Source organism: Pseudomonas sp. TSO6 (assembly GCF_056098905.1).
Map to the genome: position 1 here is coordinate 1 of NZ_JBLZWV010000012.1, position 223,725 is coordinate 223,725.

Annotated in this window: 208 protein-coding genes, 1 rRNA gene, 1 other RNA gene and 3 pseudogenes (1 of these 213 only partly in view); 118 read left to right on the forward strand and 95 right to left on the reverse strand. The window is 62.5% G+C overall.

Going from position 1 to position 223,725, the window contains the following annotated elements:
* The 7 genes from rrf to yfiB all read left to right on the forward strand — a co-directional run.
* Positions 1–77: ribosomal RNA gene (rrf, locus tag ACN6NG_RS03005) — 5S ribosomal RNA — on the forward strand; the annotation flags it as partial.
* A 150-nt stretch (positions 78–227) separates the two neighbouring features.
* The gene (gene recC / locus ACN6NG_RS03010) at positions 228–3,707 is read left to right on the forward strand and encodes an exodeoxyribonuclease V subunit gamma (RefSeq protein WP_474312906.1); all 3,480 of its coding nucleotides are present in this window, start codon (positions 228–230) and stop codon (positions 3,705–3,707) included.
* Positions 3,704–7,378 (forward strand): exodeoxyribonuclease V subunit beta, encoded by a 3,675-nt coding sequence (recB, locus tag ACN6NG_RS03015; protein ID WP_353457476.1) that lies wholly within the window; start codon positions 3,704–3,706, stop codon positions 7,376–7,378. The genes recC and recB overlap by 4 nt, the downstream gene beginning before the upstream one ends.
* Entirely contained in the window at positions 7,375–9,450 is a 2,076-nt protein-coding gene (gene recD / locus ACN6NG_RS03020) for an exodeoxyribonuclease V subunit alpha (protein ID WP_063422473.1), read from the forward strand. The genes recB and recD overlap by 4 nt, the downstream gene beginning before the upstream one ends.
* Positions 9,451–9,648: 198 nt before the next feature.
* Positions 9,649–10,215, forward strand: a complete 567-nt coding sequence (gene yfiR, locus ACN6NG_RS03025; RefSeq protein WP_063422471.1) for a regulatory sequestration protein YfiR — start codon at positions 9,649–9,651, stop codon at positions 10,213–10,215.
* Positions 10,212–11,483, forward strand: a complete 1,272-nt coding sequence (gene dgcN, locus ACN6NG_RS03030) for a diguanylate cyclase DgcN/YfiN (protein ID WP_063422469.1) — start codon at positions 10,212–10,214, stop codon at positions 11,481–11,483. The genes yfiR and dgcN overlap by 4 nt, the downstream gene beginning before the upstream one ends.
* A gap of 4 nt (positions 11,484–11,487) precedes the next feature.
* Positions 11,488–11,979, forward strand: a complete 492-nt coding sequence (yfiB, locus tag ACN6NG_RS03035) for an outer membrane lipoprotein YfiB (RefSeq protein ID WP_063422467.1) — start codon at positions 11,488–11,490, stop codon at positions 11,977–11,979.
* A 142-nt stretch (positions 11,980–12,121) separates the two neighbouring features.
* Here yfiB and ACN6NG_RS03040 read toward each other — a convergent pair whose 3' ends face one another.
* Positions 12,122–13,072, reverse strand: a complete 951-nt coding sequence (locus ACN6NG_RS03040) for a LysR family transcriptional regulator (protein ID WP_063422466.1) — start codon at positions 13,070–13,072, stop codon at positions 12,122–12,124.
* 132 nt (positions 13,073–13,204) lie between these two features.
* On the opposite strand from ACN6NG_RS03040, the gene ACN6NG_RS03045 reads away from it, so the two are divergent.
* Both ACN6NG_RS03045 and mmsB read left to right on the forward strand, forming a co-directional pair.
* Positions 13,205–14,731 carry a CoA-acylating methylmalonate-semialdehyde dehydrogenase gene (locus ACN6NG_RS03045; RefSeq protein WP_016497902.1) on the forward strand — a complete coding sequence of 509 codons (1,527 nt, stop codon included), beginning with the start codon at positions 13,205–13,207 and terminating at the stop codon, positions 14,729–14,731.
* A gap of 9 nt (positions 14,732–14,740) precedes the next feature.
* Positions 14,741–15,628, forward strand: coding sequence for a 3-hydroxyisobutyrate dehydrogenase (gene mmsB, locus ACN6NG_RS03050; protein ID WP_258910850.1), 888 nt, complete (start codon positions 14,741–14,743; stop codon positions 15,626–15,628).
* Positions 15,629–15,859: 231 nt separating this feature from the next.
* On the opposite strand, the gene ACN6NG_RS03055 is transcribed toward mmsB, so the two are convergent.
* The gene (locus tag ACN6NG_RS03055; protein WP_003258412.1) at positions 15,860–16,204 is read right to left on the reverse strand and encodes a cupin domain-containing protein; all 345 of its coding nucleotides are present in this window, start codon (positions 16,202–16,204) and stop codon (positions 15,860–15,862) included.
* Between the two features lie 305 nt (positions 16,205–16,509).
* On the opposite strand from ACN6NG_RS03055, the pseudogene ACN6NG_RS03060 reads away from it, so the two are divergent.
* Both ACN6NG_RS03060 and ACN6NG_RS03065 read left to right on the forward strand, forming a co-directional pair.
* A pseudogene (locus tag ACN6NG_RS03060) lies at positions 16,510–16,737 on the forward strand (type II toxin-antitoxin system HicA family toxin).
* Entirely contained in the window at positions 16,734–17,141 is a 408-nt protein-coding gene (locus ACN6NG_RS03065) for a type II toxin-antitoxin system HicB family antitoxin (RefSeq protein WP_016497905.1), read from the forward strand. Before ACN6NG_RS03060 ends, ACN6NG_RS03065 begins: the two are co-directional and overlap by 4 nt.
* 19 nt (positions 17,142–17,160) lie before the next feature.
* On the opposite strand, the gene ACN6NG_RS03070 is transcribed toward ACN6NG_RS03065, so the two are convergent.
* The 7 genes from ACN6NG_RS03070 to ACN6NG_RS03100 form a co-directional block, all read right to left on the reverse strand.
* Positions 17,161–18,093: a phosphatidate cytidylyltransferase gene (locus ACN6NG_RS03070; protein ID WP_016489124.1), complete on the reverse strand. Its 933-nt coding sequence runs from the start codon at positions 18,091–18,093 to the stop codon at positions 17,161–17,163.
* A gap of 1 nt (position 18,094) precedes the next feature.
* Complete coding sequence (locus tag ACN6NG_RS03075; protein ID WP_016497906.1) at positions 18,095–18,718, reverse strand: lysophospholipid acyltransferase family protein; 624 nt, start codon at positions 18,716–18,718, stop codon at positions 18,095–18,097.
* A 10-nt stretch (positions 18,719–18,728) separates the two neighbouring features.
* Entirely contained in the window at positions 18,729–19,160 is a 432-nt protein-coding gene (locus tag ACN6NG_RS03080) for a hypothetical protein (RefSeq protein WP_132842603.1), read from the reverse strand.
* Positions 19,157–20,605, reverse strand: coding sequence for a phosphatase PAP2/dual specificity phosphatase family protein (locus ACN6NG_RS03085; RefSeq protein WP_474312910.1), 1,449 nt, complete (start codon positions 20,603–20,605; stop codon positions 19,157–19,159). The genes ACN6NG_RS03080 and ACN6NG_RS03085 overlap by 4 nt, the downstream gene beginning before the upstream one ends.
* Positions 20,606–22,360, reverse strand: a complete 1,755-nt coding sequence (locus ACN6NG_RS03090) for a bifunctional alpha/beta hydrolase/class I SAM-dependent methyltransferase (RefSeq protein ID WP_016497909.1) — start codon at positions 22,358–22,360, stop codon at positions 20,606–20,608. It abuts the gene before it with no gap.
* A gap of 31 nt (positions 22,361–22,391) precedes the next feature.
* Entirely contained in the window at positions 22,392–22,997 is a 606-nt protein-coding gene (locus ACN6NG_RS03095; RefSeq protein WP_016497910.1) for a CDP-alcohol phosphatidyltransferase family protein, read from the reverse strand.
* Positions 22,998–23,080: 83 nt separating this feature from the next.
* Entirely contained in the window at positions 23,081–23,962 is an 882-nt protein-coding gene (locus tag ACN6NG_RS03100; RefSeq protein WP_474312912.1) for a LysR substrate-binding domain-containing protein, read from the reverse strand.
* Positions 23,963–24,039: 77 nt separating this feature from the next.
* Here ACN6NG_RS03100 and ACN6NG_RS03105 point away from each other — a divergent pair, with 77 nt between their 5' ends.
* Complete coding sequence (locus ACN6NG_RS03105; protein WP_474312914.1) at positions 24,040–24,804, forward strand: sulfite exporter TauE/SafE family protein; 765 nt, start codon at positions 24,040–24,042, stop codon at positions 24,802–24,804.
* On the opposite strand, the gene ACN6NG_RS03110 is transcribed toward ACN6NG_RS03105, so the two are convergent.
* Positions 24,794–25,108 (reverse strand): putative quinol monooxygenase, encoded by a 315-nt coding sequence (locus ACN6NG_RS03110; protein ID WP_016497913.1) that lies wholly within the window; start codon positions 25,106–25,108, stop codon positions 24,794–24,796. The two genes, ACN6NG_RS03105 and ACN6NG_RS03110, sit on opposite strands and share 11 nt — an antisense overlap.
* A 163-nt stretch (positions 25,109–25,271) precedes the next feature.
* Between ACN6NG_RS03110 and mdaB the strand changes: the two genes are divergently transcribed.
* From mdaB to ggt, 3 genes are all read left to right on the forward strand, one after another.
* On the forward strand, positions 25,272–25,862 hold the full coding sequence (gene mdaB / locus ACN6NG_RS03115) for an NADPH:quinone oxidoreductase MdaB (RefSeq protein WP_474312916.1): 591 nt from the start codon (positions 25,272–25,274) through the stop codon (positions 25,860–25,862).
* Positions 25,863–25,892: 30 nt separating this feature from the next.
* Positions 25,893–26,789 (forward strand): LysR family transcriptional regulator, encoded by an 897-nt coding sequence (locus ACN6NG_RS03120; protein WP_016497915.1) that lies wholly within the window; start codon positions 25,893–25,895, stop codon positions 26,787–26,789.
* Positions 26,790–26,906: 117 nt separating this feature from the next.
* On the forward strand, positions 26,907–28,574 hold the full coding sequence (gene ggt / locus ACN6NG_RS03125; RefSeq protein ID WP_063422451.1) for a gamma-glutamyltransferase: 1,668 nt from the start codon (positions 26,907–26,909) through the stop codon (positions 28,572–28,574).
* A gap of 135 nt (positions 28,575–28,709) precedes the next feature.
* Here ggt and ACN6NG_RS03130 read toward each other — a convergent pair whose 3' ends face one another.
* The 3 genes and pseudogenes from ACN6NG_RS03130 to ypfJ all read right to left on the reverse strand — a co-directional run bounded on the left by ACN6NG_RS03130 (position 28,710) and on the right by ypfJ (position 31,848).
* Positions 28,710–29,573, reverse strand: coding sequence for a methyl-accepting chemotaxis protein (locus tag ACN6NG_RS03130; RefSeq protein ID WP_374045948.1), 864 nt, complete (start codon positions 29,571–29,573; stop codon positions 28,710–28,712).
* Positions 29,565–30,629: pseudogene (locus ACN6NG_RS03135) on the reverse strand (methyl-accepting chemotaxis protein); the annotation flags it as partial. The gene ACN6NG_RS03130 and the pseudogene ACN6NG_RS03135, both read right to left, overlap by 9 nt.
* 319 nt (positions 30,630–30,948) lie before the next feature.
* Entirely contained in the window at positions 30,949–31,848 is a 900-nt protein-coding gene (ypfJ, locus tag ACN6NG_RS03140; protein WP_086975285.1) for a KPN_02809 family neutral zinc metallopeptidase, read from the reverse strand.
* 200 nt (positions 31,849–32,048) lie between these two features.
* On the opposite strand from ypfJ, the gene pcaH reads away from it, so the two are divergent.
* Both pcaH and pcaG read left to right on the forward strand, forming a co-directional pair.
* On the forward strand, positions 32,049–32,768 hold the full coding sequence (gene pcaH, locus ACN6NG_RS03145; protein ID WP_016489110.1) for a protocatechuate 3,4-dioxygenase subunit beta: 720 nt from the start codon (positions 32,049–32,051) through the stop codon (positions 32,766–32,768).
* 10 nt (positions 32,769–32,778) lie between these two features.
* Positions 32,779–33,384, forward strand: a complete 606-nt coding sequence (pcaG, locus tag ACN6NG_RS03150; RefSeq protein ID WP_003251601.1) for a protocatechuate 3,4-dioxygenase subunit alpha — start codon at positions 32,779–32,781, stop codon at positions 33,382–33,384.
* Positions 33,385–33,419: 35 nt separating this feature from the next.
* Here pcaG and ACN6NG_RS03155 read toward each other — a convergent pair whose 3' ends face one another.
* The 4 genes from ACN6NG_RS03155 to ACN6NG_RS03170 form a co-directional block, all read right to left on the reverse strand.
* A complete protein-coding gene (locus ACN6NG_RS03155; RefSeq protein ID WP_410910871.1) occupies positions 33,420–33,854 on the reverse strand; it encodes a cupin domain-containing protein in 435 nt (144 codons plus the stop codon).
* A 103-nt stretch (positions 33,855–33,957) separates the two neighbouring features.
* The gene (locus ACN6NG_RS03160) at positions 33,958–34,863 is read right to left on the reverse strand and encodes a LysR family transcriptional regulator (protein WP_474312920.1); all 906 of its coding nucleotides are present in this window, start codon (positions 34,861–34,863) and stop codon (positions 33,958–33,960) included.
* Between the two features lie 56 nt (positions 34,864–34,919).
* On the reverse strand, positions 34,920–36,005 hold the full coding sequence (gene trmA, locus ACN6NG_RS03165) for a tRNA (uridine(54)-C5)-methyltransferase TrmA (protein WP_063422441.1): 1,086 nt from the start codon (positions 36,003–36,005) through the stop codon (positions 34,920–34,922).
* Positions 36,002–37,297, reverse strand: coding sequence for an NCS2 family permease (locus ACN6NG_RS03170; RefSeq protein ID WP_353455948.1), 1,296 nt, complete (start codon positions 37,295–37,297; stop codon positions 36,002–36,004). Before ACN6NG_RS03170 ends, trmA begins: the two co-directional genes overlap by 4 nt.
* A 200-nt stretch (positions 37,298–37,497) precedes the next feature.
* Between ACN6NG_RS03170 and ACN6NG_RS03175 the strand changes: the two genes are divergently transcribed.
* Positions 37,498–37,977, forward strand: coding sequence for a GNAT family N-acetyltransferase (locus tag ACN6NG_RS03175; RefSeq protein WP_474312922.1), 480 nt, complete (start codon positions 37,498–37,500; stop codon positions 37,975–37,977).
* Positions 37,978–37,990: 13 nt separating this feature from the next.
* On the opposite strand, the gene ACN6NG_RS03180 is transcribed toward ACN6NG_RS03175, so the two are convergent.
* Positions 37,991–39,220, reverse strand: coding sequence for an MFS transporter (locus ACN6NG_RS03180; RefSeq protein WP_474312923.1), 1,230 nt, complete (start codon positions 39,218–39,220; stop codon positions 37,991–37,993).
* Between the two features lie 346 nt (positions 39,221–39,566).
* Between ACN6NG_RS03180 and ACN6NG_RS03185 the strand changes: the two genes are divergently transcribed.
* Genes ACN6NG_RS03185 through ACN6NG_RS03195 form a run of 3 tightly spaced genes read left to right on the forward strand, consistent with a single transcriptional unit; the run spans position 39,567 to position 42,233 of the window.
* Positions 39,567–41,003: a cytochrome ubiquinol oxidase subunit I gene (locus ACN6NG_RS03185; protein WP_049275004.1), complete on the forward strand. Its 1,437-nt coding sequence runs from the start codon at positions 39,567–39,569 to the stop codon at positions 41,001–41,003.
* Positions 41,004–41,006: 3 nt separating this feature from the next.
* Positions 41,007–42,014 (forward strand): cytochrome d ubiquinol oxidase subunit II, encoded by a 1,008-nt coding sequence (gene cydB / locus ACN6NG_RS03190; RefSeq protein WP_474312926.1) that lies wholly within the window; start codon positions 41,007–41,009, stop codon positions 42,012–42,014.
* Between the two features lie 9 nt (positions 42,015–42,023).
* Positions 42,024–42,233 carry a DUF2474 domain-containing protein gene (locus tag ACN6NG_RS03195; RefSeq protein WP_474312928.1) on the forward strand — a complete coding sequence of 70 codons (210 nt, stop codon included), beginning with the start codon at positions 42,024–42,026 and terminating at the stop codon, positions 42,231–42,233.
* Here the strand turns inward: ACN6NG_RS03195 and ACN6NG_RS03200 are convergent.
* Together ACN6NG_RS03200 and ACN6NG_RS03205 are read right to left on the reverse strand one after the other, a co-directional pair.
* Positions 42,149–43,273, reverse strand: coding sequence for a methyltransferase (locus tag ACN6NG_RS03200; protein WP_353455951.1), 1,125 nt, complete (start codon positions 43,271–43,273; stop codon positions 42,149–42,151). The two genes, ACN6NG_RS03195 and ACN6NG_RS03200, sit on opposite strands and share 85 nt — an antisense overlap.
* A 95-nt stretch (positions 43,274–43,368) precedes the next feature.
* Positions 43,369–44,076, reverse strand: a complete 708-nt coding sequence (locus ACN6NG_RS03205) for an autoinducer binding domain-containing protein (protein ID WP_353455952.1) — start codon at positions 44,074–44,076, stop codon at positions 43,369–43,371.
* Between the two features lie 212 nt (positions 44,077–44,288).
* On the opposite strand from ACN6NG_RS03205, the gene ACN6NG_RS03210 reads away from it, so the two are divergent.
* Positions 44,289–45,065, forward strand: coding sequence for a ferredoxin--NADP reductase (locus tag ACN6NG_RS03210; protein ID WP_026034600.1), 777 nt, complete (start codon positions 44,289–44,291; stop codon positions 45,063–45,065).
* A gap of 33 nt (positions 45,066–45,098) precedes the next feature.
* Here ACN6NG_RS03210 and mscL read toward each other — a convergent pair whose 3' ends face one another.
* On the reverse strand, positions 45,099–45,518 hold the full coding sequence (gene mscL / locus ACN6NG_RS03215; RefSeq protein WP_043197833.1) for a large-conductance mechanosensitive channel protein MscL: 420 nt from the start codon (positions 45,516–45,518) through the stop codon (positions 45,099–45,101).
* Positions 45,519–45,694: 176 nt separating this feature from the next.
* Here mscL and radA point away from each other — a divergent pair, with 176 nt between their 5' ends.
* Positions 45,695–47,065: a DNA repair protein RadA gene (gene radA / locus ACN6NG_RS03220; protein ID WP_016497929.1), complete on the forward strand. Its 1,371-nt coding sequence runs from the start codon at positions 45,695–45,697 to the stop codon at positions 47,063–47,065.
* A gap of 76 nt (positions 47,066–47,141) precedes the next feature.
* On the opposite strand, the pseudogene ACN6NG_RS03225 reads toward radA, so the two are convergent.
* The 3 genes and pseudogenes from ACN6NG_RS03225 to ACN6NG_RS03235 form a co-directional block, all read right to left on the reverse strand.
* A pseudogene (locus ACN6NG_RS03225) lies at positions 47,142–48,502 on the reverse strand (IS3 family transposase).
* 343 nt (positions 48,503–48,845) lie between these two features.
* Entirely contained in the window at positions 48,846–50,363 is a 1,518-nt protein-coding gene (locus ACN6NG_RS03230; protein ID WP_086975293.1) for a nucleobase:cation symporter-2 family protein, read from the reverse strand.
* 263 nt (positions 50,364–50,626) lie between these two features.
* A complete protein-coding gene (locus ACN6NG_RS03235) occupies positions 50,627–50,992 on the reverse strand; it encodes a PilZ domain-containing protein (protein ID WP_061202768.1) in 366 nt (121 codons plus the stop codon).
* Between the two features lie 177 nt (positions 50,993–51,169).
* On the opposite strand from ACN6NG_RS03235, the gene ACN6NG_RS03240 reads away from it, so the two are divergent.
* The 3 genes from ACN6NG_RS03240 to yjiA all read left to right on the forward strand — a co-directional run bounded on the left by ACN6NG_RS03240 (position 51,170) and on the right by yjiA (position 54,573).
* Positions 51,170–53,236, forward strand: a complete 2,067-nt coding sequence (locus ACN6NG_RS03240; RefSeq protein ID WP_063422429.1) for a carbon starvation CstA family protein — start codon at positions 51,170–51,172, stop codon at positions 53,234–53,236.
* A gap of 17 nt (positions 53,237–53,253) precedes the next feature.
* Positions 53,254–53,451: a YbdD/YjiX family protein gene (locus ACN6NG_RS03245; RefSeq protein WP_003251633.1), complete on the forward strand. Its 198-nt coding sequence runs from the start codon at positions 53,254–53,256 to the stop codon at positions 53,449–53,451.
* A gap of 144 nt (positions 53,452–53,595) precedes the next feature.
* Positions 53,596–54,573, forward strand: coding sequence for a GTPase (gene yjiA / locus ACN6NG_RS03250; RefSeq protein ID WP_353455953.1), 978 nt, complete (start codon positions 53,596–53,598; stop codon positions 54,571–54,573).
* Here yjiA and ACN6NG_RS03255 read toward each other — a convergent pair.
* Positions 54,533–56,020, reverse strand: a complete 1,488-nt coding sequence (locus ACN6NG_RS03255; protein WP_063422427.1) for a methylenetetrahydrofolate reductase C-terminal domain-containing protein — start codon at positions 56,018–56,020, stop codon at positions 54,533–54,535. The two genes, yjiA and ACN6NG_RS03255, sit on opposite strands and share 41 nt — an antisense overlap.
* A 208-nt stretch (positions 56,021–56,228) precedes the next feature.
* Here ACN6NG_RS03255 and ACN6NG_RS03260 point away from each other — a divergent pair, with 208 nt between their 5' ends.
* Both ACN6NG_RS03260 and ACN6NG_RS03265 read left to right on the forward strand, forming a co-directional pair.
* Positions 56,229–57,029 (forward strand): 5-methyltetrahydropteroyltriglutamate--homocysteine methyltransferase, encoded by an 801-nt coding sequence (locus ACN6NG_RS03260; RefSeq protein ID WP_063422425.1) that lies wholly within the window; start codon positions 56,229–56,231, stop codon positions 57,027–57,029.
* Positions 57,030–57,340: 311 nt separating this feature from the next.
* Positions 57,341–58,060 (forward strand): SDR family NAD(P)-dependent oxidoreductase, encoded by a 720-nt coding sequence (locus ACN6NG_RS03265; RefSeq protein ID WP_474312932.1) that lies wholly within the window; start codon positions 57,341–57,343, stop codon positions 58,058–58,060.
* 146 nt (positions 58,061–58,206) lie between these two features.
* Here the strand turns inward: ACN6NG_RS03265 and ACN6NG_RS03270 are convergent, their stop codons facing one another.
* Positions 58,207–59,385: an acetyl-CoA C-acetyltransferase gene (locus tag ACN6NG_RS03270; protein ID WP_474312934.1), complete on the reverse strand. Its 1,179-nt coding sequence runs from the start codon at positions 59,383–59,385 to the stop codon at positions 58,207–58,209.
* Positions 59,386–59,560: 175 nt separating this feature from the next.
* Here ACN6NG_RS03270 and ACN6NG_RS03275 point away from each other — a divergent pair, with 175 nt between their 5' ends.
* From ACN6NG_RS03275 to ACN6NG_RS03290, 4 genes are all read left to right on the forward strand, one after another.
* Positions 59,561–59,827, forward strand: a complete 267-nt coding sequence (locus ACN6NG_RS03275; RefSeq protein ID WP_016489091.1) for a PepSY domain-containing protein — start codon at positions 59,561–59,563, stop codon at positions 59,825–59,827.
* Positions 59,824–60,357 carry a cytochrome b/b6 domain-containing protein gene (locus ACN6NG_RS03280; protein WP_474312936.1) on the forward strand — a complete coding sequence of 178 codons (534 nt, stop codon included), beginning with the start codon at positions 59,824–59,826 and terminating at the stop codon, positions 60,355–60,357. The genes ACN6NG_RS03275 and ACN6NG_RS03280 overlap by 4 nt, the downstream gene beginning before the upstream one ends.
* 250 nt (positions 60,358–60,607) lie before the next feature.
* On the forward strand, positions 60,608–61,819 hold the full coding sequence (gene fabV / locus ACN6NG_RS03285) for an enoyl-ACP reductase FabV (RefSeq protein ID WP_016497939.1): 1,212 nt from the start codon (positions 60,608–60,610) through the stop codon (positions 61,817–61,819).
* A gap of 161 nt (positions 61,820–61,980) precedes the next feature.
* The gene (locus ACN6NG_RS03290; protein ID WP_474312939.1) at positions 61,981–62,883 is read left to right on the forward strand and encodes an alpha/beta hydrolase family protein; all 903 of its coding nucleotides are present in this window, start codon (positions 61,981–61,983) and stop codon (positions 62,881–62,883) included.
* 126 nt (positions 62,884–63,009) lie between these two features.
* Here ACN6NG_RS03290 and ACN6NG_RS03295 read toward each other — a convergent pair whose 3' ends face one another.
* Genes ACN6NG_RS03295 through ACN6NG_RS03310 form a run of 4 tightly spaced genes read right to left on the reverse strand, consistent with a single transcriptional unit; the run spans position 63,010 to position 64,981 of the window.
* Entirely contained in the window at positions 63,010–63,351 is a 342-nt protein-coding gene (locus ACN6NG_RS03295; RefSeq protein ID WP_016497941.1) for a HopJ type III effector protein, read from the reverse strand.
* Entirely contained in the window at positions 63,344–63,640 is a 297-nt protein-coding gene (locus ACN6NG_RS03300; RefSeq protein ID WP_003260708.1) for a DUF1244 domain-containing protein, read from the reverse strand. Before ACN6NG_RS03300 ends, ACN6NG_RS03295 begins: the two co-directional genes overlap by 8 nt.
* A 9-nt stretch (positions 63,641–63,649) precedes the next feature.
* Positions 63,650–64,387, reverse strand: coding sequence for a dihydromonapterin reductase (gene folM / locus ACN6NG_RS03305; protein ID WP_474312941.1), 738 nt, complete (start codon positions 64,385–64,387; stop codon positions 63,650–63,652).
* A 33-nt stretch (positions 64,388–64,420) separates the two neighbouring features.
* Positions 64,421–64,981 (reverse strand): antibiotic biosynthesis monooxygenase, encoded by a 561-nt coding sequence (locus ACN6NG_RS03310; RefSeq protein WP_474312942.1) that lies wholly within the window; start codon positions 64,979–64,981, stop codon positions 64,421–64,423.
* Between the two features lie 218 nt (positions 64,982–65,199).
* Between ACN6NG_RS03310 and ACN6NG_RS03315 the strand changes: the two genes are divergently transcribed.
* On the forward strand, positions 65,200–66,135 hold the full coding sequence (locus ACN6NG_RS03315; RefSeq protein WP_474312944.1) for a MerR family transcriptional regulator: 936 nt from the start codon (positions 65,200–65,202) through the stop codon (positions 66,133–66,135).
* On the opposite strand, the gene ACN6NG_RS03320 is transcribed toward ACN6NG_RS03315, so the two are convergent.
* Both ACN6NG_RS03320 and ACN6NG_RS03325 read right to left on the reverse strand, forming a co-directional pair.
* Positions 66,120–66,737 carry a hypothetical protein gene (locus tag ACN6NG_RS03320; protein ID WP_474312945.1) on the reverse strand — a complete coding sequence of 206 codons (618 nt, stop codon included), beginning with the start codon at positions 66,735–66,737 and terminating at the stop codon, positions 66,120–66,122. The genes ACN6NG_RS03315 and ACN6NG_RS03320 overlap by 16 nt on opposite strands.
* A gap of 59 nt (positions 66,738–66,796) precedes the next feature.
* Positions 66,797–67,225 carry a PAS domain S-box protein gene (locus tag ACN6NG_RS03325; protein ID WP_353455955.1) on the reverse strand — a complete coding sequence of 143 codons (429 nt, stop codon included), beginning with the start codon at positions 67,223–67,225 and terminating at the stop codon, positions 66,797–66,799.
* A gap of 116 nt (positions 67,226–67,341) precedes the next feature.
* Between ACN6NG_RS03325 and ACN6NG_RS03330 the strand changes: the two genes are divergently transcribed.
* Positions 67,342–67,797, forward strand: coding sequence for a flavodoxin (locus ACN6NG_RS03330; protein ID WP_474312946.1), 456 nt, complete (start codon positions 67,342–67,344; stop codon positions 67,795–67,797).
* A 131-nt stretch (positions 67,798–67,928) separates the two neighbouring features.
* Here ACN6NG_RS03330 and ACN6NG_RS03335 read toward each other — a convergent pair whose 3' ends face one another.
* Positions 67,929–68,822 carry a LysR family transcriptional regulator gene (locus ACN6NG_RS03335; RefSeq protein WP_353455956.1) on the reverse strand — a complete coding sequence of 298 codons (894 nt, stop codon included), beginning with the start codon at positions 68,820–68,822 and terminating at the stop codon, positions 67,929–67,931.
* Positions 68,823–68,919: 97 nt separating this feature from the next.
* Between ACN6NG_RS03335 and ACN6NG_RS03340 the strand changes: the two genes are divergently transcribed.
* The 4 genes from ACN6NG_RS03340 (at position 68,920) to ACN6NG_RS03355 (ending at position 72,089) form a co-directional block, all read left to right on the forward strand.
* The gene (locus tag ACN6NG_RS03340; RefSeq protein ID WP_016497949.1) at positions 68,920–69,306 is read left to right on the forward strand and encodes a CidA/LrgA family protein; all 387 of its coding nucleotides are present in this window, start codon (positions 68,920–68,922) and stop codon (positions 69,304–69,306) included.
* Positions 69,296–69,982: an LrgB family protein gene (locus ACN6NG_RS03345; RefSeq protein ID WP_016497950.1), complete on the forward strand. Its 687-nt coding sequence runs from the start codon at positions 69,296–69,298 to the stop codon at positions 69,980–69,982. Before ACN6NG_RS03340 ends, ACN6NG_RS03345 begins: the two co-directional genes overlap by 11 nt.
* Before the next feature lie 175 nt (positions 69,983–70,157).
* On the forward strand, positions 70,158–71,063 hold the full coding sequence (locus tag ACN6NG_RS03350; RefSeq protein ID WP_063422403.1) for an alpha/beta fold hydrolase: 906 nt from the start codon (positions 70,158–70,160) through the stop codon (positions 71,061–71,063).
* Positions 71,064–71,177: 114 nt separating this feature from the next.
* Positions 71,178–72,089, forward strand: coding sequence for an SDR family oxidoreductase (locus tag ACN6NG_RS03355; RefSeq protein WP_063422401.1), 912 nt, complete (start codon positions 71,178–71,180; stop codon positions 72,087–72,089).
* A 381-nt stretch (positions 72,090–72,470) separates the two neighbouring features.
* Here ACN6NG_RS03355 and ACN6NG_RS03360 read toward each other — a convergent pair whose 3' ends face one another.
* Entirely contained in the window at positions 72,471–73,253 is a 783-nt protein-coding gene (locus ACN6NG_RS03360; protein ID WP_474312947.1) for an IclR family transcriptional regulator, read from the reverse strand.
* A 174-nt stretch (positions 73,254–73,427) separates the two neighbouring features.
* On the opposite strand from ACN6NG_RS03360, the gene hmgA reads away from it, so the two are divergent.
* Genes hmgA through maiA form a run of 3 tightly spaced genes read left to right on the forward strand, consistent with a single transcriptional unit; the run spans position 73,428 to position 76,670 of the window.
* On the forward strand, positions 73,428–74,729 hold the full coding sequence (hmgA, locus tag ACN6NG_RS03365) for a homogentisate 1,2-dioxygenase (protein ID WP_059395185.1): 1,302 nt from the start codon (positions 73,428–73,430) through the stop codon (positions 74,727–74,729).
* Between the two features lie 3 nt (positions 74,730–74,732).
* On the forward strand, positions 74,733–76,025 hold the full coding sequence (gene fahA / locus ACN6NG_RS03370; RefSeq protein ID WP_059395184.1) for a fumarylacetoacetase: 1,293 nt from the start codon (positions 74,733–74,735) through the stop codon (positions 76,023–76,025).
* 12 nt (positions 76,026–76,037) lie between these two features.
* Positions 76,038–76,670 carry a maleylacetoacetate isomerase gene (gene maiA, locus ACN6NG_RS03375; protein WP_016497956.1) on the forward strand — a complete coding sequence of 211 codons (633 nt, stop codon included), beginning with the start codon at positions 76,038–76,040 and terminating at the stop codon, positions 76,668–76,670.
* Here the strand turns inward: maiA and ACN6NG_RS03380 are convergent.
* A complete protein-coding gene (locus tag ACN6NG_RS03380; protein ID WP_474312948.1) occupies positions 76,664–77,470 on the reverse strand; it encodes a SirB1 family protein in 807 nt (268 codons plus the stop codon). The genes maiA and ACN6NG_RS03380 overlap by 7 nt on opposite strands.
* A gap of 124 nt (positions 77,471–77,594) precedes the next feature.
* On the opposite strand from ACN6NG_RS03380, the gene ACN6NG_RS03385 reads away from it, so the two are divergent.
* Positions 77,595–78,614 (forward strand): Leu/Phe/Val dehydrogenase, encoded by a 1,020-nt coding sequence (locus tag ACN6NG_RS03385; protein ID WP_016497958.1) that lies wholly within the window; start codon positions 77,595–77,597, stop codon positions 78,612–78,614.
* Positions 78,615–78,741: 127 nt separating this feature from the next.
* On the opposite strand, the gene ACN6NG_RS03390 is transcribed toward ACN6NG_RS03385, so the two are convergent.
* Positions 78,742–79,005 carry a YebG family protein gene (locus tag ACN6NG_RS03390; protein WP_063422393.1) on the reverse strand — a complete coding sequence of 88 codons (264 nt, stop codon included), beginning with the start codon at positions 79,003–79,005 and terminating at the stop codon, positions 78,742–78,744.
* A gap of 297 nt (positions 79,006–79,302) precedes the next feature.
* On the opposite strand from ACN6NG_RS03390, the gene ACN6NG_RS03395 reads away from it, so the two are divergent.
* Complete coding sequence (locus ACN6NG_RS03395; protein WP_016497960.1) at positions 79,303–79,773, forward strand: phosphate-starvation-inducible protein PsiE; 471 nt, start codon at positions 79,303–79,305, stop codon at positions 79,771–79,773.
* 3 nt (positions 79,774–79,776) lie between these two features.
* Here the strand turns inward: ACN6NG_RS03395 and ACN6NG_RS03400 are convergent, their stop codons facing one another.
* Complete coding sequence (locus ACN6NG_RS03400) at positions 79,777–80,067, reverse strand: DUF3509 domain-containing protein (protein WP_016489056.1); 291 nt, start codon at positions 80,065–80,067, stop codon at positions 79,777–79,779.
* A gap of 142 nt (positions 80,068–80,209) precedes the next feature.
* Here ACN6NG_RS03400 and ACN6NG_RS03405 point away from each other — a divergent pair, with 142 nt between their 5' ends.
* Positions 80,210–82,147, forward strand: coding sequence for a pilus assembly protein TadG-related protein (locus ACN6NG_RS03405; RefSeq protein WP_474312949.1), 1,938 nt, complete (start codon positions 80,210–80,212; stop codon positions 82,145–82,147).
* On the opposite strand, the gene ACN6NG_RS03410 is transcribed toward ACN6NG_RS03405, so the two are convergent.
* Both ACN6NG_RS03410 and ACN6NG_RS03415 read right to left on the reverse strand, forming a co-directional pair.
* A complete protein-coding gene (locus ACN6NG_RS03410) occupies positions 82,132–84,777 on the reverse strand; it encodes a PAS domain-containing sensor histidine kinase (RefSeq protein WP_063422389.1) in 2,646 nt (881 codons plus the stop codon). The genes ACN6NG_RS03405 and ACN6NG_RS03410 overlap by 16 nt on opposite strands.
* Positions 84,774–85,217, reverse strand: a complete 444-nt coding sequence (locus ACN6NG_RS03415; protein WP_041167554.1) for a TadE/TadG family type IV pilus assembly protein — start codon at positions 85,215–85,217, stop codon at positions 84,774–84,776. The genes ACN6NG_RS03410 and ACN6NG_RS03415 overlap by 4 nt, the downstream gene beginning before the upstream one ends.
* Before the next feature lie 75 nt (positions 85,218–85,292).
* On the opposite strand from ACN6NG_RS03415, the gene ACN6NG_RS03420 reads away from it, so the two are divergent.
* Entirely contained in the window at positions 85,293–85,730 is a 438-nt protein-coding gene (locus ACN6NG_RS03420; RefSeq protein ID WP_197899107.1) for a prepilin peptidase, read from the forward strand.
* 279 nt (positions 85,731–86,009) lie between these two features.
* Here ACN6NG_RS03420 and ACN6NG_RS03425 read toward each other — a convergent pair whose 3' ends face one another.
* From ACN6NG_RS03425 to cpaB, 8 genes are read right to left on the reverse strand one after another with little or no spacing between them, the layout of a single operon-like run.
* Positions 86,010–86,273 (reverse strand): DUF3613 domain-containing protein, encoded by a 264-nt coding sequence (locus ACN6NG_RS03425; RefSeq protein ID WP_063422385.1) that lies wholly within the window; start codon positions 86,271–86,273, stop codon positions 86,010–86,012.
* Positions 86,274–86,288: 15 nt separating this feature from the next.
* The gene (locus ACN6NG_RS03430; RefSeq protein ID WP_063422383.1) at positions 86,289–86,990 is read right to left on the reverse strand and encodes a tetratricopeptide repeat protein; all 702 of its coding nucleotides are present in this window, start codon (positions 86,988–86,990) and stop codon (positions 86,289–86,291) included.
* 10 nt (positions 86,991–87,000) lie between these two features.
* Positions 87,001–87,888: a type II secretion system F family protein gene (locus ACN6NG_RS03435; RefSeq protein ID WP_474312951.1), complete on the reverse strand. Its 888-nt coding sequence runs from the start codon at positions 87,886–87,888 to the stop codon at positions 87,001–87,003.
* A 2-nt stretch (positions 87,889–87,890) separates the two neighbouring features.
* Entirely contained in the window at positions 87,891–88,772 is an 882-nt protein-coding gene (locus ACN6NG_RS03440; RefSeq protein WP_338745180.1) for a type II secretion system F family protein, read from the reverse strand.
* Complete coding sequence (locus ACN6NG_RS03445; RefSeq protein ID WP_043197908.1) at positions 88,769–90,025, reverse strand: TadA family conjugal transfer-associated ATPase; 1,257 nt, start codon at positions 90,023–90,025, stop codon at positions 88,769–88,771. The genes ACN6NG_RS03440 and ACN6NG_RS03445 overlap by 4 nt, the downstream gene beginning before the upstream one ends.
* On the reverse strand, positions 90,022–91,212 hold the full coding sequence (locus tag ACN6NG_RS03450; RefSeq protein WP_016497970.1) for a CpaE/TadZ family protein: 1,191 nt from the start codon (positions 91,210–91,212) through the stop codon (positions 90,022–90,024). The genes ACN6NG_RS03445 and ACN6NG_RS03450 overlap by 4 nt, the downstream gene beginning before the upstream one ends.
* Positions 91,209–92,447: a type II and III secretion system protein family protein gene (locus ACN6NG_RS03455; protein WP_063422379.1), complete on the reverse strand. Its 1,239-nt coding sequence runs from the start codon at positions 92,445–92,447 to the stop codon at positions 91,209–91,211. The genes ACN6NG_RS03450 and ACN6NG_RS03455 overlap by 4 nt, the downstream gene beginning before the upstream one ends.
* Positions 92,448–92,465: 18 nt before the next feature.
* On the reverse strand, positions 92,466–93,416 hold the full coding sequence (gene cpaB / locus ACN6NG_RS03460; RefSeq protein WP_197899087.1) for a Flp pilus assembly protein CpaB: 951 nt from the start codon (positions 93,414–93,416) through the stop codon (positions 92,466–92,468).
* Positions 93,417–93,708: 292 nt separating this feature from the next.
* On the opposite strand from cpaB, the gene ACN6NG_RS03465 reads away from it, so the two are divergent.
* Entirely contained in the window at positions 93,709–93,879 is a 171-nt protein-coding gene (locus ACN6NG_RS03465) for a Flp family type IVb pilin (RefSeq protein WP_016497973.1), read from the forward strand.
* A 22-nt stretch (positions 93,880–93,901) separates the two neighbouring features.
* Positions 93,902–94,309, forward strand: a complete 408-nt coding sequence (locus tag ACN6NG_RS03470; RefSeq protein WP_063422375.1) for a response regulator — start codon at positions 93,902–93,904, stop codon at positions 94,307–94,309.
* Between the two features lie 65 nt (positions 94,310–94,374).
* Here the strand turns inward: ACN6NG_RS03470 and ACN6NG_RS03475 are convergent, their stop codons facing one another.
* From ACN6NG_RS03475 to ACN6NG_RS03490, 4 genes are all read right to left on the reverse strand, one after another.
* A complete protein-coding gene (locus ACN6NG_RS03475; protein WP_016489041.1) occupies positions 94,375–94,722 on the reverse strand; it encodes an HPF/RaiA family ribosome-associated protein in 348 nt (115 codons plus the stop codon).
* A gap of 280 nt (positions 94,723–95,002) precedes the next feature.
* Entirely contained in the window at positions 95,003–97,327 is a 2,325-nt protein-coding gene (gene fecA / locus ACN6NG_RS03480) for a TonB-dependent Fe(3+) dicitrate receptor FecA (protein WP_063422374.1), read from the reverse strand.
* A 192-nt stretch (positions 97,328–97,519) separates the two neighbouring features.
* Positions 97,520–98,446, reverse strand: coding sequence for a FecR domain-containing protein (locus tag ACN6NG_RS03485; RefSeq protein WP_474312954.1), 927 nt, complete (start codon positions 98,444–98,446; stop codon positions 97,520–97,522).
* Positions 98,443–98,988, reverse strand: coding sequence for a sigma-70 family RNA polymerase sigma factor (locus ACN6NG_RS03490; protein ID WP_353455959.1), 546 nt, complete (start codon positions 98,986–98,988; stop codon positions 98,443–98,445). The genes ACN6NG_RS03485 and ACN6NG_RS03490 overlap by 4 nt, the downstream gene beginning before the upstream one ends.
* A 211-nt stretch (positions 98,989–99,199) precedes the next feature.
* Between ACN6NG_RS03490 and ACN6NG_RS03495 the strand changes: the two genes are divergently transcribed.
* From ACN6NG_RS03495 to ACN6NG_RS03520, 6 genes are read left to right on the forward strand one after another with little or no spacing between them, the layout of a single operon-like run.
* Positions 99,200–99,505: a DUF3649 domain-containing protein gene (locus tag ACN6NG_RS03495; RefSeq protein ID WP_474312955.1), complete on the forward strand. Its 306-nt coding sequence runs from the start codon at positions 99,200–99,202 to the stop codon at positions 99,503–99,505.
* Positions 99,502–101,076 (forward strand): PepSY-associated TM helix domain-containing protein, encoded by a 1,575-nt coding sequence (locus tag ACN6NG_RS03500; RefSeq protein WP_474312957.1) that lies wholly within the window; start codon positions 99,502–99,504, stop codon positions 101,074–101,076. Before ACN6NG_RS03495 ends, ACN6NG_RS03500 begins: the two co-directional genes overlap by 4 nt.
* Positions 101,076–101,402 carry a DUF3325 domain-containing protein gene (locus ACN6NG_RS03505; RefSeq protein WP_016497980.1) on the forward strand — a complete coding sequence of 109 codons (327 nt, stop codon included), beginning with the start codon at positions 101,076–101,078 and terminating at the stop codon, positions 101,400–101,402. Before ACN6NG_RS03500 ends, ACN6NG_RS03505 begins: the two co-directional genes overlap by 1 nt.
* Before the next feature lie 4 nt (positions 101,403–101,406).
* Positions 101,407–101,982, forward strand: coding sequence for an RNA polymerase sigma factor (locus tag ACN6NG_RS03510; RefSeq protein WP_474312958.1), 576 nt, complete (start codon positions 101,407–101,409; stop codon positions 101,980–101,982).
* Entirely contained in the window at positions 101,979–102,959 is a 981-nt protein-coding gene (locus ACN6NG_RS03515; protein WP_063422364.1) for a FecR family protein, read from the forward strand. Before ACN6NG_RS03510 ends, ACN6NG_RS03515 begins: the two co-directional genes overlap by 4 nt.
* The gene (locus ACN6NG_RS03520) at positions 102,960–105,308 is read left to right on the forward strand and encodes a TonB-dependent siderophore receptor (protein ID WP_474313000.1); all 2,349 of its coding nucleotides are present in this window, start codon (positions 102,960–102,962) and stop codon (positions 105,306–105,308) included. It abuts the gene before it with no gap.
* A 113-nt stretch (positions 105,309–105,421) separates the two neighbouring features.
* Here ACN6NG_RS03520 and ACN6NG_RS03525 read toward each other — a convergent pair whose 3' ends face one another.
* Positions 105,422–106,297, reverse strand: a complete 876-nt coding sequence (locus ACN6NG_RS03525) for a helix-turn-helix domain-containing protein (protein WP_474312960.1) — start codon at positions 106,295–106,297, stop codon at positions 105,422–105,424.
* Positions 106,298–106,571: 274 nt separating this feature from the next.
* Here ACN6NG_RS03525 and ACN6NG_RS03530 point away from each other — a divergent pair, with 274 nt between their 5' ends.
* Entirely contained in the window at positions 106,572–107,474 is a 903-nt protein-coding gene (locus tag ACN6NG_RS03530; RefSeq protein ID WP_061202747.1) for a DMT family transporter, read from the forward strand.
* Positions 107,475–107,608: 134 nt separating this feature from the next.
* Here the strand turns inward: ACN6NG_RS03530 and ACN6NG_RS03535 are convergent, their stop codons facing one another.
* Positions 107,609–108,583, reverse strand: a complete 975-nt coding sequence (locus tag ACN6NG_RS03535) for a 2-hydroxyacid dehydrogenase (RefSeq protein ID WP_019473281.1) — start codon at positions 108,581–108,583, stop codon at positions 107,609–107,611.
* A 78-nt stretch (positions 108,584–108,661) separates the two neighbouring features.
* Positions 108,662–109,609, reverse strand: coding sequence for a LysR family transcriptional regulator (locus tag ACN6NG_RS03540; protein WP_016497987.1), 948 nt, complete (start codon positions 109,607–109,609; stop codon positions 108,662–108,664).
* A 192-nt stretch (positions 109,610–109,801) separates the two neighbouring features.
* Between ACN6NG_RS03540 and ACN6NG_RS03545 the strand changes: the two genes are divergently transcribed.
* From ACN6NG_RS03545 to ACN6NG_RS03560, 4 genes are read left to right on the forward strand one after another with little or no spacing between them, the layout of a single operon-like run.
* On the forward strand, positions 109,802–111,331 hold the full coding sequence (locus ACN6NG_RS03545) for an efflux transporter outer membrane subunit (RefSeq protein ID WP_474312961.1): 1,530 nt from the start codon (positions 109,802–109,804) through the stop codon (positions 111,329–111,331).
* A complete protein-coding gene (locus ACN6NG_RS03550) occupies positions 111,328–113,505 on the forward strand; it encodes an FUSC family protein (protein ID WP_049278174.1) in 2,178 nt (725 codons plus the stop codon). Before ACN6NG_RS03545 ends, ACN6NG_RS03550 begins: the two co-directional genes overlap by 4 nt.
* A complete protein-coding gene (locus ACN6NG_RS03555; RefSeq protein WP_009685040.1) occupies positions 113,495–113,695 on the forward strand; it encodes a DUF1656 domain-containing protein in 201 nt (66 codons plus the stop codon). Before ACN6NG_RS03550 ends, ACN6NG_RS03555 begins: the two co-directional genes overlap by 11 nt.
* A 10-nt stretch (positions 113,696–113,705) precedes the next feature.
* Positions 113,706–114,566, forward strand: coding sequence for an efflux RND transporter periplasmic adaptor subunit (locus ACN6NG_RS03560; protein WP_019473277.1), 861 nt, complete (start codon positions 113,706–113,708; stop codon positions 114,564–114,566).
* 366 nt (positions 114,567–114,932) lie between these two features.
* On the opposite strand, the gene ACN6NG_RS03565 is transcribed toward ACN6NG_RS03560, so the two are convergent.
* Positions 114,933–115,379, reverse strand: a complete 447-nt coding sequence (locus ACN6NG_RS03565; protein WP_474312962.1) for a universal stress protein — start codon at positions 115,377–115,379, stop codon at positions 114,933–114,935.
* Positions 115,380–115,649: 270 nt separating this feature from the next.
* Here ACN6NG_RS03565 and ACN6NG_RS03570 point away from each other — a divergent pair, with 270 nt between their 5' ends.
* The 4 genes from ACN6NG_RS03570 (at position 115,650) to ACN6NG_RS03585 (ending at position 120,751) form a co-directional block, all read left to right on the forward strand.
* The gene (locus ACN6NG_RS03570) at positions 115,650–116,555 is read left to right on the forward strand and encodes a LysR family transcriptional regulator (protein WP_016497993.1); all 906 of its coding nucleotides are present in this window, start codon (positions 115,650–115,652) and stop codon (positions 116,553–116,555) included.
* Between the two features lie 116 nt (positions 116,556–116,671).
* On the forward strand, positions 116,672–118,213 hold the full coding sequence (locus ACN6NG_RS03575) for an MFS transporter (RefSeq protein ID WP_061202744.1): 1,542 nt from the start codon (positions 116,672–116,674) through the stop codon (positions 118,211–118,213).
* Positions 118,214–118,241: 28 nt separating this feature from the next.
* Complete coding sequence (locus ACN6NG_RS03580; RefSeq protein ID WP_049274667.1) at positions 118,242–119,303, forward strand: HlyD family secretion protein; 1,062 nt, start codon at positions 118,242–118,244, stop codon at positions 119,301–119,303.
* Positions 119,300–120,751: an efflux transporter outer membrane subunit gene (locus ACN6NG_RS03585; RefSeq protein WP_016497996.1), complete on the forward strand. Its 1,452-nt coding sequence runs from the start codon at positions 119,300–119,302 to the stop codon at positions 120,749–120,751. Before ACN6NG_RS03580 ends, ACN6NG_RS03585 begins: the two co-directional genes overlap by 4 nt.
* 530 nt (positions 120,752–121,281) lie before the next feature.
* Here ACN6NG_RS03585 and ACN6NG_RS03590 read toward each other — a convergent pair.
* The 16 genes from ACN6NG_RS03590 to yaaA form a co-directional block, all read right to left on the reverse strand.
* Positions 121,282–122,094 carry an SDR family oxidoreductase gene (locus tag ACN6NG_RS03590; protein ID WP_474312964.1) on the reverse strand — a complete coding sequence of 271 codons (813 nt, stop codon included), beginning with the start codon at positions 122,092–122,094 and terminating at the stop codon, positions 121,282–121,284.
* 149 nt (positions 122,095–122,243) lie between these two features.
* Positions 122,244–122,708: a multidrug transporter gene (locus tag ACN6NG_RS03595; protein ID WP_474312965.1), complete on the reverse strand. Its 465-nt coding sequence runs from the start codon at positions 122,706–122,708 to the stop codon at positions 122,244–122,246.
* A 142-nt stretch (positions 122,709–122,850) separates the two neighbouring features.
* Positions 122,851–124,305 carry a mannose-1-phosphate guanylyltransferase/mannose-6-phosphate isomerase gene (locus ACN6NG_RS03600; RefSeq protein ID WP_059395156.1) on the reverse strand — a complete coding sequence of 485 codons (1,455 nt, stop codon included), beginning with the start codon at positions 124,303–124,305 and terminating at the stop codon, positions 122,851–122,853.
* A 34-nt stretch (positions 124,306–124,339) separates the two neighbouring features.
* Positions 124,340–124,987 carry an alginate O-acetyltransferase AlgF gene (locus ACN6NG_RS03605; RefSeq protein WP_016489019.1) on the reverse strand — a complete coding sequence of 216 codons (648 nt, stop codon included), beginning with the start codon at positions 124,985–124,987 and terminating at the stop codon, positions 124,340–124,342.
* Positions 124,988–125,007: 20 nt separating this feature from the next.
* Entirely contained in the window at positions 125,008–126,165 is a 1,158-nt protein-coding gene (locus ACN6NG_RS03610) for an alginate O-acetyltransferase (RefSeq protein WP_063422343.1), read from the reverse strand.
* A 10-nt stretch (positions 126,166–126,175) separates the two neighbouring features.
* Entirely contained in the window at positions 126,176–127,633 is a 1,458-nt protein-coding gene (locus ACN6NG_RS03615; protein ID WP_019470593.1) for an MBOAT family O-acyltransferase, read from the reverse strand.
* Between the two features lie 192 nt (positions 127,634–127,825).
* Positions 127,826–128,929, reverse strand: coding sequence for a mannuronate-specific alginate lyase (locus ACN6NG_RS03620; RefSeq protein WP_474312966.1), 1,104 nt, complete (start codon positions 128,927–128,929; stop codon positions 127,826–127,828).
* Between the two features lie 8 nt (positions 128,930–128,937).
* Positions 128,938–130,377, reverse strand: coding sequence for an alginate O-acetyltransferase (locus tag ACN6NG_RS03625; RefSeq protein WP_016498004.1), 1,440 nt, complete (start codon positions 130,375–130,377; stop codon positions 128,938–128,940).
* Positions 130,378–130,390: 13 nt separating this feature from the next.
* Positions 130,391–131,950 carry a mannuronan 5-epimerase AlgG gene (gene algG / locus ACN6NG_RS03630; protein ID WP_016498005.1) on the reverse strand — a complete coding sequence of 520 codons (1,560 nt, stop codon included), beginning with the start codon at positions 131,948–131,950 and terminating at the stop codon, positions 130,391–130,393.
* A 22-nt stretch (positions 131,951–131,972) separates the two neighbouring features.
* Positions 131,973–133,451 carry an alginate export family protein gene (locus ACN6NG_RS03635; RefSeq protein ID WP_063422335.1) on the reverse strand — a complete coding sequence of 493 codons (1,479 nt, stop codon included), beginning with the start codon at positions 133,449–133,451 and terminating at the stop codon, positions 131,973–131,975.
* Positions 133,448–134,875, reverse strand: coding sequence for an alginate biosynthesis TPR repeat lipoprotein AlgK (gene algK / locus ACN6NG_RS03640; protein ID WP_353455970.1), 1,428 nt, complete (start codon positions 134,873–134,875; stop codon positions 133,448–133,450). The genes ACN6NG_RS03635 and algK overlap by 4 nt, the downstream gene beginning before the upstream one ends.
* Positions 134,876–134,887: 12 nt before the next feature.
* Positions 134,888–136,054 carry an alginate biosynthesis protein Alg44 gene (locus ACN6NG_RS03645; protein ID WP_353455971.1) on the reverse strand — a complete coding sequence of 389 codons (1,167 nt, stop codon included), beginning with the start codon at positions 136,052–136,054 and terminating at the stop codon, positions 134,888–134,890.
* Positions 136,055–136,091: 37 nt separating this feature from the next.
* Positions 136,092–137,573 carry a glycosyltransferase family 2 protein gene (locus ACN6NG_RS03650; RefSeq protein ID WP_059395152.1) on the reverse strand — a complete coding sequence of 494 codons (1,482 nt, stop codon included), beginning with the start codon at positions 137,571–137,573 and terminating at the stop codon, positions 136,092–136,094.
* Between the two features lie 70 nt (positions 137,574–137,643).
* On the reverse strand, positions 137,644–138,960 hold the full coding sequence (locus ACN6NG_RS03655) for a nucleotide sugar dehydrogenase (protein ID WP_063422329.1): 1,317 nt from the start codon (positions 138,958–138,960) through the stop codon (positions 137,644–137,646).
* A 615-nt stretch (positions 138,961–139,575) separates the two neighbouring features.
* Entirely contained in the window at positions 139,576–139,713 is a 138-nt protein-coding gene (locus ACN6NG_RS03660; RefSeq protein WP_474312967.1) for a hypothetical protein, read from the reverse strand.
* A gap of 105 nt (positions 139,714–139,818) precedes the next feature.
* Complete coding sequence (gene yaaA / locus ACN6NG_RS03665) at positions 139,819–140,598, reverse strand: peroxide stress protein YaaA (protein ID WP_063422327.1); 780 nt, start codon at positions 140,596–140,598, stop codon at positions 139,819–139,821.
* Positions 140,599–140,735: 137 nt separating this feature from the next.
* Here yaaA and ACN6NG_RS03670 point away from each other — a divergent pair, with 137 nt between their 5' ends.
* Positions 140,736–141,872: a polysaccharide deacetylase family protein gene (locus ACN6NG_RS03670; RefSeq protein WP_063422325.1), complete on the forward strand. Its 1,137-nt coding sequence runs from the start codon at positions 140,736–140,738 to the stop codon at positions 141,870–141,872.
* 271 nt (positions 141,873–142,143) lie between these two features.
* A complete protein-coding gene (locus ACN6NG_RS03675; protein WP_016498013.1) occupies positions 142,144–143,538 on the forward strand; it encodes a PhoH family protein in 1,395 nt (464 codons plus the stop codon).
* Positions 143,539–143,583: 45 nt separating this feature from the next.
* On the opposite strand, the gene ACN6NG_RS03680 is transcribed toward ACN6NG_RS03675, so the two are convergent.
* The 5 genes from ACN6NG_RS03680 to ACN6NG_RS03700 are packed head-to-tail and all read right to left on the reverse strand — an operon-like array spanning position 143,584 to position 149,147.
* Positions 143,584–144,789 carry an MFS transporter gene (locus ACN6NG_RS03680; protein WP_474312968.1) on the reverse strand — a complete coding sequence of 402 codons (1,206 nt, stop codon included), beginning with the start codon at positions 144,787–144,789 and terminating at the stop codon, positions 143,584–143,586.
* A 5-nt stretch (positions 144,790–144,794) separates the two neighbouring features.
* Entirely contained in the window at positions 144,795–145,670 is an 876-nt protein-coding gene (locus ACN6NG_RS03685) for a carbamoyltransferase C-terminal domain-containing protein (RefSeq protein ID WP_474313002.1), read from the reverse strand.
* Between the two features lie 33 nt (positions 145,671–145,703).
* Positions 145,704–146,342: a hypothetical protein gene (locus ACN6NG_RS03690; protein ID WP_240979175.1), complete on the reverse strand. Its 639-nt coding sequence runs from the start codon at positions 146,340–146,342 to the stop codon at positions 145,704–145,706.
* Positions 146,323–148,047 (reverse strand): methyltransferase domain-containing protein, encoded by a 1,725-nt coding sequence (locus ACN6NG_RS03695; protein ID WP_474312970.1) that lies wholly within the window; start codon positions 148,045–148,047, stop codon positions 146,323–146,325. The genes ACN6NG_RS03690 and ACN6NG_RS03695 overlap by 20 nt, the downstream gene beginning before the upstream one ends.
* A 14-nt stretch (positions 148,048–148,061) precedes the next feature.
* On the reverse strand, positions 148,062–149,147 hold the full coding sequence (locus ACN6NG_RS03700) for a SagB/ThcOx family dehydrogenase (protein ID WP_063422321.1): 1,086 nt from the start codon (positions 149,145–149,147) through the stop codon (positions 148,062–148,064).
* 457 nt (positions 149,148–149,604) lie between these two features.
* Here ACN6NG_RS03700 and moaC point away from each other — a divergent pair, with 457 nt between their 5' ends.
* The 3 genes from moaC to moaE are packed head-to-tail and all read left to right on the forward strand — an operon-like array spanning position 149,605 to position 150,769.
* Positions 149,605–150,075 (forward strand): cyclic pyranopterin monophosphate synthase MoaC, encoded by a 471-nt coding sequence (moaC, locus tag ACN6NG_RS03705; RefSeq protein ID WP_016498014.1) that lies wholly within the window; start codon positions 149,605–149,607, stop codon positions 150,073–150,075.
* Positions 150,075–150,320, forward strand: a complete 246-nt coding sequence (locus ACN6NG_RS03710; protein WP_061202735.1) for a MoaD/ThiS family protein — start codon at positions 150,075–150,077, stop codon at positions 150,318–150,320. The genes moaC and ACN6NG_RS03710 overlap by 1 nt, the downstream gene beginning before the upstream one ends.
* Positions 150,321–150,322: 2 nt before the next feature.
* Complete coding sequence (gene moaE, locus ACN6NG_RS03715) at positions 150,323–150,769, forward strand: molybdopterin synthase catalytic subunit MoaE (protein WP_012274094.1); 447 nt, start codon at positions 150,323–150,325, stop codon at positions 150,767–150,769.
* Between the two features lie 138 nt (positions 150,770–150,907).
* Here the strand turns inward: moaE and rhlB are convergent, their stop codons facing one another.
* Together rhlB and ACN6NG_RS03725 are read right to left on the reverse strand one after the other, a co-directional pair.
* The gene (gene rhlB / locus ACN6NG_RS03720; RefSeq protein ID WP_061202733.1) at positions 150,908–152,383 is read right to left on the reverse strand and encodes an ATP-dependent RNA helicase RhlB; all 1,476 of its coding nucleotides are present in this window, start codon (positions 152,381–152,383) and stop codon (positions 150,908–150,910) included.
* A gap of 100 nt (positions 152,384–152,483) precedes the next feature.
* Positions 152,484–153,140, reverse strand: a complete 657-nt coding sequence (locus ACN6NG_RS03725; RefSeq protein ID WP_016498018.1) for an alpha/beta hydrolase — start codon at positions 153,138–153,140, stop codon at positions 152,484–152,486.
* Positions 153,141–153,472: 332 nt separating this feature from the next.
* Here ACN6NG_RS03725 and ACN6NG_RS03730 point away from each other — a divergent pair, with 332 nt between their 5' ends.
* From ACN6NG_RS03730 to ACN6NG_RS03745, 4 genes are all read left to right on the forward strand, one after another.
* A complete protein-coding gene (locus ACN6NG_RS03730) occupies positions 153,473–154,501 on the forward strand; it encodes an amino acid ABC transporter substrate-binding protein (protein WP_019470613.1) in 1,029 nt (342 codons plus the stop codon).
* A gap of 67 nt (positions 154,502–154,568) precedes the next feature.
* Positions 154,569–155,747, forward strand: coding sequence for an amino acid ABC transporter permease (locus ACN6NG_RS03735; RefSeq protein ID WP_151326467.1), 1,179 nt, complete (start codon positions 154,569–154,571; stop codon positions 155,745–155,747).
* A 10-nt stretch (positions 155,748–155,757) separates the two neighbouring features.
* A complete protein-coding gene (locus ACN6NG_RS03740; RefSeq protein ID WP_019470615.1) occupies positions 155,758–156,855 on the forward strand; it encodes an amino acid ABC transporter permease in 1,098 nt (365 codons plus the stop codon).
* A 10-nt stretch (positions 156,856–156,865) separates the two neighbouring features.
* Positions 156,866–157,630, forward strand: coding sequence for an amino acid ABC transporter ATP-binding protein (locus ACN6NG_RS03745; protein ID WP_016498022.1), 765 nt, complete (start codon positions 156,866–156,868; stop codon positions 157,628–157,630).
* 166 nt (positions 157,631–157,796) lie between these two features.
* On the opposite strand, the gene algW is transcribed toward ACN6NG_RS03745, so the two are convergent.
* Positions 157,797–158,957: a Do family serine endopeptidase AlgW gene (algW, locus tag ACN6NG_RS03750; protein ID WP_063422316.1), complete on the reverse strand. Its 1,161-nt coding sequence runs from the start codon at positions 158,955–158,957 to the stop codon at positions 157,797–157,799.
* Positions 158,958–159,125: 168 nt separating this feature from the next.
* Between algW and ACN6NG_RS03755 the strand changes: the two genes are divergently transcribed.
* The 3 genes from ACN6NG_RS03755 (at position 159,126) to cysN (ending at position 162,996) form a co-directional block, all read left to right on the forward strand.
* A complete protein-coding gene (locus tag ACN6NG_RS03755) occupies positions 159,126–159,884 on the forward strand; it encodes a Nif3-like dinuclear metal center hexameric protein (RefSeq protein WP_049274848.1) in 759 nt (252 codons plus the stop codon).
* Between the two features lie 276 nt (positions 159,885–160,160).
* Positions 160,161–161,078, forward strand: a complete 918-nt coding sequence (gene cysD / locus ACN6NG_RS03760; protein ID WP_003251799.1) for a sulfate adenylyltransferase subunit CysD — start codon at positions 160,161–160,163, stop codon at positions 161,076–161,078.
* Positions 161,079–161,094: 16 nt separating this feature from the next.
* Positions 161,095–162,996 (forward strand): sulfate adenylyltransferase subunit CysN, encoded by a 1,902-nt coding sequence (cysN, locus tag ACN6NG_RS03765; protein ID WP_474312976.1) that lies wholly within the window; start codon positions 161,095–161,097, stop codon positions 162,994–162,996.
* A 75-nt stretch (positions 162,997–163,071) separates the two neighbouring features.
* On the opposite strand, the gene ACN6NG_RS03770 is transcribed toward cysN, so the two are convergent.
* Positions 163,072–163,551, reverse strand: a complete 480-nt coding sequence (locus ACN6NG_RS03770; protein WP_016498026.1) for an Lrp/AsnC family transcriptional regulator — start codon at positions 163,549–163,551, stop codon at positions 163,072–163,074.
* A gap of 127 nt (positions 163,552–163,678) precedes the next feature.
* Here ACN6NG_RS03770 and ACN6NG_RS03775 point away from each other — a divergent pair, with 127 nt between their 5' ends.
* Positions 163,679–164,875 (forward strand): methionine gamma-lyase, encoded by a 1,197-nt coding sequence (locus tag ACN6NG_RS03775; RefSeq protein ID WP_063422314.1) that lies wholly within the window; start codon positions 163,679–163,681, stop codon positions 164,873–164,875.
* Positions 164,876–165,163: 288 nt separating this feature from the next.
* On the opposite strand, the gene ACN6NG_RS03780 is transcribed toward ACN6NG_RS03775, so the two are convergent.
* Positions 165,164–165,601 (reverse strand): Z-ring associated ZapG family protein, encoded by a 438-nt coding sequence (locus ACN6NG_RS03780; RefSeq protein ID WP_016488987.1) that lies wholly within the window; start codon positions 165,599–165,601, stop codon positions 165,164–165,166.
* 135 nt (positions 165,602–165,736) lie between these two features.
* On the opposite strand from ACN6NG_RS03780, the gene ACN6NG_RS03785 reads away from it, so the two are divergent.
* The 3 genes from ACN6NG_RS03785 to zapE all read left to right on the forward strand — a co-directional run bounded on the left by ACN6NG_RS03785 (position 165,737) and on the right by zapE (position 168,926).
* Positions 165,737–166,372 (forward strand): alpha/beta hydrolase, encoded by a 636-nt coding sequence (locus ACN6NG_RS03785; protein ID WP_279923226.1) that lies wholly within the window; start codon positions 165,737–165,739, stop codon positions 166,370–166,372.
* A gap of 25 nt (positions 166,373–166,397) precedes the next feature.
* On the forward strand, positions 166,398–167,747 hold the full coding sequence (locus ACN6NG_RS03790; protein ID WP_063422312.1) for a tryptophan--tRNA ligase: 1,350 nt from the start codon (positions 166,398–166,400) through the stop codon (positions 167,745–167,747).
* A gap of 84 nt (positions 167,748–167,831) precedes the next feature.
* On the forward strand, positions 167,832–168,926 hold the full coding sequence (gene zapE / locus ACN6NG_RS03795; RefSeq protein ID WP_016498030.1) for a cell division protein ZapE: 1,095 nt from the start codon (positions 167,832–167,834) through the stop codon (positions 168,924–168,926).
* Positions 168,927–169,061: 135 nt separating this feature from the next.
* On the opposite strand, the gene ACN6NG_RS03800 is transcribed toward zapE, so the two are convergent.
* Together ACN6NG_RS03800 and ACN6NG_RS03805 are read right to left on the reverse strand one after the other, a co-directional pair.
* Entirely contained in the window at positions 169,062–169,982 is a 921-nt protein-coding gene (locus ACN6NG_RS03800; RefSeq protein ID WP_169725191.1) for a GlxA family transcriptional regulator, read from the reverse strand.
* Between the two features lie 190 nt (positions 169,983–170,172).
* A complete protein-coding gene (locus tag ACN6NG_RS03805; RefSeq protein WP_059395146.1) occupies positions 170,173–171,213 on the reverse strand; it encodes an NADP(H)-dependent aldo-keto reductase in 1,041 nt (346 codons plus the stop codon).
* A gap of 258 nt (positions 171,214–171,471) precedes the next feature.
* Between ACN6NG_RS03805 and rplM the strand changes: the two genes are divergently transcribed.
* The 7 genes from rplM (at position 171,472) to ACN6NG_RS03840 (ending at position 176,333) form a co-directional block, all read left to right on the forward strand.
* A complete protein-coding gene (gene rplM, locus ACN6NG_RS03810) occupies positions 171,472–171,900 on the forward strand; it encodes a 50S ribosomal protein L13 (RefSeq protein WP_003251819.1) in 429 nt (142 codons plus the stop codon).
* Between the two features lie 14 nt (positions 171,901–171,914).
* Positions 171,915–172,307: a 30S ribosomal protein S9 gene (gene rpsI, locus ACN6NG_RS03815; protein WP_003260797.1), complete on the forward strand. Its 393-nt coding sequence runs from the start codon at positions 171,915–171,917 to the stop codon at positions 172,305–172,307.
* A 262-nt stretch (positions 172,308–172,569) separates the two neighbouring features.
* Complete coding sequence (gene petA / locus ACN6NG_RS03820) at positions 172,570–173,163, forward strand: ubiquinol-cytochrome c reductase iron-sulfur subunit (RefSeq protein ID WP_016498033.1); 594 nt, start codon at positions 172,570–172,572, stop codon at positions 173,161–173,163.
* The gene (locus ACN6NG_RS03825; RefSeq protein ID WP_003251825.1) at positions 173,163–174,374 is read left to right on the forward strand and encodes a cytochrome b; all 1,212 of its coding nucleotides are present in this window, start codon (positions 173,163–173,165) and stop codon (positions 174,372–174,374) included. Before petA ends, ACN6NG_RS03825 begins: the two co-directional genes overlap by 1 nt.
* Positions 174,374–175,153, forward strand: coding sequence for a cytochrome c1 (locus ACN6NG_RS03830; RefSeq protein WP_474312983.1), 780 nt, complete (start codon positions 174,374–174,376; stop codon positions 175,151–175,153). The genes ACN6NG_RS03825 and ACN6NG_RS03830 overlap by 1 nt, the downstream gene beginning before the upstream one ends.
* Before the next feature lie 117 nt (positions 175,154–175,270).
* The gene (locus ACN6NG_RS03835; protein WP_016498035.1) at positions 175,271–175,894 is read left to right on the forward strand and encodes a glutathione S-transferase N-terminal domain-containing protein; all 624 of its coding nucleotides are present in this window, start codon (positions 175,271–175,273) and stop codon (positions 175,892–175,894) included.
* 10 nt (positions 175,895–175,904) lie between these two features.
* On the forward strand, positions 175,905–176,333 hold the full coding sequence (locus tag ACN6NG_RS03840; protein ID WP_016488977.1) for a ClpXP protease specificity-enhancing factor: 429 nt from the start codon (positions 175,905–175,907) through the stop codon (positions 176,331–176,333).
* 51 nt (positions 176,334–176,384) lie between these two features.
* Here ACN6NG_RS03840 and ACN6NG_RS03845 read toward each other — a convergent pair whose 3' ends face one another.
* The 5 genes from ACN6NG_RS03845 to ACN6NG_RS03865 all read right to left on the reverse strand — a co-directional run bounded on the left by ACN6NG_RS03845 (position 176,385) and on the right by ACN6NG_RS03865 (position 180,223).
* On the reverse strand, positions 176,385–176,603 hold the full coding sequence (locus tag ACN6NG_RS03845; protein ID WP_016488976.1) for a YgdI/YgdR family lipoprotein: 219 nt from the start codon (positions 176,601–176,603) through the stop codon (positions 176,385–176,387).
* Positions 176,604–176,779: 176 nt separating this feature from the next.
* Complete coding sequence (locus tag ACN6NG_RS03850) at positions 176,780–177,358, reverse strand: BON domain-containing protein (protein WP_016498037.1); 579 nt, start codon at positions 177,356–177,358, stop codon at positions 176,780–176,782.
* The gene (locus tag ACN6NG_RS03855) at positions 177,355–177,948 is read right to left on the reverse strand and encodes a phosphoheptose isomerase (protein ID WP_012274070.1); all 594 of its coding nucleotides are present in this window, start codon (positions 177,946–177,948) and stop codon (positions 177,355–177,357) included. The genes ACN6NG_RS03850 and ACN6NG_RS03855 overlap by 4 nt, the downstream gene beginning before the upstream one ends.
* Positions 177,949–178,034: 86 nt before the next feature.
* The gene (locus ACN6NG_RS03860; protein ID WP_059395145.1) at positions 178,035–178,406 is read right to left on the reverse strand and encodes a YraN family protein; all 372 of its coding nucleotides are present in this window, start codon (positions 178,404–178,406) and stop codon (positions 178,035–178,037) included.
* A complete protein-coding gene (locus ACN6NG_RS03865) occupies positions 178,406–180,223 on the reverse strand; it encodes a penicillin-binding protein activator (RefSeq protein ID WP_063422311.1) in 1,818 nt (605 codons plus the stop codon). Before ACN6NG_RS03865 ends, ACN6NG_RS03860 begins: the two co-directional genes overlap by 1 nt.
* 186 nt (positions 180,224–180,409) lie before the next feature.
* Here ACN6NG_RS03865 and rsmI point away from each other — a divergent pair, with 186 nt between their 5' ends.
* From rsmI to lpxC, 18 genes are all read left to right on the forward strand, one after another.
* On the forward strand, positions 180,410–181,285 hold the full coding sequence (gene rsmI, locus ACN6NG_RS03870) for a 16S rRNA (cytidine(1402)-2'-O)-methyltransferase (protein ID WP_474312985.1): 876 nt from the start codon (positions 180,410–180,412) through the stop codon (positions 181,283–181,285).
* A gap of 67 nt (positions 181,286–181,352) precedes the next feature.
* An RNA gene (gene rnpB / locus ACN6NG_RS03875) (RNase P RNA component class A) lies at positions 181,353–181,728 on the forward strand.
* Between the two features lie 309 nt (positions 181,729–182,037).
* Positions 182,038–182,493, forward strand: a complete 456-nt coding sequence (gene mraZ, locus ACN6NG_RS03880) for a division/cell wall cluster transcriptional repressor MraZ (protein WP_019439042.1) — start codon at positions 182,038–182,040, stop codon at positions 182,491–182,493.
* Positions 182,490–183,437 carry a 16S rRNA (cytosine(1402)-N(4))-methyltransferase RsmH gene (rsmH, locus tag ACN6NG_RS03885; protein ID WP_016488970.1) on the forward strand — a complete coding sequence of 316 codons (948 nt, stop codon included), beginning with the start codon at positions 182,490–182,492 and terminating at the stop codon, positions 183,435–183,437. Before mraZ ends, rsmH begins: the two co-directional genes overlap by 4 nt.
* Entirely contained in the window at positions 183,434–183,727 is a 294-nt protein-coding gene (gene ftsL / locus ACN6NG_RS03890; RefSeq protein ID WP_063422309.1) for a cell division protein FtsL, read from the forward strand. Before rsmH ends, ftsL begins: the two co-directional genes overlap by 4 nt.
* Complete coding sequence (locus ACN6NG_RS03895; protein ID WP_162471779.1) at positions 183,727–185,466, forward strand: peptidoglycan D,D-transpeptidase FtsI family protein; 1,740 nt, start codon at positions 183,727–183,729, stop codon at positions 185,464–185,466. Before ftsL ends, ACN6NG_RS03895 begins: the two co-directional genes overlap by 1 nt.
* Positions 185,463–186,953, forward strand: a complete 1,491-nt coding sequence (locus tag ACN6NG_RS03900) for a UDP-N-acetylmuramoyl-L-alanyl-D-glutamate--2,6-diaminopimelate ligase (RefSeq protein ID WP_415752977.1) — start codon at positions 185,463–185,465, stop codon at positions 186,951–186,953. Before ACN6NG_RS03895 ends, ACN6NG_RS03900 begins: the two co-directional genes overlap by 4 nt.
* Positions 186,946–188,313 carry a UDP-N-acetylmuramoyl-tripeptide--D-alanyl-D-alanine ligase gene (locus tag ACN6NG_RS03905; RefSeq protein WP_063422308.1) on the forward strand — a complete coding sequence of 456 codons (1,368 nt, stop codon included), beginning with the start codon at positions 186,946–186,948 and terminating at the stop codon, positions 188,311–188,313. The genes ACN6NG_RS03900 and ACN6NG_RS03905 overlap by 8 nt, the downstream gene beginning before the upstream one ends.
* Complete coding sequence (mraY, locus tag ACN6NG_RS03910; RefSeq protein ID WP_016498046.1) at positions 188,313–189,395, forward strand: phospho-N-acetylmuramoyl-pentapeptide-transferase; 1,083 nt, start codon at positions 188,313–188,315, stop codon at positions 189,393–189,395. Before ACN6NG_RS03905 ends, mraY begins: the two co-directional genes overlap by 1 nt.
* Before the next feature lie 6 nt (positions 189,396–189,401).
* Positions 189,402–190,748: a UDP-N-acetylmuramoyl-L-alanine--D-glutamate ligase gene (gene murD, locus ACN6NG_RS03915; protein WP_353455979.1), complete on the forward strand. Its 1,347-nt coding sequence runs from the start codon at positions 189,402–189,404 to the stop codon at positions 190,746–190,748.
* Entirely contained in the window at positions 190,745–191,959 is a 1,215-nt protein-coding gene (ftsW, locus tag ACN6NG_RS03920; RefSeq protein WP_016488963.1) for a putative lipid II flippase FtsW, read from the forward strand. Before murD ends, ftsW begins: the two co-directional genes overlap by 4 nt.
* Complete coding sequence (murG, locus tag ACN6NG_RS03925) at positions 191,949–193,028, forward strand: undecaprenyldiphospho-muramoylpentapeptide beta-N-acetylglucosaminyltransferase (protein WP_059395143.1); 1,080 nt, start codon at positions 191,949–191,951, stop codon at positions 193,026–193,028. Before ftsW ends, murG begins: the two co-directional genes overlap by 11 nt.
* Positions 193,021–194,469 (forward strand): UDP-N-acetylmuramate--L-alanine ligase, encoded by a 1,449-nt coding sequence (gene murC, locus ACN6NG_RS03930; protein ID WP_016498049.1) that lies wholly within the window; start codon positions 193,021–193,023, stop codon positions 194,467–194,469. The genes murG and murC overlap by 8 nt, the downstream gene beginning before the upstream one ends.
* Positions 194,466–195,422, forward strand: coding sequence for a D-alanine--D-alanine ligase (locus ACN6NG_RS03935; RefSeq protein WP_063422306.1), 957 nt, complete (start codon positions 194,466–194,468; stop codon positions 195,420–195,422). The genes murC and ACN6NG_RS03935 overlap by 4 nt, the downstream gene beginning before the upstream one ends.
* A 5-nt stretch (positions 195,423–195,427) precedes the next feature.
* Positions 195,428–196,297, forward strand: a complete 870-nt coding sequence (locus ACN6NG_RS03940) for a cell division protein FtsQ/DivIB (protein ID WP_016498051.1) — start codon at positions 195,428–195,430, stop codon at positions 196,295–196,297.
* A 14-nt stretch (positions 196,298–196,311) separates the two neighbouring features.
* Positions 196,312–197,574: a cell division protein FtsA gene (gene ftsA, locus ACN6NG_RS03945; protein WP_016488959.1), complete on the forward strand. Its 1,263-nt coding sequence runs from the start codon at positions 196,312–196,314 to the stop codon at positions 197,572–197,574.
* A gap of 55 nt (positions 197,575–197,629) precedes the next feature.
* Positions 197,630–198,826, forward strand: a complete 1,197-nt coding sequence (gene ftsZ, locus ACN6NG_RS03950; RefSeq protein ID WP_353455980.1) for a cell division protein FtsZ — start codon at positions 197,630–197,632, stop codon at positions 198,824–198,826.
* A gap of 112 nt (positions 198,827–198,938) precedes the next feature.
* Positions 198,939–199,850, forward strand: coding sequence for a UDP-3-O-acyl-N-acetylglucosamine deacetylase (gene lpxC, locus ACN6NG_RS03955; RefSeq protein WP_016498054.1), 912 nt, complete (start codon positions 198,939–198,941; stop codon positions 199,848–199,850).
* A gap of 52 nt (positions 199,851–199,902) precedes the next feature.
* Here lpxC and ACN6NG_RS03960 read toward each other — a convergent pair whose 3' ends face one another.
* On the reverse strand, positions 199,903–200,358 hold the full coding sequence (locus ACN6NG_RS03960; protein WP_063422304.1) for a DUF721 domain-containing protein: 456 nt from the start codon (positions 200,356–200,358) through the stop codon (positions 199,903–199,905).
* A 389-nt stretch (positions 200,359–200,747) separates the two neighbouring features.
* Between ACN6NG_RS03960 and secA the strand changes: the two genes are divergently transcribed.
* From secA to ACN6NG_RS03980, 4 genes are all read left to right on the forward strand, one after another.
* Complete coding sequence (secA, locus tag ACN6NG_RS03965; protein ID WP_049276482.1) at positions 200,748–203,483, forward strand: preprotein translocase subunit SecA; 2,736 nt, start codon at positions 200,748–200,750, stop codon at positions 203,481–203,483.
* Positions 203,484–203,665: 182 nt separating this feature from the next.
* Entirely contained in the window at positions 203,666–204,883 is a 1,218-nt protein-coding gene (argJ, locus tag ACN6NG_RS03970) for a bifunctional glutamate N-acetyltransferase/amino-acid acetyltransferase ArgJ (RefSeq protein ID WP_353455981.1), read from the forward strand.
* Between the two features lie 145 nt (positions 204,884–205,028).
* Positions 205,029–205,661, forward strand: a complete 633-nt coding sequence (locus tag ACN6NG_RS03975) for a glutathione S-transferase family protein (RefSeq protein ID WP_353455982.1) — start codon at positions 205,029–205,031, stop codon at positions 205,659–205,661.
* Complete coding sequence (locus ACN6NG_RS03980) at positions 205,658–206,602, forward strand: Nudix family hydrolase (RefSeq protein WP_197898136.1); 945 nt, start codon at positions 205,658–205,660, stop codon at positions 206,600–206,602. The genes ACN6NG_RS03975 and ACN6NG_RS03980 overlap by 4 nt, the downstream gene beginning before the upstream one ends.
* Before the next feature lie 77 nt (positions 206,603–206,679).
* On the opposite strand, the gene ACN6NG_RS03985 is transcribed toward ACN6NG_RS03980, so the two are convergent.
* Genes ACN6NG_RS03985 through ACN6NG_RS03995 form a run of 3 tightly spaced genes read right to left on the reverse strand, consistent with a single transcriptional unit; the run spans position 206,680 to position 210,228 of the window.
* Complete coding sequence (locus ACN6NG_RS03985; RefSeq protein ID WP_016498060.1) at positions 206,680–207,246, reverse strand: cob(I)yrinic acid a,c-diamide adenosyltransferase; 567 nt, start codon at positions 207,244–207,246, stop codon at positions 206,680–206,682.
* Position 207,247: 1 nt separating this feature from the next.
* Positions 207,248–209,272, reverse strand: a complete 2,025-nt coding sequence (locus tag ACN6NG_RS03990) for a sensor histidine kinase (RefSeq protein WP_474312991.1) — start codon at positions 209,270–209,272, stop codon at positions 207,248–207,250.
* A gap of 38 nt (positions 209,273–209,310) precedes the next feature.
* Positions 209,311–210,228 carry a putative 2-dehydropantoate 2-reductase gene (locus ACN6NG_RS03995; protein ID WP_197898138.1) on the reverse strand — a complete coding sequence of 306 codons (918 nt, stop codon included), beginning with the start codon at positions 210,226–210,228 and terminating at the stop codon, positions 209,311–209,313.
* A 100-nt stretch (positions 210,229–210,328) separates the two neighbouring features.
* Between ACN6NG_RS03995 and ACN6NG_RS04000 the strand changes: the two genes are divergently transcribed.
* The 3 genes from ACN6NG_RS04000 (at position 210,329) to ACN6NG_RS04010 (ending at position 213,215) form a co-directional block, all read left to right on the forward strand.
* Positions 210,329–210,814, forward strand: a complete 486-nt coding sequence (locus tag ACN6NG_RS04000) for a YajQ family cyclic di-GMP-binding protein (RefSeq protein WP_016498063.1) — start codon at positions 210,329–210,331, stop codon at positions 210,812–210,814.
* Between the two features lie 114 nt (positions 210,815–210,928).
* A complete protein-coding gene (locus ACN6NG_RS04005) occupies positions 210,929–211,771 on the forward strand; it encodes a mechanosensitive ion channel family protein (protein WP_016498064.1) in 843 nt (280 codons plus the stop codon).
* 199 nt (positions 211,772–211,970) lie between these two features.
* Entirely contained in the window at positions 211,971–213,215 is a 1,245-nt protein-coding gene (locus ACN6NG_RS04010) for an MFS transporter (RefSeq protein ID WP_063422300.1), read from the forward strand.
* A gap of 135 nt (positions 213,216–213,350) precedes the next feature.
* Here the strand turns inward: ACN6NG_RS04010 and ACN6NG_RS04015 are convergent, their stop codons facing one another.
* Complete coding sequence (locus ACN6NG_RS04015) at positions 213,351–214,898, reverse strand: AmpG family muropeptide MFS transporter (protein WP_474312993.1); 1,548 nt, start codon at positions 214,896–214,898, stop codon at positions 213,351–213,353.
* Positions 214,899–214,941: 43 nt separating this feature from the next.
* Positions 214,942–215,295 carry an MGMT family protein gene (locus ACN6NG_RS04020; RefSeq protein ID WP_063422298.1) on the reverse strand — a complete coding sequence of 118 codons (354 nt, stop codon included), beginning with the start codon at positions 215,293–215,295 and terminating at the stop codon, positions 214,942–214,944.
* A gap of 151 nt (positions 215,296–215,446) precedes the next feature.
* Here ACN6NG_RS04020 and ACN6NG_RS04025 point away from each other — a divergent pair, with 151 nt between their 5' ends.
* The 5 genes from ACN6NG_RS04025 (at position 215,447) to groL (ending at position 220,134) form a co-directional block, all read left to right on the forward strand.
* On the forward strand, positions 215,447–216,457 hold the full coding sequence (locus ACN6NG_RS04025) for a DUF481 domain-containing protein (RefSeq protein ID WP_063422297.1): 1,011 nt from the start codon (positions 215,447–215,449) through the stop codon (positions 216,455–216,457).
* 190 nt (positions 216,458–216,647) lie between these two features.
* Complete coding sequence (locus ACN6NG_RS04030) at positions 216,648–217,379, forward strand: HugZ family pyridoxamine 5'-phosphate oxidase (protein WP_063422296.1); 732 nt, start codon at positions 216,648–216,650, stop codon at positions 217,377–217,379.
* A gap of 65 nt (positions 217,380–217,444) precedes the next feature.
* A complete protein-coding gene (locus tag ACN6NG_RS04035; protein WP_016498070.1) occupies positions 217,445–217,906 on the forward strand; it encodes an FxsA family protein in 462 nt (153 codons plus the stop codon).
* 242 nt (positions 217,907–218,148) lie between these two features.
* On the forward strand, positions 218,149–218,442 hold the full coding sequence (locus ACN6NG_RS04040) for a co-chaperone GroES (protein ID WP_016488938.1): 294 nt from the start codon (positions 218,149–218,151) through the stop codon (positions 218,440–218,442).
* A gap of 48 nt (positions 218,443–218,490) precedes the next feature.
* Positions 218,491–220,134, forward strand: a complete 1,644-nt coding sequence (groL, locus tag ACN6NG_RS04045) for a chaperonin GroEL (RefSeq protein WP_063422295.1) — start codon at positions 218,491–218,493, stop codon at positions 220,132–220,134.
* A gap of 185 nt (positions 220,135–220,319) precedes the next feature.
* Here the strand turns inward: groL and ACN6NG_RS04050 are convergent, their stop codons facing one another.
* Positions 220,320–221,048: a phosphatase PAP2 family protein gene (locus tag ACN6NG_RS04050; RefSeq protein ID WP_063422294.1), complete on the reverse strand. Its 729-nt coding sequence runs from the start codon at positions 221,046–221,048 to the stop codon at positions 220,320–220,322.
* Positions 221,049–221,231: 183 nt separating this feature from the next.
* Between ACN6NG_RS04050 and colR the strand changes: the two genes are divergently transcribed.
* The 3 genes from colR to ACN6NG_RS04065 all read left to right on the forward strand — a co-directional run.
* A complete protein-coding gene (colR, locus tag ACN6NG_RS04055; protein ID WP_016488935.1) occupies positions 221,232–221,915 on the forward strand; it encodes a two-component system response regulator ColR in 684 nt (227 codons plus the stop codon).
* Positions 221,905–223,209 carry a sensor histidine kinase gene (locus ACN6NG_RS04060; protein WP_084966573.1) on the forward strand — a complete coding sequence of 435 codons (1,305 nt, stop codon included), beginning with the start codon at positions 221,905–221,907 and terminating at the stop codon, positions 223,207–223,209. The genes colR and ACN6NG_RS04060 overlap by 11 nt, the downstream gene beginning before the upstream one ends.
* A 108-nt stretch (positions 223,210–223,317) precedes the next feature.
* A protein-coding gene (locus tag ACN6NG_RS04065; protein WP_016498074.1) for a class I SAM-dependent methyltransferase crosses the window boundary here: on the forward strand, positions 223,318–223,725 show its 5' portion. It continues 273 nt past the right edge of the window; the window shows 408 of its 681 coding nt (coding positions 1–408); it begins with the start codon at positions 223,318–223,320; its stop codon lies off the right edge, out of view.

Sequence of the window (223,725 nt, forward strand, 5' to 3'; positions counted from 1 at the left end):
CCGAACTCAGTAGTGAAACGATGCATCGCCGATGGTAGTGTGGGGTTTCCCCATGTGAGAGTAGGTCATCGTCAAGATTCATTTCGCAAAACCCCTATCTGCGCATGCAGGTAGGGGTTTTGTCTTTTCCGCCAAGGAAAAGATTTGTCTCCATGCATGCCATGGTCCACGGCATGCCCCGTGATATGGTTCCGCATCGGAAACAACCGCCTCTCAGGGAATGCTCAATGGCTACTACCACTCTCCACCCCGGCTTCATGATCGTCCACGGCAACCGCCTCGACGACCTGCGCAGTCTGGTGGTGAGCTGGATGCGTCGCTACCCCTTGGCTCCGCTGGAAAACGAAATCGCCCTGGTACAAAGCAATGGAATCGCCCAATGGCTCAAGCTCGCCCTGGCCGAAGACCCGCTTGAAGACGACCAGGGTGGTTGTGGCATCGCCGCCGCTATCGATGTGCAACTGCCCGGCAGCTTCATGTGGCAGTTATACCGAAGCGTGTTGGGCCGCGACGAAATTCCTGAAGTTTCCCTGCTCGACAAGGCCCCGCTGACCTGGCGCCTGATGCGCCTGCTGCCAGCCCTGACCGAGCGACCGCATTTCGAACCGCTGCGGCGCTTCCTTACCGACGACAGCGACCTGCGCAAGCGTTACCAGCTCGCCGAGCGGTTGGCCGACCTGTTTGACCAGTACCAGGTCTACCGCGCTGATTGGCTCAAGGACTGGGCGGCGGGCGAGCACATTCTCAACACCGCCCGCGGCGAGCGTAAAGCGCTGCCCCCGGGCAATCGCTGGCAGGCCGAATTGTGGCGTGCGCTGCTGGATGATGTTGGTGAAGCGGGCATGGCACAGAGCCGCGCGGGGGTGCATCAGCGCTTCATCGAGCGTATCAACAGCCTGCAGCAGGCACCGGCCGGGCTGCCACCGCGGGTGATTGTGTTCGGTATCTCTTCGCTACCAGCCCAGGCCCTGGAAGCATTGGCGGGCCTGGCGCGCTTTAGTCAGGTGCTGTTGTGCGTGCACAACCCCTGCCGCCACCACTGGGCCGATATCGTTGCCGACAAGGATTTGCTGCGCCATCAGTACAAGCGCCAGCAGCGCAAGCAGGGCATGCCCCTGCAACTGGACGACCAGTCGCTGCATCAACATGCCCACCCGTTGCTGGCAGCCTGGGGCAAACAAGGCCGCGACTACATCAACCTGCTCGACAGTTATGACGACCCAGGCAGCTACCAGGGTGTGTTCAGCGATGGCCGCATCGACCTGTTCAGTGATGGCTCGCCCACAACGCTGCTAAACCAGTTGCAGGACGACATTCTCGAGCTGCGCCCGCTCGCCGAAACCCGCGAACTTTGGCCGGCAGTCGACACGGTGAAAGACCGTTCGGTACGTTTCCACATTGCCCACAGCCCGCAACGCGAAGTCGAGATCCTGCACGACCAGCTGCTGGCCCGCTTCAGCGCCGACCCTACCTTGCGCCCGCGTGACGTGATCGTCATGCTGCCGGCCGTCGACACCTACGCGCCGCATATCCGCGCGGTGTTCGGCCAGTTGCAACGCAATGACCCGCGCTACATTCCGTTCACCCTCACCGACCAGGGCCAGCGTGGTCGCGAGCCTCTGCTGATCGCCCTCGAACACCTGCTGAAATTGCCGGACAGCCGTTTCGCGGTCAGCGAAGTGCTCGACCTGCTGGACGTACCGGCCGTGCGGGCACGTTTTGGCATTCGCGAAAACGACCTGCCTACCCTGCACCGCTGGATCGAGGGCGCCGGCATTCGCTGGGGGCTCAATGCCGAGCAGCGGGCCAGCTTGGGCTTGCCCGCAGGGCTTGAACAGAACAGCTGGCGTTTTGGGTTGCGGCGCATGCTGCTGGGCTACGCGGTGGGCGTGGGTGAAGCGTGTGATGGCATCGAACCCTACGATGAAATCGGTGGCCTGGACGCGGCGTTGATCGGCCCGCTGGCCGCGCTGCTTGACGCGCTCGAAGTGGCCTATCAAGCCTTGTCCGAGCCTGCTACCGTCAGCCAGTGGGGGGAGCGCCTGAATGCCTTGTTGCAAGTGTTCTTCCTCGCCGAAGGCGAGCACGACGAATTCCTGCTGATGCAGTTGCAGGACCTGCGCGATAGCTGGCTCGAAGTGTGCGAGGCCGTTGACCTGCAAGACCCGCTGCCGCTGACCGTAGTCCGTGAAGCCTGGCTGTCGGGCCTCGACCAGGGCAAGCTGTCGCAACGTTTCCTCGCCGGTTCGGTGAACTTCTGCACCCTCATGCCCATGCGCGCCATCCCGTTCCGCGTGGTCTGCCTGCTGGGCATGAACGATGGCGAATACCCCCGCGCCCAGCAACCGCTGGACTTCGACCTGATGGCCAGCGATTACCGACCCGGTGACCGCTCGCGCCGCGAAGATGACCGCTACCTGCTGCTCGAAGCGCTGCTGTCGGCACGTGACCAGCTGTATATCAGCTGGATCGGGCGCAGTATCCGCGACAACAGCGAGCGCCCGGCCTCGGTACTGATCGGCCAGTTGCGCGATCACCTTGCCGCCGGCTGGCATCTGGCCGGCGCAGAGCAAGGGCAGCCCGCACAACCGGGCGAGCAGTTTTTACACGCCCTGACCCAGGAGCACCCGCTGCAACCGTTCAGCTCGCGTTACTTCGAGAAGGGCAGCCCGCTGTTCAGCTTTGCCCATGAATGGCAGGTGCTGCACCGGCAGAGTGAGGAGGATGAGCAGGGCGACTCCGACCTGCCGCCTTACCAGGACGATGAAGCCTTGAGCCTCACCCAACTGAATGACTTTCTGCGCCACCCGGTGCGGCATTTCTTCAGTCAGCGGCTGAAGGTGTATTTCGAAGCGCTGGAAGCGCCAACCCCAGATGAAGAACCGTTCGTTCTCGATACCCTGCAACGCTACGGCGCCAGCGAAAGCCTGCTGGGTGCGGCGCTGTCCGAGCCGGACAATGCCGAGCAAGCCTTGCAGGCACAGGCCCGACGTCTGCAGGCCTGTGGCTTGCTGCCGCTGGCCGGCTTTGGCGAATTGCTGCAGAGCGAGTTGATCGAACCTCTACCAGATTTGCTGCAACGCCACCGCCAGTTGTTGCAACGCTGGCCCCAGCTGGTCGAGGGCGCGTTGCCGGTGCATTTCGAGCACGGCCAACATCGGCTCGAAGGCTGGCTGGGCCGTGTGTTCCAGGCGGATGACCAGAGCCTGCTGAGCATCACCACCGTGCCTAACACCATCAGCGCCGGGCGCAACAACCTCAAGTGGCACCGCCTGATTGCGCCCTGGGTTACGCACCTGGCGGCCTGCGCGGCGGGCTACCACTACAACAGTGCCTTGGTGGCCAGTGACCTGACTCTGCTGCTCGCACCGCTGCCGCAAGATCAGGCCGCACAATTGCTGGGCGACCTGTTGGTGGCCCGCCAGGCGGCGATGAACGCGCCGCTGCCGGTTGCAGCGAAGACCGCGTTCGCCTGGCTGGCCCAGGATGATGCCGACAAAGCCCTGGCCGCAGCTGCCCGTGCCTATGAGGGCGACGAGCGCACCAGTTTCGGTGAGCGCAATGAAAGCATCGCCCTGGCCCGACAGTACCGCGACTTCGCCGCACTCACCGCTGACGAAACCTTTGAAGGCTGGTGCGAAACCTTGTACCGCCCATTGTTCACCGCCCCTTGGCAGACCCTGGGCAACCCGGAGAAAGGCGCATGACCCAGGACCGTCCTCTGGCACTGAGTTTCCCCCTGCACGGCAGCCAGCTGATCGAGGCAAGCGCCGGTACGGGCAAGACCTTTACCATTTCGGCGCTGTACCTGCGCCTGATCCTCGGCCACGGAGGTGAGCAGGGTTTTGGTCGCGAGCTGCTGCCACCGCAGATCCTCGTGGTCACCTTCACCGACGCAGCCACCAAGGAACTGCGCGAACGTATCCGCGCCCGTCTGGCAGAGGCTGCACGGTTCTTCCGTGGCGAACTGGAACGCGCAGACCCGCTGCTGCATCAGCTGCGTGACGATTATCCGCAAGAGGCCTGGCCGCGTTGTGCAGGCCGCCTGGAAATCGCCGTGCAGTGGATGGACGAGGCTGCGGTATCGACCATCCACGGCTGGTGCCAGCGCATGCTGCGCGAGCATGCCTTCGACAGCGGCAGCCTGTTCACCCAGACCCTGGAAACCGACCACAGTGAACTGCTCGGCCAGGTCATGCGGGATTACTGGCGGCGCTTCTGCTATGGCATGCAAGGTGACGCACTGGTCTGGGTGCGCGGCAACTGGGGCAGCCCCGATGCCTTGCTGCCGCGCATTCGCCCACTGTTTGGCCGCGTGCGCGCCCAGCAGGATGGGCCAGAGCCCGCAGCACTGATCCAGGCATCGCTGCAGCAACGTGGCGAACAGTTGGCCCGGCTCAAGGCGCCGTGGGCGCAGTGGGCCGACGAACTGCGGCAAATCTGCCGCGATGCGCTGGCCGCCAAGCAGCTCGATGGCCGCAAGATGCAGGCCCGTTACTTCGAGCCCTGGTTCGACAAGCTCTCTGCCTGGGCCGGCGACGAGCAACTCGTGGAGCTCGACCTGGGTACCGGTTTCACCCGCCTGACGCCAGACGGCATGGCCGAAGCCTGGAAGGGCGAGCCACCTGAGCACCCGGCCCTCAACGCGATGCAGACACTGCCGCAACAATTGCAGGCCCTGGACAGCCCAGAGGCGCCCTTGCTCGAGCATGCCGCCAACTGGGTATCGGCGCGGTTCGAAGTCGAGAAGCGCCGGCGTGCGGAAATGGGCTTCGACGACATGCTCGTGCGCCTGCAGCACGCCTTGGCCAGCGAGGCCGGTGAACGCCTGGCCGGCCTGATCCGCGAGCAGTTCCCGGTAGCCCTGATCGACGAATTCCAGGACACCGACCCGGTGCAGTACGGCATTTTCGAGCGCATCTACCAGATCAGCGAAAACCGCGCAGAAACCGGCCTGTTCATGATCGGTGACCCCAAGCAGGCGATCTACGCCTTCCGCGGTGCCGACATCTACACCTACCTCGCTGCACGGCGCGCCACCAGCGGCCGGCTGCATAGCCTGGACACCAACTACCGCTCCAGCACGGCCATGGTCGCGGCGGTCAACCAGGTATTCCTCCAGGCCGAGGTGCGTGATGCGGGGCGCGGGGCATTCCTGTTCCGCGAGCCCGATGACAACCCGCTGCCGTTCATCGAAGTCCGCGCCAAGGGCCGTGGCGAACAGCTGCTGATTGACGGGGAAGCCAGCGCAGCCCTGCAATGCTGGCAGCTGGCGAGCGAAGAGCCAGTCTCCACCAGTGTCTACCGCCAGCAGCTGGCGGCCAGCTGCGCCAGCCATATCGTCGCCTTGCTCAATGGCGGTCAGCAGGGCACAGCGGGCTTCCAGAATGGCGAAGGCGAACTGCGCCCGTGCCTGCCCTCAGACATCGCCATCCTGGTGCGTGACGGCCATGAAGCGCAGATGGTCCGCGCCGAGCTGGCCGCACGCGATGTGCGCAGTGTGTACCTGTCCGACAAGGACTCGGTGTTTTCCGCCCAGGAAGCCCACGACCTGCTGGCCTGGCTCAAGGCCTGCGCCGAGCCAGACTCGGAGCGCCTGCTCAAGGCCGCACTGGCCAGCCTGACACTGGGCCTGTCGCTGGCCGCGCTGGACCGGCTGACCCAGGACGAACGGGTCTGGGAAGGTTGGGTCATGCGTTTTCGCCATTATCGCGATACCTGGCAACGCCAAGGTGTACTGCCCATGCTGCGGCACCTGCTGCACGACTTCCAACTGCCGCGCACGCTGATCCGCCGCAGTGACGGCGAACGTGTGCTGACCAACCTGCTGCACCTGGCCGAACTGCTGCAGCAGGCGGCGGGTGAGCTGGACGGTGAACAGGCGCTGATCCGCCACCTGGCCGAGCACCTGGCCAGTTCCGGGCAGGCCGGTGAAGAGCAGATCCTGCGCCTGGAGAGCGACGAACAGCTGGTCAAGGTCGTGACCATCCACAAGTCCAAGGGCCTGGAGTATCCCCTGGTTTACCTGCCGTTCATCTGCACCAGCAAACCGGTGGACGGCAGCCGCCTGCCGTTGGCCTGGCATGACAGCCACGGCGACGCCCACCTCACCCTGACCCCGGACCAGGCGCAGATCGAGCGGGCCGACGACGAGCGCCTGGCCGAAGACCTGCGTCTGCTCTACGTGGCCCTGACCCGTGCCCAGCATGCTTGCTGGCTGGGTGTTGCCGACTTGAAGCGCGGCAATCAAAAGAGTTCACAACTGCACCGCTCGGCACTTGGCTATCTGTTGGGTGGTGGCCTTGCCCTGGCAGGCTCGCAGCAGCTTACCCAGTGGTTGCAGGCGCTGGCGGCGACATGTCCGCACATCGCTTGCCCGGGCCTGCCGCCGGCAGACGAGCAGGTGTATCGCATGCCCCATGCCGACCGTGAGCTGCTGCCCGCACGCAAGCCGCGCCGCGCAGCGGCCGAGCATTGGTGGATCGCTTCGTATAGCGCCCTGCGTATCGGCGATCAGGCGCTGGTTGCCGACAGTTCGCAGGCCCAGCAACTGCTGGATGACGAAGTGGTCGATGCCCAGGTACTGCGCGAGGTGCCGGCCGACAGTGGCGACATTCACCGCTTCCCGCGGGGGCCGAACCCCGGCACCTTCCTGCATGGCTTGCTGGAATGGGCGGGCCGCGAGGGCTTCAGCCAGGTCAGCAGTGACCCGCAGCTGATCGAGCGCACCGTTGGCCAGCGCTGCAACCGCCGCGACTGGACCGGCTGGATCCCCACCCTCAGCCAGTGGATGCGACGCCTGCTGGGCGAGGCGCTCCCGTTGCCGGGCAGCGACCAGGGCGTGACGCTGGGGCAGTTGCGTCATTACCAGATCGAAATGGAGTTCTGGTTCGCGAGCCACCAGGTCGACGCCGAACAACTCGACCGCCTGGTGGCACGCCACACCCATCCGGGCCTGGCACGCCCGGCGGCGCAGCCGACCGTGCTCAACGGCATGTTCAAAGGTTTCATCGACCTGGCGTTCGAGCTGGACGGGCGTTACTACGTCACCGACTACAAGTCCAACTGGCTGGGCCCGGACATCCAGGCCTACGACGCCATGGCCATGGAAAAGGCCATTATCGAGCACCGGTACGACCTGCAGTACGTGCTGTACCTGCTGGCCCTGCACCGCCAGTTGCGCGCTCGCCTGCCGGACTACGATTACGACCGCCATGTCGGCGGCGCCCTGTTCATCTTCCTGCGCGGCGCGAGCAGCAGCGGCCACGGCGTGTACCACACCAAGCCACCGCGCGAGCTGATCGAAAGCCTTGATGCGCTGTTCCGTGGCGAGCACCCACCGGCACAGCAGGACCTGTTTGCCGGAGCCGAGATATGAGCCGAAACCTGGTTGACCTGTTGCCCACCCCGTTGCACGCCGAGCACTTGCTGGCGCTGGCGCCGCAGCATGACAGCGGTGACCTGCTGCAACTGCTCGACCGCTGGGTAGAGCGGGGCTGGCTGCGGGCCCTGGACCGTGCGTTCGTGTCGTTCCTCGAAGAGCGCGCCCCCGGCAGTGATCCCTTGCTGTTGCTGGCGGCAGCATTGGCCAGCCACCAACTGGGCCACGGCCATGTCTGCCTCGACCTGCAGCAAACCCTGGCCGAGCCCGACTTCGCCCTGTCGCTGCCGCCTGAAGGCGATGCCCTGATCGGGCCCTTGCTGCTGCCGTCGCAGTTGCTGGCCAACCTCGATCTGAATGCCTGGCGCCAGCGCATCGCCGCCAGCTCGCTGGTGGCCGCTGGCGATACCCCGGGCCAACAAGCCCGGCCACTGGTACTCAGCGGTGAGCGCTTGTACCTGCGCCGTTACTGGAGCTACGAGCGGCGTATCGACCATACCTTGCGTCAGCGCCTGACCCAGGCCGAAGCACCGCTGCCCGACCTGTCAGATCGCCTGGCACAGCTGTTCGAAGGCGGTGCACCAGATGGCCAGGTGGACTGGCAGAAGCTCGCCTGTGCGCTGGCCACCCGTGCCGGTTTCAGCATCATCACGGGTGGCCCCGGCACGGGTAAAACCACCACCGTGGTGCGCCTGCTGGCCTTGCTGCAAGGCCCGGCGGTGGAGCAGGGCAGGCCGCTGCGCATCCGCCTGGCCGCGCCGACGGGCAAAGCCGCTGCGCGCCTGACCGAATCCATTGGCCAGCAAGTCGAGCGCCTGCAAGTCAGTGCCGAAGTACGCGGGCAAATCCCCACTGACGTCAGCACCGTGCACCGCCTGCTCGGCAGCCGCCCCGGCTCCCGGCACTTCCGCCATCATGCCGGCAACCCGCTGCCGCTGGATGTGCTGGTGGTCGACGAAGCATCGATGATCGACCTGGAAATGATGGCCAACCTGCTCGACGCCTTGCCACCCCGGGCGCGTCTGGTGCTGCTGGGTGACAAGGACCAGTTGGCCTCGGTCGAGGCCGGTGCGGTACTGGGCGACCTGTGCCGGGATGCCGAAGAGGGTTATTACTCGCCAGCGACCGCTGCGTGGCTGGAGCAGATCAGTGGCGAGTCGCTGGCCGCCAGCGGCCTCAAGGCCGGTGATGGGCAGCGCAATCCGCTGGCCCAGCAATTGGTGATGCTGCGCTTCTCGCGGCGCTTCGGCGAAGGCAGCGGCATCGGCCAGCTGGCGCGGCTGGTCAATCGCCAGGATTCCCACGCGGCGCGCAACCTGCTGGCCAAGCCGCCGGCCGACGTGCACAGCCTTGCCCTCAAGCACGAGCAGGACCGTGCTTTCGACCGCCTGCTACTCGACGGCCTGAACCGCGGTGCCGAAGGCCCGCAGGGCTATCGCAGCTACCTGCGCACCCTTGGCCGCTACCGGCCTGCACTCGGCACCGCATTTGACGACCCCGCGTGGGAGCAATGGGCGGGCAGGGTGCTGCACAGCTTCGAGGACTTCCAGTTGCTGTGCGCGGTGCGCCGTGGCGCCTGGGGTGTCGAAGGCCTCAACGAACGGGTGGCCCGGGTGCTGCACAATGCCGGGCTGATCGACAGCCAGCAGCCCTGGTACGAAGGGCGCCCGGTGCTGGTGACCCGCAACGACTACGGCCTGGGGCTGATGAACGGTGATATCGGCATTGCCTTGCGCCTGCCGGACGAGCGCGGTGAGCCGCTGCTGCGGGTGGCCTTCCCGCGGAACGACGGCAGTGGTGGTGTGCGTTTCGTCTTGCCCAGCCGGCTCAATGAAGTGGAAACGGTATTTGCCATGACCGTGCACAAGTCCCAGGGCTCGGAGTTCAGCCACACGGCCCTGGTGCTGCCGGATGCGCTCAACCCGGTGCTGACCAAGGAGCTGGTATACACCGGCATCACACGGGCCAAGCACTGCTTCAGCCTGGTCGAGCCACGCCAGGGCATTTTCGAAGAAGCGGTGGCGCGCAAGGTGCGGCGTATTTCCGGGTTGATGCTGGAACAGGTGTAAGACCGCGAGGCCCAATCGCCGGCAAGCCAGCCCCCACAGGGATTCCACAGCCTTTGAAAGCTGTGCTGTACCTGTGGGCGCTGGCTTGCCGGCGATTGGGCCATCAACCCCGATACATGAAGCAGCTCATTCCTACAACGATGCGGCCATGTGCTATCTTTGCGCCGATAGTGGTAAGGACTTTAAGAGATTTCCCACATGAACGTGGCCGCAAGGCGAGTGACAAGCTGTGCGCTTTCGCTATTGCTGGCCGTCCTGTTCCTTTCTGCAGGCCCCGCCCGGGCAGAAACCGCCACAACCGCCGCCCAGGTGCAGCAACGCGCCAAGGCCGTCACCCAAGTGGTACTCGGCATCTTCAGTTACGCCCGCTGGCCCGTCGAACCTTCACCCTTGCGCTTGTGCCTGGTCGGCCCGACCGAATACGCCGATGACCTGATCAAAGGCCATGTGCAGGAGTCCGGCCGCCCGCTACAGGTGCGGCGCCTGCTGGCAGAAGACACTCAGGCTGCCCAGGCCTGCGATGCCATCTACATCGGCAAACTCGACCAGGGCCAGCGCGATCGGCTGTTCGAGCGCGTCAGCGGCCACCCGGTACTGAGCATCAGCGAAGCGAACGACCCGTGCACGGTTGGCAGCCTGTTCTGCCTGCGGGTCAGCGACCAGCAGGTAGCCTTTGACGTCAACCTCGACTCGGTGGCGCGTTCCGGCGTACGCATCCACCCCAGTGTGCTGCAATTGTCGCGGCGCCGGGCGGTGCAGCCATGAAACCGACACGCAAGCAGGGCGTGCGCCCGACCCTGCGCTCGGTGCTGGGCCGAGGCCACCTCAGCGTTGCCTTGCTTGCCGTGGGCCTGGCCGGTATTTCCCTTACCCTGCTGGGCGTGCTCGCCCTGCGTGTGTACGCCAATCACAACCTGCACCTGATCGCCCGGTCGATCAACTACACCGTGGAAGCGGCGGTGGTATTCGACGACAGTGCCGCGGCCAATGAATCGCTGGCGCTGATCGCCAGTCGCGAGGAAGTGGCCGAGGCCAAGGTCTTCAACGACGAAGGCGAGCTGCTGGCGCACTGGCAACGCGCCGATACTGGCATGCTCGCCAAGCTTGAAGTGCAGGTCGCCACCGCCTTGCTGGATGAGCCGGTGAACCTGCCGATCCTGCACCAGCAACAGCAGGTCGGGCACATCGAACTGGTCGGCCAGGGCCGTAGCCTCTTGCTGTTCCTGCTGAGCGGCTTGGCCGGCATCCTCTTCTGCACAATACTCAGCGCCCTGGCGGCGCAATACCTGTCGCGGCGCCTGCTCAGCGATATCGTCCGCCCGCTGCGTGGCCTGGCCAGTGTCGCCCACGCCGCCCGCCGCGAGCGCAGTTTCGACCGGCGCGTACCGGAAGCACCGATTGCCGAACTCAACGAACTGGGCAACGACTTCAATGCCCTGCTCGACGAACTGGAGGTATGGCACAGCCACCTGCAGAACGAAAACCAGACCCTGGCCCACCAGGCCAGCCACGACAGCCTGACCGGCCTGCCCAACCGCGCCTTCTTCGAGGGGCGCCTGAGCCGCAGCGTACGCAATGCGGCGCGCCAGCAGGACCACATGGCGCTGTTGTTTCTCGACAGTGACCACTTCAAGCAGATCAACGACACCCTCGGCCATGCCGTGGGTGACGAAGTACTGATCAGCGTGGCCGACCGCGTGCGTGCCCAACTGCGCGAGCACGACCTGGTGGCACGCCTGGGCGGTGATGAGTTCGCGGTACTGCTCACACCTTTGCAGTCGCGCGAGGACGCCGAGCTCATTGCCGAGAAGATTGTTGCCAGCATGAAGCTGCCCGTGCAGCTGGACAGTGGCCGCAGCATCGCCACCTCACTGAGTGTCGGTATTGCCTATTACCCGGATGACGGCGCTGACGCCGCCAGTCTTCTCAATGCCGCCGATGCGGCGATGTACCAGGCCAAGCGCAAACGCCGTGGCCATTGGCAAGTGGCGCAGACGGAACGGTCCGCCAATGAAATCAAGAACAGGAGTTGAACCCGTGATACACGCTTTACGTTTCCCCCTTTGGGCCTTGTTGCTCGCCGTGCTGGCGCTGACCGGTTGCCAGAGCACGCCCCCCAAAGGCCTGACCCCCGAACAGATCGCCGTGCTCAAGCGCGAAGGCTTTACCCCGACCGATGAGGGCTGGGCCTACGACCTGTCCGGCAAAGTGTTGTTCGGCAGCGACCTGGATGGCCTCAACGACCAGAGCCAGGCGATTGTCGAGCGCATTGGCAAGGCGCTGCTCGGCGTTGGCATCCAGGGCGTACGGGTGGACGGCCATGCTGATTCGTCGGGCAAAGCGGCGTACAACCAGCAGCTGTCCGAGCGCCGTGCGCAAAGCGTGACCAAGGCGCTGGTCGGGGTCGGCATGCAGGCGCAGAACATCCAGAGCCGTGGCCTGGGCAGCAGCCAGCCAGTGGCGGACAACCGCACCAGTGCCGGGCGTACCGAGAACCGGCGGGTGTCCATCGTGGTGGCGTCCTACTGACCGCTGTCCTCTGAGCTATCACATTTCTCTGTAGGAGCAGCCTTGTGCTGCGAAGAGGCCAGACCAGGCACAGCAGTTGTATTGCCATGACTGGCCCCTTGGCAGCACAAGGCTGCTCCTGCAAAGGAGCTATGCAGCCCCATTATTCCTGGGCAAAGCGCATGTCGCGGGTTTCCCCCATCAACAACGGCGCATTCGCCTCGGTCACCCCACGGATGTAATCCCACAACAGGGTAATCCGCTTCAACTTGCGCAAATCCTCCCGGCAGTACATCCAGAACTGCCGCGTCACCTCGATCTCCTCGGGCAGCACCGTCACCAGCCGCGGGTCTTGCGCCGCAAGGAAGCACGGCAGTATCGCCAGCCCACGCCCCTGCAATGCCGCTGTGTACTGGGCAATCACACTGGTACTGCGCAAGTGCGCGCTGGCACCCGGAATCAGGTTGGCCAGGTACAAAAGCTCCGAACTGAACGCCAGGTCATCCACGTAACTGATGAACGGGTGTTTGGCCAAGTCCGCTACCTGGCGGATCGGCGCATGGCCGTCCAGGTAATCCTGGGTCGCATACAGCCGCAAGCGGTAATCGCACAGCTTGCAGCACACATAAGGCCCATGCTCCGGCCGCTCCAGGGCAATGACGATGTCCGCCTCGCGCTTGGACAGGCTGATGAAGTGCGGCAGTGGCAGGATATCCACAGAAATCGCCGGGTAGGCATCAACGAAGTGGCTTAGCTGTGGGGTGATGAAAAAGCTGCCGAAGCCCTCGGTGCAGCCCATGCGTACATGCCCCGACAACGCCACGCCCGACCCGGACACCTGCTCGCACGCCATGTGCAGCGTGCTTTCGATCGACTCGGCATAACCGAGCAAGCGCTGGCCCTCGGCAGTGAGGACAAAGCCGTTGGTCCGCGACTTTTCGAACAGCAACGTGCCCAGCGCCCCCTCCAGCGAGCTGATGCGCCGCGACACCGTGGTGTAGTCCACGCTCAGGCGTTTGGCGGCGCTGCTGGCCTTGCGGGTGCGGGCCACTTCGAGGAAAAACTTCAGGTCGTCCCAGTTGAGTGTGCTCAGGGATGTGAGGTCTTTTTGCATGATGATCCGGTTTTTTTGTGCGTTCTTGTTGGATGTTTGCACATCTATACTCGAAACAAGCCTCAGGACGCCACCTCGCGTTTGCTTGGCGCTGGCGATCTCGTCCCGACAATAATTCCAAGGAGAACGCAGATGAACGCACCGCAGTCCCCTAACAGCACCAAGGTCGAGCAGGTGAAGCTGCTGATCAACGGCCAGTGGGTCGAATCGAAAACTACCGAGTGGCGCGACATCGTCAACCCGGCCACCCAAGAAGTGCTGGCGCGCGTGCCGTTCGCCACCGTCGAGGAAGTCGACGCTGCCGTGGCTGCTGCCCACAGCGCTTTCCAGACCTGGCGCAACACCCCGATCGGCGCGCGCATGCGCATCATGCTCAAGCTGCAGGCGCTGATCCGCGAACACACCAAACGCATTGCCCAGGTGCTCAGCGCCGAGCAGGGCAAAACCCTGGCCGATGCTGAAGGCGATATCTTCCGCGGCCTGGAAGTGGTCGAACACGCTGCGTCCATTGGTACCCTGCAGATGGGCGAGTTCGCCGAGAACGTCGCCGGCGGTGTCGATACCTACACCCTGCGCCAGCCAATCGGCGTATGCGCCGGTATCACCCCGTTCAACTTCCCGGCCATGATCCCGCTGTGGATGTTCCCCATGGCCATCGTCTGCGGCAACACCTTCGTGCTCAAACCGTCTGAGCAGGACCCGCTGTCGACCATGCTGCTGGTCGAGCTGGCGCTGGAAGCCGGCGTACCGGCAGGCGTGCTCAACGTGGTGCACGGTGGCAAGCAGGTGGTGGATGCCATCTGCACGCATCAGGACATCAAGGCAATTTCCTTCGTCGGTTCTACCGAAGTCGGCACCCATGTGTACAACCTCGGCAGCCAGCACGGCAAGCGCGTGCAGTCGATGATGGGCGCCAAGAACCACGCGGTGGTGCTGCCCGATGCCAACCGCACGCAAACCGTCAACGCCCTGGTCGGTGCCGCCTTCGGCGCGGCGGGCCAGCGCTGCATGGCCACCTCGGTGGCGGTGCTGGTGGGCAAGGCCCGTGAGTGGCTGCCCGACATCAAGGACGCGGCGAGCAAGCTCAAGGTCAATGCCGGCTGCGAACCGGGTACCGACGTGGGCCCGGTGGTTTCCAAGCGCGCCAAGGAGCGTGTGCTGGGCCTGATCGAAAGCGGCATCAAGGAAGGCGCCAAGCTGGAGCTCGACGGCCGCGAGGTCACGGTGCCGGGCTACGAGCAAGGCAACTTCGTTGGCCCAACCCTGTTCTCGGGCGTGAAGACCGACATGCAGGTGTATACCCAGGAAATCTTCGGCCCGGTGCTGGTCACCCTGGAGGTCGATACCCTCGACGAGGCCATTGCGCTGGTCAACGCCAACCCGTTCGGTAACGGCACCGGCCTGTTCACCCAGAGCGGCGCGGCAGCGCGCAAGTTCCAGAGCGAAATCGATATCGGCCAGGTCGGCATCAACATCCCTATCCCGGTACCGGTACCGTTCTTCAGCTTTACCGGCTCCCGTGGCTCCAAGCTCGGCGACCTCGGCCCGTACGGCAAGCAAGTGGTGCAGTTCTACACTCAGACCAAGACCGTCACCGCCCGCTGGTTCGATGACGACAGCATCAATGACGGTGTGAACACCACCATCAGCCTGCGCTAAGGAGAAGTCATGCGTATCGCATTCATCGGCCTCGGCAACATGGGCGCGCCCATGGCCCGCAACCTGATCAAGGCCGGGCACCAACTGAACCTGTTCGACCTCAACAAGGCCGTGCTGGCCGAGCTGGCAGAACTGGGTGGGCAGATCAGCCCGTCGCCCAAGGACGCGGCGGCCAACAGCGAGCTGGTGATCACCATGCTGCCGGCCGCGGCCCATGTGCGCAGCGTGTACCTGAACGAAGATGGCGTGCTGGCCGGTATTCGGGCCGGTACGCCTACCGTGGACTGCAGCACCATCGACCCGCAGACCGCCCGTGATGTGTCCAAGGCGGCAGCGGCCAAGGGCGTGGACATGGGCGACGCGCCGGTGTCCGGTGGCACCGGCGGCGCGGCGGCGGGCACCCTGACCTTCATGGTCGGTGCCAGCGCCGAGCTGTTCGCCACGCTCAAGCCGGTACTGGAGCAGATGGGCCGCAACATCGTGCACTGCGGTGAAGTCGGCACCGGGCAGATCGCCAAAATCTGCAACAACCTGCTGTTGGGCATCTCGATGATCGGTGTGTCCGAGGCCATGGCCCTGGGCAACGCGCTGGGCATCGACACCAAGGTGCTGGCCGGCATCATCAACAGCTCGACCGGGCGTTGCTGGAGTTCGGACACCTACAACCCGTGGCCGGGCATTATCGAAACGGCACCGGCATCGCGTGGCTATACCGGCGGCTTTGGCGCCGAACTGATGCTCAAGGATTTGGGGCTGGCCACTGAAGCGGCACGCCAGGCTCACCAACCGGTGATCCTCGGCGCCGTGGCCCAGCAGCTGTATCAGGCCATGAGCCTGCGTGGCGAGGGAGGCAAGGACTTCTCGGCCATCGTCGAGGGTTATCGCAAGAAAGATTGACGCAAGAGGTGGGCTTCATCGCGGGCCAGGCGGCCTTCCCTCTGTAACTGCGCACCAGAGGGAAGGGCACCTGCCCCGCGATTTTTTTGCCCGTATTTCAGGCTACAAATGTTTGTAGGAGCAGCCTTGTGCTGCGAAGAGGCCAGCCAAGACAACACAACTGCTGTGTCTGAACTGGCCTCTTCGCAGCGCAAGGCTGCTCCTACACAGGGCTATGTGTAGCTTCAGGGATCAGGCGAAAACGAAATACTTGCGCACGGTCTCGACCACTTCCCAGGTGCCTTTCATACCCGGTTCGATCACGAACACGTCACCGGCTTTTAGGTGCTTCGGCTCTTCGCCTTCCGGGGTGATGATGCAGTAGCCATCGAGGAAGTGGCAGAACTCCCACTTCTCGTAGTTGACCTCGAACTTGCCCGGGGTGCAGATCCAGGTGCCCATGATCTTGCTGCCGTCGGCCGACAGGTAGGCATTGAGGTTGACGGTGTGCGGATCGCCGCCGATGCGCTTCCACTTGGTGGCGTCCACGACCGGCGTCGGGCAGGTTTCGCGCAGCACGGTGATGAAATCGGACATGGGACAACTCCTGGTGACTGGCTGAATGACTGGTCACCATAGGGCCATCGGCCGAGCCGCAGTTGCCTGGGCTCGACGTCCAGCTGTCTGGTCGCGCTATGCCAGGCGTTTTAGCTCGACAGTGGTGCGCAAGCCCAACGTGGGGCATTGGTGGCACGGGGATATTTCCTTCATTTCACTCCGCATGTCCCTACAGATTCATCCAGACTGTCCGCTAGTCTCAAGACGTATGCATAGTGTGTACTGCGCTTTGTTCTGGTTAATTCGGTGTGTATGATACACATCGACTGCCGAAGGAAGTGTGCATGCGCAGTCGTGAAGTCATCCAGCTAATTGAAGCTGACGGGTGGTATGAGGTCTAGGTGAAAGGCAGTCATCAGCAATTTCGGCACCCCACAAAAAAGGGGCGAGTAACTGTTCCTCATCCCAAGACCGAGCTGCCCAAAGGCACGGTACGCAGCATTCTGAAACAGGCCGGTCTGATTCAAACCGGTAGCGTTGCCAGCACGAGCGTCAACGGAGGTAATCAATGAAGATTCCGGTTGTATTACACAAAGACACCGGCTCGGATTACGGCGTGACCGTTCCCGATGTGCCCGGTTGCTTCTCCGCCGGCGCTACAGTCGCACAGGCGCTGGAGAACGTTCAGGAGGCGCTGGCGCTTCATTTCGAAGGGTTGGTAGCAGATAACGAGCCGTTGCCGCAGGCACAGGAAGTCGATGTCCATGTGGCGAACCCCGACTATGAAGGCGGGGTGTGGGCCGTAGTGGATTTTGACGTCACCCCCTATCTGGGCAAAGCGGTTCGCTTCAATGCAACGCTGCCGGAAAACCTGCTTCAGCGGATAGACGAAAAAGTGAAGCGTGATCACCGTTATGCATCCCGCTCCGGTTTTCTGGCTTCGGCTGCGTTGCGAGAATTGGCGCTTTCACACTGATCGCGGACGCGTGCATTCGTTACGCCCACCAGTACCGCACAAAGTGGAAGAACACTGGCGCGGCAAAGCACACCGAGTCCATGCGATCGAGCATGCCGCCGTGGCCTTCGATCATGTGCCCCCAGTCTTTCACCCCGCGGTCGCGCTTGATCGCCGACATCACCAGCCCGCCGAAGAAGCCCATGGCGTTGACCGCCAACGCCATCAGCGCGGCCTGCCAGAAGGTGAACGGGGTGATCCAGCACAACAGGGCGCCGATCAGGGTGGCCAGTGCCACGCCGCCGGCCAACCCTTCTACGGTCTTGGACGGTGACAGGTTGGGGGCCACCTTGTGCTTGCCAAAGAGCTTGCCGCACACGTATTGCAGCACGTCGCTGATCTGCACCACCAGGATCAGCCAGGCGATCAGCAGCAGGTTCCGCCCCTCGTAGCCGGGGATGTCCAGGGTCATCAAGGCGGGTACCGACGATACGCAGTACACCGCGATCATCAGCCCCCACTGCACCTTCGACGCACGTTCGAGAAAACGCGTGGTATCGCCGCCGAAGCTGGCCAAAATCGGCAACAGCAGGAACAGGTACACCGGGATGAAGATGCTGAACAGGCCGTACCAGTCCATGGCGATCAGCACGTACTGCACCGGCAGTGCCACATAAAACGCTGCCACCAGCGCCGGGTAGTCGCTGCGCCGGGTCGGGGTGAGGGTCATGAACTCGCGCAGGGCGTAGAACGACACGCCATAGAACAGCACGATCACGCCGTATTTACCGAAGAGGAAGGCGATGCCGATCACCAGCACCATCACCCACCAGGCGTTGATGCGGGCGTTGAGGTTGTCAATCACCGCGTGTGGCGCGGGGCCGGCGCGCCACTTCAGCAGGCGGCCGGTCACGCTGGCGAGCAGCAGCAGGGCGCCGATGCCGGCGAACAGGGAAAGGGTGTTGTCGTCCATGTCAGGCATCCTTCGGGGCCAGGGTCAGCAGGGCCTGGCTGGCCCGCTCGAGAAAGGCCTGCTTGCTTTCGTCAGCGTGCAGGTGCAGCGGTTCGCCAAAGCTCAGTGTGCACAGCAACGGCAGGGGCAGGGCGCGGCCTTTGGGCATCACCCGGTTGAGATTGGCGATCCATACCGGTACCAGCTCGACGTCGGGGTTGGCCGCGGCCAGGTGGTACAACCCGCTTCTGAACGGCATCAGTGGCTCGTCGCCCAGGTTACGCGTGCCTTCCGGGAAGAAGATCAGCGAGTCGCCTTGGGCCACTGCCTCGAGGATCGGCTGTAGCGGGCTGCCTTGGCCTTCGCTGCGTTGGCGGTCGATCAATACGCCGTTGAACACCTTGCGAATGAGAAAATCGCGGATGCCCGGCTTGGCCCAGTAGTCCGCGCCGGCCACCGGGCGGGTGCGTTTGCGCAAGGGCTGCGGCAGTGAAGCCCACAGCAGCACGAAGTCACCGTGGCTGCTGTGGTTGGCGAAGTACAGGCGCTGCACTGGCAGCGGCGTGCAACCCAGCCACAGGGCGCGGGCACCCGTGATCAGACGGGCGGCGGAGGTGATGAGGTAGGCGGTCAGGTTGGCGAGCATGGATCGGTGGTCATCCCTTCAAAGGCAGTGTCAGCAGGGTAGCCAAGGCCAGCGACAGCTGCAGGCCCAGGCACACTGCCTGGCGGCGCAACAGGTTCAACGCGGCTTGGCTGCGTTCAGGCCAGGCGCGGGCGTCCGTGGCCTGCGGTTTCAGTTTCAGCTCGAACAGGGCGCGGTCCAGGGCCTGGGTGTCCGCTGCCAGGTGGTTGCTGCTGGCGAGGTGGGTGAACAGGTCGGCATCTATGGCCACGCGGATGGCCCAGTACTTGTGCATCACGCCAAGCACCAGCAGCACGCCGCACAGCAGGCTGGCCAGCGGTTGAAGTGGGGCACCCAACAAAGGTGCAAGGCCGTAGGCCAGGGCCAGCAGGGTGAGCCCGTCGGACAAGCGTTCCAGCTGTTTGCCGCGGCCCAGCAGGCTAGCCACCACACGCAGGTTCATGGCTGTGCTCCAAGCTGTTGCAGGGCCCGCTGGTGTGCGGGGTGCAGGACGATGCCGGGGCGGGCTTTGCGGATCAGTGCTTCGGCCTGCTGGGCGTTGCTGCAGCGGCCGGAGAGCAGCAGCCAGGCGGCCACGGCGCTGGCGCTGCGCGAATAGCCCAGGGCACAGCAGACCAGCAAGGGGCCTTGGGCGCGCAGGCGTTCGATGGCGTTGGCGGCCTGTTGTAACAGGGCAACGTCCGGCGCTATCAGATCCAGTGTAGGGAAACACTGATACTCAAAGGCTTGCGCGACATTTGTGGGAGCGGCCTTGTGCCGCGAAAGGGGCGCGAAGCGGCCCCCGTTCAGCTTCGCAGCAGACATTGCCGGGGCTGCTGCGCAGCCCTTTCGCGACACAAGGCCGCTCCCACAAATGTCCGCAGCAGGGCGACTGACTGCGCATGGCAGCTCGGCGCACAAATCCACAATCGCAGCGAATGGTGTGCGGTGCCCTGGGATCCTCCCTAGATACACGCCATCGCACACTTCATCGGCCTGTGGGTGGTGCCGGGTCCAGAGCCGCGAATTGACCCACGCTCCGACCAAATACGGTGCCAGCAGCCAGCTGGCCGCATTCGACAAGCGCCCATCGGCGCCTTTCTGAAACCCGCGTGCACCCAACACACCATAGTTCAGCGCAACCAGTGCCAGCGACACGGCCGGCCAGGCCATCCACAACCAGGCGCCGCCCGACACAACGGCAGGCACAGCGCACAAAACAGCGCCGACGGCATAATAAAACGCCACCCGCCAGCGCTTGGCATCCTGTGCTAGGCGCGCCTGTTGCCAGGGCAGTCGCCCCTGATGCGGCCACAGCCAGACGCAGGCAAACCCCGCCAATGCACCCGTGGGTACATCGATGAAATGATGCTGCCAGGTGGTCAGTACCGACACCCCGATCAACGCCATCCAGCCATGCATCAGCCATCGCCAGGGCTGGCGCTGCACATGCCGGGCAAACATCGTCCAGATGATCACCAGCAGCGCGATGTGCAGCGATGGCGCCTGGTTGAACGGTTTGTCGAAGCCCATCAGTACATCGAACAGCCAGCCGAACAGCCCACCCAGCTCTGGCCGTTCGAAGGTGAACCGCAGCGGCCACAGCAGGAAGCAGGTGACACTGCTCACCTGTGCGCTGAGCAGTGCCAGCGCGTGCCGGTCCATTTCCTGGCGTGTGCGCGGCAGCAGAAAGGACAGCCCGTAGAGCAAGTCGATCGACCAGTACGGGATGATCGTCCAGGGCCACAGCGGCATGCTGCGCTCCCAGCCGAACACCAGGCTGCCGACATCACTGCGCCCGGCAGTATGGTTGTTCGCCAGCCCATAGCTGAGGAAAAACAACGGCCCCAGCAGCAGAAGCCAGAACACGCCCCGGCGGATCAGCCCTGGCTCGCGTGATGGGTTCATTCAGCGCACCCGCTGTGCCAGGCTGACGCTGAAAATCCCCCATTCATCGATGCGCTGGGCCAGCTTGCGGAAACCGGCCGCCTCTACCAACTGGTCCATTTCGGCCTGGCTGCGGCGTCGCATCACCCAGGCCTCGCCACCCCGGTGGCTGGTAAGGGCGCGGGCGATCATCTCCAGTTGCGGGTGCCACGGCTGGCCGGTGTAGACCAGATAACCGCCATCTTCCACGGCATCGGCCAGGCCGGCCAGCGAGTTGCCCACCAGCTGGTTGCTGGGGAACAGTTCGTAGAGCCCCGAGACCACCGCCAGGGTCGGCGGTTGCTCCAGCGTGGCCAGGCTCTGGCGGTCGAAGGCATCGCCCTGGACGAAGCGGGCGATGTCGGCCAGGCCCTTCTCGGTGATCAGCGCGCTGCCTTGCTGCACGTTAAGCTCGCTGTAGTCGCGCAGCAGGATCGAGTCCGGCAACTGCTCAAGGTCTTGCAGTGCTTCGAGGATGTAGCGACCATGGCCGGCGGCGATATCGACAATGTGCACGGGCCGCTGTTGTTCGCGCAGCCGGGCGATGGCCAGGCGCAGCAGTTCCTCGACGTGCAGCTTGCGCTGGCGAATGCCACGCCAGCCGATGGCGTCGAGGTAGTTCTGGTCGACCAGGCGGCCCAGCTTGCCCTTGCCGGTTGGTTGGTTGCGGTACACGTAGTCGAGCGTGCTGCCCGAATCGAAGCCGGTGTCGAAGCCCAGTTTCACCCCCGCAGACAACCCCTTGCCCAGGCTAAGCCCGGCGCGGGTGGCGCGCCAGTAAAGGTCACGCGGCGAGTGGCGCGGCAACGGAGCGGCCAGGCTTTCGGCTTCGGCGCAACTGGCGCCGGTCTTGTCGGCATCAAGCAGTGACGGCAGGGCGGCGGGGCTGGCGAAGCAGTGCTCTACGAACCGTTCGATGCGCTTCAGGGCGTGGGCCCGGTCACGCTCACCAAGGGTGTCGTGGAAGAAGCCCGGCAGGATGTGCATTTCCTTGCGCGTGCTGCCAAGGCGTTCGAAAAAGCGCTCCTGCGGCTGGCGCTCGACCACGAAGTCGGCCCCGGATACCAGCAACTGGGTGGGTACCTGAATGGCCTGGGCATCCGCCACCACGCGGTCAGCGGCTTCGTACAGGCCCAGCAGCATGGTCACCGAAATCGGCCGGCTGATCAGCGGGTCGGCCACGTACGACATGACACGCTCGGGGTCGTGTGTGAGCAGGCGTGGCTTGACGTAGCTGTTGACGAAGAAGTTGCCGCGCAAGGCCTTGAGCAGCTTCAGGCCAGGGCGGGCGAATGGCACGTACAGCTTGACCTTGAACGCTGGCGAGGCCAGCACCAGGCAGCGCACCTTGGGCGCGTAGTCGTGGGCCCAGGTGGCAATCAGCACCGCGCCGACGCTTTGCGCCAGCACCACCAGGTCGTGCTCGGCGATGCCGTGATGGGCCTGGATATGTTCGATGAAGGTCTGCACGTCGCGCACGCTGGTGGCAAACCCCGGGCTGTCGCCGCGTGCGCCTGGCGACTGGCCATGGCCGCGGGCATCCCAGGCGAAGAAGTCATAGCCCGGCATGTCCAGTTCATCGGCCAGGTGGGCCATGCGCCCGCCGTGTTCATGGCCGCGGTGGAACATCACCACGGCCCGGCGTGGCTGGTGCTCGTTGCGGGTGGCAGGCCAATGACGGTAGTGCAACTCGACACCGTCATGGGTGGAGAAGTGCAGCGCTTGCGCTTGGCGCATTATCAACGTCCTTTTTGCGGCGGCTTTGGGCTCAGCGGGTTTCGGCCAGCCCCTGGCGAACCCGGTTGTAGAGGGTATAGAGCGAGAGCGCGAGGATGACCAGCAGCAGGCCATTGATCCAGCTGCCGTTCAGCAGGCCAAAGGCGACCCCGGTGCCCAGCACGCCGAAGGCAAAGGCCCGGTCGCTTTTGCCCATGGGGCCGTCGTAACGCCGCGAGGCGCCAGCCAGCGGGCCCATGACGCCGGCGTATTCGCTGAAGGTGGCACACAGCACCACCAGCACCACCAGCACCGGAGAAACCCCGGCCAGCAGGGCGAAGGGCAGGTACAGGGCGGCGTCGGCGATCACGTCGCAGAGTTCGTTGAGGTAGGCGCCGAGGGTAGATTGCTGGCCGAACTCCCTGGCCAACATGCCGTCGACGGCGTTCAGTGCCATGCGCAGCAGCATCCACACCGGTATCAGGATGAACAGCCAGGTGACGTGGGGCAGGGCGGCCAGCAGCAGGCCCAGCAGGACCGACACCACGGCGGCGGCGACGGTAACCTGGTTGGCGGTGACACCGCGGTCGTAAAGGCGCTGGACTGCTGGGCGCAGCAGGGCCTGGAAGCGCGGTTTGAGCTGGTAGATCGATGCCACTGGAAAATCCTTTTTCGTAGTGCGATGAGGGGATTGTGTGCGACCGGCCGAAAAAATGCACCCACTGTGCAGGAACTGACGCTTCAACGGGTGAGGGTGGTCACCAATGCTGCGGCATAGCCCGGCAACGCCGCAAAGTCCCGCGCGCACACCAGCAACTTGCGGTTGGCCCACGCCTCAACCAGCGCCACCCAGTGCAACGGCAGCACGCCTTGCCAGCGCTTCACGGCTGCCAGCGGTACCACCCCGACCCCGGCCCCGCCTGCAACCATGCGGATTACCCCATCGAAACCCTCGGCCCGCACCCGCACACGCATACGGCGCCCCTCACGCAGGGCCTGTTCTTCCAGGTACAACGCCAACGCGCTACTGGCACCCAGCCCGACATGGCCATGCACCAGGCTGTCGATGAAACTGGGCGCGACCGCGCTGGCCAGCGGGTGGCCCAAGGGCGTCACCAGTACCAGCGGGTCGTCGCGAAACGGCCGGGTTTGCAGGTGGTCGTTGGGCGCTGCGGTCGAAACGATGCCAAGGTCCGCCATGCCCTGGGTAATCGCCTGCACGATGCGCAGGCTCGGCAGCTCCTGCACATCTACGCTGACCCCGGGATGTGCAGCCAGGTAGCTGGCCAGCAGTTCTGGCAGGTACTCCGTGAGTGCTGCTGTGTTGCACAGCAGGCGTACCTGGCCCTGCTGCCCTTGTGCGTACTGGCCCAGATCAAACTGCAGGCGCTCGACCTGCTGCGCTATCAGGCGTGCATGCTGCAGCAGTGCCTGACCCGCCGGTGTCGGCTGCACGCCACGGCGGTTGCGCTGCAGCAACGGGATACCCAGCGATGCCTCCATCGCGCGGATGCGTGCGCTGGCTGCCGGCAGCGACAGGTGGCTGCGGCTGGCGCCGGCAGTGATGTTGCCGCACTCCAGGGTGTGCTGGAACAGCTTCAGGTCGATCAGGTCGAAATGCATGTGGCTCTGTCTTTACAAGAGTCTGGCTGAGTATATGGCAGATTTTCCCGCTGGCCGGAAACCGCCATCATCAGCCCATGACTACTTTGCTAGCTTTCTACCAGGACATTGGCCCAGCCCTTTCGCTACTGGTTGTACTCACCTTCCTGCTGGCCGGCGCGGCCAAAGGGGTGATCGGCCTGGGCCTGCCGACCATCGCCATGGGCCTGCTGGGGCTGGCTATGCCGCCGGCGCAGGCAGCTGCGCTGCTGATTGTGCCGTCGACCCTCACCAACCTTTGGCAACTGGCCAGCGGCGGGCACCTGCGGGCGTTGCTGATGCGGCTGGGGCCGATGCTGGCGCTGATCTTCATTGGCACCTTGCTGGGCAGTGCCTGGCTGGGGATCGACAGTGGCCCATGGGCCATCCACGCGCTGGGTGCGGCTTTGCTGGTGTACGCGTTGTACGGGCTGGTCGGCCCGGGCTTGCACCTGGCGCCGGCGCACGAGCGTTGGCTTGGGCCGGTCTGCGGGCTGTTGACGGGGGTGGTCACGGCGGCAACCGGGGTTTTCGTGATACCTGCTGTGCCCTACCTGCAAAGCCTGGGCCTGAGCCGTGAACAGATGATCCAGGCCCTGGGCCTGTCGTTCACGGTGTCGACCCTGGCGCTGGCCGTTGGCCTGGCCGGGCAGGATGCCCTCGGTGGCCAGGCGTTGGGGGCTTCGCTGCTGATGTTGGCGCCCGCCTTGCTCGGCATGCTGGCCGGGCAGTGGTTGCGTCAGCGCATCAGCGCGCTGATGTTCAAGCGTTGCTTCTTCATCGGCCTGGCCGCGCTAGGCGGCCACTTGCTGATCAACGGCTAGCGCTTGATGCGCTGAGCATGTCGACCCGCTGGATATCGAAATCGCGCTCCAGGTAGTCCATGCGCTTTTCAAAAAACGCCTTCATGTGCGGCAAGGCCGAGTGCACGTCCAGCGCGGCCTGGTCGGCCCACACTTCAAAGAACACGAACAGGCTCGGGTCCTGCTGGTCGCGCAGCATGTGGTACTCGATGCAGCCCGGCTCCTGGCGGCTGGGCTCGACGAAGGGGCGGAACAGGGTTTCGAACGCATCAGCCATTTCCGGGCGGGTCTTGGCTTTGAGGATAAAGGCGAACTGCTCACTCATGGGGCGCTACTCGGTGATGGGGGGTGAGTCGATTCTACGGCAATAATACTTTGCTCATTCGTGACTTCCGGTCAATTGTATTTTGCCTAGTCACCGCTGTATCCCGCCTCCGCGAGCCTCTAACCTGCCGGCATCAAATTTTGACTCGGCCCGGGAGGCCAGCATGAAAAAGATCCTTCTGCTCAATGGTGGTAAACAGTTCGCTCACTCCGAAGGCCGCCTCAACACGACCTTGCATGAAGCGGCCATCGCTCACCTGGACCGCGCGGGCTTCGATGTGCAGCAAACCTTTATCGACGGCGGCTACGACGTGCAGGCCGAGGTAGAGAAGTTTCTCTGGGCCGATGTGATCGTCTACCAGATGCCGGGCTGGTGGATGGGCGCACCCTGGACCGTGAAAAAGTACATCGACGAAGTCTTTACCGCTGGCCATGGCAGCCTTTACGCCAACGATGGCCGTACCCGTTCGGACCACACCCAGAAATACGGCAGCGGTGGCCTGTTGCACGGCAAGCAGTACATGCTGTCGCTGACCTGGAATGCGCCGCAGCAGGCGTTCGATGACCCGAGTGATTTCTTCGAAGGCAAGGGTGTGGATGCCGTGTACTTCCCGTTCCACAAGGCCAACCAGTTCCTTGGCATGACCGGACTGCCGACTTACCTGGCGGTGGATGTGATGAAGCGCCCGGATGTGCCGGCGGCATTGGCGGCCTACGAAGCACATCTGGACAAGGTGTTCGGCAAGGCGATCTAATCCAGGCAGGTACCCATCACAGGCGCGAATGTGAAAACCCGATCCGAAGAACTCCAGGTATTCGTCGCCGTCATCGACTGCGGCTCGATTTCTGCCGCTGCCGAGCAGATGGGGCAGACCCCGTCCGCCGTCAGCCGCACCTTGTCGCGCCTGGAGGGCAAGCTGGGTACCACTCTTGTCAACCGTACCACCCGGCGCATGGACCTCACCGAAGAGGGCCGCTACTTCCTTGAGCGCTCACGGCTGATCCTGGAGCAGATGGACGAGATGGAAGAGCGCCTGTCGATGAACCACCAGACGCCCACCGGGCGCCTTCGCATCAACGCCGCTGCGCCGTTCATGCTGCATGCCATCCTGCCGTGGATCGGTGAGTTCCGTCGCGAGTACCCGGGCATCGAGCTGGAACTGAACACCGATGACCTGATCATCGACTTGCTGGAGCAAAGCACCGATGTGGCGATCCGCATCGGCGAACTGGCCGATTCCAGCCTGCACGCGCGCAACCTGGGTTGCAGCCCGGTGCAGGTACTGGCCAGCCCGGCCTACCTGGCGCAGCACGGCACGCCGCAGCGGGTCGAGGACCTGGCCAACCACTGCCTGCTCGGCTTCAGCCAGCCCGAATCGCTCAACCATTGGCCGCTGCGCCATGCCCAGGGTGACCGCTTCAGCATCCGCCCGGCACTGATCGCCTCCAGCGGCGAGACCCTGCGACAGCTGGCACTGGCCGGCGAGGGCATCGTCAGCCTGTCGCACTTCATGACCCATGAGGACATCCGCGCCGGGCGCCTGCAAGTGGTGCTGGCCGCGGCCAACAATGGCTACCGCCAGCCGATCCACGCGGTGTACTACCGCAATACCCAGCTGGCGCTGCGTATCCAGTGCTTCCTCGATTTCATCCAGCGCAAGCTGGCGATGTACGCCTGCTGAGTTGCCTGAACGCGACAGATCCTGTCCACAGGCGGCGAAATTTCCTATGGTTGATTGCACAGTCGAAACGCTTCGGCCTTACTGACTGCTCAACAAAAACAACACCAAGGAAGTGTCATGCGTATCGTCCCGTTCCAGTACCTGGCTCTCGCAGCCGCGATCCTGAGCTGTTCCTCGGTTTATGCCGCCACGCTGGAGGGCGGCGCAGTGGCTGCGCCCGATCAATATGGTGCACAGGTAGCCGCTGATATTCTGAAAAAGGGTGGCAACGCGGTAGACGCCGCCGTGGCAACCGCCTTCACCCTGGCCGTGACCTACCCGGAGGCCGGTAACATCGGCGGTGGTGGGTTCATGACCCTGTTCGTCGACGGCAAGCCCTACTTCCTGGACTACCGCGAGGTCGCGCCGAAGGCTGCCACGCGCAACATGTACCTGGACGACAAGGGCGAGGTCATCGAAAACCTCAGCCTGGTCGGGGTACGCGCCGCGGGTGTGCCTGGCACGGTGATGGGCCTGTGGGAGGCGCACCAGAAGTTCGGCAAGCTGCCCTGGAGCGAGCTGCTGACCCCGGCCATCGGCTATGCGAAAAACGGCTTCAAAGTGGCGGAAAAGCAGTACCAGTACCGCAACGATGCCCAGGGCATGTTCAAGACTGCGACCAACTTCAATGACTACTTCGGCAACATGAAGGTCGGCGAGCTGTTCAAGCAGCCAGAAATGGCCCAGACCCTGGAACGCATCGCCGACAAGGGCGTGAGCGAGTTCTACCAGGGCAAGACTGCCGACCTGCTGGTGGCGCAGATGCAGGCTGACAAGGGCCTGATCACCAAGGATGACTTGAAGGATTACAAAGCCGTATGGCGTGAGCCGATGGCGGTGAGCTGGCGTGGTAACGTGGTCTACACCGCACCACCGCCAAGCTCTGGCGGCGTCGCCCTGGCCCAGTTGCTGGGCATCAAGGAAGACCGCGCGGTGGACTTCAAGGGGGTGGCGCACAACTCGGCGCAGTACATCCACCTGCTGGCCGAAATCGAGAAGCGCGTATTCGCCGACCGTGCCGACTACCTGGGCGACCCGGCATTTACCAAGGTGCCGGTGGACCAACTGGTGGCCAAGGACTACCTGGCCAAGCGCGCCGCGCAGGTCAACCCGAAAGCCATTTCCGACACCGACAAGGTCAAGCCGGGCCTTGAGCCGCACCAGACCACGCATTTCTCGATCGTCGACAAGCAGGGCAACGCGGTCAGCAACACCTACACCCTCAACCTCGATTACGGCAGTGGTGTGGTGGTGAAGGGCGCAGGCTTCCTGCTCAACGACGAAATGGACGACTTCAGCGCCAAGCCAGGCGCTGCCAATGCCTTTGGCGTAGTCGGTGGCGATGCCAACGCAATCGAGCCGGGCAAGCGCATGCTGTCCTCGATGAGCCCCAGCCTTATGACCCGTGATGGCAAGGTCGAGCTGGTCATCGGTACCCCGGGCGGTTCGCGGATCTTCACCTCGATCTTCCAGGTCATGAACAACCTGTACGACTACGGTATGCCGCTGGACAAGGCGGTGGCGGCGCAGCGCGTGCACCATCAGTTGTTACCCAAGGACACCATCTACTTTGACAGCTATGCACCTCTGACCGGGCCGGTGGCGGATGAGCTGAAGAAGATGGGCTATGTGTTGGAGGACCAGGGCTGGGAGATGGGCGATATCCAGGCAATCCGGGTGGATGGGGCGAAGCTTGAGACCGCTTCCGATCCGCGGGGGCGTGGGGTGGGGATGATCGTCAAGTAAGCGGACACCTGTACCGGCCCTATCGCCGGCAAGCCAGCTCCCACAGGGACGCCGATGCCCACGAGGCCTGTGCGGTCCCTGTGGGAGCCTGGCTTGCCGGCGATAGGGCCGCAAAGCGGCCCCGGGTTACCCAGGTCAGACGCGGAACTGGCTGACCAGCGTCTGCAACTGCCCACCCAACCGCGCCAGCTCAACGCTGGCCGACGCCGTCTCGTCACTGGCCGCCGCCGTCTGCTCGGACACATCACGCACATTCAGGATGCTGCGGCTGATCTCTTCCGCCACTGCACTCTGTTGCTCCGCCGCCGCAGCAATCTGCTGGTTCATCGACTGGATGCTCGACACCGTGCTGGTGATGTTCTCCAGCGAGGCCCCGGCCTTGCGTGCCAGCTCGACGCTGCTGTCGGTCAAGGTACGGCTGCCCTGCATGGCGTTCGCTACTTGCTGGGTACCATCCTGCAGGCTGGCAATCAGCGCTTCGATTTCTTCGGTGGACTTCTGCGTGCGCTGGGCCAGGCCACGCACTTCGTCGGCGACCACGGCAAAACCACGACCGGCCTCGCCGGCACGCGCCGCCTCGATCGCCGCATTGAGCGCCAGCAGGTTGGTCTGTTCGGCCACCGACTTGATCACGTCCATCACGCTACCGATCTTCTGGCTTTCCTGCTGCAGCAGGTTCATGGCTTCGGTGGAGCGGTGCATGTCCTCGGCCAGGCGCTCGATCTGGCCAATCGCCTCGCCTACCACGCGGTCGCCGGCGCGGGCTTCGTCGTCGGCACCGGTGGCGGCATGCGAGGCCTGCTCGGCATTGCGCGCCACTTCCTGAACGGTGGCGGCCATTTCGTGCATGGCGGTGGCCACCTGGTCGGTCTCGACCTTCTGGCTGTTGGCGCCAGCACTGGTCTGTTCGGTCACTGCCGACAGCTCTTCGGCGGCGCTGGCAATCTGGGTGACGCCATCGCGGATGCCGCTGATCAGCTCGCGCAGCGTGGTGCCCATGCGCGCGATGCCTTGCTGCAGCACGCCCAGTTCGTCGCGGCGGGTGATGCGCGCATGCTGGGTGAGGTCGCCGCTGGCGATCTTTTCTACCGCTGCCAGGGTTTCACGCAGTGGGCCGGTGATCTGGCGGGTGATCATTACCGCTGCCAGTACGCCGACCAGCAGTGCCAGCAGGGTAGCGATGGCCTGCAGGGTGCGGGCCTGGGTGCTTTCGATGTCGCGGCGTTCCAGCTGGATCTGGTACAGCGCATCGCTGCGCTTGACGATATCGGCGCCCTGCACGGTCATTTCGGCGCGTGAGGTGGTGATGTTGGCGACCGCGTCGCGGAACTGGCGCACGGCATCACGGTAGGCCAGTACCGAGCTTTCGAACTGTTGCAGGCGGGCGTCTTGGGTGGGCAGCCGGCGCTTGAGGTTGTCGATATCGGCTAGCGCTGCATCCAGCTGGCGCAGGGCGGCCTGCTCGTTGGCAGCACTGTTGTCGGCAATGTAGCCGCGTACGTCGATGCGCACCTGCAATAGTTGCTGGCGGGCCTTGCTGATCAGCTGGTACTGGGCCAGGCGTACGCTGTCGGCCTCTGGGCGCGCCATGACTTCCTGGCTGAGGGCGTCCATGGCCTGGTCGGCGCGGGTGGCCGAACCGTCCATGGCAACGCGCGCAGCGCGGGTGGCGTCGTAGCCCTGGCGCATCTTGTTCAGCGACACTTTATAGGCGCTGATGGTTGCGCCCAGCTCATTCAGCAGCTTGACGTTGTCCGGGCTTTTGAAGGTGCTGGCCAGGTAGGCCTGCTGCTTGCTGAAGGCATCCAACTTGGTCTGGGTGTTGGCGGCGGCAGCATCGTCGCCGTTGGCGATCATGTACTGCAGGCGCGCGATACGCAGGTCGGTCAGGTCTTTGTTGAGCTGGCCGATGTCACCCATCCAGTTGCTGCGGTCGATCAGGCTGCCCAGGCTGGTCCAGCCGGTCAGGGCCAGCAGGCCGGTGAGGATCAGCACCAGGCCGAAGCCCAGTCCAAGTTTGAGGTTGACGCTGATGTTAGCGAACCAGCTGTTCATGCACGCTCTCCAGAAGTAGTTTTCGCTCTCTTGATCTTCGATCGCAAGGCGTTGTTGTTCTGGCTGCCCGCTGATTCGTGCAGGGGTTATCGGCAATGATCAGGGAAGCTGAAACGCTTTTTCAGCAAAAGACAAAGATGGGTTTTTAATTGTGAACAGCAACGGTCTTGCACCATCACTCAGGCTGCCGCATCACCTTGTAGGAGCAGCCTTGTGCTGCGAAGAGGCCGGTAAGGCTAAAGATTGTCTTCGGCTGCAATGGCCTCTTCGCAGCACAAGGCTGCTCTCCTACAAAGACCGCACCTGCATGCGGCAGATGTTAAAGGCTGCGTGCGCTGAAGGTATCGCAGCTGTTCACCTCACCTTGGGCAAACCCGGCCTTGAACCAGCGCACCCGCTGTGCCGAGGTGCCATGGGTGAACGAGTCCGGCACCACGCGCCCGCGGCCTTGTTGCTGCAGGCGGTCATCGCCAATGGCGTTGGCGGCGTTCAGCGCTTCCTCGACGTCACCCGGTTCCAGCCAGTTCAGGCGCTTTTGCGCCTGGTAGGCCCACACGCCGGCCAGGCAGTCGGCCTGAAGTTCCTGGCGCACCAACAGGCCGTTGTCGCCCTCCATGCGCTGGCCGTTGCGGCGTGCGGCATCGACCTTGGCCGAAACACCCAGCAGGGTCTGTACGTGGTGGCCGATTTCGTGGGCGATCACGTAGGCCTGGGCGAAGTCGCCCGCCGCAGCGAAGCGGGTTTCCATTTCGCGGAAGAACGACATGTCCAGGTACACCCGTTGGTCAGCCGGGCAGTAGAACGGCCCCACCGCCGCCGAAGCAAAGCCACAGGCCGAATTGACCTGGCCACTGAACAGCACCAGCTTGGGGTCGCGGTATTGCTTGCCGGCTTCGGCAAACAGCGCTTTCCAGGTGTCCTCGGTATCGCCCAGCACCGAGGCAACGAACTCCGCCTGCTGGTCGTTGGCCGGTGGCGCCTTGGCGCCTGTGCCACTGGGTGCCGTTTGCTGTTGCTGCTGTTCCATCTGGCCGGTGAGCTGGCCAAGAATCTGCAACGGGTCCTGCCCGGTGAGCCAGCCGATGCCAACGATCAGCAGAATCGCGCCGAGCCCCAGCCCTTTGCCGCCGCCGAAACGCATGCCACCGCCGCCGCCACTGCCACCTTCGCCTCGGGCATCGACCACGTTGTCGCTGCGTCGGCCTTTTCGCCATTCCATGAATGCTCTCCGGAGCGTGAAACAAGAAGACAAAGACTAGTCCACGACGGCGGCAGGCGTCAGGCCAAAGTGTTAACCCATAACCATTTGGTTATGTATAAGGTGGTCGATTTCAATATTCATCGCGCGCGACCTGCCGGAAACTGTAAGTCCGCCTGCCACGCCCAGGCGTTCACATAATTCCAAGAGAGGAAACCGGCATGCCCGCACAGGACAACAGCCGCTTCGTGATCCGTGATCGCAACTGGCACCCCAAAGCCCTTACGCCTGACTACAAAACGTCCATTGCCCGCTCGCCGCGTCAGGCACTGGTCAGCATTCCACAGTCGATCAGCGAAACCACTGGTCCGAACTTCTCCCACCTGGGCTTTGGCGCCCACGACCATGACCTGTTGCTGAACTTCAACAACGGTGGCCTGCCAATCGGCGAGCGCATCATCGTTGCCGGCCGCGTGGTCGACCAGTACGGCAAGCCTGTGCCGAACACCCTGGTGGAGATGTGGCAAGCCAACGCCGGTGGCCGCTATCGGCACAAGAACGACCGTTACCTGGCACCGCTGGACCCGAATTTTGGTGGTGTCGGCCGTTGCCTGACCGACAGTGACGGCTATTACAGCTTCCGCACCATCAAACCGGGCCCGTACCCATGGCGCAACGGCCCGAACGACTGGCGCCCGGCGCACATCCACTTCGGCATCAGCGGCCCGTCGATTGCCACCAAGCTGATCACCCAGCTGTATTTCGAGGGTGACCCGCTGATCCCGATGTGCCCGATCGTCAAGTCGATCGCCAACCCTGAAGCTGTACAGCAGTTGATCGCCAAGCTCGACATGAGCAACGCCAACCCGATGGACTGCCTGGCCTACCGCTTTGACATCGTGCTGCGCGGCCAGCGCAAGACCCACTTCGAAAACTGCTGAGGAACCCGCCATGCCAATCGAACTGCTGCCGGAAACCCCTTCGCAGACCGCCGGCCCCTACGTGCACATCGGCCTGGCCCTGGAAGCGGCCGGCAACCCGACCCGCGACCAGGAAATCTGGAACCGCCTGGCCAAGCCAGACGCGCCAGGCGAGCACATCCTGCTGCTCGGCCAGGTGTATGACGGTAACGGCCACCTGGTGCGCGACTCGTTCCTGGAAGTGTGGCAGGCCGACGCCAATGGCGAGTACCAGGATGCCTACAACCTGGAAAACGCCTTCAACAGCTTTGGCCGCACCGCTACCACCTTCGATGCCGGTGAATGGACCCTGCACACGGTCAAGCCGGGTGTGGTGAACAACGCGGCTGGCGTACCGATGGCGCCGCACATCAACATCAGCCTGTTTGCCCGTGGTATCAACATCCACCTGCACACGCGCCTGTATTTCGATGACGAAGCCCAGGCCAACGCCAAGTGCCCGGTGCTCAACCTGATCGAGCAGCCACAGCGGCGTGAAACCTTGATTGCCAAGCGTTGCGAAGTGGACGGGAAGACGGCGTATCGCTTTGATATCCGTATCCAGGGGGAAGGCGAGACGGTGTTCTTCGACTTCTGATGGAAACCCGGGGCCGCACAGCGGCCCCGGGGCTATCAGCCGTTCACAGGCTTCAGGTCAAACGCATCGGCCTGGTACTGGAACAGCAGGCAATCGGCCGCCGCAGTGCATCCGCTTTCATGCACCAGGTCGGCCGGCAGCCTGTAGTAGGACCCGGCTGAAAACTCGGTGCGTTTGCCATCGATTACCGCGTAGAAAGTACCCTTCAGCACCACGGTCGGCAGTGCCTGGCTGTGCTGGTGCAGGCCGTTGTCGGTCCCTTTCCTGAATTTCACATAGGCCGAGTAAGGCCCCTTGCCGAAAATGTCCCCCTCAACGTTGGCGTAGCTGACTGCGCCGTTGGTGTTGGGTACGTCCTGCCACTTCAATGCTGCGCTATCGGGTACTGACACGGTTTTTTCTGCTGCGTTGATGCCAACGGCCAGGGTCGCGAGCGCCACGCCCGCAATGATTGCCTGCAATGCCTTCATGGTGGGGTTCCTTCGTTGAGTGACAGTGCAACGAAGCCTAACCAAACACTTTCTGCACAAATACGGCTCTCGGTGCGCATGACTTGTTCATTTTTTGCACAGATCAGGCCTGCCATCTCGGCTGCGCGTAGTAGGTTTGCGCATAGTCCAGCAACGCCCGCACTTTGGGCGCCAGGTAGCGGCTTTGCGGGTACACCGCATACAGGTTGCGAGGTGGCAGTTTCCAGTCCTTTAGTACCGGCACCAGGCGCCCGTCCAGCAAGGCGTCATGAACGATAAAACGATCAAAGCTGGCAATGCCCAGCCCGCCAATGGCAGCAGCGCGCAGGGCCATCGGCGAGTTGGCGCTGAGGCGCCGGGGCATCAGGATGTTGCGCTGTTCACCCTCTGGGTTGGTCAGATACAGACGCTGAGGGTGAGGCAGATTGCTGTAGCCGAGCAGCGGATGGTCAACCAGCGTGTCGAGGGAAGTGGGCGTGCCGTGGCGTTCCAGGTAGCGTGGTGCAGCTACCAGCAGCACCTCGCTGTGGGCCAGCAGGCGGGCTACCAGGCTGGAGTCGGGCAGATGATCGGTAATCCGAAGGCAGACATCGATTTGCTCTTCCAGCAGGTCGATGAAGCGATCGCTGCAATTGAGCTCGACCTGCAGCTGTGGGTGGCGCTCGACGAAGTCCGGTAGCCAGCGCCCCAGTTCAAGTTCGCCGAACGCAGTTGCCACGCCCAGGCGCAGGGTACCCGTGGGTTGCTGCTGATGCTCTGAAAGCTCCAGGGTCATCGCCTGCATCTGTTCGAGGATCTGCACGCAGTGGCGGTAGAAGAGTGTTCCGGCCTCGGTCAGGTGCAGGCGGCGGGTGGTGCGGGTAAGCAGTTGCGTGCCTAGCTGGCGTTCCAGCTGTTTCACCTGGCGCGACAGCACGGTGTGGGACAGGCCTGCCTGGCTGGCGGCGGCACTGAAGCTGCCGAGGTCGACGACCCGGCGGAAGGTCTGCATGGCGTTCAGCTGGTCCATCGGCATAACTCTCCTGAAGCGCCCGGTGGGCCGTACAGGCCCCACCGGGTGGCAGTTCAGCGCCGGACCAGCAACACGCCGCTTTCCATGTGATGGGTGTACGGGAACTGGTCGAACAGCGCGCAGCGTTCGATACGGTGGGTATCTTGCAGCTGGGCGATGTTCTGCGCCAGGGTTTCGGGGTTGCAGGAGATGTACAGAATCCGCTCGAAACGCCGGGTCAGCTCGCAGGTGTCAGGGTCCATCCCCGCGCGCGGCGGGTCGACAAACACCGTGCCGAAGTCGTAGCTTTTCAGGTCGATGCCTTCCAGGCGACGGAACGGCCGCACCTCATTCAGCGCCTGGGTCAGCTCTTCGGCCGACAAGCGTACCAGGCGCACGTTATCCACAGCGTTCTCGTCGAGGTTGCTGAGCGCGGCATTGACCGAGGTCTTGCTGATTTCGGTCGCCAGCACCTGGCGCACGCGGGTGGCCAGCGGCAGGGTGAAGTTGCCGTTGCCGCAGTACAGCTCCAGCAAATCGTCCTGGCGCTCGCCAATGGCCTCGAAGGCCCAGCTCAGCATCTTCTGGTTCACCGCGCCGTTGGGCTGGGTGAATGCGCCTTCCGGCTGGCGATAGCTGAACACACGGCCAGCCACGTCGAGTTTTTCCACCGCGTAGTCGCGGCCGATCACCAGGCGCTTGCCCTTGGAGCGGCCAATCACGCTCACGCCCAGCGCTTCAGCCAGTTGCCGCGCTTCTGCTTCCCAAGCCTCGTCCAGCGGGCGGTGGTAGCACATCGTGATCATCGCATCGCCGGCCAGGGTGGTGAGGAACTCCACCTGGAACAGGCGGTTGCCCAGTTCCTCGCTGGCCTGCCAGGCCGCCTTCAGGCGCGGCATCAGTGCGTTGATGCGCTGGCTGGCGATGGGGAAATCGTCAATCAGGATCGCCTTGTGCTTATCGCCCGGGGCAAACATGGCGTAGTGGCGCTGGCCATCCTCGCGCCACAGGCGGAACTCGGCGCGCAGGCGGTAGTGTTCGCGCGGCGAGTCGAAAACAGCCGGTTCCGGCGCGCCGAATGGCGCCAGCAGCTCGCGCAGCCGGGCCACCTTGGCGTCCAGCTGGGTGGCGTAGGAGGAGGGGTCGAAAGCAGCACTCATGCGTTGAACCAGCCCAGCTTGATGACGAACAGGATGGAAAGGATCACCAGGGCCGGGTTCAGGTCGCGGTGGCGGCCGGAGATCAGCTTGACGGCGGTCCAGGAAATGAAGCCGAAGGCGATGCCGTTGGCGATCGAGTAGGTCAGCGGCATGGCCAGGGCGGTCACCACCACCGGGGCGGCTTCGGTGACGTCGTCCCAGTTTATTTCTGCCAGGCCCGAGGCCATCAGCACGGCGACGAACAGCAGCGCCGGCGCGGTGGCGAACGCCGGCACGCTACCGGCCAGGGGGGCGAAGAACAGCGCCAGCAGGAACAGCACGGCAACCACGATGGCAGTCAGGCCGGTGCGGCCACCGGCGCTCACGCCCGCAGCGGACTCGATGTAGCTGGTGGTGGTCGAGGTGCCCAGCAGGGAACCGGCCATGGCGGCGGTGCTGTCGGCGATCAGGGCGCGGCCCATTTTCGGCATGTGACCGTCCTTGCCCATCAGGCCGGCGCGCTTGGCCACGGCGATCAGGGTGCCGGAGTTGTCGAACAGGTCGACGAACAGGAACGCGAAGATCACGCTGATCAGGCCTACATCGAGGGCACCGGCGATGTCCAGCTGCAGGAAGGTGGGTGCCAGCGAAGGTGGCATCGACACGATCCCGCCAAACGGGGTGACGCCCAATACGATCGACGCGACGGTGACGGCCAGGATGCCGATCAACACCGCGCCACGCACCTTCAGCGACTCCAGGCCGACGATCAGGAAGAAGCCCAGGGTGGCGAGAATCACCGACGGCTGCTTGAGGTCGCCCATGCCCACCAAGGTGGCCGGGTTATCGACGACGATGCCGGCGTTATGCAGGGCGATCAATGCCAGGAACAGACCGATACCGGCGGCAATAGCCGAACGCAGCGGCAGCGGGATGCTGTTCACGATCCATTCACGGATGCGGAAGATCGACAACAGGAAGAACATCACCGCCGACAGGAACACCGCGCCCAGCGCCACTTGCCAGGTGTGGCCCATGTGCAGCACCACGGTGTAGGTGAAGAACGCGTTCAGGCCCATGCCCGGCGCCAGGGCGATCGGGTAGTTGGCAATCAGGCCCATGGTCGCAGAGCCGATGGCCGCTGCCAGGCAGGTGGCGACGAAGATCGCGCCCTTGTCCATGCCGGTCTCGCCGAGGATGCTCGGGTTGACGAACAGGATGTAGGCCATGGCCAGGAAGGTGGTGACGCCCGCGAGAATCTCGGTGCGCACGTTGGTGTTGTGTGCTCTTAGTTGAAACAGCCTTTCCAGCATGCCCGCTCCCCAAGGCGCCCCCGGCGCCATGAATGTATCGACCCCATCAGCAAAGCACAGACCGTACCGGTTGCCGTGGTTTTGTGTGGGGAGGAAAAAAGCCGCGCATCATACCAGCATGCTCAGTGAGCGGTAATCAATGTCGCAGATATACTGCCGACTATGCGCCGTAATGCATGCGGCTTCGTGGGAGCACCGCTGTGCAGTTGATTGATTACCGTGACTTGAACCGCGCCCAGCGCGCTCAATTGCTCGACATCCAGCTGCAGCCAGAGCAGCAACGCTATGCTGGTGATGTGGCCAGTGCGTTATATCTGCTGCTCAATTGCCAAAGCGATCACCGACGTGCGTTGGTGATTGTGCTCGACAGCGTGCCGCGGGGGTTGTTGTTGCTTCAACGCGGGGCATTTCTGCCAACTTGGGCGAAGCCTGGTGCGGCGATGATAACGGCCTTGCAGGTCGACGAACGGTTACAGAGGCGTGGCTTGGGACGTGGCTGCATGGAGGCCTTGCCGGCAGCGACGCGCGCGATGTGGCCGGATGTCGAATGCCTGCAATTGTCGGTGGCCCGGGACAACCATTCGGCGCTGGGTTTATACCGCGCCACCGGCTGGAAGGACAGTGGCGATGGCTACCCAGCCGGTAACGGTCATGAATGGTGCATGACCTTGATGCTCTAAGCGGCCTCGACGCTCAGTCGATGGGCTTGCTGTGCAGTTGATCCCGCTTGGCCAGTGTCGGGAACATTTTTATCCACAGCCCCGTCACCACCAGTGTGCCCACCCCGCCCATCACCACCGCCGGCACTGTGCCAAACCAGTGCGCCGTCACCCCCGATTCGAACTCGCCGAGCTGGTTCGAGGCACCAATGAACAAGCCGTTGACCGCGCTCACGCGCCCGCGCATTTCGTCCGGGGTTTCCAGTTGCACGAACGAACTGCGAATGACCATGCTGATCATGTCCGCCGCGCCCAGCACCACCAGCACCGCCAGCGAGAACCAGAACGAGGTCGACAGGCCGAAGGCGATGGTGGCCACGCCGAACACGCCGACTGCGGTGAACATGGTTCGCCCGACGTTGCGCTCGAACGGGAAGCGTGCCAGCCAGAGCGACATGGCTAACGCCCCCACCGCTGGCGCCGAGCGCAGCAGGCCGAGGCCCAGTGGGCCGGTCAGCAGGATGTCCTTGGCGAACACCGGCAGCAGCGCGGTGGCCCCACCCAGCAGCACGGCGAACAGGTCCAGCGAAATGGCGCCGAGGATGTCGGGACGACTGCGAATGAAGCGGATGCCGGCCAGCAGCGATTCGATGCTGGCACGCCCGCGCTGCACCACCTGGCCGCGCGCCTGCAGGCTCAGGGTGAGCACGCAGGCGATGGCATACAGGGCCACGGTGGGGCCATACACCCAGAGGCTGCCAAAGGCATACAGGAAGCCGCCCACCGCCGGCGCCACGATGGTTGCCGACTGGGTAGCCGACGCCGAAGCCGCCACCGCCCGCGGGAACAGCCCGGGCGGCACCACGTTAGGTAACAGCGCCTGGGTCGCCGGCATTTCGAACGAACGCGTGGCGCCCAGCAGGAAGGCGAGGGCGAAGATCAGCTCGCGGGTGACGTTGTCGGTGGCGCTGCCCACCGCCAGCGCCAGGGCGATCAGCCCCTGCAGGCTCTGGCACAGGGCGGCAACCTTGCGCCGGTCATAGCGGTCGGCCACATGCCCGGTGTGCAGCATGAACAGCACTCGCGGGGCGAACTCGACCAGGCCGACCAGGCCCAGGTCCAGCACATTGCCGGTCAACTGGTAGAGGTGCCAGCCAATGGCCACGGTGAGCATCTGGAAGCCACTGGCGGTGAATACACGGGCCAGCCAGAAGGCCAGGAAGGGGCGGTGGTGACGCAACAACTGCGGTGCGGAATCGGACATCGGAAACCAGGGGCCTCGGCGCAGTAGAGGGGGGGCGCAGCGTATCACCTGTTTGTAACAAGCGGTTACTGTTTGCCCGGATCTGCACTTTTTCACGCGTTATGAAAGAGGGTGGGGCAACCGGTCACGCGGCAAACAGCCACACGGCCCGCCGGTCTATTCGGGACTATGCTTCCTAGCATTCGTTGATCTGGGTCAATCGTTCCAGATTCAACGAATTGGCCCTCTGGGCCGGAATCCCTGCGATCGAACAGAACAATTCCAACGCGCCGTACTCGACCAAGTGGGGGCAGTGGGCGACTTGGGCCACAAGCCCGGACGCCGGATTATCTGAAGAGGAAGCACCATGTTCGGAATAGAGGCCTTAGAGCTCGCCCGAATGCAGTTTGCCTTTACCGTGTCGTTCCACATCCTGTTTCCGGCCATCACCATTGGCCTGGCGAGCTACCTGGCAGTCCTCGAAGGCCTCTGGCTGCGGACCCACCAGCAGGTCTACCGTGACCTCTATCATTTCTGGTCAAAGATATTTGCCGTCAACTTCGGCATGGGCGTGGTCTCGGGCCTGGTCATGGCCTACCAGTTCGGTACCAACTGGAGCCGCTTCTCCGACTTTGCTGGCGCCGTCACCGGCCCGCTGCTCACCTACGAAGTACTCACTGCCTTCTTCCTTGAAGCCGGTTTCCTCGGTGTCATGCTGTTCGGCTGGAACCGTGTCGGCCGCGGCCTGCACTTCTTCTCCACGGTGATGGTGGCAATCGGTACGCTGGTTTCCACGTTCTGGATCCTGGCCTCCAACAGCTGGATGCAGACCCCACAAGGCCACGAAATCATCGATGGCCGGGTGGTGCCGGTGGACTGGTTTGCGGTGGTGTTCAACCCATCGTTCCCCTACCGGCTGATGCACATGGCCACGGCCGCGTTCGTTTCCACGGCGTTCTTCGTTGGCGCCTCGGCGGCCTGGCACCTGCTGCGCGGGCGTGACAACCCGGCGGTACGCAAGATGCTGTCGATGGCCATGTGGATGGCGCTGATCGTTGCCCCGATCCAGGCGGTGATCGGCGACTTCCACGGCCTCAATACGCTCAAGCACCAGCCGGTGAAAATCGCGGCAATCGAAGGCCACTGGGAGAATGTGCCTGGCGAGCCGACGCCGCTGATCCTGTTCGGTATCCCCGACATGAAGGCCGAGACCACGCGCTTCAAGGTCGAGATCCCGGCGCTCGGCAGCCTGATCCTGACCCACAGCCTGGACAAGCAGGTGCCGGCGATGAAGGAATTCCCGCCTGAGGACCGGCCTAACTCGACCATTGTCTTCTGGTCGTTCCGAATCATGGTCGGGCTGGGCTTGCTGATGATCTTCGTTGGCCTGTGGAGCCTCTGGCTGCGCAAGCGCGGCACGCTCTACACCTCGCGCCCGTTCCTGTATGTGGCGCTATGGATGGGGCCTTCGGGGCTGATTGCGTTGCTGGCCGGCTGGTTCACCACCGAGATCGGCCGCCAGCCCTGGGTGGTGTATGGCCTGATGCGCACGGCGGACGGTGTGTCCAACCACAGCTACGCCCAGCTTGGTTTCACCTTGGTGGCCTTCGTGGTGGTGTACTTCGCCCTGTTCGGCACCGGCCTTGGTTACATGATGCGCCTGGTGCGCAAAGGGCCGCAGACCGGCGAAGGCGACGAGCACACACCGGGCGGCCCTGGCCAGAAACGCACGCCGGCGCGGCCGTTGTCTGCCGCCGATGATGGCCATGAGGCCAAAACTGCCAGCCTGAGCAAGGAGGACTGAGCCATGGGTATCGACCTTCCGCTGATCTGGGCCGTGATCATCATCTTCGGCGTCATGATGTACGTGGTGATGGACGGGTTCGACCTGGGGATCGGCATGCTGTTCCCCTTCGTCAAGGGCGAGCAGGACCGTGATGTGATGATGAACACCGTCGCCCCGGTGTGGGACGGCAACGAAACCTGGCTGATCCTGGGTGGGGCCGGGCTGTTCGGAGCGTTCCCGATGGCCTATGCCGTGGTACTCGAAGCCCTGTACCTGCCACTGATCCTGATGCTGATGGGCTTGATCTTCCGCGGCGTGGCCTTCGAGTTCCGCTTCAAGGCCACGGCCGACAAGCGGCATATCTGGGACAAGGCGTTCATCGGCGGCTCACTGGTCGCCACCTTCTTCCAGGGCGTGGCCCTGGGTGCCTTCCTCGAGGGTTTCAAAGTGGTCGACCGTCATTTTGCCGGTGGCACCCTCGACTGGCTCACCCCGTTCAGCCTGTTCTGTGGCGTGGGGTTGATCGTTGCCTACACCCTGTTGGGGTGCACCTGGCTGATCATGAAGACCGAAGGGCCGCTGCAACAAAAGATGCATGACCTGGCCCGGCCTCTGGCGCTGGTACTGCTGGTAGTAATCGGTATCGTCAGCCTGTGGACGCCGATCGCTTATCCACAGATCGCCGACCGCTGGTTCAGCATGCCTAACCTGATCTGGTTCATGCCGGTGCCGCTGCTGGTAGTGGTGACCTTCTACGGGCTGCTCAAGGCAGTGGCGCGCAATGCGAACTACACGCCGTTCCTGCTCAGCTTGGTGCTGATCTTCCTCGGCTACAGCGGCCTGGGCATCAGCCTGTGGCCGAACATCATCCCGCCGTCGATTTCGATCTGGGATGCCGCAGCGCCACCGCAGAGCCAGGGCTTCATGCTGGTGGGCACACTGTTCATCCTGCCGTTCATCCTCATGTACACCTTCTGGAGCTACTACGTGTTCCGCGGCAAGGTGACCCATGAAGACGGCTATCACTAGGAGGGCCGCATGATGACCGGCAAACATGGCCTGGAAGAGAAGAAACCTCTGTGGCAGCGACTGGGTTGGCTGGTGCTGATCTGGGCAATGAGCGTTGCGGCCCTGGGGGTGGCGGCGATAGGGTCGGTACAGGCTTACTTGCGGGCTTTCAGGATGACGAACTTGGGCGTCGCCGCCACCTGCTCCACACCCCGGAACAACCGCGCCAGCTTGCTGTGATAGCCCAGGTGCCGATTACCCACGATATACAACGCCCCACCTACCACCAGCGCCTCACGCGCCTGCTGGAACATGCGCCAGGCAAGGAAATCGCCCACCACCTGCTGCTGGTGGAACGGCGGGTTGCACAGCACCACATCGAGCGACTGCTTCTCGACCCCGGCCAACCCATCGGCCGCGATGAAGGTCGCCGGGCGTTCGCCCAGCGCGGCTTGCCAGTTTTCCTGCGCCGATTGCACCGCCATGTACGATTCGTCGACCAGCGTGTACTGGGCATCCGGGTTGGCCAGGGCACTGGCAATTGCCAGCACGCCATTGCCGCAGCCCAGGTCCGCTACCCGTGCGTTGCCCAGGTCGCGTGGCAAATGCGGCAGGAACGCCCGGGTGCCGATATCCAGGCCTTCACGGCAGAACACGTTGGCGTGGTTGACCAGTTCCAGCGCCGGCGCGTCTAGGCGGTAGCGGCTAGGGTAGGGCGAGCTTGCGGCCGGCCGTTCGGCCAGCGTCGCCGTCAGCAGGCGGGCCTTTTTCTGAGCCAGCGAGGCCTGCACCGGGCCGATGTACTTTTCCATCAGGTCGCCGGCTGCATGTGGCAAGTGCTTGATCATCGCCCCGGCAATCACTTGCGCGCCAGGCGCCAGGTGGCCCTGCAGGCGTATCAGCTGTTCTTCAAGCAGGGCCAGGGTCTTGGGCACGCGCACCAGCACCCGGTCGAACGGGCCTTGCCAGTGTTCGCTGGCCGGTATGAAGGGCACGCTGTCGAACGGCAAGCCGTTGCGCGCCAGGTTCTTTTCCAGGGCCAGGTGCGCCAGGTGCGAATCGCCGCTGCTGACCACCTGCAGCCGGCCCGCCAGGCTGGCCGCCAAGGCACCGAAGCTGTCATTGAGCACCAGCACCCGGCAGTTGGCGTGGGGCGCCTGTGCGTGCAACTGCGCAAGCAGGTACTCGTCGGCGGCATCGAAAGCCTGCAACGGGTCGTTGGCCTGTTCCGGCTGGCGGATCAGGTCGAGTTCGGCGTAGGGGGTGGTCAACAGGGGCATGGCGTCTGGCTCGGGTATAAACTGCCCGATGCGGTTCGCCCCGGGCTTTGCCGGGCAATTCTACAGGGCTTTGCCCAAGGTCGCAGGTTTGAAGGTCAGATCCAGCCACGCATGGCGGCGATGGCGATGGCGCCTGTTTTGTTGGCGGCGTTGGTCTTGGTGATCACGCTGCGAATGTGGAAGTTCACCGTGCTCTGCGACAGTGTCAGGATGCAGGCCACGTCAGCTGCGGTCTTGCCGGCGGCCGACCATTTCAGCACTTCCAGTTCACGCTCGCTCATTTTCGGTTGCGGTGGGCACAGTGCATTCAGGTGGTGTTCGCCGAGTACCGCATGCAGGGTATGGCACAGCCACTGCACGCTGCCGGCCTTGGCGTAAAGCTCGACGATGTCGATCTTTTCGGCTGGCCTGGCCACGCTGATCTGGCTCTCGTTGTGCTGCAGGTCGTACAGAGATTGCGTCCAGCCATGGCGCAAGCCGTGCAGGCAGGCCGCTTCGCGGAACTGCGGGGCTTCACGATACAGTTCGTCGGTCCATAGCACCGGCATGGTCGAACTGTGGCTGACGTTGGCGGCCGGGTCCTGCTTGTAGAACTCATCGCGCTGGTAGCGCTCGATCCACTCAGCCGGGTAGTTGCTGTAGAGGTACACCCTGGGTGTCTGCGTGGCGATCTGGATGCGCATGTTCAGCCCGAGGTATTCCATGCCCAGGTCCTGTGCCAGATGTACCGCGATGTCGAACAGCTTCCGTGGGCTGCGTTCGTTGACGAACGCCTGAAGATGTTCGGGATTCCAGTGAAGCATCTGAAACTCCTCGGGGATGTCGGATCCAATCCGTTTGGGTACCGGGGTCATTGTAGGAAAAGACCTACCATGGCGTTGGGATTTTTTTGTTATAGCGATCAGGTTTTTCTGCAACTTCGGCACGATCACCCTTGATGAGGCCCTACAAAGCAGTGGTTTTTATCCGGGCCACTTTGCGCGACACTGTGCGCACGTCAAACCTGGAGCCCGATATGACCGCTAGCGCCGAAAAGTTCACCCGCCAGACCCTGCTCGATGTTCAGCCGCTCACGCCGAACCTCTTCAGCCTGCGGGTTACGCGCGATGCAGGGTTCCGCTTTCGTTCCGGCCAGTTCGCCCGCCTGGGCGTGACCAAGGCCGATGGCAGCGTGGTGTGGCGCGCCTACTCCATGGTCAGCGCACCGCATGACGAGCACCTCGACTTCTTCTCCATCGTGGTGCCAGGCGGCGAGTTCACCAGTGAGCTGAGCCGCCTGGGGGCGGGTGATACCTTGCTGATCGACCGCCAGGCTTTTGGCTTCCTTACCCTTGACCGCTTCGTGGGTGGCCGCGACCTGTGGCTGCTGGCGACCGGCACCGGAATTGCGCCATTTATGTCGATCCTGCAGGACTTCGAGGCCTGGGAGCGTTTTGACAGCATCAAGCTGGTGTATTCGGTGCGCGAAGCGAAAGAGCTGGCCTACGTGGATGAAATCGCCGGGCTGGAGCAGCGCGATTACCTGGCTGAGTACGCCGGCAAGTTGCAGTTTATTCCGGTGGTGACCCGTGAGCAGCACCCGGGGGCACTGAATGAGCGCATTACCACGCTGATCGAGAATGGCGAGCTTGAGAAGGCAGCAGGGCTGGAGCTGTCGCCGGAACATTCGCGGGTGATGCTGTGCGGCAACCCGGAGATGATCGACGAGACGCGCAAGGTGCTGAAGGCGCGTGACCTGCAACTGAGCCTGAGCAAGCGGCCGGGGCAGGTGGCTGTGGAAAACTACTGGTAATGCTATTGGGGCCGCTGTGCGGCCCCAGCAACCTCAAGGCAGCCGATTCTGGTTTTGCGTCTTGAGCAAATCGCGAATCTCGGTCAACAGGGTTTCTTCAGCCGAAGGCACTGGCGGTACAGTCGGTGCCACAGCTTCTTCGCGCTTGAGCCTGTTGATTGCCTTCACCCCCATGAAGATGGCAAAGGCAACGATCACGAAGTCGATCACGGTCTGGATGAACTTGCCATAAGCCAGCACCACCGCTGGAATGTCACCTTCGGCAGCCTTCAGGGTGATCGCCAGGTCGCTGAAGTCCACCCCACCGATCAACAGACCCAGTGGCGGCATGACCACGTCTCCTACGAAGGACGAGACGATCTTGCCGAAGGCTGCGCCGATGATGATACCGACCGCCATGTCGACGACATTGCCTTTGACCGCGAAGGCCTTGAACTCACTGATCATGCCCATGTTTGGTTCCTTGTAACAAAAGGTAAGGTTAACGCAGTGTAAGCCACTAAAACGCTTCATGCGCTGTGTTCAGGGGTAGTGACTGCGGTTAGAACGAATAGTTTTGTCGCATCCCGAAGCGTTCGAGACACGTCCGGCTCGGCTATCATGGCGGTTTTTTCCAGGAGACCCCACCCATGGCCAAGGCCAAGCGCTTGTATGGCTGCACCGAGTGCGGCGCGACCTTCCCCAAATGGGCCGGCCAGTGCGGCGAATGCGGGGCCTGGAACACCTTGGTCGAAACCATGATAGAGAGCGGCGGTGCCGCGGCGCCCAGTACTGGCCGCGCCGGTTGGACCGGGCAGCAAGCGCAGATCAAGACCCTGGCCGAAGTCAGCGTCGAGGAAATCCCGCGCTTCACCACTAGCAGCACCGAACTGGACCGCGTGTTGGGCGGCGGCCTGGTGGATGGCTCGGTGGTGCTGATTGGTGGCGACCCGGGCATCGGCAAGTCGACCATCCTGCTGCAGACCTTGTGCAACATCGCCGTGGGCATGCCGGCGCTGTATGTTACGGGTGAGGAGTCGCAACAGCAGGTGGCCATGCGCTCGCGGCGCCTGGGCTTGCCCCAGGACAAGCTCAAGGTGATGACCGAAACCTGCATCGAAACTATCATTGCCACGGCACGCGTCGAGAAACCGCGGGTGATGGTGATCGACTCGATCCAGACCATCTTCACCGAGCAGTTGCAGTCGGCACCCGGCGGCGTGGCCCAGGTGCGTGAGAGCACGGCGCTGCTGGTGCGTTACGCCAAGCAGAGCGGCACGGCGATCTTCCTGGTCGGCCACGTAACCAAGGAAGGCTCGCTGGCCGGCCCGCGGGTACTGGAGCACATGGTCGATACCGTGCTGTATTTCGAAGGTGAGTCCGACGGCCGCCTGCGCCTGTTGCGAGCGGTGAAAAACCGTTTTGGCGCGGTCAACGAACTGGGCGTGTTCGGCATGACCGACCGGGGCTTGAAAGAGGTGTCCAACCCGTCGGCGATCTTCCTCAACCGTACCCAGGAAGAAGTGCCGGGCAGTGTGGTGATGGCGACCTGGGAGGGCACCCGGCCAATGCTGGTCGAGGTACAGGCACTGGTAGACGACAGCCACTTGGCCAACCCGCGCCGGGTCACCCTGGGCCTGGACCAGAATCGCCTGGCCATGTTGCTGGCGGTGCTGCACCGCCACGGCGGTATTCCTACCCATGATCAGGACGTGTTCCTCAACGTGGTGGGCGGTGTGAAGGTGCTGGAGACGGCTTCGGACCTGGCGTTGCTGGCGGCGGTGATGTCCAGCTTGCGTAACCGGCCACTGGCCCATGGGCTGCTGGTGTTTGGCGAGATCGGCCTGTCGGGCGAGGTGCGGCCGGTGCCCAGTGGCCAGGAGCGGCTGAAGGAAGCGGCCAAGCATGGCTTCAAGCGCGCCATCGTGCCCAAGGGCAATGCGCCGAAAGAGTCGCCGGCGGGGCTGCAGGTTATTGCCGTCACCCGCCTGGAACAGGCCCTGGATGCATTGTTCGAGTAATTCGTAGCCAGGCCCGGCCCTATCGCCGGCAAGCCAGCTCCCACAGGATGGACTGCCCCCAAAAAGTTGGACAGTTTCAGCTAGCAGACTCAGCAGCATGGGCCCTGTATTCCACAGGGCTCATGCCATTGAGCTTTAGCTTGATGCGGTCATGGTTGTAGTAGTGGATGTACTCGTCCAGACCGGCTTTCAGTTCTTCAACGCTCTCGAAACGCTTCAGGTAGAAAAACTCGGACTTAAGCGTACCAAAAAAGCTCTCCATTGCCGCATTGTCCAGGCAGTTTCCTTTGCGTGACATGCTCTGGTTCAGTCCTCGCTCTGCCAGCTTATGGCGGTACTGGGAGTGCTGGTAGTGCCACCCTTGATCCGAGTGAAGCACCAGCTTCGGCTTGTTTCCCAGGCGCTCGAAGGCCTTGTCCAGCATGTTGGTAACCAGCCCGAGGCAAGGCCTGCTGGCCACTTCGTATGCCACGATTTCGGCGTTGTACAAGTCCATCACAGGAGAGAGATAGACCTATTTCTCAGCTACTTTAAACTCGGTCACATCGGTCACCCACTTCTGATTCGGGCGCTGTGCGAGGAAGTTTCGCTCCAGCAGATTAGGCGCGATAGTGCCGACGACGCCCTTGTACGACCGGTACTTTTTGGGCCGTACGAGTGAGCGAAGATCAAGCGCGACCATCAAGCGTTCTACGACCTTCTTGTTAACCAAGGTGCCGGCGTTGCGGATCACCGCCGTCACACGCCGGTAACCGTAGAGCCCCTTTTCCTCGTGATAGACACGCTGAATCAGCTGTTTCAGGACAGCATGCTTGTCAGGTTTGGCCTGCGCCTGAAGTTGGTAATAGAACGTGCTGCGAGGCAAGTCAGCCAGTTGCAGAACGGCGGCCAAGGGAAACCTGTCCTTGAGCGCCGACACGATCAGGGCTTTTTGGGCTGACTTCGCTCCTGCTTCTTCAGTTCTTCCAGCTTTTTTAGGTAAGCGTTCTCCATACGCAGCCACTCAAGCTCAGCCAGCAACTGGTCGCGGCTTTTATCGGTGTCATCGGACGTCGTAGGTTTTATGGGGTAAGGCTTTTTCGACATGGCAGCGGGTTTTCTTCTCTTGGGAGCAGGCAAATCCAGACTCCCACTGTAGTGCTGCCGCGCCCAAATGCCTATCTGCGAGGACTGACCAAGACCAAAATGGGCGGCGGTCTGGCGCAAGGAAAGCTGATGCTTGTGCATGTACTCAAGGACTGAGCGCTTGTAGGCCGTGCTGTACCGCTGGCCGGTTTTGCGCAGGCTGAACTGACCATGCTTCTGGAAAACGGAGAACCAGCGCCGCAGCAGGCTGAAGTCCACTGCAAATCGCCGAGCTACTGTTCTAAATCCTTCACCACCCTCCAGGTAGGCCTGGACGGCGGTGAGCTTGAATTGATCTGAGTACTTGCTCATGTGAACACCCCAAGAAATTGGATTGGTGTCCAACTTCCTGGGGGCAGTCCAGGAGGACCACAGTTTGCAGATCCTGTGCAGCACCTGTGGGAGCCAGCTCCCACAGGAGGACCACAGTTTGCAGATCCTGTGCAGCACCTGTGGGAGCCAGCTCCCACAGGAGGACCACAGTTTGCAGATCCTGTGCAGCACCTGTGGGAGCCAGCTCCGACAGGAGGACCATAGTTTCCAGGTCCTGTGCAGCACCTGTGGGAGCTGGCTTGCCGGCGATAGGGCCAGTACAGGCAAACGAAAAAGGGGCCGACGATGCGCGTCGGCCCCCCTCTCACCCCTCAGTCAGCGGTCAATGCTCGGCAACCGCCGCGCGCCTGACCGTCTGGTTGCCATGCTCGTCCAGCTCCAGCATCGGCACTTCGTTCCCTTCGGCATCGAACAGCTTGCCATCCTTGAAGTAGTCGCCATCACGCAGTGCGGAAATGTCGGAGTACTGGATGGTGCGTTCGTACGCTGCGGCGAACACGGACTGGTTTTCCGAGTTGCCGGTGGTGAAGTGGTTGAAGATCAGGTTCAGCAGGATGGCCATGATCGCCGCCGAACTGATGCCCGAGTGGAAGATGGTCTCGAACCAGTTCGGGAAGTGGTGGTAGAAGGTTGGCGCGGCAATCGGGATCATGCCGAAGCCCAGCGAAGCGGCGACGATGATCAGGTTGACGTTGTTCTTGTAGCTGACTTTGGACAGGGTGCGGATACCACTGGCCGCCACCGTGCCGAACAGCACGATGCCCGCACCGCCCAGTACCGGGGTCGGTACTGCAGCAATCACCCGGCCCATGACCGGAAGCAGGCCGAGCACCACCAGGATCACACCGCCCGTGGCCACCACGTAACGGCTCTTGACCCCGGTCACGGCCACCAGGCCAACGTTCTGGGCGAACGCGCTCTGGGTGAACGAGCCGAAGATCGGCGCCAGGATGCTCGATGCCATGTCGGCGCGCAGGCCGTTGCCCAGGCGCTTGGAGTCGACCTTGGTGTCGATGATCTCACCCACGGCGAGGATGTCGGCCGAGGTTTCCACCAGGGTGACCATGATCACGATGCACATCGACAGGATCGCGGCGATGTGGAATTCCGGCATGCCGAAATGGAACGGCGTGGGGAAGGCGAACATCGCACCTTCGGTGACCTTGCTGAAGTCGGTCATGCCCAGCGCCCAGGCGATCAGGGTACCGAGCACCATGGCCAGCAGGATCGACAGGCGCGAGATGGTCGCGCTGCCCAGCTTGCTCAGCAGCAGCACGATGGCGAAGGTCAGCCCCGCCAGGCCGATGTTGGCCACGCTGCCGAATTCCGGCGAGGCGCTGTTGCCACCCATCACCCAGCGTGCAGCCACCGGCATCAGGGTCAGGCCGATGGTGGTGATGACGATACCGGTCACCAGCGGCGGGAAGAACTTGGTGATGCGCGAGAACACCGGGGTGATCAGGAAGCCGATCAGCGATGCTGCCATGACGGCGCCGAGCACGCCTGGCAGGCCACCGCCGCCCTCGCTGCTGAGGATCGCCCCCATGGTCGCCACACCGGCGAACGACACGCCCTGCACCAGCGGCAACTGGCAGCCGAAGAACGGCAGGCCGAGGGTTTGCAGCAGGGTGGCCAGGCCACCGGCAAACAGCGAGGCAGCAATCAACATGCCGATTTCGGCGCCGTTGAGGCCTGCGGCCTGCCCCAGGATCAGGGGTACCGCGACGATCCCTCCGTACATGGTCAACACATGCTGCAGACCGTAAGCCAGGTTGGCACCAAGCCCGAGGTTTTCATCCTCGGGGCGCTTGGCGGGAGACGTGCTAGGGGACGTAGTCATGGAGCAGGCTCTCTGTTTATTTTTGTGTCGCTACTGTAGACAGTTCCGGCAAATGATTACCACAAGAATTGTATACAATATTTTGATCGGAGCGCGCACAAGGGCGACCGCCGGATGTGCGAAAACCCAATGCAGAAGGCGTACCAACTCATCAAATACTGTATTAGAGGGGTGTGTACAAAGTGCTGCTACCCAGGCTTAAAGCTGTCTGGGTAGACAGGAAACACATCGCGGGGAGGCTATTAGCTAGCTAAGAGATTTCATTATTCGATGAGTTCGCGCAGCTCACGCATCATTTCGGTGCTGTCGGCCACGTTCAATTCCACAAGACGGTGCAAGTGGCTCATCGAATCGATGTCGATGTACAGGCAGATGAAGCCCAGCCGGTCCGGTTCTTCGTGGCGCAGTTCGACCTGCATCTGCACCTCGGTCACTTCGTCGTTGAGCAGGATGTAGGCTTCGAAATCCTGGCTCAGGTCGGGATCCCAGGGTTTAGGGCATTCGACCAGCAGGCCCTTGAGGGACAGGTCGAGCAGTTTCACCTCCCAGCAACGCTCGCCCTGGCACAGCCTGGTCGGGGCGTCGAACTGGATACGCTGGAAACGGCGGCGTTCGTCGTGATCGCTCATGGCGTGGATCCTCGGGTAGGTCCTAAAGTGACATCCTGACTATAGTTAGAAGGGTATGTGCATCAGGTACTGCAATCTGGCCGCAGAGGCTCTAGACCAAAGCAAGTGTGGCAATGCGCCTTGACTCGCCCTAGACTCGGTGGGCGGTCTTTCCAATCCACCAGCTGGAAGCTAACCATGAACAACAATAATAGCCTGCTACGCCACATTCCGTGGCTGGCGCTGGCAGTCATAGGGGCCTGCGCGCTGGGTGTGGTCGCCCTGCGTCGCGGTGAGGCAATCAACGCCTTGTGGATCGTGGTCGCGGCGGTGGCCATCTACCTGGTTGCCTACCGTTACTACAGCCTGTTCATCGCCACCAAGGTGATGCAACTGGACCCGCGCCGCGCCACCCCGGCGGTGCTCAACAACGACGGCCTGGACTACGTCCCGACCAACAAACATATCCTCTTCGGTCACCACTTCGCTGCCATCGCCGGCGCAGGCCCCCTGGTCGGCCCGGTGCTCGCCGCGCAAATGGGCTACCTGCCCGGCACGCTGTGGCTGATCGCCGGCGTGGTGCTGGCCGGTGCGGTGCAGGACTTCATGGTCCTGTTCATGTCCACCCGCCGCAACGGCCGTTCGCTGGGCGACATGGTGCGCGAGGAGATGGGCCGCATTCCGGGCACCATCGCCCTGTTCGGCTGCTTCCTGATCATGATCATCATCCTTGCGGTGCTGGCGCTGATCGTGGTCAAGGCCCTGGCCGAGAGCCCTTGGGGCATGTTCACGGTGATGGCGACCATCCCGATCGCGATGTTCATGGGCATCTACATGCGCTACATCCGCCCGGGCCGCATTGGCGAGATCTCGGTGGTTGGCGTGGTATTGCTGCTGGCCTCGATCTGGCTGGGCGGCGTGATCGCTGCGGATCCGGTCTGGGGCCCGGCGTTCACCTTCACCGGCGTGCAGATCACCTGGATGCTGGTGGGCTACGGCTTCGTCGCCGCGGTGCTGCCGGTGTGGCTGGTGCTGGCGCCGCGTGACTACCTGTCGACCTTCCTCAAGATCGGCACCATCGTTGGCCTGGCCATCGGTATCCTGATCATTGCGCCCGAGCTGAAAATGCCGGCGCTGACCCAGTTCACCGACGGCACAGGCCCGGTGTGGAAGGGCACCCTGTTCCCGTTCCTGTTCATCACCATTGCCTGTGGTGCGGTGTCCGGCTTCCATGCGCTGATCTCTTCGGGCACCACGCCCAAGCTGCTGGACAACGAAACCAACGCCCGCTACATCGGCTACGGCGGCATGCTGATGGAGTCGTTCGTGGCCATCATGGCCATGGTCGCCGCTTCGGTGATCGAACCGGGCGTGTACTTCGCCATGAACAGCCCGGCCGCCGTGGTGGGCGCAGACGTTGCGTCGGTGGCGCAGACGGTCAGCAGCTGGGGCTTCCTGATTACCCCTGAGCAGCTTGAAGCCGTCGCCCGTGACATTGGTGAGCACACCATCCTGGCCCGTGCCGGCGGTGCGCCAACCCTGGCAGTCGGTATCGCGCAGATCCTGCACCAGGTGTTGCCGGGTGAAAACACCATGGCCTTCTGGTACCACTTCGCGATCCTGTTCGAGGCGCTGTTCATCCTCACCGCAGTGGACGCCGGTACCCGTGCCGGGCGCTTCATGCTGCAAGACCTGCTGGGCAGCTTCGTACCGGCACTCAAACGCACCGAATCGTGGGGGGCCAACCTGCTCGCCACCGCTGGCTGCGTGGCAATGTGGGGCTATCTGCTGTACCAGGGCGTGATCGACCCGTTGGGTGGCATCAACACCCTGTGGCCGCTGTTTGGCATCTCCAACCAGATGCTGGCCGGTATCGCCTTGATGCTCGGTACTGTGGTGCTGATCAAGATGAAGCGTCAACGCTACATCTGGGTCACCCTGGTGCCGGCCGTCTGGCTGCTGATCTGTACCACTGCCGCAGGCCTGATCAAGCTGTTCGACCCGAACCCGGCCGTTGGCTTCCTGGCCCTGGCCAAGAAGTACAGCACTGCGCTGGACGCCGGCCAGGTCCTGGCCCCGGCCAAGGACATCGGGCAGATGCAGCACGTTATCTTCAACGCCTACACCAACGCGGGCCTGACGATTCTGTTCCTGCTGGTGGTTTTCAGCATCCTGTTCTTCGCCCTCAAGGTCGGCTACGGCGCCTGGGGCCGCAAGGAGCGCAGCGACAAGGAAACCCCGTTCCAGGCCCTGCCTGATGCGTAATCGAGAGGACTGCAGTTATGTTCAACGACTTGGGTCGACTGGGGAAATACCTGGGGCAGGCAGCCCGCCTGATGGTCGGCATGCCCGACTACGACAACTATGTCGAACACATGCAGAAGACGCACCCGGACAAGCCGGTGATGAGCTACGAGGCGTTCTTCCGCGAACGCCAGGAAGCCCGTTACGGCGGCAAGTCCGGGCCCAAATGCTGTTGAACCCTAAGCGTTGACCTGTCCGGCCTCATCGCCGGCAAGCCAGCTCCCACAGGTGCTCCATAGGCGACCAGTCTGTGCAGTACCTGTGGGAGCTGGCTTGCCGGCGATGGGGCCACTGTTTTTTCCGCACAGGAGATGTTCTGCGTGCAGACGCCTATTCCCGTAACCGTACTCACAGGCTTCCTCGGCGCTGGCAAGACCACCTTGCTCAAGCACATGCTCAAGGCCGAGCACGGCCTGAAGATTGCCGTGATCGAAAACGAATTCAGCGAGGCCGGCATCGACAGCCAGTTGCTGGGCAACGAGCCGGTGCAGGTGATGACTCTGGCCAATGGCTGCGTGTGCTGCAGCATCCATGGTGACCTCACCCGCGCCTTGTACCTGCTGCTTGAGCGCCTTGACGCAGGCGAGATCGCCTTTGACCGGCTGGTAATCGAATGCACCGGCCTGGCCGACCCGGCGCCGGTGGCGCAAACCTTTTTCATCGACGAGGACTTGCGTGAGCGCTACATCCTCGACGGCATCATCACCCTGGTCGACGCTGTTCATGCCGAACTGCACCTGACCCAGACCATCGCCCAGGCCCAAGTCGGCTTTGCCGATCGCCTGCTGCTGAGCAAGACCGATCTGGTCGAGCCGGCTACGGTAGAAGCCCTGTGTGAACGCTTGGCCCGCATCAATGGCCGGGCTGCAATCCGTGTGGTCGAGCACGGCCGTATCGACCTGGCGGAGCTACTGGATGTGCGTGGTTTCAACCTCAACCCCGACCTGGGCGCGAGCCTGAAACCGATGCTTCGCCCGGTGCTCAAGCCCGCCACCCCCGACCGTATCTCCACCATGGTGCTGCGCACGGAAACCGCGCTGGATATCGACCGCCTCAGCGGCTTCATGAACGAGTTGCTGGAAACCCACGGCAAACAGCTGCTGCGCTACAAGGGCGTGCTGAACATTGCCGGTGAAGACCGCAAGCTGGTGTTCCAGGGCGTGCTCAAGCTTTACGGTTTCGACTGGGATGCAGAATGGGCCGAGGGTGAAGCCCGCGAGAGCGTAATGGTGTTCATCGCCGATGAACTGCCCGAGGCTACGATTCGGGCTGGCTTCGAGGCGCTGGCTGCGGGCTGAGCCGGCGCGGCGTTGCGGCCTGGAACCACTGCGGCCATGAGCTGCAGTGGCGGGTTTCCACCTCGATGCACGGGATCAGGCGTTCGGTCAGCACCGCCGTTTGCCGCACTGCCTTCGCCGTGCGGTATTTGACGCTGTGGATGCACTCGCGGTCGCCGAATTCGCAGCGGTTCAGCGCGGTACCGCCGCAGGGGCCATTGGCCAGGCCTTTGGGGCAGGTTTCCGGGCAGACGTACAGGGTGTCTTCCAGGCGGCAGCGGCCGCAGGTATGGCAACCCACCAGCGGCCGTTTCACCGCACGTTCCACCTTGTGCAGCACTTGTGCGCCAAGGTGCGTAGCCCACAGCGGCCGGCGTACCGCCCAGCCAAATGCCTTGCTCAGGCTGTTGCGGCGGCTGAACAGCAGTGAATGCATGCCGTGCATCAGGTGATAGCGTGCTTTCTCTTTGAACGAGGCATCGACCCGCGATTCACCCTGGCGCCAGGCCGCTTGTGGCGGGTGGAATATCACTGCCGGCAGCCCGGGCATCTGCCAACTGGCCTGCCAGGCGGGCGCCCACTGCTCCAGCGTGTGGACCTGGTTTTGCCAGTGCTCGATACGGCCTTCCAGGGCCAGCAGTTGTTTCAGTTCGTGAACCCCTGACAGGTGCACACCGGCGTAGCCCATCAGTTTCACGCCAATGATCTGCAACGCCAGGCGGTCGACGCTGCGTGCCTGGGCAAAGGCCTTGGACTGCGCAGTCTCAGCTTCGAGCATGTCACGCATGGACGGTGTGACAGTGACCCCGGCCACGTGGTCGAGCATTGCCGCGCGCCCGTGGGTGAGGCTCATCAGGCAGGCCAGCATCGGCTTGGGCGTGGGCTGGCGACGCATCCAGTGCATGGCTTCCTGATGCTTGGCGGCATCGAAACCCAGTTGCAGGGTGAGGAAGTCGGCGCCTGCTGCGAGTTTTTTCTCGGCCTTGAAATACTGGGCGCCGCCTTCTTCCTCACAGTACTTGAACGGGTTCAGTGCAGCGCCCAGCAGCCAGTGCGGGCAAGCCTGGCGGGCAATCAGCAGGGCGGCGACCGATTCCAGGTAGCGCACCGGGCGCTGGCCGGGCTCGTGGCCGGGCAGGCGGTCGCCCGTCAGCAGCAACAGCTGGTCGAGGCCCGCGGCGTCCATGCGCTGCAGTTGGGCAAGGAGGTGGTGACGCTCGCGGTCCTTGCCGGAAAAATGCGGCAGGGCAGGTACCGGGTTGCTGAACGAGGCGATGGCGTCCAGCGGCGACATGTCCAGCGGGCTGCCGACGCGATCGCCGATGGCCACGGTCATTGGCCAGCCGCACAGGTGCGCGCGGGCCATGATCGCTTCCATGGCGGCGAAGCGTTCTGCAGAAGGCTTGGGGACGAACTCCATGACGCAGACGAAGTTCTGTTCGCGCAGCGCGGTTTTCAGCAGGCTCATGTGGCCGGGCACCTGGTGTGGTCAGGGTGGCATTGTGCGGCAGAAGGCGGGCGGGGTCATGTCCGGATGCGCAGGGTGGTGCTCTGAATGAGACATCATCATGATCATGAAAAAATCTTGGGTTCATCTCAAATTTAATGAGTTTGTCTCAAACCGGTCTCAACCGGACAATCGCCTCATTCATTTATGCAGGCTGAAGGGACAAGACATGGCACTGGCACACAACCTGGGCTTTCCACGCATCGACCACGACAGCGAGCTGCGTGCCCGCCACTGGCAGGTGCAGAGAGAGGCCGGCATCGAACTGCTGCCAGTGGGCGACTTTGCCTGGTTTGACCAACCGTTCGACCTGAGCTGGGCGCAACTTTTCGACGAAGTGGCACAGGCCAAAGCCTTGGGGCATGCGGTCAAGCCAGTGGTGATCGGCCCATTGACCTATCTGTGGCAGGGCGAAACCAACGACGGCATCGACACGCTGGAGCGCCTCGAACGCCTGCTGCCGCTGTATGACCAGCATCTCAACCGCCTGGCTACCCTGGGCGTCGAGTGGGTGCAGATCGATGAGCCGATTCTCGCCGAAGACCTTCCACAGGACTGGAAAAACGCTTTCGAGCGCGTCTATAACATCCTTCAGCGCGCGCCATTGAAGAAACTGATTGCCACCTACTCGGGTGGCCTTGGCGGCAACCTCGGCCTGGCCGCGAACCTGCCGGTCGACGGCCTGCACATCGACCTGGTGCAGGCACCCGACCAGTACGTGACCATTCTCGACCGCCTGCCGGCCTACAAAGTGCTGTCACTGGGCCTGGTCGACGGCGGCAACGCCGCGCCTTGCGACCTGGGCGAGACCCTGGACCTGCTGCACGATGCCCATGAGCGCCTGGGAGAGCGGCTGTGGCTGGCGCCATCTTGCGCGCTGTTTAGCTGCCCGCTGGACCTGGCTCTGCAGAAGTGCCATGAAGTCGCGATGCTGGCTGCTGCGCTGGAACAGAACCGGGCTGCGGCTTGATCATCGGCTGCCTGTGCCGGCCTCTTCGCGGGTAAACCCGCTCCCACAGGTACAGTGCAAACCTTGAAATTCCTGCGGTCTCTGGCTCCCACAGGTACAGTGCAAACCTTGAAATTCCTGCGGTCTCTGGCTCCCACAGGTACAGTGCAAACCTTGAAATTCCTGCGGTCTCTGGCTCCCACAGGTACAGCACAAACCTTGAAACAAATGCGGCCCCTGTGGGAGCGGGTTCACCCGCGAAGAGGCCGGCACAGGCACTGCAAAACTCCCTAGAATGCCGACTCTGGTTCAAATCGACAGGGAGTGATGCGATGCGAGTTCTGGTAGTCGGCGCCAGCAAGGGCCTGGGCATGGCGTTCATGCAAGGGCTGGGCAAACCGGGCGACACCTTGATCGGGGTGTCGCGCACCCGGCCAGCGGCGGTGGACGTGGGCAAGGATATCCAGGCCCAGTGGATCGAAGCCGACCTCGGCGAGCCGTCCACCGCCATAGAGACAATTTTCCGGGCCCTGGCCGAGGGTGGTGTGGATACGCTGATCTATAACCTCGGCCTGTGGGAGGCCGAAGCCTTCGAGGCCCACTACAGCTTCCTTGATGACCATGATGTGCAGCTGCAGCGCATGGTCGACTGCAACATCACTGCGACCATCCTGCTGATCAAGCGCCTGCTGCCGCTGCTGCTCAAAAGCGAAAAACCACGGATCATTCTCACCGGTTCAACCTCGGGCCTGCCCCAGAGTGGGCGCCCGGAAGTAACCTTCGCCGCCTCGAAATTCGCCCTGCGCGGCATTGCCGAAGCGTTGCGCGAAGGCTATCGGGAGCAGGGCCTTGGGGTGACTTGCCTGAACCTGGGGTACCTGAATACCGAAGACAGCCTGGACGTGCCGGTGGCCGAGGCTGCGACGCGTGGGGAGGGGGGGCTGATACCGCTGCACGATGTGGTGCTGATGGTGCGTACGCTACTGGAGCTTTCGGCGGCCAGTTATGTTCGGGAGCTGACCTTGCCGGCTATTGCTGATGAGCGGTTCTGAAGGCTGAGTTGGCCACGTAGACAGGCCCGGGCCTATCGCCGGCAAGCCAGCTCCCACATATACTGCACAAACTCTGAAATGTGTGCGGTCCCTGTGGGAGCTGGCTTGCCGGCGATAGGGCCGGGCCTGCTTGCATCAATCCTGACTCAGCGCTCGATCGCCAGCGCGACCCCTTGCCCGCCACCAATGCACAAGGTGGCCAAGCCCTTCTTCACATCCCGCTTGATCATCTCGTGCAGCAAGGTCACCAGCACCCGGCACCCGGAAGCGCCAATCGGGTGGCCCAGGGCAATGGCCCCGCCATTCACGTTGACCCGCGCAGCATCCCATTCCAGCACCTTGCCCACTGCCAGCGCCTGTGCGGCAAAGGCTTCATTGGCTTCGATCAGGTCCAGTTCGGCCAGTTGCCAACCGGCCTTGTCCAGGCAACGCTGAGTCGCTGAAACCGGGCCAATACCCATGAATGCCGGGTCTACCCCGGCACTGGCATAGGCGGCGATCTTCGCCAGTACTGGCAAGCCCAGGGCTTTGGCCTTGGCGGCACTCATCAGCAGCACGGCGGCGGCGCCGTCATTCAGGCTGGAGGCGTTGCCAGCGGTAACGCTGCCATCCTTCTTGAACGCAGGACGCAGTTTGGCCAGGGAGTCAGCGGTGGTGTCCGGGCGTGGCTGTTCGTCCTGGGCGAACACTTTGGGCTCACCCTTTTTCTGTGGCAGCACGATCGGGGTGATTTCATCAAGGAAGCGGCCGGCCTCGATGGCCGCCACGGCCTTGCGTTGCGATTCGGCGGCAAAAGCGTCCTGCTGCTCACGGCTGAGGCCGTACTTGTCCACAAGGTTCTCGGCGGTGATGCCCATGTGATAGTCGTTGAAGGCATCCCACAGGCCATCGGTGATCATGCTGTCGATCAGCTGGCCATGGCCCATGCGCTGCCCAGTGCGGGCCGAAGGCATCACATAGGGGGCCAGGCTCATGTTCTCCTGGCCACCGGCAATCACCACCTCGGCATCACCGCAACGAATGGCCTGGGCGGCCAGGTGCAAGGCCTTGAGGCCCGAGCCGCAGACTTTGTTCAGGGTCAGCGCCGGTACGCTGTAGGGCAAGCCGGCCTTGATCGCGGCCTGGCGTGCCGGGTTCTGCCCGGCGCCGGCGCTGAGCACCTGGCCGAGGATAACTTCGTCCACCTGCGCCGGGTCCAGCCCGGTCTGCTCCAGCAGGCGCTTGATCACGGCGGCACCGAGGTCGACCGCAGGTACCGTGGCCAGGGCGCCCTGGAAGCTGCCGATGGCGGTGCGGGTAGCGGCGACGATGACCACGTCGTTCATGTTGTTGTTCTCCGTGCGATGGGCGTAATGCCCAAGCATCGGTGGCTTTGGCTCATTTGTTAAGTTTGTTTTTCTTTCGGATTGATGTGAAAAACAAATCAATGGGCGCTCGGCGTTCTATCCAACTAAGCTGAATTCCGTGCTGTTTTCACTCAACTGAATGGAGCCCATACCCATGCGCACCCTCATCGCCTTGATGCTACTGATCGGCAGCAGCACAGCATTCGCCGCCACCCAATGCACCACCGCAGACAAAAGCACCTGGCAAGACCAGGAAAAGTTCCAGGCCCAGCTCAAGGAGCAGGGTTACAAGATCAACAAGTTCAAGGTTACCAAGGGCAACTGCTACGAGATCTATGGTCTCGACAAGGATGGCCGCAAGGTCGAGATCTACCATGACCCGGTGAGCGGCAAGGCGGTCAAGTCCGAGTACCACGATTGAACAGCGACGGCACGGTGCAGCTGTGGGACCCGCTCCTGCGGCTGTGCCATCTCTCCATCGCCGGTGTGTTCTTCGCCGACTATTTTTTCAACGAAGAAGGTGACGACTGGCACCAGTGGCTGGGTTACTACGCACTGGCCTGTGTCGTGGTGCGCGTGGTTTGGGGCTTTGTCGGGCCACCCAGCGCGCGCTGGGCCGATTGCTGGCCAACCCCGGCGCGCCTGGCAGGGCATGCCCGTGCACTGCTGCGCGGCGAGCCTTGTCATCGCCTGGGGCACTCGCCGATTGGCGCGCTGGTGATGCTGTTGATGCTGACAGGTATCGCAGGGCTGGTCCTGACCGGCTGGGCGTCCCAGGAGGTGGACGCGCTGTGGGGCGCCGATTGGCCGACCGACCTGCACAGCTGGTTGGCCGATGCGGTGTTGGCGTTGGTGTGTGTGCATGTGCTGGCGGCCATCTACGAGAGTGTGCGCCTGCGCGAGAACCTGCCGTTGTCGATGATCACCGGGCGTCGACGGCGCCGGGATTGAGTAGGGGTGTGCCGGCCTCTTCGCGGGCTTGCCCGCTCCCACAGATATGCCACAAATCTCAAGACCTGTGCGGTACATGTGGGAGCGGGCGAGCCCGTGAAGAGGCCGGCACAGGAGAACCTTGGTTTTGCATCCTTTTGATCACCCCGTAATATGTGTCGGATAACCTGCGGGGGTAGTCTCACCCTCTGATCAATCGGAATCGCCCCAAGCGGCGTTTCCCCGGCATAAACCTGACGAGGTACAGACATTGGCCATCATTCATCCTAAGGTTCGCGGTTTCATCTGCACCACGACTCACCCGAAGGGCTGCGAGCTCAACGTCCGTGACCAGATCGAAGCCACCCGCAAGCTGGGCGTGCGCGAGGATGGCCCGAAGAAGGTCCTGGTCATCGGTGCTTCCAGTGGCTACGGCCTGGCAGCGCGTATCACCGCAGCGTTCGGTTTCAAGGCCGACACCCTGGGCGTGTTCTTCGAAAAACCAGGCACCGAAACCAAGGCCGGCACTGCTGGCTGGTACAACTCCGCTGCCTTCGACAAGTTTGCCAAGGCCGAGGGCCTGTACAGCAAGTCGATCAACGGTGACGCCTTCTCCGACGAGGCCCGTGCCAAGGTCATCGAGCTGATCAAGAACGAGATGGGTGGCAAGGTCGACCTGGTCATCTACTCGCTGGCCTCGCCTGTGCGCAAACTGCCGCAGACCGGTGAAGTCATCCGCTCGGCCCTGAAGCCGATCGGCGAGCCTTACAAGTCGACCGCCATCGACACCAACAAGGACACCATCATCGAGGCCAGCATCGAGCCGGCCACCGAGCAGGAAATTGCCGACACCGTGACCGTCATGGGCGGCCAGGACTGGCAGCTGTGGATCGACGCTCTGGCAGGCGCCAACGTGCTGGCCGAAGGCGCTCGCACCGTGGCCTTCAGCTACATCGGCAGCGACATCACCTGGCCGATCTACTGGCACGGTGCACTGGGCCAGGCCAAGCAGGACCTGGACGAAACTGCCCTGCGCCTGGACCAGAAGCTGGCCGGCGAAGTGAAAGGCGGCGCCAACGTAGCCGTGCTGAAGTCGGTGGTTACCCAGGCCAGCTCGGCCATTCCGGTTATGCCGCTGTACCTGTCGATGGTCTTCAAGATCATGCAGGAGAAAGGCGTTCACGAAGGCACCCAGGACCAACTGGACCGCATGTACCGCGACCGCCTGTATCGCGCCGATGGTGCGCCGGCCGAAGTCGACGAGAAGGGCCGTCTGCGCCTGGACGACTGGGAACTGCGCGACGACGTGCAGAACGAGTGCAAGGCCCTGTGGCCACAGGTCACCACCGAGAACCTGTTCGCCCTGACCGACTATGCCGGTTACAAGAAGCAGTTCCTCAACCTGTTCGGCTTCGAGCGCGCTGACGTCAACTATGACGACGACGTGGCCACCGATGTGAAGTTCGACTGCATCGAGCTGTAAGCCGAACCGGGCTGGCCCTATCGCCGGCAAGCCAGCTCCCACAGGTACACCACAAGCCTCATGGCCTGTGAAATCCTGTGGGAGCTGGCTTGCCGGCGATAAGGCCAGCACAGGTTCAAGATTTTTTGCTAGTTTTGGCGCACAACAACAGGGAATGCGCCATGAGCAGCCTCACCCAACCCGCCACCCCATTTAGCCAGGCCACAACCGACGGCTACAGCCTCGGCGGCTTTATCTGGCGCCACGCCCAGCCTGACCCCCAGCGCCCGCTGGTGATCATCAACGCTGCCACTTCGGTACGTTGCCGCTATTACTCCCGTTTTGCCGACTACCTGTTTGCCCAAGGCTGCGATGTGCTGACCTACGACTACCGTGGCATCGGTGAATCCCGCCCGGCTTCGTTGCGTGGCTTCCAGGCATCGTGGAGCGACTGGGGCCGTCTGGATTTCGAATCGATGTTGGCGCATGCGGCCGCGCATTTCCCCGGTCAGCCAATAGACGTGGTGGGGCACAGTTTTGGCGGTTGCGCAGTCGGCCTGGCACCATCGGCCGGCCAGATACGCAGGGTAGTGATGGTAGGCGCACAGTTTGCCTACTGGCGCGATTATGCGGCTGATCAACGCTGGCGGCTGTTCGGCAAATGGCATGTGGTGATGCCTTTGCTTACCCGCGCTTTGGGCTACTTCCCCGGCAAGCGTCTGGGCTGGATGGAAGACACCCCGGCAGGGGTGGTGGATGACTGGACCACCCGTACGCCACGCTATGAGCACCGGCCAAGTGGGCGCCGGCTGGAGAGGGTACCGTTTGCACACGTCCAGGCAGCGACGCTGGCCATCAGCTTGACCGATGACCCGTTTGGCACTGTGGCGGCGACCGAGCGGTTGCTGAGTTATCTACAGGGTGCCCGGCACCTGCGTATCGCGCCTGTGGATATCTCGGTCGAGGAGATTGGCCATTTCGCGTTCTTCCATGACCGGTTTCGCGAGAGCCTATGGCCGGTGGCCTTGCAGTGGTTGCAAGAAGGGAGGCTGGAAAGGGGGGGGCCAGGAAGGATCATGGAGTGAGGTTGGTTGCACCGGCCTCATCGCCGGCAAGCCAGCTCCCACAAGTACTGCGCACCTTCCAAGACTTGTGCAGTACCTGTGGGAGCTGGCTTGCCGGCGATGGGCCGCAAAGCGGCCCCAGCTATCTCAAGCCTTGCGCGACAGCGGCTGCCCGGCAAATTTCACACCGGCCAAACCATGCTCGATCAGCGCACGGATATTGCCATGGTCGCTGCCCTCAGGCGTGGCCACCACATCACGGTAGTGCTCGCCAAAGGCCAGCAGCGCTTCCTGGTCGCTCAGCCCTTCCAGCAAAGCCAGGCCCAAGGTCTTGCACGACCCTTCGTTCTGCCCGGCCGCATTCTCCACGCCGCCGTTGTTGAAGGCCTGCGGCTGGTAACTGTAGTTGTCGGCAATGAACGCCAGGGTATCGGCAAATACATGTTGGCCGCTGGCCAGGCTGGCGCGCAGGGTGTTCAGATCAGTCACGAGGTTTTCCTTTTTCGAACGCCGCTTGTTGGTCGGCGCTGGCTTCTTTCTGGTATTGGGCTTTCCACTCGGCGTAGGGCATGCCGTACACCGCTTCGCGGGCGTCGTCCAGGCTCAGGTCGAGCTGGCGCTCGTCAGCCGCGGCCTTGTACCACTTGGACAGGCAGTTGCGGCAGAAACCGGACAGGTTCATCAGGTCGATGTTCTGTACATCGGTGCGCTTTTGCAGGTGTTCGACCAGGCGCCGGAACGCGGCGGCTTCGAGTTCGAGCTGTTGCTGTGGGGTCATGGGCTTCTCTCAGGTCATGCGGTTCTTCAAGTGGCGGCCACCATTGATGACCACCTGGCTACCGGTGCTGTACTGGCTGGCGAGCAGGTATTTGACTGTCTCGATCAGTGGGCCGGCGCCGGGTTCGAACTCCAGCAGGGCCTTTTTCAAGGTTTGCTGGCGGTAGGCTTCGTCGCCCCCTTCCTTGAGGATCAGCAGCCCGGGCAGGATACCGTTCACATGCACCGTGGGCGCATATTTTTCAGCGAATGACAGCACCATGTTCTGCAGCGCAGCCTTGGTGGCGGCGTAGCCAATGTGGCTTTTGCTGCCGCGCGAAGAGGTTTCGTCGCAGATGTGGATGATGTCGGCCTTTTCCACCTTGGCAAGCAAGTCGCCCAGGGCCAGGTTGAGGTGGTAGGGCGCTTCGACGTGCAGGCGGAACATGGTATCGAGGTTGTCGAGCCCGTCATCGAGCCACAGCGAGGCGTTGTGGATGATGGCGCGCAGGCCGTCGTAATGGCTGTGCAGGTGATCGATCAGGGCCTGGCGGTCGGCCGCCCGGCACAGGTCGGCCTGGAACTGCACGATGTTCGGGTGGGCCGTGTGTGGCTGGACGCTGCGGCTGGCACTGACCACCGTATGGCCGGCCTGTGCCAGTTCAAGGGCCAGGGCCAACCCGACGCGCTGGCTGGCTCCGGTAACGAGAATGGGGCTGTTCATGTTCGGGGCGGTCAACTTGTCTGTCCTTTGGTTGCCGCCCAGCATACCCGAACTGTTTCCCAGTTGTATGGCCTGGCCTCAGCGGCTGCGCAGGGCGCCAGTGGTGGCAGGTGAGGCATGCAGCCAACTGGCCAGCAGGCGGGTGGACAGGGGGATGAACAGGTACACCATGACCGGCGTCAGGGCCAGGGTGCTGAGCATTACCCGGGGCAGCAGGTCCAGAGTGGCCAGCCAGGGGCCAAGCAGCAGGTTGAACGCCAGCGACACCGGGAAGAACGCCAGCCAGATGGCCACCGCCTGCTTCCAGCGCGGTGGTTTTTGCACCGCATTGGTGCCAAACCAGTCGTCAATGCCACTGACGCGCGCCTCTTTGGGGCGTTCGAACAGGCCGTTGCCGCGTTGCAGCCAAGCCCGGCGCGAGGCGGAATGCTCCCAGGCCTGCAGTGTGGGTTCGTCGCTGAAGCGGAAGATGATCTGGAATTCGTCGCCATCGCGGGGCGGGGCGAGGATGCCCGAACCGAGGTAGCCGGGGAAGTCGGTGGCCAGCTGCTCGCCTTCATGCAGCCAGGCCAGCAGGTCTTGGTAGCGGCCATGGGCGGCGCGGCGCGACACCATCAAGGTGACGGGTGGGGTAGACATCGTGTATCTCCTGGCAACGGGGCTGGCGGGTAGCTGGCCCCTTTGGCTGCGTGGCCCGGGGTGGTGGGCAACGCAGGTGTGCATGCAAGAATCGGGCGCGGATTATCGCGCATGTGTGATCTTCGGCAAATGTCAGCCGGTAAACGGTTGCACCCTGCGATCGGTGTTGACGTAGTAGAATGAGCGCTCAACTTCCGCACTCAGGGTACCCCGTGCAGATGAACGAACAGGGACGTAATCCGCTGATCGAAGTGGGTCTTGAGCAGCAGGAGCTGTTTCCGATCCGCGAAGTTTCCCGACTGACGGGCGTCAACGCGGTGACCCTGCGTGCCTGGGAGCGCCGCTACGGGCTGATTCAGCCAACCCGCACCGACAGTGGCCACCGTCTCTATTCCCAAGCAGACATCGATGACATCCGCCGTATCCTCGGCTGGCTTGAGCGCGGTGTGGCGGTGAGCAAAGTGGGCAGCATCCTCGCTCGCGGCCATGCCCTTGCCATGCAGGTCGGCGGGGCGACGGACGCCTGGTTGCGCTGGCAGCACCAGGCGCGTCAGGCCGTGCAGCGGTTTGACATGGCCGGCCTGGACCGGCTGTTCGACGAGGTGTTTGCTGCCAACACCCTGGACCAGGTGTTCGCCGAGGTGTTCATGCCGGTTTGGCACGACCTGGCGGCGGGGCAGGGCGGCTATGGGCAGGCCAGCGAGTGGCTGTTCCTCGACCAGTTCTTGCGTGGCCGGGTATTTTCCCGTTTGCAGCTCGCCCATGTGCCGCGTGGTCGCACAGTGCTGCTGGCAGCGTTGCCAGGGCAATGCCACGAACTGGAATTACTGGTGACCGGCCTGAGCCTGGGCAGCGACGAGATTGGCGTGACGCCCTTGGCGAGCGGGCAGCCGCTGCAGGAGCTGGCGCTGGTCTGCGAACGCCTGAAACCCGATGCCCTGGTGCTGTTTTCCCACCACCCACCCACGGCGGAACTCACCCGACGACTGGTGCGCATGGCTGCGGTGCTGGAATGCCCGTTGTTGCTGGCCGGCGAAGCTGCAGAAGTGGCACAGGACCACCTGGCAGGCAGCCTGGTAGCGTGCCTTGGGGCGCAGGGTAGTGTGATGCGCCAGCGCTTGCGGCAGTTTCTGGCCGGTCAGCTCGATACCTGAGTGTGCAGTTCGGGGTGCGCCCGGCGATGGGCCTGGAGGATGTAGTCGCGCAGGCGGTCGATCTCCTCGGCCGGGGTCTGGCCCAGGTCGTAGGCCGCGAGATCCGGGCCGATGCGGCGGCCCAGTGCACCATGCAATTCGATCGGGCTGATATCGCCCGGGGCGAAGTGCAACTCGAAACGGGTGGGCGCTGCTGGCAAGCCGCGGATCTCCACCAGTACACCTTTGAACGAAATATCGCGTACCCACAAGCCGCTTTGCTGATCGTGGGTATCGAGCAGCGGGCTGGGCGTTTCCATCGACAGGCGCCAGGCGCGCAGCATGGGGCCGTCTTCGTAGATTTCCGGTGAACCCAGCTGCAAGTGCAGAGCATGGAACTCGTCTTCCACCAGTTGCAGCGGGAAGCTGATCTGCTGGTTGTTGAACTGGGCCTGCAAAGTCACCTGTTCGTTGGCCACCAGGCGGGTCAGCAAGCTCTGGATGCGGCGGTCGCCATTGACCAGCAGGCTCGACATGGAGTCTGCCAGGTTCAACTGCGGCGAATGCTGCATGCTCTGGATGAAATCCAGTTCGTCCTGGGTCAGGAGCGCGTCTGCTTGCATGATCGAACTCGGTGGTGGCGATTTCTTCAACGGAATTGACCGTGCGTGGCGTACTTGGTTCAGGCGCGTTCGTCGGGTTTCGGACAAACGCGCAATTCTGCAAGCTCCCGCTCAAGTTCGACCTGGCGGCTGACGTCCTTCTGAATACCGATGAAATAGGTCCGCTGTTCACCGTCGAGCCTTACCGGTGTGATCGACAGCTCGTTCCAGAATGCGCTGCCATCCTTGCGGTAGTTGCGCAGCACTTCGCGACAGGGGCGGCCTTCGGCCAAGGCCCTGCGGATGCGGGCACGGCCAAGCTGGTCACGGTCGTCGGCCTGCAGGAAGCGGCAATCCTGGTAGAGGATTTCGTCGCGGCTGTAGCCGGTCAGGCGTTCGAAGGCGGCGTTCACGTAGATCAGGATGGTGTCGTCGCCTTCCTGTTCGGCAACCACGATCCCGTCATTGGACGCATCGACCATCGATTGCAGCAATTGCGCGTTGATCATGTCTGGGCCATTGAGCAAAGAAAGGCTGAAGGCGGCAACTTTGGTAGAGGCGGCCTTTTGCCAGCGCTGGATGCTAGTATCCTACGTTTTCACTCAGTTTCGGAATCCTCTACCCGATGAAAGTCGCCATTATTTCCGGATCGGTCTATGGCACCGCCGAAGAAGTCGCCCGTCACGCCGAATCGCTGTTGAAGGCTGGAGGCCTGGAGGCCTGGCATGCGGCGCGTGCCACCCTGCAGGATCTTGAAGGTTTTGCCCCAGACGCCTTGCTGGCCGTGACCTCGACCACCGGCATGGGCGAGCTGCCGGACAACCTCATGCCGTTGTACTGCGCCATTCGTGACACCCTGCCTGCGGCCTGGCGTGGCCTGCCGGGTGCAGTGATTGCGCTGGGCGACGCCAGCTATGGCGACACCTACTGTGGTGGTGGCGAGCAAATGCGCGAGCTGTTTGCGGAGTTGGGTGTGCGCGAAGTGCTGCCGATGCTGCGCCTGGATGCCAGCGAGACCGTGACCCCGGAAGCCGATGCCGAACCGTGGTTGGCGGAGCTGCTTCAAGCGTTTAAAGCCTGACGGGGCATTTTCGCTTATCCTGGCCTCTTCGCGGGTAAACCCGCTCCCACATGTAGGGCGCAGTTTTCCCAAACTGTGGTGTCCCTGTGGGAGCGGGTTCACCCGCGAAAGGGCCGGCACTGGCTCAATCATTAGCTACTGCGCGGCACCGGCCACTCGCGCAGCAACGCCAACCAAGCCTGCGCCGCCCGTGACAGGTATGCCCCGCGCCGCCAGATAAACGCTATATCCCAACGCAAATCCTGCGGCGAACGCAGCGGCAAACGCACCACCCCAGGGCGCTCAAGCGCTTTTGCCACCACCCGGGGCAGCAACACCACGCCCTGGCCGCCCGCCACCAGCGCTGCCAAAAAATCCGCCTGGCCGCTGCGCCCGCCTTCCTTCGGGGTAAAACCGTGCTGCTGGCACGCCTTCAGCAGCCGGTCATTGAGCACGAAGCTGCGCTGATACAGCAGGAACGGGGTATCGGCCAGTTGCCCCAGGTCCACCTCGTCCAGGCCCGCCAAGGCATGGCCAGCCGGCAGCAGGGCATCCAGCGGTTCGTTGCAAAACGGTTGGTAGTCGAACGCTTCGTCGCTGGGCGTCAGGCTGCCACCCAATTCCAGTTCGCCACTCCTGACTGCCTGCTCGACGCTACGGCTACCGCCTTCGAGCAACTGAATCGCGATATTCGGGTGGCGCCGGCGGTATTCGGCGAACAAACCGGCGAACAAGGCGTCGCTGCCCAGCATGGGCAAGCCCAGGCGCAGCTCGCCACGCTCCATCTGGCTGAGGTCGTCCAGCTCGTTGAGCAGTGCCTGGCGCTGACGCAGCAGGGCCTCGCCACGCTCCAGCACAATGCGCCCGGCTGCCGTCAGGTGCAGCTGCGAGGCCTGGCGCTCCAGAAGTGGCTGGCCCACATCTTGCTCCAGCTGGGCCACCTGCTTGCTTACAGCCGACTGGCTGATGTGCAGGGTGTGCGCCGCCTGGGTGAAACCGCCGCGGTGGACCACTTCGATAAAGCTGCGTAGCTGTTTGAATTCCATGCTCTGATTCCATTATGGAATGGCGATCAGTCTAACAATTCGCTTCTGGCCTAGGCAGCCGAATCTTAAAATAAGGGTCTGTCGAGGAACCCGCATCATGAAACCCGCGTTATTGAAAAAAGCCCTGCGCCTGCTTGTCGAGCTGGCGATCCTTTGTTCTTTGTTCCTGCTCGGAGGACAGCTTGCCAGTTGGCTGGGCTGGCCAATCCCCGGCGGCGTGATGGGCCTGGCACTGTTGTTGATACTGTTCGCTTCAGGTGTGCTCAAGCCGGCCATGTTGCAACTGGGCGCGGGCTGGCTGATGGCCGAGATGCTGCTGTTTTTCATCCCGGCGCTGATGAGCCTGCTGGATTACGGCTCGCTCATCCGTGAAGAAGGCTGGCGCATCTTGCTGGTGATCGCCGTAAGCACGCTGATGGTGATGGTGGTGACTGCCTTGACCGTGGAACTGGTGTGCCGCTGGAGCTTGCGCCATGAGCCTTGAACCCATGCCGCTGTTCTGGCTGGCCCTGACCTTGCTGGCTTACCTGGGCAGCCGTTGGCTGTACCGGCGCAGCAAGCGCTACCTGCTGTCGCCGTTGATCCTGGTACCCGTGCTGCTGCTGGCCGTGGCGGTGCCGCTGCATACCGCCTATGCAGAGTATGCCCGCAATACCCATTGGTTGATGAGCGTGCTCGGCCCGGTGACTGTGGCCTTCGCGGTGCCGATCTGGCAGCAGCGGGCCATGCTGGCGCGCCATTGGCCGGCCCTGATGGTGGGCATGGTGGCAGGCAGCAGTGCCTCGATCGCCAGCTCTTGGGGCCTTGCACACCTGCTGGCGCTGGACAGTGCAACCAGCCTGTCGCTGGTGCCGCGTTCGATCACCACGCCGTTTGCCATGCCCTTGGCCCATGACCTGGGTGGCGTGCCGGAGCTGACGGCGGTGTTCGTGATGTTCACCGGCGTGCTCGGCGCCATGTTCGGCGGCGTGCTGCTGCGCTGGCTACCCCTGCGCACGCCGCTGGCACGGGGTGCGCTGTTTGGCGTCGGGGCGCATGGTGCCGGGGTCAGCCGGGCACAGGAGGTGGGCCGCGAGGAAGGTTCGGTGGCCGGCCTGGTCATGGTCCTGACCGGGCTGCTGAACCTGTTCGCGGCACCGCTGCTGGCCATGCTGCTCTGACCGTTCGGCCACTGACTCGCACAGTCATCAAGCTGGCTGGCAACGCAAGTTTCAGCCCATGGCCTGCTGGCTAGACTCTGCCTCGACATAGAGAGCACATGTATGTGCCGAGGTGACATGCAATGACCGCAGCCTTGCCCTATTCCGCCAACACCACTTCACCGGGACCGTTCTGATGCCTATGGCCGAAATTCCATTGTGCGTCTGGCGTACCCGGGGACAGAGTTTCACTTTCCGGGGCCAGAGCATCCGCTACTGGACCGCAGGGCAAGGAGAGCCCCTGCTTCTGTTACACGGCTTCCCCACTGCCAGCTGGGACTGGCACTACCTGTGGGGGCCCTTGACCCAGCGCTTCCGGGTGATTGCGTGCGACATGCTCGGCTTTGGCGATTCGGCCAAACCGGTCGATCACGCCTACAGCCTGATGGAGCAGGCAGACTTGCAGCAGGCCCTGCTCACCCACCTGCAGGTGGACCAGCCGGTGCACCTGCTGGCCCACGACTACGGCGGCAGTGTCGCCCAGGAGTTGCTGGCGCGGCACCATGAGCAGCGTGCCGACATTGCCAGCTGCGTATTCCTCAACAGCGGGCTGTTCCCCGAAAGCTGTCGCATGCTGCTGATCCAGAAGCTGCTGCTCAGCCGCTTCGGCTGGCTGGTCGGGCGCTCGTTCGGGCGTGACGACCTAGTGCGCAATGTGACCCAGGTCTACGGCCCTTGCACCCACCCCAGCGAAAGTGCCCTGGATGATTTCTGGAGCCTGATCGCCGCCAACCGGGGCACACGCATCCTGCACAAGCTGGTGAGCTACATGCCCGAGCGAAGCGTGCACCGTGAACGCTGGGTCGGGGCGATGCAGCGCAAAGGCGTGCCACTGCGTTTCATCAATGGCGTGGTCGACCCGCTTTCCGGCGCGCACATGCTCGAGCGCTACCGGCAACTGGTGCCGGAGCCGGACACCGTGCAGCTACCCGGCATCGGCCATTACCCGCACACTGAAGCGCCAGTGCAGGTGCTGCGTCACTACCTGGCCTTTCGTGAGCAGCTTGTGAGCTTCTACCCGCAGAAAGTGGCGTGGTCCTGACCGGGCCTCATCGCCCTGCGTTATTGCCAGGCATTCAGCCTGCGTGAGCTTGATTGTCCGCCGCTGGCTTGCGGCGGACACTCGGCTGACCTGAACCTGCCTGGAGCCATGAGCATGAGCGAGCCTGTCCGTCTGCAAGATCGCGTGGTGATTGTCACCGGAGCCGGCGGTGGCCTGGGCCGTGCCCATGCGTTGCTGTTTGCCGCACGTGGCGCCAGGGTCGTGGTCAACGACCTCGGCGGCTCTACCCATGGTGAAGGTGCCAGCGCCTCGGCCGCCGATCGTGTGGTGGAGCAGATCCGCGCCGCCGGTGGCATCGCCATCGCCAACCACGACTCGGTCAGCCAGGGTGCACGTATTGTCGAGCAGGCCCTGGACAGCTTTGGCCGGGTTGATGTGCTGGTGAACAATGCAGGTATCCTGCGTGACAAAACATTCCACAAAATGGACGACAGCGACTGGGAGCAGGTTTACCAGGTGCATGTCGAAGGGGCCTTCAAAGTCACCCGGGCCGCCTGGCCACACCTGCGCGAGCAGAACTGGGGGCGGGTGATCTTCACCGCTTCTACCTCTGGCATCTACGGCAACTTCGGCCAGGCCAACTACGGCATGGCCAAACTGGGCCTGTACGGCCTGACCCGCACTTTGGCGATCGAAGGGCGCAAGCACGGCATCCTGGTCAACGCCATCGCCCCCACCGGTGGCACCCGCATGACCGAAGGGCTGATCCCGCCCCAGGTATTCGAGCGGCTCAAGCCCGAACTGGTCAGCCCGCTGGTGGTGTACCTGGGCAGCGAGCAGTGCCAGGGTACGGGTGAGCTGTTCGAAGTAGGCGGCGGCTGGGTGGGCAAGGTGCGTTGGGAGCGCAGCCTGGGGGTGGGCTTCGATCCGCGCGAAGGCTTTACCCCGGAACAGGTGGCCGAGAACTGGGCACGGATCGGTGACTTTGAGGGTGCGGTGCGCCCGCAGGACAGTTTGCAGGCATTGCAGCAGATGATGGCGAACCTGCAAAAGTACCCGCTGTAGAGAGCTTGCAGGGTACTTTGTGGGAGCGGCCTTGTGTCGCGATTGGGCCGCAGAGCGGCCCCAGGATATCAGCCGCACTGCATAGATTGCCGGGGCTGCAGCCCAATCGCGACACGAGGCCGCTCCCACAGGGACCGCGGCAGCCAGTCGAGAGCGCATGTTGTTCAGGGCAAAAAAAAGGCCGCTGCAAGCCGCAGCGGCCAATCGAGACGTCAGATCAAGGAGCTTCAAAATCTACGTCGGTGAACCTCGCAGGCATGAAAAGCGGGGGGAGAGCCCTTCATGCCGGCCAGTGAGTTAAGAATAAGCGCTTGATCCCGTAGGAAAAATAGCGGCTTATGACATTCACCTTTACGTATCGGGCAATAGTGCCGCAGGCGCTCAGGCAGCGGGCGAGTAGCCCATGCGCCAGCTGGTTTCCCGCGCAGCCGCCAGCAGCCGTTGCGCCGCAGGTCCACGTTCGTCGGCATGGAAGATCGACGTCGGCCCGACCACGGTCATAACCGCCGCAACCTGCCCCATGGCATTGAACACGGGCGCCGACAGTGCATCCACGCCCGGCATCAGCAGCCCGTGCACATGGTGCAGGCCGCGTTCGCGAATGCCCGCCAATACCGCCTGGTAATCGTCGGCACTCTGCTGCAGGGCAGCCAGCTCCCGGTCACGCAACTCCACGGTCTCGCGCTCCGGCAGGTAGGCGGCGAACACCAGGCCGGTGGACGAGGTGAGCAGCGGCAGTACCGAGCCCATCTGCGTGACCACGGTAACTGCACGCACCGCCGGTTCAATGCTGACCACGGTTGCGCCCTGGTTGCCCCACACCGCAATGAAGCAGCTCTCGTTCAGTTCGTCGCGCAGCTGCGACAGCGGCAGTGCGGCAATCTTCAGCACATCGATGCTGCCCAGTGCCGCCAGCCCCACCCGCAATGCCTCACGGCCCAGGCCGTAATGGTTGGTGGCGGCATCCTGCTCGGCAAAGCCACTGGCAATCAGCGCCTGTAGGTAGCGGTGCACCTTGCTCGCCGGCATCTGCACATGTTCCGACAGGCGTGACAGCGAGGTGGAGGGGGAGAGTTCGGCAAGGGCTTTGAGGATGTCTGTGCCAACCTCCGCCGAGCGGACTTTCTGCTTGCCGTTGTCGGCGGAGGAGCTGGCTTTGGTCATGGACATCTGCTTCCGGATTCTTCGAGTCGCGCCTTTATAGCTTGACGCCATGTCCGTAGCAAATTACGTTATTCGTAATCTGATTACGATAAAAACAATGCAGACGCGCTGTCACCCCGCATCGGGCCAGCAGCCAGCTGCCAGCAACGGCTCGGTCAGAGCCCGGAGGCATCGATGACTCGCGACACATCACCCGACCTTCACTACCTCAGCGGCTTCGGCAACGAGTTTGCCAGCGAAGCGCTGCCGGGGGCCTTGCCGGTCGGGCAGAACTCGCCGCAGAAGGCGCCTTATGGGCTGTACGCCGAATTGCTCTCGGGCACGGCGTTCACCATGGCCCGCAGCGAGCTGCGCCGTACCTGGCTGTATCGCATTCGCCCGTCTGCATTGCACCCGCGTTTCGAGCGGCTGGCGCGCCAGCCGCTGACTGCGCCGCTGGGGGCCATCAACCCCAACCGCCTGCGCTGGAGCCCCCAGCCGATACCTGCCGAGCCCACCGATTTCATCGAAGGCTGGCTGCCCATGGTGGCCAACGCCCCGGCGCAGAAACCGGCTGGCGTGAGCATCTACATCTACTGCGCCAACCGTTCCATGGAGCGGGTGTTCTTCAACGCCGACGGTGAACTGCTGCTGGTACCGGAACAGGGCCGCCTGCGCATTGCCACCGAACTGGGTGTAATGGAAGTCGGCCCTCTGGAAATCGCGGTGATTCCGCGCGGCATGAAGTTCCGTGTCGAACTGCTCGACGGCCAGGCCCGTGGCTACATCGCCGAAAACCACGGTGCACCGCTGCGTATTCCGGAACTGGGCCCGATTGGCAGCAACGGCCTGGCCAACCCGCGCGACTTCCTCACCCCGGTGGCGCACTACGAAGAGGCCGAAGGGCCGGTGCAACTGGTGCAGAAGTTCCTCGGCGAGCACTGGGCCTGCGAACTGCAGCACTCGCCGCTGGATGTGGTTGCCTGGCACGGCAGCAACGTGCCGTACAAATACGACCTGCGCCGTTTCAACACCATCGGTACCGTCAGCTTCGACCACCCGGACCCGTCGATCTTCACCGTGCTCACTTCGCCGACCAGCGTGCATGGCCTGGCCAACATGGACTTCGTGATCTTCCCGCCGCGCTGGATGGTGGCCGAGAACACCTTCCGTCCGCCATGGTTCCACCGCAACCTCATGAACGAGTTCATGGGCCTGATCAGCGGTGCCTACGATGCCAAGGCCGAGGGCTTCCTGCCCGGTGGTGCCTCGCTGCACGGGGTGATGAGCGCCCACGGCCCCGACGCCGAAACCTGCGAAAAAGCAATTGCCGCCGACCTGGCGCCGCACAAGATCGACAACACCATGGCCTTCATGTTCGAGACCAGCCAAGTGCTGCGCCCGAGCCAGCAGGCCCTTGAATGCCCGCAATTGCAGGCCGACTACGACAGTTGCTGGGCCACCTTGCCGAGCACCTTCAACCCGAACCGGAGATAACCGATGAATCACACTGCCAATGCCCGTAGCTGGGTCGAGCACGCCAACGGGCACAGCGACTTCCCGCTGCAGAACCTGCCATTGGGTATCTTCAGCCGGCCGGGTGAAGCCAGGCGCTGTGGCGTGGCCATCGGCGACGCGATCCTTGACCTGGAGGCGGTACTGGCCGCCGGCCTGTTCGACGGCGCCGCCAAGGCCGCCGTGGAAGCAACCCGTGGTGGTGCACTGAACGCATTCTTCGCGCTGGGCCGCAGCGCCCGTGTCGCCCTGCGCGAGCGCTTGCAGGTGCTGCTTGGCGAACACAGCGAACACCAGGCGGCGCTGCAAGCCGCGCTGTACCCGGCCAGTGCCTGCCAGTTGCATGTACCTGCGCAGATCGGTGACTACACCGACTTCTACGTGGGCATCGAGCACGCAAAAAACGTGGGCAAGCTGTTCCGCCCCGACAACCCGCTGCTGCCCAACTACAAGTACGTGCCGATCGGTTATCACGGCCGCGCCTCGACCATCCGCACGTCCGGCACCGATGTACGCCGGCCCAAGGGCCAGACCTTGCCGGCCGGGCACACCGAGCCGAGCTTCGGCCCTTGCGCGCGGCTGGACTACGAACTGGAACTGGGCATCTGGATTGGCCAGGGCAATGACATGGGCCAGGCGATCCCGATTGGCGATGCTGCCGAGCACGTAGCCGGCCTGTGCCTGCTCAACGACTGGTCGGCGCGTGATATCCAGGCTTGGGAATACCAGCCCTTGGGGCCGTTCCTGTCCAAAAGCTTCATTACCACCATCTCGCCTTGGGTGGTCACGGCTGAAGCGCTGGAGCCGTTCCGCTGCGCCCAGCCAGCACGCCCGGATGGCGACCCGCAGCCGCTGTCGTACCTGCTGGACAAGCGCGACCAGGCCGCCGGTGCATTCGATATCGAACTCGAAGTGCTGCTGCTGACCGAGCGCATGCGCGAGCAGGGCGCTGCCCCGCACCGCCTGACCCTGAGCAACACCCGCAGCATGTACTGGACCGTGGCGCAGCTGGTGGCGCACCACAGCGTCAACGGCTGCCAACTGCAGCCGGGCGACCTGTTCGGTTCGGGCACATTGTCGGGCGCCACGCCGGGTTCGCATGGCAGCCTGCTGGAGATCACCGAAGGCGGCAAGCTGCCAGTTGAACTGGCCAGCGGCGAGGTGCGCAAGTTCCTCGAAGACGGCGACGAGATCATCCTGCGTGCCCGCTGCAGCCGTGACGGCGTGGCCAGCATCGGCTTCGGCGAATGCCGTGGCACGGTCATCGCGGCCAACTGAGGAGGCAGGGGCATGGAGCTGTACACTTATTACCGTTCCACCTCGTCCTACCGGGTGCGCATTGCCCTGGCACTGAAGGGGCTGGCTTACCAGTCCCTGCCGGTCAATCTGCTACAGGGCGAGCAGCGGGGTGCGGGCTATGTCGCCGTCAACCCGCAGGGCCGCGTGCCGGCCTTGCGTACCGACGGCGGAGAATTGCTGGTGCAGTCGCCCGCGATCATCGAGTACCTCGAAGAGGTTTATCCACAGCCTGCACTGCTGCCGGCCACGGCCGAAGCACGCGCCAAGGTACGTGGCGTGGCGGCAATCATTGGCTGCGACGTTCATCCGCTGCACAACGTCAGCGTGCTCAACCGGTTGCGCCAGGCCGGCCAGGACGAAGGCCAGGTCAACCAGTGGATCGGCCATTGGATCAGCCAGGGGTTGGCAGCGGTGGAGCAACTGATCGGTGACCATGGCTTTTGCTTCGGTGAGCAACCCGGGCTGGCGGATGTGTACCTGATCCCGCAGCTTTATGCCGCCGAGCGCTTCAATATCGACCTCGACAGCTTCCCGCGCATCCTCCGGGTTGCCGCCCTGGCGGCCGTGCACCCGGCATTCGCCAAGGCCCACCCAGCCCAGCAGCCGGACAGCCCGGCTCAGTGAAGCGAACGGTTCGCCGTCGGAAGCTTGCCGATACGCTCGGACAGCTTCAGGCGCTGGACCGGGTCTTCCGTGAGCAGTAACGCATGTTCCAGGTCGAAGCGCTCGGCCTGCGGGCAGTCCAGGTGCTGGTACAGCGAGGCGCGGGTCACGTAATCGCTGACTTGAACGGGGCCCAGCTGCATGATCCGCTCGGCATCGATCAAAGCCGCCAGGTGGTCGTCGTTGCTGATGTGCAACTGGCGCAGGTTGCGTGACAGCCGTTGCAGCATCTGCAGCGGGCTGGCACTGCGCAGGTGCTCTGCAGTCAGGGCAACGTGCGGGCCGAACTGGCGCGCCAGCAGCTCACGGCAATCATTGGGGTACAGGCGCCGGCCACCACAGGGGTCGAGCAGGTGGTCGGCACCCGGCACACGCAGCAGGAAATGCCCAGGGAAGCCCACACCCTCCAGTGGGATGGACAGGCGCCGCGCCAGCTCCAGGGCAAGGATCGCCAGGGTCAGCGGCTGGCCACGGCGGCGTTGCAGCACCTTGTCCATCATCGCGGCCTGGGGGCGCAGGGGGTGGTACTCATCCTGCTGAAAGCCCAAGGCGTTGAGTTGGCGCAGCAGCGGCTGGGCCAATTCGCACACCGGCAGCATCGGCAGGTTGGCGCTGATCTCACGCTGCAGGTCATGCAGCATGGCAAGGCTGGCCGCGGGCTCGACGCTGCGGTCGTGCTCGGCGGCAATCCATAATGCGGCTTCCAGCAGGGCGACAGGCTCGCGTTCCAGGCAGGCCAGGCAGGCTTGACGTGGCTTCATGGGGTATCTCCACACACGCTTGAGTATTAGCTGTGGCGGGCGGTTTCGTCCAGTGGTCCGGCGGCCACGCCAGCTTCGGGGCCGTGCCTATACTGGAAGGAGCACCTCGTGGGGGAGCCTGTCGATGTTCGCACTGATGCAAAGCACCCGTACCCAGTCACTGCACCTGTTCAACGACCCGGCGACGGGCCTGAAAGCGGTTGTGGCGATCCACAGCGAGCAGCTGGGCCCAGCCATGGGCGGTTGCCGCTATCTGCCTTACGCCGATGACGAAAGCGCCATGACCGACGCCATTCGCCTGGCCCAAGGCATGAGCTACAAGGCGGCGCTGGCGGGCTTGCCGCTGGGTGGCGGCAAGGCGGTGATCATGCGCAACCCGCATGTAGAGAACCGCGCCGCGCTGTTCGAGGCCTTTGGCCGCTTCATCGATACCTTGCATGGGCGCTTCATCATCGCCGTGGACAGCGGCACCTCGACCCTGGACATGGACTGCATCGCCCAGAGCACACCCCATGTGACCAGCACCACGGCCTCCGGTGACCCCTCGCCACATGCGGCGATGGGGGTGTTCGCCGGCATCCGCGCCACCACCTCGTTCCGGCTGGGCAGCGATGACCTCAGAGGGCTGCGGGTAGCGGTACAGGGGCTGGGCAATGTCGGGTATGCGCTGGCGGAGCAACTGCATGCGGTGGGCGCGGAGCTGCTGGTCAGCGACCTGGACCCAGGGCGTGTGCGCTTGGCGATGGAGCAGTTCGATGCAAAACCTGTGACCAACGATGCGTTGATCAGCACCCCTTGCGACATCTTCGCACCCTGCGGCGTGGGGCCGGTGCTGAACGGGCAGAGCGTGATGCAGCTGCGCTGCGCGGCAGTGGCGGGGGCGGCCAACAACCAGCTGACTACCTTGCAGGTGGCAGACCAGTTGGAGTCCCGCGGGATACTGTATGCGCCAGACTACGTGATCAATGCCGGTGGGCTTATCTACGTGGCGCTGACCCACCGTGGCGAGGACCTGGGCACCATTACCGCGCACCTGGCGCGCATTCCTTCACGGCTGACCGAAGTGTTTGGCCATGCGCAGGCGGAAAAGCGTTCGCCGGCGCGGGTGGCGCAGATGCTGGCGGAGCGGTTGTTGTATGGCTGATGGGTTTCGTGCTGTTTGCACTGGCCCTATCGCCGGCAAGCCAGCTCCCACAGGTAGGGTGCCATCTTTTGGCTGTGCGCTGTACCTGTGGGAGCTGGCTTGCCGGCGATGAGGCCAGTGCAGGTATTTACTCTGCTGCGGGCGCTTCGAGCAGTTCGGCCAACGCATCCGGTTGGCTCTTGAACGCCCGAGCGAACACATCGCGGTTCTTGGCCATGTAGATACCGGCTTCCTCGACCTGCTGCTCGGTCAGCGACGGCACCGCTTTGTGCAGCACTTCAGCGAGGCGCTCGGCCAGTTCGAGCATCTTGTCGTGACGGTCTGCTTCGGCCTTATCCATAAACAAGTGCCCCGGGTCGCGGCTGCTGCGGTACACCACTTCGACGGCCATTCATCACCTCTATGCCTTTTTGCTGGTTGTGTTGCGGCTTACTGTATCTATATACAGTAATGGCAATGTTGGTTGGTTCGCAAGCAGAAATTGTAGCGTGGCCAAGGGGAGCAGTACCTGTGGGAGCGGGTTCACCCGCGAAGTGCCGGCCCAGGCGACCTGTCTTCTTGCCATGCCCAAAGTGCCTTGCGGCAATCGGTAGCCTTCCAAGACAGGGGCCTGGCCCTTTAACTGCATGGCACAAGCGTCACACGGGTGACGCATCATCCTTAAAGTCGTATCGGGGAATGGAACATCGTGAACATCAAATGGGCAGAAAAACTGCGCAAGGGCCTGCACGGCTCGGCCGACTCGCTGGGCAACCTGTGCGTCGAGGCGTTCCATTACCTGGCGTTGTTCGGCATTGGCGCGATCACCGCCTACGCGGCGGTGGCGACGTTCCTGGAAATGCTGGGCAAGGGCGGGATCAGCGTCGATGACATCCTGCTGCTGTTCATCTACCTGGAGCTGGGGGCGATGGTCGGTATCTACTTCAAGACCAACCACATGCCGATCCGCTTCCTGCTGTACGTGGCCATCACCGCGCTGACCCGCCTGCTGATCGGCGATGTCTCGCACCACAAGGCACCGGACGAAGGGTTGCTGTACCTGTGTGGGGGCATCCTGTTGCTGGCGTTCTCGATCCTGGTGGTGCGCTACGCGTCGTACCGCTACCCCTCGACCAAGGTGCTGGATGCCAATGGCAAGGCAGTGGAGGAGGGCAAGTAGCCCTCAGTTGGCAACGAAATGGCGCGGCTCGTGGCGGGCGTCACGGGTCAGCGCGGCCAGCACCTGCATGGGGTTCTGGCTAAGTTCGATCGCAAGGCCCAGGCGGATGCTGTCGATCACCCGTTGCAGGCGCACCGGGTCGTTGCGCTGGGCCTGGGTGATGAGGCGCTTGGCGACCACGCCGGCGTCGTCCGAGAGGGTCAGCATGATGCTGCCGTCGAGGTTGGCGATGCTCAGGTTGACCCGGTATTCGGGGGCGAATGCAGCACTGATTCGGTCGAAAGGGTTGTTCATGCCTGGGGCCCTGCGAAGAATGTCTGCAGAAGTTGACCGGGCACAGCCAGGTTGGTTCCTGGCAGGCAATTAGCCATTATCGCAACTACACTCCTTGAATCGCAGCCGCGACGCATGGCCAGTGGCCGGCAAAGGAGTGCCCGTGGTTCCCTCATCTGCTGCCCGTCAACGTGGCGCAATTGGCCTCATGGCGGTGATAACCCTGGGCCTTGCCCTGTTGTTCATGCTGGTGGTGATCGACAGCGGCCGCCTGTACCTGGAGCAGCGCAAGCTGCAGCGCGTTGCCGACATGTCGGCGCTGGAAGCGGCAGGCCAGTTTGCCGTGTGCACCGGCAGCGGGCCCCAGGCCAACGCGATTGCCCGCACCGCCGCCACCCGCAACGGCCACGCGGCCAGCAACCTGCTGACCGCCAGTTGCGGGTACCTGCAGACCGGCGCCAACAGCTTGCGCACCTTCACCAGTGACAACAATCGCAATGAAGCCATCCGGGTGGATGTGAGCAGCACGGTGCCCACCAGTGTTGCGACGGGGGTGTATAGCCTTGCGCAGGGCAGTGGTGTGCCGTTGACCACGACCTTGCAGGCGCATGCAGTGGCATCGTCGCCTCTGCCGCCGCAGGCGATGTTGAGTATTCGCAGTACTTTGTTAACTGTGGATTCTCGGCAATCTCTATTGCTCAAGCGATGGATTGAGTTCCTGGGAGGCTCCGCTGAGATAAATTTGCTCGGCTGGCAAGGTATCGCAAAAACTGATGTGAACCTGCTTAGTTTTCTCGATCAACTGGCCTTGGACCTAGGTGTCACGGTCGGCGACTACCAGGCATTGCTTGTAGCAAACGTCAGCTCTGCTGAGTTGCTGGAAGCGATGGTCAAAGTGTTGCAGCAGAGCGGAGCTGCCGCTGATGTTGTGACCAATCTTGGCAAGGTTAAACTGGACATTGATGAGCTCAGGTTAGGCGAAATTCTGGACTTACAGAATGGCACCACTCAAGCCGGTCTTGATGCAAGCATCCACGCACTGCAAATGGTACAGGCAGTGATTGAGCTGGCCACCAAGCGTCATGGTGCTACGGTTGACTTGTCGATTGATGTTTTGGGGTTGGTTAATGGGCGGGTGCGTTTCAAGGTGATCCAACCCATGCAGTTTTCAGCGGTGGGTGACCCTCGTACTGATGAGTTGCGTGTGCACACGGCTCAAATCCCTGCAATGATTTCGCTGGACGTGCCTCTACTGACCACAGTCTTTGGGTTGGCTGAAGCTCTGGCCGATCTCATTTCACCCTTAACCAATATCATCAATAACCTGCTCAGTCTTAATTTAGTCACTACAGTGAAGTCAGTGCTCTGTCTGGTAGGGGTGCCCTGTACAGTCAGCGACATCATCCTTGTTCCTAACAAGTTTCAGATTGATATTGGTCTACAGGTTGCAGAGGCGACTGCGCGCCTTGATCCCAAATCTGCAGATACCTTCAGTTGTTCACCCAAGCGTTTGACAACTCAGACCCAGAGCTCGGGTCTCAAAATAGCTATTGGGCAGTTTGAATCTACGGATGCGTTTTTTACCGGTGGTACAACGGTGGTCAAAGCGTTACCCCTCATCGATATAGGCACTAAGCGGTGTACGCGGTTTCTGGTTTTCCCTGCTACTTGCGAGAGCCGTGTACCTTATGCAGGTGGCGGCCTGGGTATGCGGGTCAACAGCAAGGTGTTGAGTACAAGTTTGAATGAACGTCCGCTGGTGTTTACGTCACCACCCAATATCGGCGCCGATCCTTTGTTCAACCCCATTCCGTCGGTCAACGACAACGTCGTCGGCAGCCTCAGCGAAACCCTGTCGGGGGTACATCTGGAAGCCTACAAACCTACCGGCAACAGCGGCCTTGGCGAAGTATTGGTTATCGTCACCAACGTACTCAACGACGTGAAGGACATCCTTGATCCCCTGATCAAAAACCTGCTCAGTCCGTTGCTCGATCCAATAATAAACGTGCTGCTGAAAGTATTGGGCATCGACCTGGTCAACGCCGAAGTCGGCGCCAACCTCAGTTGCTCTGGCGGCCGCGCTCAGCTGGCACTGTAAAGCGGCAACCACACCCGCAAGCACGCACCTTCGTTGCAGTTGTGCGCTTCCAGCCGGCCGCCCATTGCTTCGACGATGCTGTGGCTGACCGACAAACCCAGGCCGGTGCCCATGCCGGCGGGCTTGGTGGTGAAGAACGGTTCGAAGATGCGTTCGAGCAGGCGCGGGTCGATGCCGCCGCCGTTATCTTCCACCAGCAGGCACAGTTGCCCTTCCTCGACGCGCTGGCTCACACTGATCCGCGGCTTGGCAACCCGCCGTTCGAGCAGCGCATCACGGGCATTGACCAGCAGGTTGATCAGTACCTGTTCGAGCTGGTCCTCATGGCCCAGTACTTCCGGGCACAGGTCGGGCTCTTCGATGTGCAATGCCACGCCTTTGCCGCTCAACCCTTCAGCCAGCAACCCCAGCGCACCGTGCACTGCTACCCAAGCCGCGAACACATGCTGTTCGACCTCGGAGCGGCGCCCATAGGTGCGCAGGTGCTCCACCAGGTGCGCCACGCGCTCGACCTGGGCGTCGATGCGTTGCAGCTTGCCCGTCACATACTCGGCATCGACCTCACCGCTTTCCAGGCGCTTGAGGGTATTGACCAGCGCCAGGCGCATGGTGCTCAACGGCTGGTTGATTTCATGCACCAGGCCCGTTGCCAATTCGCCCAAGGTGGCCATCTTGGCCCCTTGCAGCAGTTGCTGCTGGCTGTGGCGTACCTCGGTATTGTCGCGCCCCACCGCCTGCACTTCCTGCAACTGGCCGTGCTCATCGAACAAGCCACGCTCGGCCCACACCCACCAGGCTGCCCTGCGCCCAGGCAGTTGCAGGCAGATTTCGGCACTGGCCAAGGGCTGCGCCGGCGTCAACCGCGCCAGGCGCTGGAGAAAAGCCGCACGTTGGCTGTCGGATAGCCACTGACCAAGGTTCATGCCCCTCAATTGTTGTGGTGCGCACTCCAGCTGTTCGGCTAGCGGGTGGTTGCCAAACAGCAGTTCGAGGTCTGGGCGGTAGCGGCAGATCATGGCCGGCGAGTCTTCTACCAGCACGCGGTAGCGCTCCTCGCTCTGGCGCACCTGCTCGGCCGCCTCGGTCGCTTCGCTGACGTCCAGCCACAGGCCGACTGCCTCGACAGGCTGGCCCAGGTCGTCACGCAGCAGGCGGGCTTCGTCCAGTATCCAGTGGTAGCGGCCAAGGTGGTCGCGCAGGCGGTAGCGGCTGCGGGCCTGGCCGTCGCGCAACAGCGTGCGGGTGCGTTCCAGCCACAACCAGCGGTCGTCGGGGTGCAGCGTCTGGCCTGGCTGGCGGGCCTGTTCGCTGTCCGGCTCCCAGCCCAACAGTGGCGTCAGGCTGGCGCTGAAGAATTCACTGTGCAGCGCGCCTTCGGCATAGCGCTGGACGTAAATCACGGCGGGTGAGCTGGCGATCAGGTTTTCCAGCCGGGCGCGCGCGGCCCCGGCCTGTAGCTCCTGGGCCTTCAACGCGCTGATATCGAGCAGAAATCCTTGTACCTGGCGGCCTTGCACCTGGCCGACCCATTGTAGCCAGCGCGGGCTGGTCAGGCTGTTGGCGGGCAGAAGGCGCAGGCTCAGGTTCAACGCAATGCCTTCGCGCAGTTGCTCCAGCGCCATGCGTGCGGCTTCGCGGTCGGCCGGGTGCAAGCGCCCCAACCATTGCTCGGCGGTGGCTTCCGGCGGTAAGCCCAGGCGCAAGGCCAGGGCCGGGTCAAACTGCAGCGGGCCCTGCAGGGGCCATGACCACCAGCCAGCGCCCAGCTGCTGTTGCAGTTCATCCAGGTGGCGCGAGCGTTGCCGCAACTGCTGCTGACGCAGGCGAGTGAGCAGGGGCTCGATCAGCGCCTGCAGCAAGGCAGCGACCGTTTCGCTGGTCGGCGGCCGTGGCGCGCCCGCGCACAGCAACCAGGCCTGCACGGTATGGCCGTGCAGGTAGGGCACGGCCAACAATGGCAAACCGGCGCACGATGGCTGCAACAGCGGGTTTCCAGCAGCTATTTCACGGCCCCGTGGCGGTAGTGTTTGCAGCCAGGGGCGCAAGCGCTCGTCCTCGGCCCAGGGCCAGTCGTTGTCGCTGCAGGTGTAGGTGTACCAGCCGCTATCGCCCGGCAGCATCAGGCGCACAGAGCCGGCATGCCAGTGCTCGGCGAGTTGCTGCAGTTGTTCGGTGGCTGTCAGCAGCAGGCGTTCTTCGTCGCAGTCGCGCAGGCTGCGGCCAAGCTCCGTTGCCAGCTTCTGCTGGGTGAGGCGATGGCCGTGCTGTTCGCGTTCGCCCAGCAGGTCACCGATATCGAACACCTGCAGCAGCCAGCCATCGGCCTGTCGCTGAAGCCAGCCACGGGTGTGCAGGGCAGGGCCGTGCACGGTCGCAAAATCAAGGTCCAGCGGTTGCCCCTGCCAGTCGGCGGGGGGGCCTTCAAGTACCAGCCAGCTTTGCCGTTGCAGGTAGTCATGCACACGCGGGGCGCTGTGTGAGTTTGCAGGCAGCACCGTGCGCAAGGGCCCGGCCAGGCGCAGCACATGCCCTTGGTCATCCAGCCAGAGTTGCAGGCCCACCGCTTGCGGGGCAGGCTCGGGCTGCGTGGTGGCCGGGCCGCCCAGCCAGCGATCGAACAGGCCGCTCATAGCTGCAAGCTCGCTTCGGCCCGCAGGCGATCGGGCAGGCGCGGCACTTCACCGATCAGCGGCAGGACCAGCATCGGCAGCACGTTGGTCAGTTTCGTTTTGGGGTAATTGATGGTCACGGTCAGCAATTTGTTGGCGCCCAGGGTTACCTGCGCGTCACTGGCGGGCTGGAAGTTGAACGCGGCGGGCATCCACTGCAACTGTTGGCCGATGACCTGGTGGGCCAGGTTCTGCACATCGGTGGTGTAGCTGGCGCTGTTCGGGTCCAGGGCCACGCAGCGCCGCACGGCCTCGGCGCTGGCCTGGTTGAATGACTGCAGCATCAGCATGGGCAAGGTGTAGCTGACCAGGCCGTAGAACACCGCGAAAAAAATCATGAAGACGGCCGCGAACTCAATGGCCGCTGCGCCGTTTTGCCGTTTTGCCGGGCCTGCTTTCATGATTGCGTCTACCCTGACCATGAATCCTGAGTAACAGCATAGAACCGATCGACGAACAGGGATGGCCAATTGCCTATACACAGCCTTGCAGTGCTTGTCTGGCTTGCGTTGTGCGCCGGTCAGGATGCCCGGGAGCGGCAGATTTCCAATGCCCTTACGCTCGGTGTTGCCGCCTGTGCGCTGGCCTGGCTGCTGGCCACCGGGCATAGCTGGCTAGGTGCCAAGGGCAGCGATGCGGCATTGGCTTTCGTCATCGTTTTACTACTGACGCTGCCTGGCTACATGCTCGGCCAGTTCGGGGCTGGGGACGTCAAGCTGCTTGGCGCGCTGGCGCTGGCTACCAGCGTGGACCACGTTCTCGGTACCTTCATTGGTGCCGGAGTGGCACTGGTGGCCTGGCAGATGGTGCGGCGCAGGGCACGCCAGCCGTGGGAGAAGAGGCCGTTTGCGCCTTTTTTGCTGGCCGGTTTTGCCGTTTCGCTTGCCTGGCTTGAGTATCGCGTCGCCTGTTAGATCGAGCGCCGCCCGCGCGGCGCATCGCGACGCAAGGCCGCTCCCACATTTGTTTCGGGCCAATCCCGCTTGTGCCATTGGCGCGCGACCCCTTGTGTGTTCCATTCGATATCGAAGGTTGCGTCGCCGCTTCTCTGCAATCTCCAGCCGTGCACCCAGGGAGCGCGCGCCGATGGCGCAGGAATAACTGGCCCGAAACAGATGTGGGAGCGGCCTTGCGTCGCGATGCGCCGCGCGGGCGGCGCTCGATCTCCCAGGCGACGCAAAAATACCCGCGAACTAATTATTCCGCTCTGTCATCTTGGTCCAGCGGTAGAAGTCGGGGATTTCGTACTTGTAAGTATCCAGCCAGCGCTGCATGGACTGGTCACGCTCCCGCGCGGTTTGCACCTGCAGGCGCGTGGATGCCTGCTCGCCGCTGGACTGCACGCGCAGCAGCCGTTCGGTGGCCGTTTCGTCCGCAGCGGCATGGCGCGGGTATTCCTCGGCCATCAACGTCGCGCTGCCTACGCAGCAGGCCAGTAGCATCACGTACCTGATCATGATCACCTCCGCGTATCAATTGACCATCATGTCCGGGGCCCTGGCCGATGCAATCGGGCCTCGGCCGCCGGCCTTGATCTTGCCGGCCCGCGCCTGGGCTTCGGCAAATTGCCCGGCTTTGAGCTGCAGGCGGCCGACCAGGTCGGTGGCCTGCAGCCAGTTGTCCTGCACCAGCGCCAAGGTCACCAGGTTGACCGCAGACAGCGTGTTGTCGTCCTTCAGTTCGATTGCCGTCAGCAACTCGAAGCGCGCCTGGTCATAGCGGCCCAGGTTCATCAACACCACGCCCAGATCGTTGCGCACCCGCTCGTCGGTAGGCGCAAGCCGTACGGCGCGTTGCAGGTTTTGCAGGGCCTGTACGTCGTCACCGCGGGCCGATGCCAGTTGGCCCAGGCCGTGCTCGCCTTCGGCAGCCAGGCAACCGCCGAGCAGGCTGCGGTACAAGGGCTCGGCCTCGCTGAGGCCAAGCAGCCGTGACACCTTGGCCTTGCGCAGGCGCACCTGGTCGAAGGTGTCCGGCAGTTGCTGCAGGTGGGCAAGGCTGGCGTGCGGGCGCCCGTCGTTGAGCATTTCGTCTGCCAGGTTCAGTGCCAGTTGCTGGTCGGCGTCCGGCTTGTTGCAACTGGCGGTGGCGAACAACTGGCGCAGGCCTTCGGGCTGTTGCCCGGCGCATCCGGTCAGCAACACCAGGCTTGCGCACAACAGGATTGTCTTCATCAATCAGTCCTCATGGGCTCAACGCCCGCGCCAATGCAGAAAAGCCTGGCCCGGCAAGGACAATGAGCAAGGCCGGAAACAGGAACACCATCATCACTGCCGACATCTTTGCCGACATCATCGATACCCGTTCTTGCAGGCGGGTCAGGCGACGGTCGTCGAGCAGCGCCTTCAGTGCCTGCAACGACTTCATTGCGCCGCTGCCCTGTGTCAGCAACTGGCGCAGGATGACGCAGGTATCGGTGAACTCATCCACAGCCAGCAACTGGGCGACCTTTTCCAGCTCCGGGCCGAGCGCCATGCCCGAATCCACCCGCTGCAGCACCTGGCGCAGCTCTGCGCTGATGTGCGGGATCAGCGTCCGGCCTTCGTGGCTCAGCACGCGCAGGGCCTGTTCAACGGCCAGGCCGGTCTCGAAGAGAATCCGCAGCAAGGGGATCATCAGGCTGACCTCTTCTGCGATGCGCCGCTGGCGACGGGCCGCAGCCACGGCCAACAGGCGTTTGGGCAACAGGTAACCGACGCCCAGTGCGCACAATGGCCAGACCATCCAGCCGGCCGCGGCGCTGCCCTTGAACCCCTGTTGCAACAACAGCGTCAGCGCCACGGCCAGCAGCGGCAGGCCCAGCTGAACAGCGGCAAACAGGGCGCGCTGGCGGCTGCGGCGCCAGCCGATCCGCTCAAGCAGGGCCTGGCTTTCGCCGTCGAATTTCTGTAGCCGCTGCCCCCACGCGCTCCTGCCCAGCCACTGCAGCCAGTCGCCCAGGCGTTCGTCGCGGGTCAGTCGCCCTTGCAGACGTCGGGTCACCAGTACCCGCGCTCGCCATTGGCGAATAACCTGCAGACCAAACAGGCTGGCGGCGATGAACAGGCACAGGGCGCAGATCAGCAAGGCCATGATCACAGGCTCCTCATCATTCGCCACAGCACCAGGCAGCCGAGCACCTGCAGGGCAAAGGCCAGCAACAGCATCATCTGGCCGCTGCTGTCGCGCCACATGGCCAACAGGTAATGCGGGTTGGCCATCATGAAGTAGCCGACCATGGCCAGCGGCAACGACCCGAGAATGATCGCGGTAATGCGGGTTTCGCCGGTCATCGCCTTGAGCTGACGCGCCCCTTGTTCCCGCTCGCGGATCAGCTTGATCAGGTTTTCCATCAGTTCGCTGGCATTGCCGCCGTAGCGCTGGTTGATGCGCAAGCCGAGGGCGAACAGCCGCAGTTCGTCCTGCTGGTGCAGTTCGGCCAGCTCGCTCACGGCATCCTCCAGCGCCACGCCCAACTGTACGTTGCGCCGCACCCGCGCCATGGCGGAGCGCAGGGGGTCGCGGCTGCTGTCGATGCCGCCAAGCACCGCGTCATTGAGGGTGCGGCCGGCCTTCAGGCTGCGAACGCTGTAGTCCAGCAGGCTGGGCAACTGGTCGACGATTTGCCGCATCCGCCGGCGGCTTTGCCAGCTCAGGGTCAGGTACGCCAGGGTCGGCAGGCCGACCAGCAGCATCAAGGCGGCCACCCAGCCGGCAACGATCAGCGCCAGCAGCACCACGGCCAGCCACGCCAGTAACCAGCGTTGTGGCTCAAAGTCGATAGCCCCCAAACCGGCGCGTTGCAGCAGGGCGTCGAGCCATTCGCGCCGGGCGGTGCCATTGCGCACAATGCTGAACGCCCGCCCCAGGCGTTGCAGGATGCGCTCTTCGTGCCGCTTGTACAGGCCACGGCGCAGCAGCAGCAAGGCCACGCCCAGCAACAGCGGGGACAGTGCCAGCAGCACGGGGCCGGTCACAGCAGGCCCTCTGCGTGCAGCTTGCTGCCTGCCGGGTTGGGGGCTTCGCGCAGAAAGGTATCGCCGCCACGACGATCGAGGCGGAACAGGGTGTTGGTCACGTACACCTCATCGCGCACGCCGACCACTTCCAGCACCTCGCTGACGCAGCGTCGGCCATCGGGCAGGCGGGTCAGCTGGATCACTACATCCAGCGCCGCGCAAACCATTTGCCGCATGGTCTTTTCGGCAATCTGCCGGCCGCTCAGGCCGACCAGGGTTTCCAGGCGCAGCAGCGCATCCTGTGCGGTGTTTGCGTGCACCGTGCTCATCGAGCCATCGTGGCCGGTGTTCATTGCGGTGAGCACGTCGAGCACTTCGCTGCCGCGTATCTCACCCAGGATGATGCGGTCGGGCCGCATGCGCAGGGCGTTGCGGATCAGTTCGCTGGCTTTGACTTCGCCATGCCCTTCGGCATTTGGCGGGCGGGTTTCCAGGCGCACCACGTGGGGATGGTGCAAATTCAGTTCGGCGACGTCTTCGATGGTCACCAGGCGTTCGCGAGGCGCGATCATCTGGCTGAGGATGTTCAGCAAGGTGGTCTTGCCGGTGCCGGTACCGCCGCTGACCAGAATGTTGCAACGTTTGCCCACGGCGCGCTCGAAGAAGTCGAAGATGTGCTGGTCGATGGCGCGGGTGGCCAGCAGGTCGGCACTCTTGAGCATGTCCTGGCGGAACTTGCGGATCGACAGGCACGGGCCGTCCAGTGCTACAGGCGGAATGATCGCATTCACCCGGCTGCCATCGGGCATGCGTGCGTCGACCATTGGCGAGGATTCATCCAGGCGCCGGCCAAGCGGGGCGAGGATGCGCTGCATCACACGCTCCACATGGTGGGCGTCGATAAAGCGCAGGTCGGTTTGCTGCAACAGGCCCGCCCGTTCGACGAACACCCGGTGCGGCCCGTTGACCAGGATTTCCGTGACGGTGGGGTCACGCAGCAACACTTCCAGCGGGCCGAAACCGGTCAGCTCATCCACAAGCTCTTCGGCCAGGCGCTCCATTTCGTAGCGCGACATGGCCAGGCGTAGCCGCGCGACGTAATCGCCCACCTGCTCCAGCACGAACTGGGTCAGCGCTGGCCGGGCGCCTTCGAGCAGGTTGCGGCCGCTGTCCTCGATGGCGTCGATGGCAAAGCGGTGCAGCGCACGCTTTAGCGCGTAGGGGTCGCCGGAGGCGTGTTGCTGGCCCCCAAAGGGTTGGTCATTGCTCATTTGCTCCCCCAAAGCCGACGCAGCCAGGTGAAGGCGGGTGGTGCGAGGTTTTCCGAGCGCCGTGCCAGGCGTTCGCCCAGGCTGCGCAGGGCTTGAGTGAGGTTTTCACGCGGGGCCAGTTCGAACAGGCTCAGGCCTTGGTTTTTCACGTTCAGGCGCACTTCCGGGCTGTAGGGGATGGCCTTGAGCAAGGGCAGCCCATAGCGTTTGGCCAGGGTATCGGCGTCGGGTGCAACGTTGTTCAGATAGCGGTCCACCAACAGGCTGGCGTGCTCCAGCTTCATGCCGTGGTCACGCCACAGGTCGAGCACTTCAAGGTTGCGCCGGCAGTCGAGGATGTTCTGGTCGGTGTAGACGATCAGTTTGTCGCAATGGCTCACCAACGTGCGCAGGGCTTCGCTGTCGGCATGCCCGGTCAGGTTCACGACGATGTGCTGGAAATGCTGGCGCAGGGCGCTCAACAGCATGTACAGCTCGGCGGCGCTGGTCTGCTGCAGCGGGTCGTCGGCCTCGGCGTAGGTCAGCAGGCGCAAGCCTTTCTTGTCGCGCGTGAATGCGCTGTCGATCAGTGTGGTATCGAGGCGGCGCAAGTGGCGCAGGGCGTCGCCGAAAAAGAACGAAGCCTCCAGGCCGAGCAGTGCCAGGCTGTCGCCACGCGGCAGGCCCAGGTCCAGCAACAGGGTTTGCTGGCCGCTCTCCTGCACCACCCGGGCCAGGTGGGTAGTGAGCAATGCCCCGTCGGCACTGCTTTGTACGCCGAACAGTACCGTCAGTCCGCCGAGGGCGGGGTTGCTGGCCACCGCCGGCATGCGCTTGCCCAGGCGGCGCACCAGCCCGGCCACTTCGCTTGCGCGCGAGCCATAGGCGACGAAGTCGCGGGCGCCAGCGCGCATGGCGTGCAGCACCAGTTGGTTGTCCATGCCATCGCCGAGGGCGACGATCGCCAGCATCGGCTTGGCCTCCAGCACCCCCTCGATCAAGGCGCACTGGCTGACCAGTTGTTCGCGGTCCAGGCCGATGAACATCAGGTTGCTGAAGGTGGCGTTAACCAGCGCCAGCAGCTCGTCGAGGCTGCCGGCGCTGGCACCGATCACCTGGCCTTGCGGCGCCAGTGCGCCTTGCAGCCAGTGCAGGTCCTCCTCGTTGCGGGTGATGGCGAGGAAGGTGGGGTTCAGGCTCTCGTTCATTGGGATAACCCGCCTTGACCATCGAAGTTGCCGTTCTCCAGGAAGAACAGGCGCCCCCAGCTGGGGTCGTAGGTGCGCAGGTTCTCGCCCGGCAGTTGCGGCAGCCGGACGTTGGCGGCCAGCGGCTGGACCAGGTGCGGGGTGACGATCATCAGCAGTTCGGTTTCTTCGCGGCGCATGGCCGAGTTGCGGAAGAACGCGCCCAGTACCGGCAGGCTACCCAGGCCAGGCAGGCGATCTACGGCGGAACGGGTGTTGTTGCTGACCAGGCCGCTGATGATGAAGCTCTCGCCATCGGCCAGGGCAATGCTGGTGTCGGTGCGCCTTACCGTCAAACCCGGCACCTGCGTGCCGGCGATGGTCACCACGTTGCTGTAGTCCAGCTCGCTGACTTCCGGCGCCACCTTGAGGGTGATCCTGCCCTGGCTGATGACGGTGGGTGTCAGCGCCAGGCGTACGCCAAATTCCTTGTATTCGATCGACACGTTGTCGCTGCCCGCGCTGGGCACCGGGATCGGAATTTCGCCGCCTGCCAGGAAGCTTGCTGTCTGGCCACTGAGCACGGTCAGGCTCGGGCGGGCCAGGGTGTAGGCGAAGCCGCTGTTTTCCAGGGCGTTGATCATGGCCAGGAAGCGGCTGCTGCCGCCGCCCCAGACGATGTTGAAGACGGTGTCGTCGAGGGGGATCGACGGGGTTACGTTGGGGACCGAACCGGGGCTGACGGACGTGCCGGGCACGGTGCCCGGCGAGCCGATCAGGCTATTGTTGGAGCCTTTGAAGAACAACCGTGCACCGGCCTCCTTGTATTTGGTGCGGCGTACTTCCACGAAGCGGATGTCGGCCTGCACCTGGCTTATCAGTTGCGCATCCTGCGACGGCAAAAAACTGTCTTCGGCCATGTCGGCACTGGCCCGGCCTTTGACGAACACCATGGCCCGGTGCGGTGACGGGGCGCATGCTGTCCACAGCATCAGGGTGGTATTGCCTTGGCCCACCGCGGTAATTACCACGCCGCGCTCTCCGCTGGCCTGTACATCGGCCACCTTGGGCTCGCCCACGGCTACCCGGCTGATCGCCAGCGGCAGGCGCAGTTCCTGCTGCAGGCCCTGGTCTATCTCGATGACCGACGGCAGCTGACTGATCGCTTCGCAGCCTTTGCCCGCCGCCTGCGCCTGGGGCAACAGCGCGGCCAGCAGCCCGGTACAACATGCTTGTCTCAAAAAGGAACTACGCATCGCTGCATCCTTGCCGGGTCAGGGGGTTTTATTCGTATCGTCAGCCTGTGCGCCACGGATGATGTGCATGGCGGGTGTGGGTTTACTGGCCGCCAGGCTGGCAGCGTTGGCCACCGGCGACTGGGACAGCTGGCTGAAGCGGTAGAGTTCGCGGTTGGCGGCTTCTACCTGCGGTTTGGTATCGGGCTCGTTCCAGTACCGAGCCAGGCGTTGTTCATCGGCACTGCGCACGGCCAGGCGCAACGTGCCGGCCTGGGCAGCCAGCATCAAGCGGCTGGCCAAGGCCTCGGGTACTGCCAGCGCTACAGTGCGGGTGCCGTTGCCGCTCATGCTGGCCTGTTCGCGCCGGGCCTTTTGCTCTTCGGCGGTCTGCGCCGGGCGGCCATCGTTGGCCAGGCCCGTCTGCTCGCCGACGCTGAGCACGCGCAAGGCCGGCAGCACCACCTGGGCGGAGGACTGAGGGTTGTTGGGCTCTTCACGCAGGAACAGCAACACGTCCACGTAGTCACCCGGGCGTACTTGGCCGGCAGCGCCGACCACTTCGTCCACACCGACTGCCACGGCGCGCTCGTTGGCGCGGATCATCCGCGCCAGCGGGCCGCCGGCCTGGAAGCTGGACTCATCCAGCCAGGTGCCCGCAGCAAGTGGCCTGGCGCTGGTTCGCCCGATCACCTGGGCGGTTTGCTGGTAGGCCCCGGCGGGGGCTACCTGCAGGCGCTCGATCAGCACATCGTCTTCAGTGACCGGCGTATTGGCGGGCAGTGCCTTGCGCAGGACGACGACGGCTGTACGCAGTGGTTCCGGTGGCGCGGTGGGGGGTGGGGCGACGGCGACAACCGGTTGTTCGCCCGCCGGGGTTACCGGTGCAGGCACGGCCGCAGGGCGGCTGAGCACAATGCCCCAGTAGCCTGCCAGCAGTGCTGCCAGCAGGAAGAATGCCGCCAGTATCAGGGTCAAGCGACTACTCATCTCAGCCTCCCTGCACGCGTCGACTGATGGCAAAAAGTCACTATTTCGCTATAGGACGGTAGCCCAGCCATCACCATTTGCCATGAGCTGGAGTGGTTTTTTTCGGGATCTTGATTAAGTCGAGGCAATACAGTGGGTTAGCATTTTTATGGGTGTTAATTCTCGGTAATTAATACTTTGTAATTAATCCTTTAATACATTTGCAGACCTCTCCAGCTTGACGATGCTGATGGCAAATAGGTGTCACTTTGATACCACCATCGCCGGCATGCATGCCGCAAGGAGCTGAGCCATGAAACTGTTCATTCTGCACTGCATGAACTTCCTGCATCGCAAGGACGGAGCATCCGGTATCGAATACGCGGTCATCGCGACGATGGTTGCAGTGGTGTTGGCGGCATTCGTCGGGGACATCTCCACGGCGGTCAACGCAACCTTCACCACGATCAAAAATGCCCTTTGACCATTGAACAGGAGCCAACGCCATGCAGAACGCTTCCTCGCGCCAGCAGATCCTTTTGGTGGATGACGAGCAGGACGTTCTGCTGGAGCTGGCCGAACTTTTAGAGAACGAAGGTTTCGCCTGCCTGATCGCGACATCGGTACAGGCTGCCTTGCAACAGCTTACCCGTCATCCGGATGTTGCCCTGGTGATCACCGACCTGCGTATGCCCGAGGAAAGCGGCATCGGTTTGATCAGGCGCATGCGCGAGCATACGGCCCGCCTGCACCTGCCAGTGATTGTCATGTCCGGGCAGGCCGACCTGGATGATGTCAGCGAACTGTTGCACCTGCAGGTGGTGGACTTTTTCCGCAAGCCGCTTTATCACAAGCGTTTGCTGACAACCCTGGAGAACCTGTTCCCCGTGCCAAGGCTGAGGGTAGTGAATTGAGGGAGCCCTTGAATGGCCTTAAATAAAAACGCCCGGCACTTGGCCGGGCGTTTTTATTGCTGGGGTCAGGCGTCCGGGTCGCTCAGTTCCAGGGCGCCGCGCTTGCTGCGCAGCTTGCCGTAGAAGTGTTCCAGCGCGTGGTTGAGCTTGGTAGCGGCGCCGTCGACTGCCTGGTCTACCGAAGTGGCAGTGTGGGTCACGGAAATCGGTTGGTGGCCTTTGGGGCGAGCCTCCATCTGGCAGCGTTTGTCATGCGGTCCGGGCTTGGCGCCGTTCTCGTCGCGCAGGTGAACCTCGATGCGGGTGAGGTCTTCTTCGTAACGTTCCAGAGAGCTCTGCAGGGTACTGCGGACCCACTGATCGAGACGGGCGTTGCTTTCGAAATGGTTGCTGCTGTTGACCTGGATTTGCATGATTCAATCCTTATTCAGCTTGCTCGCATGGAGACGCGCCTAGGCCCTTGAGACCCTTGGAATTTCTGCGACTCTTGACTCTAAGGTCAGGCAACCGCGGACCGAATTCAAGCCCTTTTTGAAAATAAATTTCTTGTTGCAAATCCATCGATGCCTGGCGGGGTTCTGTAGGAGCAGCCTTGTGCTGCGAAAGGGCCGGCATGCCTTCAACAGATGTTTGTCTGTGCCGGCCTCTTCGCAGCGCAAGGCTGCTCCTACAGAGGGCAGGGCTGCATGGCAGTCAGAACTCCGCTGACGTCTGCACATACAGCGTTCGCGGCTCACCCACGTACTTGCCCTTGTTGTTGTCATCGTAGGAGCGCGTGTAGTACTCGCGGTTGAACAGGTTCTTCACGCCCACCGCCACCTTCAGGTTCGACAGCTGCGCGCCAAAATCGTATCCGGCGCGGGTGCTGACCAGCATGTAACCCGGAATGCGTCCGGTGCTGCCATCGGCGCTTTCGGTGCCGGTGTTGGCGTTGTCGGCGTACTGGCTGCTCTGGAAGCTGCCGTCCAGGTTCAGCTGCCAAGGGCCATCGGTGTAGCCCACGCCCAGGTTGCCCTTGTGCCGCGACGAGAACGGCACCTGGTTACCTTTGTTCGGCCCGTCCTCGCGGATGGTGGCGTCAACGAACGCATAGCTGGCGTGCACATCGAAGCCGGCCAGGGCCTGGCTCAGGCCGTCCAGTGCATAGCGGACGCTGGTCTCGATACCCTGGTGACGGGTTTCGCCGCGGGCGATTACCGAGTCGTTGGTCTGGTTGCTTTCGTACTGGTTGTCGAAGTTGATCAGGAACGCGCCAATCTCGGCCTGCAGGTCGCCGTTGTCGTAGCGGGTGCCGACTTCCCAGGTGCGTGCCTTCTCCGGTTTTACCTCGCCGCTGCTGACGCGGTTGGGCATCTGGCTGTACTGCACGCTGCCGAACGAGCCCTCGGTGTTGGCGTACAGGTTCCAGCTGTCGGTCAGGTGGTACATCACGTTGAGCGCTGGCAGCGCGGTGTTGTAGCTGCCCTGGTAGCGCTGGCCGTTGAGCTTGTTGCTCTGCTCGGAGTCGATCATCTCGTAGCGCACGCCCGGGGTGATGGTCCAGCGGCCGATGTCGATGCGGTCATCCAGGTAGAGGGCGTGGGCTTCGGTGCTGCCACGGGTGTCGCGGTCGTTGCGGCTGGCAGTGGTCGGCAGGCTGCCGTTCACCGGCTCGCGGAAGCGCAGTTCGTGGCCGGCTTCGTTGACATACCGATAGCCAATGCCCAGTTCGTGCCAGCTATCGCCCAACGCCAGGCCCTGCGAGAAGCGGGTTTCGATGCCGCGCACCCAGTACTCGCGTGGCGACAGCGAAACGAAGCTGCCCTGGTCCAGGTAGCCGCTGCGCAGGGTCTTGGTGAAGAAGCTGTTGACGCTGAACTGGCGGTCGTCCTGCTTGTAGTCGTAGCCGAAGTTGAACAGCGTACGGCGGCCCCAGAACTTGTCCTTCAGGCGGGTCGACTGGTAAGGGTCGGCAGCGAAGTCGGCGGTGCTCAGGCCGCCAGGCATGTCGGCCTCGCCCTCGTAGTACTGGGCCATGGCGTGCAGGCTGTTGGCTTCGTCCAGCTGCAGCTTGCCCTTGAGGATCAGGTCGTCGATCTGTGTGTCGCTGTGTTCGCGCCAGTCGCCACCACGGGTGCCGGAGTACAGCAGTGCGCCGCCCAGGCCGTTGTCGTTGGTGCCGCCGACCAGCAGGTTGGCGCTGTTCTTGAAGCCGTCGTGGCTGGAGGACGGGCTGATCTGGTTTTGCATGGCGGCCTTGAAGGTGGCCTGCTCGGGGATCGCCCGGGTGACGAAGTTGACGATGCCGCCGACGTTCTGCGGGCCGTAGCGCACTGCGCCGCCGCCACGCACCACATCCACGGCGTCCATGTTGCCCATGCTCAGGGGTGCCAGCGACAGCTGCGGCTGGCCATACGGGGCGAACGGCACCGGGATGCCATCCATCAGCACGGTCGAACGCGACGCCAGGCGCGGGTTGAGGCCGCGTATGCCGAAGTTGAGCGCCAGGTCGTGGCTGCCGGTGCCGTTGTTGTCGGGGGCATTCACCCCGGGGATGCGGTTGAGCACTTCGCGGGCGGTGGTCGCGCCGCTGCGCTCGAACTCTTCACGGCGTACCACGTCGCGGGCGCCTGGGTGCTCGAACACATTGTCCTGCTGCGCTTCTGCCAGCCAGTCGCCGACCACGGTGGAAGCGCCGAGCTCGACCGGGGCGCCAGCAACGGGGCTACCGATTGGCTGCAAGCTGAAGGCATTGTCGGTTTCCTGCCGCACCTGCAGGCCGCTGCCGCGCAGCAACGCGTCGAGGCCTTGGCGCACATCGTACTGGCCGTCCAGCCCCTGGGTGCTGATGCCTTGGGTCAGTTGCGAGCCGAACGAAATCAACGCACCGCTTTCGCGGCCAAACTGGTTGAGTGCGTCTTCAAGCGAGCCGGCGGCGATATGGTAGCTGCGGGTTTCGGCTTGGGCGGCGGGCATGGCCAGGCCGAGCGTGGTGGTGAGCAGCAGGGCGTGGAGGAGGGGGCTGGGGCGCAACGGCATGGGTCGGGTCCTGAAAGAGGGGGTTTGCCATGTCTGTCACGCGAGGTTGGGAAAATGGCTCACTTGATTGAAAATAATTTGCCTGTACCGGCCTCATCGCCGGCAAGCCAGCTCCCACCTTGACCGCGTTTGCCTTCAGTCATGTGCATTCCCTGTGGGAGCTGGCTTGCCGGCGATGAGGCCAGGCCTGCTTTAACTGATGGTTGGCTCCACTGTCACCCAGTACCGGGTGAACCGTCGCACCCGCACTGGCAGTGCTACCTCCAGCATGTGCAGGATGCGCTCACTGTCATCCAGCGGATACGACCCGGAGATGCGCAAGTCGGCGACCCGCTCGCTGCACCCCAACTGCCCGTGGCGATAGCGCCCAAGCTCTGCCAGGAAATCCGCCAGGCGCATCTGCGAGGCCACCAGCATGCCGTCGACCCAGGCGCCCACATTGCGGTCGAGCGCAGAAGTCGACCGCCAGGCACCCGTGAAGCGTGCCTGCTGCCCAGCCAGTAACGGTTGCCCTGCAACGCTGGCCACCCCCTCGAATACCGACACCAGGCTGTAGCCATCGAACTGGCGTACATTGAAGCGCCCGCTGTCCAGGCGTAAGGCCCCTTCGCCGGTACGCAGCAGCAACGGCCGGGCATCGCTGGCCACCTGTAGCGCCAGTTCGCCCTCGAACAGCCGCACCCGGCGCTGTTGCCCGTCGAAGCGCACGTCGGCGGCACTGCGGGTGTTAAGTTGCAGCACGCTGCCATCTTCCAGGCCCATGCGCCGGCGCTGCCCCACCGGGCTGCGGTAGTCGGCCATCAGGCCGGGCATCGGGTTGTGCTGTTGCAGCCCCAGACCGGTGGCACTGGCCACTCCCACCAGCAGCAATGCCTTGAGCGCGCGCCGCCGGGCGGGCGAGTGGGGGGCTTGCAGTGTCGCGTGCACCACCGGTGAGGACACCCCACGCAGGCGCTGGTTTACCTGCTGGATATGGGCCCAGGCGCGCTGGTGCTCCTGGTCGGCCCGCAGCCAGTGTTCCAGCGCCAACCGCTGCGCCTGGCCAAAGTCATCGCCTTGGGACTCGATCAGCCAGTGCACGGCTTGCTCCGCCACCTGTGGGGAAAACGCGGCGTTCATTGGGCGAAGTAGCAGCGCATGGCCGCCTTGGTCAGATAGCGCTTGACCGTGGCCAGCGATATGCCCAGTTCACGCGCAATTTCACCTTGGCCAAGGCCATCGACCTGGGCCATCAGGAAGGCGCGTTTGACCAGTGACGGCAAACCGTCCAGCAGGCGGTCCAGCTCCAGCAGGGTCTCCAGGATGATCGCCTTCTGCTCCTCGCACGGTGCTACTTCTTCAGGCACCTGTGCCAGTGCCTGCAGGTAGGCACGCTCCAGTTCCTGGCGGCGAAAGTGGTTGCACAGCACGCGCTTGGCTACCGTTGCAAGGAACGCACGCGGCTCGACCAGCTGTGGCGCCTCGCGGGCCTGCAGCAGGCGCAGGTAGGTGTCCTGGGCCAGGTCGGCGGCACTTTGCGGGCAGCCCAGGCGGCGGCGCAACCAGCCGGTGAGCCAGTTGTGATGGGCGTGGTACAGGCCTTCGACCGTGGATGTGAGCGCGCTGGGCACCGTGATACTCCGGCGCCGGGTAGCGCAACTGGTAGTAAGAATTGTTCGCATTGTATTGCAGGGCAGAATGCTCGGCAATCTCCACCGGCCCTATCGCCGGCAAGCCAGCTCCCACATAACCCCGCTGTCTTCAAGCCCTGTGCAATACCTGTGGGGGCTGGCTTGCCGATAGGGCCAGAACAGGCAACACATCGCTAACTCTTTGCCTGTGAGAATTGAAATCATTATTATTGCAGCCCCAGAAAACGCCCGGACCTTCGCCATGACGCGCAAAACCGCCGGCCTCTCGCTCAGCTATCGGCTGGCCGTTGCCTCACGCAGCCTGGCCGCGCTGTTGGGCGGCTATCTGCTGGCGTCCATGGCCAGCGTCTGCATTGCTCTGGTGGTGCCCCTGCCTAAGGTCGATGCCACGCTGACCGGCCTGCTGTTGTCGTTCGTCTTCTACCTGCTGGCATTCATCTGGTGCTTTGCCTGTCGCAGCGCCTGGCGTGCCTGGCTGGGCGTGTTGGCGCCGAGCCTGTTGCTGGGCATGATCAGCGGCGTTGCCTACTGGATGAAAAACCCATGAAAGAAGGCTTCCGCCAGGCGATGGCCTGGCTGCACACCTGGACCGGCCTGATATTTGGCTGGCTGTTGTTTGCCATCTTCCTCACCGGCACGCTGTCGTACTTCAAGGATGAAATCACCCACTGGGCGCAGCCCGAGGTGCGCAGTCATACCCTGGACCCGGCCCTCAGCCTGGACAAGGCCCAGCAATACCTGCAGGACAATGCCGGGCATTCCGCCTCCTGGTTCATCGACATGCCCAACGAGCGTGAGGCGGCCCTGAGCGTGGGCTATCGCGACCCCAACGGCGGGCCGCGTGGCTTCGTCAACAAAACCCTCGACACGCAGACCGGCCTGCCGGTGGAAGCACGCGACAGCCGGGGGGGCGAGTTCTTCTACCGGTTCCACTTCCAGCTGCAGATGCCGCACCCGTTTGGCCGCTGGCTGTCGACCTTCTGCGCCTTCATCATGCTGCTGGGGCTGGTCACCGGCATCATCACCCACAAGAAGATTTTCAAGGAGTTCTTCACCTTCCGTCCCGGCAAGGGTCAGCGTTCCTGGCTGGACGGGCACAACGCCATTGGCGTGCTGGTGCTGCCCTTCCACCTGATGATCAGTTACAGCAGCCTGGTGCTGTTTATGTACATGGTGATGCCGGCGGGCATCATGGCCAGCTATGGCAATGACACGGGCAAGTACTTCAACGACCTGTTCGGCCGCGACGATTCGCCCAAGGCGGCCCAGGTGGCCACGCCGCTGGTTGCGCTGCCAACCCTGTACGCCAAGGTCCAGGAACTGCAACCGGGCGCGCGTATCGGCGTCATCCAGGTGCAGAACCCTGGCGACAGCAATGCCCGCGTCACCTTCACCCAGTCGGCTGCCGACCACGTGGCTTATCGGCGCAGTGCCAACTGGACGTTCGACGGCGCCAGTGGTGCGCTGCTGAGCCAGGGCAAGCCAGAGAGCGGGGCGATGATGACTGCCTTCAGTTTTGCCGGGCTGCACATGGGCAATTTCGCCGGGCCCTGGCTGCGCTGGCTGTATTTCTTCTTTGGCGTCGCCGGCACTGCGGTGATCGGCACCGGGCTGGTGATGTGGCTGGGTAAGCGCCAGCTCAAGCATGCCAAGAGCGCGCACATGCCGGGTGAGTTGCGCCTGGTCGAGGTGCTCAATATCGCCAGCATGAGCGGCCTGCTGCTGGCGGTGGCGGGCTTCTTCTGGGCCAACCGCCTGATCCCGGTGGGCGTCGAAGGGCGCGCCGGCTGGGAGGTCAATGCCTTCTTCATCGCCTGGGGTTTGTCACTGGTGCATGCCGTGCTGCGCAGCGGGCGCCGGGCATGGGGCGAGCAACTGGCGCTGGGGGCGCTGGCCTTTGCCCTGCTGCCGCTGCTCAATGGCTTGAGCACCGACCGGGGTTTGAACCATTCGTTGCAGGCGGGTGACTGGGCCATGGCCGGCTTCGACCTGACGGCCCTGGGTACTGGCCTGTTCCTGGCCTGGCTGGCCGGCAAGATGTTGCGCAGCCCCAAACCGGTTGCCAAGCGGCCACGCGCGGCAAAAAAAGCGGGCACTGAAACGGCGCAGGTGAGCTGATGCTGGGTAACGCACTGATTGCATTCGCAGGTTTTGTCGCCCTGTGCCTGGCTATGGAAAAGCACTTCAGCGATTTGCTCGGGCGCAAGCCGCGCCCCGGGCAGTTACAGCAGTTGCGCGTTGCCGGCTGGCTGCTGCTGATGCTGTCGCTGATCCTCAGCGTGCACCTGCGTGGCTGGGCCCATGGCCTGGTGGAATGGACGGCAGTGATGATGGCCGGGGTGACCGTGTGGGTGTTCGGCCTGCCGTACCAGCCACGTCTGCTGCTGGGCCTGGCCGCCGCCAGCGTGGTGCTGGGCCCGTTGCTGGCCGTGTTTGCCGTGTGAACCTGTGAGCGAGCAGGGGGATATCATCGAGCCCGAAGCCGACAGCAGTGGCGGGCGCGCACGTTTCGTGCAGGTGTTTCTGGCCCAACGGGCGCGCATGGAGGCGCTGGTCAGCCGGCGCGTTGGCTGCCGCGCCACGGCTTCAGACCTGGTACAGGAACTGTTCCTGCGTTTCTGGCGCCGCCCCGAGGTCAAGGTCGAGGCGCTGGACGCCTACCTGTTGCGCTGTGCCGGCAACCTGGCCATCGACCACCTGCGCAGTGAAGGCAGCCGCGAACGCGTGGCAGAAGCCGCTTTGCCCATTGACGAGGCGGCCATGGCTCAGGCGCCGGAGCAGGCGCTGGAGGTCGACCACGACCTGCAGCGCATCGAAGCTGCCTTGCGCGCCTTGCCCGAGCGCACCCGGCAGATCTTTCTGCTCAACCGCATCCACGGCTGCAAGTACGGCGAAATTGCCAAGGCCATGCAGCTGTCCCAGAGCGCCGTGGAAAAGCATATGATGCGCGCCCTTGAAGCGTGCAAGGCGAGTGTTGCCGAGCCCGCGTCCACCCCACGCCGGACAGGGAGTGCCCGTCGATGAGCCGTTTGCCCCCGATCACCGAGGCGCAGTCCCAGGCCGCCCTGCAATGGCTCAGCCGCATCAATGAGCAGCCCGCGCAAGCCGAAGGGGCTGCGTTCAAGCGCTGGTTGCTGGCCGACCCCGTGCACCGTGACGCCTACCAACAGGCCCAGGCGCTGTGGCAGAAAAGCGCCGCCCCGGCGGCGCGCCTGGCGGACGAAGAACAGGACGCCCTGCAGCGGTACCTAGACGCCATGGCCAAGCCGCCGACCCGCGGGCCGTGGCGGCAGGTGGCAGCACTGGCGATGGCGGCCTGCCTGGTGCTGGCCGTGGCCGTTGCCGGTGGCTGGCACCCGGCGTACTGGTTGCAGGACCTGCAGGCCGACTACAGCAGTGCCGGGCTGGTTCGCCAGGTGACTTTGGCCGACCAGTCGCGGGTGACGCTTGATGCCGGCAGCGCCATTGCGGTCGATTTTGCCCAGGGAGAGCGCCGTGTGCGGTTGTTGCATGGCGCAGCGTTCTTCGAGGTCACGCATACTGGCGAGCCGTTCCTGGTCGAAGCCGGCGGTGGCGAAGTGCGGGTGCTCGGCACTCAGTTCGAGGTGCGTGAGCAAGGCGATGGCGCCCAGGTGACGGTGCGCAGCGGGCGTGTGGGCGTGAGCCCTGCGCAAGGCACTCTGGCGCGTGAGCTGACGGCCAACCAGCAGGTGGCCTACAGCGCAGGCAGGGTAGGCGACACCCTGGCGGTGGACAGTGAAAACCGCCTGGCCTGGCGCCAGGGGTGGCTGAACTATTACCAGGTGCCGCTGGCGCAGGTGGTCGAAGACCTTGGGCGCTATTACCCGGGGCGCATCCTGTTGCTGGATGGCGAACTGGGGCAGCGCAAGGTCAGTGGCAGTTTCCCGGTGGCCGAGCCGCTGCTGGCGCTGGATTCGCTGGGTAAGGTGATGGGCTTTTCGCGGCAGACCGTGTTGGGGCGTTTGACCCTGGTTCGGTAACTGCCTGTGCCGGCCTTGGCTGTCGCCCCTCTGGCAAGCGCCGCCGAGCAGTTGCAGGCCTATGCCTTCGCCCAGCCGGCCCAACCCTTGGCCCAGGCCCTCAACGCTTTCAGCCGCACCACCGGCCAGAGCGTGGTCTACACCCTCGAACTGCCGGGCGGGCAAGCGCCCGCGTTGAATGGCCGTTTCAGCGCCGAGCAGGCACTGCAACACCTGCTGGGCACCACCGGGCTGGCTTGGCGTCGCGTCGACGCACGCACCCTGACCCTCGAACCCGCCGACACCTCAGGCGCCCTCAACCTGCAGGCCACCAACGTAACCTCGCAGCTGGACGACTACAGCTACCAGCCCCCGGCCAGCGCTTCGATAATGCGCGGGCAGGGGCCGAACCAGGACATCCCCCAGGCCATCATCGTGGTACCGGCCCAGGTTATCCGTGACCAGGCCCCGCGCAACCTCGACGATGCGCTGGCCAACGTCAGCGGCATTACCCAGGGCAACAACTTTGGCGGCACGTCCGACACGGTGATGAAGCGCGGCTTTGGCGACAACCGCGACGGCTCGATCATGCGCGATGGCATGCCCATCGTGCAGGGGCGTAGCCTCAACGCCAGCACCGAGCGGGTCGAAGTGCTCAAGGGCCCGGCCTCGCTGCTGTACGGCATCCAGGACCCGGGCGGGGTGATCAACGTGGTCAGCAAGCGCCCACAACTGCAGCACTACAACGCCCTGAACGTGCGCGGCTCGACCTACGGCAGCGGCAAGAATGGCAGTGGCGGCGGGCTCGACAGTACTGGTGCGCTGGGCGACAGCAACTTCGCCTACCGCTTGATCGTCGACCATGAAGACGAAGACTACTGGCGCAATTACGGCGTGCACCGCGAATCGCTGGTGGCGCCGTCGCTGGCCTGGCTGGGCGAAGACACCCAGGTGGTACTGGCCTACGAGCACCGCGAGTTTCTCTACCCCTTCGACCGGGGCACAGCGTTCGGCAGCAATGGCCACCCGCTGAACATCCCCGCCACGCGCCGCCTGGACGAGCCGTTCAACGACATGGAAGGGCGCTCCGACCTGTATCGCCTTGAGGTCGACCATCAGCTGGCCGATGACTGGAAGCTGCACTTTGGCTACAGCTTCAATCGCGAGACCTATGATGCCAGCCAGGTACGGGTGACCGGCGTCAATGAAGCCAAAGGCACGCTGACACGCAGCATCGACGGCACCCACAACGCCATGAGCCGTGACCAGTTCGCTACCCTGAGCCTGGCCGGTAATGTGGAATTGGCTGGCATGCAGAATGACCTGTTGTTCGGCGTCGACCATGAAGACCGCAAGGTGTATCGCGGCGACCTGATTCGCCAGACTGCCAAGTCCACTTTCAGCTATGTGGACCCGGTCTACGGCCAGGAAGTGGAAGGCAGCACGGTGCGTGCCAGCGACAGCGACCAGACCGACAAGCTGCGCACCGATGCACTGTTCGTGCAGGACGCGTTACACCTGGATGACCACTGGATCCTGGTGGCCGGCGCACGCTTCCAGCAGTTCGACCAGTACGCCGGCCGCGGCCGCCCGTTCACGGCCAATACCGATAACAGCGGCCAGGCCTGGGTGCCGCATGCCGGCATCGTCTACAAGGTTGATGAACAGCTGTCGTTCTACGGCAGTTACAGCGAGTCGTTCAAGCCCAATTCCAGCATTGCGCCGCTGACTGGCGGTGTGGTGCTGGACGCGTCCGTTGCACCTGAGGAAGGCAAGTCGTGGGAGTTGGGCGCCAAGCTGGACATGCCCGGTCGCCTGACCGGTACGCTGGCGCTGTTCGATATCACCAAGCGTAATGTGCTGGTTGCCAATTTCGACAGCGGGACTGGCGAGACTGTCTACAGCAATGCCGGTGAGGTCAATTCAAGAGGTGTGGAGCTTGACCTGACCGGCCAGCTCAGCGACCACTGGAGCTTGATCGGCAGCTATGCCTTTACCGATGCCAAGGTTACAAAAGACCCGGACCTTGAGGGCAACCGCTTGCAGAACGTTGCCAAACACAGTGGTTCGCTGTCGGCTGTTTACGACTTCGGCAGCCTGTTCGGTGGCGACAAGCTGCGTGTAGGTGCAGGCGCGCGTTACGTGGGTGAACGGGCGGGCAACTCGACCAACACCTTCGACCTGCCGTCGTACACCGTGGCCGATGCGTTCGCCAGCTACGAGACCAAGCTGGATGAGCACAACGTGCGTTTGCAGCTGAACGTAAAGAACCTGTTCGACAAGGTTTACTACAGCTCGGCGGTGAACCAGTACTTTGTGGCGATTGGTGATGCCCGGCAGGTGAGTTTGTCCAGCACCTTCGAATTCTAGGTATTTGGGGCTGTTTTGCAGCCCTTTCGCGGCACAAGGCCGCTCCTACAAGGAAACCATGATCCCTGTAGGAGCGGCCTTGTGCCGCGAAAGGGCCGTAAAGCGGCCCCATTTCACACGTTGAATGCCGAGCGATATTCCCCAGGTGTTGCACCAAGCGCCTGCCTGAACCGGTTACTGAAATGGCTGGCACTGGCAAACCCGCACAGCAGGGCAATCTCCCCCAGCGGCATCACGCCCAGCTGCAGCAGCTGGCAGGCCCGGTGCAGTCGCCGGGCCAGCAGGTACTGGTGCGGCGGTAGGCCGAAACTGCTGCGGAACATGCGCGCAAAGTGGTACTCGGACAGGTTGCAGCGCAAGGCCAGTTCGCCCAGGGTAATCGGCTGGTCCAGGTGCGCCTCCATGTAGTCAACCAGTTGCCGGCGCAGGTTCGGCGCCAGCCCGCCTTTCAGGCGCAGGCCCTGGCGCAGCCCGACCTGGTTGATCAGCGCATGGTCGACGATCTCGTGGGCCAGGCTGCTGGCCAGCAAGCGCTCGCCGGGCTCGTCCCAGGCCAGGGTGATCAGTTGGCGAAAGCGCTCGGCCTGTTGCGGGTCGTCCAGAAAGGTCGCTTCCTGCAACTGCAGTTCACGCGGTTCCCGATCGAGCAGGCGCACGCAGCCCAGGGCGAACTGCGCCTCGCTGACATACAAGTGCGCCAGGCGGATTGCACCATTGACCACCCAGTTCGATTCCTGCCCGGCCGGCATCACGCACAGCTTGCCGGGCGCGCCCTTGTCGGCCGGGCGCTGGCGGCGAAAGGTGCCGGTGCCGTCGGCGATGTAGCACGACAGGGTGTGGTGGGTGGGGGCCTGATAGTCGCGGGCATCGTCGCGGTTGCTCCACAGCGCCGCGGCCAGCCCATCGCCCAGGTGCTCGCTCAGCTCCAGCCTGGCGTGGGGCGAGGCATGCATGGCGTTGAACACTTGCAGTTGGGTGAGTGGTGTCATGGGCGGGTCCTCTTGCCAGCCATCCTACTGCGCCTTGCATCGAGTGGCATCTACCGGCAAAGGAAAAGCGCAAGTTTGTGCAAGCGCCAGGCGCCACACAGGGCAAACACTGGTGGCACCGGCGAGGGCTGCGCCCTCGATCGCCGGCAAGCCAGCTCCCACAGGTACAGCATCTGCCTCAAGCCGGGCACTGTACCTGTGGGAGCTGGCTTGCCGGCGATGGGTCGCGAAGCGGCCCCGGTGTGAATGGACGACCGCTTGAGGAGCCCTACCCATGAACCTGTCACTCTACCTGCTTACCGTCCTGATCTGGGGCACCACCTGGATCGCCTTGAAGCTCCAGCTGGGCGTTGTCGCCATCCCGGTCTCGATCGTCTATCGCTTCGCCCTGGCCGGCCTCATCCTGTTCGCCATCCTGCTGCTCACCCGCCGCCTGCAACCCATGAACCGCCGCGGCCACCAGATCTGCCTGGCCCAGGGCCTGTGCCTGTTCTGCGTCAATTTCATGTGTTTCCTCACTGCCAGCCAGTGGATTGCCAGTGGCCTGATCGCCGTGGTGTTCTCCACTGCAACCCTGTGGAACGCACTTAACGCGCGGGTGTTCTTCGGCCAGAAGATCGCCGCCAATGTGCTGGGCGGCGGTGCCTTGGGCCTGCTCGGCCTGGGGCTGTTGTTCTGGCCAGAGCTGTCCCACCATGCCGCCAGCCGCGAGACCTTGTTCGGGCTCGGCCTTGCCCTGCTCGGCACGTTGTGCTTCTCGGCTGGCAACATGCTGTCGAGCATGCAGCAGAAGGCCGGGCTCAAGCCCATGACCACCAATGCCTGGGGCATGGTCTACGGGGCCGCCATGCTGATGGTTTATTGCCTGTTCAGCGGCATTCCTTTCACCATGGAGTGGAACACCCGCTACATCGGTTCGCTGATGTACCTGGTTATTCCGGGTTCGGTGATCGGCTTCACTGCCTACCTGACCCTGGTCGGGCGCATGGGGCCGGAGCGGGCAGCCTATTGCACGGTGCTGTTCCCGTTGGTGGCGTTGAATGTGTCGGCGGTGGCCGAGGGGTATCAGTGGACGGCGCCGGCCTTGTTGGGGCTGGTGGCGGTGATGGCGGGGAATGTGCTGGTGTTTCGCAAGCCCAAGGCCAAGGTGGCTGACGGTATTTTGGTGGCCAAATAGATAATCTGTTGCCTGTACCGGCCTCTTCGCGGGCTTGCCCGCTCCTACAGGTATTGCACAGGTCCTGAGGGCTGTGGGGTACCTGTGGGTGCGGGTTTACCCGCGAAGAGGCCGGTGCAGGCAACGAATAACTATCAGCCCTTCCACACCTGCGGGTTCACCAGGTCCCGCGGCCGCTCACCCAGCAGCGCCGCGCGCAGGTTTTCCATCGCGCGGTTGGCCATGGCCTCACGGGTTTCGGCAGTGGCCGAACCGATGTGCGGCAAGGTCAGCGCGTTGGGCAGTTTGAACAGCGGCGAATCGCTCAGCGGCTCTTTCTCGTACACATCCAGGCCTGCCCCACGAATGGTGCCGTTCTGCAGCGCTTCGATCAGCGCGGCTTCGTCCACCACCGGCCCGCGGGCGATGTTGATCAGGAACGCGCTTGGCTTCATCAGCTTCAGTTCACGCGCACTGATCAACTTGCGGGTGGCGTCGGACAATGGCACCACAATGACGACGAAGTCCGCTTCTGCCAGCAACTGCTCCAGGCTGCGGAACTGCGCGCCCAGCTCTTGCTCCAGCGCGGTCTTGCGGCTATTGCCCGCGTAGATGACCGGCATGTTGAAGCCGAACCGGCCGCGACGGGCAATGGCGGCACCGATGTTGCCCATGCCGACGATACCCAGGGTCTTGCCATGTACATCGCTGCCGAAGTGGGCCGGGCCCACGGTGGCCTGCCAGTTGCCGGCCTTGGTCCAGGCATCCAGTTCGGCAGTGCGGCGGGCGCAGCCCATGACCAGCGAGAAGCCCAGGTCGGCGGTGCTTTCGGTGAGTACGTCGGGGGTGTTGGTCAGGGCGATGCCGCGTTCGTTGAAGTAGTCCAGGTCGTAGTTGTCGTAGCCGACCGACACGCTGGACACCACCTCCAGCCTGGCCGCGCCTTCAAGCTGCGCACGGCCCAGCTTGCGGCCGACACCGATCAGGCCGTGGGCCTCAGGCAGGGCTTCGTTGAACTGGGCATTGATGTCGCCCAGCTTGGGGTTGGGCAAAATCACGTTGAAGTCTTGCTGCAGGCGCTCGGCCATGGCCGGGGTGATACGGCTGAAGGCCAGGACGGTCTTTTTCATCGGGCAACTTCTCTGCAAGGCGGGGGTAGGTAATGGTTAGCAACCTACCATTGTCCACCCTCGCAATGCAGCAGCTTTTTAGTTGGCGATCAGCACCTGATGGGTTTTCAGGTCCGCCTCATGGGCCGCGAGAATCTCCGGCAGCGAGTTGCGCAGGTACTCGACCCACGTCTTGATCTTGGCATCCAGGTACTGCCGCGACGGGTAGATGGCGTACAGGTTCAGCTCCTGCAGGCGGTATTCGGGCAGCACCCGCACCAGGCTGCCATCACGCAGGCCATCAATGGCCGAATAGATCGGCAGCACGCCTACGCCCATGCCGCTGCGGATCGCAGTCTTCATGGCATCGGCGGTATTGACCATGAACGGCGAACTGGTGATGTTGACCATCTCCTGGCCTTCCGGGCCGTCGAACAGCCATTTTTCCAGCGGGATCACCGGGCTGACCATGCGCAGGCAGGCGTGCTTGAGCAGGTCGGCGGGCTTTTGCGCGCTGCCGTGGCGGGCGATGTAGTCGGGCGAGGCGCAGACGATGCTGTAGGTGATGCCCAGCCGCTGGGACACGAACCCCGAGTCGGGCAGTTCGGTGGCCAGCACGATGGACACGTCATAGCCCTCGTCGAGCAGGTCGGGCACGCGGTTGGCCATGGTCAGGTCGAAGGTGACGTCCGGGTGCGATTCGCGGTAGCGGGCAATGGCATCGACCACGAAGTGCTGGCCCACCCCGGTCATCGAGTGCACCTTCAGCTGCCCGGCCGGGCGGGCATGGGCATCGCTGGCTTCGGCTTCGGCTTCTTCCACATAGGTAAGAATCTGTTCGCAGCGCATCAGGTAGCGCTTGCCGGCCTCGGTCAGCGCAATGCGGCGGGTGGTACGGTTGAGCAGCCTTGTTTGCAGATGGGCTTCCAGGTTGGAGACCGCCCGCGACACGTTCGCGGTGGTCGTATCCAGTTGCGCGGCAGCAGCGGTAAAGCTGCCAAGCTGGGCTACGCAACTGAAAGCACGCATGTTTTGCAGGGTGTCCATGGGTCACTCTCGATGTAGAGGACAAAATTGTGTCACGAAGTAACGCAGAAAAGCTGAAAAGTTGCCTTCGACCAAAGGAGGATTATCGCTGTTTTGGTAACAAAGATTCGCAGGAATCTGCGCTTATCGCCAGTGCTGCCGCCCCCTAGAATTGCCCAGCCCCCTTCACCTCTTCCTCGGGAAATCGCAGCTGTGCCGCGTCGCATCATCAGAACGCTCAATGCGTTCAGTGCCTGTGCCCTTGCCCTCACCTTGAGTGGCTGTATCGGAACCTGGGGCATCGCCCCGCAAAGCAAGACGCTGCAAGCCAATACCTTGACCACCGACGCGGCCATACGCGCAGCCGCGACCGACGCCCATTGGCCAAACCAGCAGTGGTGGCACGCCTATGGCGACCCGCAGCTGGATCGCTGGATTACCCTGGCCGTGGCCGGCAGCCCGAGCCTGGCCATGGCCGCAGCGCGGGTACGTGAGGCCAAGGCCATGGCTGGCGTGGTCGAGTCGGCGGAAAAGCTCCAGGGCAATGGCCAGGCCACGCTCAAGCGCCACAACTGGCCTGAAGACCAGTTCTACGGCCCGGGCGCGCTGTCGGGCGCCAACACCTGGGACAACAACGCTGCCATCGGCTTCAGCTACGCCCTCGACCTGTGGGGGCGCGAGCGCAATGCCAGCGAGCAGGCCGTAGACCAGGCACACATGAGCGTGGCCGAAGCCCGCCAGGCGCAGCTGGAGCTGCAGAACAACGTGGTGCGCGCCTATATCCAGCTGAGCCTGCATTTTGCCCAGCGCGATATCGTCAAGGCCGAACTGGAGCAGCAGGAGCAGATCCTGGCCCTGGCCAAACGCCGCCTGGATGCCGGCATCGGTACCCATTTCGAAGTCAGCCAGGCCGAAGCGCCGCTGCCAGAAACCCACCGCCAGCTCGACAGCCTGAACGAAGGCATTGCCCTGACCCGCAACCAGCTGGCCGCACTGGCCGGCAAGGGCCCGGGGGAGGGCGCGCAATTGCAGCGCCCGGCCCTGGCTTTGGCCGCGCCGTTGAAACTGCCATCGAACCTGCCTGCCGAACTGGTCGGCCAGCGTCCCGACGTGGTCGCCAGCCGCTGGCAGGTGGCCGCCCAGGCGCGAGGTATCGACGTCGCCCACGCCGGCTTTTTCCCCAACGTCGACCTGGTTGGCAGCCTCGGCTTTATGGCCACTGGCGGTGGCCCACTGGAATTTTTGACCGGGCGCAAGTTCAACTACAACGTCGGCCCGGCCATCAGCTTGCCAATCTTTGACGGTGGTCGCCTGCGCTCGGAACTGGGTGTGGCCTCGGCGGGGTATGACGTGGCCGTGGCGCGCTACAACCAGACCGTGGTGGGGGCACTGAAGAACATCTCCGACCAGTTGATCCGCCGCGAGTCGATGAAAGAGCAGTCGCACTTCGCTGCCGAGTCGGTTGCTGCTGCGCAGAAAACCTATGACATCGCCATGGTCGCCTTTCAACGCGGCCTCACCGATTACCTGAACGTGCTCAACGCGCAGACCTTGCTGTTCCGCCAGCAACAGGTGCAGCAGCAGGTGCAGGCCGCCCGCCTGATCGCCCATGCCGAGCTGGTCACCGCCCTGGGTGGTGGCCTGCAGGCCGGTCAGGATGCGCCGAAAGAGGAACGCCAGGCCGCGCCGAAAACCCCGGCCACCCTGGCCATTTTCGACAAGAAGCCGGATAACGCCGAATGAGCACTTCCAGTTTGCCCGTGCGCTGGCTGCAAAGCCTGGAATGGCGCCGGGGCTTCTTTGCCTGGGCGCGCACCGACGGCGTGACCTGGGTGTACATCTTCAAGGTGCTGGCCGCCGCGTTCATCACCCTGTGGCTGGCCATGCGCCTGGAGCTGCCGCAACCGCGCACAGCGATGATCACCGTGTTCATCGTCATGCAGCCGCAAAGCGGGCATGTGTTCGCCAAGAGCTTCTACCGGGTGCTCGGCACCCTGGCCGGTTCGGCGATGATGGTGGCGCTGATCGCCATCTTCCCGCAGAACACCGAACTGTTCCTGCCCAGCCTGGCGCTGTGGGTGGGCTTGTGCTCGGCCGGCGCCATGCGCTACCGCACCTTCCGCGCCTATGGCTTTGTGCTGGCCGGCTACACCGCTGCGATGATCGGCCTGCCAGTGCTGCAGCACCCCGACCAGGCGTTCATGGCCGCGGTATGGCGGGTGCTGGAAATTGCCCTGGGGATTCTGGTGTCGACCTTCGTCAGTGCCGCAATCCTGCCGCAGTCGGCCAGTGCCGCCATGCGCAATGCCTTGTACCAGCGCTTTGGCGTGTTTGCCGGGGTAGTGGTCGAGGCGCTGCGTGGCGATAGCCAGAAGGACCGTTTCGAGAGCAGCAACGTGCGCTTCGTTGCCGAGGCGGTGGGCCTTGAGAGCCTGCGTAACGTCACCGCCTTCGAAGACCCGCACATGCGCCGTCGCAGTGGCCGACTGGTGCGGATGAACAGTGAGTTCATGGCCATCACCACACGCTTCAATGCGCTGCATCGGTTGCTTGAACGCCTGCGTGCCCGTGGCCCGCTGCAGATCGTCAGTGCCATCGAGCCGGGCCTGAACACCCTGGTGGAGCTGCTGCAGCCTTACGTGGGCCGGGCGTTGACCGACGCCGATGCACTACGCCTGACCCTGGAGCTGGCGGCCTACAAGGAAGGCCTGCAAGCCCAGGTGCGCGGCCTGCGCGCCGAGTACCTGGCAACCGACCCCAGCGAATCCGACCTGCTCGACTTCCACACCGCGTTCGAGCTGCTGTACCGCTTCGTCGACGAGATGTACAGCTACGCCGAAACCCACGCCTCGCTGGCTGCGCACAAGCACGAGCGCGAGCAGTGGGACGAGCCCTACGTGGCGCAGACCAGCTGGCTGGTGTCGCTGGCTGCGGGTATCCGCGCCTCGGCGGTGCTGTTGCTGCTGGGCAGCTACTGGCTGCTCAGTGACTGGCCCAGTGGCGCCATGATGACCCTGATCGCCACCGTCACCGTGGGCCTTTCGGCGGCCTCGCCGAACCCCAAGCGCATGTCGTTCCAGATGGCCTGCGGCACCGCCATCGGCGCTTTCATCGGCTTTTTCGAAACCTTCTTCGTGTTCCCCTGGATCGACGGCTTTCCGCTGCTGTGCATGGTGCTGGCGCCGGTGTTCGTGCTGGGCGCGTTTCTTTCGTCACGCCCGGCCTACGCCGGTTACGGCATCGGCCTGCTGGTGTTCTTCGCGATTGGCTCGGTGCCCAACAACCTGACGGTGTATGACCCGTACACCTTCATCAACGACTACATCGGCATGGTTATCGGCATGTTCGTCTGTGCCGCCGCCGGGGCGATCATCCTGCCGCCCAACAGCCGCTGGTTGTGGAGCCGCCTGGAGCAAGAGCTGCGCGAGCAGGTTCTGTTTGCCATCAGCGGGCGCCTGCGCGGCATCGGCACCGCCTTCGAAAGCCGCACCCGCGACCTGTTGCACCAGGCCTATGGCCTGGCGGCCGGCAAGCCGCAGGTGCAGAGCCAGCTGATGGGCTGGATGTTCACCGTGCTGGAAATCGGCCACGCCGTGATCGAGCTGCGCAAGGAACAAGCCCGCGCACCGGTGCACCCGGCCTACGCCGAGTCGCAGCCGTGGCGCCAGGCCATCCGCGTCATGGGCCGTGCCCTGACGCGGTTGTTCTTGCAACCCAGTGCGAGCAACCACGAACGCGCCCTGGTCGCCGTGGACCATGCCATTGCCCGCGTGCAGGCCACCGACGAACCGTTCGCCCGGCACTTCGACACCTCGGTACTGCGCCGCGCGCAAAGCTACCTGCACTTCATCCGTTCCTCCTTGCTGGACCCACAGTCGCCACTGGCACCGGCGAAAGGATTGCACCATGCCCCGTGAAATCGCCTTCCATGGCGTGTACATGCCCACCATGACCTTGATGTTCCTGTTCGCCCTTGGCCTGGCCTGGGGCCTGGACCGGTTCATCGCCAGCCATGATGGCTACCGCTTCTTCTGGCACCCGGCGCTGTTGCGCCTGAGCCTGTTCGTCTGCCTGTTCGGCGCCATGGCGCTTACTGTCTACTGGTGAGAAACCTTCGATGAAAAAGTTCTTCAGCCTGATCGCCACCCTGCTGGTGCTGGTCGCTGCCGTGGCCATCGGTCGCCAGCTGTGGCTGCACTACATGACCACGCCTTGGACCCGCGACGGCCGCGTGCGCGCCGACATCATCAACGTCGCCGCCGACGTACCGGGTTACGTGGTGGATGTGCCGGTCAAGGACAACCAGCGGGTGAAGAAGGGCGACCTGCTGATCCAGATCGACCCCGAGCACTACCAACTGGCGGTCGACCAGGCCAAGGCCATGGTCGCCTCGCGCAAGGCCACCTGGGAAATGCGCAAGGTCAACGCCAAGCGCCGTGCCGACATGGACAACCTGGTGATCTCCAAGGAAAACCGCGACGACGCCAGCAACATCGCCAACTCCGCACAGGCCGATTACCAGCAAGCCCTTGCTGAACTGGCGGCAGCCGAGCTGAACCTCAAGCGCACCCATATCGTCGCGACGGTGGATGGCTATGTGACCAACCTGAATATCCACAAGGGCGACTACGCGCGCACGGGTGAGGCGGTGATGGCGGTGGTCGACGAAAATTCGTTCTGGGTCTACGGGTTCTTCGAGGAAACCAAGCTGCCCCACGTGAAGGTGGGTGACCAGGCCGAGTTGCAGATGATGAGCGGCGAGCGCATCAAAGGGCATGTAGAGAGCATCGCCCGCGGTATCTATGACCGCGACAACCCACAAAGCCGCGAGCTGATCGCCGACGTGAACCCCACCTTCAACTGGGTGCGCCTGGCGCAGCGGGTGCCGGTACGTATTCACATCGATGAAGTGCCGGAAGGGTTTTTGCTGGCGGCGGGGACGACGTGTACGGTGGTGGTGAAGCCTGGCGAGGGGTGAGTTGGGGTGGCGTTGGGGCTGGTAAGTGCATGTCTCGAGGGGTGTGGCGCCCTTGAGATCGAGCGCCGCCCGCGCGGCGCATCGCGGGCAAGCCCGCTCCTACATTTGTTGCAACGTGCCGTTCCAGTCAGGCCATGGTTGTTCGCCTTGGCGCATGACTGAAGAGAGGCAGGGCGCCAGCAGCGCCAGCCGCAATACCTCGTCGTGCTAACAAGGCTGGCAACCATGGCCTATCAGCCCATGGCACGTTGCAACAAATGTAGGAGCGGCTTTAGCCGCGATGCGCCGCGCGGGCGGCGCTCGATCTCAAGGGCGCCACACCCCTCGATACATGCACCTACCAACCACAACCCGTTCAAAAGCCCCCTATGCCACCCCCACCAACACCGGCACCTGCACCCGGTCAATCACCTTCGCGCTGATTGACGGGTCCAGCAACCGCCCCAACCGCGACAGGTGGCGGTGGCCCATGATGATCAGTTCGCAGTTCAATTCCTGCGCTTTGGCCACAATCGCGTCAACCGGCTGGCCGGCCACCATGCAGCCCTGGCTGGTGAAGCCGGCTTGCTGCAGCTCGCGCACGGCCTCGGCTACGGCGTGGTCGGCATGCTGCTGTTCCTCGCAGGCGGCGGGGTATTCCTCCAGTTCCTCGGCGGTGTAGGGCGCAGGTTGCTCATGCACGGCGAAGGTGGAATCGATGGCCAGCAGCACGTGCAGTTCGTGTTGACCGGGGCGGCAGTAGCGGCGGGCGAGGGTGAGCAGGGCGCTGGAAGCGGGGGAGGCGTCGATGGCGATCAGGATGGGGCTGGGCATTGAAGATCCTTGTACAAGGCTGGCTGAATGGGTGCCTGTTCTAGCCTCTTCGCGGGTAAACCCGCTCCCACAGGTACTCCACAGTATTTCAAACCTGCGCAGTCCCTGTGGGAGCGGGTTTACCCGCGAAGAGGGCGAACCTGCCATCCCACATTCTTGGCTCAGTCCACTCAGTGAATAAATGCCCCACCACGCAAGAGCGCATTGCGTCTGATGCAATCCACCAACCTGCTACCATCGCGTTTCCCGCAGCTGTAACGGAAAACGGCCATGCAACTCCCGGACATGAACTTGCTCGTCGCCCTCGATGCCTTGCTCGACGAGGGCAGCGTGGTGGGCGCAGCGCAGCGCATGAACCTGAGCCCGGCGGCCATGAGCCGGACACTGGGGCGTATCCGCGATGCCTTGGGTGACCCGATCCTGGTGCGCGCCGGCCGTGGCCTGGTGCCGACGCCGCGCGCGTTGGCCCTGCGCGAGCAGGTGCATGGCCTGGTAGAACAGGCCGGGCAGGTGTTTCGCAGCCGTGATGATGTCGACCTGGTCAACCTGGACCGTGCCTTCAACATCCGCACCAACGATTTGTTCATTGCCCTGTATGGCGCCCAGCTGCTGCGCATGATGCTGGCCCAGGCGCCGCGTACGGTGTTGCGGTTTGTCCCGGAGGGCAGTGGTGACGATGATGCAGTGCTGCGCAACGGGCATATCGACCTGATCATCAGCTCGGCCATTGAACTGGGCCCGGAAATCAAGGTGCAGAGCCTGTTCAACACCTACTTCGTGGGCCTGGCGCGTGTGGGGCACCCGATCTTCGACGCCCCCATCACCCCTGAGCGTTTTGCCGCCTACCCGCAGATCAGCGTGTCTCGACGCGGCCGTGCCAACGGGCCGATCGATGTGGCGTTGGCCAACCACAAGGTGGAGCGGCGCGTGGCCCTGATCACCACCAGCTTCCACTCGGCGATGTTCTCGCTGCCGGATTCGGACCTGATCCTGCCGATACCCGCCAATATCCTCAACAGTGTGCAGCGGTTGAAGTTGCCATTGCGCTCGTTCGAGATCCCGGTGCCGTTGGAGAAGGTCAATGTGATGCAGGCGTGGCACCCGCGCTTCGACAACGACCCTGCGCACCGTTGGTTGCGCCAGACGTTGAAAGCGTGTGGCCGCATAGACCCGTGATTAAGGCATGGATTGCGTCTGACGCAATATAAAACTACCGACAAGTCAGTTTTCGTCAGCATTCGACCTTCTTAAACTTGCCCCAGCCCTGAAATTGTTGCTGGAGATGTATTCTCATGACTTCCCTGACGGCGCCCTCTGCGGCGCTGGCCGCCGCCCCCGCGCCGGCCGCGCCTGCGCAGACGGCGTTTGGCCTGCAGGTGGTGGTCGGGCTGTTCGGTGTGTTGCTGGCCGTGCTGTGTGCAGGCCTCAACGAGTCGGTCACCAAGATTTCCCTTGCCGATATCCGCGGTGCAATGGGCATCGGTGCCGACGAAGGCGCCTGGTTGCTGGCGGTGTACAGCGCCGCCTCGGTCTCGGCCATGGCCTTTGCGCCGTGGCTGGCCACCACCTTCTCGCTGCGGCGCTTCACCATGAGCGCCATCGCCCTGTTTGCCGTACTTGGCCTGCTGCAACCGTTCGCCCCCAACCTGCACAGCCTGATGTTGCTGCGGGTGCTGCAGGGCTTTGCCTCGGGGGCCTTGCCACCGATGCTGATGAGCGTGGCCCTGCGCTTTTTGCCGCCGGGTATAAAGGTTTACGGCCTGGCCTGCTACGCCCTGACCGCCACCTTCGGCCCCAACCTCGGCACGCCGCTGGCGGGGCTGTGGACCGAGTACGTCGGCTGGCAATGGGCGTTCTGGCAGATCATCCTGCCCTCGCTGCTGGCCATCGTCTGCGTCGGCTGGGGCCTGCCGCAAGACCCGCTGCGTCTGGAGCGTTTCAAGCAGTTTGACTGGCGTGGCGTACTGCTCGGGCTGCCGGCCATCAGTTGCATCGTGCTGGGCCTGTCGCTGGGCGACCGCTGGGGCTGGTTCGATTCGCCGCTGATCTGCTGGCTGCTGGGCGGTGGCCTGCTGTTGCTGGTGCTGTTCATGTACAACGAGTGGTCCGAGCCGCTGCCGTTCTTCCAGTTGCGCATGCTAAAGCGGCGCAACCTGAGTTTTGCCCTGGTGACCCTGGCCGGTGTGCTGATCGTACTGTCGGGTGTGGGCAGCATCCCCTCGGCCTACCTGGCGCAGATCCAGGGCTACCGCCCTGCGCAGACCAGCCCGCTGATGATGCTGGTGGCCATGCCGCAGCTGATCGCCCTGCCGCTGACCGCAGCGCTGTGCAACATCCGCGCGGTGGACTGCCGCTGGGTGCTGGGCATCGGCCTGGCGATGCTGGCGGTGTCCTGTATCGGCAGCAGCCTGATGACCAGCGAGTGGATCCGTGGCGACTTCTACCCGTTCTACCTGCTGCAGGTGTTCGGCCAGCCGATGGCGGTGCTGCCGTTGCTGATGCTGTCCACCAACGGCATGACCCCGCAGGAAGGCCCGTTCGCATCCAGCTGGTTCAACACCGTGAAAGGCCTGGCTGCAGTGATCGCCGGTGGCCTGCTGGATGCCCTTGGCACCCTGCGCCGGCACTTCCATTCCAACCACCTGGTGGACAGCCTGGGCAACGCCCCGCTGGTCGACGACAGCGCTGCCGGCCTGGCCAGGCGCATCCACGACCAGGCGCTGGTACTCACTTCCGCCGACCTGTACCTGGTCATGGCCTGCATTGCCGTGGCCCTGATCTGCCTGATTCCTTTCGTGCCTACCCGGGTCTATCCGCCGCGTGCGGTGGCCTGAACCCTGGATGAATTCGAGAACACCTGAAATGACCAACAACCGCAAAACCCTGTTCATCGGCTCGGTGCTGGCCGTGGCCGTGCTGGCTGGCATCGTCGGCCCCTGGATGTTTGGCAGCGACCATCGCCAGAGCACCAACGACGCCTATGTGATCGCCGACTACACCGTGGTCGCGCCCAAGGTGGCCGGCTTTATCAAGGAAGTGCTGGTGGAGGACAACCAGCAGGTTACGGCCGGCCAGTTGCTGGCGACCATCGACCCCCGCGATTACCAGGCCGCCCTGGACGCCGCACAGGCGCAGTTGCTGGTGGCCCAGGCGCAAAGCGCCGATGCCCGCGCCACCCTTGAGCGCCAGGCATCGTTGATTGCCCAGGCCGAGGCTGCTGTCAAAGCCGCCCAGGCCGAAGCGGCGTTCGCCGACCACGAGGTCAACCGCTACAGCCGCCTGGCCGAGCAGGGCGCCGGTACCGTGCAGAACGCCCAGCAGGCGCGCAGCGGTGTAGACCAGGCACGCGCACGCCTGGCAAATGCCCAGGCAGCGTTAGTGGCGGCGCGCAAGCAGGTGGACATTCTCACGGCCCAAGTGGCCAGCGCCGATGGCCAGCTGAAACGTGCCGAAGCGGGCGTGGAAAAGGCCCAGCTCGACCTGTCCTACACACGTATTACTGCGCCGGTGGACGGCATGGTCGGCGAGCGCGCACTACGCATAGGCGCCTACGTCAACCCGGGTGCCCGCCTGCTGTCGGTGGTGCCGTTGCAACAGGCCTATGTGGTCGGCAACTTCCAGGAAACCCAGCTGACCCACGTGCAGCCTGGCCAGCCGGTGAGCATCAGCGTCGACACCTTCTCCGGCGAAAAGCTGCAAGGCCATGTGGAAAGCATCGCCCCGGCCACCGGCGTCACCTTCGCCGCCGTCAAACCGGACAACGCCACTGGCAACTTCACCAAGGTGGTGCAGCGCATTCCGGTGAAGATCGTCTTCGATGACGGCCAGCCGCTGCTCACCCGCCTGCGTGTGGGCATGTCGGTAGAAGCGACCATCGATACCCGTGGCGACAAGCTGGACGGCAAAGAGGTGAGCGCACGATGAAACCGGCATTACGCTTGAGCCCGTTGCTGCTGGCCGTGTTGCTGGCCGGCTGCACCATGGGCCCGGACTTCTTGCGCCCCGACAGCCAGGCACCGCAGCAGTGGGCGCCGCTGCAAGGCGAAGCGGCGGCCAGCCAGCCGCAGGCCGAACCGCTGGAACTGCGCTGGTGGGAAACCTTCCATGACGCACAGCTCAGTGCCTTGATCCAGCGCGTTGCCGAGCGCAACCTCGACCTGCAAATGGCCAGTGCACGGTTGCTGCAAAGCCGCGCCCTGCGCAGTACCGTGGCCGCCGATGAAGTGCCGTCGGTGGATGCAAACGCCGGCTACAGCCGCGCCCGCAACAGCGCCGAAGGCCTGAGCGATCCGTCTGGCAAGGCGGGCAAAGCGGCGTACAACCTTTGGCAAGGCGACCTGGTGGCCGGTTGGGAACTGGACTTGTGGGGCCGCGTGCGGCGCCAGGTCGAGGCTGCCGATGCCACCGTCGAAGTGGCCGAGAACGACCGCCGGGGAGTGCTGCTGGCCCTGCTTTCGGAAACCGCCGGCAATTACATCCAGCTGCGCGCCGTGCAGCACACTCTGGATGTGACGCAGGACAACCTGAAGGTTGCCCAGCACAGCCTGAAGCTTTCCCAGAACCGCCAGGCCGAAGGCGTTGCCACGCGCCTGGACGTGGCCCAGGCCAGCGCCCAGGTTGCTTCGATCGAATCGCGACTGCCAAGCCTTGAAGCCCGTCGTGATGACCTGATCAACGCGCTCAGCTTGCTTGCCGCCGAACCGCCGCGCAGCTTGCAGGCCGAATTGCTGCAGGGCGGCGAGCTGCCCGCGCCGCAGCAGAAGTTCGCCATCGGCGTGCCGTCCGAATTGGCCGAGCGCCGCCCTGACATCCGCCAGGCCGAAGCCCGCCTGCATGCCGCCACCGCCAGCATTGGCGTGGCCAAGGCGGATTTCTACCCGAGCATCCGGCTGTCGGGCAGTGTCGGCTTCCAGGCCATGCAGTTGTCTGATTTCGGTGGCTGGGATTCGCGCCGTTTTGCCTTCGGGCCGCAGCTGTCGTTGCCGATCTTCGAGGGCGGCCGGCTCAAGGGCACCCTGGAGCTGCGCGAGGCGCAGCAGCAGGAAGCGGCGCTGAACTACCGCAAGGTGGTGCTGGGTGCCTGGCATGAAATTGACGATGTGCTGCGCCTGTACAACGCCAGCCAGTTGCGCCGTGACCACCTGGCCGAGGCCGTGCGGCAGAACCGCATCGCCCTGGAAACTGCCCAGCGCCAGTATGTGGAAGGGGCGGTGGACTTTCTCAATGTGCTGACGGTGCAGGGCGCATTGCTGGCCAGCGAGGAGCAGTGGATCGACAGCTCGGCGGCGGTGTCGCAGGCGTTGGTGGGGCTGTACAAGGCCCTGGGTGGTGGTTGGCAGGCGTTTGATGAGCAGCCTGCGAAGAAAGCCTAAAGGCAGGGGCCGCTTTGCGGCCCATCGCCGGCAAGCCAGCTCCCACAGGTGCAGTGCAGACCTCAGGCACAGCACTATATCTGTGGGAGCTGGCTTTGGGCCCATCGCCGGCAAGCCAGCTCCCACAGGTGCAGTGCAGACTTCAGGCACAGCGCTCTACCTGTAGGAGCTGGCTTTGGGCCCATCGCCGGCAAGCCAGCTCCCACAGGTGCAGTGCAGACCTCAGGCACAGCACTATACCTGTGGGAGCTGGCTTTGGGCCCATCGCCGGCAAGCCAGCTCCCACAGGTGCAGTGCAGACCTCAGGCACAGCGCTCTACCTGAGGGAGCTGGCTTTGGGCCCATCGCCGGCAAGCCAGCTCCCACAGGTGCAGTGCAGACCTCAGGCACAGCGCTCTAGCTGTGGGAGCTGGCTTTGGGCCCATCGCCGGCAAGCCAGCTCCCACAGGGTAAGTGCAGGCCTCAGGCACAGCGCTATACCTGTGGGAGCTGGCTTGCCGGCGATAGGGCCGGTACAGGTAGCCGAGATCTCAGAGCGGGCGCAGCAGGCCAAAGCGCTTGCGCAGTGCCCAATCCAGCAACCGCCGTGGCAGCAACCTTGCCATCAACGGCAACGCCGTACTGCCATTCCCCAACCGCACCCCCCCCGGTACCGGCGACTTGCCGACTGCCGCCAACACACCCTGGGCAAACACCGCCGCCGAAGTCGGCCTGTCCTGCGAGGCCCGCGCCCGCGCCTGGACATGTTCACGCAACGGCCACCAGGGTGAGTCCGCCGCCAGTACCTGCTCGGCCTGGCGCTGGGCATTATTGGCGAACTGCGTGTCAATCGCCCCCGGCTGCACTTCCATCACCTGCACACCGAACGGCGCCAGTTCCAGGCGCAAGGCATCGCTCAGCGCATGCACGGCCGCTTTCGAGGCGCAGTAGGCGCCGGCGAATGGCGTGACCAGCACGCCGGAGACGCTGCCGATGTTCACCACTGTTCCCCGTGAGCGGCGCAGCAGCGGGAACAGCGCGCGGGTCACACCGACCACGGCGAACACGTTGGTTTCAAACTGTTGGCGCAGGGCATCCACACCACCGTCCAGCACCGGGCCCATGGCGCCGTAGCCGGCGTTGTTGATCAGGATATCCAGGGTTTCGAGTTCTTCGGCCAGGCGGGCGAGGGCTTCGCTGTCGTTCACATCCAGTTGCCGGGCGGTGAAGCCGGCGGCGTTCAGCACTTCAACATCCTCTGCCTTGCGAGCGGTAGCCCAGACGTGGTGGCCGGCATCGCGAAAGGCGTCGGCCAGGGCGCGGCCGATGCCGCTGGAACAACCGGTGATCAGGACGGTGGGCATGGTTGGGGCCTGTTGTAAGGAGGATTGGTTTCCCTGTGCCGGCCTCTACGCGGGTGAACCCGCTCCCACAGGTACCCCACAGAACTCAAGATCAGTGGGATCTCTGTGGGAGCGGGTTCACCCGCGAAAGGGCCGGTACAGGCGATATATCAATTGGCAAATGTACCTTGCAGGTGCTCGGCACGAAATTCCAGGGTCTGTGGCCGGTACCCGGAGCGCAGCGGTGGCAACGGCAGGCAGTCCTTCCACTCGGCCCCCGGCTGCAAATCACCCGGCCCCCGGTAGCGCGGGGCGTTGTAGGTGCTTTCGGCCAGGTTCACCGTGTCGCCTGGTGCATACGCCGCCACCCGCCAGCGCAGTTCGGTCAGCGGGGCCTTGTTGCCGTTTTTCATGTGTACCTGCAACGCACGGTCGGCCGGGCATTGTTCGGGGGCATAGGCAAGGCGCAGGTCCAGGCGGGCCAGTTGCGAGGTTTCGCGGTTGTCTTGCCAGGCGACGAACAGCACCACCAGGCCGAGGCCAAATACGGCGGCCAGCGAGATCGGCAGGGCCTTGGCCGGGTAGCGCAACAGCAGTACCAGCCAGGTAAGGATGAGGAAGGCACCGATGATCATGGGGCTTGCAGACCTTGAATGCGCGGGGTCTGACCATCGTAGCCTGAAATGGGGGAGGGCTCAAAAGCGCGAAGCCCGCTCCCAGCCTTTGTGGGAGCGGGCTTGTCCCGCGACAGGGCCGCAAAGCGGCCCCAAGGTTCACTTATTGGGCAATGGTCTTGACCGATACCCCACGCTCGACCGGCGTGGAGGTGCGGCCATACACATCCTCGAAGCGCTCGATGTCATCCTCGCCCAGGTAGCTGCCGGACTGCACTTCGATGATCTCCAGCGGGATCTTGCCCGGGTTGCGCAGGCGGTGCACCGAGGCGATCGGGATGTAGGTCGACTGGTTCTCGGTCAGCAGGAACACGTTCTCGTCACAGGTGACCTCGGCAGTGCCGGACACCACGATCCAGTGCTCGGCGCGATGGTGGTGCATCTGCAGCGACAGGCTGGCACCCGGCTTGACGGTGATGTGCTTGACCTGGAAGCGGCCGCCCATGTCCACCGAGTCGTACGAGCCCCATGGGCGATACACTTCCAGGTGGTTCTGGGTTTCAGTACGGCCCTGCTCGTCGAGGGTCTTGACCATCTGCTTGACGCCCTGGACCTTGTCCTTGTGGGCAATCATCATGGCGTCCTTGGTCTCGACCACCACAATGTTCTCAAGGCCGATCACCGACACCAGCTTGCCGTTGCCGTGGATCATGCAGTTGCGGCTGTCCTGCACCACCACGTCGCCCTTGGTGACGTTGCCGTTGTCGTCCTTCTCATGCACATCCCACAGCGACGACCAGCAGCCCACGTCGCTCCACCCGGCAGACATCGGCACCACGCAGGCGCGCTGGGTCTTTTCCATCACCGCGTAGTCGATGGAGTTGTCTGGGCAGCAGGCGAAGGTGGCTTCGTCGATGCTCAGCACATCGCCCTCTTCCTCGCTGCGCTCCAGGGCCAGCACGCAGGTGTCATAGATATCGCCGTCGTGCTTTTTCAGTTCTTCGAGGAGGCGGCTGGCACGGAACAGGAACATGCCACTGTTCCAGAAGTAGCCACCGGCCTGGACGAACTCGGCTGCACGTTTTTCATCGGGTTTTTCAACAAACTGGGCCACGCGCGCCACGCCCTCGGGCAGCAGGGCGTCCTGGCTGGAGCGGATGTAGCCGTAGCCGGTTTCCGGCTTGGTCGCCGGCACGCCGAACAGCACCATTTCGCCACGCTCGGCGGCGATGGTGGCCAGAGCCAGGGCGCGCTGCAGGGCCTTCTGGTCGTCGATCACGTGGTCGGCGGGCAGCACCAGCATCAGCTCGTCGCGGCCTTCGTTGACCAGTTTCATGGCGGCCAGGGCCACGGCCGGCGCGGTGTTACGGCCGAACGGCTCCATCAGGATGCCTTGGGTTTCCAGCTTCAGCGCAGCCAGCTGTTCCTGGACGATGAATTTATGGTCCTTGTTGCAGACCACGATTGGCGTGTCCATGCCTTCGAACGCCAAGCGCTCGATGGTTTGCTGGAACAGGGTGTGTTCGCCGGTCAGGGCCAGGAACTGTTTGGGGAACTGCTTGCGCGACAGAGGCCACAGACGCGAACCGCTACCACCAGAAAGAATTACCGGGATCATCATGTTTCTCCAATAGTCGTTAAAGGCAGGGGGATCAGTTGCTAGCCACGGGGCGAGTTACCCACACCGGCGACAAGGCGTTGCCGGAACCGGTTACGTACAGCACGGCGGCTTCGCCGCGCTCCAGAGCGACGGGTTTCACGTCACCCACTTTCTTGTCACCTTGGTACAGCGCCAGGTTGACCTTGACCGGGTTGATTTCGCGCTCGCCTCGGCCGTTGGCGGCCACCGGCTTGACCACTTCGGTCTTGCCGTCGGCGGTTTTCAGGGTCAGCTGCTGGTCGCTCAGGTTCTGCACGCGCACCAGGGCTTTCTGCTTGTTCTTGAACGGTGGTTCTTCGATCAGCTGCGGGTTACCGGTGCCGCTGTTGACCAGGGTGTAGTACTTGTCCGAGGCCAGCTTCACCGGCACGCTCTTGCCGCCGACCTGGGCGGTGTAGTCACCGCCTGGCAGGAAGCTGAAGTCGCTGCTGGCCTGGGCGCCAACCTGCTTGATCTGGGTGTTGCCGACCGACGCGGCGGCCGGTGCGCTGGCTGCGTTGTACAGGCGCACGAATGTCGAGCCTTTCGGTGCGCTCGGGCCGTACAGGGCGGCGTCGGCACCGGCGAAGGCCTGCATTGAAGCAAGGGAAAGGCCGGCCGCGAGGGTGAGGGCTTTGGCAATGGAAGTCTTGGTAGTCATGTGCATTTCCTCTCTATCGTTCAGTGGTTCGTCCGAGTGGACGACAAGGCCAGGTTTTCTTCGGATTTACGGGAGTTTTTCAGCTGGGCGATCCACTGTGGATCGAAGCTGCTGAGGTCGTTTTTCATCGGCAGATAACGTTCGGGGAATTCCCACACCACCACTTGCGGTGCGGCGTTCTTGAAGGCATCGCTTTGCAGGTACTTGAGCATCGGCAGCAATGGGCCGTGGCCGTCTTCGGCGTAGTTGGCGACGTCGCTGCGCAGGGCCTGCTGCAGCGCGCCTAGGAAGTTCCAGTGCGGGTTGGCGCTGTAGCTGGTACCCACCAGTGCGACCGGGATCTCGTTGTTGGCGAACAGTGCATCGTCGCCTTCACCCTCGGCTTGCGCCGGGCGGGTGCTGCGTTGTTGCAGGTTGTCCGGGGCCGGCAGCAGGTTACTGAACAGCGGGTCCAGTGGCAGGAAGTTGGTCAGGTCGCCTTTGTAGGGCGCCGTGCTGCCGGCTTCGGTGACGAAGGTTTGCGGGTCACCGTTGAGCAGGTTCTGCCGGCTTACAGCCTCGGCCAGCGCCTGGGCGGCGACTTCGGCGCCCATCGGTGTCCAGTGGGTGTCGGTGCGCAGGAATACCTGGCCGCGAGCTTTGGCTTGTTCCATGGCCGCTTGCAGGTCCGGGGCGAACACGTTGGCCTGGCGCACCTGGGCATGGAACTGGTTGTACAGGTCATCGTGCAGGCTGGCCGGCTGCTCCTTGCCCAGGTATTCCGAATAGAGGCGCGCCTTGGCCGGGATGATCGCCAGCACCAGCTGGCTGCCGTGCTGCTGCAAGGTGTCGCGCACGCCACGGACCAGCGCCAGGTTTTCCTGCATCAGCTGTTCGGCGCCAGCCGTGGGCTTGAACTCTTCGTCACTGAACAGCCATTGGTCGCGGCCCAGCACCACACCGGGGCGGCCCTCGTTGAACAGCTTGAAGTCCATGGCCGCCCAAAGGTTGGTGCCCAGGCGCTTGATCGGGAACTCGGCGTCGTAGTGGGTCTCGGCGGCCTTGGCCAGCTTGCCGTTGAGCAGGGTCATCTGCTCGGTGCGCTGAAAGCTTTGCAGGCCACCGGTGGACCACACGCCCATGCCCACCAGCAAACCGAGGAACGACAGGGAGTAAGTAATGCGTAATGTGCGGTTCATGTCATCGGCCTCAGAACTGGAAGTACAGGAACGGCGAGTAACTTTGCGCCGAAAGCTTGAGGATCGAGGCCACGAACAGCAGCAGCACCAGGGCGCGGGTCATCACCCGGGTCCAGTCCAGGCCGATCGAGCCGTCGTTGTTGACCTGCACCGGTGTGGCCTGGGGCGTTGGCTTGGCATTGCGGTAGAAATCACGCAGGCCGAAGAACGCCAGGGAGAGGTAGGCGACGATCAGGGTGGCCACTTGCAGGCCGGTAAGCTGGGCGCTGTTGAGTTCCGACAGCTGCCAGTCGCCGAAGCTGAACATGGCGCCGTACATGCGGCCGGCCACATGCAGGTTTTCGGCGCGGAAGATCACCCAGCCGACCACCACAAGCAGGAAGGTGAAGGCCCATTTGACCGGGTTGAAGCGCTGCGGGTTGGTGTCGAGGCCAAGCGCACGCTCGATGGCCAGCCACATGCCGTGCCAGGCGCCCCAGATGATGTAGGTGAAGTTGGCACCGTGCCACAGGCCGCCCAGCAGCATGGTCAGGAACAGGTTGCGGTAGGTGTTGAAGGTGCCTTTGCGGTTACCGCCCAGGGTGATGTACAGGTAGTCGCGCAGCCAGGTCGACAGGCTGATGTGCCAGCGCCGCCAGAACTCGGTGATTGACTGGCTGATGTACGGCTGCTTGAAGTTCTCCATGAAGCGGAAGCCCATCATCAGGCCCAGGCCGATGGCCATGTCGCTGTAGCCGCTGAAGTCGAAGTACAGCTGCGCGGTGTAGGCCAGCGCGCCCAGCCAGGCGTCACCCGTGGTCGGGTTTTGCAGGGCGAAGCAGTGGTCGGCGACCACGGCCAGGGTGTCGGCGATGAACACTTTCTTGATGAAGCCCTGCATGAAGCGGGTGCAGCCTTCGGAGAACTTGTCCAGGGTATGGGTGCGGTTGTTGAACTGGTCGACCAGGTCCTTGAAGCGCAGTACGGGGCCGGCGATCAGGTGCGGGAAGATCGCCACGAATGCTGCGAAGTCGATCAGGTTGCGGGTAGCCGGGGTGTCGCCGCGGTACACGTCGATGATGTAGCTGATCGACTCGAAGATGTAGAACGAGATACCGATCGGCAGCAGCACGTGGGTGAGGATGAACGGCTCCAGGCCGAACGAGGTCATGATCGCGTTCAGGCTGTCGACGCCGAAGTTGGCGTACTTGAAGTAGCCAAGGATTGCCAGGTCGACGCCCACACCGAGCAGCAGCCAGCGCTGGGCGGGTTTGGTGCGCACGCCGGCGGCACCCACCTTGAGGCCGATCCAGTAGTTCCACAGGGTGACCCCGGCGAACAGGGCCAGGAAGTCCACCCGCCACCAGGCATAGAAGATGTAGCTGGCGACCAGCAGCAGCAGGTTGCGATAGCGTTGCCCGCTCAAGTAATACAGGCCGAGGAAGATCGGCAAGAACAGGAACAGGAACACGTTGGACGAGAAGACCATCCCGGTTCTCCTAATTTGTTCACAGCATCCAGGGCAAAGCGCCCCCCAAACCCCCCACAAAAATGTGGCGGGCTACCTAGATTCCTGTAGGAGCTGGCTTGCCTGCGATGCAAGGCGAAGCCTTGCCCTGCGATTGTCGGGGGCCGCTTTGCGGCCCATCGCAGGCAAGCCAGCTCCTACAGGGGTTTTGCGTTACTTTTTGCTCTCTGCGTTCGGGTCATAAACCCGGGTCAGGTCCCCGCCCAGCCGGAAGCTGTTGAACGGCTGCATGTCGTGCTTGCGCTCAAGCGTGTCGCCAACGCAGTGGTACAGCGCACACCAGGGCTCGAGCCAGGCGTACTTGCCGTCGACCTTGAGGTCGGTCATGTCCTGTTTCTCACCGGCACGCGCCTTGAAGTGGCTGGGGTCGCGTGCACCGGCCAGTACACCTTCGCCGAGGCGCTGCAGGGCAAAGTTGTTCTCGCTGCGCAGGTCGACGTTGTTGGCCTGGGCGAAGCTGGCAATCATCGCCAGCGGCGGCAGGGCGTAGTTGTGGTAAGCCAGCGCACGCTGCTTGCGCTTGATTTCGTTGGGCAGGAAGCCTTGGTCATCGACCTGGTTGGCGCCGACCTTGTATTCCTTCACGGCCCAGTCGAACAGGTCGTGGCGGTCGGTGGCGACGGCGGTAGCCATGACCGACCAAGCGGCCCAGTAGCTGTGGTTGTTGATCTTCTCCAGCGGCAGGTCGCTCCAGTCGCGCACGGTCTGTTCGGCCAGGCGGGCGAACCATTTTTCGATCAGCTCGGCCTCGGCCCGGTGCGCGGCCAGTGGCTGCGAGTTGGAAAACTTCAGGCGCAGCCACGAACCGCTCATGCTGCCCAGCGCCCATTTGCGCATCGACTTGCCGGTGTGGTTGTAGTCGGTGGACAACAACGCATCGGCGCGGGCCCAGGTGCCCAGCCACGCCAGGGTGCAGTCCAGCTGCGCCGGGCGACCGTCGCGCATGTACTGGCCCACCATCTTGCTCACGCCTTTCTCAAGGGTGGTGATGTCTTCGGTCGACTTGCGGAAGGCCTTTTCCGAGGCTGCGTTGAGCGTCGCCCGTGCCTTGTCCGAGCCTTCGTACTTGCTGCGGAACTGCAGTGCGCCGGTGTAGGGCTTGGGCGCCGCTTCACAGCGGAAGTTGCCGTCACCGGTCTTGAGCTTTTCGATCCCCTCGTAGTAACCCTGGGGTGGTACCAGCGCGGCGTGCGCGGCACCGCCGAACAGGGCCAACGCGAGGAGGGCGGGGCGAAAGATGTGCTTCAGATGGGTCATGGGTCGCCTCACTGGCCGGCCTGCGCGGTTTGCGCAGGCACGGCGAAGTTGTTGCGTTTGCAGAGCTTGGCCTCGACCTTCTGGGTGCCGTTTTCCGGCCCCTGTACCTCGAACGCCAGCAGGCTCTGGCTGGCCCAGTCTTCGTCTTCGCGCATCTGGAAGACAAAGCGGCCGTCGGTGTCGGAGGTTTCCGGTTTTTCCAGCTTGATGTCCTCGTGGCGGCCGTTGAGGTACCAGAGGGTGGCCTGCAGCACCTTCACCGACGGGTCTTCGAACTTGACGTCCATCTGCAGGTTGCGGTTGATCAGGTCTTTGATCACGCCGCCCTTGCCGTTGACCATCAGCTCGTTCTTGCCGGGCTTGAGGGTAGTGCTGGCGCTCATCAGGGCCGGGCGGTCGTCGCAGCCGTCATCGAGCAGGCCAAGGATTTGCCGCCAGATCGTTTCCTGGTCCAGGCGGTAAAGCGGGGAGAATTCCCACACCAGGATCTTCGGCGGGTTCTTCTGGAATTCCTCGCTGCCCAGGTACTGGATCATCGAGCCTTCCAGACCGCCGCCAGGGAAGGCGACGTTGAGCACGTCGGCGCCGATGTATTGCTCGAGGAAGCCCGAGAAGTTGTAGTTCTTGCCACTGTGGCTGGTGCCGACCAGGGTGATCTGCGCGTTGCCGCTGTCACCGAACAGGTCGTCGCCGCCGCTGGAGCCTTTCGGCTCGGTGGCGAACTGGTCCATGTACTGCACCGCGTAGCTGGTGCCGCACAGTTGGCCGGCGACGTTGTGCAGGGTGCCGGTCTTGCCCATGCGCCCGGATTTCTTCGTTTCGAATTCCTTGCGCGGGATGCCTTCGAAGGCCGGCATCCTGTGCACGGTGTCGGCCACGATTTTGGCAGCGCGCTCGGCGCCATATGGCGTCCAGTGCTGGTCGCCACGGAAGTAGAAGTCCTTGCCCTGGTCGGCGGCGGCCAGTTGCTCGTTGGTCAGCGGCGACAGGTCGGGCACGTTGTAGCCCATGCTGGCGAAGCGCTTGAGCATGGCCTGGTAGTTGCCCAAGGCCTTCTGGTAGTCGAAGGCGGCTTTCTCGGCCGGGTTGAGCATGTTGCGGTTCACCAGGCCACGGGTCGGCTGGTACACCACCACCAGTTCCACGCCGCGCTTCTTGAAGGCGTCATGCACTTGTTGCAGGCGCTTGTAGCCGGCCGGGGTGGTGTTGAACTCGGTGCGCAGGTCTTCGCGGGTACGGAACAGCCAGTCGCCCTTGGCCTGCACCAGCGTAGTGAAGTTCTGCTGGTAACGGGTGGTGTAGCGGCTGGCGTCGTGCGCTTCGGGGCACAGCTGGCAGCAGGGCTCGGCGCTGAAGGTGGGGGCCTTCACTTCTTCGGCGCGTACGCCTTGGCTGATCGCCAGGAGGGCGGCGGACAGGCCCAGCAGTTTCATCAGGTGTGGAGTCATGGTCTGGGCTTCCTTAATCGATCATTTCGGTCTGGCGTTCGACCGGGTCGATCAGCACAGCCTTTTGCTGGCGCACCAGCAGGTCGAGGATTTCGTCCTGGCGCTCGCCGAGGATGCCGTTGAGGCTGATGCCGCTGGCCTTGCGCGGGGCGAGCATCGACACCTTGTACAGCTCGACCGACAGCGGCGAGTCGATCGACAGTGGGCCGGAGCCATTGGCCGCCAGCTCGCCACCCACCACGATCAGCGACACCTTGGTGTCGAACGGGTCAAGGGCGATGTCGCGGTCGGTGTCGGACAAGTCCTTGATGTGGCCGTACACGCCCACCAGGCCGTTCGCCATTGCGACGTTTTCGTACAGGCGAATGTTCACGCTGTTGCGCACGCGGATGCCGTGGCGGCGGTTGTTGATCAGCTTGTTGCCCCAAATCAGGTTGTCGCCGCTTTCGTACAGGGTGATGCCGTCGGTGTGGTTGCGGTAGATCTGGTTGTAGGCGATCAGGTTGTTGACGCTGTTACGGTCGATCACCACGCCCGAGAGCTTGTTGTCATAGCTCTTGTTGTTGATGATCCAGCTGTCGTTCACCTCACGCGAAACGATGATGCCGTGCTTCTTCTTGGTGCCGTACACGGTGTTGCCGGCGATGATCAGGCGGTGCGAACGGTCGTGCGGGTCGATGCCGTAGACGATGTTGTCGCGGTAGGTGCTGTCTTTGACCACGAAGTCCTGCGTCTCGTAGCAGTAGAAGCCGTACCACATGTCGCTGAACTCCGAGCCGATGATCCAGCCGGTAGGTTCCGGGCGGCCCATGCGCTTGGCCATGTTCGGCGTGTACTGCGAAATGCTCACGCCATACGACTTGGACTTGGCATAGCCGAAGCTGGCCATCTTCGTGTTGACGATGTAGGTCTCGGTACCGCCCCACGACAGCAGGAACGGGCGGAATTCCTTGGGCGAGCGGAAGGTCGCCGGGCCGTTGTCCTTTTCGCGCCAGCCGGTCACCTGGGTATCGGTGACGAACAGCTTGCCGTCATTGACCAGGAACGAACCGCCTTCCTGGGACAGGCGCAGCTGCTTGACCTTGCCGTCGATCTCGAGGATGCCCTTTTGCCCGACCACGATTGGCAGGCGTGCCAGGTAAACCCCAGGCTCGACCTCGCTGAGGTATTGCTTGGGTACCTTCTTGCTCAGCTCGACCAGGTCGATATGGCCGTCATCGACGAAGATTGCCTGCGGGATGCCGTGCTGGCGCTGCACCCACTCGGCTGCCTTGTTGTCGCCGCCGACGAACTCCTTGAGGGTGTCCTCCTGGAACATGCGGCGCAGGCTGACCTTGCCTTTGTGGCGGCGGTCGATTTTCTTCTGCACCGCTTCGGCGGTGAAGCCGGTCAGGTCGGGCAGCTTTGGCGGGTCCATCTGCAGCGGCTCGATCGGTGCGCTGGCCACGGTGTAGGTCTTGGCCTGCTGCAGCTCCTTGGCGATCACCTTAGGTTCTGCGGCAGCGACCAGGCCGCTGGCCAGCAGCAAGGCGCTGGCCAACAGGCTGTGACGTAAGTGCGGGTGAAGGTTCATAACGGTCAGTCCCCTACCGGCCTCAGAAGCGCCAGATCACATCGACGAAGGCGCGGTGCATGTACGAGTCCGCTTCCTTGCCGTAGGCGTCGCCCGGCTTGAACACACCGGCACGCAAGCGCACCAGGGCGGACGGTTCGTCGATCGCCTGGCTCATGGACGCTGGCAGCAGGCCTTGCTTGAAGTACTTGGTCACGACCACGTCCATCTCTTGGCCAAGGTCTTTTTCGCCATCGACCAGCGGGCGGTTCACGCCGTTGTCGTTGACCACCGCGTTGATGCCGCTGGAGCCGATGTTCTGGTTGCCGTCGACACGCCAGAACTTGTGGTAGATCAGGCTGGCGTCGTAGTCGTCGCGCAGCTGCCACGAGGCGAACAGGGTGGCTGCCTGCAGGTTGCCCAGCTCGCCGCGGAAGGCTTCGCCGAAGCGGTGCACGCGCGAGCGGGTGCCGGTAAAGTTGGAGCGGTTGCTTTCAAGGCCGGTCTGCTCGAAGTTGTTCGAGCCGTCGTCGCCACCGCCGCCGCTGCCACGGGCGTAGGCCGCACCGACCTGCCATTGCGGGTCCAGGCGCAGGCGGATGCCGAGGTCGGTGGCCCAGGCGTTGACGTCGCCGCTCTGCTTGCCGGTGGCAACTTGCTCGTCGCCTACGGCCTGGCTGCTGAGCTTGTCGCGGTCACCGGTCAGCCAGGTGACGCTGCCCCAGTAGTTGACGGTGTGGTCGTTGCGCCAGTTGTAGGCGTCGCTGTTGGCTTCAAGGCCCAGCCAGGTCAGGTCGCCGGTGCGGGTCTTGTCCAGCGCATCGACGGTTTCGCCCGGGTTCTTCAGGCTGCCGCTGTCATGGGTGTGGTGGGCGCGTACGCCTACCCAGTGGCCAGGGGTCCACTGCGTGGCGACGTTGCCGTAGATGTGCGTGCGGTCCTTGTCTTCCGGGGCCAGTTCGGTGAGGTCGGTGCGGTACTCGCTGAAGCGCTGGGCCACGCCCAGGTCGGCCTTGAGCAGGGTGGTGTCGAAGGTCCAGTTCAGCGCTTCGATGTTGGTGTCGCGCCACATGCCATCGTCGCTGCGCAGGCGTTGGCGACCCAGGCGCAGTTGCTCGCCTGGGTAGGCGGTGAGGCCGCTGTACCCGACCCAGAACTCGCGCATGGCCAGGTAGTTCTTGTCCGGTTGGCGGCTGTCGTCACCGGTTTCGGTACTGGTGCCGTCGTCGTTCTGGCGCAGGGTGTCGGTTTCGATGGTGTCGGTAGCGGCGACTGCCTGGCCCATTGCATAGGCACTCCAGTTACCGCGCTCGCCATACACCCAGGGGCGCAGGTCCAGGCCCAGGCCGTTGACGTCGCCGCCAGCGCGGGTGCCCAGGTCACGGTCGTCTTCCGACTGGCCGGTGATTTTCACGTCCAGGCCGAAGTTTTTCTCGGCGGTCATTTCCGCCAGGGTCGGGCAGGACCACAGCAGGGCGAAGCTCAGGCCGATGCCAGCTTTCACGAAGGGATTAAGCGTCATAGCGAGTCCTCACCGTCTACTTCTTTTTCGTCGTCTTGCAGGGCTTCGATGGCCAGGGTGCTGTTCGCCCCCTGCGCCATGCTGCCGCGCGCCTGCTTTTCTTGCGCCAGCAGTTGCTGGGCCTGGCTGCGCTGGTCAGGGGTCAGTTGCTGGTCGAGCTGCTGGAGCATTTCTGTCGACTGCGGCGTCGGGTTGGCCTGGGACAACTGCGCGAACACCCAGGCATTGCCCGGTTGCGGACGGATGCCGTGGCCTTCGCTGAACAACTGGGCCAGCGCATAGTCGGCGCTGTTCTGCCCGCCACGGGCGGCGGCCAGCAGGTTGTCGACGGCCTTCTGCGGCTCGACATTGCCCAAGTAGCCGCGGCGGTACAGCTGGCCCAGGTAGTAGTGGGCGCTGATTTCACCGGCGTCGGCGGCGGCTTGCAGGTGCTGCTCGGCTTTTTTGGCGTCGGCCGGCAGGGTTTTGCCTTCGTAGTACAGGCGGCCCAGCAACAGTTCGGCGCGTGGCTGTTCGGCCTCGCGGCCCTTGTCGATGTAGGCCAGCAGCTGGTCGGTGTCGCCCAGCTCGGGGAAGTCGTACAGCAGTTGCGCCAGGCTGACCCAGGATGCCGGGTTGGCCGGGGCTACCTGTTCGAGCAGGTCCTTGGCGGTTTTCTCGTCGGTCTGGCCCAGGCTGCGGTCGGCCAGTACCCGGGCAACGCTGTCGACCCGGGTGGCTGGTACGGCGCCACGGGCGTAGGCGGATTTCAGTTGGCCGAGCAGGGCGGCTTGCTGGTCGGCCTGGCTACGTTTCTGGTACACGGTGGCCAGTTCGACGTAGCAGATGTCGGTGGTGCTCAGCGCGGCCTTGCAGATCTTTTCCACGTCGTCCAAGTGCTGGTCGTAGGTGCCCTGGGTGCGGTACAGCAGCACCTGGGCCAGGCCCGCTTCGGGGTTGCCGGCGGCGCGCCACTGGTCGATCTGCTGCTGCGCGTTGACCTTGGGGAAGCTCTGCGGGTAGCTGAGGTAGAGCATGGCCAGCGGAATCAGGGTGTTGCTTTCGCCCTGTTTCGCGGCCTGCTTGAGCAGGGTTTCGGCTTCCTCGCGTTCGGCCTGGGTGCTGTCGGGCTTGGCCACCAGCAGGCGGCCAAGGCGCGCCTGGGCACGGGGCGAGGTGGCGGCCGCGGCGCGGTAGGTGGCCTCGGCTTCCTTGATTTGCGACGGGTCGCGGGTGGCCACCTTGATATCCGCCAGGCCCACCTGCGCTTCGCTGTAGCCCAGGTCGGCCAGGGCCTTGTAGTTGCGCTCGGCCAATGCCGTGTCGCCGCGCTTCAGGGCTTCGTTGGCCAGGCGCTGGTCAGGCAGGCCGGCACAGCCGGCCAGGGTGATGGCAGCAGCCAGGGCACACAGGCCCAGGTTTGCGCGCTTCTTGTAGGGAATCATGCGGAGATCCTCTTACAGCCCACGGGCCACGGCTTTGTCGATCAGCCAGTTCATTGACGGGCCACGGTCGCTGTTGACCGCTGCCGGGCGGCCGGCGAGTTCGGCGGGCATGCCACTGTCAGGCTTGATCTGCACGCGGATGTCGGAGGACAGGTCTTCGCTGTTGAGGCTGGTGCTGCTGACGATCTGGCCGGTGCGCACTTCGTCTTCGCCGGCGACCTGGAAGTTGACCCGGGTACCTGGCTTGACCTCGTCGAACTGGCGGTAGCTGAAGCGCGCCTCGACCATCGGCGTGGTGGTGCGCGGGATCAGCTGGAAGATCGCCTGGCCCTTGGCTGCGTACTGGCCATCGTCCACCAGCTGGCGGGCGACCACGCAATCGCAGGGGCTGGTGAGGGTGCCGGACAGCTGCTTGCCGAACAGTTCCTCGATCTTCGCCGGTTCCAGCTGCGCGTCGTCCAGGTTGCCCTTGAGCATGTCCAGCATGCTGGTGGTGAAGCTGGCCAGTGGTGCGCCCTTGGCTATCTGCCCACCGCTTTCGATGAGGCTGCTCACGGTGCCGTCGCGCGGCATGGTGACAGTGGTGGTCGGTACCGCGACCACACCGGCTTCGGCGTGGCTGACGAAGTACATGCCGTACAGCGACTTGGCGACGAAGCCGAACGCCGCGACGCCGACCACGAACACGCCGAGGGTGACGGTGACGGCCTTGAGCCGGCCGAAGGCGCTCAGGCCCGAACCACCATCCTTCTGCTTGCGTGCCTTGGTGAAGTTGTCGCGCTGCAGGGTGCTGAGCACATCGCCGATGCTGATCAGCTCACCCGACAGGTGGCTGGTGATGATGTGCCGCAGCGTGGCGATATCGCGTGGTTCAAGGTTCTGGAACTGCGCACCGGTACGGCCATTGTCCGGGTTGTATGAGCGCACCTGGAACTCGATGTCGATCGACAGGCCCAGGTTGTCGACCACGAACTGCAGGCGCCCGCGCAGCACATCGCCCACCGACAGTTGCTGCTTGGTGTGGAAGCTCAGGCCACCGGCGGAAAGGTCGTCGACCTTCACTTCGTGGGTTTGGCGCTGGGCGTCCAGAAAACGCAGCTTGGCGGGAATGCGCACCCGGGCGTGTTGGCGCTGGGCTTCGGACTCATGCACGACATTGACGTTCACGGCGGTATTCATGGTGGTTTGTTCCTGTTAGATCCGATCCGGGTTGGGCTCACACGACCATGAACAGCACAGCAACGAAGATGCTGGCAGCCGAGAAGGTCATGGTCCGCGAGGACCAGGTGTTGAACCATTGTTGAAAGCTGGCGAGGTCACGCTTGAGGGCAGTGGGCTGACGCGTCCAGGACTGCTTGTCGAGGCGGAAGAACACGTAGATCTTCATCAGCGCGCCGATGATCTGGTTGTAATAGAGAATCAGCGGGTAGGCCGGGCCCACGTTGTGGCCAGAGCACAGCAGCATGATGGTGAGGATCAGGCGGGTGATGCCGATCCACAGCAGGTACACCAGCAGGAAGGCCAGGCCGAACTTGAGGCTGGCGATCACCGCCACGGTCAGCCCCAGCAGGCTGGTCCACATCGACACGCGCTGGTCGAACAGCACGATGCTGGTGAACAGCCCCAGACGGCCCAGGCCCAGGCCCAGTGCACGGGAGTTCTGCCGCAGGTTGTTGCCGTACCAGCGGTACATCAGCTTGCGGCTGGCCTTGAAGAAGCTCTTTTCTGGCGGGTGCTCGACCGTGTTGATGGCGGCGTCCGGCACGTAGAAGGTGTCGTAACCCAGGCGCATCAAGCTAAACCAGCTGGATTTGTCGTCACCGGTAAGGAACTTGAAGCGGCCCAGGCGCCAGTGCATCAGCGAATCGCTTTCGACGTCGGCGATGAACTCGGGGTTGGTCACCACGCTTGCGCGGAACATCGACATGCGCCCGGTCATGGTCAGCACGCGCTTGGACAGGGCCATTGAGCACATGTTGATGTGGCGCTGGGCGAAGCGCAGCTTGTGCCACTCGCTCATGATGTAGCCGCCACGGACTTCGCAGAACTCGTTGGTGGTCAGGCCGCCAACGTTGGGGAACAGCTTGAACCACGGCACAGTCTTGCGGACCACGCCATCGGCCAGCACGGTGTCGCCGTCAATCACGGCCACCACGGCGTTCTCGTCCGGCAGCATGCGCGAGATGGCGCGGAAGCCGTAGGCCAGGCCATCGCGCTTGCCGGTACCGGCAATGCGCACGATGTCCAGCTTCACGTGGGCCGGCGGGTTGTACTTGGCCCACAGGCTCTTCACCAGCAGTTCATCCGACATTTCCACCAGCGAGCAGACCACGGTGGTGGGGAAGCCGCAGTTGATCGCCTCGCGGATCACCGAGCTGTACACCTGGGCAGTGGTCAACGCCTCGATACGGAAGCTGGTGACCATCAGGTAAACGTGCGACGGGTCGGTGGCGTTACCCATTTTCTGCACCTTGCGGCGCAGGTACGGGTACACGCCGTAGAGGAAGATCATTCCGCGGATGAAATGGGTGGCGCCCATGGAATAGCGCCAGATGCCGACTGCGCCGACCAGGAAGATGAAGTGCTTCGACTGCGAGTCGAAGATATCGGCTGGCAGGGCCAGGGCGATCAGCATGAGCAGGCTCATGTAGAGCAGCCACCCGGCGCACTGCAACAGCACTGTCTGGAGCCTTTGCATGTTCAGCATCCGTCGAGAATTCGGGAAAGGGTGGGCAACGCAGGCTCGCCTGCGTTGCCCGGCCGAGGGCTTACCAGCAGATGCCTTCGGTACGGTTGGTGGTGCTGGACGGGTTGCTCATGAAACCGACCAGGTCGATTACCTGCTTGCCGGCTGGCGCTTGCTGGGCCAGTGCACGGAACTGCTCGTCACGGTTGCCGAGGACGATGATGTCGGCGTTCTCGATCACCTGCTGGAGGTCGGCATTGAGCAGCGACGACACGTGCGGGATCTTCGACTCGATGTAGTCCTTGTTGGCGCCATGCATGCGGGCGTACTGAACGTTCTCGTCGAAGATGTCCAACTGGTAACCCTTGCCGATCAGGCGCTCGGCCAGTTCTACCAGCGGGCTTTCGCGCAGGTCATCGGTACCGGCCTTGAAGCTCAGGCCGAGCAGGGCGACCTTGCGCTTGTCATGGGCTTCGATCAGCTCGAAGGCGTTCTGCACCTGCGATTCGTTGCTGCGCATCAGCGAGTCGAGCAGCGGTGCGCGCACGTCGAGGCTGGCGGCACGATAGGTGAGGGCGCGCACGTCCTTGGGCAGGCACGAACCGCCGAAGGCAAAGCCGGGGCGCATGTAGTACTGGGACAGATTCAGCACCGTGTCCTGGCAGACCACGTCCATCACGTCACGGCCATCGACGCCTACCGCCTTGGCGATGTTGCCAATTTCGTTGGCGAAGGTGACCTTGGTGGCGTGCCACACGTTGCAGGTGTACTTGATCATCTCGGCCACTTCGATCGGCTTGCGGATGATCGGGGCGTCGAGTTCTTCGTACAGGCCTTGCAGGATGTCGCCGCTGGTGCTGTCCAATTCGCCGATGACGGTCATCGGTGGCTGGTCGTAGTCTTTGATTGCCGTGCTTTCTCGCAGGAATTCCGGGTTGACCGCGACGCCGAAGTCAACGCCGGCTTTCTTGCCCGAGCAGTCTTCGAGGATCGGGATGACCACATTCTTGACGGTACCCGGCAGCACGGTGCTGCGCACCACGATGGTGTGCCGGCGGGTGGTGTCGCGCAGTACGTAGCCGATTTCACGGCACACCGACTCGATGTATTCCAAGCCCAGGTCGCCGTTCTTCTTGCTGGGCGTACCCACGCAAATCATCGACACGTCGCTGGCGCGGATGGCTTCGGCGAAGTCGGTAGTGCCACGCAGGCGGCCGTTGGCGATGCCCTGTTGCAGCAGTGCTTCCAGGCCAGGTTCGACGATGGGCGACTTGCCCTGGTTGATCAGGTCGATCTTGGTGCTGGACACGTCCACACCGATTACCTCGTGGCCACGCGCCGTCAGGCAGCCTGCACAAACCGCACCCACATAACCCAAACCAAAGATGCTGATACGCATCGCTATCACCTCATGTGTTTATCACGCCGACGCCTCCGCAGAGAGCCGGGCTGGGTTGATTAACATCAGTTTTCGGGCGCACGGGTCCATGGCGAATGCACACTTCGCCGAGCGCAGGCAAAATAAATCCGGAGCGCAAAAAGTTATGCACTCAAAGTTGGCAGTCAAAAGCCATTAATTAATAAACGTGCCCTGAAATGCAGCCGTCGTTATTGCAATGCGCTACTTGGCGCGTTGCTGTGCTTGTTTTTTCAAGTGGATAAATCCTTTGAAATCAACCACTAGGACGATGTGTAAGGGACGCGTCTCCTGCAAGGGACAAGGCTTTCGGAGGATCCCGTGCTACCTGTCGAAGTTACCAGGGCGGGTAGTAGATACCTGCCGTTGTCATCTGTAAGTCATCTCTCACAGCCCGTAGGCAGGAAAATCGTTACGGCACTATGAGCGATTGGCGCTAGGAGAAGTTCCTCGGTGGATTTCTTCCGAATGAAAGATTTCTAAATATTTATTCAGTTGTAGACAGTTTCAATTTGATAGCACGCAGGTGTTTCACCCCCGTCTATCAAGGGTGTAACTGTTACGAGATGTTTTTATGCCAGCATCTGAAAATTTTTTTCAGAATTCGTCAAAAAAGGTATGAACGGTCTTATGGCGTTTGGCGATAAAGCTATGGTCGGCGGTTTTCTGGCGCCGAAATCGTGACGTGGTGGCGATTTGCAGCGGGCCCCATTGCAGGGCGGAGGGTTGTTTCATGGCAGCCGTCTCTTCGCCCCAAGCCGCTACCACTTGTATGGCGCTGGCCGGGAGCTCTGCGCTTCATGTGGGAGCGGCTTTAGCCGCGAAGAGGGCGTTACAGGGTCACTCCGCGGGATGATCCCGCAAAAACACCAGATGGTCCGGCTTGGACTGCTCGGCACTGTAGTAGTACCCCTGCACGTCGAACTGCTTGAGCTGTTCCGGGTCGCTGATGCGCTGCTGGATGACGAAGCGGCTCATCATCCCGCGGGCCTTCTTTGCGTAGAAGCTGATGATCTTGTACTGGCCGTTTTTCAGGTCCTTGAAGTCGACATTGATCACCCGGGCCTTCAGCGCGCTGCGTTTCACTGCACTGAAGTACTCGTTGCTGGCCAGGTTGAGCAGCACGTCATCGCCTTGTTCGGCCAGGGCCTGGTTCAGCCATTCGCTGATGCGTGTACCCCAGAAGGCATACAGGTCCTTGCCGCGGGCGTTGGCCAGCTTGGTGCCCATTTCCAGGCGGTAGGGCTGCATCAGGTCGAGCGGGCGCAGCAGGCCGTACAGGCCCGAAAGCATGCGCAGGTGGTCTTGCGCGTAGCTGAAGTCGTCCTCGCCCAGGCTCTCTGCGTCAAGGCCGGTGTACACGTCACCCTTGAACGCCAGCAGGGCCTGCTTGGCATTGGCCGGGGTAAAGTCCGGAGTCCAGCTGCCGAAGCGGGCGGCGTTCAGGCCAGCGAGCTTGTCGGACAGGTGCATCAGTTCGCTGATCTGCGCCGGCGACAGTTCGCGCAGTTGCTGGATCAGTTCCTGGGAGTCGTCCAGGTACTGGGGCAGGGTGAAACGCTCGGTTACAGGCTTGGTGTCGTAGTCGAGGGTCTTGGCGGGGGAAATCACCGTCAGCATCGGGTCGGCTCCTGGCATCGTTGGCCACAGATTCTACGGGCTGGGCGGTGCAAGTCCAAACTATGGCGACGATAGTCACAGACCATGGCCGGTGCAGGCGCTATAGTTCGCGTTTTGCCGTTACGGAGCCTTCCACCGTGCGCATTGCCTTTGCCTTGCTGGCCGCTCTGCTGAGCCTGGCCGTGCAAGCCGCCCCTTTACCCCAGGTGAGCCTCGACCGCAGCCTGTGGCCCGAGCAACTGAACAGCCCGGCACTGTTCGATGTAGCCTCGCGGGCAGAGATCCTTTCGTTTGCTCAGGTACTGCACGAAAGCGAGTTGCTCGACGACGCAGCGCTGGCGGCGCGGCTTGGGTTACGGCAGATCAACCTGCAGAAGGTACGCCTTGTGCGCGCGCGCATGTGGCAGCGGCTGTGGGAAGGGTATGAACAGGCGCAGCGCAGCTGCGAGCAGGATGCCTCATTCTGCTACCCGGTAACATCAATGGCGGATCTGCGCACGCAAGCCGCGACGTTCGCTGCCGATGTCGGCACGTTCTATACAAACTGGATCGAGCCGAGCCACCAGTTCCATGTGCGTTACCTGGACGAGCAACTGCGCAAAGCCGCCTTGCTGCCGCAGACCAGCAGCGAGGTGGAGCGCCTTTCTGCGCGTGAGCGTAATGGCGATGAACTGAACGACCGTATGTTCCTGCTGACCTTCGTCGGTGGCCCGGGGCCAGAGGGTGGCAACACCGATCTGCTTGCCGACTACCTGCGCCGGCAGAAACTCGAAGGTACGTTCTTCGTGTTGGGCAACCGCTTGCAGCAGCGCCGTGACGCCGGGGCGGCAAATGCCTTGCGCCAGGTCTACCGCGGCCAGTGCGTGGGCATTCAGGGTTGGGAATACCGTTCCCATGCCCAGTGGACGGACTGGCAGGACTCGTTGCGGCGCAGCCAGGCACGGGTGCAGGCCGACCTGCCGGCAGAGTATGTGCCGTTGTTCCGGCCACCCTACGGGCAGCGTCGTGCCGATGGCGAGGCGTTCATGGCCAGCCAGCAGTTGCGGGTGTCGTTGTGGGATATCGATGCCCTGGACGATGGCGCACTGAGCGCAGAGGCCTCTGCGCAGCGGGTGCTGACCCTGATGCTGCTGTGGCGCAAGGGCGTGATCCAGCTCCATGACAGCCTGCCCAAGGCCCGGCCAGCGGTGGAGTGGTTGCTACGCAACACTGCCCAGAGCGGCATTGGCTGGGCGGATTGCCGGGAATATGCTTATCGCGAAGAGGGGGTATGACTTCTGAGCGTAGTCCCCTCTGGCTTCGCCGCCAAGGCTTCTTCATCAATCAGAAAAATAAACTTCAAAACACATAAAAATACTTTTTTCGTTCATCGGTTTTGCGGTATGAAGAAACCAGACAGCCGATTCCTGCAGCACAGGTGGCGTCATCCAGGCCCACCTAGCCAGGTTCGCTTCCCGCCCGTAACAACGCGGTGCAGGGGAGACCGGTAGTCACTCTGCGGCGCAACAGACCGCGCCGTGTGGCTTCGACATAAGGTGACCGAGTATGGATGACCAAGGACGCAACCCTTCCTCCAGCAAGCCAATCCTGTATGTGCTCGATACCAACGTCCTGATTCACGACCCCAACGCGTTACTGAACTTCGAGGAGCACCATGTCGCCATCCCGATGACGGTGCTGGAGGAACTCGACAAGCTCAAGACCGGCAAACAGACCATCGCCGCCGAATGCCGCCAGGCCATCCGCCTGATCGACCAGACCCTGGGCGACGCCTCGCCCAACGATGTCGAGCAGGGCGTGCCGATCCAGCGCAACAAGAGCGGGCCCAAAGGCTTCCTGTCCATCCTGATGACCCCGCGCAACGAGCCGAACAAGCTGCTGCCGGAAAACCTCAACGACAACATCATCATCAACCAGCTACTTGAAGTACGGGCGCGGCGCACCGACCTGGACGTGGTGCTGGTTACCAAAGACATCAACATGCGCTTGAAAGCGCGCGCCTGTGGCATTGCGGCCGAGGACTACAGCACCGACCAGCTGGTGGATGACGTGTCCTTGCTGTCCAAGGGCTACCACTCGGTCACCGGCTCGTTCTGGGACCGGGTCAGCAAGGTCGATACCCGTCAGGAGCGCGGCCGCACCTGGCATCGGGTGCAGATGATCGACAACCTGCCTGCGGTTCACATCAACGAGTTCATCATCGACGAACAGGGCTTCGTCGGCTGGATCAAGGGTATCCGCAACGATGAACTGCTGCTGCTCGACCTGCACCAGGAGCCGCTGCTGCACCAGGAGGCCTGGGGGCTGAAGCCACGCGATATTCACCAGAGCCTGGCATTGTTTGCCCTGCTCGATCCGGATATCCACCTGGTCAACCTGACCGGCGCGGCCGGGTCCGGCAAGACCATCCTGGCCCTGGCCGCGGCCATCGAGCAGACCATGGTCAGCAAGCGCTACCGGCGCATCATCGCCACCCGCAGCGTGCAGGGGCTGGACCAGGAAATCGGCTTCCTGCCGGGCACCGAGGCCGAGAAGATGGAGCCTTGGCTGGGCGCCATCACCGACAACCTCGAAGCCTTGCACATGGATGACGAAAGCACCCATGGCAGCGTCGAGTACATCCTTGAGCGCGTGCCGTTGCAGTTCAAGTCGCTGAACTACATCCGAGGCCGTAGCTTCCAGCAAAGCCTGATCCTGATCGACGAGTGCCAGAACCTGACGCCGCACCAGATGAAAACCATCATCACCCGTGCCGGCTCCGGTTCCAAGGTGGTCTGCCTGGGCAACCTGGCGCAGATCGACACACCCTACCTGTCCGCGACCAGCTCGGGCCTGACCTACCTGACCGAGCGCTTCAAGGACTTCCCCCATGGCGTGCACATCACCCTGCAGGGCGTGCCACGCTCGGTGCTGGCCGAGTACGCCGAGTCGCATCTGTAAATTGGTAACAAAAGTTGCAAGCCTGTTTCTACAGGCTTGCAACCGTTACGAGATATCCGATGCTTCACGTGTTAAGTAATAGATGTGCAAAATGCCAGCGCTGATGAGCGTCAACAATCCAGCTGTCATGATGACGCTGGCTGTACTGGTGATTCCTGCCAACCATGCGCCTGCAGCTGGCAGGACAATAAACAGGGAGACTGCACAGCTTCTCGCAGTAGAAAATGCTGTACCCAGTATTCTGCTGGGGCATGTAAGTTGGAGAGTCGAAGTAAAGCCTTGAGAGGTTAATCCATATGAAAAACCTGCAATCAGGAAAAGGATCGGAAATGAATAAGGTGTAATTATTTCAGGAATTAAACCTACCGTGGCTACAACGCATAAGCAAACGCCAAATATAGAGGAGGCGACAGTCGCGCAAAGTAGAAAGTGCCGTCTATAAATCTGCGGGAAAGCAAGCCCGGCTATAATTCCACCAATTGCCGTTGCGCTGACCACCTGGCCGAACGAAGCAGAGCTTAAGCTCAGTTCTTTCATGAAAAGGCTTAGCAAAGAGTCATAAATTCCCAGCGCTGCTGATTGAACTAGCATACATAAAAGAAATGCTTGAGCAGCTGTGTTAGATACAAAAAATTTTAATACCTCGTTCAGGTTAGGTTTATGTTTGGTTTTGCCAAAATTTTCGGCATGTATTTTTTGTGAGCTCAATAGCCATACAAAGATCAGTCCATTAAGGCTGATGCCTGCAGAAATTAGAAAACCGTAAGTGCTACTGCTCCAAGTGATAGATAATCCAGCAGCAAGGGGGGCTATTATTTTAATGGTCTGATCGGTGATGCTGACTAATGATGTGTTTTTTATTATGCTTTGAGGGGGTAAGAGTCGAGCTGTTAATACGATTTCAGCTGGAGTTGATCCAAGGTTGGAGAGTCCTTTAAGGCTTATAAAGAGCAAAAAAAGTTCAAGGTTCGAAGCAAGTAGAAGACAGGTTGCAGTAATGGCTCTAATGCAAAAGCTAACTGCTATAATTGCACGTGGTGAGTAGCGATCAGGTAATGATCCAATATAGGGGCCGAATATTAGCGAAGGCACACCATAAAGTGCTGCTGCGAGCGCTAAGGTATGGGCTTCTGCGTCAAATATGAAAGTCAGCGTCGAAAATATTAGTATAAAGTCAAGCCAAACTGTTGCAGAGCTACATAACCGTATTCCGTACAGATAGCAATACTGTCTGGTTGCCAAGGTTTGCATTCCCGTCACTCCACCTTCGTATACATGATGTCATCAATTACAAATGTAGAGATGCTGTTATGAGTACAGAATGTTTCCAAGTCAGATCTATTGTTAATGAACCCCGCACCACTGAAATTGAGTGATGTATTGCATAAAACTCCAGTGCCGCTGAGTTTTTTGAAGGCTTTTAATAGGTTGTAAAGCGTGGGGTTGTCCTCAGAGGTGATAGTCTGAACGCGAGCGGTGCCGTCGGCATGAGTGATGGCTTGAAGTCGTGGGTTTATCACTTTATAAAACGACAGCATATATTTGCTGGATTTGCAGTTCTCAAAGTGTAAGGGAGCATCTGTCTCCAGGCATATTGGGGCTATAGGTCGGTAGTTTTCTCTCTGTTTTAGTTTGTTCAATTTTTGCGTGGTTGTTTTAGAGAACGGGGATGCCAAGATCGAACGATTACCTAATGCTCTTGGGCCGATTTCACAACGCCCCTGTATCCAACAGATTATTTCCCCTTCAAGAATTTTTTTGCAGATTGTGTGAGGCTGGAGTGGGGAAGGACTATAGGATGACCTTGTAGTAGAGTTTTGCTCGAGTATGAAGGGTTGACCTGAATAAACACTCCATTCCAAGCCACATCGTCCAGTCATTAGTTTCTGCGCCAGCGCAGCTGCCCCGATAGCCACACCAGTGTCATTGGTGCATGGGGGGACGAATACATCCGAAAACAAGCCGCTCTCTTCCCACTTTCTATTCCAGTCGCAGTTTAAACCGCATCCGCCGGAAATTAATAATGGGATTTTCTTGTTTATGTGTGGAAGTATTTTGAGTCTTATATGTTCGAATAGTGCATTAGATATTTTCTTTGCAAGGTCGCAGAATGGTTGACTGTGCGGCCCGATATTATAGTATTTGGAGCCTACAAAATCAGATTTTTAAAAAGTATCTATCGGAGAGGAGCTGGCAATTAGGTAGTCGAGCATGTGTTGTTCGTCTCTGCTCGTTTGGGAGTTGTTGCCAAGTCCAGCGAGCGCCATCATTTTTCCCGCGTCGCCCAAGCGGCAGTAACCTTTGGGCAGGTTGAAATGTGGGTCGGCTATCCCAAATGCAAAGGAGTATCTAAGGCCAGGGCTTTGAATGATATTTTCAAGGCATTTTACTTGTAGGCCTTTGTTGATGTAGTAGAGGCTACCAATAAATCCTTCCAGTAGAAGAACATAGCAGTCAGAGATGTCTGCATGCTTTGATAATGCATATGAGCATATGATGTGCGAGAGTTCGTGGCTGCAGTAGACCCATGTCATGTTGTTGTTGAGTTTAGTACTATAGCCCAGTCCAAGATATCCCCCATCGATCGGATCATTTCGGGGGTCATGCCCTTTCGCCCAGCCACTTATGGCTATTGCATCATATTCATTGTTGATCGATGTGAGAAGGTTTAAAAGGTCGCTGGGGGAGTTAGCTGAATACCTGGGGTTGTTGTCCTTTTCTGCTTCGTAACTGAACACCAGCTTGTTGTTTTCGACTAGGCAAATTTGACCATCGTGACCGATGTTATAACTTACGATTCTCATGGGTATTCCTTGGCTTGATCCAGAACAGGTACATGTCTGAAAAAAATGAGGGGTTCACCGACTCAAATATGTGCCACTTGTGGAGTAAGTCTCTCAGGTCTTCTCCACTATTGAATTTTGTAAAGAAGGGTGCGTGGGGTTGATAAGTTTCGAAGCCGCAAAAATCTAGGTTGTATGTCCGGAGAAGGTCGTAAATTCTTTTTGGGGTATAGTTATATTCATAGGGATTGAATAGGAGATCCATGCACCCTTGGTGAGAGAAAAAATCTCTCGACCAGATGATGCTCTTCATTTTGTCAGGATATTGAGTTGCGGCAAGCTTCCTTATTGCAATGAGGTTTTCTGGGGAATACGTTATTTTGTGTTCGCTGCATTTCTCCTTTAGGGTTTCAATAGATGTTCTAGCTGTTTTGCTATAGAGGCCGAGCTTTATAATCCCGTCTCTGCGCAGCGCCATCAATAAAGCCTTGATACATCTGGAAGGTTGTTTGAGGTGGTGTAAAACTCCAATGCATTCAATTATGTGGAACTTAGTTTTAAGAGTTGATATGTCGAAGATGCTGCAGTGGATGAAGCTGACATTTTCAATGTTGTGCTTCTGTTTCATTGCGTTGGCGAATTGCAGGCTTGATAAGCTTATGTCTATTCCAAATATTTGAGCATCTGGATAGTTGAGAGCCATCTGAATTGCATGGCGGCCTGTCCCGCAACCTGCAATAAGTATTTTGGCTTTTAGCGAAAGCTTATTCGTGTGAATTAATCCCGTGGTAGAGAAGTAATCGTAAATTGTGCTGGGTGTATGATGTGGTAAATATGTCCATTTTGGATAAGGGTTTGACTCGTAAAATGATCGAAGAGGATCTCCTGTAGTATCGTGAACAAGCCTATTGAGAGACTGGTTCTGCCCCCTCGGTTTTCGGATATGTAATTTTGAAGTATTTGAAGTGATCTGGCATAATTTATGCCCGTCAGTGTTGAAAGCGTGTTGGGATAAGTGGTGTTGAGCGTCAATGACTTCGGATAGTAAGGATTGGCTTTTTTGATCGAGGTCGGATGAGTATTCTTTTGAGCGTTCAAGTAGATCCTCAAGTATAGGGTTAGTAATGACCTGAGTTGTCAGAATTTGAAAAGAAAATTTATAGTTGAACAAGTGTGCTGCGAGTTTCGATGGCCACTTGGCTTGTGACGGGTCTATAGTTGATCTTGGTAACAGGTTCTTATAGTAAATATGTGACAGTAATTCAAAGTCAATTTTTTCAACGTTGGAAATTTTTTCTAGTGTTATTAATGTTTGCTTGTTGCTGGGTACAGTGGCGCTGGACAGCAGGTCGAGATAATTTACTGCGATCTCATAACTGGTTGTGTCTTCTGAGTCTATAGCTTTTTCGTACGCCCAGAGACCCAAGTTGATTTTTTTGATTGAGTGGCAGGCGCGTGCCAAGTTTCTGTAGTAAACGTGAGCGTTTTTTGTTTTGTTGTTTAGTTGCGAGCAGGCCTTTCTGTATAGTTCGATAGATCTTTCTGTGTCTCCGAGTTTTTCGTAAAGTGCGCCGAAGTTGTTGAGTGTCTTTATGTTGTTTTTGTCAAGGGTAAGAATTATTTCGTATGCGGCTGCTGCACGAGTAAGTTGTTGGTGGCTGAAAAGCTCATCGCCTACTCTTCGTTCGATTTCGGAGGCTTCGTGACGCAGTTGTGTATCGTCCATATGAGAACTAGCTCCTAAATTAGTTTCTGCATATTAGGAGATATAGGATCTGAATAACCAGGGCCGCTAGCTATTACGAAGAGGGAGTGTTCGTTGGTGCCGTCTACTTCCAATAACTTGTTGAGCATGTCGTCGATGAAGTACCCGCTGATCCAGGTGTTCAACTTGTAGGCTGTTGCGGATAAATTAAAAGTCTGAGAAAGGTGCCCAACCTCCATTAGAGCTGACCGGTATGCTCTTGAGTGAGGATATTTCCACCAGAGCTTGTCAAACCTAGACGTCATGACGATAAGGAAGGATGCATCTGTGGCAAATGTCTGATGACATAATGTTTTACTCAGATCGACAATGTCATTTGTGATGAGTGATAATGCATGATCTTGTGGTCTATAATGATAAACACCTTTTTCAAGCCCTTGGACGTTTAGTGCAATGAGATAAGCTTCTGTAGCTTGTAGGCACCCAGCGCTTGGTGATGAGCGTCTATAGCCAATGGTTTTTATTCCGCGCGCGGCTAATGCCTCTTCATGCGTGTCCCCATGAAACTTGCCAAAGGTGGTGAACAATAAGTCCGAAACAATTTTCACATCGGTGTCTAAGCATTTGAAATGACGGCTCGTTTTTCTATTTTTTAGTGTGCTCAGTAATGAAGACTCTAGCTCTATTAAACATGGTTTAGGTAAGCTTGTTACAGTTCCAGTCCGCTCTGTGTGAATCGGAGGTATGTTGGCGGCAATACTCTCGCAAAAGTCGACGTAAGCAGCCTCTGGATTCTCTGAGTCATTAGACAAGTCGCACGGGAAATTGTGTTTTGTACCCAGATGGAAGATTTTTGCGATATCGTCCCATCCCCATTGTTGGCGTGGACTTTCACTCGCTTTGTCAAACGTTGTCAGCTCTAGTATGCCAGCGTCGATAAGTTCTTCGTCGATGTTGTCAGTGGCGGACCGGTATCCTGATAAAGTTGTTAGTTCGTAAATTCTATCCAAATACTTTTGGTCGTAAATCTGGTATTGCTCGCCATTCTTCAAATTCCATAGGGCGAACACGCCTTTTTTGGCAGTGAAGACGATGTCTTCGTTGAGCTGGTATTTTTTCATTTTGTTCTCGTTTTTATTTTTTATAGTCCTGGGCAGGCGCGCACTGCCCAGGATTGCGGATTAATCCACCAGTGCTTTTACATGATCAAATCGAGCTACAAGGATGTGATAGGCGTTGTTGGACAGCGCGCTAAGGTGACTCTGCAATGTGACCTTTTTCATGCTTAGTTCCTCATATTTTTGTTGTTGAAGTCGGCGTGACTTCGCAAGTAAGAATAATTTCCATGTTGTGAAAGTCAACCGTATATGAAGGTAGGAAAGTTCTGAGTGGAGGGTAGGAATTTTCCGTGGTATTAAAAATATTGATTTTCAGGAGTTTGGATGTTTTCCGCGCATTAATGCACATAAAAATGGCTGATTTTTTTTGGGGTGCGCCAGGTTCTCAGAGGAGCAATTTTTCCTGCAAAAAACTGACCCACAGGTTTAAACTTTGGGTTCCCTTCACAGGAGCAGAGCAGTGCTGACACATCTTGATTCCCAGGGGCGGGCCAACATGGTCGACGTCACTGAAAAGGCCGTGACCGAGCGTGAGGCCATCGCCGAGGCGCGGGTGCGCATGTTGCCGCAGACCTTGCAGATGATCGTCGACGGCGAACATCCCAAGGGCGACGTGTTCGCCGTGGCACGCATTGCCGGGATCCAGGCGGCGAAGAAGACCAGTGACCTGATCCCGCTGTGCCACCCGCTGATGCTGACCAGCGTCAAGGTCGAGCTCAGCGCCGAGGGCGAGGACGCCGTGCGTATTGTCGCCCGTTGCAAGCTGGCCGGGCAGACCGGCGTGGAGATGGAAGCACTGACCGCTGCCAGCGTTGCCGCGCTGACGATCTACGACATGTGCAAGGCTGTGGACAAGGGCATGGTCATCGAACAGGTGCGCCTGCTGGAAAAGCTCGGCGGCAAGAGTGGCCACTACAAGGTGCAGGCATGATGAAGGTCAAGGTGATGTACTTCGCCCGCTACCGCGAACTGCTGGGCGTGGATGGCGAGCGTGTAGAAGGCGCGTTCAAGGTGCTGGACGATGTACGCCAGGCCCTGGTGGGCAAGGGTGGGCACTATGCGGTGCTGGCCGAGCAAAACCTGATGTGTGCGCGCAACGAAGAGCTGTGCAAGCTTGATGAGCCACTGGAAGAGGGTGATGAAGTGGCGTTCTTCCCGCCGGTGACTGGAGGCTGACCATGGCAGTGCGAGTGCAACAAGGCGCGTTCGACCCGGGCGCCGAGGTGAATGCCATGCATGCGGCCAATGTTGGCGTGGGCGCGGTGGTTGGTTTTGTCGGCTATGTGCGGGATTTCAACGATGGCCGGGAAGTAGCGGGGATGTTCCTTGAACACTACCCGGGCATGACCGAAAAGGCGCTGGCCAAGATCGTGGTCGAGGCCGAGCAGCGCTGGCCGTTGCTCAAGGTGGAGGTGCTGCACCGCATCGGAGCGCTGGAGCCGGGCGAGCCGATCGTGTTTGTCGGTGTGGCCAGTGCCCATCGGCAGGCGGCGTTCGATGCCTGCAACTTCATCATGGACTACCTGAAGACCCGGGCGCCGTTCTGGAAGAAGGAGAATACCGAGGAAGGGCCGCGGTGGGTTGAAGGCAAGCAGAGTGACCAGGATGCGGCGGGGCGCTGGTAGATTTCTGTCTGATGGCCGGGGCTTTGCCCCGGTTCGCGGGGCAAGCCCGCTCCCACAGGTAATCCGCAGCTGCTGAAGCCTGTGCAGTACATGTGGGAGCCGGCTTGCCGGCGATTGGGCTGCAAAGCAGCCCCAGCATCAGTGGTGTTTGCGCGGCACCGGCTTTAGCAGTTCATCGGGCGGCATTTCGCACTTGATCTTGCGCCCCAGCAGTTCTTCGATTGCCGGCAACTGATACGAGTCATCCTCCCCGGCAAAACTGATCGACACGCCGCTGGCCCCCGCGCGGCCGGTACGGCCAATGCGGTGCACGTAGTCGTCCGGGTCTTCTGGCAGGGTGAAGTTGATCACGTGGCTGATGCCATCGATATGGATGCCACGCCCGGCCACGTCGGTGGCCACCAGCACGGTGATGCGCCCTTCGCGGAAGTTTTCCAGGGTGCGGATGCGCTTGTGCTGTGGCACGTCGCCCGACAGCTGGGCGGCATTGATGCCGTCGCGCACCAGTTTTTCCTCGATGCGCCGCACTTCGTCCTTGCGGTTGGCAAATACCATCACCCGTTCCCAGTTGTTCTGGGTTACCAGGTTGTACAGCAGCTTGTACTTGTCGCTGCCAGCCACCGCATACACGTGCTGCTCGACCGTTTCGCTGGCCACGTTTTCCGGTTCGATCTCGACGATGGCCGGGTTGGTGGTCCACTGCTTCGCCAGGTTCATCACGTCGTCGGTGAAGGTGGCGGAGAACAGCAGCGTCTGGCGCTCGCTTTTCGGCGGCGTCTGGCGAATGATCTGGCGCACCTGGGGGATAAAGCCCATGTCGAGCATGCGGTCGGCTTCGTCCAGCACCATCACCTCGACCATGTCCAGGTGCACCTCGCCGCGCTGGTTGAAGTCCAGCAGGCGGCCTGGGGTAGCTACGAGGATGTCGCAGTGGCGTGCTTCAAGGGCCTTCAGCTGCTTGTCGAAGTCCATGCCGCCGACGAAGCTCATGACGTTCAGCCCGGTGTACTTGGTCAGCGCAGCGGCGTCCTTGGCAATCTGCACCACCAGCTCGCGGGTAGGCGCGATGATCAGCGCACGCGGTTCGCCCATGTAGCGTTCCTTGGGCGGTGGCGTCTGCTGCAGCTGGGAAATGATCGAAATCAAAAACGCCGCGGTCTTGCCGGTACCGGTCTGTGCGCGGCCGATGGCGTCCTGGCCACGCAGGGTATACCCCAGCACCTGCGCCTGGATCGGCGTGCAGTACGGGAAGCCCAGGTCGTGGATGGCGTGCATCAGCTCGTTGGACAGTTTGAAGTCGTGGAAGCGGGTCTTGCCTTCCTGCGGCTCGACCACGAAGTCTTCCGGCTTCCACAGGCTGGCCTGCGGCTTGGGCTTGCGCTCGCGACGCGGTTTGTCCTTGGCCGCTTTGTCGGCAGGTGGCGTAGCGGTAGCGGTAGCGGTGGCGGGTTGTTCAGCCTCGGGGGCGGTGTTGGCACGCGGTACGGCCGGTTTTGCTGCGGGCCGGGCCTCGCTGGCGGGTGCGCGCGCAGGCGGCGTCACGCTGGCAGCAGGAGCGACGGCTTGTGGCGCGGCGTCTCCCTTGCCGAATATTTTCTTGAGTGCTTTGAGCACGATCGTCTCATCAACTGATTAAGGAATGTACGCCGGGCAGTGTAATGCAAGATCCGGGCGCGGCGTAGCGGAATACTCCCACAACTACAAGAGAGCCAGCCTATTGCAGCTGCTCGCTGAGCCAGTTGTGGATGTCGTTCAGCTCTTCGACCACCACTTCGTGTTCCATCGGGTATTCGTACCAGCGGGCGGCGACGCCCCAGGTGTTCAAGTACTCGAAGGCGGTGCGCCCCATGGACGGGATCACCACCGGGTCATGCACACCATGCAGGCACAGGGCCGGGGTGCGCTGCTGGCAGGCAGTCAACTGGTGCTGGTCGTTGAAGGTGGGGGCGTAGGTGGACAGGGCGATCACCCCACCCAGTGCTTCTTGCCACTTTATATAGGCAGTGTGCAGCACAACCGCGCCACCCTGGGAGAAGCCGGCCAGGAAGATCCGCGACAGGTTGATGCCTTTGGCCTGCTCGGCCTTGATCAGGGCAACCACTTGTTCGGCCGACGCTTCCAGCTGCGCTTCGTCAATGGCGCGGGCCGGGGTCATGGCCTTGATGTCATACCAGCTGGGCATGGCATACCCGCCATTTATGGTGACTGGACGGGTCGGGGCCTGGGGCATGATGAAGCGGGTGCTGAGCAGGCGCTCCTGCATGAATTCGGCCACAGGTAGGAAGTCGTAACGGTCGGCCCCCAGACCGTGCAACCAGATCACACAGGCGTCAGCGGTTTTCTGTGGTTCGAGAATCAGCGGGTTGGTCATGACTGCTCCGAAAGTGTGCGGGTCTTGTTATGGCGTGCGTGAAAAGAAGGCGCTGGAAATGATTGTCGGAAAAAGAATGTCGCAACGATACAACTTTCCCTACTTGACGAGCGCTTAAACGCTACAGCCACAGAATCTGGTACGCGCTTTGCAATTCAATCTGTGATGCAAAGGGTAGGCCGAGACGGTAACACCCTTTGTACGCGAAGGCTGTCACAGAACAGTCCATTGCGCCAATTGACCCAATAACAAGCCAATACGGGTCGGATACGCCTCAAAAGGGTGCGGTGCAATTCCGGCTCGATACAACAAGAGCGATTTGGAGGTTGTGAATGAAGATGTTGAAAACCACCCTGGCAGTCCTGACCGCTGCCGCCGCACTGGGCGCCGTGAGCAATGCCCAGGCCGGCGCCACCCTCGATGCGGTAAAGAAGAAGGGCTTCGTCCAGTGTGGCGTGAGCGACGGTCTTCCGGGCTTCTCGGTACCTGATGCGCAGGGCAAGATCGTCGGTATCGACGCCGATGTGTGCCGCGCCGTGGCCGCAGCCGTGTTCGGCGATGCGACCAAGGTCAAGTTCAGCCAGCTCAACGCCAAGGAACGCTTCACCGCCCTGCAGTCGGGCGAGGTCGACGTGCTGTCGCGCAACACCACCTGGACCAGCTCGCGCGATGCCGGCATGGGCCTGGTGTTCGCCGGGGTCACCTACTACGACGGTGTAGGCTTCCTGGTCAACAAGAAGCTGGGTGTCTCCAGTGCCAAGGAGCTTGATGGCGCAACCATCTGTATCCAGGCCGGTACCACCACCGAGCTGAACGTGTCGGACTTCTTCCGCGCCAATAACCTCAAGTACACCCCGATCACCTTCGACACCTCGGACGAAAGCGCCAAGTCGCTGGAGTCGGGCCGTTGCGACGTGCTGACCTCGGACAAGTCGCAGCTGTTCGCCCAGCGTTCCAAGCTGGCCGCGCCGACCGACTACGTGGTACTGCCGGAAACCATCTCCAAGGAGCCCCTGGGCCCGGTGGTGCGTAAAGGCGACGAGGAGTGGTTCAGCATCGTCAAGTGGACCCTGTTCGCCATGCTCAACGCCGAAGAGGCAGGCGTCACCTCGAAAAATGTCGAGGCCGAAGCCAAAGGCACCAAAAACCCGGACGTCGCCCGCCTGCTGGGTGCGGATGGTGAGTACGGCAAGGACCTCAAGCTGCCCAAAGACTGGGTAGTGCAGATCGTCAAGCAAGTCGGCAACTACGGCGAAGTGTTCGAGAAGAACCTGGGCCAGAGCACCGACCTGAAGATCGACCGTGGCATGAACGCCCTGTGGAACAACGGCGGCATCCAGTACGCGCCACCTGTGCGCTGATGGTTGCACCCTGCGGCGGCATCCCGCCGCCGCAGGCTGTTCGAATCCCTACTGTCCGGGGCACTTCATGCAAAATCAAATCGGCGCACCCAAGGGCTTGTCCCTTAACGATCCGCGTGTGCGCGCGTGGCTGTTCCAGATCCTCACGATCGTCTTCGTGGTCGGCCTGGGCTGGTACCTGTTCCACAACACACAAACCAACCTGCAACACCGGGGTATCACCTCAGGCTTCGACTTCCTCGACCGCAGTGCAGGCTTCGGCATCGCCCAGCACCTGATCCCCTATGTGGAATCCGACAGCTATGCGCGGGTGTTCGTCATCGGCCTGCTCAATACCCTGCTGGTGACCTTCATCGGCGTCATCCTGGCGACCATTCTGGGCTTCATCATCGGTGTGGCTCGCCTGTCACCGAACTGGATGATCAACAAACTGGCGACCGTGTATGTGGAAACCTTCCGCAACATCCCGCCGTTGCTGCAGATCCTGTTCTGGTACTTCGCCGTGTTCCTGACCCTGCCGGGACCGCGGGGCAGCATCAACATCGACGATATGTTCTTCATCAGCAACCGGGGCCTGAACATGCCTGGCGCGTCCATGGCCGATGGCTTCTGGCCGTTCGTCGTGGCCCTGTTGGTGGCAATTGCCGCCGTTGTCGTGATGGTGCGCCTGGCCAACAAGCGTTTCGACGAGACCGGCGTGCCGTTCCACAAGTTCTGGGTGGGGCTGGCCCTGCTGCTGGTCATCCCGGGCCTGAGCGTGCTGTTGTTCGGCAGCCCGGTCAGCTGGGAAGTGCCGCAGCTCAAGGGCTTCAACTTCGTCGGTGGCTGGGTGCTGATCCCCGAGCTGTTGGCGCTGACCTTGGCGCTGACTATCTATACGGCAGCCTTCATTGCTGAAATCGTGCGTTCCGGCATCCGTTCGGTCAGCCATGGCCAGACCGAAGCCGCGCGGTCGCTGGGCCTGCGCGAGGGCCCGACCCTGCGCAAGGTGATCATTCCCCAGGCACTGCGGGTGATCATTCCGCCGCTGACCAGCCAGTACCTGAACCTGGCGAAGAACTCGTCGCTGGCGGCCGGTATCGGTTACCCAGAGATGGTCTCGCTGTTTGCCGGCACCGTGCTCAATCAGACCGGCCAGGCCATCGAGGTGATTGCGATCACCATGAGTGTCTATCTCGCCATCAGCATCAGCATTTCGCTGCTGATGAACTGGTACAACAAGCGCATAGCGCTGATCGAGCGGTGAGGATACGCCCGTGAATGCCCATGTTTTCAAACCCGATATGCCGCCACCGGTGAAAACCGTCGGCGTGCTCGCATGGATGCGTGCCAACCTGTTCTCCAGCTGGCTCAACACGCTGTTGACCCTGCTCGCCATCTACCTGGTATGGCTAATCGTGCCACCGCTGCTGCAGTGGGCGTTGATCGACGCCAACTGGGTCGGCACCACCCGCGCCGACTGCACCAAGGAGGGCGCCTGCTGGGTGTTCGTGCAGCAGCGCTTTGGCCAGTTCATGTACGGCTACTACCCGGCCGAGCTGCGCTGGCGGGTGGACCTGACGGTATGGCTTGCCGTCATCGGCGCTGCGCCGCTGTTCATCAAGCGCTTCCCGCGCAAGGCCTTCTACGGCCTGGGCTTCCTGGTGCTGTACCCGGTACTGGCCTACACCCTGCTGCACGGTGGGTACCTGGGCCTGGAAAGCGTACCGACCAGCCAGTGGGGCGGGCTGATGCTGACCCTGGTGATCGCCACCGTGGGTATTGTCGGTGCCTTGCCGCTGGGCATCCTGCTGGCCCTGGGCCGGCGTTCGAGGATGCCGGCCGTGAAGGTGGTGTGCGTGACCTTCATCGAGTTCTGGCGCGGCGTGCCGTTGATTACCGTGCTGTTCATGTCGTCGGTGATGCTGCCGTTGTTCCTGCCCGAAGGCATGAGCTTCGACAAGCTGCTGCGGGCAATGATCGGCGTGATCCTGTTCCAGTCGGCGTACATCGCCGAGGTGGTGCGCGGCGGTCTGCAGGCCATCCCCAAGGGCCAGTACGAAGCCGCCGCAGCCATGGGCCTGGGCTACTGGCGCTCGATGGGCCTGGTGATTCTGCCGCAGGCGCTCAAGCTGGTGATCCCCGGCATCGTCAACACCTTCATTGCCCTGTTCAAGGACACCAGCCTGGTGATCATCATCGGCCTGTTCGACCTGCTGAACAGCGTCAAGCAAGCCGCCGCCGACCCGGCCTGGCTGGGCATGGCTACCGAGGGCTATGTGTTCGCCGCCCTGGTGTTCTGGATTTTCTGTTTCGGTATGTCCCGCTACTCCATGCACCTGGAGCGCAAGCTGGACACTGGCCACAAGCGTTAGGAGTTTCGAAATGAGTGAAGCGATCAAGCAGCCTGCCGGCCCCGAAGGCATCATCCAGATGCAGGGTGTGAACAAGTGGTACGGCCAGTTCCATGTGCTCAAGGACATCAACCTGAACGTGCGCCAGGGCGAGCGCATCGTGCTGTGCGGGCCGTCCGGCTCGGGCAAGTCCACCACCATCCGTTGCCTCAACCGCCTGGAAGAGCACCAGCAGGGGCGCATCGTGGTCGATGGCGTCGAGCTGACCAACGACCTCAAGCAGATCGAGGCCATCCGCCGCGAAGTGGGCATGGTGTTCCAGCACTTCAACCTGTTCCCGCACCTGAGCATTCTGGAAAACTGCACCCTGGCGCCCATGTGGGTGCGCAAGATGCCGCGGCGCAAGGCCGAGGAAATTGCCATGCATTATCTGGAGCGTGTGCGTATTCCCGAGCAGGCACACAAGTACCCGGGGCAGTTATCGGGTGGCCAGCAGCAGCGTGTGGCCATTGCCCGTGCGCTGTGCATGAAGCCGAAGATCATGCTGTTCGACGAGCCGACCTCGGCGCTGGACCCGGAAATGGTCAAGGAAGTGCTCGATACCATGGTGGGCCTGGCCGAAGACGGCATGACCATGCTCTGCGTGACCCACGAGATGGGCTTTGCCCGCACCGTGGCGAATCGGGTGATCTTCATGGACAAGGGCGAGATTGTGGAGCAGGCGGCGCCGGATGACTTCTTCGACCGGCCGCGCAGTGACCGGACCAGGTTGTTCCTGAGCCAGATCCTGCATTGAGGCAACTGGTGCTGCACTATTGAGGGGGCTGTCGCGGTCCCTGTAGGAGCGGCCTTGTGCCGCGAAAGGGCCGCGCAGCGGCCCCAGGGTTTCAGCTTCGCCGCTGATATGGCTGGGGCCGCCATGCGGCCCTTTCGCGGCACAAGGCCGCTCCTACACGGGAGGGTTACTTTTCTTCTTGCGTTGCAGCCGGCGCCGGTGGCGGCCGCAGCCCCACCTCGGCAATCAGCTTCAGCTGCTGCCCATTGCGCATCACCTCGATGGTGATCTTGTCGGTGGGCTTGATCCGCGCCACCTGGTTCATCGACTTGCGCCCGTCACCGGCCGGTTCGCCGTTGATGCTCAGGATCACGTCACCCAGTTGCAACCCGGCCTTGGCCGCCGGCCCTTCGCGGAAGATACCGGCCACCACGATACCCGGGCGGTCCTTCATGCCGAACGATTCGGCCAGTTCCTGGCTCAGCGGCTGCACCTCGATGCCCAGCCAGCCACGGATCACCTGGCCGTGCTCGACGATCGACTTCATCACCTCCAGTGCCAGCTTCACCGGGATGGCAAAGCCGATGCCCTGCGAACCGCCGGACTTGGAGAAGATCGCGGTGTTGATGCCGACCAGGTTGCCACTGGCATCGACCAGTGCGCCGCCCGAGTTGCCGGGGTTGATCGCTGCGTCGGTCTGGATGAAGTCTTCGTAGTTGTTGAGGCCCAGCTGGTTACGGCCGGTAGCGCTGATGATACCCATGGTCACGGTCTGGCCGACACCGAACGGGTTGCCGATGGCCAGTGACACGTCGCCAATGTGAATGGTGTCGGAACGGCCGATGGTGATCGCCGGCAGGTTCTTCAGGTCGATCTTCAGCACCGCCAGGTCGGTTTCCGGGTCGCTGCCGATCACGCGGGCCAGGGTTTCGCGGCCATCTTTCAGGGCCACGACGATCTGGTCGGCGCCACTGGTGACATGGTTGTTGGTCAGCAGGTAGCCCTCGGGGCTCATGATCACCGCCGAGCCCAGGCTCGATTCCCAACGGCGTTGCTTGGGCAGGTTGTCGCCGAAGAAACGGCGGAACTGCGGGTCTTCGAACAGCGGATGGGCGCTTTTGTTCACCACTTTGGTGGTGTACAGGTTGACCACGGCGGGGGCGGCCAGTGTCACGGCGTCGGCATACGACACCGGGCCCTGCATGATCCGCGTGGTCTGCGGTGCCTGTTGCAGGTTGACGTCCTGGCTGGGCAGGCCGACCCATTCCGGGAAACGCTGGATGATCAGCATGGCGATCAGTACGCCGGTAAGCAGGGGCCAGCCAAAGTAACGCAAAGCCTTGAACATGAACGAATCCTGGAAAGAGCGAGGGCCAGTGGCCGCGCAGTGGGGCATGAGCGCGCGGGATCATACACCGGTTCCCCCAGTGCCGGCGACGGCCCATAATGGCCGGCATTATACGGGCGTTCCATTGGTGTTGTGCCCGAGAAAAGCGCAGTTTTCGAGGAGATTTTCATGGCCGTCGCTCTAAACATCCTGGTCGAGGAAGCCGAGCGTTACCTGGGCAGCGCGAAGATCCAGGATTATTGCCCCAATGGCCTGCAAGTGGAGGGCCGGCCGCAGGTCAGCCGTATCGTCAGCGGCGTTACTGCCAGCCAGGCGTTGCTGGATGCTGCGGTCGAGGCCCAGGCCGACCTGGTGCTGGTGCACCATGGTTACTTCTGGAAGGGTGAGAACCCGTGCATTACCGGTATCCGCCAGCGTCGCCTGAAAACCTTGCTGAACAACGACATCAGCCTGCTGGCGTTTCACCTGCCGCTGGATGTGCACCCGGAGGTGGGCAACAACGTGCAGTTGGCGCGGCAACTGGACATCACCGTCGAAGGCCCGCTGGACCCGGAGAACCCCAAGGTGGTGGGGTTGGTCGGCTCACTGGCTGAACCTGTGACTGCGCGCGATTTTGCCCGGCGGGTTCAGGAAGTGCTGGGGCGTGAACCGTTGCTGGTGGACGGCGAGCAGATGATCCGCAGGGTCGGCTGGTGCACCGGTGGCGGGCAGGGTTACATCGACACGGCGATTGCCGCCGGGGTGGACCTGTACCTGACCGGCGAGGCGTCGGAGCAGACCTACCACAGCGCGCGCGAGAATGGCGTCAGCTTCATTGCTGCCGGGCACCATGCCACCGAGCGTTACGGCGTGCAGGCGCTGGGCGATTACCTGGCGCGGCGGTTTGCCGTGGAGCACCTGTTCATCGATTGCCCGAATCCCATCTGAGGCTTTCGGAGTTGCATGCGGTTGTTGTAGGAGCAGCCTTGTGCTGCGAAGAGGTCGACGCAGGCAATAGATCCCTATCTGCTATACCGGCCTCTTCGCAGCACAAGGCTCCTCCTACAGGGCTCGGTGCTGGGCAGGCAGAGCCCAAACCCGCAGTCATATCGTTAGACCTTTTCGATCTAGCCCACCTCCTAAATAGAAGCAGCCGCTGTGATAAAGTGGCTCGCTCGAACACGGCCCGCAGGCCGTCCATAAGATCGTTTTTCGTGAGTAGCCATGGTCGACAAACTGACGCACTTGAAACAGCTGGAGGCGGAAAGCATCCACATTATCCGCGAGGTGGCCGCCGAGTTCGACAACCCGGTGATGCTGTACTCGATCGGCAAGGATTCCGCCGTGATGCTGCACCTGGCGCGCAAGGCCTTCTTCCCGGGCAAGCTGCCATTCCCGGTGATGCACGTCGACACCCAGTGGAAATTCCAGGAGATGTACAGCTTCCGCGACAAGATGGTCGAGGAAATGGGCCTGGAACTGATCACCCACGTCAACCCTGAGGGTGTAGCGCAGGGCATCAACCCGTTCACCCATGGCAGCTCCAAGCATACCGACATCATGAAGACCCAGGGCCTGAAGCAGGCACTGGACAAGCATGGTTTCGACGCCGCCTTCGGTGGCGCGCGCCGCGACGAAGAGAAGTCGCGGGCCAAAGAGCGTGTGTATTCGTTCCGCGACAGCAAGCACCGCTGGGACCCGAAAAACCAGCGCCCCGAGCTGTGGAACGTTTACAACGGCAAGGTCAACAAGGGCGAGTCGATCCGCGTCTTCCCGCTGTCGAACTGGACCGAGCTGGACATCTGGCAGTACATCTACCTTGAAGGCATCCCGATCGTGCCGCTGTACTTCGCCGCCGAGCGGGAAGTCATCGAGAAGAACGGCACCCTGATCATGATCGACGACGAGCGCATCCTCGAGCACCTTTCCGAGGAAGAGAAGGCCCGTATCGTCAAGAAGAAGGTGCGTTTCCGTACCCTCGGTTGCTACCCGTTGACGGGTGCTGTCGAGTCGGAAGCAGAAACGCTGACCGACATCATTCAGGAAATGCTCCTGACGCGCACTTCCGAGCGCCAGGGCCGGGTCATCGACCACGATGGCGCCGGTTCCATGGAAGACAAAAAACGTCAGGGCTACTTCTAATTTTCAGGGTTACTCCATGTCGCACCAATCCGATTTGATCAGCGAAGACATCCTCGCTTATCTGGCTCAGCACGAGCGCAAAGAACTGCTGCGTTTCCTCACCTGCGGCAACGTGGATGACGGCAAGAGCACCCTGATCGGGCGCCTGCTGCACGATTCGAAGATGATCTACGAGGACCACCTCGAAGCCATCACCCGTGATTCGAAGAAGTCCGGCACCACCGGCGAAGAAGTCGACCTGGCACTGCTGGTCGACGGCCTGCAGGCCGAGCGCGAGCAGGGCATCACCATTGATGTCGCCTACCGCTACTTCTCCACTGCCAAGCGCAAGTTCATCATCGCTGACACCCCGGGCCACGAGCAGTACACCCGCAACATGGCCACCGGTGCGTCCACCTGCGACCTGGCGATCATCCTGGTCGATGCCCGCTACGGCGTGCAAACCCAGACCCGTCGCCACAGCTACATTGCCTCGCTGCTGGGCATCAAGCACATCGTGGTCGCGGTCAACAAGATGGACCTCAAGGGCTTTGATGAGGGCGTCTTCGAGTCGATCAAGGCCGACTACCTGCAGTTCGCCGAGGCCATCAACCTGACCCCGAGCAGCCTGCAGTTCGTGCCAATGTCGGCGCTCAAGGGCGACAACGTGGTCAACCACAGCGAACAATCGCCGTGGTACACCGGCCCGACGCTGATGGAAATCCTCGAAACCGTCGAGGTTGCGGCCGACCGCAACTTCACCGACCTGCGCTTCCCGGTGCAGTACGTGAACCGCCCGAACCTGAACTTCCGCGGCTTCGCCGGCACCATTGCCAGTGGCGTAGTGCACAAGGGTGATGAAATCGTCGTGCTGCCGTCGGGCAAGAGCAGCCGCGTCAAGTCCATCGTCACCTACGAAGGTGAACTGGAAAACGCCGGCCCAGGCCAGGCCGTGACCCTGACCATGGAAGACGAGATCGACATCTCCCGTGGCGACCTGCTGGTACATGCCGACAACGTACCGCCGGTGACCGACCAGTTCGACGCCATGCTGGTGTGGATGGCCGAAGAGCCGATGCTCCCAGGCAAGAAATACGACATCAAGCGCGCCACCAGCTATGTGCCGGGCTCGATCGCAAGCATTACCCACAAGGTCGATGTGAACACGCTCGAGAAGGACGCAGCCAGCGCGCTGCAACTGAACGAGATCGGCCGCGTGAAGGTTGCGCTGGACGCCTCGATCGCCCTGGACGGCTACGACAGCAACCGCACCACCGGTGCGTTCATCGTGATCGACCGCCTGACCAACGGCACCGTTGGCGCTGGCATGATCATCGCTCCGCCAGTCCTGCCGCATGGCAGCACCGGCCAGCATGGCAAGCAGGCCCACGTGTCTACCGAAGAGCGCGCCCTGCGCTTCGGCCAGCAGCCAGCCACCGTGCTGTTCAGCGGCCTGTCCGGCGCTGGCAAGAGCACCCTGGCCTATGCCGTGGAGCGCAAGCTGTTCGACATGGGCCGTGCGGTATACGTGCTCGACGGCCAGAACCTGCGCCACGACCTGAACAAGGGCTTGCCGCAAGACCGCGCCGGCCGCACCGAAAACTGGCGCCGCGCCGCCCATGTGGCGCGCCAGTTCAACGAAGCCGGCCTGCTGACCCTGGCTGCGTTCGTGGCCCCGGATGCCGAAGGCCGCGAACAGGCCAAGGCCCTGATCGGCAAAGAGCGCCTGGTGACCGTTTACGTTCAGGCCTCGCCGCTGGCTTGCCGCGAGCGTGACCCGCAAGGCCTGTACGCGGCCGGTGGCGAAAACATCCCGGGCGAAAGCTTCCCGTTCGATGTGCCGCTGGATGCTGACCTTGTGATCGACACCCAGGCCACTAGCGTGGACGAAGGTGTGAAACTGGTGCTGGACGTACTGCGCCAGCGTGGCGCTATCTAAGCGCTGGCCAGCAGGAAAAACCCCGCTTCGGCGGGGTTTTTTATTTCTCGCTCCCGCAGGTGCTGCGTATCCGGTTCAGATATGTTTTTCCGACACCGGAATCACCCGCCGCTCCTTCACCGCCTTGTAGGAAAAACTCGAATAGATCTCCTTCACCCCCGGCAACCGCTGCAGCACTTCCCGGGTGAATTCGCCAAACGACTCCAGATCCCGCGCCAGAATTTCCAGCAAAAAGTCATAGCGTCCGGAGATGTTGTGGCAGGCGACGATTTCGGGGATTTCCATAAGCCGCTGCTCAAACGCCAGCGCCATGTCCTTGGTGTGCGAGTCCATCATGATGCTGACGAACGCGGTCACGCCGAACCCCAGCGACTTGGGCGAGAGGATGGCCTGGTAGCCAGTGATATAGCCGTTGTCTTCCAGCAGCTTGACCCGGCGCCAGCAGGGCGAGGTGGTCAATGCCACCTGGTCGGCAAGTTCGGCGACGGTGAGGCGGGCGTTGTCCTGCAAGGCGGCGAGCAGGGCGCGGTCGGTGCGGTCGAGGCTTGAAGGCATGTTTTGCCCTCCTGATCCGTTAATTGTTGTTTTTGTTCCAGCAAGCACGCAGATGCGTGGGCAATTTTGGAAAAAATCGGGCAGCTCGGTGGCATAAGCTTATAACAAACCACAAGAGGCTGTTGCCATGCGCGACTCCCATAACAACACCGGTTTTTCCACACGGGCCATTCACCATGGCTACGACCCGCTCTCCCACGGTGGTGCCTTGGTGCCACCGGTGTACCAGACCGCGACCTATGCCTTCCCGACTGTCGAATACGGCGCTGCGTGCTTCGCCGGGGAGGAGGCGGGGCACTTCTACAGCCGCATCTCCAACCCCACCCTGGCCCTGCTCGAACAACGCATGGCCTCGCTGGAGGGTGGTGAGGCGGGATTGGCGCTGGCGTCGGGGATGGGGGCCATTACTTCGACCCTCTGGACCCTGCTGCGGCCTGGTGATGAGCTGATCGTGGGGCGCACCTTGTATGGCTGCACCTTTGCGTTCCTGCACCATGGCATTGGCGAGTTCGGGGTCAAGATCCACCATGTCGACCTTAACGATGCCAAGGCCCTGAAAGCGGCGATCAACAGCAAAACGCGGATGATCTACTTCGAAACACCGGCCAACCCCAACATGCAACTGGTGGATATAGCGGCGGTCGTCGAGGCGGTGCGGGGGAGTGATGTGCTTGTGGTGGTCGACAACACCTACTGCACGCCCTACCTGCAGCGGCCACTGGAACTGGGGGCGGACCTGGTGGTGCATTCGGCGACCAAGTACCTCAGTGGCCATGGTGATATCACTGCGGGCCTGGTGGTGGGGCGCAAGGCGCTGGTCGACCGGATTCGCCTGGAAGGGCTCAAAGACATGACCGGGGCTGTGCTGTCGCCGCATGACGCTTCGCTATTGATGCGCGGTATCAAGACCTTGGCTCTGCGCATGGACCGCCACTGCGCAAATGCGTTGCAGGTTGCGCAGTTTCTGGCTCGGCAGCCTCAGGTGGAGCTGATCCACTACCCAGGGTTGCCGTCGTTTGCCCAGTACGAACTGGCACAGCGGCAGATGCGTCTGCCGGGCGGGATGATTGCCTTTGAGCTCAAGGGGGGGATAGAGGCAGGGCGGCGTTTCATGAATGCACTGCAGCTTTTTGCCCGGGCAGTGAGCCTGGGGGATGCCGAGTCGCTGGCGCAGCACCCGGCGAGCATGACGCACTCCAGTTACACGCCACAAGAGCGGGCGCATCACGGGATATCAGAGGGGCTGGTGAGGTTGTCAGTGGGGCTGGAGGATGTGGAGGACCTGCTGGCAGATATCGAGGTGGCGTTGAAGGCGTGTGCATGAACTTGCCTTGCAGGATCGGGAACACTTGCCCAATGCCTTACGGGATCAGGCGATGGCACTTTGGATGAGCTGGTGAGTTGGCCGGCTTATCCAAGAGGAGTTTGACAATGAGCGTATTCCCGAAATACATCGACCTGTTCATTTGCCGCAGTGGCGGTGACGATGATGAAGGTGGCCAGTCCTGGCGCAAGCCTTGATCTGAACCGGGAACCCCGCACTGGCGGGGTTATCTTGGCGATTCAAAGCACAAAAAAGGCCTCTTGCGAGGCCTTTTTCATGTTCAGCAGATCAACGCTTGAGCCCGTAGCTCTCATCGAGCATGCCCGGCGAATTTGGCGCTTTTGGCGCATAGTCGCGCGGCACTTCGGCGGTGTCTTTCGGCGGGGTCAGGCGGTCACGCGGGCCTTGCGGCGCTTCGGAATGCAGTGCAGCCAGCAGGCGCTGGCGAGTGACTTCATCGAGGGCCAGGCTGTTGGCGCCTTCGGCCAGGTGATCCTGTACGTCCTGGTAGCTCTGGGTCAGTTTCTTGACCAGCATGGCGGTGCTGTTGAAGTGGGTGACCACTTCGTTCTGGTAGCTGTCGAAGCGCTTCTGGATGTCATCCAGTTGGCGCTGGGTGTTGCTGGGCGCTGCGTTGGGCAGCAGGCGGGCAACAATGAAACCGACCGCCACACCGATGACCAGGGCCAGGGTTGGCAACAACCAAACAAGGAGCGAGAGTTCCACGAGTCCTTCCTCTATAAACGGCTTTGCTTTACGTTAACGGCTCAGACCTGCGCTGTATACCGCGAGCGATCGCAAATCAGAACAGAATTCCTCACCTAGACGAATCGACCCTTCCCGAGGTCACGGAGTAGTGCCTTGCTTGTCCGCGAAACCCCCTTGTTCATCGATGGCCCTGCCGGCCAGCTGGAAGCCTTGTACCTGGACGTGGCCGATGCCCGTGGCGCGGTGCTGATCTGCCACCCCAACCCGGTCCAGGGCGGCACCATGCTCAACAAGGTGGTCTCGACCCTGCAACGCACCGCTCGCGATGCCGGCTATGTGACCCTGCGTTTCAACTACCGTGGCGTCGGCCAGAGCGCCGGCAGCCATGACATGGGGGCCGGCGAAGTGGCCGATGCCGAGGCCGCTGCCGCCTGGCTGCGCGCCAGGCACCCCGACCTGCCACTGGTGCTGATGGGCTTCTCGTTCGGCGGTTTCGTTGCCACCAGCCTGGCCGGGCGCCTGGAAGCCGCCGGGGTAACGCTGCAACACTTGTTCATGATTGCCCCGGCAGTCATGCGCCTGACGGCCGAATTCCCGCTGCCCCAGCACTGCCCGATCACCGTGGTGCAGCCAGATGCCGACGAAGTGGTCGCGCCGCAGCTGGTTTACGAATGGTCTGACAGCCTGTCGCGCCCCCATGAGCTGCTGAAAGTGGCAGAATGCGGACACTTCTTCCATGGCAAGCTGACCGATCTGAAGGATCTGCTGCTGCCGCGCCTTTCGAACTGAGCCAAGCCTGAATAAGCGAACACCCATGACCACGCGCATTCTTACCGGTATCACCACCACCGGCACTCCGCACCTGGGCAACTACGCCGGCGCCATTCGCCCTGCGATCCGTGCCAGCCAGCAGCCCGGTGCCGACTCGTTCTACTTCCTGGCCGACTACCACGCCTTGATCAAGTGCGACGACCCGCTGCGTATCCAGCGTTCGCGCCTGGAAATCGCCGCCACCTGGCTGGCTGGTGGCCTGGACCCGGACAAGGTGACCTTCTACCGCCAGTCCGACATCCCGGAAATTCCCGAGCTGACCTGGCTGCTGACCTGCGTTGCCGCCAAGGGCCTGCTGAACCGCGCGCATGCCTACAAGGCCTCGGTGGACAAGAACGTCGAGAACGGCGAAGACCCGGACGCCGGCGTGACCATGGGCCTGTTCAGCTACCCGGTACTGATGGCCGCCGACATCCTGATGTTCAACGCCCACAAGGTGCCGGTCGGCCGTGACCAGATCCAGCACGTGGAAATGGCCCGCGACATCGGCCAGCGCTTCAACCACCTGTTCGGCCAGGGCCGCGACTTCTTCGCCCTGCCGGAGGCGGTGATCGAGGAAAGCGTGGCCACGTTGCCAGGCCTGGATGGGCGCAAGATGTCCAAGAGCTATGACAACACCATCCCGTTGTTCACCAGCGCCAAGGACATGAAAGACGCCATCTCGCGCATCGTCACTGACTCGCGCGCGCCAGGCGAAGCGAAAGACCCGGACAATTCGCACCTGTTCACCTTGTACCAGGCCTTCTCGACGCCGCAGCAATGCGCCGAATTCCGCGAAGAGCTGCTGCAGGGCCTGGGCTGGGGCGATGCCAAGCAGCGCCTGTTCCAGCTGCTGGATGGCCAACTTGCCGAAAAACGCGAGTACTACCACCAGTTGATCGCCCGCCCGGCGGACCTGGAAGACATCCTGCTGGCCGGCGCCGCCAAGGCACGCAAGATTGCCACGCCGTTCCTCGAGCAACTGCGCGAAGCCGTTGGCCTGCGCTCGTTCCGTAGCGGTGTGCAAGCCGGCACCGAGGTGAAGAAGAAGGCCGCCAAGAGCGCACGCTTCGTCAGCTTCCGCGACGAAGACGGCAGCTTCCGCTTCCGCCTGCTGGCCGCTGACGGCGAGCAACTGCTGCTGTCGCGCAGCTTCGCCGACGGCAAGAGCGCCGGCGCCGTGAGCAAGCAGCTGCAGCAGGGTGGCGAGGCCGATGTGCGGGTTGAAGGCCTGAGCTTCGGCCTGTGGCTGAGCGGCGAGCAGGTTGCCGACGGGCCGCAGTTCGACAGCCCCGAAGCCCGTGATGCGGCCATTCAAAGCCTGCGTGATGCCCTGGCACCACAGCAGGACTGAGGCATATTGACGCAAGTCTGATTGCCATTAAGCGGGCCTGTCGCTACAGTGACGGCCCGTTTTTTGTTGCCTCGCTAACGAATCATGACTCCCTTAGAACGCTATCAAGCAGATCTGAAACGTCCCGACTTCTTCCATGACGCGGCGCAGGAAACTGCGGTGCGTCACCTGCAGCGCCTGTACGACGACCTGGTACAGGCGCAGAACAACAAGCCGGGCGTGTTCGGCAAGCTGTTCGGCAAAAAGGAGCAGACCCCGGTCAAGGGCCTGTACTTCTGGGGTGGGGTAGGGCGAGGCAAGACCTACCTGGTCGATACCTTCTACGAAGCGCTACCGTTCAAGCAGAAGATGCGTACGCACTTCCACCGCTTCATGAAGCGTGTGCACGAGGAAATGAAAACCCTCAAGGGTGAGAAGAACCCGCTGACCATCATCGCCAAGCGCTTCAGCGACGAAGCCAGGGTCATCTGCTTCGACGAATTCTTCGTGTCGGACATTACCGACGCCATGATCCTCGGCACCCTGATGGAAGAGCTGTTCAAGAACGGCGTGTCGCTGGTAGCCACCTCCAACATCGTGCCGGACGGCCTGTACAAGGACGGCCTGCAACGCGCACGCTTCCTGCCAGCCATTGCCATGATCAAGCAGTTCACCGACGTGGTGAACGTTGACAGTGGGGTCGACTACCGCCTGCGTCACCTGGAGCAGGCCGAACTGTTCCACTACCCGCTCAACGATGCGGCGCACCAGAGCATGCGCGCCAGCTTCAAGGCGCTGACGCCTGAGTGCACCCAGGCGGTCGAGAACGATGTGCTGATGATCGAGAACCGTCCGATCAATGCCCTGCGCACCTGTGACGATGTCGCCTGGTTCGACTTCCGCGCCCTGTGCGATGGGCCACGCAGCCAGAACGACTACATCGAACTGGGCAAGATCTTCCACGCCGTTCTGTTGAGCAATGTGGAGCAGATGGGTGTTGCCACCGACGACATCGCCCGCCGCTTCATCAACATGGTGGACGAGTTCTACGACCGCAACGTCAAGCTGATCATCTCGGCCGAGGTGGAGCTCAAAGACCTGTACACCGGCGGGCGCCTGAGCTTCGAGTTCCAGCGCACCCTGAGCCGGTTGCTGGAGATGCAGTCGCACGAATTCCTGTCGCGCGCGCACAAGCCATGAGAACCTGGGGCCGCTTTGCGGCCCATTCGCGGCACAAGGCCGCTCCTACAGGGGAACGCGATTCCATGCTGGTACGCGATCTCTTGTAGGAGCGGCCTTGTGCCGCGAATGGGCTGCAAAGCAGCCCCATGGCCCTCAAGCCTCTTGCATGAACTGCTGCCGATACTGGTTCGGTGACAGCTCGGTGTGCTGGCGGAACAGCCGCGCAAAGAAACTGGCATCGTCATAGCCAACTTCATAGCTGATGGTCTTGATGCTCTTGCGCGTGCTCGACAGCAACCCCTTGGCGGTCTCGATCCGCAGCCGTTGCAGGTAGTGCAGCGGCTTGTCACCCGTCGCGCCCTGGAAGCGGCGCATGAAGTTGCGGATGCTCATGCCGTGGTTGCGGGCCACATCCTCGAAGCGGAACTTGTCGGCGAAGTGTTCCTCCAGCCAGTGCTGGATCTGCAGGATGATCAGGTCCTGATGCAGCTTCTGCCCGCCAAAGCCCATGCGCCCCGGGGTGTAGTTGCGCTGTACTTCGTAGAGGATGTCGCGGGCCACGGCGCGGGCCACGTTGGCGCCGCAGAAGCGCTCGATCAGGTAGATGTACAGGTCGCAGGCCGACGTGGCGCCGCCGGCGCAATAGATATTGTCGGCGTCGGTCAGGTGCTTGTCCTGGTTCAGCCGGATCTTCGGAAAGCGTTCGGCAAAGCTGGTGAAGAAGCGCCAGTAGGTCGTCGCCTCCTTGCCATCGAGCAGGCCGGATTCGGCCAGCCAGAACACACCACTGGCCTCGGCGCACAGCACCGCACCGCGGGCATGCTGTTCACGCAGCCATGGCAGCACCTGTGGATAACGTTGCAGGAGGTTGTCGAAATCGTCCCAGTAGGCCGGGAGGATGATCACATCGGCGTCGTCCAGGCCACCGTCGACCGGTAGCTGAACATTGCTGAAGCTGTCCACGGGCTGGCCGTCGGGGCTCACCAGGTGGATCTCGAACATGGGCTGCAAGCCCAGGCCCAGCTGCTTGCTGTAACGCAGGCTGGCGAGGTGGAAGAAATCCTTGGCCTGCATCAAGGTCGAAGCAAACACCTTGTCAATGGCCAGGATGCTGACGCGCCGCAGCGACGCGGAGGGTTGGGTAAACATCATTGTCATTGTTCTTATAGGGTAGAGTGGTCAATCACCGGCTGGATCGTCTTATTTTTTGGCGATTGTGTCTAGCCTATGCAACAGAGGGGCTGCAAAGCAGCCCCTCTGGCGGTCAAGGCGCCGGGTTCGGCTGCTCCTGGTGAATGGCTTCGATCGCCGCCAGCAACTCATCGCTCAGGCTCAGATCAAGGCTTGCCAGGTTGCTGTCCAGCTGTTGCAGGCTGGTCGCGCCAATGATGTTGCTGGTCACGAACGGCTGCCGGGTGACGAACGCCAGGGCCATCTGCGCCGGGTCCAGACCGTGCTCGCGGGCCAGTTGCACGTAACGGCTGCAGGCTGCCACGGTCTGCGGGTTGGAATAGCGGGCAAAGCGGCTGAACAGGGTCAGGCGCGCGTTGCCCGGCCGTGCGCCGTTCTCGTATTTGCCCGAGAGCATGCCGAACGCCAGCGGCGAATAGGCCAGCAGGCCGCACTGCTCGCGGATGGCCACTTCCGCCAGGCCCACCTCGAAGCTGCGGTTGAGCAGGTTGTACGGGTTCTGGATCGATACCGCCCGCGGCCAGCCTCGGCTTTCGGCCAGTTGCAGGAACTTCATGGTGCCCCACGGCGTTTCGTTGGACAGGCCGATGTGGCGGATCTTGCCCGCACGCACCTGCTCGTCGAGTACTTCGAGGGTTTCTTCCAGCGGAGTGAAGTGGTCCTGGGGCAGGTGCTGGTAGCCCAGCTTGCCGAAAAAGTTGGTGCTGCGTTCCGGCCAGTGCAGTTGGTACAGGTCGATACGGTCGGTCTGCAGGCGCTTCAGGCTCTCCTCCAGCGCCGCGACGATGTGCTGGCGGTTGTGCTTGAGCTGGCCGTCGCGGATGTGGCTGATGCCGTTGCCAGGGCCTGCAACCTTGCTGGCCAGCACCCAGTCGTCGCGATCACCGTTGTCACGGAACCAGTTGCCGATGATGCGCTCGGTGGCTGCGTAGGTTTCCGGGCGCGGCGGCACCGGGTACATCTCGGCGGTGTCGATGAAGTTGACCCCGGCGGCCTTGGCCCGGGCAATCTGTTCGAAGGCTTCGGCCTGAACGTTCTGTTCGCCCCAGGTCATGGTGCCCAGGCACAGGGCGCTGACATTGAGGTCGGTACGGCCGAGCTGGCGGTATTCCATCGGTTAGACACTCCTTGGCAATAGATAGCTATCAAAGCAGGTTGAAATTTTTCTCGCAATCTGGATAATTCAGCCCCTCTCCGCGTGGCGGAAGTGATGCACCATCACGCAGGAAGAACCCCGTCGAACATTGGCGTGCCCGACCCGAGCCCCCAAAAGCGTCTGTGTTCGGCTGCGCGCTTGCTCTTGGCAACGTGTGCACTATCCAGTAAGATTCGCCGTCTATTTTTCGCTGGGCGGCCTCTGAGGCTTTAGAGAATGAAAACTTTTACTGCTAAACCGGAAACAGTAAAGCGCGAGTGGTTCGTAGTCGACGCCGCTGGCCAGACCCTGGGTCGTCTGGCTACTGAAATCGCTACCCGTCTGCGTGGCAAACACAAACCAGAATACACCCCTCACGTTGACACCGGCGACTACATCGTCGTTATCAACGCCGAGCAGGTTCGTGTGACTGGTGCCAAGTCTTCCGACAAAATGTACTACTCCCACTCCGGCTTCCCGGGCGGTATCAAGGAAATCAACTTCGAGAAGTTGATCGCCAAGGCCCCTGAGCGTGTTATCGAAACCGCGGTCAAAGGCATGCTGCCTAAGAACCCGCTGGGTCGCGACATGTACCGCAAGCTGAAAGTGTACGCGGGTGCTGCTCACCCACACACTGCTCAGCAGCCTCAAGAACTGAAGATCTAACGGGATAGTTCATTATGTCGGCGACTCAAAATTACGGCACTGGCCGTCGCAAGACCGCAACCGCTCGCGTATTCCTGCGTCCGGGTACTGGTAACATCTCCATCAACAACCGTTCTCTGGACGTGTTCTTCGGTCGCGAAACCGCTCGCATGGTTGTTCGCCAGCCACTCGAGCTGACCGAAACCGTTGAGAAGTTCGACATCTACGTCACCGTTTCCGGTGGTGGTGTCAGCGGTCAAGCCGGTGCGATCCGTCACGGTATCACCCGCGCTCTGATGGAATACGACGAAACCCTGCGTGGCGCTCTGCGTCGTGCTGGCTACGTCACCCGCGACGCTCGTGAAGTCGAGCGTAAGAAAGTGGGTCTGCGTAAAGCGCGTAAGCGTCCTCAGTACTCCAAGCGTTAATACCGCTTCGGCAGTCGAAAAAAGCCCGGTTCCTTGGAACCGGGCTTTTTTTTTGGCTTGAACTAACCTGTCAGCATGTCAGTGGCCGCTTGTCGCATAGACGCAGATCAAGCAAAGCGCGGGTTGTCGCCCTTGCCAGGGTAATCACCTTGTCAGTGTGTGGATTTGTTTCTTACCATGACGGCCAAATTTTAGTGCCATTGACACAACCTAAGTACGAGCCTGGTTCAACAGGCCAAGCAAGCTGATGGGAGAGGACTGAATGAGCAATGACGGCGTCAACGCAGGCCGGCGCCGCTTCCTCGTAGCCGCGACATCCGTGGTCGGGGCGGCGGGGGCAGTGGGGGCTGCGGTACCGTTCGTGGGGTCATGGTTTCCCAGTGCCAAGGCGAAAGCCGCGGGTGCACCGGTGAAGGTCAATATCGCCAAGGTCGAGGCCGGGCAGCAGATGGTGGCCGAATGGCGTGGCCAGCCGGTATTCATCGTGCGGCGAACGCAGGAAATCCTCGGCAACCTGAAAAAAATCACGGGTGACCTGTCTGATCCCGAGTCCAAGGCCTCGGTGCAGCCGACCTACGTCGACCCTGAGGTTCGCTCGATCAAGCCGGAAATCCTCATTCTCGTCGGCCTGTGCACGCACCTGGGCTGTTCGCCCACCTTCCGCCCGGAAGTTGCGCCTGCTGACCTTGGTCCGAAGTGGGTGGGTGGCTATTTCTGCCCGTGCCACGGTTCCCACTACGACCTGGCTGGCCGTGTCTACAAGTCGCAGCCGGCACCTCTCAACCTGCCAGTGCCGCCGCACTCTTACGAGACGGACGACATCATTGTCATCGGCGTCGATCAGGAGAACGCATGATGAGCAAGTTCATGGACTGGATTGATGCTCGCTTCCCCGCCACTAAGATGTGGGAAGACCACCTGAGCAAGTATTACGCGCCCAAGAACTTCAACTTCCTGTACTTCTTCGGCTCCTTGGCATTGCTGGTGCTGGTCAATCAGATCGTCACCGGTGTGTGGCTGACCATGAGCTTCACGCCCTCGGCGGAAGAGGCGTTCGCCTCGGTCGAGTACATCATGCGTGACGTGGAATACGGCTGGATCCTGCGCTACCTGCACTCCACCGGTGCGTCTGCGTTCTTCATCGTGGTCTACCTGCACATGTTCCGCGGCCTGCTCTATGGCTCCTACCAGAAGCCGCGCGAGCTGGTCTGGCTGTTCGGCATGCTGATCTACCTGGCGCTGATGGCCGAAGCCTTCATGGGCTACTTGCTGCCGTGGGGCCAGATGTCCTACTGGGGTGCCCAGGTGATCATCTCGCTGTTCGGTGCCATTCCGGTGATCGGTGACGATCTCACCCAGTGGATCCGTGGTGACTACCTGATTTCGGGCATTACCCTGAACCGCTTCTTCGCCCTGCATGTGGTTGCCCTGCCAATCGTGATTCTTGGCCTGGTAGTGCTGCACATTCTTGCCCTGCACGAAGTGGGTTCGAACAACCCCGATGGTGTCGACATCAAGAAGAAAAAGGACGAAAACGGCATTCCGCTGGACGGCATTCCGTTCCACCCGTACTACACCGTCAAGGATATCGTCGGCGTGGTGGTGTTCCTCTTCGTGTTCTGCGCCGTGGTGTTCTTCTTCCCGGAAATGGGCGGTTACTTCCTGGAAAAACCGAACTTTGAGCAGGCCAACGCCTTCAAGACGCCTGAGCACATCGCACCGGTGTGGTACTTCACACCGTTCTACGCAATATTGCGGGCGGTGCCTGACAAGCTGATGGGCGTCATTGCCATGGGCGCGGCCATCGCCGTGCTGTTCGTACTGCCGTGGCTCGACCGCAGCCCGGTGCGTTCCATGCGTTACAAGGGCTGGATCAGCAAGGTCTTCCTGCTGGTGTTCTGCGTGGCCTTCGTCATCCTCGGCGTGCTGGGCGTACTGGCGCCGACACCTGGGCGTACCTTGCTGTCGCAGGTGTGCACGGTGTTGTACTTCGCCTACTTCCTGCTGATGCCGTTCTACACAAGGCTTGAGAAGACCAAACCGGTTCCGGAAAGGGTGACTGGCTGATGAAAAAGTTTATTGCAGTATTTTTGCTGGCAGTGATGCCTGCCTTTTCCTTCGCTGCCGAACACGGCCTGGAGCTGGACAAGGCCGATATCGACCTGACCGACAAGGCCGCCATGCAGGACGGTGCGCGCACCTTTGCCAACTATTGCATGGGCTGCCACAGTGCCAAGTTCCAGCGTTACGAGCGGGTGGCCGATGACCTGGGTATCCCCCACGAGCTGATGCTCGAGAAGCTGGTGTTCACCGGTGCCAAGATCGGTGACCACATGCAGATCGGCATGAAGCCCAGTGACGCCAAGACCTGGTTCGGTGCCGCGCCGCCCGACCTGACCCTGGTCGCCCGTGTGCGGGGTACCGACTGGCTGTACACCTACCTGCGCAGCTTCTACGAGGACCCATCGCGGCCTTATGGGGTGAACAACAAGGTGTTCCCGAACGTGGGCATGCCTAACGTGCTGGTTGGCTTGCAGGGTAACCAGGCGATTGGCTGCAAGCAGGTGCAGACGGTAACCGATGGCAAGAAGCAATTCGACCCGTTGACCGGCAGCCCGATCACCCACGAAGCCTGTGACCAGCTGACCGTCACGCCGAAATCCGGTACCCTGACCACCGAGCAGTTCGACGAGAAGGTCAAGAACCTGGTGACCTTCCTGGCCTATTCGGCCAACCCGGTCAAACTGGAAAGCCAGCGCATTGGTACCTACGTGTTGCTGTACCTGGCTTTCTTCTTCGTATTCGCCTATTTGCTCAAGCGTGAATACTGGAAGGACGTGCACTGATCACGCAGTAGTTTCTGGTTGTTGAACGCGCCTGGGGCGCCCTGGCAGTTTTGCCAGGGGGCCCCAGGCGCGTTTTCATTTACAGTTGCACAAGCATCCCGTGCGAGGAGCCGCTACATGGGCGCAACCAACAGGTTAGCCTGCTATTCCGATCCCGCTGATCACTATTCTCATCGGGTACGCCTTGTGCTGGCCGAGAAGGGTGTCAGCGTGCAGGTCATCGATGTCGACCCCAGTCGCCTGCCGGCCAAGCTGGCCGAGGTAAACCCTTACGGCAGTGTGCCGACCCTGGTCGACCGTGACCTGGCGTTGTATGAGTCGACCGTGGTGATGGAATACCTCGAGGAGCGTTACCCGCACCCGCCGCTGATGCCGGTGTACCCGGTTGCACGGGGTAACAGCCGTTTGCTGATGCACCGCATCCAGCGCGACTGGTGTGCCCTGGCCGACACCGTGCTGGACTCACGCAGCACCGAGGCAGCCCGTGTCGAGGCGCGCAAGGCCCTGCGCGAAAGCCTCACCGGCGTCTCGCCATTGTTCGGTGAGTACGCCTGTTTCATGAGTGAGGATCAAAGCCTGGTCGATTGTTGTCTATTGCCCATACTCTGGCGCTTGCCAGTGTTGGGTATCGAATTGCCGCGGCAAGCCAAGCCGCTGCTGGATTACATGGAGCGGCAGTTTGCCCGGGAGCCTTTCCTGGCGAGCCTGTCCTCCGTAGAACGTGAAATGCGCAAGCTTTAAGGAGCTGTTGATGAACTCCAGTCGCCCCTATCTGGTTCGAGCACTGTATGAGTGGATCGTCGACAACGATTGCACACCCCATATGCTGGTCAATGCCGAATACCCGAAAGTGCAGGTGCCGGATGGTTTCGCCAGCGATGGCCAGATCGTCCTGAATATTTCGCCAAGTGCCGTGCGCAGCCTGCACATGGATAACGATGCGGTCAGCTTCGAGGGCCGCTTCAGTGGCGTGGCCCATTCGCTGTTTGTGCCGGTTGGCGCCATTCTGGGCATCTATGCCCGCGAAAATGGCCAAGGCATGGTCTTCGAGCTGGAGTCGCCAATGGATGGCGACGAGCTGGAAGAGGATGATGTGCAGCCGGACGACGATGGCCCGCCAGAAGGTGGGGGCCAGCCGCCGCGCCCAAGTGGTCGGCCAAGCCTGAAAGTGGTCAAGTAACAAAAAAGGCGATCCAACCGGATCGCCTTTTTCGTTGCAGCCAACTTTGGGTTACAGGTCGCTGATAGTGCGTACCTGGTCCTTGTTGATGCGGGTGCGCTTGCCGTCGAGTTGCTGGAACTCGTAGAAGCCGGCGTCGCGGTCGTACTTCGGTGCGTCGACAGCCTGGATTTCACGGCCATCGTTGAGGGTGATCAGGCTTGGGGTAGAGCAGCCGGCCAGGGTGGCGAAGGTGCCGATCAGCAGGGCAGGCAGCAGAAGCTTTTTCATGCGGTGTTTCCTGGGTTTCTGAAAGGTGGGGCATTGTTGTTGCTTGTACTGGCCCTTTCGCGGCGGTTCGACGCTTCGATAAACCCGCTCCCACAGGAATGCACAAGGCTTGAAAGCTGTGAGATCCCCGTGGGAGCGGGTTCACCCGCGAAGAGGCCGGTGCAGGCAGCAATGAATCAGTCGATGTACTCGAACAGCTTGACGATCTTCTGCACGCCCGACACGCCCTGCACCACTGCGGTGGCCGAGTTGGCCTCCTTCTGGGTTACCAGGCCGAGCAGGTAGACGATACCGTTCTCGGTGATCACCTTGATGCGCGAGCTGGGCACGGCACTGTCACCCAGCATCTGGGTCTTGATCTTGGTGGTCAGCCAGGCGTCGTTGTTGCGTGCCAGGATGGAGGAGGGCTGCATCACCTGCAGCTCGTTGTGCACTTTCTTGACGCGCTGTACCTGGCCGGCGGTCTGCTCGGCGAGGCTCTTGAGGTCGGCACGTGGGGTCTGCCCGGCCAGCAGGACGATGCCGTTGTAGCTGCTGACAACAATATGCGAGCCCTTGTCCAGGTCAGGGCTGGCCTTGGAAATGTTCACCGAGGCCTTGGTCTCGATCAGCGAATCGTCGATCTTGCTGCCAATGGTGCGCGTACCGCGATCGTCTTCGATCGGCGAATTGCGGGTAGAGGTGAGTACCGAGCTGCAACCGGTGACGCTCAGGCACAGGGTCAGGGCCATCAGGCCGAGGCGCATAGGGGTCATTCTTCACTCCCGAACAGTTGGCTGTCGATCAGATCGCACAGGCAGTGGATCGCCAGCAGGTGGACTTCCTGGATGCGTGCGGTAACCGTCGAAGGTACGCGGATTTCCACGTCTTCGGGCAGCAGCAGTGAAGCCATGCCGCCGCCGTCGCGGCCAGTCAATGCTACGACAATCATTTCGCGGTCATGTGCGGCCTGGATCGCCTGGATCACGTTGGCCGAATTGCCGCTGGTGGAGATCGCCAGCAGAACGTCGCCGGGCTGCCCCAGGGCGCGAATCTGCTTGGAAAAGACTTCGTTGTAGCTGTAGTCGTTGGCGATCGAGGTCAGGGTCGAGCTGTCGGTGGTCAGCGCGATGGCTGGCAGGCTCGGGCGCTCGCGCTCGAAACGGTTGAGCAGTTCCGACGAAAAGTGCTGGGCATCACCGGCCGAGCCGCCGTTGCCACAGGCGAGCATCTTGCCCTCGTTGAGCAGCGCATTGACCATGACCAGGCTGGCCTGCTCGATGTGCGGTGCCAGGATGTCCATTGCCTGTTGCTTGGTATCGATGCTGGCCTGGAACAGCCGGCGAATTCGGGATTGCATGTCCATCTGGTGACCTTAAGTGGGGCGGTGGCCTTTGCTGCGCGCATCAACGACCAGCCCGCGAAACATAGAGCAAAAAAAACGAAGTGGGTTCAGCATTCGAAGGCGTTTTTCAGCCATTGAAGCGGTCTACCTGCATGGTGGCTGCCCTGCAGGGCGACTACGTCGAAGCGGCAGGGGTGGTTGCCCCAGTGGGGCGTCTTCTGCAGGTACAGGCTGGCGGCGAGCACCAGCCGTTTCTGCTTGCGCCCGTCGATGCTTTCGAGGGCGCCACCGAAGCACGCGTGCAACCGGTAGCGGACTTCGACGAATACTACTGTATCGGCGTCAAGCATGACCAGATCAAGCTCACCGCCTTTGCATCGCCAATTGCGCGCCAGCAGCTGCAGGCCCTGCCCTTGAAGGTACTCAAGGGCCAGGGTTTCTGCTGCTTGCCCGGCGCTGGTGGGCGACGCTGTTGCCATCAGCGGGCGGTGTCAGGCAGGCGCTTGACCTGGCCGCCGGCGAACTCGGCCCATGGCAGCTGGCGCTCGATACGCTGGTTGGCGTTGATGCTCAGGCTGCCCGAAAGGCCCTGGACGCGGTTGTCCGGCAGCGCTTTCAGCTGGCCCAGCCGCGGCGCCAGGCTGTAGGCATCGACGCCCATGGCGTACAGGCGGCCAAGGCTGCCAGCGGCCTGCGGCCATTGCTGTACCACCTGCTGGCGCAGGCTGTTGCTGGTGTCGAGCAGCCACGGCGTTTCGCAGAAGCGGATGCCGTTCATGTCGTTGTACTGGTTGACGTCACCGCTGGCGCTGTACAGGTTCGAGGTGGCGTATACCGGTACGTCACCGGCGTACTGGAAGTTCAGGGTCGGCTTGATCTGCTGGGCCTGTTGCGGGGTCGAGGCCAGGAAGATGAAATCGATATCCTGGCGGCGCGACGGTTGTGCGGCGATGCTGCCGCCTACCGTGCTTTGCAGGCTCTTGGCGCGGCCTTCGCTCTGGCGCAGCTGGAACAGGTCGGCGATCTGCTGGGCCAGGGCAACCGGCTGGGCGATGCGCTCGGCGGCGAGCAGGGTGCCGCCATTGCCTTCCCAGTCCTGGCGGAAGGCGGCCAGCACGCGGTCACCCCATTCGCCACTCGGCACCAGGGCCACGGCGCGGACCATGCCGTCGGCGCGGGCGCGGCGGGCTACTTCGCGCGCTTCGTCTTCGGCAGCCAGGCCGAACTGGAACAGTTGCGGCGGGGCCTTTTGACCGGCGTCGGCGTAGTTCAGGGCCAGGGTGGTGATCGGCAGTTGTGGTTTGGCGGCCAGTTGTTTGACCAGTGGCTTCTCAAGCGGGCCGATGACCAGTTGCACACCGGCGGCCTGGGCCTGGTTGTAGAAATCGTCGAGCGAGCCGATGCGCGAGCTGTCGAACACCTGCACCGCAGGCGCTGGCTGACCGGCTTGCTGGGCCTGGAAGTGGGCTGCCATGAAGCCGTCACGCAGGGCGCGGGCAACACCGGCCAGCGGGCCTTCCTGGGGCAGCAGCAGGGCAATCTTGGTCAGTGGCTGGCTGGCCAGTTCCTTGAGCTTGGTCAGTGCCTGCGGCAGTTGCTGGGCAGCAGGGTGGTCCGGGTGTTGTTTGACCCAGGTGTCGATGGCCGCTTGTTGCTGTTCCAGGGTGCCGGCGCTTTTCACGGCGAAGGCCAGGCTGGTCCAGCCGGCCAGGGTCTGGTCGTTGGCGGGCTGCTGCAGTTGCTCTGCCGGCAACGAGGCGACCAAGGCCCAGATAGCGTCATTGTTGGCGCTGGCAGCCTGGCCGCTGAGCAGCGGGGCCAGCAGCATGCGCTGTTGCGCGGCAGCCAGGGCCTGGCCGTCGGCTTCCAGGGCGGCGGCGTGCACGTTGTAGGTGCGCGCTTGCTGCTCTGCCGGCAGCTCGGCTACTCGTTGCAGGCTGGGGTGGGCCAGGGCGGTGAGGGCCGCCTTGGGCTGGTTGCGGCTCATGGCCAGCTCGGCTGCGAGGGTGCTGGCGAACACTTGCTGGGCCGGCTTGAGCGTGTCCAGCGGGACTTGCTCAAGAATGCGTGCGGCGCGTGGGAAGTCCTTCTGCTTGTAGGCCAGGTCGGCCGCGCTCAGGCGCAGCAGTGCGGCGTCTTCCGCAGACTTGCTGGAAGCGGCCTTTTCGAGCAGTTGCTCGATGCTGGCGTCCGGGGTGCGCGGCAGTTCGCCCAGGCTGGATGAGGGCGAGCTGGCGCAAGCTGCCAGCAGGGCAGCGAGGCAGAGGGCTGTGAGCAGCCGCAGGCAAGCGATCATGTAAAGGTCCTGTTACTCGATCAAGTTGGCCGGCAATTGTACCCAAGCACTGGCCGGGGCGCGATGTTGCTGTGCTGATCCTTCACTATAGGTGGCTTGCAGCTGATCGCCGGCGAAGTTCTTTGCGCCCTGTTGCAGGCGCTCGGGCTACAATGGCGCCTTTGATCCGAATGACAGGTGTGCGCAGTGACTGATGTGGCAGGGGCTTCGAAATCCACGGTGGGGACGCTGTATGTGGTGGCAACCCCCATCGGCAACCTCGACGACATGAGCGCCCGGGCGCTGAAGGTGCTGGCAGATGTGGCGCTGATCGCTGCCGAAGACACCCGCCATTCGATCCGCCTGCTGCAACACTTTGGCATCGACACACCGCTGGCGGCCTGTCATGAACACAACGAGCGTGACGAGGGCGGGCGTTTTCTCACCAAGCTGCTGGCTGGCGAGAACGTGGCGCTGGTTTCCGATGCCGGCACGCCGCTGATTTCCGACCCGGGCTACCACCTGGTGCGCCAGGCGCGGGCTGCGGGGGTGAACGTGGTGCCGGTGCCGGGCGCCTGCGCCTTGATCGCTGCACTGTCGGCGGCCGGCTTGCCGTCGGACCGCTTCATCTTCGAAGGCTTCCTGCCGGCCAAGCAGGCAGGGCGCCGGGCGCGCCTCGATCAGGTGAAGGAAGAGCCGCGTACGCTGATCTTCTATGAAGCCCCGCACCGCATCCTCGAATGCCTTGAAGACATGGAGCTGGTATTTGGTGGCGAACGCCCGGCACTGCTGGCACGTGAGCTGACCAAGACCTTCGAGACCCTCAAGGGCCTGCCGCTGGCCGAGCTGCGGGCGTTCGTTGCCGGCGACAGCAACCAGCAGCGTGGTGAATGCGTGGTACTGGTGGGCGGCTGGAGCGCGCCGGAAGGCGAGCAGGCCATCAGTGCCGAGGCCCAGCGAGTGCTCGACCTGCTATTGGCCGAGTTGCCACTGAAGCGGGCGGCGGCGCTGGCGGCGGAAATTACCGGGGTGCGCAAGAACCTTTTGTATCAACTTGCCCTGGAAAAGCAGAAAGCCGAATAGTGGCAGTTTGATATAAATGCCGTTATTGCTTGTTCTTGTGCGCGCGTGCCGGTAACCTTGGCGGCGGAGAGTCGATCGGACAGTCGCTGCCTGTTTTCGTTCCGCAACTTTTTGTTGTGTGAGCAGCAGGGGGAGGAAAGTCCGGGCTCCATAGGGCAGAGTGCCAGGTAACGCCTGGGAGGCGCGAGCCTACGGAAAGTGCCACAGAAAATAACCGCCTAAGCACTTCGGTGCCGGTAAGGGTGAAAAGGTGCGGTAAGAGCGCACCGCACGGCTGGCAACAGTTCGTGGCTAGGTAAACCCCACTCGGAGCAAGACCAAATAGGGTTCCATCAGGCGTGGCCCGCGTCGGAACCGGGTAGGTTGCTAGAGGCGTCCAGTGATGGCCGTCGTAGAGGAATGACTGTCCTCGACAAAACCCGGCTTACAGATCGACTCTCCACCTTTTCCTCCCCTGCTTGATTCGATAGCAGATCCTCTCTGGTAATACCGAAAAAATCTTACTCTTCATAAATCACTTTAACTTCGAACTCCATTTGCTTGCGTGGGTTTGATTTTTCTCGTGTTTTCTTCTCTTGGGTAATCGTTCCACATTCCCTTATCGCGCTAAATCTCGGTCCTGTAAGGCTTTTCCTTATGAACGTGCCTTGACGGTGCTGCGGGCGGATTCCTATAGTGTGCGCAAGTGGCAGAAAGTGGGATGAAGTGGGTTTTCTGGCACAAAAAAGCTAACATTGTGGGGAATCGCAGCCGTGTTCCGCGGAGCCAACGCCGTCAGCCTCGATGCCAAGGGACGTCTCGCCATGCCGAGCCGGTACCGTGACGAGCTCGATTCGCGTTGCAATGGGCAGCTGATCGTGACCATTGACGCCGTTGACCCCTGCTTGTGCGTATACCCCCTCGATGAGTGGGAACAGATAGAAGCCAAGTTGCGAGCCTTGCCATCGTTGCGTGAGGAAAACCGCCGTCTGCAGCGTTTGCTGATCGGTAATGCGGTTGACCTGGAGCTCGATGGCAGTGGGCGTTTCCTGGTGCCGCCCCGCCTGCGTGAGTACGCCAAGCTCGACAAGAAGGCGATGCTGGTGGGGCAACTGAACAAATTCCAGCTGTGGGATGAAGATGCCTGGAACACGGTTTCGGCAGCCGACCTTGCAGCTATTCAACAACCGGGCGCCATGCCCGACGAATTGCGTGACCTGATCCTGTGACCATAGATAGCGGCTTCAACCACATTACCGTCCTGCTCGACGAAGCTGTCGAGGCATTGGCCCTGCGCGCCGACGGTTGCTATCTGGACGGCACCTTCGGCCGTGGCGGACACAGCCGGCTGATTCTCAGCAAGCTTGGGCCGCAAGGGCGGCTGCTGGGCTTCGACAAAGATCCACAGGCGATTGCCACGGGGCAAGCGCTGGCGGCCGAAGACGGCCGCTTTGTCATTGTGCAGCGCAGCTTTGCCGAGCTGGGCGCGGAAGTGGCCGAGCGCGGCCTGCACGGCAAGGTCAGCGGTGTACTGCTGGACCTGGGCGTGTCCTCGCCGCAACTGGATGACCCCGAGCGTGGCTTCAGCTTTCTCAATGATGGCCCGCTGGACATGCGCATGAACCCGGACCAGGGCATCAGTGCCGCCGAGTTCATCGCCACGGCGCCTGTCGAAGAAATTGCCCGCGTCTTCAAGGAGTACGGTGAAGAGCGCTTCTCCGGCCGCATGGCGCGTGCCGTGGTCGAGCGCCGCGAAAAGGAGCCGTTCACCCGCACTGCCGACCTGGCTGAAGTGCTGAAGGTTGCCAACCCTGCCTGGGAAAAAGGCAAGAACCCGGCTACCCGTGCCTTCCAGGGGCTGCGGATCCATGTCAACAACGAACTGGGTGACCTGGAGGCTGGCCTTGAGGCCGCACTCGACGCGCTCGAGGTCGGTGGTCGCCTGGCAGTGATCAGTTTCCACTCGCTGGAGGACCGTATCGTCAAGCTGTTCATGCGCAAGCTGGTCAAGGGCGAGGCCGACAACCTGCCCCGTAACCTGCCGGTACAGCACAAGGTCTTCGAGCCGAAAATCAAGCTCATCGGCAAGGCCCAGTTCGCCTCCGAAGCCGAGCTCAAGGCCAACCCGCGGTCGCGTAGCGCCGTGATGCGTGTGGCGGAGAAGCTGCGGTGAGCAGGCTGTTCGCCAAGCCATTGCCAGGCGGAAGCTTCCTGATGCTTCTGCTGTTTGTCGGCGTGCTGGTTTCGGCCGTCGCCGTGTCCTACAGCGCGCACTGGAACCGTCAGTTGCTCAACACCCTTTACGGCGAGTTGAACGAGCGTGACAAGGCCCAGGCCGAGTGGGGCCGGCTGATTCTGGAACAGAGCACCTGGACCGCCGCCAGCCGTATCGAAAACCTGGCTTCCGAGCAGTTGAAGATGCGCGTGCCTTCGGCTGACGAAGTGCGGATGGTGGCGCCATGATGAAGCTCGAAGGCGCACTCTACCCGTGGCGCTTCCGCGTGGTGATCGGCTTGCTGGCAATCATGGTGGGTGCCATCTGCTGGCGCATCATCGACCTGCAGGTGGTCGACCGTGACTTCCTCAAGGGGCAGGGCGATGCGCGCAGCCTGCGTCATATCCCTATCCCGGCGCACCGCGGGCTGATTACCGACCGCAACGGTGAGCCATTGGCCGTGAGTACCCCGGTCACTACCCTGTGGGCCAACCCCAAGGAAATGCAGGCGTCCAAAGACCGCTGGCCACAGCTGGCTGCAGCGTTGGGGCAAAATCCGCAGCAACTGGTCGAACGCCTGACCGCGCAGGCCAGCAAGGAGTTCATCTACCTGGTCCGCGGCCTGACCCCGGAGCAGGGCCAGCACGTACTCGACCTGAAGGTGCCAGGTGTATACGGCCTGGAAGAATTCCGCCGCTTCTATCCGGCCGGTGATGTCACTGCGCACATGGTTGGTTTCACCGACCTCGACGACCACGGTCGTGAAGGGGTGGAACTGGCCTATGACGAGTGGCTGGCCGGCGTGCCCGGCAAGCGCCAGGTGATCAAGGACCGGCGTGGCAGGCTGATCAAGGACATCCAGGTAACCAAGAACGCCAAGGCCGGCAAGACCTTGGCGTTGTCGATAGACCTGCGCCTGCAATACCTGGCTACCCGCGAGCTGCGCAACGCCATTGCCGAACAGGACGCCAAGGCCGGCAGCCTGGTGATCATGGACGTCAAGACTGGTGAAGTTCTGGCCATGGTCAACCAGCCAACCTACAACCCGAACAACCGCCGCAGCATGTTCCCGGCAGCGATGCGCAACCGGGCGATCATCGACGTGTTCGAGCCCGGTTCCACGGTCAAGCCGATTTCCATGAGTGCGGCACTGCAAAGCGGTCGCTGGAAGCCGACCGACAAGGTCGAGGTTTACCCGGGCAGCCTGCAGATCGGCCGCTACACCATCAAGGACGTGTCGCGCAGCGAGGGCCCGATCCTCGACCTGACCGGCATCCTGATCAACTCCAGTAACGTCGGCATGAGCAAGATCGCCTTCGACATCGGCGGCGAGGCCATCTACCGGGTCATGTCCCAGGTCGGCCTGGGCCAGTACACCGGCCTTGGTTTCCCGGGTGAGCGTGTCGGTAACCTGCCCAACCACCGCGAGTGGCGCAAGGCCGAGACCGCGACCCTTTCCTATGGCTACGGCCTGTCGGTGACCGCCCTGCAGCTGGTGCATGCCTACGCGGCGCTGGCCAACGACGGCAAGATGGTGCCGCTGTCGATCATCAAGGTCGACAAGGCGCCGGAAGCCGTGCAGGCCATTCCGAAGGAAACCGCCGAAACCGTTCAGGGCATGCTGCAGCAAGTGATTGAAGCGCCGCGTGGCGTGTTCCGCGCCCAGGTGCCGTTCTATCACGTGGCCGGCAAGTCCGGTACCGCGCGTAAAGCCACCGTGGGTTCCAAGGGTTACACCGAAAATGCCTACCGCTCGCTGTTTGCAGGCTTCGGGCCAATGAGTGACCCGCGCTACGCCATCGTCGTGGTCATCGACGAGCCGGGCAAGGGTGGTTACTTCGGTGGCCTGGTTTCGGCGCCGGTCTTCAGCAAGGTCATGTCCGGCACCCTGCGTTTGATGAACGTGCCGCCAGACAACCTGCCGCCACCAGCACCCGCCGAACAGTCGCAAGTCAATGCAGCAGCCGCCAAGGGAGGGCGTGGATGATGACAATGCCATTAAGCAAACTTTTCGCTCACGCCAGCCGCGACCCGCTGATTCGTGAACTGACCCTGGACAGCCGCAGTGTGCGCCCGGGCGATCTGTTCCTGGCCGTGCCGGGTGCCAAGGTCGATGGCCGCGAGCATATCGCCGATGCCTTGGCCCGTGGCGCTGCCGCCGTGGCCTATGAAGAGCATGGCGCCAACGTGCTGCCGTTGACCGATGTGCCGCTGATTCCGGTCAAGGGCCTGATCGCGCAGCTGTCGGACATCGCCGGGCGCTTCTATGGCGAGCCCAGCCGCCAGCTGAACCTGGTGGGCGTGACCGGTACCAACGGCAAGACCAGCGTCACCCAGTTGGTAGCCCAGGCGCTTGATGTGCTCGGCCAGCGCTGCGGCCTTATTGGTACTCTGGGTACCGGTTTCTACGGTGACCTGCAAAGTGGTCGGCTGACCACGCCAGACCCGATTGCCGTGCAGTCGACCCTTTACGACCTGAAAAAGCAGGGCGCCAAGGCCGTGGCCATGGAGGTTTCCTCCCACGCCCTGGAGCAGGGGCGGGTCGCCGCATTGGCGTTCGACATCGCGGTCATGACCAACCTGTCCCGTGATCACCTGGACTACCACGGCAGCATGCAGGCCTATGAGGCGGCCAAGGCCAAGCTGTTCGCCTGGCCGAACCTGCGTTGCCAGGTGGTCAACCTGGATGACGACTTTGGTCGTCGCCTGGCCGAAGACTTTGCTCGCCGCCCGAGTGTCGACCTTGTCGAGACCCGGCTGCTGAGCTACAGCCTGGAAAACCCGGATGCCTCGCTGTTCTGCCGCGAAGCCGTGTTCAGTGACGATGGCGTGCGCGCCACGCTGGTCACCGCCCAGGGTGAGCGCACCCTGCGCAGCCAGCTGCTGGGCCGCTTCAACCTGAGCAACATGCTGGCCGCCGTGGCAACCCTGCTGGCGCTGGATTACGCGCTGGACGAAATCCTGGAGGTCACCCCGCGACTGCAAGGGCCGGTAGGCCGCATGCAGCGCTTGGGTGGCGGCCAAAAGCCGCTGGTGGTGGTCGACTACGCGCACACCCCGGACGCCCTGGAAAAAGTGCTTGAAGCCCTGCGCCCGCATGCTCACGGCAAGCTGCTGTGCCTGTTCGGCTGCGGCGGCGACCGTGACCGCGGCAAGCGCCCTTTGATGGCTGAAGTCGCCGAGCGCCTGGCCGACCGCGTGTTGGTCACCGACGACAACCCGCGCACGGAAGACCCGCTGCGCATCTTCGATGACATCCGCCCCGGTTTCACCAAGCCTGACGACGTCGAGTTCGTCGCCGGCCGTGGCGAAGCCATTGCGCACCTGATCGCCTCAGCCGCTGCCAACGATGTGATCGTGCTGGCCGGGAAGGGGCATGAGGATTACCAGGAGATCAATGGCGAGCGCCATGACTTCTCCGACCTGATCGAAGCCGAGAAGGCCCTTGAAGCCTGGGAGGCTCCACATGCTTAAGCCGATGACACTCAGCCAGCTGACCACAGCACTGAGTGGTCAACAAGTCGGTGCCGACGCCACCTTCATCGGCGTCAGCATCGACAGCCGCAGCGTCAGCACCGGGCAACTGTTCGTCGCCTTGGCCGGCCCGCGTTTCGATGGCCATGACTACCTGGCTGACGTTAAAGCCAAGGGCGCGGTTGCTGCGCTGGTCGAGCGTGAAGTGGCCGGTGTCGACCTGCCGCAACTGCTGGTCAAGGATTGCCGGGCAGCACTGGGTCAGCTCGGTGCCCTGAACCGCGCTGCTTTCGACAAGCCCGTAGTGGCCATTACCGGTTCCAGTGGCAAGACCACGGTGAAGGAAATGCTTGCCAGCATCTTGCGCACCCGTGGCTTGGTGCACGCCACCCGCGGCAACCTGAACAACGACCTCGGCGCGCCGCTGACCTTGCTGGAGATCGCCCCGGAGCACAGCGCCGCCGTGATCGAGCTGGGCGCTTCGCGCATTGGCGAAATCCGCTACACCGTCGGCCTGACCCAACCTCAGGTGGTCATCATCAATAACGCCGGTACTGCCCATGTTGGCGAATTCGGTGGCCCGGAGAAAATCGTCGAAGCCAAGGGCGAGATTCTCGAAGGCCTGGGCGAGGGCGGGGTCGCCATTCTCAACCTGGCCGACAAGGCGTTCGATATCTGGCGCAAGCGTGCCGGCAACCACCGTATCTTCACCTTTGCACTGGATAACCCGCAGGCTGATTTCCATGCCAGCGACATCGGTCGCGACGCCCGGGGCTGCCCGTCGTTCACCCTGCACGGGCCTGATGGCAGCGTGCCGGTGCAGTTGAACCTGCTGGGTACCCACAACGTCAGCAACGCCCTGGCCGCCGCCGCCGCCGCCCATGCCGTTGGTCTGAGCCTGAGCGGCATTGCTGCCGGCCTTGCTGCCGTGCAGCCGGTCAAGGGCCGCACCGTGGCGCAGGTCGCGCCAAATGGCGTGCGGGTGATCGACGATAGTTACAACGCAAATCCCACCTCCATGTGCGCAGCCATTGATATACTCGCCGGCTTTTCCGGACGCACCGTCCTGGTGCTTGGGGATATCGGCGAATTGGGGCAATGGGCGCAAGAAGGCCACCGTCAGGTGGGTGACTACGCGCGTGGCAAGGTCGACGCCCTGTACGCAGTGGGTTCCAACATGACACATGCGGTCAAGGCGTTCGGCGCCAATGGCCGTCATTTCGCTACTCAAGCTGAGCTGATCGACGCGGTTAGCGCCGAAAATGCCAGCGACACCACTATCTTGATCAAGGGCTCGCGCAGCGCTGCGATGGAAAACGTCGTGGCGGCATTGTGCGGTGCCAGCGGGGAGAAACATTAATGCTGCTGCTGTTGGCCGAGTATCTGCAACAGTTCCACAAAGGCTTCGCGGTCTTCCAGTACCTGTCCCTGCGCGGGATTCTTGGTGTACTGACCGCGTTGTCCCTGGCGCTGTGGCTGGGGCCGTGGATGATCCGTACCCTGCAAATCCGCCAGATCGGCCAGGCCGTGCGTAACGACGGCCCGCAATCGCACCTGTCCAAGTCCGGCACCCCGACCATGGGTGGCGCACTGATCCTGTCGGCCATCGCCATCAGCACACTGCTGTGGGCTGATCTGTCCAACCGCTATGTGTGGGTGGTGCTGATCGTTACCCTGGCATTCGGCGCGATCGGCTGGGTTGACGACTACCGCAAGGTGATCGAAAAGAACTCCCGTGGGCTGCCAAGCCGCTGGAAGTACTTCTGGCAGTCGGTGTTCGGCCTGGCTGCCGCCGTGTTCCTGTACAAGACCGCGCCGACCAGCGTCGAGACCACATTGATCCTGCCGTTCATCAAGGATGTCACCATCCCGCTGGGCGTCGGCTTCGTCGTATTGACCTACTTCGTCATCGTCGGCTCCAGCAACGCGGTCAACCTCACCGATGGCCTCGACGGCCTGGCAATCATGCCGACGGTGATGGTCGGCGGCGCCCTGGGCATCTTCTGCTACCTGTCGGGTAACGTGAAGTTCGCCGAGTACCTGCTGATCCCTTACGTACCGGGCTCGGGCGAGCTGATCGTGTTCTGCGGCGCGCTGATCGGTGCCGGCCTGGGCTTCCTGTGGTTCAACACCTATCCGGCACAAGTCTTCATGGGTGACGTCGGCGCGCTGGCGCTGGGCGCCGCGCTGGGCACCATCGCCGTGATCGTCCGCCAGGAAATCGTGCTGTTCATCATGGGCGGCATCTTCGTGGTGGAAACCCTGTCGGTGGTGATCCAGGTCGCCTCCTTCAAGCTGACCGGCAAGCGCGTGTTCCGCATGGCGCCGATCCACCACCACTTTGAACTCAAGGGCTGGCCAGAGCCACGGGTGATCGTCCGCTTCTGGATCATCACCGTGATCCTGGTGCTGATCGGCCTTGCCACCCTGAAACTGAGGTAGATGAGCGTGTCTTTGATCGCTTCCGACCAATTCCGCATCGTTGTCGGCCTCGGCAAGAGCGGCATGTCCCTGGTTCGCTTCCTGGCGAACCGGGGCATTGCCTTTGCGGTCGCCGACACCCGCGAGCAACCGCCGGAACTGGACACCCTGCGCCGTGATTACCCGCAGGTGGAAGTGCGCTGTGGCGAGCTGGACGTGGACTTCCTGTGCCGCGCCAACGAGCTGTACGTGAGCCCTGGCCTGGCCCTGGCCACCCCGGCCCTGCAGCAGGCAGCCGCGCGTGGCGTGAAGCTGTCCGGTGACATCGAGCTGTTCGCCCGGCACGCCAAGGCGCCGATCGTTGCAATAAGCGGTTCCAACGCCAAGAGCACCGTTACCACCCTGGTCGGCGAAATGGCCGCCAAGGCCGGCAAGCGCGTGGCGGTGGGCGGCAACCTCGGTACCCCGGCGCTGGACTTGCTGGCTGATGACCTCGAGCTATACGTGCTGGAGCTGTCCAGTTTCCAACTGGAAACCACTGACCAGCTCAACGCAGAAGTGGCCACTGTGCTGAACATCAGCGAAGACCACATGGACCGCTACAGCGGCCTGCCGGCCTACCACCTGGCCAAGCACCGGATTTTCCGCGGTGCCCGCCAGGTGGTGGTCAACCGCCAGGACGCCCTTAGCCGGCCACTGCCGGTGGAAGGCCGCCCATGCTGGACCTTCGGCCTCAACCAACCCGACTTCAAGGCCTTTGGCCTGCGTGAAGTGGAGGGTGAAAAGTACTTGGCGTTCGAGTTTCAGGCGCTGATGCCGGCGCGCGAGCTGAAGGTGCGTGGTGCCCACAACCAGTCCAACGCCCTGGCGGCACTGGCCCTGGGGCATGCTGCTGGCCTGCCGTTCGAGCCCATGCTCGAAGCCCTGCGTGAGTTCGGTGGCCTGGCCCACCGGTGCCAGTGGGTGCGCGAGCGTAATGGCGTGAACTGGTACGACGACTCCAAGGCCACCAACGTCGGTGCTGCCCTGGCCGCCATCGAAGGCCTGGGTGCCGATATCGAAGGCAAGTTGGTGCTGATCGCCGGTGGCGACGGCAAAGGTGCTGAATTCACTGCGTTGCGCGAGCCCGTCAAGCGCTTCTGCCGCGCCGTGGTATTGCTTGGCCGTGATGCCGAGCGCCTGGCCGAAGCGTTGGGTGATGACGTGCCGCTGGTACGGGTCAAGACCCTCGAGGACGCCGTGCAGCAGTGTGCCGAACTGGCCCAGGCCGGCGATGCGGTGCTGCTGTCGCCGGCGTGCGCCAGCCTCGACATGTTCAAGAACTTTGAAGAGCGCGGGCGCCTGTTTGCCCAGGCAGCGGGAGGTCTTGCATGATCTTCGGCATCTTCAAGCCCTACCCGTCGCCGCTGATCAGCGGTCGTGGCATCGACCTGGACTTCCCGATGCTCGCCGGCTGCCTGGCCTTGCTTGGCCTGGGCCTGGTGATGATCACCTCGGCGTCCTCGGAAGTGGCCGCGGTGCAGTCGGGCAACCCGCTTTACCATATGTTCCGCCACCTGGTTTACGTGTTCCTTGGCCTGGTTGCCTGCGGCGCGACCATGCTGGTGCCGATCGCCACCTGGCAGCGCATGGGCTTCATGATGCTGCTGGGCGCCTTCGGCCTGCTGGTACTGGTGCTGGTGCCGGGTATCGGCCGCGAAGTGAACGGTTCCATGCGCTGGATCGGCTTCAGCTTCTTCAACGTCCAGCCTTCGGAAATCGCCAAGGTGTTCGTGGTCGTCTACCTGGCGGGTTACCTGGTGCGCCGGCAGACCGAGGTACGCGAAACCTGGATGGGCTTCTTCAAGCCGTTCATCGTGCTGCTGCCCATGGCCGCCCTGCTGCTGATGGAGCCGGACTTCGGTGCCACCGTGGTGATGATGGGCGCGGCGGCGGCCATGCTGTTCCTCGGCGGGGTGGGGCTGTTCCGCTTCAGCCTCATGGTGGTGTTGGCGGTGCTGGCGGTGTTTGTGCTGGTACAGGCGCAGCCCTACCGGATGGCGCGGCTTATCACCTTCACCGACCCGTGGTCCGACCAGTTTGGCTCGGGTTACCAGCTGACCCAGGCACTGATCGCTTTCGGCCGTGGCGAGTGGCTGGGTGTTGGCCTGGGCAACAGCGTGCAGAAGCAGTTCTACCTGCCCGAAGCGCACACCGACTTCGTGTTCTCGGTACTGGCCGAAGAGTTGGGCGTGGTCGGTTCGCTGCTGACCATTGCACTGTTCGTGTTCGTGACCGTGCGTGCCCTGTACATCGGCCTGTGGGCCGAAAAAGCCAAGCAGTTCTTTGCCGCCTATGTGGCCTTCGGCCTGGCGTTTCTGTGGATCGGCCAGTTCCTGATCAACATCGGGGTGAACGTCGGCCTGCTGCCAACCAAGGGCCTGACCCTGCCGTTCCTCAGTTACGGGGGCAGTTCGCTGGTGATCTGTTGCGCCTGCGTAGGCCTGTTGCTGCGTATCGAGTGGGAGAGCCGCACGCACCTGGGCAGCGAGGAACACGAGTTCAGCGAAAGCGATTTTGCCGAGGAGACCAGTCATGGCCGCTGACGGCAAGAACATACTGATCATGGCGGGCGGCACCGGGGGCCATGTATTCCCGGCCCTGGCCTGCGCCCGTGAGTTCCAGGCGCGTGGGTTTACCGTGCACTGGCTGGGTACCCCGCGTGGCATCGAGAACGAGCTGGTGCCACAGGCTGGCCTGCCACTGCACCTGATCCAGGTCAGCGGCCTGCGCGGCAAAAGCAAACTGTCGTTGCTCAAGGCGCCATTCACCCTTATCAAGGCCGTGCTGCAGGCGCGACGCATCATTCGCCAGCTCAAGCCGGTCTGCGTGCTGGGCTTTGGAGGCTACGTGACCGGCCCCGGCGGTGTGGCCGCGCGGCTGTGCGGCGTGCCGTTGGTGATCCACGAGCAGAACGCCCGTGCCGGTACCGCCAATCGGTTGCTGGTGCCACTCTCGGCGCGGGTCTGCGAAGCTTTCCCGAACACCTTCGAGGCCAGCGACAAGCGTCGCACCACCGGCAACCCGGTGCGCCCGGAGCTGTTCATGGATGCACAACGCGCGCCCCTGGCCCAGCGCCGTGCGCGCCTGCTGGTGCTCGGTGGCAGCCTGGGTGCGGAACCATTGAACAAATTGTTGCCTAAGGCCCTGTCCGAAGTCCCTGCCGCGCTGCGGCCAGAGGTGTTCCACCAGGCCGGTAAGCAACACGCGCCAATCACCGCCGAGCGTTATCACGAGGCGGGCGTCGAGGCTCAGGTAGAGCCCTTCATCAAGGACATGGCCCAAGCCTATGGCTGGGCCGACATGGTGGTGTGCCGGGCCGGTGCCCTGACCGTCAGCGAACTGGCGGCAGCAGGCCTGCCTTCGATGCTGGTGCCTTTGCCACACGCCATCGACGACCACCAGACCCACAACGCCCAATATCTGGCCCGCGAAGGCGCTGCCTTCCTGATGCCACAAGCGACAACTGGCGCAGCGCAGCTCGCTGAACGCCTGAACGAGGTGCTGATGCAACCCGAGAAACTCAACGTCATGGCAGGCACCGCACGGCGCCTGGCCAAACCTGCTGCAACCAGCACCGTAGTCGATATCTGCCTGGAGGTGGCCCATGGTTGAAAGCCAGAAAGCCATGCCCCATCCGAAGATGGGCCGTATCCGCCGTATTCACTTCGTCGGTATCGGCGGCGTTGGCATGTGCGGCATTGCCGAAGTGTTGCTGAACCTGGGCTATGAAGTGTCCGGTTCGGACCTGAAAGCTTCGCCGGTGACCGAGCGCCTGGAATCGTTCGGCGCCGAGATCTTCGTCGGCCACCGCGCCGAGAACGCCGCTACCGCTGACGTGCTCGTGGTGTCCAGTGCCATCAACCCGGCCAACCCGGAAGTGGCTACCGCCCTCGAGCGACGCATTCCGGTAGTGCCGCGTGCCGAAATGCTCGCCGAACTGATGCGCTACCGTCATGGTGTGGCCGTTGCCGGCACCCACGGCAAGACCACCACCACCAGCCTGCTGGCGTCGGTGTTCGCTGCCGGTGGCCTGGACCCGACCTTCGTCATCGGTGGCCGCCTGACCGCTGCCGGTACCAATGCCCAGCTGGGCACCAGCCGCTACCTGATCGCCGAAGCAGACGAAAGCGATGCGAGCTTCCTGCACCTGCAGCCGATGGTGGCCGTGGTCACCAACATCGACGCCGACCACATGGCGACCTACGAAGGTGACTTCAACAAGCTGAAGAAAACCTTCGTCGAGTTCCTGCACAACCTGCCGTTCTACGGCTTGGCGGTGATGTGCCTGGACGACCCGGTGGTGCGCGAGATCCTGCCACAGGTGAAACGCCCGACGGTGACCTATGGCTTCAGCGAAGAGGCCGACATCCGCGCCATCAACGTGCGCCAGCAGGGCATGCAGACCCACTTCACCGTGCTGCGCCGTGACTGCGAGCCGCTGGAAGTGTCGGTGAACATGCCTGGCAACCACAACGTGCTCAACGCACTGGCCACCATCGCCATCGCCACCGACGAAGGCATCAGCGACGAAGCCATCGTCCAGGGCCTGTCCGGCTTCCAGGGTGTCGGCCGCCGGTTCCAGGTGTACGGCGAACTGCCGGTGGAAGGCGGCAGCGTGATGCTGGTCGACGACTACGGCCACCACCCGACCGAAGTGGCTGCGGTGATCAAGGCCGTGCGCGGTGGCTGGCCAAGCCGCCGCCTGGTGATCGTCTACCAGCCGCACCGCTACAGCCGCACCCGCGACCTGTACGACGATTTCGTCCAGGTGCTGGGCGATGCCAACGTGCTGCTGCTGATGGAGGTCTACCCGGCGGGCGAAGAGCCGATCCCGGGTGCCGACAGCCGTCAGCTGTGCCACAGCATCCGCCAGCGCGGCAAGCTGGACCCGATCTACATCGAGCGCGGCGCCGAGCTGGCACCGCTGGTCAAGCCACTTCTGCGCGCTGGCGACATCCTGATCTGCCAGGGTGCCGGTGATGTCGGCGGCCTGGCCCCGCAATTGATGAAAAGCCCGCTGTTCGCTGGCGCCAAGCAGGAGAAGTCGAAATGACCAGCGCCTACGAAAAACTGCACTCGACCCTGGACGTCAAGGCGTTCGGCCGCGTCGCCGTGCTGTACGGTGGCAAAAGCGCCGAGCGTGAAGTGTCGCTGAAGTCCGGTGCGGCGGTGATCGACGCGCTGACCACTGCCGGTGTCGACGTGGTCGCTATCGACGTCGGTGACGACCTGCTCACGCGCCTGCAAAGCGAAAAGATCGACCGCGCCTTCATCATCCTGCACGGCCGTGGCGGTGAAGACGGCAGCATGCAAGGCCTGCTGGAGTGCCTGGGCATCCCTTACACCGGCAGTGGCATCCTTGCCTCGGCGCTGGCCATGGACAAGCTGCGCACCAAGCAGGTGTGGCAGAGCCTGGGCATTCCGACCCCGCGTCACGCGGTGTTGGCGAGCGAAAACGATTGTTTGTTGGCCAGTACGGAACTGGGCTTCCCGCTTATCGTCAAACCCGCCCATGAAGGCTCTAGCATCGGCATGGCCAAGGTGAACAGCGCCCAGGAACTGGTCGCCGCCTGGCAGGACGCCGCCAAATACGATTCCCAGGTACTGGTGGAACAGTGGATCCACGGCCCGGAGTTCACCATCGCGGTCTTGCGCGGCCAGGTGCTGCCGCCGATCGCCCTGGGTACGCCGCACGTGTTCTACGACTACGACGCCAAGTACATCGCCAACGATACCCAGTACCGCATCCCGTGCGGCCTGGATAGCGTCAAGGAACAGGAACTGATCGACCTGACCGCTCGCGCCTGTGATGCCATCGGCATCGAAGGCTGGGGGCGTCTGGACGTGATGCAGGACGAGCAGGGCCGGTTCTGGCTGCTCGAAGTCAACACCGCACCGGGCATGACTGATCATAGCCTGGTGCCAATGGCGGCCCGCGCGGCTGGCCTGGACTTCCAGCAACTGGTGCTGGCAATCCTGGCTGAAAGCGTGACGACGCGAGGTTAACAACCATGCAAGGCGCGATGATACGTCAGCAGCAACCCGTTACCGGCCGTAGCAAGCCGGTGCCGCGTGGTGCCAGCCGGCTGGTGGCCGATGAGCCCGTATCGGCGCGCCTGCCGCGGCCAAGCCTGGGAGGCCTCAAGCGCCTGCTGTGGCCGGTGCTGCTGGTGGCGGCCGGCTTTGGTGCCTACGAAGGCGCCATTCGCCTTATGCCGTATGCCGACCGGCCGATCACCAAGATCGACGTGCAAGGCGACCTCAGCTACATCAGCCAGCAGTCGGTGCAGCAGCGCATCGCGCCCTACGTGGCGGCGAGCTTCTTCAGCGTCGACCTGCCAGCGATGCGTGCCGAGCTCGAACAGATGCCCTGGATCGCCCACGCCGAAGTACGCCGGGTGTGGCCTGACGAGGTGGTGATCCGCCTGGAAGAACAGCTGCCGGTGGCGCGCTGGGGTGACGAAGCCTTGCTCAACAACCAAGGCCAGGCCTTCACCCCGCGCGAACTGGCCAACTACGAGCACCTGCCGCAGTTGGCCGGGCCCCAGCGTGCTCAGCAACAAGTCATGCAGCAGTATCAGGTATTGAGCCAGATGCTGCGCCCCATGGGCTTTTCCATTGCTCGCCTGGAGCTGCGCGAGCGAGGCAGCTGGTTCCTGACCACTGGTGCAAGCAGCGCCGGGCCAGGCATCGAGCTGCTGTTGGGGCGCGACCATCTGGTGGAGAAGATGCGCCGTTTCATTGCCATTTACGACAAGACACTCAAAGACCAGATCACCACTATCGCCCGCATTGATCTGCGTTATTCCAACGGACTTGCCGTTGGTTGGCGGGAACCGATTGCACCGACGACGGCCCAACCCGCCGTTGCGAAGAATTAGAGAGAGGCAGGACCATGGCAAACGCGCATAGCGGCAAAATGATCGTCGGGCTGGACATTGGCACCTCCAAGGTGGTGGCGCTGGTGGGCGAAGTGGGCGAAGACGGTACCCTGGAAATCGTCGGGATCGGCACCCATCCGTCCCGCGGCCTGAAGAAAGGCGTGGTGGTGAACATCGAGTCCACCGTGCAGTCGATCCAGCGCGCCGTGGAAGAAGCGCAGCTGATGGCCGGCTGCCGTATCCACTCGGCCTTCGTCGGGGTAGCCGGCAACCACATCCGCAGCCTGAACTCCCACGGCATCGTCGCCATCCGCGACCGCGAGGTCAGCCTGGCCGACCTGGAACGTGTACTCGACGCCGCCCAGGCCGTGGCGATTCCGGCCGACCAGCGCGTGCTGCACACCCTGCCGCAGGACTACGTGATCGACAACCAGGAAGGCGTGCGCGAGCCGCTGGGCATGTCCGGGGTGCGCCTGGAAGCCAAGGTCCACGTGGTCACCTGTGCAGTCAATGCGGCGCAGAACATCGAGAAATGCGTACGCCGCTGCGGCCTGGAAATCGACGACATCATCCTTGAGCAGCTGGCCTCGGCCTACTCGGTGCTGACCGACGATGAAAAAGAACTGGGCGTGTGCCTGGTGGACATCGGTGGCGGCACCACCGACATCGCCATCTTCACCGAGGGCGCCATCCGTCATACCGCGGTCATCCCGATTGCCGGCGACCAGGTCACCAACGATATCGCCATGGCCCTGCGTACCCCTACCCAGTACGCCGAAGAAATCAAGATCCGCTACGCCTGCGCCCTGGCCAAACTGGCTGGCGCCGGCGAGACCATCAAGGTGCCGAGCGTGGGCGACCGCCCACCGCGCGAGCTGTCGCGCCAGGCCCTGGCCGAGGTTGTGGAGCCACGTTACGACGAGCTCTTCACCCTGATCCAGGCCGAGCTGCGCCGCAGCGGCTACGAGGACCTGGTGCCAGCCGGCATCGTCCTCACCGGCGGCACCGCGAAGATGGAAGGTGCCGTGGAACTGGCCGAGGAAATCTTCCACATGCCGGTACGCCTGGGCGTACCGCACAGCGTTCGGGGGCTGAGCGACGTGGTTCGCAACCCGATCTATTCCACCGGTGTGGGCTTGCTCACTTACGGTCTGCTGAAGCAGTCCGAGGACCTGATCCTGACCGGTAACACCAACAGCAGCAACAACAGCTATGGCGATGAACCGAAGGCCCCAGTGCTTGAGCGCTTCAAGAAGTGGGTCCAGGGCAACTTCTAAGTTTCAAAGCAGTAGTGGTAGGCGCAACAACTAGAGAACTGTAAGGAGAGGGAAAATGTTCGAGCTCGTAGACAACGTCCCGCAAAGTCCGGTCATCAAGGTGATCGGCGTTGGTGGTGGTGGCGGCAACGCCGTCAACCACATGGTCAAGAGCAGCATCGAAGGTGTGGAATTCATCTGCGCCAACACCGATGCCCAGGCGCTGAAAAGCATTGGCGCGCGCACCATCCTGCAATTGGGCACTGGCGTGACCAAGGGCCTGGGTGCCGGTGCCAATCCGGAAGTCGGCCGTCAGGCCGCGCTGGAAGACCGTGAGCGCATCGCCGAGGTGCTGCAGGGCACCAACATGGTGTTCATCACCACTGGGATGGGTGGCGGTACCGGTACCGGTGCAGCGCCGATCATTGCCGAAGTGGCCAAGGAAATGGGCATTCTCACCGTAGCCGTGGTGACCCGTCCGTTCCCGTTCGAAGGCCGCAAACGTATGCAGATCGCCGATGAAGGCATCCGCATGCTGGCTGAAAGCGTCGACTCGTTGATCACCATTCCCAACGAGAAACTGCTGACCATCCTGGGCAAGGATGCCAGCCTGCTGTCCGCCTTCGCCAAGGCCGACGATGTACTGGCCGGTGCCGTTCGCGGTATCTCCGACATCATCAAACGCCCTGGCATGATCAACGTCGACTTCGCCGACGTGCGTACCGTGATGGGTGAAATGGGCATGGCGATGATGGGTACTGGCTGTGCCAGCGGCCCGAACCGGGCGCGTGAAGCCACCGAGGCGGCGATCCGCAACCCGCTGCTGGAAGACGTCAACCTGCAGGGCGCCCGTGGCATCCTGGTGAATATCACCGCAGGCCCGGACCTGTCGCTGGGTGAGTACTCCGATGTGGGTAGCATCATCGAAGCCTTCGCCTCTGACCACGCCATGGTCAAGGTCGGCACCGTGATCGACCCGGACATGCGCGACGAACTGCACGTGACCGTTGTGGCCACTGGCCTGGGCGCGCGCATCGAGAAGCCGGTCAAAGTGGTCGACAACACCCTGCAGACCGCGCAGCAGGTGTACGAAGCTTCCAACCCTGCACCGGTTCGCCAGGAGCAGCCAGCGATCAATTACCGTGACCTCGAGCGCCCGACTGTCATGCGCAACCAGGCCCATGCAGGTGCTGCTGCAGCCGCTAAACTGAACCCTCAGGATGACCTGGACTACCTCGATATCCCGGCTTTCCTGCGTCGTCAGGCTGATTAATGGAATTTATCAGGGGTATAAAGGTGATTGGTATTCATCAAAGGTTGGGTCTGTTATCATCCCCAGCCTTTGTTGATACCTGTTCGCAATTTGCGCTGAAGCGGCCAATGCCATGATTAAACAACGCACCCTGAAGAATACCATCCGTGCCACAGGTATCGGTCTGCACTCTGGGGAGAAGGTTTACCTGACCCTCAAGCCTGCACCTGTGGACACCGGCATCGTCTTCCGCCGCGCCGATCTCGACCCTGTGGTCGAAATCCCTGCGCGTGCGGCCAACGTCGGCGAGACAACCATGTCGACGACGCTGGTCAACGGTGACGTCAAGGTCGATACGGTCGAGCACCTGCTCTCCGCCATGGCGGGCCTGGGCATCGATAACGCCTACGTCGAGCTCTCCGCCTCGGAAGTGCCGATCATGGATGGCAGCGCCGGACCCTTTGTATTCCTGATTCAGTCTGCCGGCCTGGAAGAGCAGGACGCAGCCAAGAAGTTCATCCGCATCCTGCGTGAGGTAACCGTGGAAGAGGGCGACAAGCGCGCCACGTTCCTGCCTTTCGAAGGGTTCAAGGTGAGCTTCGAGATCGACTTCGATCACCCGGTCCTCAAGGGCCAGACCCAGAGTGCGGTCGTCGACTTCTCCAGCACCTCGTTTGTGAAGGAAGTCAGCCGCGCGCGTACCTTCGGTTTCATGCGTGACATCGAGTACCTGCGCAAGCACAACCTTGCGCTGGGCGGCAGTGTCGAGAACGCCATCGTGGTCGACGAGACCGGTGTGCTTAACGCAGACGGCCTTCGTTCCGATGACGAATTCGTCAAGCACAAGATCCTCGACGCCATTGGCGACCTCTATCTGCTGGGCAACAGCCTGATCGGCGAGTTCAAGGGCTACAAGTCCGGCCACGCGCTGAACAACCAGCTGCTGCGCAAGCTGATTGCTGAAACCGATGCCTGGGAAGTGGTCACTTTCGAAGATGCCAGCACGGCACCGATCTCGTACATGCGCCCTGTTGCGGCCGTGTAAGTTCGAACACTCTCTCTAGTGTTGTATCAAGGCCACCTTCGGGTGGCCTTTTTTATGGCTTGTTCCTGGCGTGGGCGGCCAACCGTTCCAGCGCTGCGCGCAGCTTGGGGTCGGTGATGCCCTCGGCGGTGTCGCGCAGGCTTTCGGCGGCGCTGATCGACAGCTCTGCAGCATGCCCACCTCGCTTGGCTGGCACTAGCGGTGGCTGCACCTTGTACAGGATGCGCCTGAGGTTGCCGAATGCTTCCATGGCTTGTAATGCTGCCAGCAGGCGCTTCTGCTGGTAGCGCAGGCGGGTTGCCCAATGGCCGTCGGTAACCACCAGCAACAAAGTGCCATCGCGCCACGACGCCACATGGCAGTGCTCCCGGGCAGCCGGTTGCAGCTGGCTTTCCAGCAGGCGCTGCAGGTGCTCCAGGCGTTCGGCCTGGTTCAGCAGCAGGCGCAGGGGGCGCACCTGGCGCAGCAAAGCGGAGGGCTGCTGGGCAGGGGAGGGTTTATAGGCCATTGGATACGCATGAGGTTACAAGAGCAGCAGTTTAACACCTCTATAGCCTGTGCCGGCCTCTTCGCGGGTAAACCCGCTCCCACAGGATCACCACAGGTCCGGATCCTGTGAAATACCTGTGGGAGCGGGTTTACCCGCGAAGAGGCCGGCACAGGCAATAGAAGATAAGACTAGTTCTCGATAGCTTTCATGTTGCCAAGGCTTGAACTCAGGGAAAATGCCCCTATCTAAGACAGGCCCCTGCCAAAACGCTGTAATAGCATCGTGGAAATCCACCACTTTCCTCACCATCGTTTCCGGGTAGAATGCTCGTTCGCATGCGGCCTCAGGGCTGCACGGGCGACTCATGGGGCCGCCCTCCATCCCTACGTGTGGAAGATCCTGCCGATATGTTTGCGCCTTTGTTAAAAAAACTTTTTGGAAGCAAGAACGAGCGTGAAGTGAAACGCATGCTCAAGACGGTGAGTATCGTCAATGCCTTCGAAGAGAAGATGGTGGCCCTCTCCGACGAGCAACTGCGGGGCAAGACCGCAGAGTTCAAGGAGCGCTTGGCCAAAGGCGAGACACTGGACCAATTGCTGCCTGAAGCCTTCGCCGTGGCCCGAGAGGCCGGCAAGCGCGTAATGGGCATGCGCCACTTCGATGTGCAGCTGATCGGTGGCATGACCCTGCACGAGGGTATGATCGCAGAAATGCGTACTGGTGAAGGCAAGACCTTGGTCGGTACCTTGGCCGTGTACCTCAACGCACTGTCCGGCAAGGGCGTGCACGTGGTCACCGTCAACGACTACCTGGCCCGCCGTGACGCCAACTGGATGCGCCCGCTGTACGAATTCCTCGGCCTGTCGGTCGGTATCGTTTCGGCCTTCCAGCCGCCGGAAGAAAAGCGCGCCGCCTATGCGTCCGACATTACCTACGGCACCAACAACGAATTCGGTTTCGACTACCTGCGCGACAACATGGCGTTCAGCCAGGAAGAGAAGTTCCAGCGTGAACTCAACTTCTCGGTAATCGACGAAGTCGACTCCATCCTCATCGATGAGGCGCGTACCCCGCTCATCATTTCCGGCCAGGCTGAAGACAGCTCCAAGCTGTACATCGAGATCAACCGCCTGATCCCGCGCCTGACCCAGCACATCGAAGAAGTCGAGGGCCAGGTCACCCAGGAAGGCCACTTCACCATCGACGAGAAGAGCCGCCAGGTCGAGCTCAACGAAGCCGGTCACCAGTTCATCGAAGAGATGCTCACCCAGGCCGGCCTGCTGGCCGAGGGCGAGAGCCTGTATTCCTCGCACAACCTGGGCCTGCTGACCCACGTTTACGCTGGCCTGCGCGCGCACAAGCTGTTCCACCGCAACGTCGAGTACATCGTCCAGGACGGCCAGGTCCTGCTGATTGACGAGCACACCGGCCGTACCATGCCGGGCCGTCGCCTGTCCGAGGGCCTGCACCAGGCCATCGAGGCGAAAGAGAACCTGAATATCCAGGCCGAGAGCCAGACGCTGGCTTCGACCACCTTCCAGAACTACTTCCGCCTGTACACCAAGCTGTCCGGCATGACCGGTACCGCCGACACCGAAGCGTTCGAGTTCCAGTCCATCTACGGCCTCAACGTGATGGTGATCCCGCCGAACAAGCCGCTGGCACGTAAAGACTTCAACGACCTGGTGTACCTGACTGCCGACGAGAAGTACGCCGCGATCATCGCCGACATCAAGGAAAGCATGACCCACGGCCGCCCGGTGCTGGTGGGTACTGCCACCATCGAAACCTCCGAGCACATGTCGAACCTGCTGCTCAAGGAAGGCATCGAGCACAAGGTACTGAACGCCAAGTACCACGAGAAGGAAGCCGAGATCATCGCGCAGGCCGGTGCGCCAGGCGCACTGACCATCGCCACCAACATGGCCGGTCGTGGTACCGACATCCTGTTGGGCGGTAACTGGGAGGCCGAAGTGGCCACCCTGGAAAACCCGACACCCGAGCAGATCGCCCAGATCAAGTCGGACTGGCAGAAACGTCACCAGCAAGTGATCGAGTCGGGCGGCTTGCACGTGATCGCTTCCGAGCGCCACGAATCGCGCCGTATCGACAACCAGCTGCGTGGCCGTTCGGGCCGTCAGGGCGACCCGGGCTCCAGCCGCTTCTACCTGTCGCTGGAAGACAGCCTGATGCGCATCTTCGCCTCTGACCGGGTGAAGAACTTCATGAAGGCACTGGGCATGCAGTCGGGCGAGGCCATCGAACACCGCATGGTCACCAACGCCATCGAGAAGGCTCAGCGCAAGGTAGAAGGGCGCAACTTCGATATCCGCAAGCAATTGCTCGAATACGACGACGTGGCGAACGAACAGCGCAAGGTGATCTACCACATGCGCAACAGCCTGCTGGCCGCCGAAAATATCGGCGACACCATCGTCGAATTCCGCAAGGAAGTACTGGACGCTACCATCAGCCAGCATATCCCGCCGCAGTCGCTGCCCGAGCAGTGGGACGTGGTCGGCCTGGAAGCTGCATTGGCCAGCGATTTCGCCATGAAACTGCCGATCCAGCAGTGGCTCGACGAGGACGATCACCTCTACGAAGAGACCCTGCGTGAGAAGCTGCTGAACGAGATCACCACCGCCTACACCGAGAAGGAAGACCAGGCCGGTATCGACGCCCTGCGTACCTTCGAGAAGCAGATTCTGCTGCGCGTGCTGGACGACCTGTGGAAAGACCACCTGTCGACCATGGACCACCTGCGTCACGGTATTCACCTGCGTGGCTATGCGCAGAAGAACCCGAAGCAGGAGTACAAGCGCGAGTCGTTCAGCCTGTTCCAGGAGCTTCTCGAGTCGATCAAGCGCGACACCATCCGCGTGCTGTCGCACGTTCAGGTTCGCCGCGAAGATCCGATCGAAGAAGAAGCCCGCCTGCGCCGCGAGGCCGAGGAACTGGCCAGCCGCATGCAGTTCCAGCATGCCCCTGCGCCGGGCCTGGAAAGCGAGCAGCTGAGCGAGGAGGGCGCCGAAGTGGCGGTCGCCGCAGCGCCAGTGCGCAACGACCAGAAGCTGGGCCGCAACGAACCGTGCTGGTGTGGTTCGGGCAAGAAGTTCAAGCATTGCCATGGGCAGATCGAGTGATCTGACCTGACATTTGTAAAAAGCCTGGGGCCGCTTTGCGGCCCTTTCGCGACACAAGGCCGCTGCTACAGGTACCGCGCTCGTCCATGGATGGGCGCGGTCCTTGTGGGAGCGGCCTTGTGTCGCGATGGGGCGCGAAGCGGCCCCTTTTCGAAATCAATCGTTTTTCTAGGAGCGCTCTAATGGCTGTTGGTCTTGGTCCTTTGCCCACCCTGCACCCGGTTCCGGGTTTTGAACTCGGCATCGCTTCTGCCGGCATCAAGCGCCCGGGGCGCAAGGATGTGGTGGTCATGCGCTGTGCCGAAGGCTCCAGCGTGGCTGGCGTGTTCACCCTCAACGCCTTCTGCGCAGCGCCGGTGATCCTGTCCAAGCAACGTGTACAGGGCACCGTGCGCTACCTGCTGACCAACACCGGTAACGCCAACGCCGGTACCGGCGCGCCAGGCCTGGCCGCCGCCGAACGTACCTGCGCCAAGCTGGCCGAGCTGGCTGGCGTGCCGGCCGAGTCGGTACTGCCGTTCTCTACCGGCGTGATCGGCGAGCCACTGCCGGTCGAGAAGATCGAAGGTGCACTGCAGGCCGCCCTCGACAACCTGTCGGAAAACCACTGGGCTGAAGCTGCCACCGGCATCATGACCACCGATACCCTGCCCAAGGGCGCCAGCCGTCAGTTCCAGCACGATGGCGTGACTGTTACCGTCACCGGCATCAGCAAGGGTGCAGGCATGATTCGCCCGAACATGGCCACCATGCTCGGCTACATCGCCACGGATGCCAAGGTTGCCCCGGCAGTGCTCAAGGACCTGATGCTGGACGGCGCCAACAAGTCGTTCAACCGCATCACCATCGACGGCGACACCTCGACCAACGACTGCTGCATGTTGATCGCAACTGGCAAGGCCAACCTGCCGGAAGTGAACGAAGCCAGCGGCGCGCTGTTCGAAGCGCTGAAAAAGGCTGTGTTCGAAGTGTGCATGGAAGTGGCCCAGGCCATCGTCCGTGACGGCGAAGGTGCCACCAAGTTCGTGACCGTGCAGGTCAACGGTGGTGGCAACCACCAGGAATGCCTGGACGTCGGCTATGCCGTGGCCCACTCGCCACTGATCAAGACCGCACTGTTCGCATCCGATCCGAACTGGGGTCGCATCCTGGCCGCCGTTGGCCGTGCTGGCGTGCCGGAACTGGATGTAAGCCTGATCGACGTGTACCTGGGCAGCGTATGCATCGCCAGTAAAGGCGGCCGTGACCCGAGCTACACCGAAGCTCAGGGCTCGGCAGTGATGGCCCAGGAAGAGATCACCATCCGCATCGAGCTGGGCCGTGGCCAGTGCAGCGAAACCATCTGGACCACCGACCTGTCCCACGAGTACGTGAAGATCAACGCCGAGTACCGTACCTGATCGAAAATGGGGCCGCGTTGCGGCCCAATCGCGACACAAGGCCGCTCCCACAAGGTCCTGCGAACACCGCCCCATGTGGGAGCGGCCTTGTGTCGCGATTGGGCTGCAAGGCAGCCCCAAAAGTCCAAACCAATGGAGCCGAACCATGAGCTATCACCTGATCATCGGCGACAAGCTGTATTCCTCCTGGTCGCTGCGTGGCGCCCTGGCCCTCGAGCTGGCTGGCGTGCCCTACGAAGAAACCCTGATCAAGCTGAACCAGCCTGATACCCGCCAGCGCATCCTCGCTTTTTCCTCCACCGGCAAGGTGCCGCTGCTCAAGAGCGAGCACGGTGTGATCGCCGATTCCCTGGCCATCGCCGAATACCTCAACGAACAGCACCCTGAGGCCCAGCTGTGGCCTGTCGACGTAGCCGCGCGTGCCCAGGCCCGTTCGGCTTGCGCGCAGATGCACAGTGGTTTCTTCGCCCTGCGCGGTGCCATGCCGTTCGACCTGTCGCGGGACCAGGCCCTGGACAATGTGCCGCTGGACGTGCAGGTCGACATCGACCGTATCGTCGCGCTGTGGTCCGAATGCCGCGTGGTGGCCAAGGACAGCGGCCCGTTCCTGTTCGGCAAGCCGAGCCTGGCCGATGCCTTCTTCGCCCCGGTGGCCGTGCGCCTGCGCACCTACCGCGCGGAAGTGCCGGCAGAGGCGGCAGCCTACATCGAAACCATTTATCAGTGGCCAGCCTTCCAGGCTTGGCAGCAGGCCGGCCTGGCGGAGCGTGAAGGGTGAAACGGATACATGTTGTAGCGGCGGTCATTCGCGGTACTGATGGCCGTATTCTGATTGCCCGCAGGGCGGATACCCAGCACCAGGGCGGCCTGTGGGAGTTTCCCGGTGGCAAGGTGGAAGAGGGTGAAGGCGTGGAAGCGGCGCTGGCCCGTGAGCTACGCGAGGAGCTGGGCATCGAGGTGACCCGCTCGCGTGCGCTGATCAAGGTCAGCCATGACTACCCGGACAAACAGGTGCTGCTGGACGTGCGCGAAGTCGAAGCGTTCACGGGCGAGCCTCATGGCGCAGAAGGGCAGCCGCTGGAGTGGGTGTCGCCACGGGATCTGGCGCAATACGAGTTCCCCGAGGCCAACAAGCCGATCGTGGCTGCCGCGCGTCTGCCGGACCAATATCTGATTACCCCGGATGGCCTGGAAGTGCCACAGATGCTCAAGGGCATCCAGAAGGCGGTGGCCAATGGTACTCGCCTGATCCAGTTGCGGGCGCCGGACATGTATGACCCCAAGTACCGTGATGTCGCGGTGGATGCCGTGGGGTTGTGTGGGGGCAAGGCGCAACTGATGCTCAAGGGGCCGCTGGAATGGCTGGGTGATTTCCCGTCGGCCGGTTGGCACCTGACGGCAGCGCAGTTGCGCAAGTACGCTGCCAAGGGCCGGCCGTTCCCCAAGGAGCGCTGGCTGGCGGCGTCCTGCCACAGCGCCGAGGAGCTGGCGCTTGCTGAACAGATGTGCGTGGACTTTGTCACCTTGTCGCCAGTGCAGGCGACCCAGACTCACCCAGAGGCGGTGCCGTTGGGATGGGATGAGGCGCAGCGGTTGATTGCCGGGTTCAACAAGCCGGTTTACCTGCTGGGTGGGGTAGGGCCTGATCAGCGCGAGCAAGCCTGGGAAGTGGGGGCACAGGGTGTTGCCGGGATCCGGGCGTTCTGGCCCGAGGCCTGAGTAAGGGGGCCGCTTTGCGGCCCATCGCCGGCAAGCCAGCTCCCACAGGTTTAGCGTTGCCTTCGGGTTGATGAATATCAGCCCTCTGGCTTTGGGGCAGGCTGCCACAACACCTCAGCCACCCCCTGGCGCCGCCCGATGATCCGCGCCGCCACGAACAATAGATCGGAAAGCCGGTTGATATACGCCAAGCCAACGCCTTCCAGTGGCTCCACGGCATTCAACTGCTGGCACCGCCGCTCCGCACTGCGCGCCAGGCTGCGGCACACATGCGCCTGCGCCACCAGCGCAGAACCACTGGGCAAGATGAAGTTCTTCAACGGCCCCAGCTCTTCGTTCCACACATCGATGGCCGCCTCCAGGCGCTCCACCTCTGCCAGGGTCAACGCCTGGTAGCTCGGCATCGCCAGCTCACCGCCCAGGTCGAACAAGCGGTGCTGACACGGCACCAGCACGGTGCTCACCTCGTCCAGGCCTTGCTCGTCCAGGCCCGCCAGCAGCAGGCCCAACTGGCTGTTCAGGCTGTCCACCTCGCCAATCGCCTCGATCCGTGGGTGGTCCTTGGGCACCCGGCGTCCGTCGCCCAGGCCGGTTTCGCCCTTGTCGCCGGTGCGTGTGTAGATCTTCGACAGGCGATAGCCCATGTCACTTCTCCGTGTTGGCCGGCGTCGCCGGCTGGCCGAGGGGCAGGCGCAGGGTAAAGCAGGTGCCCTGGCCGGGCGTGGACTGCACTTCCATCTGCCCCTTGTGGTTGTTGGTGATGATGAAATACGAAACCGACAGGCCCAGGCCAGTGCCCTGGCCGATTTCCTTGGTGGTGAAGAACGGCTCGAAGGTGCGTTTGCGCACGGCCTCGGGCATGCCGACGCCGTTGTCCTCAACCTGGATTTCCGCCCATGGCGGGTTTAGCCGGGTGCGCAGGGTAATGCGCCCGGGCTCGCTGGGCTGTGGCCGCACGTGGATGGCCTGCGCCGCGTTTTTCAGCAGGTTGAGCAGTACCTGTTCCAGTTCGTTGGCCGTGCAGGGCACGGGGCCTAGTGCAGGGTCGAACTGGCGCACGATGGCCTGGCCCTTGAAGTCGAAGCCGATGGTCAGGTCAAAGTCATTGCCGGCAATGTCCACCGCCTGGTCGATCAGTGCCGGCAGGTCGCACGGCGCCAGCTGGCGGTTGCTGCGGCGGCTGAAGCTGAGCATGTGGGTGACGATCTTCGCTGCCCTGGCGCCGGCCTGCTGAATGCCATCGAGCAGCTGTGGCACCTCGCGGCTTTCCAGGTAGCGGTTGACCGTGGCCAGGTCGATGTCCAGTTCTTCGGCCTGCTCCTGGTTGCGCGGCAACTCGGGCGAGAGGCGCCGGCGAATGTTCTGCACGTTGTGCAGGATGGCGCCCAGCGGGTTGTTGATCTCGTGGGCCATGCCTGCCGCCAGGCCACCGACCGAGAGCATCTTCTCGGATTGCACCATCATCTCTTCCAGCGACAGGCGCTGGGTAATGTCGTCGATGCGGATGACCACGCCGCGCCCACCGCCGCCGGTCAGCGGGTAGAAGGTCAGGGCGTAGTGACGCAGGTCATCGCCCTTGGCCCAGGTGACCCGCTCGATCTTCGCTACCCGGTGCTTTTCCACGGTTTCCTTCAACTGCGGCAAAAACGGCTTGAGCGGCTCGAAGGCGATGAACACCGGCTGGTTCAGCGCTTCGTCCAGTGGCGTACCGGAAAGCACCGTGGCTTCGTGGTTCCACTGGGTCACGTAAAGCTGTTCGTCGAGGGCGATCAGCGCCGAGGGCATCGAGTCGATGATGCTGTTGAGGTAGTTCTGGAAGCCTGTGAGTTTTTTCTCGATCTTGCTGCGCACCTGCACTTCCAGCTCAAGCTTGCGGTTAGTATGGCGGGTTTCCTCGGCCAGGCCCTGGGCCTGGTCGTAGGCGCTCTGGAATTCGTCCCGCGCGCGTTTCAGCTGCTGCTCGCGGCCTTCGATGCGCGAGAGCATGGTGTTGAAGGCTTCGGCCAGGCTGCCGATTTCGTCGTCGTTGCCGCGCTTGGCGCGCAGGGCATAGCTCTCTTCGCGGGTAACCTGACGGCTGAGCTCCTCGAGCTGGTTGATTGGCTGGGTGATCAGGCGCTTTATCTGCCGGGCGACCACAATCCACAGCAGGATGCTGAACACCAGGATGCCCATGCTGGCGCTCAGGGTGCCGGTGTAGAACGCTGTGGGCAGCTCGCTGCTGGCCACCAGCAGCAGGTGCGCCGGCGGGTTGGCGTCGCGCGGTATGCGGATCAGCTGGGTGCTGCGAAACTCCATCAGGCGCCAGCCGTCGATGTTGCGAAAACGCTTGGGCAGGGCCAGCGGCTCGCCATGCTGCAACTGCGCCAGCATACGCCCATCGCCGCCGTAGACGGCGGCGGCGCGCAGCGGCGTGTAGCTGTCCAGTTCCTTGAGCAGGGCGCTGGCGGTTTCAGGGGTGTCACCGGCGCGGGCCGCAAGCTGCGGGTTGGCCACCAGCCGGCCGATGGTCTGCAGTGCCTGCGGCGCCATGCTTTCCTGGGTGATCCAGTAGGCGGCGCTGATGAAGGTGAAGTTGGCCACCAGCAGGATGGTCACCAGCAATACCAGCAGGGCTGCCAGCAGCTTCTGCCCGACCGGGAGGTTTTCCAGGCGTTGGCGCAAGGTCATGGGCTAGGCAATGTCCGTATCCGGTTGAAAGGGCCGCGTCAGTCGCAGGGCAAGCCACGCGTGCGCAAGTTATCGACCAGGCGCTGTTGCAAGCGTTCCAGCAGTGGCAATTGCAGGCCATGGCGCCCGGCCGCTCGGCAGGCATGGCCGAGCAGGTAGTGCACCTCGGTGCGTCGGCCCGCGCGCACGTCCTGGTACATGGAAGAGTAGTTGGCCGCGGTGGCAAGGATCACCCGCTGTACTTCTTCGCTTAGCTCATCTGCCGCTTCCGGCTGGCCGCAGCGCCGCAGCAACTGGACCAGTTCGGCGCACAGCGCATCGACTTCTCCCAGGTGCCCCAGCAGGCCGCCGTTCTGGCATTCGTGCAGCACGGTCAGCGGGTTGATGGCGCAGTTGAGGGCCAGCTTGCGCCATAGGCGGGTGAGGATGTCCACCGTCCATTCGGCAGGGATACCGGCTTCGTGCAGGTCATCGAACCAGGCGGGCATTGCAGGGTTGCGTGGGTCGCCCAGCCAGTTGAAACCGTGGCCGGCAAAGCGCACCTGCCACTCCCCCTCGCGAAAGGCACCTTCGGTGCTGGAAGCGAAGATGCAGCGTGCGTGGGGTACCAGGTCGGCCACTTCGTCCTGGCTACCCAGGCCGTTCTGCAGCAACAGCACTTCGGCACCCTCGGCCAGCCGCGGTGCCACACCGGCAATGGCCTGCGCCGCGTCGTAGGCCTTGCAGGCCACCAGCAGGCGATGGATAGGGCCCTGCGCCTGGGCGGTTTCGGCGGGGATGGCGTAGTGGCGGGCCTGGTCCTGTTCAACCAGGGTCAGGCCGCCGGACTGCTGATAGGCGTGCAGGCGTTGCCCGTCACGCAGGATCAGGCGCACGGCCTTGCCCGCGCGCGCCAGGCGGCAGGCCCACAGGCTACCGAGGCTGCCGGCGCCGAGAATATGCCAGGTGCTGCTCATATGCGTTTCGCAACCCGTTATAATGAGCCCGCATTTTAACCGTCTAACTCAGCGTGCTCCATCTTCAGACCGAGCGCGCTTTATTTTTTGGAGAACAACCATGCCTTCGTTCGACGTGGTATCGGAACTGGACAAGCACGAAGTGCAGAACGCCGTTGATAACGCTATCAAGGAACTTGATCGCCGTTACGACCTGAAAGGCAAGGGCACCTTCGAGTTCAAGGAAAAAGATCAGACCGTTCTGCTGACCGCCGAGGAAGAGTTCCAGCTCGAAGCGATGCTGGAAATCCTGCGCCTTGCACTGGTCAAGCGCAAGATCGACGTGAAATGCCTGGAAACCCAGGACCCGTACCCATCCGGCAAGGAAAAGAAGCAGGAAGCCAAGTTCCGCGAAGGCATCGACAAGGACCTGGCGAAAAAGATCGTTGCCACCATCAAGGATGGCAAGCTGAAAGTACAGGCCGCCATCCAGGGCGAGCAGGTGCGTGTAACCGGCAAGAAGCGTGACGACTTGCAGGAAGCCATTGCCCTGCTGCGCACCAAGGAATTCGACATGCCGCTGCAGTTCAACAACTTCCGCGACTGATGCAGGTGCTGCCCGGAACCCCGATGGCGTAATGATGTCCATGGGGGCCGGGGCTGTGTAAATGCGCGCAGCCTGTTCTACCGTGTACTTGCCGCTCGGCATCAGGAGATGAATATGGATTTGAACGCTGAAGTCGATCAGCTCGTCCGCCAATCCCAGACCTGGATCCCGTTGATCATGGAGTACGGCAGCCGCGTGCTGCTGGCACTGCTGACCCTGGCGGTCGGCTGGTGGATCATCAACAAGGTCAGCGCCCGCCTCGGCAAGCTGGTTGGCCTGCGCAACGCCGACCTGGCGCTGCAGGGCTTCATCAGCACCCTGGCGAACATCGTGCTGAAGGTGCTGCTGATGGTCAGCGTGGCGTCGATGATCGGCATCGAGACCACCTCGTTCGTTGCCGCCATCGGTGCCGCTGGTCTGGCCATCGGCCTGGCCTTGCAGGGCAGCCTGGCGAACTTCGCCGGCGGTGTGCTGATTCTGATGTTCCGCCCTTTCCGTATCGGTGACTGGATCGAGGCGCAGGGCGTTGCCGGCACCGTCGACAGCATCCAGATCTTCCATACCGTGCTGCGTACCGGTGACAACAAGACTGTGATCATGCCTAACGGCAGCCTGTCCAACGGCATCATCACCAACACCAACCGCCAGCCGACGCGCAAGGTGGTGTTCGATGTGGGTGTGGACTACGAGGCCGACCTGCAAAAGGCCCGCAACGTGCTGCTGGAGCTGGCCAAGGACCCGCGTGTGCTGCCCGACCCGGCACCGCAGGCTGTAGTGGCAACGCTGGGCGACAGCTCGATCACCGTCTCGCTGCGCTTGTGGACCAAGACGTCCGATTACTGGGACGTGATGTTCATGCTCAACGAGCATGCGCGTGACCGGTTGAAGGCCGAAGGGATCGACATTCCGTTTCCGCAGCGGGTGATCCGTGTGGTGCAGGAGACTGCCGCGCAGTAATACCGCTTTGTCATCGACCGGGGCCGCTTCGCGCCCCTTCGCGGGCTTGCCCGCTCCCACAGAGATTCCGCAATCCGTGTGGAGCGGGCAAGCCCGCGAAGGGCCGCGCAGCGGCCCCAGTTTTTACACTTGTTCACAGCAATTGCTCGGCTTTTCTGGCATATACCCTGGCCCCACCTGCCACACCCGATATGCCATCATGAAACCACTGCTGTACATCACCCCCCTGCGCGCCTTGCTGTTCGGCCTGACCCTGGCCCTGTTCGAACTGCTGACCTACCTGGCCAGCGACGCCGTCATGCCGGCCATGCCGGTGGTGGTGGGCGACCTGAACGCCAGCCCCGAATACATCCCCCATGCCCTCAACCTGTATCTGTTGGGGGGCGTGGTACTGCAATGGTTGATCGGCCCGCTGGCCGATCGTTATGGCCGGCGCCCGCTGCTGTTGGTTGGCTGCGCGTTCTTCGGCCTTGCATGCCTGGCCACCTTCTGGGTCCACGACATTGGCCTGTTCAACCTGCTGCGCCTGTTGCAGGGCATCGGCCTGGGCTTTGTCGTCACCGTCAGCTACCCGGCCCTGAACGAAGCCTTCAGCGAGGCTGACGCCGTGCGCATGATGGCCTTGCTGGCCAACATCGCCTTGCTGTCACCCCTGCTCGGGCCGTTGGTGGGCACCTTGCTGCTGCAATGGCTGGACTGGCGCTGGCTGTTCGTGGCCTTTGCCATTGGCGCGGTGCTGGTGTGGGGGCTGTTGTACCGCCTGATGCCCGAAACCCTCGGTGTGGAACGCCGTGACGGCTCGCGCCTTGCGTTTACGCCGATTCACCTGCTGCCACTGCTGGCGGGCTATGGTCAGTTGCTGGCCAACCGGCGCTTTGTCGCGGGCAGCGCTGCCTTGGGCCTGGTCGGTTTGCCGTTGATTGGCTGGATTGGCCTGTCGCCGGTGCTGCTCATCCACGATGAGGGGCTGAGCACGATGGCGTACGCCTTGTGGCAGCTGCCGGTGTTTGGCGGGCTGATCCTCGGTAACCTGATCATCAACCGCATCGCCGACCGCTACCCGCTGCCTGCCCTGGTGCGGGGCGCGCTGTGGCCCTACCTGGCCGGCCTGTGCCTGATGGTGCTGGCGACCTGGCACTGGCCGAGCGTTACCAGTGTGGTGGCGGGCATGTCGCTGTACGCGCTGGGGCTGGGTGTGGCCAACGCGGTGCTCTACCGCATGACGCTGTTCTCCAGCGAGCAGAGCAAAGGCCTGGTCTCGGCCATGCTGGGGATGATTACCATTGCCTTGCTGGGGTTGGGCGGAGCGGTGCTGGCGATGATCGGCGCCGGGGCCAGCTTGCTGCACTTTGCCCTGGCGGCGGGTGTGGCGGGGGCATTGGCGTTGTGGCCGCTGTGGTTTGTCGTAGGTGGGCGGCCTGATGAGGGGGCTGTCGCGCAGTAATGTTTGATTGCCTGTCCCGGCCTCTTCGCAGCGCAAGGCTGCTCCTACAAGCACGTCACAGGTTTTGAACGCTGTGGTGTACTTGTAGGAGCAGCCTTGCGCTGCGAAGAGGCCGGTACAGGCTATAGAAGCCTCTCATGGCCGCTCGGCCGCTGAGCTTTCCTCTGCCACCGGCGTACCCCGACCAGCCTCCTGACGCCACTGCAGCGCGATCAGGATCAGCGTAGGCACGCCCAGCAATGCGGTGATCAGGAAGAAATCGTGGTAGCCGAGCTTCTCCACCATAACCCCTGAATACCCGCCGATCAGCCGCGGCAGCAGCAGCATGATCGAGCTAAGCAGCGCGTACTGCGTCGCCGAGAACTTCAGGTTGGTCAGGCTCGACAGGTAGGCCACAAAGGCCGACGTGGCCATGCCGGAGCTGAAGTTGTCCAGCGAGATAGTCACCACCAGCATTTCCAGGTTAGGCCCCATGTCGGCCAGCATCAGGAACAGGATGTTGGTACCGGCCGAGGCGACACCGCCGATGAACAGGATCGGCATGATGCCGAAGCGCACGATCAGCAGGCCGCCGACCCCGGCGCCGACCAGGGTCATGATCAGGCCGAAAATCTTGCTGACACTGGCGATCTGGTCCTTGGTGAAGCCCATGTCGATGTAGAACACGTTGGCCATCACGCCCATCACGGTGTCCGACATGCGATACGTGGCGATCAGGCCAAGCAGCAGCAGGGCCTGCCAGCGGTAGCGGGTGATGAAGTCGTTGACCGGGGTCAGCACCGGGGCCAGGCCGCGACGGCCCAGGCTGGACAGGCAGGCCCAGCTCAGCAGCACGTAGAGGATCAGGCGCAGGAAGGCGCGGTCTTCCAGCAGTAGGTCGAGCGGCGTGGCATCACCGGAAATGACGCTGGACCAGCCGGTATTGAACATCTGGGTGAAGCTGGCCGGTACCGACACCAAGAGGATGATCAGCACGAACACCGACGCCAACTGGTGCACCAGGCCGTAGCGCGCTGCCGACAACTGCGTGCGCATGGGCACTGGCGGCTCGCGCATGACCAGCGTAGTGAACAGGGCGGGCAGCATCATCACCCCGAACATGACATAAGTGCCGGCCCACGCTTTGTGCAGGTAGCTGAAACCGGTGGAGCCGAACCACTCGGCAAAGAACAGCGCGCCGGCCGTGGCGAGCAACGCTGCCACCCGGTAGCCGGCCATGTAGCTGGCGGCGAGCGCGGCCTGGCGTTGGTCGTCGGCGATTTCCAGGCGATACGCGTCGACGGCGATATCCTGGGTGGCAGAGGCGAACGCTACCAGCACCGCCATGGCGATCAACCACGACAGGTGCTGTTGCGGGTCGCACAGGCTCATGCCAACCAGCCCGACCACCACCAGCGCTTGCGACAGCAGCAACCACGACCGCCGTCGGCCCAGGCCGCCGAGCAGTGGCAGGCGCCATTGGTCGAGCAGCGGCGACCACACCCACTTGAAGGCGTAAGCCAGGCCAATCAGGCTGGCGTAACCAATGGTCTCACGGGCAACGCCGGCTTCGCGCAACCACACGGACAGGGTCGAGAACACCAGCATGTAGGGCAGGCCGGCGGCGAAACCAAGCAGCAAAAGTACCAAGGTTGACGGGCTGGCATAGGCAGCAAGCGCAGCGCGCCAGGTTTTACGGGGCATGGGCCAACATCTGCCTCAAGTTTGCGAAAACAAAGCGCGCACTCTAACCGCTGTGCTCCATTGGGCGCCAGCCATGGCGCGTCATATCCACACGATTGTTGGTTACATTCACACCCTCCGCGCGTAAACGCGCCCGTTGTTCATCCCCTGACGGCGTCCCTGCTGCCAGGCTCAACCGCCCACCTGCGCCAAGCACCCGGTGCCAGGGCAGCCGGGTATCTGCCGGCAACTGACCAAGCGTGCGGCCAACCCAGCGTGCCGCGCGGCCCAGCCCCGCCTGCTCGGCCAGCTGGCCGTAGCTCACCACCTTGCCGGGCGGCACCTGGCCGAGTACCGAATACAGCACCGTTCGTCGGCCCTCGGCGCTGTCCAGGGCGTGCTCGTATTCATCAGGCATCACGCCCCCCTTGGGCTGTAGATGAAACTGGACCGGTGGTCCGGCAAATGAGAGTTGAACTCAACGCCGTATGCCCGGTCTGTCCTTGCTCTGGTCGTCGGTATCTGGATAATGCCCGGCTTTTTTGTCAAAACGAACCCGTAGTCCGCCTATGTATTCTAGATCCTTGTTGTGCCTGCTAGCTGCCTCCTTGTGCGCCTCCCCGGTGTTGGCCGATACCGTGTGGATGAAGAACGGTGACCGGCTCAGCGGCAAGATCAAAGTCTTCGACGGCGGTAAGCTGCTGCTGGAAACCCCCTATGGCGGTTCCATCGCGCTGGACTGGAAAGAGGTCCAGACCCTGGAAAGCGACCAGGAGATGCTGGTCAAGCAAGACGCCTACACCGGTGAAAAAGCCAAGTCGCTGAAAGCCGCCGAGCCTGGCAAGGTAACGCTGGCCAATGGCGAAGCGCCCAAGACCGTGGAACTGGCCAGCATCGAGCAGATCATGAAGCCCAGGCCGCTGGTCGAGGACTTCGTGTGGAAAGGCAACGTCGATGTGGCGCTGGATTACAAGCGTGCCGAGAACGACACCGACGATTACGACGTAGGCTTCAAGACTACCGCTCGCCATGGCCGCTGGCGGCACAATGCCGAAGGCGAATACAACCGCGAGACCAAGGACGACGTCACCACCACCGACAACTGGAGCGCCGAGTACGCCCTGGACCGCTTCATCACCGAGAAGTGGTTCTGGCAGGGGCGTGCGGAATACAAGCGTGACCGCATCGAAGACCTGGCCCGCCAGCGCACCGTCGGTACCGGCCCGGGTTACCAGTTCTGGGACGATGAGCTGGGGGCGTTCTCGCTGGGCTCGCTGATCAACCGTACCGACTTCGAATACCAGGATGGCGGCAAGGACAACTTCTATTCCGCGGCGGTGAAGTGGGACTACACTCGCTACCTGATTGGCAAGAATGTGCAGCTGTTCACCAATGGCGAGTTCGCCAAGCCGCTGGGCGGCGTGGCCGACTACTCGCTGGATGCAGAGGTTGGCCTGCGCTACAAGGTCACCGAGTGGGCCTCGCTCAACCTCAAGGCCGAGAAGGACATCATCACCGGCACGCGTGAAAGTGACCTGGACAAGACCCGCTACACCGCAGGGTTCGGCGTTACGTGGTAGATCGCAGGGGGCGCCTTGCGCCCCTTTCGCCGGCAAGCCAGTTCCCACAGGCACCGATCAGGCTTGGCCATTTCGCGGTCATTGTGGGAGCTGGCTTGCCGGCGAAAGGGCTGCGCAGCAGCCCCATTGGCAGAGGGCCTGATAATGCTATCTTGTGCCCATCCAGTCTGCCGCCAGGAGCCGCCCTCAAGTGAGTACCAACGCCATCCGCCCAGCCCGGGAATTGCTGCTCAAGGAATACCGCGGCGTGCTCTCGACCCATTCCAAGTCGATGCCCGGCTACCCGTTCGGCTCGGTCGTGCCTTATTGCCTCGATGCCAACGGCAACCCGCTGATCCTCATCAGCCGTATCGCCCAGCACACCCACAACCTGCAGAAAGACCCCAAGTGTTCGCTGCTGGTGGGTGAGCGCGAGGCTGAGGATGTGCAGGCCGTAGGGCGCCTGACCGTGATGGCCGAAGCGCACAAGCTGGTCGACGAGGCTGCTGTCGAAGCGGCTGCCGAGCGCTACTACCGCTATTTCCCTGATGCCGCCAACTACCACAAGGCCCACGACTTCGACTTCTGGGTGCTGCAGCCAGTGCGTCACCGCTACATTGGTGGCTTTGGCGCAATCCACTGGCTCGATCAGGTGACCTTGGCCAACCCGTTCGCCGGCAAGGCCGAGGCGAGCATGGTCGAGCATATGAACAGCGATCACGCCAACGCTATTGCTCACTACGTCGAACTGACCGACCTGCCACGGCATGCACCGGCGCAGATGGCTGGGGTAGACAGCGAAGGCATGCACCTTCGCATTGGTCAGGCCGTGCACTGGCTGCCTTTTCCGGCTACTTGCAACACGCCGACACAAGTCCGGGAAGCCTTGGTTTTGCTGGCCCGGGCCGACCAATGGCCGCGTGCGACGCAAGTCGAGGGTTGAAATCCGGAGCGCCGGCATCCATTTGAGGTCTTATTGGAAGGTTATCTTCCGTCGAGGAACCCTTGATGCGTGCTTTTCTACTGCTGTTTCTGATTTTTCCTGTGCTGGAGCTTTTCGTCTTCGTCAAGGTCAGCGCGGCAATCGGTTTCTTCCCGGCACTGCTGCTGATCATCGCTGGCTCCGCCCTGGGTGTGCTGGTGATGCGGGTGGCCGGCCTGGCCACCGCACTGCGCGCCCGTGAAAGCCTGCAGCGCGGCGAGTTGCCCGCCGAGGACATGTTCCAGGGCATGATGCTGGCCGTTGGTGGTGGCCTGCTGCTGCTGCCAGGCTTCATCAGCGACGTGCTGGGCCTGCTGTGCCTGCTGCCGTTCACCCGCCGCCTGGCCGCGCGCAAGATGCGCGAGCGGGCCGAGGCGCAGGCCCTGCGCCAGCGTGCGTTTCAGGATGACCCGTTCCAGGCGCAGCCGCGTGAGGGGGGCCACCGTCCAAACGTGATCGAAGGCGAGTATGAGCGCCGCGACAAGTAAAACCTCCGGGGCCGCGCAAGCGGCCCCGATCTTTTCAGCCGCATCAAAAATTTTGTATATCAAGCCTTGTAATTGAATCTGGCGGCCTCATGTATGTGGTCACCGCAAGGTTTCTGGTGGCAACGCCAGACATTACACAAGTGGTTCGCCCATCGCGGGCCACTTCCCGGCAACGCCGGACAGCATCAACCCGCCGGTGTCGATACCGGCCGATGAAAACCACAATTTGGGAGAGATCGACAATGAAGCTTCGTCCTCTGCATGACCGCGTAGTCATCCGTCGCAGCGAAGAAGAATCGAAAACCGCTGGCGGTATCGTCCTGCCGGGTTCGGCCGCTGAAAAACCAAACCGCGGCGAAGTTGTTGCCGTCGGCACCGGTCGCATCCTGGACAACGGCGAAGTTCGCGCGCTGGCCGTGAAAGTGGGTGACAAAGTGGTATTCGGCCCTTACTCGGGCAGCAACACCGTGAAAGTCGATGGCGAAGACCTGCTGGTCATGGCCGAGAACGAAATCCTCGCCGTTGTCGAAGGCTGATTTCCCCGACTTCCCGTTACTCCAAAGAATTCCAAGGATTAAACGATCATGGCTGCTAAAGACGTAAAGTTTGGCGATTCCGCTCGTAAGAAAATGCTGGTTGGCGTCAACGTTCTGGCTGACGCGGTAAAAGCGACCCTGGGCCCGAAAGGCCGTAACGTGGTACTGGCCAAGAGCTTCGGCGCGCCAACCATCACCAAGGACGGCGTTTCCGTCGCCAAAGAAATCGAGCTGAAAGACGCCTTCGAAAACATGGGCGCCCAGCTGGTCAAGGAAGTTGCTTCCAAGGCCAACGACGCTGCCGGTGACGGCACCACCACCGCTACCGTTCTGGCTCAGGCCATCGTCAACGAAGGCCTGAAAGCCGTCGCTGCCGGCATGAACCCGATGGACCTGAAGCGCGGCATCGACAAGGCTACCTCGGCCGTTGTCGCCGAGCTGAAGAACCTGTCCAAGCCATGCGCCGACTCCAAGGCCATCGCCCAGGTAGGCACCATCTCCGCCAACTCTGACGACTCCATCGGCAACATCATTGCCGAAGCCATGGAAAAAGTCGGTAAAGAAGGCGTGATCACCGTTGAAGAAGGCTCGGGCCTGGATAACGAACTGTCCGTCGTAGAAGGCATGCAGTTCGACCGTGGCTACCTGTCGCCGTACTTCGTCAACAAGCCGGACACCATGGTTGCCGAGCTGGAAGGCCCGCTGCTGCTGCTGGTCGACAAGAAAATCTCCAACATCCGTGAGCTGCTGCCAGTTCTGGAAGCCGTTGCCAAGGCCGGCCGCCCACTGCTGATCGTTGCCGAAGACGTTGAAGGTGAAGCGCTGGCTACCCTGGTAGTCAACAACATGCGCGGCATCGTCAAGGTTGCAGCGGTCAAGGCACCAGGCTTCGGCGACCGCCGCAAGGCCATGCTGCAGGACATCGCTGTCCTGACCGGCGGCCAGGTCATCTCCGAAGAAATCGGCCTGTCCCTGGAAACCGCTACCCTGGAGCACCTGGGTAACGCCAAGCGCGTCATCCTGTCCAAGGAAAACACCACCATCATCGACGGCGCTGGCGTTGAAGATGACATCCAGGCTCGCGTCAAGCAGATCCGTGCCCAGATCGAAGAGACGTCCTCGGACTACGACCGTGAGAAGCTGCAAGAGCGTCTGGCCAAGCTGGCTGGCGGTGTTGCCGTGATCAAGGTCGGTGCCGGCACCGAAGTTGAAATGAAAGAGAAGAAAGCCCGCGTTGAAGACGCCCTGCACGCTACCCGTGCAGCCGTTGAAGAAGGCGTGGTGCCTGGCGGTGGTGTTGCCCTGGTTCGCGCCCTGAACGCGATCGTTGACCTGAAAGGCGACAACGAAGACCAGAACGTCGGTATCGCCCTGCTGCGTCGCGCTGTTGAAGCGCCGCTGCGCCAGATCACTGCCAACGCCGGCGACGAGCCAAGCGTTGTTGCTGACAAGGTCAAGCAAGGTTCGGGTAACTTCGGTTACAACGCTGCTACCGGCGAATACGGCGACATGATCGAAATGGGCATCCTGGACCCAGCCAAGGTCACCCGTTCGGCCCTGCAAGCTGCTGCTTCGATTGGCGGTCTGATGATCACCACCGAAGCCATGATTGCTGACGCTCCGAGCGAAGCCCCAGCTGGCGGCGGCATGCCAGACATGGGCGGCATGGGTGGCATGGGCGGCATGATGTAAGCCAGCCTTACCCCCTGCACCATTAAAAAGCCCCGGTTCGTGAGAGCCGGGGCTTTTTATTTTCCTGTGAGGGCCTCTTCGCAGCACAAGGCTGCTCCTACAGGTATCGCGTACAGTCCGGCATCGACGCGTACCTCTGTAGGAGCAGCCTTGTGCTGCGAATGGGCCGCAAAGCGGCCCCTCTTTCAGGCGACGCTACGCTCGACAGCTGGCGCTTCCACCACGCCCCGCCGATACAGAACCAGGTAATACGACCCCAACCCGATCAACCAGCAGAACACCGCTGTCCACACGTTGTGCGACAAGAAGTGGGCGCCCTGCATCATCCGCCCCACACCCAGCACCGATCCGGCTACCAATGCCACTACGAACGCCACCCGCGCCAACCGTGGCTTGCGATCACGCAGCATGAAGAACAGGCCGAACAGGCAGAACCCGGTCGCTGCATGCCCACCCGGCCAGCACAGCCCTGGCTTGTCGGTGGCCGGCCGTGGCTCCAGCAACTTGCTGTAGGTTTCCGTGCCGCCAAACTGGGTCAGGCTCCACGGGCACTGCACCTGGGTGACCTTTTTCAACGGTGTGACAAACGCCGTGGACAGGCCCAGTGCCAGCACCAGGCAGCCCAGCTCGCGGCGCCAGCCGAACAGGTGCTTCCAGAAGAAACTGGCGGTAAACATCAGCAGCGACAACACCCCCAACAAGATCACCACCTGCTTGACCCGGTCGTGCAGGATGTTTTCCAGCAGGTAGCTGTGGCGGCCAATGAACTGCCCGGCAGTGGGGTCGAAGAACAGGTTGGCCACATCCATGTCAACCGAAGTCAGCTCCAGCAGGATCAAGGCCAGCGCGGTCGCCAAGGGTATGCCCAGGTACAGCCAGTAATTGATCGGGCGAGGGCGGGTTCGTTGCTGCATGACGGCTCCAGGGCACGAAAAAGATCGGGCATTGTCGGCCGCCCGCTATCCTGTGTCCGTGAAGGATCAGTGAAAAAACCGTCAAGTGCGGTGAATTTCTCCGGGGACTGGCACCGTGCAGGCATAGGCCTTAAGCTGCGCCTGCCGCGCACCACAGCGAGAAGCGCCGCACAGGAGAAACCGATGCGCATTCTTTTGGTTGAAGACAACCGCGATATCCTGGCCAACCTGGCCGATTACCTGGGCATGAAGGGCTACACCGTCGACTGCGCCCAGGATGGCTTGTCCGGCCTGCACCTGGCTGCCACCGAACACTACGACCTGATCGTGCTGGACATCATGCTGCCCGGCATCGATGGCTACACCCTGTGCAAGCGCCTGCGTGAAGACGCCCGCCGCGACACCCCGGTGATCATGCTTACCGCCCGCGACCAGTTGGACGACCGTCTGCAAGGTTTCCGCTCCGGGGCCGACGACTACCTGCTCAAGCCGTTCGCGCTGTCGGAGCTTGCGGCGCGCATCGAAGCGGTACTGCGTCGAGCCCAGGGCGGCGGGCGCCGTACGCTGCAGGTGTCCGACCTCAGCTACGACCTCGACACCTTGGAGGTTACCCGCCAGGGGCGCCTGCTCAAGCTCAACCCTGTCGGCCTCAAGCTGCTGGCAGTGTTGATGCAGAAAAGCCCGCACGTGCTGCGCCGCGAAGTGCTGGAAGAAGCCTTATGGGGCGACGACTGCCCTGACAGCGACAGCCTGCGCAGCCATGTGCACCAGCTGCGCCAGGTGATCGACAAACCGTTTGAAAAACCGTTGCTGCATACCGTGCATGGCGTCGGCTATCGCCTCGCCGAGGGCCGCGATGGAGTTTAAGCAAAGCCTGGCCCAGCGCATCATCATCGCCTTTGCCTTGATGAGCGCGCTGGTGGCCGGGGCGTTCGCCTTCGGCATCGTTGCCACTGTGCACCTGGTCGAAGAGCGGTTGATTTCCTCGGTATTGGGCGGTGACCTGCAGCGCCTGCTGCGCATGGACAGCGTCAGCGACTGGAGCCACCGGCCACGCCCCGATCAGCTGTTCTACTTCAGCGGCGGGCGTGACGACTTCGAGCTGCCCAAGGACCTGCGCCACCTCGACCGAGGCTTCCACGAGGTGTTTCGCGACCAGCTGTCGTACCACGCCATGGTCGAGATCGTCGATGGTCGCCGGTATGTACTGCTGCAGGACCAGAGCGACTTCGAAGAACGCGAGCGCGTGCTGTTCGCGGTGGTGGTGGTGGGCTTCGTGCTCAGCCTGGTGCTGGCCGTCATCCTCGGCTGGCTGGTGGCGCGCCGGGTGATGGCGCCGGTGATCCGCCTGGCCCGCCAGGTGCGTCACCGCGACCAGCTGCTGGGCCTGGCCCCGCCGCTGGCACCGGACTATGCCGCCGACGAAGTCGGCCAGCTGGCAGTGGCCTTCGACGATACCCTGGGCCGCCTGCGCGACGCGCTGACCCGCGAACGGCTGTTCACCAGTGATGTCAGCCATGAGCTGCGCACGCCGTTGATGGTGCTGGCAACCTCCTGCGAACTGCTGATGGAAAACCCCAATCTCGACACCCGCGCGCGCAGCCAGGTGGAGCGCGTGGCGCGGGCCACGGAAGAGATGCGCGAGCTGGTCAAGACCTTCCTGATGCTGGCGCGTGCGCAGCGTGACGAGGGCGCGGTGGCCTCGCAGGCGACCCTTCGCGAAGTGGCTGATGAACTGATCGGCGTGTGGCGCGACACCATCGAGCAAAAGGGCCTGACCCTGTACTTCGATGGCCGCGTCAGCGCGAGCCCGGTGCTGTACAACGCCACGTTCCTGCAGTCGGTGATGGGCAACCTGCTGCGCAATGCTGCGCACTACACCGATAGCGGCTATATCCGCCTGAGCCTTGAAGCCAACGGCTTCAGTGTGGAGGACAGCGGTGTGGGTATCCCTGAAGAGCAGCGCGAAGCCATGTTCAAGCCATTTGTACGCGGCGACGAGCGGCGCGGCGAGGGCCTGGGGCTGGGGCTTTCGCTGGTGCAGCGGATATGTGATGACCAGGGCTGGCGCGTTACCCTCACGTCTACCTTGCCGCATGGTTGCCGTTTCCAGGTCGACCTGAGCAATACCGCGGCCAAAGGCGACGGCATGGCCGAGTAATGGTTTGTAACAGGTCAATTGGCGCGCAACATTTTTTTCACATTGGCATGACCTGATTCCGACGCTTGCTTACCTAAGGTGAGCGGCACTGGAGTCAGGAGATGCCCAATGCGTAGCCCCATCAAGCTTGAATTTTCCGAGAAGTACGACAAAGACCATGCGCGTGAGTACTTTCTCAAGCACCAGGACGGCCTGGCGCGACGCCTTTCCCACAAGCGAGATGAGCAACTGGCGCGTCGCGCCCTGGCATTGGCTGGCGAACCTGGCCTGGTCCTGGACCTGCCGTGCGGTGCTGGCCGTTTCTGGCCGCTGCTGGCAGAAAAACCCAATCGGGTAATCATCGGTGCCGACAACTCCGAAGCGATGATCGAGACAGCGTGCGCCGCGCAACCGCCAGAAGTAGTCGCACGGGTACGCCCTTTGCAGACTTCTGCGTTTGCCATCGACCTGCCGGACAACTCGGTGGACAGCATTTTCTGTATGCGACTGTTCCACCACATTGGCGAATCCGCCCAC

What these genes read in the sequence shown, in the direction of transcription:
- recC (WP_474312906.1), top strand. Translation starts at nt 228, where the DNA reads ATGGCTACTACCACTCTCCACCCCGGCTTCATGATCGTCCACGGCAAC.
- recB (WP_353457476.1), top strand. Translation starts at nt 3,704, where the DNA reads ATGACCCAGGACCGTCCTCTGGCACTGAGTTTCCCCCTGCACGGCAGC.
- recD (WP_063422473.1), top strand. Translation starts at nt 7,375, where the DNA reads ATGAGCCGAAACCTGGTTGACCTGTTGCCCACCCCGTTGCACGCCGAG.
- yfiR (WP_063422471.1), top strand. Translation starts at nt 9,649, where the DNA reads ATGAACGTGGCCGCAAGGCGAGTGACAAGCTGTGCGCTTTCGCTATTG.
- dgcN (WP_063422469.1), top strand. Translation starts at nt 10,212, where the DNA reads ATGAAACCGACACGCAAGCAGGGCGTGCGCCCGACCCTGCGCTCGGTG.
- ACN6NG_RS03040 (WP_063422466.1), bottom strand. Translation starts at nt 13,072, where the DNA reads ATGCAAAAAGACCTCACATCCCTGAGCACACTCAACTGGGACGACCTG.
- ACN6NG_RS03045 (WP_016497902.1), top strand. Translation starts at nt 13,205, where the DNA reads ATGAACGCACCGCAGTCCCCTAACAGCACCAAGGTCGAGCAGGTGAAG.
- mmsB (WP_258910850.1), top strand. Translation starts at nt 14,741, where the DNA reads ATGCGTATCGCATTCATCGGCCTCGGCAACATGGGCGCGCCCATGGCC.
- ACN6NG_RS03055 (WP_003258412.1), bottom strand. Translation starts at nt 16,204, where the DNA reads ATGTCCGATTTCATCACCGTGCTGCGCGAAACCTGCCCGACGCCGGTC.
- ACN6NG_RS03065 (WP_016497905.1), top strand. Translation starts at nt 16,734, where the DNA reads ATGAAGATTCCGGTTGTATTACACAAAGACACCGGCTCGGATTACGGC.
- ACN6NG_RS03070 (WP_016489124.1), bottom strand. Translation starts at nt 18,093, where the DNA reads ATGGACGACAACACCCTTTCCCTGTTCGCCGGCATCGGCGCCCTGCTG.
- ACN6NG_RS03075 (WP_016497906.1), bottom strand. Translation starts at nt 18,718, where the DNA reads ATGCTCGCCAACCTGACCGCCTACCTCATCACCTCCGCCGCCCGTCTG.
- ACN6NG_RS03080 (WP_132842603.1), bottom strand. Translation starts at nt 19,160, where the DNA reads ATGAACCTGCGTGTGGTGGCTAGCCTGCTGGGCCGCGGCAAACAGCTG.
- ACN6NG_RS03085 (WP_474312910.1), bottom strand. Translation starts at nt 20,605, where the DNA reads ATGAACCCATCACGCGAGCCAGGGCTGATCCGCCGGGGCGTGTTCTGG.
- ACN6NG_RS03090 (WP_016497909.1), bottom strand. Translation starts at nt 22,360, where the DNA reads ATGCGCCAAGCGCAAGCGCTGCACTTCTCCACCCATGACGGTGTCGAG.
- ACN6NG_RS03100 (WP_474312912.1), bottom strand. Translation starts at nt 23,962, where the DNA reads ATGCATTTCGACCTGATCGACCTGAAGCTGTTCCAGCACACCCTGGAG.
- ACN6NG_RS03105 (WP_474312914.1), top strand. Translation starts at nt 24,040, where the DNA reads ATGACTACTTTGCTAGCTTTCTACCAGGACATTGGCCCAGCCCTTTCG.
- ACN6NG_RS03110 (WP_016497913.1), bottom strand. Translation starts at nt 25,108, where the DNA reads ATGAGTGAGCAGTTCGCCTTTATCCTCAAAGCCAAGACCCGCCCGGAA.
- mdaB (WP_474312916.1), top strand. Translation starts at nt 25,272, where the DNA reads ATGAAAAAGATCCTTCTGCTCAATGGTGGTAAACAGTTCGCTCACTCC.
- ggt (WP_063422451.1), top strand. Translation starts at nt 26,907, where the DNA reads ATGCGTATCGTCCCGTTCCAGTACCTGGCTCTCGCAGCCGCGATCCTG.
- ACN6NG_RS03130 (WP_374045948.1), bottom strand. Translation starts at nt 29,573, where the DNA reads ATGGGCACCACGCTGCGCGAGCTGATCAGCGGCATCCGCGATGGCGTC.
- ypfJ (WP_086975285.1), bottom strand. Translation starts at nt 31,848, where the DNA reads ATGGAATGGCGAAAAGGCCGACGCAGCGACAACGTGGTCGATGCCCGA.
- pcaH (WP_016489110.1), top strand. Translation starts at nt 32,049, where the DNA reads ATGCCCGCACAGGACAACAGCCGCTTCGTGATCCGTGATCGCAACTGG.
- pcaG (WP_003251601.1), top strand. Translation starts at nt 32,779, where the DNA reads ATGCCAATCGAACTGCTGCCGGAAACCCCTTCGCAGACCGCCGGCCCC.
- ACN6NG_RS03155 (WP_410910871.1), bottom strand. Translation starts at nt 33,854, where the DNA reads ATGAAGGCATTGCAGGCAATCATTGCGGGCGTGGCGCTCGCGACCCTG.
- ACN6NG_RS03160 (WP_474312920.1), bottom strand. Translation starts at nt 34,863, where the DNA reads ATGGACCAGCTGAACGCCATGCAGACCTTCCGCCGGGTCGTCGACCTC.
- trmA (WP_063422441.1), bottom strand. Translation starts at nt 36,005, where the DNA reads ATGAGTGCTGCTTTCGACCCCTCCTCCTACGCCACCCAGCTGGACGCC.
- ACN6NG_RS03170 (WP_353455948.1), bottom strand. Translation starts at nt 37,297, where the DNA reads ATGCTGGAAAGGCTGTTTCAACTAAGAGCACACAACACCAACGTGCGC.
- ACN6NG_RS03180 (WP_474312923.1), bottom strand. Translation starts at nt 39,220, where the DNA reads ATGTCCGATTCCGCACCGCAGTTGTTGCGTCACCACCGCCCCTTCCTG.
- ACN6NG_RS03185 (WP_049275004.1), top strand. Translation starts at nt 39,567, where the DNA reads ATGTTCGGAATAGAGGCCTTAGAGCTCGCCCGAATGCAGTTTGCCTTT.
- cydB (WP_474312926.1), top strand. Translation starts at nt 41,007, where the DNA reads ATGGGTATCGACCTTCCGCTGATCTGGGCCGTGATCATCATCTTCGGC.
- ACN6NG_RS03195 (WP_474312928.1), top strand. Translation starts at nt 42,024, where the DNA reads ATGATGACCGGCAAACATGGCCTGGAAGAGAAGAAACCTCTGTGGCAG.
- ACN6NG_RS03200 (WP_353455951.1), bottom strand. Translation starts at nt 43,273, where the DNA reads ATGCCCCTGTTGACCACCCCCTACGCCGAACTCGACCTGATCCGCCAG.
- ACN6NG_RS03205 (WP_353455952.1), bottom strand. Translation starts at nt 44,076, where the DNA reads ATGCTTCACTGGAATCCCGAACATCTTCAGGCGTTCGTCAACGAACGC.
- ACN6NG_RS03210 (WP_026034600.1), top strand. Translation starts at nt 44,289, where the DNA reads ATGACCGCTAGCGCCGAAAAGTTCACCCGCCAGACCCTGCTCGATGTT.
- mscL (WP_043197833.1), bottom strand. Translation starts at nt 45,518, where the DNA reads ATGGGCATGATCAGTGAGTTCAAGGCCTTCGCGGTCAAAGGCAATGTC.
- radA (WP_016497929.1), top strand. Translation starts at nt 45,695, where the DNA reads ATGGCCAAGGCCAAGCGCTTGTATGGCTGCACCGAGTGCGGCGCGACC.
- ACN6NG_RS03230 (WP_086975293.1), bottom strand. Translation starts at nt 50,363, where the DNA reads ATGACTACGTCCCCTAGCACGTCTCCCGCCAAGCGCCCCGAGGATGAA.
- ACN6NG_RS03235 (WP_061202768.1), bottom strand. Translation starts at nt 50,992, where the DNA reads ATGAGCGATCACGACGAACGCCGCCGTTTCCAGCGTATCCAGTTCGAC.
- ACN6NG_RS03240 (WP_063422429.1), top strand. Translation starts at nt 51,170, where the DNA reads ATGAACAACAATAATAGCCTGCTACGCCACATTCCGTGGCTGGCGCTG.
- ACN6NG_RS03245 (WP_003251633.1), top strand. Translation starts at nt 53,254, where the DNA reads ATGTTCAACGACTTGGGTCGACTGGGGAAATACCTGGGGCAGGCAGCC.
- ACN6NG_RS03255 (WP_063422427.1), bottom strand. Translation starts at nt 56,020, where the DNA reads ATGAGCCTGCTGAAAACCGCGCTGCGCGAACAGAACTTCGTCTGCGTC.
- ACN6NG_RS03260 (WP_063422425.1), top strand. Translation starts at nt 56,229, where the DNA reads ATGGCACTGGCACACAACCTGGGCTTTCCACGCATCGACCACGACAGC.
- ACN6NG_RS03265 (WP_474312932.1), top strand. Translation starts at nt 57,341, where the DNA reads ATGCGAGTTCTGGTAGTCGGCGCCAGCAAGGGCCTGGGCATGGCGTTC.
- ACN6NG_RS03270 (WP_474312934.1), bottom strand. Translation starts at nt 59,385, where the DNA reads ATGAACGACGTGGTCATCGTCGCCGCTACCCGCACCGCCATCGGCAGC.
- ACN6NG_RS03275 (WP_016489091.1), top strand. Translation starts at nt 59,561, where the DNA reads ATGCGCACCCTCATCGCCTTGATGCTACTGATCGGCAGCAGCACAGCA.
- ACN6NG_RS03290 (WP_474312939.1), top strand. Translation starts at nt 61,981, where the DNA reads ATGAGCAGCCTCACCCAACCCGCCACCCCATTTAGCCAGGCCACAACC.
- ACN6NG_RS03300 (WP_003260708.1), bottom strand. Translation starts at nt 63,640, where the DNA reads ATGACCCCACAGCAACAGCTCGAACTCGAAGCCGCCGCGTTCCGGCGC.
- folM (WP_474312941.1), bottom strand. Translation starts at nt 64,387, where the DNA reads ATGCTGGGCGGCAACCAAAGGACAGACAAGTTGACCGCCCCGAACATG.
- ACN6NG_RS03310 (WP_474312942.1), bottom strand. Translation starts at nt 64,981, where the DNA reads ATGTCTACCCCACCCGTCACCTTGATGGTGTCGCGCCGCGCCGCCCAT.
- ACN6NG_RS03315 (WP_474312944.1), top strand. Translation starts at nt 65,200, where the DNA reads ATGAACGAACAGGGACGTAATCCGCTGATCGAAGTGGGTCTTGAGCAG.
- ACN6NG_RS03320 (WP_474312945.1), bottom strand. Translation starts at nt 66,737, where the DNA reads ATGCAAGCAGACGCGCTCCTGACCCAGGACGAACTGGATTTCATCCAG.
- ACN6NG_RS03325 (WP_353455955.1), bottom strand. Translation starts at nt 67,225, where the DNA reads ATGATCAACGCGCAATTGCTGCAATCGATGGTCGATGCGTCCAATGAC.
- ACN6NG_RS03330 (WP_474312946.1), top strand. Translation starts at nt 67,342, where the DNA reads ATGAAAGTCGCCATTATTTCCGGATCGGTCTATGGCACCGCCGAAGAA.
- ACN6NG_RS03335 (WP_353455956.1), bottom strand. Translation starts at nt 68,822, where the DNA reads ATGGAATTCAAACAGCTACGCAGCTTTATCGAAGTGGTCCACCGCGGC.
- ACN6NG_RS03340 (WP_016497949.1), top strand. Translation starts at nt 68,920, where the DNA reads ATGAAACCCGCGTTATTGAAAAAAGCCCTGCGCCTGCTTGTCGAGCTG.
- ACN6NG_RS03345 (WP_016497950.1), top strand. Translation starts at nt 69,296, where the DNA reads ATGAGCCTTGAACCCATGCCGCTGTTCTGGCTGGCCCTGACCTTGCTG.
- ACN6NG_RS03350 (WP_063422403.1), top strand. Translation starts at nt 70,158, where the DNA reads ATGCCTATGGCCGAAATTCCATTGTGCGTCTGGCGTACCCGGGGACAG.
- ACN6NG_RS03355 (WP_063422401.1), top strand. Translation starts at nt 71,178, where the DNA reads ATGAGCGAGCCTGTCCGTCTGCAAGATCGCGTGGTGATTGTCACCGGA.
- ACN6NG_RS03360 (WP_474312947.1), bottom strand. Translation starts at nt 73,253, where the DNA reads ATGACCAAAGCCAGCTCCTCCGCCGACAACGGCAAGCAGAAAGTCCGC.
- hmgA (WP_059395185.1), top strand. Translation starts at nt 73,428, where the DNA reads ATGACTCGCGACACATCACCCGACCTTCACTACCTCAGCGGCTTCGGC.
- fahA (WP_059395184.1), top strand. Translation starts at nt 74,733, where the DNA reads ATGAATCACACTGCCAATGCCCGTAGCTGGGTCGAGCACGCCAACGGG.
- maiA (WP_016497956.1), top strand. Translation starts at nt 76,038, where the DNA reads ATGGAGCTGTACACTTATTACCGTTCCACCTCGTCCTACCGGGTGCGC.
- ACN6NG_RS03380 (WP_474312948.1), bottom strand. Translation starts at nt 77,470, where the DNA reads ATGAAGCCACGTCAAGCCTGCCTGGCCTGCCTGGAACGCGAGCCTGTC.
- ACN6NG_RS03385 (WP_016497958.1), top strand. Translation starts at nt 77,595, where the DNA reads ATGTTCGCACTGATGCAAAGCACCCGTACCCAGTCACTGCACCTGTTC.
- ACN6NG_RS03390 (WP_063422393.1), bottom strand. Translation starts at nt 79,005, where the DNA reads ATGGCCGTCGAAGTGGTGTACCGCAGCAGCCGCGACCCGGGGCACTTG.
- ACN6NG_RS03400 (WP_016489056.1), bottom strand. Translation starts at nt 80,067, where the DNA reads ATGAACAACCCTTTCGACCGAATCAGTGCTGCATTCGCCCCCGAATAC.
- ACN6NG_RS03410 (WP_063422389.1), bottom strand. Translation starts at nt 84,777, where the DNA reads ATGAGCGGCCTGTTCGATCGCTGGCTGGGCGGCCCGGCCACCACGCAG.
- ACN6NG_RS03415 (WP_041167554.1), bottom strand. Translation starts at nt 85,217, where the DNA reads ATGAAAGCAGGCCCGGCAAAACGGCAAAACGGCGCAGCGGCCATTGAG.
- ACN6NG_RS03425 (WP_063422385.1), bottom strand. Translation starts at nt 86,273, where the DNA reads ATGATCAGGTACGTGATGCTACTGGCCTGCTGCGTAGGCAGCGCGACG.
- ACN6NG_RS03430 (WP_063422383.1), bottom strand. Translation starts at nt 86,990, where the DNA reads ATGAAGACAATCCTGTTGTGCGCAAGCCTGGTGTTGCTGACCGGATGC.
- ACN6NG_RS03435 (WP_474312951.1), bottom strand. Translation starts at nt 87,888, where the DNA reads ATGGCCTTGCTGATCTGCGCCCTGTGCCTGTTCATCGCCGCCAGCCTG.
- ACN6NG_RS03445 (WP_043197908.1), bottom strand. Translation starts at nt 90,025, where the DNA reads ATGAGCAATGACCAACCCTTTGGGGGCCAGCAACACGCCTCCGGCGAC.
- ACN6NG_RS03450 (WP_016497970.1), bottom strand. Translation starts at nt 91,212, where the DNA reads ATGAACGAGAGCCTGAACCCCACCTTCCTCGCCATCACCCGCAACGAG.
- ACN6NG_RS03455 (WP_063422379.1), bottom strand. Translation starts at nt 92,447, where the DNA reads ATGCGTAGTTCCTTTTTGAGACAAGCATGTTGTACCGGGCTGCTGGCC.
- cpaB (WP_197899087.1), bottom strand. Translation starts at nt 93,416, where the DNA reads ATGAGTAGTCGCTTGACCCTGATACTGGCGGCATTCTTCCTGCTGGCA.
- ACN6NG_RS03465 (WP_016497973.1), top strand. Translation starts at nt 93,709, where the DNA reads ATGAAACTGTTCATTCTGCACTGCATGAACTTCCTGCATCGCAAGGAC.
- ACN6NG_RS03470 (WP_063422375.1), top strand. Translation starts at nt 93,902, where the DNA reads ATGCAGAACGCTTCCTCGCGCCAGCAGATCCTTTTGGTGGATGACGAG.
- ACN6NG_RS03475 (WP_016489041.1), bottom strand. Translation starts at nt 94,722, where the DNA reads ATGCAAATCCAGGTCAACAGCAGCAACCATTTCGAAAGCAACGCCCGT.
- fecA (WP_063422374.1), bottom strand. Translation starts at nt 97,327, where the DNA reads ATGCCGTTGCGCCCCAGCCCCCTCCTCCACGCCCTGCTGCTCACCACC.
- ACN6NG_RS03485 (WP_474312954.1), bottom strand. Translation starts at nt 98,446, where the DNA reads ATGAACGCCGCGTTTTCCCCACAGGTGGCGGAGCAAGCCGTGCACTGG.
- ACN6NG_RS03490 (WP_353455959.1), bottom strand. Translation starts at nt 98,988, where the DNA reads ATGCGAACAATTCTTACTACCAGTTGCGCTACCCGGCGCCGGAGTATC.
- ACN6NG_RS03495 (WP_474312955.1), top strand. Translation starts at nt 99,200, where the DNA reads ATGACGCGCAAAACCGCCGGCCTCTCGCTCAGCTATCGGCTGGCCGTT.
- ACN6NG_RS03500 (WP_474312957.1), top strand. Translation starts at nt 99,502, where the DNA reads ATGAAAGAAGGCTTCCGCCAGGCGATGGCCTGGCTGCACACCTGGACC.
- ACN6NG_RS03505 (WP_016497980.1), top strand. Translation starts at nt 101,076, where the DNA reads ATGCTGGGTAACGCACTGATTGCATTCGCAGGTTTTGTCGCCCTGTGC.
- ACN6NG_RS03515 (WP_063422364.1), top strand. Translation starts at nt 101,979, where the DNA reads ATGAGCCGTTTGCCCCCGATCACCGAGGCGCAGTCCCAGGCCGCCCTG.
- ACN6NG_RS03525 (WP_474312960.1), bottom strand. Translation starts at nt 106,297, where the DNA reads ATGACACCACTCACCCAACTGCAAGTGTTCAACGCCATGCATGCCTCG.
- ACN6NG_RS03530 (WP_061202747.1), top strand. Translation starts at nt 106,572, where the DNA reads ATGAACCTGTCACTCTACCTGCTTACCGTCCTGATCTGGGGCACCACC.
- ACN6NG_RS03535 (WP_019473281.1), bottom strand. Translation starts at nt 108,583, where the DNA reads ATGAAAAAGACCGTCCTGGCCTTCAGCCGTATCACCCCGGCCATGGCC.
- ACN6NG_RS03540 (WP_016497987.1), bottom strand. Translation starts at nt 109,609, where the DNA reads ATGGACACCCTGCAAAACATGCGTGCTTTCAGTTGCGTAGCCCAGCTT.
- ACN6NG_RS03550 (WP_049278174.1), top strand. Translation starts at nt 111,328, where the DNA reads ATGAGCACTTCCAGTTTGCCCGTGCGCTGGCTGCAAAGCCTGGAATGG.
- ACN6NG_RS03555 (WP_009685040.1), top strand. Translation starts at nt 113,495, where the DNA reads ATGCCCCGTGAAATCGCCTTCCATGGCGTGTACATGCCCACCATGACC.
- ACN6NG_RS03560 (WP_019473277.1), top strand. Translation starts at nt 113,706, where the DNA reads ATGAAAAAGTTCTTCAGCCTGATCGCCACCCTGCTGGTGCTGGTCGCT.
- ACN6NG_RS03565 (WP_474312962.1), bottom strand. Translation starts at nt 115,379, where the DNA reads ATGCCCAGCCCCATCCTGATCGCCATCGACGCCTCCCCCGCTTCCAGC.
- ACN6NG_RS03570 (WP_016497993.1), top strand. Translation starts at nt 115,650, where the DNA reads ATGCAACTCCCGGACATGAACTTGCTCGTCGCCCTCGATGCCTTGCTC.
- ACN6NG_RS03575 (WP_061202744.1), top strand. Translation starts at nt 116,672, where the DNA reads ATGACTTCCCTGACGGCGCCCTCTGCGGCGCTGGCCGCCGCCCCCGCG.
- ACN6NG_RS03580 (WP_049274667.1), top strand. Translation starts at nt 118,242, where the DNA reads ATGACCAACAACCGCAAAACCCTGTTCATCGGCTCGGTGCTGGCCGTG.
- ACN6NG_RS03585 (WP_016497996.1), top strand. Translation starts at nt 119,300, where the DNA reads ATGAAACCGGCATTACGCTTGAGCCCGTTGCTGCTGGCCGTGTTGCTG.
- ACN6NG_RS03590 (WP_474312964.1), bottom strand. Translation starts at nt 122,094, where the DNA reads ATGCCCACCGTCCTGATCACCGGTTGTTCCAGCGGCATCGGCCGCGCC.
- ACN6NG_RS03595 (WP_474312965.1), bottom strand. Translation starts at nt 122,708, where the DNA reads ATGATCATCGGTGCCTTCCTCATCCTTACCTGGCTGGTACTGCTGTTG.
- ACN6NG_RS03600 (WP_059395156.1), bottom strand. Translation starts at nt 124,305, where the DNA reads ATGATCCCGGTAATTCTTTCTGGTGGTAGCGGTTCGCGTCTGTGGCCT.
- ACN6NG_RS03605 (WP_016489019.1), bottom strand. Translation starts at nt 124,987, where the DNA reads ATGACTACCAAGACTTCCATTGCCAAAGCCCTCACCCTCGCGGCCGGC.
- ACN6NG_RS03610 (WP_063422343.1), bottom strand. Translation starts at nt 126,165, where the DNA reads ATGAACCGCACATTACGCATTACTTACTCCCTGTCGTTCCTCGGTTTG.
- ACN6NG_RS03615 (WP_019470593.1), bottom strand. Translation starts at nt 127,633, where the DNA reads ATGGTCTTCTCGTCCAACGTGTTCCTGTTCCTGTTCTTGCCGATCTTC.
- ACN6NG_RS03620 (WP_474312966.1), bottom strand. Translation starts at nt 128,929, where the DNA reads ATGACCCATCTGAAGCACATCTTTCGCCCCGCCCTCCTCGCGTTGGCC.
- ACN6NG_RS03625 (WP_016498004.1), bottom strand. Translation starts at nt 130,377, where the DNA reads ATGACTCCACACCTGATGAAACTGCTGGGCCTGTCCGCCGCCCTCCTG.
- algG (WP_016498005.1), bottom strand. Translation starts at nt 131,950, where the DNA reads ATGAACCTTCACCCGCACTTACGTCACAGCCTGTTGGCCAGCGCCTTG.
- ACN6NG_RS03635 (WP_063422335.1), bottom strand. Translation starts at nt 133,451, where the DNA reads ATGACGCTTAATCCCTTCGTGAAAGCTGGCATCGGCCTGAGCTTCGCC.
- algK (WP_353455970.1), bottom strand. Translation starts at nt 134,875, where the DNA reads ATGATTCCCTACAAGAAGCGCGCAAACCTGGGCCTGTGTGCCCTGGCT.
- ACN6NG_RS03645 (WP_353455971.1), bottom strand. Translation starts at nt 136,054, where the DNA reads ATGAATACCGCCGTGAACGTCAATGTCGTGCATGAGTCCGAAGCCCAG.
- ACN6NG_RS03650 (WP_059395152.1), bottom strand. Translation starts at nt 137,573, where the DNA reads ATGCAAAGGCTCCAGACAGTGCTGTTGCAGTGCGCCGGGTGGCTGCTC.
- ACN6NG_RS03655 (WP_063422329.1), bottom strand. Translation starts at nt 138,960, where the DNA reads ATGCGTATCAGCATCTTTGGTTTGGGTTATGTGGGTGCGGTTTGTGCA.
- ACN6NG_RS03660 (WP_474312967.1), bottom strand. Translation starts at nt 139,713, where the DNA reads ATGAAACAACCCTCCGCCCTGCAATGGGGCCCGCTGCAAATCGCCACC.
- yaaA (WP_063422327.1), bottom strand. Translation starts at nt 140,598, where the DNA reads ATGCTGACGGTGATTTCCCCCGCCAAGACCCTCGACTACGACACCAAG.
- ACN6NG_RS03675 (WP_016498013.1), top strand. Translation starts at nt 142,144, where the DNA reads ATGGATGACCAAGGACGCAACCCTTCCTCCAGCAAGCCAATCCTGTAT.
- ACN6NG_RS03680 (WP_474312968.1), bottom strand. Translation starts at nt 144,789, where the DNA reads ATGCAAACCTTGGCAACCAGACAGTATTGCTATCTGTACGGAATACGG.
- ACN6NG_RS03690 (WP_240979175.1), bottom strand. Translation starts at nt 146,342, where the DNA reads ATGAGAATCGTAAGTTATAACATCGGTCACGATGGTCAAATTTGCCTA.
- ACN6NG_RS03695 (WP_474312970.1), bottom strand. Translation starts at nt 148,047, where the DNA reads ATGGACGATACACAACTGCGTCACGAAGCCTCCGAAATCGAACGAAGA.
- ACN6NG_RS03700 (WP_063422321.1), bottom strand. Translation starts at nt 149,147, where the DNA reads ATGAAAAAATACCAGCTCAACGAAGACATCGTCTTCACTGCCAAAAAA.
- ACN6NG_RS03710 (WP_061202735.1), top strand. Translation starts at nt 150,075, where the DNA reads ATGAAGGTCAAGGTGATGTACTTCGCCCGCTACCGCGAACTGCTGGGC.
- moaE (WP_012274094.1), top strand. Translation starts at nt 150,323, where the DNA reads ATGGCAGTGCGAGTGCAACAAGGCGCGTTCGACCCGGGCGCCGAGGTG.
- ACN6NG_RS03725 (WP_016498018.1), bottom strand. Translation starts at nt 153,140, where the DNA reads ATGACCAACCCGCTGATTCTCGAACCACAGAAAACCGCTGACGCCTGT.
- ACN6NG_RS03730 (WP_019470613.1), top strand. Translation starts at nt 153,473, where the DNA reads ATGAAGATGTTGAAAACCACCCTGGCAGTCCTGACCGCTGCCGCCGCA.
- ACN6NG_RS03735 (WP_151326467.1), top strand. Translation starts at nt 154,569, where the DNA reads ATGCAAAATCAAATCGGCGCACCCAAGGGCTTGTCCCTTAACGATCCG.
- ACN6NG_RS03745 (WP_016498022.1), top strand. Translation starts at nt 156,866, where the DNA reads ATGAGTGAAGCGATCAAGCAGCCTGCCGGCCCCGAAGGCATCATCCAG.
- algW (WP_063422316.1), bottom strand. Translation starts at nt 158,957, where the DNA reads ATGTTCAAGGCTTTGCGTTACTTTGGCTGGCCCCTGCTTACCGGCGTA.
- ACN6NG_RS03755 (WP_049274848.1), top strand. Translation starts at nt 159,126, where the DNA reads ATGGCCGTCGCTCTAAACATCCTGGTCGAGGAAGCCGAGCGTTACCTG.
- cysD (WP_003251799.1), top strand. Translation starts at nt 160,161, where the DNA reads ATGGTCGACAAACTGACGCACTTGAAACAGCTGGAGGCGGAAAGCATC.
- cysN (WP_474312976.1), top strand. Translation starts at nt 161,095, where the DNA reads ATGTCGCACCAATCCGATTTGATCAGCGAAGACATCCTCGCTTATCTG.
- ACN6NG_RS03770 (WP_016498026.1), bottom strand. Translation starts at nt 163,551, where the DNA reads ATGCCTTCAAGCCTCGACCGCACCGACCGCGCCCTGCTCGCCGCCTTG.
- ACN6NG_RS03775 (WP_063422314.1), top strand. Translation starts at nt 163,679, where the DNA reads ATGCGCGACTCCCATAACAACACCGGTTTTTCCACACGGGCCATTCAC.
- ACN6NG_RS03790 (WP_063422312.1), top strand. Translation starts at nt 166,398, where the DNA reads ATGACCACGCGCATTCTTACCGGTATCACCACCACCGGCACTCCGCAC.
- zapE (WP_016498030.1), top strand. Translation starts at nt 167,832, where the DNA reads ATGACTCCCTTAGAACGCTATCAAGCAGATCTGAAACGTCCCGACTTC.
- ACN6NG_RS03800 (WP_169725191.1), bottom strand. Translation starts at nt 169,982, where the DNA reads ATGCAGGCCAAGGATTTCTTCCACCTCGCCAGCCTGCGTTACAGCAAG.
- ACN6NG_RS03805 (WP_059395146.1), bottom strand. Translation starts at nt 171,213, where the DNA reads ATGGAATACCGCCAGCTCGGCCGTACCGACCTCAATGTCAGCGCCCTG.
- rplM (WP_003251819.1), top strand. Translation starts at nt 171,472, where the DNA reads ATGAAAACTTTTACTGCTAAACCGGAAACAGTAAAGCGCGAGTGGTTC.
- rpsI (WP_003260797.1), top strand. Translation starts at nt 171,915, where the DNA reads ATGTCGGCGACTCAAAATTACGGCACTGGCCGTCGCAAGACCGCAACC.
- petA (WP_016498033.1), top strand. Translation starts at nt 172,570, where the DNA reads ATGAGCAATGACGGCGTCAACGCAGGCCGGCGCCGCTTCCTCGTAGCC.
- ACN6NG_RS03825 (WP_003251825.1), top strand. Translation starts at nt 173,163, where the DNA reads ATGAGCAAGTTCATGGACTGGATTGATGCTCGCTTCCCCGCCACTAAG.
- ACN6NG_RS03830 (WP_474312983.1), top strand. Translation starts at nt 174,374, where the DNA reads ATGAAAAAGTTTATTGCAGTATTTTTGCTGGCAGTGATGCCTGCCTTT.
- ACN6NG_RS03835 (WP_016498035.1), top strand. Translation starts at nt 175,271, where the DNA reads ATGGGCGCAACCAACAGGTTAGCCTGCTATTCCGATCCCGCTGATCAC.
- ACN6NG_RS03840 (WP_016488977.1), top strand. Translation starts at nt 175,905, where the DNA reads ATGAACTCCAGTCGCCCCTATCTGGTTCGAGCACTGTATGAGTGGATC.
- ACN6NG_RS03845 (WP_016488976.1), bottom strand. Translation starts at nt 176,603, where the DNA reads ATGAAAAAGCTTCTGCTGCCTGCCCTGCTGATCGGCACCTTCGCCACC.
- ACN6NG_RS03850 (WP_016498037.1), bottom strand. Translation starts at nt 177,358, where the DNA reads ATGACCCCTATGCGCCTCGGCCTGATGGCCCTGACCCTGTGCCTGAGC.
- ACN6NG_RS03855 (WP_012274070.1), bottom strand. Translation starts at nt 177,948, where the DNA reads ATGGACATGCAATCCCGAATTCGCCGGCTGTTCCAGGCCAGCATCGAT.
- ACN6NG_RS03860 (WP_059395145.1), bottom strand. Translation starts at nt 178,406, where the DNA reads ATGGCAACAGCGTCGCCCACCAGCGCCGGGCAAGCAGCAGAAACCCTG.
- ACN6NG_RS03865 (WP_063422311.1), bottom strand. Translation starts at nt 180,223, where the DNA reads ATGATCGCTTGCCTGCGGCTGCTCACAGCCCTCTGCCTCGCTGCCCTG.
- ACN6NG_RS03895 (WP_162471779.1), top strand. Translation starts at nt 183,727, where the DNA reads ATGAAGCTCGAAGGCGCACTCTACCCGTGGCGCTTCCGCGTGGTGATC.
- ACN6NG_RS03900 (WP_415752977.1), top strand. Translation starts at nt 185,463, where the DNA reads ATGATGACAATGCCATTAAGCAAACTTTTCGCTCACGCCAGCCGCGAC.
- ACN6NG_RS03905 (WP_063422308.1), top strand. Translation starts at nt 186,946, where the DNA reads ATGCTTAAGCCGATGACACTCAGCCAGCTGACCACAGCACTGAGTGGT.
- mraY (WP_016498046.1), top strand. Translation starts at nt 188,313, where the DNA reads ATGCTGCTGCTGTTGGCCGAGTATCTGCAACAGTTCCACAAAGGCTTC.
- ftsW (WP_016488963.1), top strand. Translation starts at nt 190,745, where the DNA reads ATGATCTTCGGCATCTTCAAGCCCTACCCGTCGCCGCTGATCAGCGGT.
- murG (WP_059395143.1), top strand. Translation starts at nt 191,949, where the DNA reads ATGGCCGCTGACGGCAAGAACATACTGATCATGGCGGGCGGCACCGGG.
- murC (WP_016498049.1), top strand. Translation starts at nt 193,021, where the DNA reads ATGGTTGAAAGCCAGAAAGCCATGCCCCATCCGAAGATGGGCCGTATC.
- ACN6NG_RS03935 (WP_063422306.1), top strand. Translation starts at nt 194,466, where the DNA reads ATGACCAGCGCCTACGAAAAACTGCACTCGACCCTGGACGTCAAGGCG.
- ACN6NG_RS03940 (WP_016498051.1), top strand. Translation starts at nt 195,428, where the DNA reads ATGCAAGGCGCGATGATACGTCAGCAGCAACCCGTTACCGGCCGTAGC.
- ftsA (WP_016488959.1), top strand. Translation starts at nt 196,312, where the DNA reads ATGGCAAACGCGCATAGCGGCAAAATGATCGTCGGGCTGGACATTGGC.
- ftsZ (WP_353455980.1), top strand. Translation starts at nt 197,630, where the DNA reads ATGTTCGAGCTCGTAGACAACGTCCCGCAAAGTCCGGTCATCAAGGTG.
- lpxC (WP_016498054.1), top strand. Translation starts at nt 198,939, where the DNA reads ATGATTAAACAACGCACCCTGAAGAATACCATCCGTGCCACAGGTATC.
- ACN6NG_RS03960 (WP_063422304.1), bottom strand. Translation starts at nt 200,358, where the DNA reads ATGGCCTATAAACCCTCCCCTGCCCAGCAGCCCTCCGCTTTGCTGCGC.
- secA (WP_049276482.1), top strand. Translation starts at nt 200,748, where the DNA reads ATGTTTGCGCCTTTGTTAAAAAAACTTTTTGGAAGCAAGAACGAGCGT.
- argJ (WP_353455981.1), top strand. Translation starts at nt 203,666, where the DNA reads ATGGCTGTTGGTCTTGGTCCTTTGCCCACCCTGCACCCGGTTCCGGGT.
- ACN6NG_RS03975 (WP_353455982.1), top strand. Translation starts at nt 205,029, where the DNA reads ATGAGCTATCACCTGATCATCGGCGACAAGCTGTATTCCTCCTGGTCG.
- ACN6NG_RS03985 (WP_016498060.1), bottom strand. Translation starts at nt 207,246, where the DNA reads ATGGGCTATCGCCTGTCGAAGATCTACACACGCACCGGCGACAAGGGC.
- ACN6NG_RS03990 (WP_474312991.1), bottom strand. Translation starts at nt 209,272, where the DNA reads ATGACCTTGCGCCAACGCCTGGAAAACCTCCCGGTCGGGCAGAAGCTG.
- ACN6NG_RS03995 (WP_197898138.1), bottom strand. Translation starts at nt 210,228, where the DNA reads ATGAGCAGCACCTGGCATATTCTCGGCGCCGGCAGCCTCGGTAGCCTG.
- ACN6NG_RS04000 (WP_016498063.1), top strand. Translation starts at nt 210,329, where the DNA reads ATGCCTTCGTTCGACGTGGTATCGGAACTGGACAAGCACGAAGTGCAG.
- ACN6NG_RS04005 (WP_016498064.1), top strand. Translation starts at nt 210,929, where the DNA reads ATGGATTTGAACGCTGAAGTCGATCAGCTCGTCCGCCAATCCCAGACC.
- ACN6NG_RS04010 (WP_063422300.1), top strand. Translation starts at nt 211,971, where the DNA reads ATGAAACCACTGCTGTACATCACCCCCCTGCGCGCCTTGCTGTTCGGC.
- ACN6NG_RS04015 (WP_474312993.1), bottom strand. Translation starts at nt 214,898, where the DNA reads ATGCCCCGTAAAACCTGGCGCGCTGCGCTTGCTGCCTATGCCAGCCCG.
- ACN6NG_RS04020 (WP_063422298.1), bottom strand. Translation starts at nt 215,295, where the DNA reads ATGCCTGATGAATACGAGCACGCCCTGGACAGCGCCGAGGGCCGACGA.
- ACN6NG_RS04025 (WP_063422297.1), top strand. Translation starts at nt 215,447, where the DNA reads ATGTATTCTAGATCCTTGTTGTGCCTGCTAGCTGCCTCCTTGTGCGCC.
- ACN6NG_RS04035 (WP_016498070.1), top strand. Translation starts at nt 217,445, where the DNA reads ATGCGTGCTTTTCTACTGCTGTTTCTGATTTTTCCTGTGCTGGAGCTT.
- ACN6NG_RS04040 (WP_016488938.1), top strand. Translation starts at nt 218,149, where the DNA reads ATGAAGCTTCGTCCTCTGCATGACCGCGTAGTCATCCGTCGCAGCGAA.
- groL (WP_063422295.1), top strand. Translation starts at nt 218,491, where the DNA reads ATGGCTGCTAAAGACGTAAAGTTTGGCGATTCCGCTCGTAAGAAAATG.
- ACN6NG_RS04050 (WP_063422294.1), bottom strand. Translation starts at nt 221,048, where the DNA reads ATGCAGCAACGAACCCGCCCTCGCCCGATCAATTACTGGCTGTACCTG.
- colR (WP_016488935.1), top strand. Translation starts at nt 221,232, where the DNA reads ATGCGCATTCTTTTGGTTGAAGACAACCGCGATATCCTGGCCAACCTG.
- ACN6NG_RS04060 (WP_084966573.1), top strand. Translation starts at nt 221,905, where the DNA reads ATGGAGTTTAAGCAAAGCCTGGCCCAGCGCATCATCATCGCCTTTGCC.